Source organism: Rhodoferax sp. P1_F3 (genome assembly GCF_056405715.1).
The window spans coordinates 167,582-386,964 of sequence record NZ_JBFUBO010000006.1; the positions used below are offsets into that span (position 1 = coordinate 167,582).

Genomic DNA, 219,383 nt, shown 5'->3' on the forward strand with positions numbered 1-219,383 from the left:
GAATTCGCTTCATTACCAGCGACGAACATTACGCGGCGCCCTCCAGTTTCAATGGGAGACGCAGCCAGAAGTTTTGCCGGCAACTGATTGAGCGACTTGACAACATTCGCACCGGGGAAGGCCGCCGCCACCACATCGCTGGACGCCTTGCCGGCTATCACTTCCGGTGGAACGCCGTACGTGTTCATGGCATCCACAATGGTTTTGCCTGTCCAGTTCGTACTTGCCGCGGCAACCGAGGTGTGAGCCATGAAGGGGACAGCCAAGATGATGACGTCGGCCTTCAGTGCGTCCTGGAGCGTCATGGCAGTGACTGCGCTACCCAGCTCAGACGCGAGTTTCGCAATAGCGTCTGGACCACGGGTGTTGGCGATGCCGACAGGAATGTTATTGCGGGCAAATTGGCGGGCCAGAGCGGAGCCCACATTGCCTGAACCGATGATTGAAAAAGTCATGATGATTTCCTTGAAAAAGTTGGAAGTTGGTTATTAAGCCGCGATGGCTTCGATTTCGGCGAGCGCGCGTGTGACCGCGGCCTCTTTGGCTTCAGGGCCAAACGCAATGCCCTCTGCTCGAACGACAGTTACATCGGTGATGCCCAAGAAGCCCAACAGGCCAAGAAGGTAGCTCTCTTGGTGCTCCAGGGCGGCAGCTGGGCTTCCCGCAGAATAGACGCCACCGCGCGAAGAAGCAATGAAAGCCCGCTTGTTTTTTAGTAAGCCTTCAGGACCAGTTGCGGTGTATCGGAAGGTCTTGCCTGCGACTGCTATGCGGTCAATCCAAGCTTTCAGTGTTGTGGGAATTGATAGGTTGTACATAGGCGCACCTATGACAAGGATGTCTGCAGCGAACAGTTCATCCATGTAGGCATTCCCTTTGAGAAGGTCTGCCGTGATAGTGGCGTCTTCAACAACGGCACCTTGAAATGCTGCCATGTGAGCGCCCGTCAAATGCATGGCGCCGTCCGCGGCAAGGTCGCGTGAAACGACTTTGATGTCTGGGTGCAGTTTCTTGTATCGCGCGACGATACCTTCAGATAGTTGACGGCTTACGGATGCAGTGCCGAGTACGCTGGAGTCGAGATGAAGGAGGTTCATGATGTGCCTTAAATTGGTTGGTGAATTGATTTCGGACGATTTACTGCTTGATGGCTTCAACTTGCACGGCCAGTTTCACGCTGTCAGGAATGCCCAGATTGACGCCCCAGCCCATGTCCCATTGACTGCGGACAATGGTGGTTTCGAAATCACCACCACACACCTCACGCTTGAGCATGGGGTTGATGTAGCAGTTGAAGTTGGTCGCCTTGAGCACCACAGGATTGGTTTTGCCAAGAAGCGTGAGCTGTCCACTTACTTCGCTCACCTTGTCACCAGAGAAGCTGAAGTTGTTGGCAACGAATTTGGCGCTGGGAAATGCTGCTGAGTTGAAGAAGCTGTCGCTCTGCAGGTGCTTATCAAAAGCAGTTGTGCCGGTATTGATGGAGCTGGTATCAAGGGTCAATTCGACTTTGCCTGTCTTGGCAGCCTTGTCCAACACGATGGTTCCCTCCTTCTTGTCGAAGCGACCACGGTTGGTGGATGTACCAAAGTGGGTGACTTCAAAGGTCACGAAGGTGTGGGTCGGGTCAATGCTGTAGGTCGAAACCTCCGCATGGGCTAGGCTGATGAGAGAGGCGGACGCCAGTGCTGCGGCGATAAGGGTGGTACGCATGAAAATCTCCAAAAAAAGTTAAAGAGAGGTTGAGGAAGGAGGAAACACGAGGGAACTCACAACTTGCCCACGCCGGTCAGCGCGAGCTTGAACTTGACTTGAACGTCGTCGGCCACCATGGATGTGTCGGCCCACTCGTTTTCGCCAATCTTGAAAGTCAGACGTTTGAGGGCAAACGTTCCGATTGCGGTGGTGGTGGCTCCGGCCTGTACCAATGCGATGGGAATCACCACATCACGGCTAGCGCCTTTGATGCTGAGCTTGCCGCTGACTTCGAATTTGCCTGCGCCCAATCCTTTGACACTTGTGGACTGGAACGTTGCTTGTGGGAACTTGGCTGTGTTGAACCAGGTCGCCTTTGGCAGCTCGGCATCGGTTTCTGGCACACCAATCGTGGCGCTGGCAATGTCCACCGTGAAGACAATCTTGCTGGCTTCAGGCTTGGTTGGCTCAAAAGCGATTTGCGCGTCAAATTTCTTGAAGTGACCTTCAACTGGCACGCCCATTTGCTTGCTTACAAAGACAATTTCGCTTTGCGGTTGAACGAGCTTTTGCTCAGCCTGGACGGCTGACCCGGCACATAGGCCGCAGATAGTTGCTACGGCAGAAATGAGTAAACGATAGGTTTTCATAAAGACTCCAAATAGAAAAGGTTGACGATGGGGAGACGCGTTCTAGCGTCGGCCGAACCACATCCGGCTGATGAGGCCATCGCGGTCAATGAACTGGTGCTTCAAAGCTGCGGCGGCGTGCAGGAGCGCCAAACCAATCAAGGCGTATGCACTGGCTTGGTGCCAAGGTTTGAGGAAGGCCGCCATGGTTTTGTCGGCGGTCACAAAGTCAGGCAGAGGCAGCACGCCGAACAGGACGATGGGGAATCCGACGGCTGAGCTGTAAGCCCATCCGAGCAGGGGCACAGCGAAGAACAGGATGTACAGCGCGGAATGCGTGGTGTGGTGCACATGGTGTTGCCAGGTCGGCATGGCAGCCGCAATGCGGCCAGGAAGCGCGGGCGGGCGATGGGTGACGCGCCATACCAAACGAAATACCGTCAAGGCCAAAAGCGTCATTCCTGTCCACTTGTGCCAGTTGTAGAGCTTCAGACGCAGCGGTGAGAACGGCAGATTCGCCATGTACAGGCCAACGCCAAACACCGCCAGGATGACCAAACCCAGCACCCAATGCAGCGTGATGGCTGTGGTGCTGTAGCGCTTAGGCGTCACCGCAGGGTCTGTATTCACCGAGAAATTCGGCTGATTTTCATGACCCTTAGAATTAAGATGGATTGCATTCATGTCCTATCCCTTAATGAGATGCTTTAATGGGAACGAATGATGCAGGTCAATCAAACTTCTGAAAAGACGGTATATTGAGATGTGAAATATCTGTATTTGAGATAGAGGGAGGTTTTGATGCTTGACGGCGTTTCTTTGGACCAGCTAAGGACGTTCATTGCAGCTGTTGATGAGGGGAGCTTTTCTGCTGCTGCCAGAAAGCTCAACCGTGTTCAGTCCGCAGTGAGTGGTTGGGTCAATAGCCTGGAGGAGCAAATCGGTGTGCGCCTGTTCGACCGCACTGGGAGGTTTCCGAAATTGACTCCGGAGGGCGTTCTGCTACTGGCAGATGCGCGTGCTGTCGTATCCGGAGTGAACACCTTGAAGGCCAGGGCCAAATTGATGGCTGCCGGGCTTGAGGCGGAGTTGTCTGTCGTTGTTGACGTCTTCTTTCCGACGTACGTGGTTAGTGCAACCGTCAAGGCATTTGCAGAGCGATTTCCCTTCACTCCCCTTAGACTTTTTGTGGAGGGCTTGGGGGCAGGCTACCAACCCGTGCTGGATGGCCGTTGCAGCGTTGGTATCCTGGCCGCACTGCCTGTCGCATTTCCCTCGCTTGTGAGCGAGCGCCTTGGTGAAATCCCGTTGGTTGTCGTCGCCTCAGCGAACCATCCACTTGCCCAGTTCAAGGGTCGAATTCCGCGACATGAACTTGCGAAGCATGTGCAGTTGGTTCTCACTGACAGGTCAGAGCTGATGGCTGGCCGCGACTATGGAGTCATGTCCCCATCCACCTGGCGTTTGGCGGACTTATCAACCAAGTACGCCTTCCTCAAGGACGGTGTCGGATGGGGCAGTATGCCCCTTCACATGATTGAGCACGACATGGATGTCGGAGAGCTGGTTGCCTTGGACGTGGACGATATGCCACGCACGGGATACCCACTGCCAATGTCTGCAGTTCATCAAGCGGCGGCACCCCCGGGACCTGCGGGACGGTGGTTTATTGACCATCTCAAGGGATGGCATTCGAGCGATACAAAGCAGCTCAGTATTTAATCTGTTGCTTGCTCGGACTCACGGACCGACGGAGCTGAGCAACAGAGAGGCAGCTTTATACCCAGAAGAACTCTAGGTCGAATTGAAACGAATGCGGTCGAAATTGATTGCTCAAAAAAACCGAAGGGAGTGGCTTAAAAGCGGAGTGTTGGTTGTGGCTCTTTCAGCCCATTCCAGCCGCCCACCGCATCTGTCGTAAGTTCGAAAGCCGAATGTCCGGTTTCCGGCTACGAGTTTGTGGCTGCCGAATTCCGCTTTGGGTCGGCATGCGACTTCCGCTCTTCTCCCTAGCCGGCATACAACCATCAACTTAAGGCAACGTAGTCGGCGCCTACCGCCATGGCCCATGATTTCCGGCCTACGCGTCGACCGAACCAGAAGGCTCAGAGCCCGCTGAGTTCCAGGCTCCAGGGCGTCTTCTGCCAGGCCTGGGTTTCCTCGCGCAGCAGGTGGGCTGATTGCGGGAAGGCCGCAGCCCAGCCGGGGCGGCACACCAGTTCGAGCTGGCGGCCTTTGGCATTGGCGCGGCGCAGCACCATGCCTTGCAGGTCCGGCGCACGGCGCGCGTGGCACAGAATCACGGCCAGGCGCAGGCACAGCAGCTGCAGCACCAGGTCGTCCTGCCCCAGCGATGCTTCCAGCTTGCGCAGCTTGCCACGGTGTCCCAGCACCAGCAGGCTCAGGCGGTGCATTTCCGAGAGCGAAAACCCCACCGCGTCGGCGTTGTCCAGGATGTAGGCACCGTGCTTGTGGTAATCGCTGTGGGAGATGTGGCTGCCGATTTCATGCAGCATGGCGGCCCATTGCAGCTTGCGCAGTTGGCGGCCCGTGTCGGATTCTTCGTCTTTGGCGGCGGTGCTGGATGCACCCAGCGCCTGTTGCAGCAGGTGGGTGGCCACCTTGCCCACGCGCTCGCCATGGGCCGTGTCCACGCTGAATTTGTGCGCCAGGCGTTCCACGCTTTTGGCACGCATGTCGCCAAAGTGTTGTGTGGCGCCCAGCAGGTCGCAGATCAGACCGTGGCGCAGGCCGCCTGCGGCGTGCTGCATCTCGGTGATGCCCAGCAGGCTGAAGACGGCGCGCATCACGCTCACGCCGCCGCCAATGATGGCGCGGCGGTCTTCGCGCATACCGGGCATGCGCAGGCGGTCTGCGCTTTGCGCGGCAATCAGTCGCTCCAGCAACCAGTCCAGTCCGTCTTGCGTGACCACGCCGACAGGCCAGCCTGCGGCCACCAGCACATCGCCAATGGCGCCCACCGTGCCGGCGGAGCCGTAGGCCGTGTCCCAACGGTCGCGCGGGTAGGCGTCCAGCGCCTCGTCCAGCACGGCCTTGGCCGCGATCTCGGCCATCTCGAACGACTTTTTGCTGAAGCCGCCATCGGGAAAATAGCGCTTGGACCAGGCAATGCTGCCGACGCGAAACGACTCCATCACGGTGGGGGTCAGGCCGGTGCCCAAGATCAGCTCGGTAGAGCGACCGCCAATGTCGATCACCAGGCGGCGTTCGTCAGAGGCCGGCAGCATCTGGGCCACGCCCTGGTAGATCAGGCGGGCTTCTTCGCGACCAGAGATCACGTCGATGGGAAAACCCAGCACGGCGTTGGCGCGTTCCAGAAAAGCATCGCGGTTGCGCGCCTCGCGCAGGGTCTGGGTGGCTACGGCGCGCACCTCGTGCGGCTTGAAGCCGGCCAGCCGTTCGCCAAAGCGGGCTAGGCATTCCCAGCCAGCCTCCATGGCAGCAGGGGTCAGGTTGCGGTCTTCGTCCAGCCCGCCGCCCTGGCGCACGGTTTCCTTGAGGTATTCGGTGCGCAGGAACTCACCGTGGTCTACCCGCCCGATTTCCAGGCGAAAGCTGTTGGAGCCCAAGTCCACAGCGGCCAGGCGGTTTCCGTTTTGCATCGACGTTGCCAAAGGTAAAAAATGTGAAAAGTGTGGCGGAGCATAGCACCGGCGTTGGCCGTTGGGACGTGCGTCAGCCCACTAACCGGCCGTCTGCGGCCACCATGCTTTGGGTCACATAGGCGCTGCTTTTGCGCTTGTTGTCGGGGTTGATGCGAAAACCGCCCAGGTCCAGAGGGGTGCGGCGGGCAAACGCCTGCAGCGCAGCAGCGCGGGTCAGCGGGCCTTCCACGGCCTGCAGCACCTCCTGAGCGTAGCGGGCCGAGATATAGCCAGCCAGGCTTTGCGGGGTAGGGGGTTCGTCGTACAGGCGGGACAGCGTCTCGCGGTAGCTGCGCACGATGGGTTGGTTGCCGTTGATCAGCGGCACGGCCTGGGTGGCAATCACCGGCGTAAAGCGCGACACCCCCAGCTGTTGCAGCGCCTGCAGGTTGACGTCGGACATGGCCACGATGTAGCGCTGGGCCGCCTGTTTTTCGATGCCTTGGGCAAACTGCACCAGCTCGGGCGTGCCACCCAGAAAGATCAGGATGCGGGGGCTTTGCGCGTTGAGTGTGCCGGCCAGCGCTTGCAGGCCGCTGGAGGGGTAGTAGGTCTTCAGGCGCATGCCCAAGCCGCTGGCTACCTGCTCCAGGTCGTCGCGGTAGCTGGCGTATTCAGCCTGCGAGCCAAACACGGCGCCGATCTCGGACACGCCCATGACAGACAGCGATTTGACGGCGTGGGTGATCTGCTCCTGCCTTGTAGCGAAGATGCCAAAGGTGCTGTCCTGGTTGTCAGCGCCGGTGTTGTGCAGCCAGGGAGCCACGTGGGCGACGTCTGGCACCTCGCGCCGCAGCAGGGTGGCGAGTTGGCTGGCAGCCCGGTCGCCCGCGGTGCCGACCACGGCCACGCAGTCGCTCAGGTTCTTGAGGGCGTCAACGGCCGAGCGTACCGAGCTGGCGCCGCCATCTATTTCCAGCACCAGGTGGCGCACCGCCTTGCCGCGCAGACCGCCACGCGCATTGGTGTCCTGCCACGCGGCCCGGGCACCGGTCAAAAAATCTCTGGATACATCGATCTGGCCGGCCGAGGTGTCCACCACCTGCAGCACGGTGGGGCCGGGGGCGCTTGCGCGCGGGCCCTGTGCCCAGGCGGGCCAGGCGCAGGCGGCGGCGCCCAGGGGCAGGGCGCGCAGCAGGTGGCGGCGGGTGAGCAGGGGAGGGGTGGTTTCCAGCGAGTTTTTCATGGGTATTTTTGCTATTAAATCAGGAGCTGCTTGCGCATATTCCACGCGGGCTAGAGGCCAATTTCGTGCATAAACCTTGCCCGGAGGCCGTGTGGCAGGCAAGCGCGCAGCGTAGAAAGCTTGTGTGACGATTTTGTGAAACGCGATGTCACATACCTGTCATAAAAGATTCTTAAAGTTCAGTCGTTCCTAGTTCCTTTAACCAACTGACTGAAGGTCTTCCATGAAAAACTTGTTCCAACGCGCAGCCTTGGCAACCGCTGTGACGGCCATGCTGGGCTTTGCAACGGGCGCCTCGGCGCAGGAAATTACCGGTGCGGGCGCGACTTTCCCCGCCCCCATCTATGCCAAATGGGCGTCTGACTACAACAAGGCCACTGGCGTGAAGGTGAACTACCAGTCCATCGGCTCCGGTGGCGGCATCAAGCAAATCGACTCTAAGACCGTGGATTTCGGCGCCTCTGACATGCCTTTGACCGACGACGTGCTGAAGACCAAGGGCCAAGTACAGTTCCCCACCGTGATCGGTGGCGTGGTTCCCGTGATCAACGTCAAGGGCATCGAACCCGGCCAACTCAAGCTCAACGGCCAAGTGCTGGGCGACATCTACCTGGGCAAGATTGCCAAGTGGAACGACCCCGCCCTGAAGGCGCTGAACCCCACGCTGCCCCTGCCTGACGCCGCCATCGCCCAGGTGCGCCGTGCCGATGGCTCTGGCACCACTTTCATCTTCACCAACTACCTGAGCAAGGTAAATGCTGAATGGAAGGCCAAAGTGGGCGAGGGTACAGCCGTGAACTGGCCCGTGGGCGCCGGTGGCAAGGGCAACGAAGGCGTGGCCGCTTTCGTATCCCGCCTGCCCAACTCCATGGGTTACGTCGAGTACTCCTACGTCAAGCAAAACAAGCTGAACTACGCCGTGATGCAAAACGCAGCCGGTAACTTCGTAAAGCCTGAGGACGACACCTTCAAGGCTGCCGCTGCTGGTGCTGACTGGAACAAGTCCTTCTACCAAATCCTGACCAACCAGGCTGGCAAGGATTCGTGGCCCATCACCGGTGCCACCTACATCCTGATGCACGCCAAGCAGGACAAGCCCGCCAACGGTACCGAAGCCCTGAAGTTCTTCAACTGGGCCTACGCCAACGGCGAAAAAACAGCGGCTGACCTGGACTACGTGCCCATGCCTGCATCGGTGATTGCATTGATCCAGAAGTCCTGGGGTGAGATCAAGGACGGCGCTGGCAAAACCATTGCTTACAAGTAAAAGCGCGTTGACACGGACCTGATGGAGAACCTCCCCATGTCATCTACACTCGTGCATGGGGATTCCCCGTCCAGCCCGACTGCCACTTTTTCTTCGCGCGCCATGACCCAACCACCGCCTGTGAAACGTGCCCGTTCGGGCCCCATGGCGGACCGTATTTTTGGCTGGATGGCCAAGGGTGCGGCCCTGCTCACCCTGGCCCTGCTGCTGGCTATCCTGACCTCGCTGACCATCAGCGCCTGGCCCGCCATCAGCAAATACGGCCTGAGCTTTCTAACCCGAACCGTGTGGGACCCGGTGCAGGAAGACTTCGGTGGTCTGGTCATGATTTACGGCACGCTGGCCACCTCGCTGATCGCGCTGGTCATTGCGGTGCCCGTGAGTTTCGGCATCGCCCTGTTTCTGACCGAGCTGTCTCCCACCTGGCTCAAGCGCCCGCTGGGTACCGCCATTGAGCTGCTGGCTGCTGTGCCCTCCATCGTCTACGGCATGTGGGGTCTTCTGGTGTTTGGCCCCGTGCTGGCCACCTATGTGCAGCAGCCGCTGCAGGCGCTGCTGACCGGCGTGCCCTACCTGGGTGCTTTTGTGTCGGGCCCCCCAGTGGGCATCGGCATTCTGTCGGCCGGCATCATCCTGGCCATCATGATCATCCCGTTCATCTCGGCGGTGATGCGCGATGTGTTTGAAGTCACCCCCCCGCTGCTCAAAGAATCGGCCTACGGTCTGGGTGCCACCACCTGGGAAGTGGTCTACAAGGTCGTGCTGCCCTATACCAAGACCGGTGTGATTGGCGGCATCATGCTGGGCCTGGGCCGCGCCATTGGCGAGACCATGGCCGTGACCTTCGTCATCGGCAACTTCAACCAGCTGGATTCGCTGAGCGTGTTCCAGGCGGCCAATAGCATCACCTCGGCACTGGCCAACGAGTTTGCCGAAGCCGCCGAAGGCCTGCACCAGGCCGCGCTGATGTATCTGGGGCTGGTGCTGTTCTTCATCACCTTTGTGATCCTCTCCCTCTCCAAACTGCTGCTGTCGCGTTTGCGCAAGGCAGAAGGCGTTAAAACATGAGCACCGCAACTGCACTCCAACAGGCCCGCGCCCTGCACGAGGCCCGTGCTGCGCGCTTTGCCCAGCGCAAGCGGGTCAACGTGCTCGCCACCACCCTGGCCATGGCAGCCATGGCCTTTGGCCTGGTCTGGCTGTTCTGGATTCTGTGGGAGACATTCCGCCTGGGCATTGGTGGCATGACCTTCGCCACGCTGACCCAGATGACGCCGCCGCCCAACGAGGTCGGTGGTTTGGCCAACGCCATCTACGGCTCCTTTTTGATGGTCTCGATGGCCACTTTTGTGGGCACGCCCATCGGCATCATGGCGGGTATTTACCTGGCCGAATTCGACACCAAGAGCTGGCTGGCCTCGTTGGTGCGCTTTGTGAACGACATTCTGCTGTCGGCACCGTCGATCATCGTGGGCCTGTTTGTCTACGCGGTGGTGGTGTCGCGCTTCAAGTCTTTCTCAGGCTACGCCGGCATCATGGCGCTGTCGCTGATCGTGATTCCGGTGGTCATCCGCACCACCGAGAACATGCTGCAACTGGTGCCCTCCGGTCTGCGCGAAGCGGCGTATGCCCTGGGCGCGCCCAAGTGGAAGGTGATTCTGAGCATCACCCTTAAATCAGCCCGTGCCGGCGTCATTACCGGCGTGCTGCTGGCTGTGGCCCGCATTGCGGGCGAGACTGCACCGCTGCTGTTCACCGCGCTGAGCAACCAGTTCTGGACCTCGTCGTTGAGCGAACCCATGGCCAGCTTGCCGGTCACGATCTTCAAGTTTGCCATGAGCCCGTATGAAAACTGGCAACAGCTGGCCTGGGCCGGTGTGTTCCTGATCACCATGGCTGTGTTGGGCCTGAACATCCTGGCCCGCGTATTGACCCGTAGCAAGGCCTGAGGCCCAAGTGCCCACCCGAACCGAGTAAAACCATGATCCAAACCGTCAATACCCCTCTGAAGTCCAAGATCTCTGTCAAGGATTTGAACTTCTACTACGGCAAGTTCCACGCCCTCAAGGGCATCAACCTGGAAATCCCCGAGAAGAAGGTCACCGCTTTCATCGGCCCTTCGGGCTGCGGCAAGTCCACGCTGCTGCGCATCTTCAACCGCATGTTCGAGCTCTACCCCGAGCAACGTGCCGAAGGCCAGATCCTGCTGGACGGCCAGAACCTGCTGACCAGCAAGGAAGACGTGGCACTGCTGCGCGCCAAGGTCGGCATGGTGTTCCAGAAGCCCACGCCGTTCCCCATGTCCATCTTCGACAACATCGCCTTTGGCGTGAAACTGTTCGAGTCGCTCAATGCCACCGACATGGAAGAGCGCGTGGAGTGGGCGCTGCGCAAGTCGGCCTTGTGGACCGAGGTGAAGGACAAGTTGCACCAAAGCGGCTCCAGCCTGTCGGGTGGTCAGCAACAACGCCTGTGCATTGCGCGCGGCATTGCGATCAAGCCTGAGGTGCTGCTGCTGGACGAACCCTGCTCGGCGCTGGACCCGATTTCCACCGCCAAGGTCGAAGAGTTGATTGTCGAATTGAAAAACGACTACACCGTGGTCATCGTGACCCACAACATGCAGCAGGCGGCCCGCTGCAGCGACTTCACCGCCTACATGTACCTGGGTGATCTGGTGGAGTTTGGAGCTACGGAGCAGATGTTCTTCAAGCCCACACGCAAAGAGACAGAAGACTACATCACCGGCCGTTTCGGTTGAGAGCAGAGAGGAAACCATGTCCGATAAACATTTGTCCACGCAGTTCGACAGCGAACTGACCTCCGTGTCTTCCCAGGTGATGGAGCTGGGCGGTCTGGTCGAATCCCAGATTCGCCAGGCCATTTATGCGCTTTCGCAATTCAGCGTGGAGGTGGCCGACGAAGTCACCGCCCGCGAAGTGCGTGTGAACGCCATGGAGATCGAGATCGACCGCGATCTGTCCTCCATCATTGCGCGGCGCCAGCCCACTGCACGCGACTTGCGCTTACTGATCGCCATCTCCAAGACCACGGCCAACCTGGAGCGCGTGGGTGACGAGGCCGAGAAGATTGCCCGCATGGTGCGCTCCATCATCCAGAGCGGTGCGCCGCGCAGTCTGCCATCGCTGGAACTGCGCGTGGCAGCGGACCTGGCTTCCGGCCTGCTGAACAAGGCACTGGACGCGTTTGCACGCCTGGACGTGAACGCTGCGGTCACCATCCTCAAAGAGGATGACCTGATCGACGCCGAGTTTGATGGCTTTGTGCGCAAGCTGGTTACCTACATGATGGAAGACCCGCGCATGATTTCGCCCAGCCTGGACCTGCTGTTCCTGGCGAAAGCGATCGAGCGCATTGGCGACCATGCCAAGAACATTGCCGAGTTCATCATCTACGTGGTCAAAGGCGAAGATGTTCGCCACACCACCATGGAAAAAATCGAGTCCATCGTCAAATGAGAAACATGCCCGCCGTCTTGATCGTGGAGGACGAATCGGCGATTGCCGAGTTGATTGCCGTGAATCTGCGGCACAACGGTTTTCGTCCGCGCTGGGCCATGGACAGCGACTCCGCCCAACGCGAGATTGATGCGGGTGTGCCGGACCTGATCCTGCTGGACTGGATGCTACCCGGCGAGAGTGGCCTGACGCTGGCCAAACGCTGGCGCACCGATCCGCGTACCAAGGACATTCCCATCATCATGCTCACCGCGCGTGGCGATGAGGCGGACCGGGTGGCCGGGCTGGACGCGGGGGCCGACGACTACATTGCCAAGCCGTTTTCCACCAAGGAATTGCTGGCCCGGGTGCGCGCAGTGCTACGCCGCCGCGCGCCCGAAGATGCGGGCGAATTGATCACCATTGCCGGCCTCAGCCTGGACCCGGCCACGCACCGTGTGTCGTTCCAGGAGCAGGCGCTCAAGCTGGGCCCTACCGAATTCAAACTGCTGCACTACCTCATGGGCCACGCAGAGCGCGTGCACAGCCGTGCCCAGCTGCTGGACAAGGTGTGGGGTGACCATGTGTATATCGAGGAACGCACGGTGGATGTGCACGTCAAGCGCCTGCGCGAAGCGCTGGCCCAGGCCGGTGCCATGGTGGAAACCGTGCGAGGCGCGGGCTACCGTTTGACGGCCAAGCCGGCGGTGGCTGTGGTGACCGACAAGGCCAGCGCCTGAAGGGCGCCTCTTCTATGGTGTGGCGTTTGCTGTCGTTTGTGCTTTTGCAGGGTATTGCGGGAGCGTTGGGTTGGTACTTGTCGCCCAATGCGGACCGCATCTGGGCCGCCAGCATTGCCGCGGTGGCCAGCGGTTATCTCTGGTTGCTGCTGGACGCGTCCCGCGGCATGCGCCTTTTGGGGTGGCTGCGCCGGGGGGAGTCCAGCGATATTGCACTGGGCCAGGGTTTGTGGGGCGAGGCCGCAGACCGCATGCGTCGCCTGTTGCGCACGCGAGAGCGTCAGGTCATCGAGAGCGAAAGCAAGTTGCAGGATTTCCTGGCAGCGCTGCAGGCATCTCCCAATGGGGTGGTGCTGCTGGATGCGCAGGGGCGTATCGAGTGGTTTAACCAGACCGCGGCGGGGCACTTTGGCTTTGACGTGCGTCGCGACATGCTGCAGCACTTTGGCAATCTGGTGCGCGATCCTGGCTTTGCGGGGTACATGGCGGAGCGTGACTTTCGCCACGACGTGGTCATGCCGGGTCGTGACAGCACCAGTTCCAAACCTGTTCAACTCTCGGTGCATTTGCACCCCTATGGCGAAGGACGCAACCTGCTGCTGTCGCGGGATATCACGGCGGTGGAACAGGCCGAAGCCATGCGCCGCGACTTTGTGGCCAATGTCTCCCACGAGATCCGCACGCCGCTGACGGTCCTGGCCGGGTTTGTGGAAACCTTGCAGTCGTTGCCATTGGAAGAGCCCGAGCGCCAGCGCTATCTGGGGCTGATGTCCCAGCAGGCCGAGCGCATGCAGACCCTGGTGAACGATTTGCTCATGCTATCGCGCCTGGAAGGCAGCCCCTTGCCGTCGGCTCAGGACTGGGTGTCGGTTCACGGTTTGTTGCGGCAATGTCGGCAAGAAGCCGGTGACTTGTCACGCATGCTGTGGGGCGAGGCCCAGGACATTGCGTTTGACATGGGTGAGGACTCGGAAATCGCTGGTTCCTTGACCGAGCTGCACAGCGCGGTGTTCAACCTGATTGGCAATGCCATCCGTTACACGCCGGCGGACAAGAGCATCCGTGTGGTGTGGCGGGCTTCACCCGTGGGCGGAGGCATGCTCTCCGTCCAGGACACCGGGCCTGGCATTGCCCCAGAGCATTTGCCACGCCTGACTGAACGCTTTTATCGGATAGATCGCAGCCGCTCGCGCGATACGGGTGGCACGGGTCTGGGTTTGGCCATCGTGAAGCACGTGGCGCAACGCCATGCGGCAGAGTTGAGCATTGAGAGTGTGCCGGGCAAAGGATCGAGTTTTTCGATCTTTTTCTCCCCACCGCGGGTGCGTCCAACCTTGCAGCCTATTCGCCTCGCTGCCTAGTCGGGCAGCTGCGGAGCATCTAGCGGCGGTGCAGCAGCCAGATCGCTTCGCCCTTGTCCACAGGGTGGCGCACGAGCGTGTGAGGGGCCCACACCGTGGTGTCGATCTGCTCGCTGACTTCCATGTCAAATCCCGGTTCGCTCAGCATCCACGGGCAAGATGTGGCGGGGGCGCGGCTTTGCAAGTCCATATGGCCGTACCACTGTAGGGCGGCGACGTGTGCGGGGTTGACATTGGCCACCTCCACACAGCTCTTGCCCACTAACTGCGCAGTAGTTCGCACCAAAGATGTGTAGCTTTGCGCGTAGTTCAGCAGCGGCATCCACAGCGTCATCAGCAGCAGCCAACACAGAGCTGCACCGCCTGCGGGCAGCACCAAACTCTTCCAAATAGCCGCACGGTGGCGCCCCACGCGCCAGCGCACCAGCCATGCCCAGGCCAGCGTAGCCGCCAGAGCGAAGCCCAATGCCACAGCGGAGAAGCTGGGTTCAAAACCCGGGGCTAGACGCGCGACGTTGGCGGCTGGTTGGTGCGGTACGCCGGTTTGCATAGCAATCCACACCACCCAGATGGTGAAACCACAACCCGAGAAAAACAGCAGGGTGAACCAGTCAATCAGAGCAGCCACCTGCCGTTTGAGGGTAGGCAACGCGAAGGCGGCCAACGATGCCATGGCAGGCAGGGCTAGCAACAGCGTGCGGTCTGACGCGCTGGATACCAGTGTGGCCAGTACGGTGACCAGGGCAAACCAGGTCGGCAATGCCACGTGACGTGCCATGCGCAGAGTAAACAACTGGTGGCGCCATCGCCATACCGTCCATAGCGCTAGCGGCCAGCTAGGCCAGGTGAACCAGATCAGCAGTTGGGCATAGCCGTTCCAGTCCGCCCAGCTCCAACTGGGCCACACAATTTTCCAACGCCACAGGTTCAGTTCCTTGGCCAAGAGGGCAACCGCCAAGGTAGCCAGCAACATGGCCAGGCTTTCCCACGTGCGTTGTGGCAGTTTGCCTGAGGTCGAGGCTTCTTCAGGTTGTTCACGCCAGTGCACCACCGCGCCCCCCAGCCCAAACAACACGGCCAGCGCCGGAGCACCCGAGAGGGCCAGGCCCGCCGAGCCGACCACCATCGCCACGGCTGGCCCCACCTTGCGGTAGGGCAAGGCGCTCACGGCATAAAACAGCAGAGCACTAAACGCAAGTTGGGCGAGTGCTGGCGTCGTTTCATGTGCCAACTGGGCGAGCCCCAAGCTGGCCACAAAGGCCAGCACTCCGGCATCGGCCATGGCACGCGCATAGTCGGTCGGCAGTGCCTCGCCGCCAAAAGCAAAGGCGACCGGTTGCGCCAAGGGGCTGCGGCCCAGGTAATAGGTTCCGTACCAGGTGGACAGCAGGGCCAGAGCCATCAACAAGCCAAACGGCACACGCGCCGCAAAGTCCAGTGGCACCCCAGATGGTGCCAACTGGATGGCCCAAGCCCCCAGCCAGTAGGGCAGCAGGGCGCCGTTGTCGGGCGTTAGTCCCAGCAGTTCAGGCTGCATCCAGTTTGTCGCACCCTGGGCCAAAGCGCCCATGTAGCCCAGCGCTGCCATGTCTTCGCTGCGCCATGCTTCGCGGCCCAGAAAGCCGGCGCATACATAGGCCAGGCACAAAAGCACCAGAGGCCAGCGCGGGAGGCGGCGCACGGCCGCTTGGGCCACGATGGCAGGATTAGGGTGATTCACAGTCGGGCGGATGAATTCAAAGTCAGGCAAAAAAAAGGCAGCTCGGTTCTCCGGGCTGCCTCTTGCGGGTCAACAGGCCAAAGCCTGAAACCAGAGATTACTTGGCTGCGGTCTTGCCAAAGCGGTTGCGGAATTTCTCCACGCGGCCACCCATGTTGTCCACGGATTTTTGTGTGCCAGTGTAGAAAGGGTGCGATTCGCTGGTCGTGTCGAGCTTGAAGAGGGGCAGTTTGCGGCCGTCTTCCATGTCGATCATTTCCTTGGTGTTGGCGCAGGAACGTGTCACGAACTTGAAGCCGTTGGACATGTCCTGGAAGCACACTTCGCGGTAATTGGGGTGAATGCCTTCTTTCATATCTTCTCCATCAGTTGCGCTAGCCGCATCAGGCCCTCGGGCAAACCTCTGCCCAATTCAAAACCTGTGTACTTGTCGCTAAACCCAAGATTATAGCTTATCCGCCTCGACGCATCATGTCGAAGAACTCGCTGTTGTTCTTCGTGGCACGCATTTGCTTGAGCACCATCTCCATGGACTCGATTTCGTCCATGTTGTAGAGGAACTGGCGCAGGATGCGGGTTTTTTGCAGGATTTCGGGCTGCAACAGCAATTCTTCACGGCGGGTGCCGCTGCGGTTGAGCTGGATGGACGGGAAAACGCGCTTCTCGTACAGGCGACGGTCCAGGTGAATTTCGGAGTTGCCGGTGCCCTTGAATTCTTCAAAGATCACTTCGTCCATGCGGCTGCCGGTGTCGACCAGGGCTGTGGCGATGATGGTCAGCGAGCCGCCTTCTTCCACATTGCGGGCGGCGCCCAGGAAGCGCTTGGGGCGCTGCAGGGCGTTGGAGTCCACGCCGCCAGTCAAGACCTTGCCCGACGAGGGCACCACGTTGTTATAGGCACGGGCCAGGCGGGTGATCGAGTCCAGCAGGATGACCACGTCTTTTTTCAGTTCGACCAGGCGCTTGGCGCGCTCGATCACCATTTCGGCTACGTGCACGTGACGGGCCGCGGGTTCGTCGAAGGTAGAGGCAATCACCTCGCCCTTAACGGTGCGCTGCATTTCGGTCACTTCTTCTGGGCGCTCGTCAATGAGCAAAACCATCAAATAGCTGTCGGGGTAGTTGGCGGAAATGGCGTGCGCAATGTGCTGCATCATCACCGTCTTGCCGCTCTTGGGCTGGGCCACGATCAATGCGCGCTGGCCCTTGCCAATAGGGGCAATGATGTCGATCACGCGACCGGTGATGTTCTCTTCGCCCTTGATGTCCTGTTCCAGCTTCATCTGCTCTTTGGGGAACAGTGGCGTCAAGTTCTCAAACATGACCTTGTGCTTGTTGCCCTCAGGGGGGCCACCGTTGACTTTGTCGAGCTTGTTCAGGGCAAAGTAGCGCTCACCATCCTTGGGAGTCCGCACTTCGCCTTCGATCATGTCGCCGGTGTGCAGGTTGAAGCGGCGCACCTGGCTAGGGCTGATGTAGATGTCGTCCGTGCTGGCTGTGTAGCTGGTGTCCGGGCTGCGTAGAAAGCCAAAGCCGTCGGGCAGGATTTCCAGCACGCCGTCGGCAATGATCTGCTCGCCGGTGCGCGCACGCTTCTTGATGATGGCGAACATCAGCTCCTGCTTGCGCATACGGCCCGTGTTTTCAATCTCAAGTTCTTCGGCTTGCTTGAGGACTTCAGACACGTGCAGTGCCTTGAGTTCGTTTAAGTGCATGGAGTGGGTCCCGGTAAGGGCGTTGACCGATGTTCGGCGAATTACAAAAATCTGGGGGAATGGGGGAGAGGCAAAACTGGGTAAGCGCCTCTGCGTTCTGTGCCGGGAATCGGCGCCTGCCTTGGGGTGGGCGGGTGAACGGGATTTATTATGACAGGAAAACGCAACCGTGCTGCAGTGTCACGGTTGCGGGTTGCAGATTTGGCGTTTTAGGCCAGTTGCTGATCAATAAATGCAGTCAACTGCGCTTTGCTCAGGGCGCCGACCTTGGTGGCAGCCAGTTGGCCGCCCTTGAACAGCATCAGGGTGGGGATGCCGCGGATGCCGAACTTGGCGGGGATGTCGCGGTTTTCGTCCACGTTCATCTTGGCCACTTGCAGCTTGCCCTCGTAGGTCGTGGACACTTCGTCCAGGATGGGGGCGATCATCTTGCAAGGGCCGCACCACTCTGCCCAGTAGTCCACGAGGATGGGCTGTGCCGCACCCAGTACATCCGCTTCAAATGTGGCATCGGTAACGTGTTTGATGAGTTCGCTGGCCATGATGGTTTCCTTTGGGAGATTGCTATAACAGCTAAAGTTGCGGCATTGTGACAGAAACCAAGCCCCCCACCGATGCCTTTGCGCCTATGGCCAGCATAGCCAAAAACGATTTTCCAAAGGTGCTGAGGGCCTTTGCATATGGCGTAGAACATCCCGCCATGGCCTTGTGGGTGGCCCCCGAAACCGGGCTGTTGGCGCGCATTGCTGCCGCAATGCAGCGCCTGGGCGCCCACCCGGCCCGCACGCTGGTGCTATTGCCTTATGCCCAACTGCTGCCGTTGGCCCAGCGCCTGTGGCCCAGCACCTTTCCCTGGGGGTTTGCACCCCGGTTCGAAACCACCTTGAACTGGGTGGCTGCCAACGGCGGGTTTGCGCCCGGGCCTTTGGACATTAGTTTTGATGCGGCGATGGACACCCTGACCGCCCAGGCCCTGCTGGCCCGCAGTGGCATGGCGGGGCGGGACGACCTGGCGCCCTTGCTGGTGCAGGCGGCCTGCCAACTGGCCCCCTTGGCCGCTGCCGCGGGGCCGCAAGGGCGTGCCGCCTGGGCGCAGTCGGCTAGGTTTCAGGCGGTGCTGGGCATGGAAAGTGAGGCCCTGGCCTGGGAGGCGCAGGTGGCCCGTGTGGCTGTGGAGTGGGCCGCCGCCTCGGCGTATGCCAGCGACGCGCTGTTTGACGCCCATGCAGTGGCCGCGGTGGACTGCTTAATTCTGGTGCAGGGGTTGGCCGCAGACCCGCTGGCTACGGGTTTGCGGCCACTGTGGCAACACAAGCTGGTCGCACTGCCATTGGCCACAGGTTCTGTGGCGCCTGACGCTGCTGCCCTGGCTTTACACGCCTGTCTGGATGCGGAAGACGAAGCCCAGCGTACGGCCGCCTGCGCTCTGCGCCATATTGCAGAAGACCGTTTTCCCTTGGCGCTGGTGTCGTCCGACCGGGCGCTGACACGCCGGGTACGCGCCATGCTGGAGGGGGCCGGTGTGCGTATGCGGGATGAAAACGGCTGGAAGCTATCAACCAGCCTGGCGGCCGCCTCTGTGATGGCGGGGCTGCGCGCGGCAGTGTGGAATGCCTCGGCGGATGCCGTGCTGGCCTGGCTCAAGCAATCGCCAGCGGCTCAGCCTTGGGTACACCGGCTGGAGCGCGCGTTGCGGCGCGACCAGGTACGGGACTGGCGCGATGCTGCGACGATGCCCAGCCTGGTACGTGATCCCAGCCTGGTGGAAGCCCATGCCACGGTGCAGGCTTGGCGAGGTGGCTTGTCGGGGCGCAAGTCGTTGCAGGCTTGGCTTGCAGCGCTGGAACAGGCGCTGCAAGCCGGTGGCTTGTGGCCGCAACTACAGCAGGACGGTGCAGGTGCCAAGGTGCTGGCGGCGTTGCGCCTGGCACCTGAAGACCCGGCACGCTGGACCGGGTTGCTGGCGCAAGCCCTGTGGGCCCAGAGCAAATGGGACTTGGCTGAATTCACCGCATGGGTGAACCATGCGCTGGAGAGCACCAGCTTCCAGCCCGACTACCCCGACGAAGAGCAGGTAGTGATCCTGCCCATGAGCCAGATGCTGGGCCGCCCCTTTGCCGCCGTCGTGTTGGCAGGCTGTGACGAGGTGCGCCTGAACCCCTCGCCCGAGCCGCCCGGAAATTGGACACCGGTGCAGCGTGCCGCGCTGGGTCTGCCCGCGCGTGCAGACCAGGAGGTGCAGTTGCGCGCGTCCTGGCAGTTTGCGCTGCAGTCTCCGCAGTGCGATGTGCTGTGGCGCACCAGTGATGACGCGGGCGAGGCCTTGATGCCCAGCGCTTTGGTGCAACTGCTGCAACTTCAACAACCGGATCTTCTTTGGGCTGAGGAGCCACGTGCCGTGCGCGCGGTGCAGGTGGCGGCTGTGTTGGCGCCCATGCCCCATGGAGACCAAGTGCCAGTTGCGCAACTTTCCGCCAGTGCGTATGAGGACTTGCGTCAATGCCCCTACCGCTTTTTCGCCCTGCGCCAATTGGGGCTGAAATCCGATGATGAGCTGGACGCGGGTGTGGACAAGCGCGACTTTGGTCTGTGGTTGCACGCGGTGTTGCAGCGCTTCCACGAAGCGCTGGCTGCGCAGCCGATGGCCGAACGGACCAGGCGCTCGGCGCTGCTGGACCAGATGGCCGAGGCGCAGACCACCGCCATGGCCTTGCCGCAAGGAGAGTTTTTGCCGTTTGCAGCAGCCTGGCCCGCGGTGCGCGATGGCTATCTGCAATGGCTGGACAAGTACGAGGCCGAGGGGGGCGTGTTTGCGAGTGGCGAAACCTCGCACACCCAGCGTATTGGCAACCTCAAACTGGTGGGTCGCATTGACCGCACGGACACTTTGAAAGACGGCTCCGTCATGGTGCTGGACTACAAGACCGAGCCCACGGCGAAGACGCGATTGCGCGTGAAGGACCCCATGGAGGACACGCAGATTGCGTTCTACGCGGCACTGCTGCCGCACGACACGCTGCGTGCGGCCTATGTGAATGTGGGCGAGCGTGACGGGACAGTGCTGTGCGAGCAGCTTGAGGTGGTCCACGCACGGGACGCCCTGATTGCCGGCATGCTGGACGACATGCAGCGCATCGCCGACGGTGCACCGATGCCCGCGTTGGGCGACGGAGTGTCCTGTGACTTTTGCCAGGCGCGCGGCCTGTGCCGCAAAGACGGGTGGGCCGCCGCATGAGCACCGCCGCCGCGTTTGAACACAACGGCACGCTGGTCGAGCGCCAGCGCTTCTACGAGATCGCCTGTGATCCGCGCCGCAGCGTGGCGGTAGAGGCCTGTGCCGGTGCAGGCAAGACCTGGATGCTGGTCTCGCGCATGGTGCGGGCGCTGCTGGAAGGTGCTGCGCCGCAAGACATTCTGGCCATCACCTTCACCAAAAAAGCCGCGGGCGAAATGCGCCAGCGCTTGCAGGAATGGCTGCACGAATTTGCTGCGGCGGATGATGCGGAGCTGCGTTTGGCCCTGCAGCAGCGCGGTCTGCGGGGCGAGCCTACGGCGGCGCAGTTGCAAACCCTGCGTGGCCTGCATGCCCAATTGCTGGGCAGCGGGCGGCCGGTGCAGATTCGCACCTTCCACAGCTGGTTTGCTGCGCTGTTGCGTAGCGCGCCGCTGGCGGTGCTGCACCAGATGGGCTTGCCCACGCAGTACGAGCTGCTGGAGAACGATGCCCAGGCGGTGGCGCAGGTGTGGGGGCGTTTTCAAAGCCGCGTCGTGCAGGACGATGTGGCCAGCGCCGATTACCGCGCCGCCGTGGCCACCTTTGGCCGCCACCAGACGCACAAGGCGCTGGAGGCGGCGCTCAACAAGCGAACCGAATTTGCGCTGGCCGATGCGCATGGGGTGGTGGATGCCTCCGTGATTCGCTTCGCGGTGCAGTACCCGGACTTTGCGGGGCTGGACGCGCCGCAAGACCGCCTGGCCCAGCCCACAGTGCAACAGCTGTTGTGGGACAGCGCGCGGGCGCTGGGTGCTAGCACGCTGGTGACTGCGACCAAGGCAGCGTCGGCCCTGGAGCGCGCGCTGACCGATTGCGACCTGGCCAGCGTGGTGGACGCTCTGATGACGCAAAAAGGCACGCCGCGCAAGTTCAGCGACAAGCTGGCCGGCATCGCCACGGTCCAAGCCGCACAGGCGCTGCTAGCCCAGGTGGTGGACGCCCAGGCCCAGCATGAAGCCTGGCTGCACCAACAGCGCATGGCGCGACTGGCGCGCGGCCTGCTGGAGGACTATGCGGCGCTCAAGCGGGAGCGCGGCTGGATTGACATGGGCGACCTGGAGCGTGCTGCGCTCACGCTGATGTCGGATGAGGAATTGAGTGGCTGGGTGCAAGAACGGCTGGATGCGCGCGTGCGGCACCTGTTGATTGACGAGTTTCAAGATACCAACCCGCTGCAGTGGCAGACGCTCAGCAGCTGGCTGTCGTCGTACGCCGGTGCTGGCAACGCGCCCAGTGTGTTCATTGTGGGCGACCCCAAGCAAAGCATTTATCGCTTCCGCCGCGCCGAGCCGCAGGTGTTCCGCGCGGCCAAGGCGTTTGTGGTGCAGGGGCTGGGTGGTGACCTGCTGAGCTGCGACCACACGCGACGCAACGCGCCTGCCATCATCGGCGTGGTGAATGCCGTGATGGCGCAGGCGCAGACTGAGGGCGCGTTTGACGGCTTCCGTGACCACAGTACTGAGTCGCAGGCCATGGGCAAGGTGCTGCACCTGCCGCGCATAGAGCGCGACATCGGCGAGGCAGAGGACGCCACCGCACCCGAGGCCGTGTGGCGCGACAGTCTGACCGTGCCGCGCCACGAGGTGGAAGACACGCGCAAAACCCTGGAGTGCCGCCAAGCCGCACGTTGGCTGGCCCAGCAGTTAGCGTTGCCTGGTAGTCCCTTGCAGCCCCAGCACGTGATGGTGCTGGCGCGCAAACGTGAACGCCTGACGCTGATGCAGCAGGAGCTGGCGCAGCTGCACATCCCCGCCCAGCAGCCCGAGAAGAATGAACTGGGCGATGCGCCTGAGGTGCAAGACCTGGTGGCTCTGCTCGACGTGCTGGTGTCGTCCCAGCATGACCTCTCCATGGCGCGCGCGCTGAAGTCACCGCTGTTCAGTGCCAGCGATGACGATCTGGTGGCTCTGGTGCTGCAGCAGCGCGCCCTGCAGGCCCAAGCCCGCGCGGTGGACGACAACGCCCCCACTGTGAGTTGGCTGGAAACCCTGCAGACGGCCACCGCTTTGCCGCCCGCCTTGCAACCCCTGGGCGCCACACTGGCGCGCTGGAAGCAGTGGCTGGACACGCTGCCCCCGCACGATGCGCTGAGTGCCATCTATGACGACGGCGACGTGCTGGCGCGCTTTGCCGCGGCCGCACCTGCTACCTTGCGCGATAGCGTGCTGGCCAATGTGCGTGCGCTGCTCAACGCCGTGCTGCAGGTGGACGGTGGGCGCTACACCACGGCCTACGGCCTGGTGCGCGCGCTACGCGCCGGTGGCATTGCCGCGCCGGTGCGTGCCGATGCGCGTGCCGTGCGTCTGCTGACCATCCACGGCGCCAAGGGGCTGGAGGCACCGCTGGTGCTGATGCTGGACACCGATGGCGAACCCAACAAGTCCGAAACCATGGGTGTGCTGGTGGACTGGCCGGGCGAAGACGCTTACCCGCGCCGCTTTGTGTTCCTGGCCAGTGAATCGCGACCGCCGGCCTGTGTGGCCGACACGTTGGTGGCTGAGCAGCAGGCGCGCAGCCGCGAAGAGCTCAACGCTCTCTACGTGGCGCTGACCCGCACCCAGACCACGCTGGTGCTTTCCAGCATGGCGCCGCACCGCGAGAACCCGGGAAGTTGGTGGCAGCGCCTGCAGGCCCACGCCAGCGAAGCACCCTGGCCTCTGGGCGCCGCCGAGAGCGCAGCAGTCCCACTGCAATCGGCGGCGAATGCCCAAAACGCCTCCCACGGGGTGGTGCAGCTAAAAATATTGCCAAATCGAGCTCTAGCCCCCGTCGATAGTGCGCGAGCAGCTCCTGTTTTGGTAGCAGAGGTGGTGCCCGACGGCCTGGATTCCCGCATCGGCCAGGCCATGCACCGGCTGCTGGAATGGGCACCGTGGACCGAGCAGCAGCTGGCACGCGCTGGCCAGGCCTTTGCACTTGACGCCGCGCAAACCCAGACTGCGGCCCGCATGGCGCAGGCCATTTTGCAAGGCGAGGGCGCTTGGGCCTGGGACACAGAGGCGCTGCAGTGGCACGCGAACGAGGTGGCCATCACCCACCAGGGCCGCGTGCTGCGCATGGACCGCCTGGTGCAGCGCCGCGACGACAATAGCTGGTGGGTGCTGGACTACAAGTCCACCGCTCGACCGCAAGAACAGGCCGAGCTGCGTGCCCAACTTTTGACCTACTGCAGCGTGGTGCAACTGGCCTATCCAGGCCAGACCGTGCGCGCTGCCTTTTTGACGCCCCAGGGGCGCCTCATCGAACTCACCCCGGATGTTGCTTGAATGACTGTTTCTGATTCCTCGCCCGTTGCCATGTCTACATTGCCCTTGTTGGAGGTCGATGTGGCCGTCATTGGCGGTGGCCCCGCAGGCCTGATGGCCGCACAGGTGCTGGCCGATGCCGGTGTGGCGGTGCATCTGTTTGACGCCATGCCCAGCATTGGCCGCAAGTTCTTGCTGGCCGGCAAGGGCGGGCTTAACCTGACCCATTCGGATGCAGCGGATCGCTTTGCAGGCCGCTATGGTGCCCGGCGCGATGCCATTGCCGCGCTGCTGCAGGGGCTGGATGCCGATGGCCTGCGCGCCTGGGCGCATGGCTTGGGTATTGAGACCTTTGTGGGTACCTCGGGCCGCGTGTTCCCCAAAGACATGAAAGCCGCGCCGCTGCTGCGTGCCTGGCTGCAACGCCTGCGCAACCCGGGCCAGGCCGGTGCCGTGGGCGTGCAGTTCCACATGCGCCACCGCTGGATGGGCTGGGATGGGCCCACGCTGCTGCTGGACACCCCGCAAGGGCGCCAGCCCGTGCGGGCCAAAGCCACGGTGCTGGCACTGGGCGGAGGTAGCTGGGCGCGACTGGGCTCCAACGGCGCTTGGGTGCCTTTGCTGGCGCAGCAAGGTGTGGCGGTAGCGCCGTTGCTGCCGTCCAACTGCGGCTTTGAGGTGCAGGGCGGCTGGAGCGAATTTTTCAGCAGCAGGTTTGCCGGGCAGCCCTTCAAGTCAGTGGCCATGGCATTCACCAACAGCCAGGGCGTAACTTTCCAGCGTAAAGGCGAATTTGTGGCGACTGCCGGGGGCGTGGAGGGCAGTTTGGTCTACGCTGCGTCCAGCCTGTTGCGCGACGAGATTATCCGTACAGGCCACGCCACCTTCCATTTGGATTTGCTACCCGATATGTCGCCAGAGAAGGTGCTGTCGGAGGTGAGTCACCCGCGTGGCAGTCGGTCGCTCTCCAGTCACCTGAAAAGCCGCCTGCACCTGGACGGCATCAAGTCGGCCATCCTGCACGAGCTGCTGCCCAAGGACGCGGTAAATGATCCCTTTCGCCTAGCTACGGCCATCAAGGCCTTGCCGATTACCTTGCAGGCTGCACGGCCCCTGGACGAAGCGATCAGCACCGCGGGCGGCGTGTTGTTTGAAGTGCTGACGCCAGACCTGATGCTGGAGCAACTGCCCGGAGTGTTCTGCGCCGGCGAGATGCTGGACTGGGAGGCGCCGACGGGTGGCTACCTGTTGCAGGCCTGCTTTGCCAGTGGCGCCAAAGCCGGGCAGGGTGCACTGGCGTATTTGCGAGGCTGAAGCAACCCGCTGTGACAGGGTCAGACCGGTAGCCGGGGCGCCGCGGCGCGCACGCAGTTGCGTCCGCCATGCTTGGCCTCGTACAGGGCCTTGTCGGCATCGGCCACCAGCGTGGGCGGTGTGGTGCTGGCATCGGGGATGGCGCTGGCCACGCCAAAGCTGGCGGTGATGCGCAGGGTTTGCCCCTCGATTGGAATCACCAGTCCGGCAATGTCTTCGCGGAATTCCTCCGCCAGTTCCAGCGCATCGCCCAGGGTACTGTTGATCAGCAGCACCACAAATTCTTCCCCACCATAGCGGGCCAGTACGTCGCCTGCGCGCTGCACCTTCTGGCGCAGGTAGTCGGCCAGGTAGCGCAGGCAGGTATCGCCCGCGGGGTGGCCCCAGGTGTCATTGACGGACTTGAAATGGTCGATGTCAAACAACATCAATGCCAGTGGCTGCTTGAGTCGGCTGGCGCGCTTGTGCTCGGAGGCCAGTGCCAGGTCAAAGTAGGCGCGGTTGCCCACCTGAGTGAGGCCATCGGTGTGGGACAGGCGCTGCAACTCTGCATTCACGGTCTGCAGCTTGGACAGTGCCTCGTTGAGTTCGTCGGTACGGTCGCGCACCCGGTTTTCCAACTCGCGGTTGGCCTGGGCGGTGGATTCGATCAGCGCGCGCTGTGATTCGCGCGCCTTGCGGGCATGCGCCAAGGCAATGGCCTGGGCGTCGATGCGCAGGCTGCGGTCGGTGTTGATGCGGTCGGCCAGCGTGAACGAGAGCAGTATGACCAGCATCAGTGCGCCGATTTGCGAGGCGTTCTCGGTCCAGAAGTTGGCTGGAAGAATGCCGAACTTGCCAATCGTCAGCACGCACACCCCCACCAGCACCGATGTCCAGGCCAGGCAGTAAAAGCGTGCAAACCGCGCACCTTTCCACCAGCGCCAGTAGCCAATGCCCAGCGCCACCACAGCCACCACCAGGATCATGACCGAGTTCACCCGGATGATGAGCTCGTAGGGGATGTAAAAGCTGATCAAAAGCAGGCCCCCATTGACCCATGCCAGGGTCTGGACCGACCAATAGGCGGTTTTGGAGAAGCGCTTGAGTTTGAGAAAACTGCTGGCAAACAGACAGGCCGAGATACAGGCTGTGGCAATGAACACCGGAACTGCCTCGCTGTTCCAGCGGATCTCGTTGGGCCACAGGTAGGCAAAGGCATAGCCCCACAGCGTGGCCCAGAACAGCAGGTAGCTGAAAACAAACGCGATGTAGTAGAGGTAGTTCACATCGCGAGTGGCCAAGAACACGAACAGGTTGTAAACAATCATCACCACCAGAATGCCCAGCACGGCGCCGGCCAGCAGGTGTTCGCGCGCGGCGGCTTCAAAAAATGCGGCGGGCTCCCACAGGCGCAGGGGCGCCTCAATGGTGCCGCTGGAGGCCAGGCGCAGATAGATCTCTTGCGGGCCGGGCACCAGCGTGAGCGGCATTACGAAGTTTTGGTGCTGTACCACGCGCTGGGCAAAGGGTTGCTCATCCCCCAGCGCATAGCGGGTCTGCACCTGACCGGCTACCAGGTGAAACAGTCGCACATCGTCCAGAAAAGGCCGTGGCAATTCCAGCAGGCGCTGTTGGGGTTTGTCGGTGGGGTTGTCGATGACGAACCGGAACCAGTAGGCCTTGTCGGTAAAGCCAAAGTTGGGGCTGGTGCGGTCTATGGTTTGCCAGGCCTGGCCGAGCAATTGGACCTGCTCCAGTTTGGCCGTGCGGCCGCTGTCCACCAGGTAGCCCATGTGGGTGCCAATGTCCTGGCTGGTTCCGGTGGTTTCGGACAGCAGGAGTGTGGGGAAGCTAGGGTCGGCAGGCGCCGTGAGTGCGCAGGCCGCGCTAACGCCAAGCGCCAGCAACGCCGAGAAAATCCAACGAGAGAGCGCCTTGAAACTCAATCCTGGATTTCCTCTAGGGTGAGAAAGGGGAGTTGACGAGCCTGACCCCGGCACTGGCTCCACAGTTAGGGCTGCTTGGTTCCCCACCTGACCCGGTTGGCCGCTTCACCATGCGGGAAGGCCCGTCAAGGCGCATTGTACCCAATGCGGGGCGGCGCTTTCTCAATTCTCACAACAGGTTGGGCTGGGTGTTGGCGTCCGAGGTGAAGCGGTAGCCATTGCGTCCACTGGCCTTGGTTTTGTACATGGCGCGGTCGGCGTTGTTGATGATGTCTTCCGAGGTGGCCCCGTTCTCCGGGAACTGGCTGATGCCGATGCTGAACTCCATATGCATCGGGTTTTCTCCAAAGGGCATCGGCGTCTTGAGCACCGCCAGCAGCTTCTCGGTGAAGCCTGCGATCTGTTCACGCTGTGAAAAATTGTCCAGCAGCACCACAAACTCGTCGCCTCCCAGACGGGCGACGGTGTCCACTTTGCGTGTGCTGCCGGCCAGGCGCTGGGCTACCGTTCGGAGTACGGCATCGCCCGCGGCGTGACCCAGCGTGTCGTTGATCTGTTTGAAGTTGTCCACGTCAATGAACAGCAGCGCAAATTCTTCATCGTTGCGCAGCGCGCGTGCGATGGCCTGCTCCAGCCGCTCCATGAACATGCGCCGGTTGGGCAGGTCGGTCAGCATGTCGTGTTGGGCCAAGTGCTCCAGTTCTTCACGGCTGTCCTGCAGGTCTTCCACCTGACGCTTGATCAGGTTTTGCATGTGCTGAAAACTGCGCGCCAGCATGCCGATTTCGTCTTGGCGGGCTACCGGCAGGGTGAGCATGTGGTTGTCGTTGGAGAAGCGCTGGATGGCCATATTCATCATGTTGATGGGCCGGGTAATGGCGCGTGCCAGAAATATGGCCAACACCAGGCAGCCCAGGCATACCAGCGCCACGATGCGCAGGATGCCTGCACCCAGCTGGTCGGCCTGTCGCAGCACACTCTCTAGGGGTTGGGCCAGGCCCAAAATCAAGCGGTCTTCACCGCTGGCCACATCCAGCGGGCGCCCCATAAAACTGAGCAAAATAGGCGCGTCGGCATAGGCGCCCTGGTTGGATTGGGCGAAGGCTTTGGTAGCTTTTCCGGTGACCAAGTCTGCGGTTTCAGGAAACTCCTGCTGCACCAGGTAGCGTCGACCCTTGTCGAAACCAAAGGCGTGTGTGGGATCAGGGTGGATCAGAAAGTCTCCGTTGCGGTTGGCCAGAAACAGCTGGAAATCTGGCGGCAAATCTGCCGACAGCATGGCAAACACGCCATTCAGGTCCACATTGATCACCAACACGCCAAAGACGGTACCCCGGGCGTCGGTCACCGGTGTGGCCAGTTGCACCGTGGGGCGCTCCAGCCCGGCGTGGGCGCCACGCTCATGGTTGATGGTGATGGGCGACAAGTAGGTCTCGCCGAAAGGCAGCCTCAGGGTTTCATAGACGTAGGGGAAGTGGCCTTTCTCCTGTAAACCGTCGCCCGTGACGTGCAGCAGCGTGCCGCTGTCCCGGTCCACCCGCACCTGTTCCAGGCCGTCCTGCACGGAGATTAGTCGCACCTGAAAGTAAGCCGGGTTGGCCTCCATGACCAACTCGAACAGCGTGACCAACTGTTGCTCGGCAGCCGGGTCTTTGCCCTGCAAGCTGGCCAGCGCTGCCGGGTGGGTGGCCAGTACCAGCAGGTTGCGCGAGATTTCCTGCCGGGTCAGCGCCAGGCGCCGTGCCAGCACCTGCGTGGAGGTGAGCAGTTCGTTTTGCGCACTTTGCACCAGCAGGCCGCGGCTCACGCTGAAGGCGTAAAACCCGGTGAACCCGGACACCAGCATCCCCACCAGGGCCAGTACCAGCGCCAGGCGCGCGGTGATGCCGAACTTCACGGTGCCAACACCTTGTTCGCCCGGTCGCCCGAGACAATGCGCGACCACAGCAGGTTGCGGCGGTCCACGTCTTCTACGGGTTCCAGCCAGATCAGCCGGTCACCTGGGCGGAGGTAGGGGGATTCGGACGTGGTGTTGGCCAGGCCCTGGCGGCTCAGCAGCACTTGACCGGGTTCGGGCTCCAGCATGTAGTCGATCCAGGCCTCTGCCAGCGCCATGTTTTTGGCGCCGCGGGTGATGGCCCAGCAGTCCAGCCACGCCAGCGCCCCTTCCTTGGGAATGGTGTAGCCCACGTTCACGCCGGCCGCTTGCAACAGCTTGACCTGTTGCGAGCCATAGTTGGCAAACAGCAGGGCGGCCTTGCTGCGCTTGAACCACTCCACCGACTCTTCGGGCTGCGTGTAGAAGGTCAACGCATTGCGCCGCAGTGCCAACAACTGTTGCACGGCGGCGGGCCATTCCTTGGCGTCTAACTGAAAGGGGGTTTTGTCTCCCAGCATTTGGGCTGCCAGCGAGAAATTGTGGGCGCTGCCGTTGTAGAGCAGCACCCGGCCCTTGTATTTCGGATCCCACAGCGCCTGTATGGAGTTGGGCGGTGTTGCAAATTGGGCGCGGTCGTAAATCAGCCCCATTTCTGAGTAGGTATAGGGTACGGCATAGGCCTGGTTGCCATGCACGATGCCCGGAATGCTCTTGAGTTGCTGAAAGCGTGGCAACTGCCGCTGGATGTTGGGAATGGAACGGGTGTTGATTGGCACCACCAGGCCTTTGGGGATGTAGCGCTGCAGTTCGGCGGTGTTGACCGCAAACAGGTCAAAGTCTTCGGCCTGGTTGTGGGTGATGCGCTGCCACAGCGCTTCGTCCGTATCGATGAAGGTGATTTCCACCCGGGCGCCAGTGCGCTGCTCAAAGGCCTTGACCACGTCGGGGTCGGCGTAGCCGGGCCAGGCCAGTACCCGTAACACATCACCAGCGTGGGCCACCAGAGGCATGACGCACATCAGCCACGCACAGAGCAGCTGTGGCAGACGTTGGCGCAGGCGGGACACCATGGTGTGGATGGAGAAAGTGGCTTTCCTGTTGCCCAGTCTACCTGAGAGCGGTAACGCCGGCACACTAGAATCCAGCCATGTCTTATCTCGTGCTCGCCCGCAAGTACCGTCCGCGCAACTTCACCGAAATGGTGGGGCAGGACCACGTGGTGCAAGCCCTGACCAACGCGCTGACCACCCAGCGCCTGCACCATGCCTACCTGTTCACCGGCACGCGCGGTGTGGGCAAGACCACGGTGTCGCGCATCCTGGCCAAATCGCTCAATTGCCAGGGTGTGGATGGCAACGGCGGAATCACCGCTACCCCTTGTGGTGTGTGCCAAGCATGCTCTGATATTGATAGCGGAAGGTTTGTCGACTACACCGAGCTGGATGCTGCCAGCAACCGTGGCGTGGACGAGGTGCAGGCCCTGCTGGAGCAGGCGGTCTACAAGCCGGTGCAAGGGCGCTTCAAGGTCTTCATGATCGACGAAGTGCACATGCTCACCAACACGGCGTTCAACGCCATGTTGAAGACGCTGGAAGAGCCGCCCGAGTATTTGAAATTTGTACTAGCCACTACCGACCCGCAAAAGGTGCCGGTGACCGTGCTCTCCCGCTGCCTGCAGTTCAATCTGCGGCCTATGGCGCCTGAGACCATCCGTGAACACCTGACCAAGGTGCTGGACGTGGAACAGGTCAGTTCCGAAGTGCAAGCCCTGCGCCTGCTGGCCCGTGCGGCACGTGGTTCCATGCGTGACGCCTTGAGTCTGACCGACCAGGCGATTGCCTTTGGCTCCGGTCAGCTGCAAGAGGCCACCGTGCGCCAGATGCTGGGCAGCGTGGACCGCAGCTACGTGTTCCGCCTGATCGAGGCGCTGGCGCTGGGTGATGGCAAGACCGTGGTCGAAACCTCCGAAGCGCTGCGCCTGAATGGGCTGAGCGCGGCTTCTACGCTGGAAGAAATGTCTACTGTGCTGCAGCGCATGGCGGTATTGCAGGCCGTGGGCGGCGGGGCAGCGGACGACTCTGACCCTGAAGCCGCCGACACGGCACGCTTGGCCGGTCTGATGGCGGCGGACGAAACCCAGTTGCTCTACAGCATCTGCCTGCATGGCCGGGCCGACTTGGGCCTGGCGCCCGACGAATACGCTGCGCTCACCATGGTGCTGCTGCGCCTGCTGGCCTTCAAGCCAGCGGCGGAGGGTGCTGGCCCCCCTGCTGGTACCGCGCCATTGGCTGAAAAAAAAACTCTAGCTGACGCCGCACCGACGCCTGCCCCAGCGCCCGTGCGCGCTGCACCGCCAGCGGTTGTGCCCGCTTCCCCTGTGGCAGTCGCTGCCCCCGCCAAGCCACCGTTACCGGCCCCGGTGCAACCCTGGGAAGACGCCCCTGCGCCCGCCGTAGCGGTACCCGCAGCGCAGGCAACCCCCGTCGAAACCGAGGTAATTCCACCGGGCCAGGTGCTGTCGGTGCGCGAGAGTGGTCCCGCCGAGCCGCAAGAGCCAGACGACCTGTATGAAGAAGAAAATGGGCCTCTAGCCCCCGCCATTATTGCGCCAGCAGCTACTAAAGTTGTAGCAGTTCCCGTGCGCATGCAAGTGGAAAATCGGGCCGATGCCGTGGCGTCTCAGGCGCCCGCAGTGCTGATTCCGACCGAGGAAGGTGATTTCTGGTACGCCACGGTGCAGCAGCTGATTGCAGCCGAGTCCATCAACGCCTTTGTGCGAGAGCTGGCGCTGCAAAGCCAACTGGTGGCGCGTGACACCGACCAGTGGCTGCTGCGCCTGGAGCGCGAAACATTGAACCAGCCCGGCACGCGCGACCGCCTGACGCAGGCGCTGAACGCGGCGGGCTTCCCCATCACGCTGGCGGTGGAAATTGGTCGGGTGACCGATTGCCCGGGTCGACGCAACGCCGCGGCCTCGGCCGAGAAGCAGATCACGGCCGAGAAGATAATCCTCAGCAACCCTTTCGTGCAAACCATGATGCGGGACTACGGCGCGAAAATCGTGCCCGGCTCCATCAAGCCCCTGTAACGGGGCGTTTTGCTTTTTCTCTCCCTCACTCTCAAGGAAATCCATGTTCAACAAAGGACAACTCGCTGGCCTCATGAAGCAAGCGCAGGCGATGCAGGACAACATGAAAAAAGCCCAGGACGAGCTGGGCAACATCGAAGTCACCGGTGAGTCCGGCGCGGGCCTGGTGAAGGTCACCATGACCTGCAAGCACGACGTCAAGCGCATCACCATCGACCCCAGCCTGCTGGCCGACGACAAGGACATGCTGGAAGACCTGGTGGCTGCAGCCTTCAACGCCGCCGTGCGCAAAGCCGAAGAAACCTCTGCCGAGAAGATGGGCAAGATCAGCGCGGGCATGCCTGGCCTGCCCGGTGGCATGAAGTTTCCGTTCTGACGCGCCGGCCCCATCTTGTCTGACACCAATGCCCTTGACGCCCTGATCCAGGCGCTGCGCCGCCTGCCGGGGGTGGGGGTGAAGTCCGCGCAGCGCATGGCGTTTCACCTGCTGCAGCATGACCGGCCTGGTGCCCAGCTGCTGGCACAGGCTTTGCATGAAGCCTGTGCTCAAGTGCACCACTGCGAGCGCTGCCACACCTTCACCGAGGCGCAGGTCTGCGCCACCTGTGAAGATGTGCGACGTGACCGCAGCCAACTGTGTGTGGTGGAAACCCCTGCCGACCAGTCGGCGATGGAGCGCACCGGCGCTTACAAGGGGCTGTACTTTGTGCTCATGGGCAAACTCAGTCCGCTGGACGGCGTAGGCCCCAACGACCTGGGGCTGAAAAAGCTGTTTGAGCGTGCCTGCGACGGGGTGGTGCAGGAGGTCATTTTGGCCACCAACTTCACCGCCGAGGGCGAGGCCACGGCCTACGTGATTGCCGAGGGACTCAAGGCCCGCGGACTGCGGCCCACGCGCCTGGCACGCGGCGTGCCCGTGGGCAGTGAGTTGGAGTATGTGGATCTGGGCACCATTGCCCATGCTTTGGTGGACCGGCGTTGAACCGCACGGGTCACCGTTTGTTTTTTGAGAAAGTACGTTGTTCATGCAATACGCCCACTTCACCGTCGCTTACTGGTGTGTGCTGATCGTTGCCCTGCTGCCGATCGCCTGCGCAGGGTTGGCCAAGTCAGGCCGTTTGGGCGTGCCGCGCCGCGAGGGCGGCTATGACAATGTGAATCCCCGCGACTGGCTGGCCCGCCAGACCGATTGGCGCGCGCGCGCCAACGCGGCGCAGGCCAACAGCTTTGAGGCGCTGCCCTTCTTCATCGGTGCGGTCATCATTGCCCACCAACTGGGTGCGCACCAGGCGCGCCTGGACATTCTGGCGTTCCTGTTTGTGGTGCTGCGCATGCTCTACATCATGATGTATGTGTCGGGCATGGGCACCGCTCGCTCGGTGGTGTGGTGTGCAGGATTTGCTGTGAATATCGGCATCCTGCTGGTGGGCTACCGCTAAGCCCCGCTGCACGGGCAAGGTTAGTGGCGGGCCAGTTTGGTTCCGCTGGACTTGCTACTCTTTTTAGCGGTCGCCTTGCCCTTGGCCGCAGCAGCGTGGCCAGACTTGGCCGCTACCTTGGTGCCAGCGTGTTTGCCACCAGCCTTGGCGCTGGCAGTGCGTGCATGGCCTTTGCCCGCGGGCAGGTAGACCACCACATGCTGTCCCGCCTTGAAGCTGGCACTGGCGCTCACCTTGTTCCAATCGGCCACTGTGGCCGCGCTCACCTTGTATTTGCGGGCAATGCTGGCCACCGTCTCGCCCTTGCCGGCGCGCACGGTGCTGCGTTTCAGCACCACCTCAGGCGCCAGGGACAGCTGGCCGTTGTCCGCCACTTTGACGGTCACGTCCTGCATGTTGGCCGAGCGTGGCACCAGCAGGGTTGAGCCCGCCCGAATCAGCACCCGCGGTGGAATGTTGTTCATGCTGCGCAGTTCGCTTTCCGACATGCCTACGCGCTTGGCCACATCGGCCGGACGTTGGGTGGTTGGGGCCACCCAGGCGGTCCAGCTGGCCAGGCGGCCACCGCCAAAGGCTTCCAGGTTGGACTGGAACACCTCGGCGTTGTCCCAAGGCAGCAGAATTTGAGGCGTACCCGCGGCCAGAATCACGGGGCGGTTGATCGAGGGGTTCAGTGCCTTGAAGTCATCCACGGGCACCTCGGCCAGCTTGGCAGCCAGCGCCACATCAATGTCGCGGCGGATGGTGACGGTCTGGAAATAGGGGTGGTTTTCAATCAGCGGCAGCTTGGAGCCGAACTGCGCGGGGTTAGAGACAATGTTTTTCACGGCCTGTAGCTTGGGCACGTAAAACCGGGTTTCCATGGGCATGTTCAGGTCCACATAGCTGGTGGCAAGGCCTGCGCGCTTGTTTTTGCCAACAGCGCGCTGAACACTGCCTTCGCCCCAGTTGTAGGCGGCCAGGGCCAGGTGCCAGTCACCAAACATGCCATACAGCTTCTGCAGGTAGTCCAGCGCAGCGCGGGTGGACGCCAGCACGTCACGGCGGTCGTCGCGGAAGGTGTTTTGCTTGAGTTCAAAGTACTTGCCTGTTGCGGGCATGAACTGCCACATGCCTGCCGCTTTGGCACCCGATACAGCCTGCGGGTTGAAAGCGCTCTCGATAAAGGGCAGCAGGGCCAGCTCGGTCGGCATGCCACGCACTTCCAGTTCCTCCACGATGTGGAACAGGTACTTCTTGGAACGCTCGGTCATGCGAAAGATGTAGTCCGGGCGCGTGGCGTACCACTGCTCGCGGTCGTGCACCAGGTCGTTTTGCAGATCGGGCATGGCGTAGCCACGGCGAATGCGCTCCCACAAGTCGGCCGGCGGTGCCAGGGCGACCACGGTGCGCGAGGACAGGTTTTGCGTATCGATCGGGCTCAGTGGTGCGTTGTTGTCGGCGCTGCGCTCAGTGGCTCGTGCCGCCGCGGCAGGGGCGGGCGCAGGGCGTTTGAGTTCGCGGCTCGATTGGAGTGTCAGGCCATCACTAGAGCGAGGGGCTGGCGTGGAGGTGGTGGTCTGGGGCGGCGGCGTTGCAGCGGTGTAAGGGCCGGTGGCGGCACAGGCGCTGAGTAGCAGCACGGCGGCCAGGCCTGCGATTTTGAAAAGGCTCATCGGTATTCGTTTTTCCATAGTCGCAGGGTGGCAAACACGCCATGCCGGTCCACGCTGCGGCTGTCAAAGCGGCGGGCGGAGGCCTGGATGGCGGGTTGCGTGCTGCGTAAAAAAGGGTTGATGCGTTGTTCCAGCGCGATGGAGGACGGCAGGGTTGGCAGGCCTTGGGCGCGCAGCGCTTGGCAATGGCCCTGGTAGTCCTGCAGATCAGCATTGCCGGCGTCGACTTCCATGGCAAAACGCAGGTTGCTCAGGGTGTATTCGTGGGTGCAGCATACCCGCGTTTCAGGCGGTAGCGCCGCCAGGCTTTGCAGGGAATGGTCCAGCTGTGTCGCCGTGCCTTCAAACAGGCGCCCGCAGCCGCCGCTGAACAGTGTGTCACCACAAAACACCAGCGGCAGCCCGTCCATGTCGGGGCAAAAGTAGGCAATGTGCCCAGCGGTGTGGCCCGGAACATCCATCACATCGAATTGCAGTCCCAGGCATTCCACGCGGTCGCCCTGGGTCAGGCGTTTCAGGGGCTCAGGAATAGTTTCGTGGGCCGGGCCAAATACCTGGGCGCCGGTGGCTTCGCGCAAGGCGTCTACGCCACCCGTGTGGTCGGCATGGTGGTGAGTGACTAGAATGCCACGAAGTTGTACGCCTTCACGCTGCAGCGCCTGCAATACGGGCGCAGCGTCCCCCGGGTCCACCACCAGCGCCCCTTGTCCATCGTGCAACATCCAGATGTAGTTGTCAGTAAAAGCGGGCAGTGGTATTAACTTCATGAGCGAACAAATTATAGGTTTGCAGGACTGGTTCCAGACACCGGCGGGTCAGTACCTGCTGGAATGGGAGCACCAGCAGTTGGAAAGCGCGGTGGCGGACATTTTTGGCTACCACGCCCTGCAGCTAGGCGTGCCAGAGCTGGCCGGCTTGCAGGCCAACCGCATGCCGCATCGCTGGATGGCCGTACAGCACGCTGGTGCTGCCCAGGGCGAAGGTTTGCAGACCGTTGATTTGTTGACCGACTTTGCGGCCCTGCCGTTCCCGGCGTGCAGCCTGGACTTGGTGGTACTGCCCCACACTCTGGAATTCAGCGCCGACCCCCATGCCACTTTGCGCGAGGTGGAGCGCGTGCTGGTGCCGGACGGACGCGTGGTGCTGTGTGGGATGAACCCCACAAGTTTGTGGGGCCTGCGCCAGCGGCGCGCGCGCCTGTACCAAAAGCTCGGCTTTGGAACCCTGTTTTTGCCGGACTGTGGCGACCACATCGGCTACTGGCGATTGCGCGATTGGCTGCGCCTGTTGAGTTTTGAGGTAGAGGTGGGGCGTTTTGGCTGCTACCGCCCGGCGGTGGACAGCCAGAAGTGGCTGCAGCGCACGACCTGGATGGACAGCGTGGGCCCGCGCTGGTGGACGATTTTTGGCGCTGCCTATTTTGTGGTGGCCGTCAAACGTGTTCGCGGTGTGCGCATGCTGGGGGCAGCCTGGCGTGCGACACCGGCGTTGGCGAAGCAAGTGGCCCCCGCAGCGCAGAGAATGCACCCGATTGAAAAAAGGAAAAACGATTGAACCAAGCTTTGAATTCCGTGGTGATTTACACCGATGGCGCCTGCAAGGGCAACCCCGGTCCTGGTGGCTGGGGTGTGTTGCTGCGCTCGCCGGACGGCACCGAAAAAGAACTGTGTGGCGGTGAACTGGGCACCACCAACAACCGCATGGAGATGATGGCTGTGATCCAGGCGCTGACCGCACTCAAGCGCCCCTGCGCCGTGGTGCTGCACCTGGACAGCCAGTATGTGCTCAAGGGTATCACCGAGTGGCTGGTGGGCTGGAAGGCCAAGGGTTGGAAAACGGCAGCCAAACAGCCCGTCAAAAATGTGGACCTCTGGCAGCAGTTGGACGCTCTGGTATCAGGCGGTGGCCACAAGATCGATTGGCGCTGGGTGAAAGGCCACGCTGGTGACCCCGGCAACGAGCGTGCCGATGCCTTGGCCAACCAGGGCGTAGAAGTTGCACTGAAAGCGCGCTAACCGGCACGCGTTTTCCTCTCTGACATGGGCGTTAAATAACGTCCTGTTACATTCGCGAGGGCTGTCTTCTATTCTTTTTTGTTACCACCTCATGGCATCTAAAGTTATCTATACCTCGGTCGCGGTGTTGGGCATTGCAGGCTTGTCTGCCGCTGCGTGGTGGTACCAATCCCGGCCACAAGGTCCGCAAGAGATCACGACCAACCCGGCCAATGCAGCATCGGCCGGCAAATCGCCCGCCGGCGCCCCCCCCCGTGCCGCGGGGGTGGAAGTGGCCAAGGTGGAGCAGGTCTCCCTGCAGGACGATGCCCAGTCCGTAGGCAGTCTGCGCTCCCGCCAGAGCGTGATGCTGCGCCCCGAAGTGGCCGGCCGTGTGGTGAGCCTGGGATTTCAGGACGGTGCGCAGGTACGCAAAGGGCAACTGTTGGTGCAACTGGATGACACGCTGCAGCGTGCCGAGCTGAGCCAGGCCCAGGCCCAGGTGTCCATCGCCCAGGCCAACCTCAAGCGCAACCAGGAGCTGGTGGCACAGAACTTCGTGGCCCAGCGCGTGCTCGATGAGAGCGCTGCCAATCTGCAAGTGGCTCAAGCCCAGCTGGCGCTGGCTCAGGCGCGCTTGGGGCGCATGGCCATCGTGGCGCCGTTTGATGGCACTGTGGGCCTGCGCAATGTGAACCTGGGTGACTATGTGAAAGACGGCGCAGACCTGGTGAACCTGGAAGACACCAGCAGCATGCTGGTCGACTTCCGCCTGCCAGAGCGTTACCAGCGCAAGATCAAGCTGGGGCAGGGCGTGGAAATGGCGCTGGACGCGTTTCCCGGGCGCTTGTTCAAGGCGCGCATTGAGGCGATTGATCCGCTGCTGGATGCCAATGGCCGTTCCGTCGGCATCCGGGCCATGTTGCCCAACACGGCGGGCGAAGCCGCGGTGCCTGCGACCAAAGAGGCTGCCAAAGCCCCCGCCAAACCTGAACAAAAGTCTGCGCGCGGGGCTAAACTGGCTGGTGCTGCCAAGGGTGGAGCTACCGGGCCGCTGCGCCCTGGCATGTTTGCACGCGTGACCGCAGTGTTTGGCGTCAATGATTCTGCACTGGTGTTGCCCGAGGAAGCGATTGTTCCCCAGGGTGGCAAGCAGTTTGTGATTCGGGTGGTAGAGCCATCACAGGTTCCGGCCGCCACCGGCTTGCCGGCCGACACCCAGTGGGTGTCGTTGCGCCAAGAGGTGAAGCTGGGGGTGCGCCGCCAGGGCAAGGTGGAAGTGCAGGAAGGTGTGAGCGAGGGCCAGACCATTGTGGTGGCCGGTCAGCAGCGCCTGCAAAAAGACGGTACGCCGCTGCGCATTGTGGAGCTGGGCCGGTCAGCAGGGGCGCCCGCGGGCGCTGCATCTGCGCCCGTGGCTGCCGCTTCCGCATCCCGCTAATCTACTGAGGCAAACGCACCATGCAGTTGGCGGAAACCTCCATTCGTCGCCCGGTCTTCGCGACCGTGCTGTCCTTGCTCATCATGCTGGTGGGCGCGGTGTCGTTCAACCGGCTTTCGGTGCGCGAATATCCCAAGATCGATGAGCCCGTGGTAACGGTCACCACCCAGTTTTCCGGCGCCTCCAGTGAGGTGGTGGAAGCCCAAGTCACCAAGATTCTCGAGGACTCACTGGCTGGCATTGAAGGGGTGGACGTTATCACCTCCAGCAGCCGCCAGGAGCGCAGCCAGATATCGATTCGCTTTGCGCTGTCACGTGATGCTGACTCGGCCGCGGCCGATGTGCGCGACAAGACCTCGCGCGTGCGCCAGCGCCTGCCACAGGGTATCGACGAGCCGGTAATCGCCAAGGTGGAAGCGGATGCCTTTCCCGTGATTTTCCTGTCGCTGAGTTCTGACACGCATTCCGCATTGCAGCTGTCGGAAATGGCCAACACCTTGGTCAAGCCCATTTTGCAGACTGCACCCGGTGCGGCCGATGTGACAGTGCAGGGGGAGCGCAAGTTCTCGATGCAGATTGCGCTGGACCCTGCCAAGTTGGCCGCGTATCGCCTGACGATTCAGGACGTGGAAGACGCCTTGCGCAGATCCAACATTGAAGTGCCAGCGGGGCGCATCGAAAGTACCTTGCGCGAATTCAATGTGACGGCGGCCACCGATTTGCGTCGCCCACAGGAGTTTGCGCAGGTGGTGGTGAAATCGGTGAACGGTTTTCCGGTGCGCATTGGCGATGTGGCCCGCGTACAGCAGGGCCCCGCCAATGAGCGCACCAGTGTGCGGCTCAACGGCCGTGATGCGATTGGTATAGGTGTGATTCGTCAGGCTACAGCCAACCCGCTGGACCTGTCAGCCGGCGTGCGCCAGCTGATGGTCAAGATCCAGAAAGACCTGCCACCCGGCGTGACCGTGGATGTGGCTAACGACAACTCGGTGTTTATTGACCGCTCGATCAAGGCCGTATACCAGACCATTGTGGAAGCCTCGGTGTTGGTGGCACTGGTGATCTTTCTGTTCCTGCGCACGCTGCGTGCTGCCATCATCCCGCTGGTCACGATTCCGGTCGCCTTGATTGGCACCTTTGCGCTGATGGCACTCGCCGGGTTCAGCATCAACACGCTGACGCTGCTAGCTTTGGTGCTGGCAATTGGCTTGGTGGTGGACGATGCCATTGTGATGCTGGAAAACATCTACCGCCACATTGAAGATGGCATGCCGCCCTTCCAGGCGGCCATCCGCGGCGCGCGCGAAGTGGGTTTTGCTATTGTGGCGATGACGCTCACGCTGGTTGCCGTGTACGTGCCGTTGGCCTTTGCGCCAGGGCGCACAGGGCGCCTGTTCACCGAATTTGCACTGGCACTGGCGGGCGCAGTCACGGTGTCGGGTGTAGTCGCGCTGACGCTCTCGCCCATGATGTCTTCGGTACTGTTGCGCCACAACCCCAAGCCGGGCTGGTTTGACCGCACCATGGAGCATCTACTAGAGTCCTTCACCAAGGGTTATGGCTGGGTGCTGGCGTGGACGTTGCGCCACCGCTGGCTGGTGGTCCTGGCCATGCTGGGCAGCGGCGTGGTGTCCTGGTCGGTGATGTCTGACATCAAGCGCGAACTCTCCCCGTTGGAAGACCGGGGCGTGGTGTTGGCGCAGCTCAACGCACCGGATGGCTCCACGTTGGACTACACCAACCGCTATGCACGTGCCATTGAAAAGGTGGGCGAGAGCTACCCGGAGTTTGACCGCGTCTTTTCCACCATCGGCAACCCCACCGTGGCACAAGGCAACGTGTTTTTCCGGGCTGTACCCTGGGAAGAGCGCAAGCGCACCACGCTGGAAATGGCCAAGGAGATGACGCCGCGCATCTCGGGCCTGTCGGGCGTCACAGCATTTCCCGTAACGCCCCCGTCCTTGGGGCAGGGCTTTACCCAGCGGCCGGTGAACTTCGTGATCATCACCTCCGAGAGTTACCAAAACCTGTCACAAACCGTGCGTGCCTTTCAGGACGAGTTGGCCAAGAACCCCGGTTTCCTGCAAGTGGACACCGATTTGCGTTTGAACAAGCCCGAGTTCCGCATGGAGGTGGACCGGGAGCGAGCCGCCGATCTGGGTGTGGGCGTGGACACCATTGCGCGTTCGGTGGAAACCGTTCTGGGTGGCCGCAACGTAACCCGCTACAAGCGTGAGGGCGAGCAGTACGACGTGGTGGTGCAGACCCTGGCAAGTGGCCACGATGCGCCCGAAGACATTGACAAGATCTTTGTGCGGGCCAAGGGCGATGCCATGGTGCCCCTGTCGGCCCTGGTAAAAATCCGTGAGGTGGTGGTGCCGCGCGAGCTCAACCACTTTGGCCAGCGGCGCTCTGCCACCATCACGGCCAATTTGTCGGCCGACTACTCGCTGGGCCAGGCGCTGGACTTTCTGGATGCAACCGCCAAAAAGGTTTTGAAGCCCGGCTACGCCACCGACGTGAATGGTTCCAGTCGCGAGTTCAAGAAGTCGTCGGATTCATTGACGCTGGTGTTCTTGCTGGCGCTGGTGTTCATTTTCTTGGTGCTGGCGGCGCAGTTTGAAAGCTTTGTGGACCCGCTGGTGATCATGCTGAGCGTGCCACTCTCCATGGCGGGCGCCCTGGTGGCGCTCAAATGGTCGGGCGGGACCCTGAACGTGTTCAGCCAGATTGGGCTGATCACATTGGTGGGGCTGATCACCAAACACGGCATTCTGATGGTGGAGTTTGCCAACCAGCTGCGCGAGCAGGGCATGGCGACTCTGCAGGCCATCCAACAATCGGCCTCGCAGCGCATTCGCCCCATTCTGATGACCACGGGCGCTATGGTGCTGGGCGCCATTCCGCTGGCCTTTGCCAAAGGCGCGGGAGCCGAAAGCCGTCAGCAAATTGGCTGGGTGATTGTGGGCGGTATGACCGTGGGCACCTTGCTCACCGTGTTTGTGGTACCCACCATGTACACGCTGCTGGCGCGCAAGCACGCGCCGGGTGCCAAAAAAGACACGGCCTGAGGCCTGGCGCGCGGCCCTTTACCCGCCGATGTAGCTCATCTCCACACGGCGAGCGATGGTAGTTCTGTCTGCGGGCTGGCTGGCCCGCAACTCCGAGTAGCGGTCACTTCGGCCTTGCCAGATATGGGCAATGGCCGATGCCAGATCGGCTTCGCTTTGGCCGCCGCGCAGCAGGCTGCGCAGGTCGTGGCCCTGGCTGGCAAACAAGCAGGTGTAGAGCTGGCCTTCGGTCGAGAGTCGGGCGCGATTGCAGCTGCCGCAGAATGCCTGGGTCACGCTGCTGATCACGCCAATTTCTCCGGCCGTGGTGTCGTGCAAGCCTTGGGCGTTGGCATAGCCCCAGCGCTCTGCCGTTTCTCCCGGGGTACTGTGGTCCAGCGCAAGCAGGGGGAATTCCTCGCGGATGCGTTCCACCACCTGGGCCGACGGCAGCACTTCGTCCATGCGCCAGCCATTGGTGGCACCCACGTCCATGTACTCAATGAAGCGCAGCACCACGCCGGTTCCCTTGAAGTGGCGGGCCATGGGCAGAATTTCCTGGTCGTTGGTGCCGCGTTTCACCACCATATTGACCTTCACCGGTCCCAGGCCCGCGGCCAGTGCGGCGTCGATGCCGTGCAGCACGTCGGCCACAGGAAAATCCACATCGTTCATCTGGCGAAACACCGTGTCGTCCAGGCCGTCCAGGCTCACCGTGACCCGTTGCAAGCCTGCCTCCTTCAATGCTGTGGCTTTGCGAGCGAGCAAGGATCCATTGGTGGTCAGGGTCAGGTCGGGGGCATATCCCTCGGGCGTGCGCAGCTGCGCCAGTTGGGCAATCAGTACTTCGATGTTTTTGCGCAGCAGAGGCTCCCCCCCTGTCAGGCGGATTTTGGACACCCCATGGGCGACAAAGTGGCGCGCCAGGCGGGTGATTTCTTCAAAGCTGAGCAGGTCGCTGTGAGGTAGGTAGGCGTAATCCTTGTCGAACACGTCCTTGGGCATGCAGTAGCTGCATCGAAAGTTGCAGCGGTCCGTCACGCTGATGCGCAAATCTCGCAGCGGGCGGCCTACGCGGTCATCCAGGTGCCCCGTTGCTGGGACGTGCACAGCCGACTCCAACACAGAGCGCGGCACCTGCAGCGATGCCGAGCGCTGGTCGACCAAAGGGACTATCCGTTGTGTACTGGGTGCAGCCATGGGCATATTGTCCACGGCTTGCCCGGCGTGCCCTGAAACCCAGTGCAAAATCACCCTACAAGTAATACAAGGTCTTTCGTTGGGGAAACGCCTATGTCTACCAAACTCATCGCTGTCACCTTCCTGCTGTCCAGTGCGCTGGCCGAAGCCCAAACGGGCACGGCCGTGAGCGAACGCGACTTTTTGGGTGACATGCCTGTGGTGTTGTCGGTGTCGCGCCTGTCGCAACCGGTGGACGAAGCACCGGGGGCCGTCACCGTGCTGGACCGGCAATTCATCCGCAACTCCGGCGCGCGGGATGTGGCCGACTTGTTGCGCTTGGTGCCAGGCTTTCAGACCACCACCTCCTTTGAAACCGATGCCCCATTGGCCTCCTACCATGGTCGCAGCGACGACTGGGCTAACCGCATCCAGGTATTGGTGGACGGTCGCTCGGTGTACTCCGGCCATTTGCAAGGGTCTGCGGGCCTGGGCCTGCAAACCCTGGCGCTGGACGACATCGCGCGCATTGAGGTTTTGCGGGGGTCCAACTCCGCCACCTATGGCGCCCGTGCTTTCCTTGGCGTGATCAACATTATTTCGCGCGATGTACGCGAAGTGGGTTCCACGGCCTCCCTGACCCTGGGTGACAACAACGTGGCCGACGCGGGTGCCAGCATTGGTTGGGGCCTGCCGGGCACCACCTACCGGCTCAGTGTGGATACCCGTGGTGACCAGGGTCTGAAAAGGACTTACGGCGGCAACCGCGTGTCACGGGTAAATGGGGTGGCGTCGCTGGATATGGGGGGCGGTGCAGAGTTGGACATGCGCGTGGGCGCCTTGGATATCGACGCCGGGCGTGGCTCCGCCGACTCCCCAGGCAATATGCAGCGCATGCGGTTTTTGGGGTCGCAGTTTGTGCAGGTGGACTGGCGCAAACCCCTGGAGAACGACCAGGACCTCCAGTTCAGCTTTTCGCACACTGAGAACACGCACAAAGACAGGTTCCCTTACCTGAGCAATGACGCGGGCGTGAACTACTACGGCATTCCAATTGATTTCAGCGCGCGCGAGGTGAACGACGCCCTGAGCTTGCAACACACGGTCGTGCACACCCTGCGTCTTCGTACGGTATGGGGGCTGGAGGTGCGGCGCGAACAGGTGACATCGCATTCCAGCTTCGATACGCGTGACCAGGTGACGTCCAACTTCTCGCGCCTGTTTGGCAGCGCTGAATGGCGCCTGCAACCCGAATGGGTGTTGAATGCTGGCGCCATGGCCGAGCAGAGCGACATGGGGGGGGGCACCTTCTCGCCACGCCTGATGGTGAACTGGCATGTACTGCCAGGCCACACGCTCCGTGCCGGTGTGTCCAGTGCCTTCCGCCCGCCCAGTGCCTATGAGAAATACGCTGCGGTGCGCTACTACGATATCAATGGCACCAGTCCCATCACTACGGTGCAAAGTACCGGGCAATTGCTGCCCGAAAAAATCTACACCCGTGAGCTGGGCTACAACTACAACCTGCTGAAACAAGGCATCTCTGGCGACGTGCGTTTCTTCGATGAACGCATTACGGATGGCATCGAGCGCCCTGCCAATCTGTCACCTGAGGACTACCAGAACATCGAGAACTTCAGCATCACCGGGGTGGAGCACCAGATCCAGTGGAAGCCCGGCGCGGCCACCCAACTGTTTGCCTCCCAGACCTGGACCCAAATTGCCGGGGCTGAGCGCTTCAAAACCACCCATGGCGCGGCACGCTTTGCGGCATCGCTGATGGCGGTGCATACGCTGTCGTCGGGCACCACGGTGTCGCTGATGCACCAACAGTCCGAGGACATTGGACTCATGTCGGGCAGCGACAAGCTGTACTCCGTGGGGCGTACCGACTTGCGGATTGCCAAGGGATTTTTACTCGGCAAGAACAAGGCCGAATGGGCCTTCACACTGCAAAACCTCGACGTGCCATCGCGCGATGGCGACGCCAAGTTCATGTTCGAGCGCAGGGCCATGGTCAGTCTGCGGGTGGAGAACTGAGCGGATGCAGGGTCTGGCAGTGCTTCTCCGATGTCTGGCTGCGCTGGCGCTCGGGTGCGCCGGTGCGTGCTGGGGTGCGGACGTTGTCATTCTCAGCAGCGAGCGTAGCGCCGGGTATTCCGAAGCCGCCCAGGCTGTGGTGGCCGAACTGGTGCGTTCGGGCATGGACCGCGCGGAGATTGTGCAACTGGTGGTGCCGGACGCGCCTGGTGCCGAGGTGGCGGGACTGCAGGGCGGCAAGGTCTGGATTACCTTGGGGGCAGAGGCCCTGGGCCGTGCCTTGCCGCGGGACGGGCGTCCTCCCATCATCGCGGCCCTGATTCCGCGCCTGGGCTTTGAGCGCATCGTGCGCGAGACCGTGCACAAATCCACTGCCGGTGTTGCGGCCCTGTATCTGGACCAACCCTTTCCGCGCCAGTTGGACCTGCTGCGCCTGGCCCTGCCAGATGCCAAGCGCGTGGGCGTGCTGTGGGGCCATGAGTCGATGCAGCAGCAGGTGGGGTTGGTCGCGGCTGCGCAGTCGCGCGGACTGGAAATTGTGGGCGGCACCGTCACGTCGCCGATCACCCTGTACGCCGGGCTCAAAACAGTGCTCAGCGACACCGATGTGCTGCTGGCGGTGGCCGATCCCGCGGTCTACAACGGCACCACGATTTCCAACATCCTGTTGGCGACCTACCGTTCGCGTGTGCCCTTGCTGGCATTTTCGCCGGCTTACACCAAGGCCGGGGCCCTGATGTCCCTGCACAGTGCTCCGCGCCAGATCGGAGGGCAGGCCGCCACCATGGCGCGTGCGGTGTTGCAGGGAGGGGCCGTGCCGGCGTCGCAGTACCCGTTGGAGTTCAGCGTCTTGGTGAACGATTACGTAGCTAGGTCGTTGGGGTTGACGCTGGACGAAGGGGGGCTCAGTGAGCGCCTTCGCCGCCTGGAAAAACGTCCATGATGTTCCCAGGTATTCGCGCCCGCATGCTGGCTGCTGCGTTGCTGCCGGTTTTTCTGGTGGTGGTGGCGCTGGTCGGCATTTTCTGGACCAGCCGCGTGGCGGACCTAGATGAGTCGCACGACCTGCGCGCCAAACTGATGGCGCGCCAGGCGGCACTGGCCAGCGAGTACGGACTGTTTTCGGGCAATGTGTCGGCGCTCCAGGTGGTGCTGGGTGGTATGCAGCGTGAGGCCGATGTGCGCTCGGTGGCGGTATTCGATGTGGACGGTCGCATGTTGGCCAGCACCGGGGTACTGCAGTACAAAGGCCTGCAAGAGGCCACGGGTGCGGTGTACCTGGCTTTTCAGCGCAGCCGCGATATCGATGTGCTGACCGAGCCTGTGGCCTCCAGCAGTGTGCCGCTGGATGACTTCTTTGGTTCCAGTGTCGCCCCGCCCATGCCGCCGGCCCCTCTGGTGCTGGGTCACGTGGTGGTGGAAATTTCCCGTGGCCGTTTGCTGGCGCGTGAGCGCGAGTTGCTGTTGCTGGCCTTGGCCGTAGGCTTTGCGGGCCTGGTGCTGGGGGGCTTTTTGGCCACCCGCATGGGCGAAGGTGTGGTGCGACCGGTGTTGCGCGTGTCACGCATGATCGAACGCATCGGCGAGGGTGACTTGACTCCCAGCTCGGAAGCCTTGCCCACCGATCCGCTGTATGTGTTGCAAACCCGCTTGAACCAGATGGCGCAGCGCCTGGCCTGGGGTCGCGAGGAAATGGAATTCCGGGTGGAGTCGGCTACACGCGAGTTGCGGTTGAAAAAAGAAGAGGCCGAAACCGCCACGCTGGCCAAGTCGCGGTTTTTGGCAGCCGCCAGCCATGACCTGCGGCAGCCCACCCACGCGCTGGGCATGTTCGTCGCCCGGCTGGGGCAGCTGCCACTGGACATTCCCACACGCCAGTTGGTAGCCAGTTTGGAAGCTTCGGTGCAGTCTATGCAGGATTTGCTGGACGGCCTGCTGGATATTTCGCGCCTGGACGCCGGTGCCGTGCAGGTGCAGCGGGGGGCGGTCAACATCGGCGAACTGTTTGCCAGCCTGCGCAAGGCGCTGGTGCCGCTGGCCGAGGGCAAAGGTCTGCGGCTGCGCGTGCGCCCTAGTCGGCACTGGGCGCTGACGGACCCCATGCTGCTGCAGCGCATGGTCATGAACTTGGCCAACAACGCCCTGCGTTACACCGAACGCGGCACCGTGCTCATCAGCTGCCGCAGCGTGGACGGCGGGCGCACGCTGCGTTTAGACGTGTCTGACAGTGGCATTGGCATTTCGCCCGCACACCAAGCGGACATTTTTAAAGAGTTTTACCAAGTAGGCAATTCGGGGCGTGACCGAGCCCAAGGCCTGGGCTTGGGACTCAACATCGTGGAGCGCACCGCGCAGCTGCTGGGCCACCCTATCGCCCTGCGCTCGGACCTGGGCTGTGGTACGCGGTTCTCCATCTTCTTGCCGATGGCGCAGGCGATGGACTCCCTGGCCGGTGCAGTGGCCACAGAATCCACCAGCCTGCTGGGGCTGGAGGGCATGCGGGTGTTGGTGATTGAGGACGACGGCTTTGCGCTGGAGGCCATCAGCGATTTGCTCACCTCTTGGGGTTGCGTGGTGCATGCGGCAGCCTCTGTAGCGCAGGCGTTGGACTTTGCCAATGGCTACGCACCGCCCGATGTGGTGCTGAGCGACTTCCGGCTGGGGGAGGAGCGCAATGGCCTGGATGTGATTGCCATGGTGCGGGCCACCGCAGGGCGTGAGATTCCGGCCTGTTTGATGAGTGGTGATACCGATGCGGCGCTGATTCAGGCCGCCAAAGACGCCGGGCTGACCCTGCTGCACAAGCCGGTGCGTCCCGCCAAGTTGCGCAGCTTGTTGCGGCGCCTGGTCATGGCGGCGGGGTCCGTAGCGGACGAGGCCTGAGCCAGCGGTTGTGGCTTAGCTGGCTTGGCTGGCGCGGTAACCGCTGCGCGCGGCAGCCACCACAGCCTGGGTGCGATTCTGCACATCGAAGTAGCGCAGGATGGCTGCCACGTGTGTTTTCACGGTTTCTTCCGATACGTTGAGGCTGGTACCAATTTCGCGGTTGGAGCGGCCATCCAGCAGCTCGCGCAGTACCAGTTCCTGGCGTTGCGTCAACGGAGGCTTGGACGAAGCAGCGTCAAACGGCAGGGTGCCGTAGTCAGCCTCCAGTTCCAGAGGCGAATACACATCACCGTCCAGCACCAGACGTACTGCGTTCAATAGCTCGTCGCTGAGGGTGGATTTGGTGACAAAGCCGGAGGCGCCTGATTGCAACACCTGGCGCATGACCTGGATGTTGGCGGAGCCCGACAGCATGACGATGGGCAGCTCGGGGTGGTCTTTGCCAAACACGTCCAGGGCCTGCAGGCCGGTCATGTCGGGCAAGTGGTAGTCCAGCAACACCAAGTCCAGGTCGGGATGAGCGTCAGCAATGGCAAATGCCTGTGCGCAGGTGCCCGCCTGCAGCACGCTGACGTTCTCATCCAGTCCTTTGAGCACTTGGTGCAGGCCTTCGCGCACCAGTGCATGGTCATCAATTACGAGTATTTTCACGGGTCGCTTCGAGACGGGCGGGGCTGCCCCAATGCGCCATGGTAGCGCAAAGCGCAGACAGTTTGTTACATGAAAAAGGCCCGCCGAGGCGGGCCTTGGTAGCAATGGGCTGGAACTCAGCCGCCGTGCAGCTTCATCATCAGCGGCACGATCAAGAGCGCCACGATGTTGATGATCTTGATCAGCGGATTGACTGCGGGGCCCGCCGTGTCCTTGTAGGGGTCGCCCACGGTGTCGCCGGTGACGGCCGCCTTGTGGGTCTCGGAGCCCTTGCCGCCGTGGTGACCGTCTTCGATGTACTTCTTGGCGTTGTCCCAGGCGCCGCCACCGGTGCACATGGAGATGGCCACAAACAGGCCGGTCACGATGGTGCCCATCAGCAGGCCGCCTAGGGCGGCGGGGCCCAGGGCCAGGCCGACCACGATGGGTACCACGACAGGCAGCAGCGACGGGATCATCATTTCTTTGATGGCCGCCGTGGTCAGCATGTCCACCGCCGTGTCGTACTCGGGCTTGCCCGTGCCGTCCATGATGCCCTTGATCTCTTTGAACTGGCGGCGCACTTCCACCACCACGGCACCGGCAGCGCGGCCCACGGCCTCCATCGCCATGGCGCCAAACAGGTAGGGAATCAGGCCGCCAATGAACAGGCCGATGATGACCATCGGGTCGCTCAGGTCGAAGGTGATGTGCTTGCCAAATGCATCCAGCTTGTGGGTGTAGTCGGCAAACAGCACCAGCGCGGCCAGGCCGGCGGAGCCAATCGCGTAGCCCTTGGTCACGGCCTTGGTGGTGTTGCCCACGGCGTCCAGCGGGTCGGTGATGTCGCGCACGCTGGCTGGCAGCTCGGCCATCTCGGCAATGCCGCCGGCGTTGTCGGTGATGGGGCCGTAGGCGTCCAACGCCACCACAATGCCGGCCATGCTCAGCATGGAGGTGGCAGCGATGGCGATGCCGTACAGGCCGCCCAGGCTGAAGGCGCTGTAGATGGCCGCGCAAACAAACAGCACGGGCCAAGCGGTGGAGCGCATGGAAACACCGAGGCCGGCAATGATGTTGGTGCCGTGGCCCGTGGTCGATGCCTGGGCGATGTGCTGCACGGGTGCGTACTGCGTGCCCGTGTAGTACTCGGTGATCCAGACCAAGGCGCCGGTCAAGACCAAGCCCACGGTGCAGGCACCAAACAGGCTACCCGCGGTGATCACGTGGCCGTCGGTCAGCGTGATGGCGGCAGGGAACAGCGACTGTGTGACGAAGTAGAAGGCAATCAGCGACAGCACGCCCGCAATCGCCAAACCCTTGTACAGCGCTGGCATCACGTTCTTCATGCCAGGCGATGCCTTGACGAAGAAGCAGCCAATGATGGACGCCACGATGGACACCGCACCGAGCGCCAAGGGATATAAAACGGCTGTAGCCCCCGCAGCACTTGCGAGGAGTGCTCCCAAAACCATAGTGGCGATCAGAGTCACCGCATAAGTTTCAAACAGGTCGGCAGCCATGCCAGCGCAGTCACCCACGTTGTCGCCCACGTTGTCGGCGATCACGGCAGGGTTGCGTGGGTCATCCTCAGGAATGCCCGCTTCCACCTTGCCCACCAAGTCAGCACCCACGTCGGCGCCCTTGGTGAAAATGCCACCGCCCAGACGGGCGAAGATGGAAATCAGCGAGGAGCCAAATGCAAAACCGATCAGTGGGTTGAGCTTGGTAGTGGTCACCATGCCGTCCGGCACCAGGTACCAGTAAAAGCCGGTCACACCCAGCAGACCCAAGCCCACCACCAGCATGCCGGTGATGGCGCCGCCGCGGAAGGCCACGTCCAGCGCCGGGCCAATGCCCTTGGTCGCCGCTTGTGCGGTACGCACGTTGGCACGTACCGACACATTCATGCCGATGAAGCCGCAGGCGCCCGAGAGCACCGCACCCACCACAAAGCCCACGGCACTCAGGCCGTCCAGAAACAGGCCAATCAAAATCGCCAGCACCACGCCCACAATGGCGATGGTCTTGTACTGGCGAGAAAGGTAGGCCGCTGCGCCGGTCTGGATGGCGGCTGCAATTTCTTGCATGCGCGCATTGCCAGCGTCTTGGGAAAGTATCCAGCTGCGTGCCCAAACGCCGTATGCCACGGCGATGAATCCACACACGAGCGCCAAAATGAGCGCCGAGTTGCCCGTCATAGAAATACTCCTCTATGGTTGTTTCGCGAAGGAGGGAACAACGCTAGCGATGCCCCCGCTGCGTTGCTTCCTCACCCCACAAAGCAAGGGGAGATGATTGGCCAACGGGCCGAATGTAGCGTGCTTTGATGACAGTCCCGGGAAAACGCAAGTGTCAAGTCAGTAAAATCCGGGTTAATCCCTAGGTTTCCCCCCGAAGGTTTCCCGTTTCTTACTTTCAATAAAGAGCAAAGCATGTCCCTCGACAAAGTTACCCCTGGCAGCAAAGTCCCCGAAGCGTTCAACGTCATCATCGAAATCCCCATGAACGCCGATCCGGTGAAGTACGAAGTGGACAAGGACTCGGGCGCCATTTTTGTGGATCGCTTCATGAGCACCGCCATGCACTACCCCACCAACTACGGCTATGTGCCCAAGACCATCTCGGGTGATGGCGACCCTGTGGACGTGCTGGTGATCACTCCCGTGCCCCTGATTCCCGGTGTGGTGGTGACCTGCCGCGCCATCGGCATCCTGAAAATGACCGACGAGGCCGGTGAAGACGGCAAGGTGCTGGCCGTGCCCGTGGACAAGATTTTGTCGCTGTACAGCCAGTGGAAGAAGCCCGAAGACCTGAACCCCTTCCGCCTGAAGACCATTGCCCACTTCTTTGAGCACTACAAGGACCTGGAAGAAGGCAAGTGGGTCAAGGTGCAAGGCTGGGAAGGCCCAGAGTCCGCCCAGAAGGAAATCATGGACGGCATCGCCAACTACAACAAGCAGCAGGCCTAAACAGGCCTCTAGCCCCCGTAGATACTGCGCAAGCAGCTATCAAAAGAAGAGCGTCGACCCAGCCGGGTCAGCGCTCTTTTTGTTTGGGATCAGGAAACACCCACTGCTGCAGCCGGCCCGTCGGTTCAAACGGTTGCCAGGCACCCGGCGCCTGGGCCAGCCGGTCGGCCACTACCCACCAGGCCGTGGGGTTCAGGCCCAGGCCGATGTGGCTGGCAAACACTTCCACGTTTTCGGTCTTGGGCTGGGCTTTGCTCGGCGCCTGCAGGCTGGCCGACCAGGCCACGACACCATCGGTGCGCGAATAGATGGAGGTGGTGGGCACGGGCGGGGCGGCCGGTAGGTCGAAGTTCTCCACCTCCTGGGTGATGCTACGGCCGCTGGTGAGCTCGTACAGGCGCCAGGCGTTGGTGCTCTTATGCGAGCCGGAAAATGGGCTGCCCAGGGTTATGACGCTGCGTACGTGGTCTGGCAGGGCCTTGGCCAGTTCGCGGGCATAGATGCCGCCCAGGCTCCAGCCCACCAGGCTAACTCGCTCACCGCTGGCATCGGCGGTCTCTTGCACCTGGCGCTTGGCGGTTTCCAGCACACCGGCGCGGGGCCCAAAGTTGTAGCCCTGGTTCCAGCCCGAAATGTCGTAGCCCAGGTTTTTCAAGTAACTGCGCAGCGGCAGCGTGGAGCCGTCGCTGGCCGACAGGCCGGGGAACACGATGACCGGATGGCCATCACCCGTCGGGGCTTTGGCCAGGGCCGGCCAACTGGGCAGCAGGGACCACAGTTCCCAGGGGGCCCGCATTTCCAGCGCCATCAGCCAGGCGTTCGGGGCAGGGGGGTGATCGGTTTGCGGTGCGCTTGCTTTTGCCATACGACGTTATTCAGGCGACCTTTGATGGCCGCTTTCTTGAAGAAGGGGGTTTCACAGTAGCAGCTTTTGCAGCTGTGCCCCGCCGTGGTGCAGCGGCTTTAGTTGGGGCACTCTGTTTTTTCGTCGCCTTGGTGACTACGGAGGCGGTTTGTGGCGCTTTTTCGCCGTTGGTGCGGGCTAAGAGCGCGCGGCCTTCCTCAAAAGCGGCCTCCAGCGCCCCGGTCAGGTCCTGTACTTGCGGCACGGCGTCGCGGTCGGCGATTACACCGAACTCCACACGGCCCGCGTAGGTCTGGATGGTGATGTTGAGCGCAATGCCATGGACCACGATGGACATGGGGTGGAAGCTCAGCATGCGCGCCCCGGCCAGGTACAGCGGTACCTGCGGGCCCGGCACGTTGCTGATGACCAGATTGGCCATCATGGGCAGGTGTTTGGCCAGGCCGGTGGCGCTGTAGGTCTTGAACGCGGCTTTGGCCACCCCACCCACCACCCAGGGTGCCAGCAGCGAGGGGTAGTCGGTGGGCAGCATGGTCTTGAGGTTGGCCATGGCGTTTTTTACCTTGGCGGTGGAGTCCATGATGGCCTGCAGTCGTTTGAGCGGATGCGCCAGGTGGGTGCCCAGCTCCACCACCGTCATGGAGGCTTGGGTGCTGTAGTCGTTGTTGCCCGCTTCACGCAGGCTCACGGGCATGGCGGCCAGCATCGGCTTGCGTGGAATGCAGCTGTGCTGCGCCAGGTAGCTGCGCAATGCGGTGGCGCAAATCCACAGCACGATGTCGTTGAACGAGCCGCCCACGGCCTGCGCCATGGCGCGGCAGTCGGCAAATGGCACGCTGGCCGTGCCAAAGCTGCGCTCGGTGCCCACCGCCACGTTGAAGACCGTGAGCGGTGCCAGCGTGATGGGCGACTTGGCACGCAGCCCTGTGCCCGTGCCCTTGATGGTTTGCTGGGCCACGGTACTGCCCAGTGCCTGTGCGGCTTGGGGCAGGGCGCGGGCCAGCTTGGCGTACTGGGCCAGCGTGTTGGAAAACACGGCCCCCAGCATCTGGCCAACCTTCAGGTCCTGTGGCTTGCGTCCCTTGGCGTGGGGCGCGGGCACCTCGCGCGGGGTGGCGCTTACGTCCATCATGGCCTGGCTCAGAATGGCCCCGGCCTTGCCGTCCAGCGTGGCGTGGTGGATCTTCGCGTACATGGCGCCACACACCGTGCCATCCGGGCAGAGCACGCGGTCAAACACGTGGAATTCCCACAGCGGGCGGCTGCGGTCTATCAGTTCCGTGTGCAGCGTTGTGGCCATGGCCTGCGCCTGGGCCAGCGTGATCGCGCGTCCCTTGACCTTGCGGATGTGAAAGCCCAGGTCCACCTCGTCCACCCGCAGCCACACAGGATGGCCCAGGTCCATGGGCATCAGCCCGAGCTTGCGGCTGAACACCTCGGCCAGGTGCATGCGCGCGCCGATGTGCGCGGTGACCGCCTTGTGGAAGCTGTAGCGCGGCGTGGCCGGCAGGGCGTAAAGACAGAAGGACCCCACATGCATGGGCATCTGGGGGGTCTCAAGGTACAAAAAGGTGGCGTCAAGGCCGCTCAAGGTCTGCATGGTGAGGTCTCCTGCATGCAGCGTACCAGCGCGGCCCGCGCTCGGTAGCTAGGGTTTGCCAAGGGGCGCGTCCCCGCGCCCCCAAAGCTAGGCCGGGCGCCTGAACGGCGAGCGCTGGCCAAGGTCGTCCAGATAGTTACCGATGCCCTGGCCCTCGCGCTCCAGAAAGTGGGCCACCGCGTCGGCAAACGCGGGGTGCGCCAGCCAGTGGGCGCTGGTGGTTTTGACCGGTAAGAGTGCCCGTGCCATCTTGTGCTCGCCCTGGGCCCCACCCTCAAAGCGCTGGTAGCCATTGGCAATGCACCAGGCCAGCGGCTGGTAGTAGCAAGCCTCAAAGTGCAGGCAGTCCACCGGCTCCAGTGCCCCCCAGTAGCGGCCATAGGCTACGCGGGTAGTTTCAGAGCCATTTTGGCCGCTAGCCCCCGTGAAATGTGCGCTAGTAGCTATCAAACTGCTAGCAATCGGGCGGCCCTTGCGCTCCGCCACGAACAGCAACCAGTTCTCCGGCATGGTGCGGGCCATGCGCGCAAAGAAGTCGCGGTTCAGGTAGGGCGGGTTGCCGTGCTCCAGGTAGGTACGCTCGTAGCAGCGGTAGAAGAAATCCCAGTCTGCTTCGGTAATGGCTGAGCCCTGCGCGTGGCGAAACGTCACGCCGGCCTCGGCCACCTTGCGCCGCTCCTGGCGGATTTTCTTGCGCTTGTCTTGCGCCAGGCTGGTGAGAAAGGCGTCGAAGTCGGTGTAGCCGGGGGTGGAGTTCTGCCAATGGAACTGCACGGTGTGGCGCAGCATCAAGCCAGCATCGTCGCTGGCTTGCACATCGTCGTCACTGGCAAACAGTGTGTGCAAGGAGGACGCGCCCACGTCATTGCACCAAGCCACCGCGGCGCTCAGTAACGCGGCTCGCGCTTTTGCATCCCGCGCAAGCAGCCGCGCCCCTGGCACCGGGGTGAACGGCACCGCGATCACCGCCTTGGGGTAGTAGGGCACGCCATGCTGCTGGTAGGCACTGGCCCAGGCCCAGTCGAACACGTATTCGCCGTAGGAGTGGTGCTTCAGGTAGACCATGCAGGCCGCCTGCAGCGCACCGCCTGCGTGCAGGGTGATGCAGTGCGGTGCCCACCCGGTGTCGGCGGTAGCGCTGCCGCTTTCCTCCATCGCCGCCAGGTAAGCGTGGCGCATGAAGGGGCTGGGCTGAGCCTGTGCGGCCAGCAGGGCATCCCAAGCGGTGGCGTCCACTTCCAGCACCGAGGCATGGACCCCGATGACATAATTGACTTCACCCATGGAGCGCACCCTGCGCCATGGCAGCGCCCACTGCGCCGCCCCGAACAACTATTGGCTGGTTCATGACTCTTTCACTGTGCGTGGCACAACTCAATTTCATCGTTGGCGACCTGGACGGTAACGTCAAAAAAATCGTCGATGCGGCGACCCAGGCCTACGCCGATGGCGCGCGCCTGCTGCTGACCCCCGAGCTTTCCATTTGCGGCTACGCGGCCGAAGACCTGTTTCTACGCCCGGCGTTTATCGCCGCTTGCGATGATGCCGTGAAAGCCGTGGCCCAGCAGCTTGCCGGGTTAAAAGGCCTCTGCGTCGTGGTGGGCCACCCCACAGGCGGCGACAGCCGCACACGTTCGGTGGCGGTGCAGCAGCGCCACAACGCCGCCAGCGTGCTGTGTGAAGGCCAGGTGGTTGCCACCTACGCCAAGCGCGAACTGCCCAACTACCAAGTGTTTGACGAGCGCCGCTACTTCACACCCGGAAGCGGCGTCTGCGTGTTTACGGCGGGCGAGGGCGCCGACGCCGTGAAGGTAGGTCTGCTGATTTGTGAAGACGCGTGGTTTGAAGAGCCTGCACGTTTGGCCAAAGAGGCAGGGGCCGAGCTGCTGGCTGTCATCAACGCATCCCCCTTCCACGTGGGCAAGGGCTATGAGCGCGAGGCCATGATGGTCCAGCGTTGCCAAGCCACGGGCCTGCCCCTGGTCTATGCCCACCTGGTGGGCGGGCAGGACGAGGTGGTGTTTGAAGGCCACTCGTTTGCCCTGACCGCCGACGGCACCGTGGCCGGCCGCGCCCCCAGTTTTAAGGAAAATCTGTTCCAAGCCCGCGTGGAACGTGCGCCAGAAGCTATGAAAATCGTAGCAGCGGTGGAGCCTGAACGCAGCCCCGAGGCGGACCTGTGGGACGCACTGGTGCTGGGCGTGCGCGACTACATCGGCAAAAACGGCTTCCCCGGCGCACTGTTGGGCCTGTCCGGTGGCATCGACTCGGCCCTGGTGTTGGCCGTGGCGGTGGACGCGCTGGGCGCCGACAAGGTACGCGCCGTGATGATGCCTTCGCCCTACACGGCCGACATCAGCTGGATCGACGCCCGCGACATGGCGGCCCGCATGGGCGTGCGCTACGACGAGATTTCCATCGTGCCCGAGTTCGAGGCCTTCAAGGCCTCGTTGGCGAAAGAGTTTGCGGGCCGTGCCGAAGACACGACCGAAGAGAACATCCAGGCCCGCATCCGCGGCACGCTGCTGATGGCACTAAGCAACAAGTTCGGCAGCATTGTGCTGACCACGGGCAACAAGAGTGAAATGGCCACGGGCTATTGCACGCTGTACGGCGACATGGCGGGTGGCTTTGCCGTCATCAAGGACCTGGCCAAGACCACGGTGTTCAAGCTCTGCCGCTGGCGCAATCTGCATGACCCGTACGGCACGGGCGCTAGCCCCATCCCTGAGCGCATCATCACGCGCCCGCCCAGCGCCGAGCTGCGCCCCGACCAGAAGGACCAGGACAGCCTGCCGCCTTACGAGGTGCTGGATGGCATTCTGGAGCGCTATATGGAGAACGACGAGAGCATCGAATCCATCATCGCGGCCGGGTTTGCGCGGGCCGATGTGGAAAAGGTGACCCGCCTCATCAAGATCAACGAGTACAAACGCCGCCAGGCGCCTGTGGGTATTCGCGTCACCCACCGCAGCTTTGGCAAGGATTGGCGGTATCCTATTACCAGTAAGTTCCGGGCCTGAGTTGCGCCGCCCGCCCGTTCATTCCCTCACTGAGACAAGACCATGAAACAAATCACCGCCGTCGTTAAACCCTTCAAGCTCGAAGAAGTGCGCGAAGCCCTGGCCGAATGTGGCGTGACCGGTCTGACCGTGACCGAAGTGAAGGGTTTTGGCCGCCAGAAAGGCCACACCGAGCTTTACCGCGGCGCGGAGTACGTGGTGGACTTTCTGCCCAAAGTGAAGGTGGAAGTGGTCGTGAAGACCGAAGACGTGGACCGCTGTGTGGACGCCATTGTCAAGGCCGCGCACACCGGCAAGATCGGCGACGGCAAGATCTTTGTCACCGCCGTGGAACGCGTGATCCGCATCCGCACCGGCGAGCAGGATGAATCTGCCGTCTAAGCCCTAGATATTGTCCAGCCGCGCGGCCGGTACCAGGCCAGCGGCTTGCACCAGTTCGGGCAGCAGCACCTGCGGCGTGTCACCCATCCGTACCAGCCCCATCTGCCATTCGCCCAAAAATCCCTGAGTGGTGGCGGTGCCCATGAAATCCATGAGCCCCTGGTAATAGCCCGCCGTATTGAGCAGGCCGATGGGCTTGTCGTGGTAGGCCAACTGGCGCCAGGTCCAGACCTCGAACAACTCTTCCAGAGTCCCTATGCCACCGGGCAGCGCCAGAAAGGCATCGGCGCGCTCGGCCATCATGCGTTTGCGGTCATGCATGATGTCCACCACATGCAGCTCGGTGCAGCCACGGTGCGCCCATTCCTTGTCCACCAGCGCCTGCGGGATGATGCCCACTACGCGGCCACCGGCCTGCAGCGTGGCATCGGCCACCGCACCCATGAGGCCGTTGTGCCCACCGCCATAAACCAACTGACCACCGTGGGCGGCAATCCAGCGACCCACTTCGCGGGCCACTTCCATGTAGGCCGGGTCAGTACCGGGGCGCGAGCCGCAGTAGACGCAGAGGGAGAAGGTGGGGGCGTTCATGCGAAAAAGCGCTGGGCCAGCGCGGCCAGCCAGATGCCTGCACAGACCAGCAGGCTCAGCAGCACGGCGGCGCTGCCCATGTCCTTGGCGCGCTTGGACAGGTCGTGCCACTCGGGCCCTACGCGGTCGATGGCGGTCTCAATCGCAGTATTCAGCAACTCCACCACCATCAGCAGTAGCACGCTGCCCGCCAGCAGGGCCACTTCCACCCAACTGCGGCCCAACCAAAAACTCAGTGGTACCAGCACGAAAGCAGCGATGCACTCCTGGCGAAAGGCAGTTTCGCCCCAGCCGGCGCGCAGCCCGGCCAACGAATAGCCAAAGGCATGCCACACGCGGTTCAGTCCGGTGCGTTCTTTTTGCGGATTCACCGGCGTTTCAATAGGCAACAAAGTAGGTTCCATGGAGAGTAAGGGGTCAGCGGCTCAGGGGCAGGGAGGTGACCAGCCGGGTGCCGGCCAGCGCATCGTGCCAAAACTGGCGCTGTGGGTGAAAACGGCTCAGCAGGGCCCAGACGGCGACCCAGCCAATGGTGATGACGATGATTTCTCCTGCACTCAGGTGAAACGGTGCCACGGCCGCCAGTGGCGGCAAAAACCAGATCCAGCTCAGCACATAGCGCCCCAGGGCGCGCAGTTGTGTCACCCGCTGGCCGTTGCGGCCCACCAGGCGGATGTTCCAGGTCTTCATGGCCAATGTCTGGCCATGGGCCCAAAACCAGACGAAATAGATGCCAAAGACGACAAAGACAAAGGCCTGTAGTGCATGCCGATTGTCCAGCGCATTGCGCGTTTGGCTCAGGGTGCTGAACAGGTAACCCGCCAGAAACACCACCCCGAACAGCAAGATGCCTTCGTACAGCCAGCAGGCCATGCGCCGGCCCAGGCCGGGTGTGTCAGAAATAGAAACGGGGAGTTCGGGTGCGGTCGCAGAAGAAAGCATGCGCCGATTGTAGAGAGGGCCCAAAGACCGCTCCGACCCGCAAGGTCCTATTTGGGGGCAACCAGTGGCAGCAGGGTATTGGGGTCGACCTGCTGATGGGCAGAGACCTTGGATCGCTCTTCTTCAGGCGTGTGGCGTGTGATGGGTACGGGCGTAAGCTTGCCGGCTGTGGCCAATGGTTTGGTAGACACCGCCGCACCCGCTGGTTTACCCGCGGCCTTATTGGCCAGTTTTTGTTTCTCCTCGGGACTCAGCGCCTGGTAAGCCTCCCAGTTGGCGGCGCGCTTGGCGGGCTCCACCTTTTTGGCTTCGGCAAAGTTCAGCCGGGCAAGTTCGCGGTCACGGGGCTTCAGGGAGGCCCATTCGGCCATGCGGCTGTGCATCTTGGTCTGCTCGGCAGGACCCAAACTGGCGTAGTTTTGGGCCACAGCAATCCATTTGCGTTTGTGGCCATCGCTCAGGGTGTCCCAGGTCGTTGCCAGTGGCTGCAGGGACTGGCGCTGCGGGTTGCTCAGATCAGCCCAGGCCAGGGCCGAGAGCGGGGACGACATACTGTTGCTGGTACCCGCGGCAGCCTGCGCCATGGCGGCGCCAGACGCACAGGCACCCACAACCAAGACGGCCAGTGCGACATAGCTGGCCTGGGTCAAAAAGGGGTTGAAACGGCGGATATTCACGGCAAAAAACTCAGTGGCATCCCCCGAAGCTTACTCGCCACGGTTCACGCGCAGGAACTGGGCAAAGCCTGGGTCGGTAAAGGCCGCAGGGGGCAGATCGTCAGTCAGGATTTCTGCATCCACGTCGGCAATCTCGCGCGCGCGGTAGTCATCTTGCACAAAGCCGATCGTCAGCAGGCCGGCAACCAGCGCAAACAGGGGCAGCCAAGCCCCCAATTGGCGCCATTTCCCCCGGGGCGCATCACCAAGGTGCATGACCGCAGCATTGCCACCGGCAGCGGCCACCCCCGTGGCCACGCTCAGCTTGACCACCTTGCGCTTTTCCAGCGCCAGCATGCGCGCAGCCTTGAGCCGCTGCGTGATGTCATGCGGCAGGTCTTGGGTCGTCTCCGACAGGCGGGCCGTGATGGCCCGGCCCAGGGTGTCCTGGCTGAATGGTCGATTGGTGGTGTGCGATTTGCTCGTCATAGTCGTATTCCCTTCGCTTTCAATGCGGCGCCGAGTGCATGTACCGCCCGAGAACAGTGTGTTTTCACGCTGCCTTGTGAGCAGCCCATTGCGGCGGCAGTCTCCGCAACGTCCATATCTTCCCAGTAACGCATCAGAAACGCTTCGCGTTGACGCGTTGGCAACTGCAATATCTCTTCCTCAATAGAAAGCAATGTCTGTGCCCGCTCCGTCTGGGTCTCGGCGCTCTCGTTTTGTTCGGGTGCACTGGAGGCGTGCAGGGTCTCCAGCAGGTCGAAATCGCCGTCTTCCTGGCTGGATTCAAAGTCCCCCATGTTGGAAAACAGGGCGTTGTGGGTCTTTTGCCGCCTGAACCAGTCCAGTGTGCAGTTGGACAGGATGCGGTGGAACAGCATGGGCAGCTCTTCCACGGGTTTGTGCCCATAGTGCTCGGCCAGCTTCATCATGCTGTCTTGCACGATATCCAGCGCAGCTTCGTCATTACGCACGTGGTAGACCGAACGTTTGAACGCGCGTCGTTCGACGCTCTTCAAAAAATTAGACAGTTCTTGTTCGGTAGCCAAGCGGGAGTAGCCTTGCTGGGAGTGTGGGTCAAAAATAGCCTGCGTCAATGAGGAACTGGCAGGCTTCGGGGCGGCGCAATTATGGCATTTCGGCGGTCCGCCAAGACGCGGGTCTTCGGGCGTTGAAAACCAGTGCGATAATGCGCTCTGCAAATCAAAAGGCAAACGGATCCTGGTTCGGCGCAATATTCAATGCGCCCATGGCTTGGATCTCAAGTTCCGACACGACTTCACAAGAGTTTGCGTAGGGGCACCCAAGGTTTTTCGTTAGAGAAATTCACAAAGGTTCATCATGGAAATTACTAAAGCTGAAATCGCTTCGGCATCCTCTGCGTCCAAATCTTCTGCCACCCCCGTTGTTCCCGAACTGCGCGGTGCGGAGGTATTGATCAAATCCCTGCAAGCCGAGAACGTGAAGTTCGTCTGGGGTTACCCCGGCGGCGCGGTTTTGCACATTTACGACGCGTTCTACAAGCAAGACACCATCCAGCACGTGCTGGTGCGCCACGAACAAGCCGCCGTGCACGCGGCCGACGGTTATGCCCGCGCCACCGGTGATGTGGGTGTGGCCCTGGTCACCTCCGGCCCAGGTCTTACGAATGCGGTGACCGGTATCGCTACGGCGTACATGGACAGCATCCCCATGGTGATCATCAGTGGGCAGGTTCCCACGCACGCCATTGGTCTGGATGCCTTCCAGGAATGCGATACCGTGGGCATCACCCGCCCCATCGTGAAGCACAACTTCCTGGTCAAAGACGCCAAGGACATGGCCGAGGTCATGAAGAAGGCCTTCCACATCGCACGCACGGGCCGCCCCGGCCCCGTGGTGGTGGATATCCCGAAGGACGTGTCCTTCAAGAAGGTTCCGTACCACGGCTACCCCGAAACCGTGGAAATGCGCTCCTATAACCCGGTGCGCAAAGGCCACGGCGGACAGATCCGCAAGGCCCTGCAGCTGCTGCTGGCGGCCAAGCGCCCCTACATCTACACCGGTGGCGGCGTGCTGCTGAGCAATGCCTCGGCAGAGCTGCGTACCCTGGTGGACATGCTGGGCTACCCTTGCACCAACACCCTGATGGGCCTGGGTGCTTACCCCGCCAGCGACCGCAAGTTCCTGGGCATGCTGGGCATGCACGGCACGGTGGAAGCCAACAATGCCATGCAGAACTGCGACGTGCTGCTGGCCGTCGGCGCCCGTTTTGACGACCGCGTGATTGGCAACCCCAAGCACTTCGCGCAAAACGAACGCAAGATCATCCATATCGACATCGATCCGTCCAGCATTTCCAAGCGCGTCAAGGTCGACATTCCGATCGTGGGCGACGTGAAAGACGTGCTCAACGAAATGATCGCCATGATCCGCGAAGGAAGTACCAGGCCCGATGCGAACGCCCTGGGCGCCTGGTGGGACACCATCGAAGGCTGGCGCAGCCGCGATTGCATGAAGTACAGCCTGGGTAAGGGTGATGTGATCAAGCCCCAGTACGTGGTGGAAACACTCTGGAACATGACCAAGGACGTGGATACCTACATCACCTCCGACGTGGGCCAGCACCAGATGTGGGCCGCGCAGTACTACAAGTTTGACGAGCCACGCCGCTGGATCAACTCCGGTGGCCTGGGCACCATGGGCGTGGGCATTCCCTACGCCATGGGTATCAAGCTGGCCAAGCCTGAGAGCGAAGTGTTCTGTATCACCGGCGAAGGCTCGGTGCAGATGAACATCCAGGAGCTCTCGACCTGCCTGCAGTACAACACGCCGATCAAGATTTGTTCCTTGAACAACCGCTACCTGGGCATGGTGCGGCAGTGGCAAGAGGTCGAGTACGAAGGCCGTTACAGCCACAGCTACATGGATGCGCTGCCCAATTTCGTGAAGCTGGCCGAGGCCTATGGCCACGTCGGCATGCTGATCGAGAAGCCAGGCGATGTGGAGCCCGCCCTGCGCGAAGCCCGCAAGCTCAAGGACCGTACGGTGTTCATGGACTTCCGGACCGACCCCACGGAGAACGTGTTTCCCATGGTGCAGGCTGGCAAGGGCATCACGGAAATGCTGCTGGGCTCGGAGGATCTGTAGGCCCGGATTACAAGCGAAATAGTGGCCTAGCCCGCATGGAATATGCGCAGGCCGCTATCATTTTTGAATGAATCTATTGTCTGCCAAGCTGTGCGGTTACCGCCGCACGGGGAGGGCAGCGAAAAGAGGAATCTCCTTTCATGAAACACATCATTGCAGTTTTGCTGGAAAACGAGCCTGGCGCTCTTTCCCGCGTAGTGGGCCTGTTCTCGGCCCGCGGTTACAACATTGAATCTCTGACGGTGGCTCCCACCGAGGACCCCACGTTGTCCCGCATGACAATTCAGACTTCCGGGTCGGATGACGTCATTGAGCAAATCACCAAGCACCTGAACCGCCTGATCGAAGTGGTCAAGGTGGTGGACCTGACCGAAGGCGCCTACATCGAGCGTGAACTCATGATGGTCAAGGTGCGCGCGGTCGGCAAGGAGCGTGAAGAGATGAAGCGCATGGCGGATATCTTCCGCGGCCGCATCATCGACGTCACCGAGAAAAGTTACACGATTGAACTCACGGGCGACCAATCCAAGAACGACGCATTCCTCGAAGCCATCGAGCGTGCGGCGATTCTGGAGACGGTGCGCACGGGCTCCAGCGGCATTGGCCGCGGCGAGCGGATTCTGCGGGTTTGATTTCGGTTTTCCTGTGTGTGCTTCGGCTGGCTCACCACGCAGGGATTGTTTGGCGACAGTGTTTACCGTTCGCCCTGAGCTTGGGTAGTTTTTGCAACTGGGCGCTTTTCGCCAATATTTATTTCGGAGAGAAAAATGAAAGTTTTTTACGACAAGGATTGTGACCTGAGCCTGATCAAGGGCAAAACAGTTGCCATCATCGGTTACGGCAGCCAGGGCCACGCCCACGCACAAAACCTGAACGACAGCGGCGTGAAGGTCGTGGTTGGTCTGCGCAAGGGCGGCGCTTCCTGGGACAAGGTTGGCAAGGCCGGCCTGAATGTTCTGGAAGTCAACGACGCGGTCAAGGCTGCTGACGTGGTCATGATCTTGTTGCCCGATGAAGACATCGCAGGCGTGTACAAGAACAACGTGGAACCCAACATCAAGCAAGGCGCTTCGTTGGCCTTCGCCCACGGTTTCAACGTGCACTACAACCAGGTCGTGCCCCGTGCGGATCTGGACGTGTGGATGGTCGCTCCCAAGGCGCCTGGCCACACCGTGCGCAACACCTACACCCAAGGTGGTGGCGTGCCCCACCTGGTGGCCGTGCACCAGGACAAGACCGGCAAGGCCCGTGACTTGGCCCTGTCGTACGCGATGGCCAACGGTGGCGGCAAGGCCGGCATCATTGAAACCAACTTCAAGGAAGAAACCGAAACCGACTTGTTCGGCGAACAGGCCGTGTTGTGCGGCGGTGCGGTTGAGCTGATCAAGATGGGCTACGAAACCCTGACCGAAGCTGGCTACGCCCCTGAAATGGCCTACTTCGAATGCCTGCACGAGCTGAAGCTCATCGTGGATCTGATCTATGAAGGCGGCATTGCCAACATGAACTACTCCATCTCCAACAACGCGGAGTACGGCGAGTACGTGACGGGCCCTGAAGTCATCAACGCCGAATCGCGCGTCGCCATGCGCAACGCCCTGAAGCGCATTCAGACTGGCGAATACGCGAAGATGTTCATTCTGGAAGGCCGCACCGGCTATCCCAGCATGACCGCTCGCCGCCGTTTGACTTCTGAGCATTCCATTGAAGTTGTGGGCGCAAAGCTGCGCGCCATGATGCCCTGGATTGCGAAGAATAAGCTGGTTGACCAGACCCGCAACTAATACGTCCTGAGCGTATTGCCAAGGGCCACTTCGGTGGCCCTTGTTGTTGTTGGCGTAGAGACGGTAGGGTGCGGTGGCTGACTTACACTGGCAGCTGCAAGCGCAAGGAGAATGTATGCACGACGGATCTGAATCACTGACAACGCCACAAGAGAGCGAGGTGCTGCGAAAGCGTCGCAAGGGCATCTACGTGTTGCCGAACTTGTTCACGCTGGCAGCGCTATTTGGCGGGTTTTATGCGATTGTGATGGCCATCAATGGCCGTTTTGACCAGGCGGCAATTGGCGTTTTTTGCGCCATGGTGCTGGACAGTTTGGATGGCCGTGTTGCGCGCATGACCAACACGCAAAGCGCGTTTGGCGAGCAGATGGATTCGCTGTCTGACATGGTGTCGTTTGGTGCGGCGCCCGCCATCATTTCCTATGTATGGGCGCTGCAGGGCTTGGGCCGCTGGGGCTGGATTGCCGCCTTTGTGTACTGCGCCTGCGCTGCGCTGCGCCTGGCGCGTTTCAATGTAAATACGACGGTGGTTGATAAGCGCTACTTCCAGGGACTGCCGTCGCCTGCGGCGGCAGCCTTGGTCGCCGGGTTTATCTGGTTGCTGACTGAAAACGGCCTCAAGGGAACCGGCGTACTGGAGTTCGGCGCTTTCGTGTTATCCGTGCCGTGGGTGATGTTTGCGCTGGCCTTGTATGCGGGGCTAACCATGGTGACCAATGTGCCGTTCTACAGCTTCAAAGACGTGAGCATGAAGCGCAGCGTGCCCTTTGCCGTGATCGTGCTGATTGCCCTGGGCATTGCCGTCATCAATATCGACCCGCCCACGGTGATGTTTGGCGTGTTTGTGGTGTATGGCCTGAGTGGCTATGTGGTCTACGGCGTACGCCGTGCCCGAGGTGTGCGCACCAGCGTCATCAGCACCTCGACCGACGAGCCCGAAGAGCGCGGCTTGCACATGTGATTGAAAGATAGGAGAACTGGTATGGCTGACAAACTGATTATTTTCGACACCACCTTGCGCGACGGTGAGCAATCGCCTGGTGCGTCCATGACACGCGATGAAAAGCTGCGCATTGCGCGCCAGCTGGAGCGCCTGAAGGTGGACGTGATTGAAGCCGGTTTTGCGGCCAGTTCGAATGGCGATTTTGAAGCGGTGCAGCTCATTGCCAACACGATCAAAGACTCCACCATCTGTTCCCTGTCGCGTGCGAATGACCGGGACATCTCCCGCGCTGCCGAGGCCCTCAAGGGGGCCAACAGCGCGCGCATCCACACCTTCATTGCCACGTCCCCGTTGCACATGGAAAAGAAGCTGCGTATGACACCGGACCAGGTGTTTGAGCAGGCCAAGCAATCGGTGCGTTTTGCCCGCAACCTGGTGGCCGACGTCGAGTTCAGCCCTGAGGACGGTTATCGCAGCGATGTGGACTTTTTGTGCCGGGTGCTGGAAGCGGTGATCAAAGAGGGTGCCACCACCATCAACGTGCCCGACACTGTGGGCTATGCCATTCCCGAGCTGTATGGCAACTTCATCAAGACGCTGCGCGAGCGCATTCCCAATTCCGACAAGGCCGTCTGGTCGGTGCACTGCCACAACGACCTGGGCATGGCGGTTGCGAACTCGCTGGCGGGCGTGAAAATCGGCGGCGCACGCCAGGTGGAGTGCACCATCAACGGCCTGGGCGAACGGGCGGGCAATTGCAGTCTGGAAGAAATTGTCATGGCGGTGAAAACCCGCAAGGACTATTTCGGATTGGAACTTGGCATTGATGCCAAGCACATCCTCGCCGCCAGCCGCATGGTGAGCCAGACCACCGGCTTTGTCGTGCAGCCCAACAAGGCGGTGGTGGGGGCGAATGCCTTTGCGCACGCGTCCGGCATTCACCAGGACGGCGTGCTCAAGGCGCGCGACACCTACGAAATCATGCGCGCCGAAGACGTGGGCTGGACCGCCAACAAGATCGTGCTGGGAAAACTCAGCGGCCGCAATGCCTTCAAGCAGCGCTTGCAAGAGCTGGGTGTGCAGTTGGAGAGCGAAGCCGAAATCAACGCCGCGTTTGCCCGCTTCAAGGAGCTGGCAGACCGCAAGAGCGACATCTTTGACGAAGACATCTTGGCGTTGGTCAGTGACGACAGCGTGACGCTGGACAAAGAGCAATACAGCTTCGTCTCCCTGTCACAGCACAGCGAAACCGGTGAGCGCCCCCATGCCGCGGTGGTCTTCACCGTGGATGGCAAAGAGGTCAAAAGTGCCTCCGATGGCAATGGTCCGGTGGATGCGTCCCTCAAGGCCATTGAATCGTTCGTGAAGAGCGGGGCAGAGATGGTTCTCTACTCGGTCAATGCCATCAGCGGATCGACCGAGAGTCAGGGTGAGGTCACGGTACGCCTGCAAAACAGCGGTCGCGTGGTCAACGGCGTGGGGTCCGACCCCGACATCGTGGTGGCTTCCGCAAAAGCCTATCTGAGTGCTCTGAACAAGCTCCAAAGCAAGGCCGATCGGGTGGCTGCACAAGGGTAGTGGGGCGCGGACATCAAAATATTCTTGAACTTTCGTGCGCAAGTAGTTGATCTTACGTAACTTTTTTGATTAAACTGTCGGTACTTTCAGGTTTTTGTACACCGTGTTACACGCTGTAAGCCTGCACAAATCAAAGGACGTATGTTGAAACGCGCACTTGTACACCTCGGTTTTGGCAGTTTGGTGGCGGCCATGTTGCTACTTCCTTTGGAGGCGTCGGCCCTCCAGCGTAAAAAAGTCCGCATTGCCCCCCATGCTGTGAAGCATGTGGTCGCAAAGAAGAAGATTAGCCACAACAAAGTGGTGCGCGTCAAAACGGTCGCCATCCCCAAAGCCCCGTCATTCGGCCAATTGGCTGGTCTGCATGGTGCGCAGGATGCGCTGGACCTGAAATCCAGCGTCGCCTTCGTGGTGGATCAGGACACCAAAGAAGTGTTGTTTAGCAAGAACGAATCGGCTGTGTTGCCGATTGCGTCCATCACCAAGCTCATGACCGGCGTGCTCGTCAGCGAAGCGCATCTGTCCATGGACGAGATCATCACCATCACCCAGGCCGATGTGGACACCGAGAAGGGCAGTTCCTCCCGCCTGCGTGTGGGCACAGAACTGAGCCGTGGCGAATTGTTGCACTTGGCACTGATGGCCAGTGAGAACCGTGCTGCCCACGCACTGGGCCGCACCTATCCCGGTGGTGTGCAAACCTTTGTCGGGCTGATGAACAGCAAGGCACGCACGCTGGGCATGCATGACACCCAGTATGTAGAGCCCACAGGTCTTTCCAGCCGCAACCAGTCCAGCGCCAAAGACTTGGCGACGCTGGTGAACTATGCCTACAGCGACCCCACCTTGCGTGAACTGTCCACCTCTACGGGCTATCAAGTGGAAGTCGGCAACCGCACCCTGCAGTACAACAACACCAATCGCTTGGTAAAAAACCCGGCGTGGGACATTGGCCTGCAGAAGACGGGTTACATCACTGAAGCTGGTCAGTGTCTCGTCATGCAAGCCAAGATCGCTGGCCGCAAACTCATCATGGTGTTCTTGGACTCGGCGGGCAAACTGAGTCGCATTGGCGATGCAGAACGTGTGCGCCGTTGGGTGGAGTCCACGCCGTCCCTCGCCACGCGGTCTGCGCCATTGGCCAGTCGCGAGATGGATCGCCGTATCGTTTCCAACTGAGGGGCCGTAGGCCCCGGCCGCAACTAGTTGCCGTGGTGGCCCAGGGTCTGCGAAATCTGCCGGGCGGTATCTTTCAGCTTCGGCAGCCAGTCGTCTTCCAGGCGTCCTGAGGGGGCAGAGATCGATAGGCCCGCTACCAGCTTGCCTTGGTCGTCGTAAATGCCTGCAGCCATGCAGCGCACGCCCAATTCCAACTCTTCGTTGTCTCCGGCCTGGCCGTACTGGCGGACCTTGGACAGCTCACGCTCCAGCGCTGCCAGGTCGGTAATGCTGTTCTTGGTATGGCCTTGCAAACCGGTGCGGGTGGCATAGGCGCGAATGCGTTGCGGGTCATCGGCGGCCAGGAATAGCTTGCCCACAGACGTGAGGTGCAGTGGCGCGCGACCACCAATGGCGCGCACCACCTGCATGCCCGAGCGCTCGCTGTAGGCGCGTTCCACATAAATGATCTCGTCCCCCTGGCGCATGCTCAGGTTGACGGGTTGCTGCGTCAGTTTGTGCAGCTCGCGCATGGGAATGAGCGCGGCGTCGCGCACGTTCAGGCGTGCTTTGACCAAATTGCCCAGCTCCAGCAAACGCATACCCAGCCGGTAGCTACCCGACTGTGGGCGGTCCACAAAGCGGCCAGACACCAGGTCGTTGAGGATGCGGTGGGTGGTAGAGGGGTGCAGTCCGGCCCGCTCGCTGATCTCCTTCAGGGGGATGGCCTCTTCGCGGGAGGCCAGCACGTCAATCAGCGTGAACATGCGTTCAATGACCTGAACGGCCGGGGTGCTGGGGGGATCGAGGTCTTTTTTGGTCATGGTGGGTTTGTGCGCCCGATGTTACCTTGCGCAACCCACTGCCCGTCCACGAATACTTGGGTGGGCTGAAAACGGGACTTGTAGCGCATCTTGGGGCTCTGCTCTATCCAGTAGCCCAGGTAGACAAAATCCAACCCCAGGCGCTTGGCCTGGGCAAGCTGCCACAGCACGTTGAAGGTGCCAAAACTGGCACCCGCCTCTGGGGAGAAGAAGGTGTATACCGCCGAAATACCATCCTCCAGCACGTCCAGAATGGAGACCATCTTCAGCGTGCCCAGGCTGCCGTCTGTGGTGGGCTCGCGGAACTCCACCAGCCGGGAGTTCACCCGGCTTTGTAGCAAAAACTGGGTGTACTGGTCCACGCTGTCTTCGTCCATACCGCCGCCTGCGTGGCGGCTGGTCTGGTAGCGCAAATACAGGGCGTAGTGCTCAGCCACAAAACCCAGGTTCAGCACGCGCACGTTGAGCGCCTGATGCTGTTTCCACGCGCGCCGCTGGCTACGGTCAGGCTGGAAGTTTTGCGCCTGCACCCGCAGCGGGGTGCAGGCCTGGCAGCCATCGCAGTAGGGGCGGTAGGTGAACATGCCGCTGCGCCGGAAACCCTTGGCCACCAAATCCGAGTAGGTGGCGTTGTCAATCACATGGCTGGGGGTGGCCACCTGCGAGCGCGCTTGCCGTTGCGGCAGGTAGCTGCAGTCGTAGGGCGCAGTCGCATAAAACTGCAGCGTCTGGAGGGGAAGGTCGGTCAGGTTTGTCATGGTGATTCGGCATCAAGCAGACAAAAGCTGATTCCAGTATACGGGGTCAAACCGCCACACTGGCGCTGGTTCTGCACGTGCATGGCGCATATGCTGCAAAAACGCAGCCCGTGCCATCTCCTTGGCGCCCATAAAGGCCAGGTGCGGAGTATTTTGCTGGCAGTCCACCATGCGGATGCCATGCTGCCGGCAAAACGCCACCAGGGCGGTCAACGCGATCTTGGAGGCATCGGGCACGCGGGTGAACATGGACTCACCAAATACCGCACGGCCCAGGCCTATGCAATACAGCCCGCCGGCCAGTTCACCGTTAATCCAGGTTTCCACGCTGTGGGCCACGCCCAGGGCGTGCAGCCTGCCGTAGGCCTGCACCATCTCGGGAAGAATCCAGGTGCCGGGCTGGCCACGCCGGGCCGTCTGGGCACAGGACTGGATCACCTCGCCAAACGCATGGTCCATGCGAATCTCCAGCCGACCATCTTGCAGTAGCCGGTTGATGGTCTTGTGCAAGGAGCGGTGCAACCGAAAGTCCTCTACCTGCAGCACCATGCGCGGGTCTGGGCTCCACCACAATGTGGGTTGCCCTTCGCTGAACCAGGGGAAGATTCCCTGGGCGTAAGCGGCTTGCAGTGTAGGAGGCTGCAGGTCGGCGCCCATGCACAACAAGCCAGGGGCATCGCTGTCAGCACCCCAGGCGGTGGCGACGTCCGGAAAAGGATCGCCGGGTTCCAGCCAGGGAAGGGTGAGGGAGGGGGGAGCCATGGTGCGCGTGCGAAGCAAATTAATTGAAGCGGCTCGCCAAAGTGGGCCACTAACCGAGGTTAGAATACCAGCTGTCGGCGTGTAGCGCAGCCTGGTAGCGCACCTGCTTTGGGAGCAGGGGGTCCAAGGTTCGAATCCTTGTACGCCGACCACTATTCAAAAACAAAGGCCCTTCAAGGGCCTTTGTTCTTTCTGTCCGTAGCTCAGTTGGATAGAGCAACAGCCTTCTAAGCTGTAGGTCACAGGTTCGATTCCTGTCGGACAGGCCACTTGGCTTTCTGCTCCGCTTCTCTTCCTGTTCCTAAATCGCCAAGGCGCTAACGCTGGTGTCCAGCTGCAGCCAGCGCACCGCCGCGCTGCGCAGGTCTTCGATCTCCCCGGTTGTCAAAAACTGGGTAGAAGCCACCGGCTCTGTGGCCGCTGCCGCTAACAGGCCCGCAGCGTCCAGCAGGCGCCGGGTGTGGCGTGCCACCGGCGCGCCGCCTTCCAGTAACGCAACCTGGTCACCAATGGAGCGGCGCAGCACGGCCTCGACAAACGGGTAGTGCGTGCAGCCCAGCACCAGCGTGTCCATCGCTGCAGAATTTAAGCCAAAGCGGCCCATAGCCCCCGTGTACTCTGCACAGAGCGCTTCTATTTTTGTAGCATCGTTGCGTTCGATGGCAATCGCCAATCCATCGCAGGGCTGCAGCACAAAGGTGGCCTGTCCGTGCAGTGAGGCCAGCAAGGCCTGGAATTTCTCACTCTGCAGCGTGCCGCGTGTGGCCATCACGCCCACGGTTTTGGTCTGGCTGGCCGCCGCCGCGGGCTTGAGCGCGGGCTCGATGCCCACCAGCGGTATGCTGGCATACGCCGCGCGCAGGCTTTTGATCGCAGCTGCCGTCGCCGTGTTGCAGGCTACTACCAGCGCCTTGATCTGGTGCTGTGCCAGCAGATAGTCCGCAATGGCGTGCGAGCGGGTGGTGACGTGGTGGTCGTCCCGTTCGCCATAGGGTGCGTTGCCGCTGTCGGCCACATAGACAAAGCGCTCGTGCGGCAGCTCGGCGCGCAGCGCGCGCAGCACGCTCAAGCCGCCCACGCCGCTGTCAAACACCCCGATGGGGCGCGAGGCAGTCGACATTGCTGTGGTAGCCACCAAGGGCTTAGCGCGAAGTGACGGGAATGCTCTTGAACTCGCCCGTGGCAATCTTCTTCTGCCATTCGGCCGGGCCGGTGATGTGGGCGCTGGTGCCGCCCGAATCTACCGCCACGGTCACGGGCATGTCGACCACATCAAACTCGTAAATCGCCTCCATGCCCAGGTCGGCAAAGCCCACGACCTTGGCAGCCTTGATGGCCTTGGACACCAGGTAGGCGGCGCCGCCTACGGCCATCAGGTAGGCGCTCTTGTGTTTCTTGATCGCCTCAATGGCGACCGGGCCGCGCTCGGCCTTGCCGACCATGGAGATCAGGCCGGTTTGCGCCAGCATCATTTCGGTGAAGCCGTCCATGCGGGTGGCGGTGGTCGGGCCAGCGGGGCCTACGGCTTCGCCCTTGATCGGGTCCACCGGGCCGACGTAATAAATGACGCGGTTGGTGAAGTCCACGGGCAGTTTTTCACCCTTAGCCAGCATTTGCTGGATGCGCTTGTGGGCGGCGTCGCGGCCGGTCAGCATCTTGCCGTTCAAGAGCAGGGTCTGGCCAGGCTTCCAGCTCGCCACTTCGGCCGGGGTCAGCGTGTTCAGGTCGACCTTTTTGCTTTGCTGGTAGTCGGGCGTCCAGTTGACGTTGGGCCACAGGTCCAGTGACGGTGGGGTCAGGTAAACGGGGCCGCTGCCGTCCATCACAAAGTGCGCGTGGCGGGTGGCCGCGCAGTTTGGGATCATGGCAATGGGTTTGCTGGCGGCGTGGGTGGGGTACATCTTGATCTTGACGTCCAGCACGGTGGTCAGGCCGCCCAGGCCCTGGGCGCCAATACCCAGTGCGTTGACCTTTTCAAACAGCTCCAGGCGCAGTTTTTCGACGTTGTCGAGTTCAGCGCCACTGGCCTGCTTGGCCTGCAGCTCGTACATGTCCAGATCGTCCATCAGGCTTTCCTTAGCCATCAGCACGGCTTTCTCGGCCGTGCCGCCAATGCCAATGCCCAGCATGCCAGGCGGGCACCAGCCAGCGCCCATCGTCGGCACGGTCTTCAAGACCCAGTCGACCACGCTGTCGCCGGGGTTCAGCATGTACATCTTGCTCTTGTTCTCACTGCCGCCGCCTTTGGCCGCTACTGTCACTTCGACGGTGTTGCCAGGTACCAACTCGGTAAAGATCACTGCAGGCGTGTTGTCCTTGGTGTTCTTGCGCAGGAATTCGGGGTCGGCCACCACACTGGCGCGCAGCGTGTTGTCCGGGTGGTTGTAGCCCTGGCGCACGCCTTCGTTGATGGCATCGTCCAGGCTGCCGGTAAAGCCTTCCCAGCGTACGTCCATGCCGACTTTGAGGAACACGTTGACGATGCCGGTGTCCTGGCAGATCGGGCGGTGGCCGGTGGCGCTCATCTTGCTGTTGGTCAGGATCTGCGCGATCGCGTCCTTGGCCGCCGGGCTTTGCTCGCGCTCGTAGGCGCGGGCCAGGTGTGCGATGTAGTCGGTGGGGTGGTAGTAGCTGATGTACTGGAGGGCGGCGGACACCGATTCGATGAGATCGGCTTGGCGGATGATCGTGGTCATGGAGGGCCTGGCTGGGGTGGAGGGAAACGAAACGCCCTCAATTATCCCTTGGCCACGGGCGCCGGGTACAGCCCGGTTACGGGAAACCACTTGCTATCCTAACCATAGCTGCTCGCGCAATGTTGACGGGGGCTGGCGGCATATTTGATACCTAAAGTCATGCAGGCGAGCTGAAAAACTTGCTGGGTGTGACGGTTGCGCATTGATACACCGTGGGCCGCGTGCGGGGGGAGAATGCAGCCATGCACACCCGTACCGAACGCGATACCTTTGGCCCGATTGAAGTGCCTGCCGACAAGCTCTGGGGGGCGCAGACCCAGCGCTCGCTGCAAAACTTTGATATCTCGAGCGAGCGCCAGCCCACAGAAGTCATCAAGGCACTGGCGCAGGCCAAGCGCAGCGCGGCCCGCGTGAACCATGCGCTAGGCCTGCAAGACGCCGCCAAGACCCAGGCCATCGTGGCTGCAGCGGACGAGGTGATAGCGGGCCAGCACCCCGACGAATTTCCGCTGGTGGTCTGGCAAACCGGCTCGGGTACGCAGACGAACATGAACGTCAACGAAGTGCTGGCCAACCGTGCCAGCGAACTGCTGGGCGGCGCGCGTGGCGAAGGGCGCTTGGTGCACCCGAATGACGACGTGAACCGCAGCCAGTCCAGCAACGACGTGTACCCCACGGCCATGCATGTGGCGGCAGTAGACGCAATCACGCACAAGCTGCTGCCCGCGATCGCCAAGCTGCGCGCGACGCTGGCGCAGAAGTCGGGTGAGTTCGACGACATCGTGAAGATTGGCCGCACCCATCTGCAAGATGCCACGCCACTCACGCTAGGCCAGGAGTTCTCGGGCTATGTGGCGCAGCTCACGCATGGCGAGGCGCATGTGCGTGCAGCGCTGCCGCACCTGTGCGAACTGGCGCTGGGCGGCACGGCGGTGGGAACGGGGCTGAATGCACCCAAAGGCTACGCAGAGCAGGTGGCCGCTGAGTTGGCCACGCTGACCGGTCTGCCGTTCGTGACCGCGCCCAACAAGTTCGAGGCGCTGGCCAGCGTGGACGCGCTGGTGCATGCCCATGGCGCACTTAAGACGCTGGCGGCCAGCCTCATGAAGATTGCCAACGATGTGCGCTGGCTGGCCAGCGGCCCGCGCAGCGGCATTGGTGAACTGAGCATTCCCGAGAACGAACCCGGCTCCAGCATCATGCCGGGCAAGGTGAACCCCACGCAGAGCGAGGCGCTGACCATGTTGGCCGCGCAGGTGATGGGCAACGATGTGGCAATCAATTTCGGCGGTGCGTCGGGTAACTTCGAACTCAATGTGTTCCGGCCCATGGTGGCGCACAACTTTCTGCAAAGCGTGCGACTGCTGGCCGATGGCATGAAGAGTTTCAACGACCACTGCGCCGTGGGTATTACGCCAAATCGGGGGCGTATTGCGGAGCTGTTGGACCGTTCGCTGATGCTGGTCACCGCGCTGAACCCGCACATCGGTTATGACAAGGCAGCCTTTATTGCCAAGAAGGCGCACAAGGAGGGCAGCAGTCTGCGTGAGGCGGCGATTGCCAGCGGGTATGTGACGGCGGAGCAGTTTGACCAGTGGGTGGTGCCTTCGGAGATGGTGGGGCGCTGATGAGTTTTTGGCGTAAATTCGTAAGCCAACAGCAAGTCAGTGGCTTGTAAGTGCAAACCGCGACATTGCGGGCAGTTTTGAATCGTCCCAGGAGACAAGAATATGAGTACATCGACATCGGCCATGGAATCCCTGCTGGTTGAAAACCGCGTGTTCCCCCCTAGCGAAGCCATGGTCAAGGCCGCGCGCATTTCCGGCATGGAGGGCTACAACGCCCTGTGCGCCGAAGCCGAGAAAGACTTTGAAGGCTTCTGGGCCCGTCTGGCGCGTGAAAACGTGCTGTGGAACAAGCCGTTCACCCGCACGCTGGACGAATCCAACGCGCCGTTCTACCAATGGTTTGACGACGGCGAGCTGAATGCCTCGGCCAACTGCCTGGACAAACACATCGGCACGCCCACCGAAAACAAAGTGGCCGTGATCTTTGAAGCCGACGACGGCACGGTGACCAAGACCACCTACAAAGAACTGCTGGCCCGCGTGAGCCAATTTGCCAATGCCCTGAAGGCCGATGGCGTGAAAAAGGGCGACCGCGTGTTGGTCTACATGCCCATGACGCTGGAAGGCGTGATCGCCATGCAGGCCTGCGCGCGCATTGGCGCTACGCACAGCGTGGTGTTTGGCGGCTTCTCGGCCAAGGCACTGCAAGAGCGCATCATCGATGCGGGTGCCGTGGCGGTGATCACCAGTAACTACCAGATGCGCGGCGGCAAAGAGCTGCCGCTCAAAGCCATCGTGGATGAAGGCTTGGCCATGGGCGGCTGCGAGTCGATCAAGACCGTGTACGTCTACCAACGCACGAAGACTGCCTGCAATATGGTGGCGGGCCGCGACAAGACCTTTGATGAAGCGTTGGCCGGCCAGAGCACAGAATGCGCACCGGTCCCGGTGGGCGCCGAGCATCCTCTGTTCATCCTTTACACCTCCGGCTCCACCGGCAAACCCAAAGGCGTGCAGCACTCCACGGGCGGCTACCTGCTGTGGGCCAAGCTGACGATGGACTGGACGTTTGACCTGAAGCCTGAAGATGTCTTCTGGTGCACCGCCGACATCGGCTGGATCACCGGCCACACCTATGTGGCTTACGGCCCGCTGGCCGCGGGCGCCACGCAAATCATTTTTGAAGGCATTCCTACCTTCCCGAACGCGGGCCGCTTCTGGCAGATGATTGAGCGCCACAAGTGCTCCATCTTCTACACCGCGCCCACGGCCATCCGCTCGCTGATCAAGGCTGCGGAAAGTGATGCGGCGGTGCATCCGGACCGCTCCGATTTGTCTAGCCTTCGCATCCTTGGCTCAGTGGGCGAGCCCATCAACCCAGAAGCTTGGATGTGGTACTACAAACACGTGGGCCACGAGAAATGCCCCATCGTGGACACCTTCTGGCAGACCGAGACCGGCGGGCACATGATGACGCCGCTGCCCGGCGCCACGCCGCTGGTGCCTGGCAGCTGCACGCTGCCACTGCCCGGCATCATGGCCGCCATCGTGGACGAAGTGGGTAATGACATTCCCAACGGCACCGGCGGCATTCTGGTGGTCAAGCGTCCCTGGCCGTCCATGATTCGCACCATCTGGAACGATCCCGAACGGTTCAAGAAGAGCTACTTCCCGGAAGAAATGGGCGGCACGCTGTACCTGGCCGGTGACGGCGCGGTGCGCAGCGCCGACCGTGGCTACTTCCGCATCACTGGGCGTATCGACGATGTGCTCAACGTGTCGGGTCACCGCATGGGCACCATGGAAATCGAATCGGCCTTGGTCTCCAAGACCGACCTGGTGGCCGAAGCCGCCGTCGTGGGACGTCCGGACGATTTGACGGGCGAGGCCATCTGCGCGTTTGTTGTGCTCAAGCGCTCACGTCCAACCGGCGACGAAGCCAAGGCCATTGCCAAGGAACTGCGCGATTGGGTGGCCAAAGAGATCGGCCCGATTGCCAAGCCCAAGGACATCCGCTTTGGCGAGAACCTGCCCAAGACGCGTTCGGGCAAGATCATGCGTCGCCTGTTGCGCTCGTTGGCCAAGGGCGAGGCGGTCACACAAGACACCTCCACACTGGAAAATCCGGCCATCCTGGATCAACTGGGCCAAGCGTACTGAGCGACTGACACCTGGCATGCGTCAGGCATGAAAAAGCCCGCTGCACTTTTGGTGCAGCGGGCTTTTTTGTATTAGCGCGTTTACTTGAGGCTCAAGATCCAGGCCGCCAGTTTTTTGGATTCGGCTTCGTTGACCTGCGAGTTGGCGGGCATGGGCACCGGACCCCAAACACCGCTACCGCCCTTGATGATCTTGGCGGCCAATTTGTCAGCAGCTGTTTTGTCGCCTTTGTACTTGGCAGCCACGTCTTTGTAAGCGGGGCCCACTAGCTTCTTGTCCACGGCATGGCAAGCCAGGCAGTTCTTGGAGGTGGCCAGCGCCAAGTCGGCAAATGCGGGTGTTGCCGACAGAACAGCAGTGGCACTCAGCGCAAGGGTGATCAGGGTTTTTTTCATCAGGGCCTCATCGGTTGGTTTACAGTCACTCAACGCCATTGTAGTGACGCGGGTTGACCCGAGTCTTACCATGGCCCCATAGAGCAGGAGAAGGCAATGTATTTCCTCGGTATTGGTTTGTTGTTGTTGGTCATGAAATACATGGAGATCGGGCCCGTGGCCACTTGGGCGTGGTGGATAGTACTCACGCCCTTTGGACTGGCAATGCTCTGGTGGTGGTGGGCCGACAGCACGGGCTACACCAAGCGCAAGGCGATCGAGCGTGAGAATGCGCGCAAGCAGGCCCGTATCGACAAAAACCGCCAGGCCATAGGCACGCTGGGCAGCAAAAAACGCCGCTAACAGCCTGCGCTGTTGAACGGCGTTTGCAAGTGCAGCCCGCTTGTGCGGGCTTTTGTTTGGCTTAGTAGTTGTCCAGTACCGCGCCCTTGCTCGCGCTGGATGCATTGAAGGCAAACTTGGCCTGCACACCGCGGTTGTAGCGCGGTGCAGGTGCCGTCCACGCTGCACGGCGCTTGGCAATCTCGGCCTCCGGCACATTCAGTTCCAGGATCAACTGGCGCGAATCGATGGTGATGGAGTCACCTTCCTGCACCAAGGCGATCACGCCACCGGCTGCCGCTTCAGGCGCCACGTGGCCCACCACCATGCCCCAGGTCCCGCCAGAGAAGCGGCCATCGGTGATCAGGCCCACGCTTTCGCCCAGGCCTTGACCAATCAAGGCACCGGTGGGCGCCAGCATTTCGGGCATGCCGGGGCCGCCCTTGGGGCCCAGGTAGCGCAGGACCATCACGTCGCCGGGAACAATTTTGTTGTCCAGAATGGCCTTGAGCGCCGACTGCTCATCATTGAACACACGGGCCGGGCCGGTCATCACCGGGTTCTTCAGGCCGGTGATCTTGGCCACTGCGCCTTCAGGGCTCAGGTTGCCCTTCAGGATGGCTAGGTGGCCCTGCTTGTACATCGGGTTGTCGATGGGGCGGATCACGTCCTGGTCGGCGCGCGGCACATCGGGAATGTCCTTCAACACTTCGGCCACGGTCTGGCCGGTGATGGTGATGCAGTCACCGTGCAGCAGGCCCGCGGCCAACAGCGTTTTCATCACTTGCGGAATACCGCCCGCGCGGTGCAGGTCCACGGCCAGGTACTTGCCGGACGGCTTCAGGTCGCACAACACGGGGGTCTTGACGCGCACGCGCTCAAAGTCGTCAATGGTCCACTCCACGCCCGCTGCGTGGGCAATGGCCAGAAAGTGCAGCACGGCGTTGGTGGAGCCACCGGTGGCCATGATGACGGCCACGGCGTTCTCGATGGACTTTTTGGTCACGATGTCGCGGGGCTTCAGGTCCTTCTTGATGGCTTCCACCAGCACCTTGGCCGATTCCTTGGCGGAGTTCATTTTTTCGTCGTGCGGGTTGGCCATCGTGCTGGAATAGATCAGCGAAATGCCCAGGGCTTCAAACGCGGATGACATGGTGTTGGCCGTGTACATGCCGCCGCAGGAACCAGTGCCGGGAATGGCGCGGCGCTCGATCTGCAGCAGGTCTTCGTCGCTCATGCGGCCGGCGGCGTTTTCACCCACGGCTTCAAACACGCTGACGATGTTCAGGTCTTTACCTTTGTAGGTGCCGGGCAGGATGGTGCCGCCGTAGACATAGATGGCGGGCACATTGGCGCGCAGCATGCCCATCAGGCCACCGGGCATGTTCTTGTCGCAGCCGCCGACCACCACCACGCCGTCCATCCACTGGCCCTGCACACAGGTCTCAATACAGTCAGAGATCACTTCGCGGCTCACCAAGCTGTATTTCATGCCCTCGGTGCCCATGGCCATGCCGTCGGAGATGGTGGGCGTACCGAACACTTGCGCGTTGCCACCGGCTTCTTCAATGCCGGCAATGGCTGCATCGGCCAGCTTTTGCAGGCCGCTGTTGCAAGGAGTGATGGTGCTGTGGCCGTTGGCGACACCGACCATGGGCTTCTTGAAGTCGCCTTCTTCGTAGCCCATCGCGTAGTACATGGAGCGGTTGGGTGCGCGGCTCTTGCCTTCGGTGATGTTCTTGCTGCGGGGGTTCAGGACGATGGGTTTGGTGGTCATTGTGTCTCTTTCGGGGTTGCCAATGGGGCAGGGGTAATTCAGGACTGACGGAGTATCGCGGTTGTCACTGATTCTTTCCAATCCATTATTCAAGGTGTATTAATATGTTTTACATATGAGTACGACACCCGCATCCACCCCCTGGATTGAGCTGCGCCTGTGGCGCCAGTTTGTCACCGTGGCTGAAGAGCTGCACTTTGGCCGCGCGGCCCTGCGCTTACACATGACGCAGCCGCCGCTCACCCAGGCGATTGCCCAGCTGGAGCGCAGCCTGGGCCTGCCTCTGTTCGCGCGCACCAAGCGCAGCGTGCAACTCACGCCCCAAGGCCTGGCGCTGCTGCCGCAGGCGCAGGAACTGCTGCAGCGCGCGCAGGGCCTGGTGGTGCAGGCGAGGGCGCTGGCGGTGGGGGAGTCGGGTCGACTGCGGTTGGCATTTGTGTCCACCGTGGGCTTTTCGCTGCTGCCGCAGTGGGTGATGGCGTTCCGCCAGGAGTTTCCGGGCGTGCAGCTCGATCTGGTGGAGGCTACGGGCGATGTGCAATTGCAGTTGCTCAAGTCTGACGAGGTGGACGCGGGCTTTGTGCTGCACGCCAGTGGCTTTGCCACCGAAGGCCTGCAGCGCTTAACCGTGGCGCAGGAGCCACTGGTGCTGGCACTGCCCGAGTCGCATCCCTTGGCCAAGCGCAAGACACTGCGCCTGTCTGATGTCTGGGCTCAGCCACTGGTGACCTTTCCTCGGCGCATCGTGCCATCGCTGTTTGATGCCATCTTCGGCATGTACCACGACGCGGGCAAGCTACCCGTGGTGGCGCAAGAGGCGATCCAGATGCAGACCATTGTGAATCTGGTGTCGGCAGGCCTGGGCGTGGCCTGGGTGCCGGCCAGCGTGCAACAGTTCCAGCGGCCCGGTGTGGTGTATCGCCAGGTGCAGGGCGCCGTGCCAGGTTGCGAAACCAGCCTGGTGTGGCAGCGCAGCAGTCCGGCCCTGGAGCGTTTCATGGCCTTCCACGATATTGCCCATGCCGCCAACGGGCACAATGCGGCCCATGCTGATCCATCCTGAAATCAACCCCGTCGCCCTGCAACTTGGCCCCCTGGCCGTGCACTGGTACGGCCTGACCTACCTCGCGGCCTTTGCACTATTCATGTTTCTGGGAAGCCGCCGGCTGCGCCACGCACCGTTCAACGCGTTGACCGGCCCGCAGGCCTGGACCTTCAAGGACGTGGAGGACATTCTGTTCCTGGGCGTGGTGGGCGTGGTTCTGGGGGGGCGCCTTGGCTACTGCTTGTTTTACAAGCCGGTGTTCTACGCCACCCACCCGCTGGAAATCTTCTATGTCTGGCAGGGCGGCATGAGCTTCCATGGCGGCATGCTCGGGGTGATTGCATCCATGGTCTGGTTTGCGCGTTCGCGTGCCAAGCCGTTCTGGCAGGTCGCCGACTTTGTGGCGCCTTGCGTGCCCACGGGCCTGGCCGCGGGGCGGGTTGGCAATTTCATTAACGGCGAGCTGTGGGGCCGCCTGGCCGACCCCACGCTGCCCTGGGGCATGGTGTTTCGCGGGGGGGGGGGCTGCTCTGGTGGTACGCCAGCACACCGCGCAAGCAGGGGCAGGTGGCGTCTGCCTTCCTGTTCGGCTATGGAGTGTTCCGCTTCATTGCCGAATTCTTTCGCGAGCCCGATGCCCATCTGGGCCTGCTGAGCCTGGGCATGAGCATGGGCCAGTGGCTGTGCGTGCCCATGATCGTGGGTGGTGCCATGCTCTGGCGCTGGGCCGGCGGCCGCAGCACGCAATCCTGATCGCTATCTAGGGTAAGTCCCCATGCCCGGACCGCGTCCGGGCTCTTTACGGTGTTTGGGTAATTACACATAATTACAGAAAATTATGATCCCTTGATTGCCCATATCCATGCGCCTGGTCCACAACTCCCTGCACGATGAAGTCGCCGACGGCCTGCGTGCGCGGATTTTTGATGGTGTGCTGGCGCCGGGCAGCTTTATTGACGAAGTGGCGCTATGCGCCGACCTGGCCATCTCGCGCACGCCGCTGCGCGAGGCGCTCAAGGTGCTGGCGGCCGAAGGCCTGGTGCGGCACGAGCCGCGGCGCGGCAGCTTTGTGAGCCAGGTGACTGAGCAGGATCTGGACGAAATATTCCCCGTCATTGCGCTGCTGGAAGGCCGCTGCGCATTGGAGGCCACGCGCAACGCGACGGACGCAGACATTGCCGCGCTGGAGGCCTTGCATACGAGCCTGCAGCAGCACGCCGCCGCCAAGCGCATCACCGACTACTACGCGGTCAACTTCACCATCCACGAAGCCATCATCACGCTGGCCAACAACCGCTGGCTGGCGCAAAGCATTGCTGATCTGCGCAAGATTTTGAAGCTGGCGCGCCTGCAGCAGCTGCACGCGCCGGGCCGGCTGGAGCAAAGCCTGAGCGAGCATCTGGCGGTGTTTGCCGCCATCAAGGCGCGCGATGGCGAAGCGGCGGACACGGCCATGCGCACCCATTTGCTGCGCCAGCGCGAGGCGCTGCGTGAACTGTCCCGCACCCAGAAAAGCAGGTTGCTCGCATGAACCAGGACTCGTGGATCAATCGCAACGTGGCGCGGCTCTTGCCCAAGAGTTCCAAACAAAAAGAGGCTGTAGCCCCCGTGGAACATGCGCTAGCAGCTCCTAAAACCGTAGCGCCTGCTACACCGCCACCTGCAGGCTCGGCGGCCGGAACCAAGGCCTCCGGCTCGGCGCGCTCCACGCGCGAGCGCCTGCACGCCACGTTGCGCCATGGGGACGAGGCCCTGTCGCCGCGCATGCTGCGCCGCACGCTGCATGAGCTGCAAGCGGTGATCGACGACCGCGTGAGCGAGGTCGAGGGCGGGCGCCGTGCCACGGCGCTGGCCGCCTGGTACGCGGGCGCTACGCTGGCGCGTCGGCGCGACATGTGGCTGTTGATGAGCGAGATGTTTGTGGCCGATGCGCAGAAGGTGAAAGCCGCCCAAGCCACCTTTGCCGCCGCCGTGGGCACGCCCGACGAGGCCGCCGCCGAGGTGCACTACCGCCGCGCCACTGTGTCGCCGCGCCGCCGCCTGCTGCAGCGCTTCAGCGTGGATGCACAGGGCATTCGCTTTCTGGTGAACCTGCGTGCCGAGATGCAGCCCAGCCTGAAGGGCGACAAGCGCCTGCAGGCGTTGGACGTAGAGATGGAGTACATGTTCTCCACCTGGTTTGACGTGGGCTTTCTGGACCTGCGCCGCATCAGCTGGGATTCGCCCGCCTCGCTGGTGGAAAAGCTCATCAAGTACGAGGCGGTGCACGACATCAAGAGCTGGGCCGATGTGAAAAACCGACTCGACTCGGACCGCCGCTGCTACGGCTTCTTCCACCCCCGCCTGCCCGACGAGCCGCTGATTTTTGTGGAGGTAGCGCTGGTGGACGTGCTGGCCGACAGCATCACACCGCTGCTGGACGAATCGGCCGACGCGGCGGACCTGAACGCCGCCACCACCGCCATTTTTTATTCCATCAGCACCACGCAAGATGGCCTGCGCGGCGTGAGCTTTGGCGATTCACTGATCAAGCGCGTCGTGGAGACGCTCAAGGCCGAGTTCCCCAAGCTCAAGACCTTTGCCACGCTCTCGCCCATTCCCGGCTTCCGCCAGTGGTTGGGCAAAAATGCGGGCACGCTGATCGACAAGCTGGATACCAACGCACGCGACGAACTGGGCCGGGCCGTGGGCTTTGAGCCGGTGACGGCCGCCCACTTTCTGGCCGCTGCCGAGACGGCGCTGGCACTGAAACCCTCGTCGGCCGTGCGCCATATGTTGCTGCGCTGTGCTGCGCAGTACCTGGGCCACGAGACCACGCAGGGCAAGCCGCTGGACGGTGTGGCACGCTTTCACCTGGGCAATGGCGCCCGCGTGGAGCGGCTGAACTGGGCCAGCGATCCGTCCCCCAAGGGGCTGAAGCAATCGTACGGGCTCATGGTCAATTACCTGTACGACCTCAAACGCCTGGACAAGCACCGCGAGATGCTGGCCCAGGGCAAGATTCCGGTGGCGTCTGCCATCAGCGAGTTGGCTTTCCAATAACTATTCTCAGGAGACACGCATGAACCGATTTCCCAACACCTCGCGCCGCCACTGGCTGCACACTGCCGCCGCGGCCGGCTTGGCCTGGGCGGCTGCACCGCTCACCGCACTGGCCCAGGCCGCGCGTTGGCCCGCCAAGCCGGTCACGCTGATCGTGCCGTTCCCCGCTGGCGGTGGCACCGACGCGTTTGCGCGCCCCCTGTCGGCCCAGTTTGCCAAGCTCACCGGCACCCAGCTGGTGATTGACAACCGGGGCGGTGCCGGCGGCACGCTGGGCGCCAGCATTGCGGCCAAGGCGCAGCCCGATGGCTACACGCTGTTCATGGGCGCGGTGCACCACGCCATCGCCCCCAGCATGTACCCCAAGTTGGACTACGACATCCAGAAAGACTTCATCCCGCTGGCGCTGGTGGCCAACGTGCCCCAGGTGCTGGTGGTGAACCCGAAAAACGTGCCAGGCGATTTCAAGGCCTTCCTGGCCCAGGTCAAGGCCAACCCAGGCAAGATGAACTACGGCTCGGCCGGCGGCGGCACCTCGCACCACCTGGCCGGCGAGCTGTTCAAGCAGCAGACCAACACCTTCATCACCCACATTCCCTACCGCGGTGCAGGCCCCGCGCTGCAAGACCTGATGGCGGGCAGTGTGGACATGATGTTTGACGGGCTGGGTTCCTCAGCGGGCCACATCAAGGGTGGGCGCATCAAGGCGCTCATGGTGTCGGGTACCAAGCGCAACGCGGCTTTCCCCGATGTGCCTTGCGCGGCCGAGCTAGGCTTGCCGGATTACACGGTGACCACCTGGTACGGCCTGTGGGCGCCCAAGGGCACGCCGGCTGATGTGCAGGCGCGCATTGTGGAAGAGGTGAACCGCCTGGCCGCGGCCGATGAAATCAAAACCAGCTGGGCCAACAACGGCGCCGAGTTTGGCAAACTCACGCCTGCGCAATTTGGCGCGTTTGTGGCGGCCGAGGTGAAACGCTGGGCTGCCGTGGTGAAAGCGTCTGGCGCCAAGCTGGACTGACAGAACAAAGGCAGGCATGGCGGAAAGCATCCACGTAGCGCAGGGTATGGGCGAAGGGCGGGGCGTGGTCAGCATCACGCTGTCGCACCCCGGTAAGTTCAACGCCATGTCACGCGCCATGTGGCGCGAACTGAAAGTGGTCTTCACCGCCATCCAGGCCGACCGGGAGGCACGCTGCGTGCTTCTGCGCGGGGAGGGTGGCCACTTCTGCGCCGGTGGCGACATTGCCGAGTACCCCAGCTTTCGCTTCAACGAGGCCGAGCTGCGCCAGTTCCACGAGGACGAGGTGTGGGGCGGCCTGCAGGCCCTGCTGGACTGTGATGTGCCCATCGTCGCGCAGATCGAGGGCAACTGCATGGGCGCGGGCGTAGAGATCGCCAGCTGCTGCGACCTGCGCATGGCTGGCCACTCGGCCCGCTTTGGCGCCCCGATCGCACGCCTGGGTTTTCCGATGGCGCCGCGCGAGGCCGCGCTGGTGGCGCAGGCCGCGGGCAGCACCGTGGCGCGCGCCATGCTGTTGGCAGCCGAGGTGTTTGACGCCCCCGCCATGCTGGCACGCGGCTTTCTGCTGCAGGTACACCACGACGCCGATGTGGCCATACACAGCCAGGCACTGGCGCAGCGCGTGGCCAGCTTGGCCCCGCTGGCGGCGCGCATGAATAAGCAGACCTTGCGGGCACTTCAAGCACAAAATAGGTCTCTATCCCCCGTAGATAGTGCGCCAGTAGCTCCTGATTCCATAGCAGACCTGACGGCTACCGCTTACGCCTATGCCGACAGCGCCGAGCACCGCGAAGGCATTGCCGCCTTTCTGGCCAAGCGCCAGCCGCAGTTTTAAACCAGATACCCGAGATCCAACCATGGCCCCCCAACTCGACAACGCCAACCTGTTCGCAGCGCTGCGCGCCGCCTTTCCCCACGACCTGAGCGCCTGCGCTGTCGAAACCGACAGCGGCCTTTACTACAGCTGGCGCGATCTGGACCAAGCCACCGCCATGGTGGCCAACCTGCTGGAGTTTCTGGAACTGCCCAAGGGCGCGCGCATTGCCGTGCAGGTAGAAAAATCCGTGGAGGCGCTGGTGCTGTACCTCGCCACGCTGCGTGCCGGCCTGGTCTACCTGCCGCTCAACACCGCCTACCAGAGTGCGGAGATGGCTTACTTCATCGAAGACGCCAAGCCCGCAGTCGTGGTGTGCAGCGGGCGCAACTTTGGCTGGGTCAGCAAGATGGCCTTTCTGGCCGGCACCAGCCATGTGTTCACGCTCAACGATGACCGCACCGGTTCGCTGTTGGACCGCGCCAGCCAGTTCCCCACCACCCACACCATCGCCCACCGCGATGCCAATGACCTGGCCGCCATCATCTACACCAGTGGCACCACGGGCCGCAGCAAAGGTGCCATGCTGAGCCACGGCAACATGCTGAGCAACGCACGTGTGCTGCAGACCTACTGGGACTGGCAGCCCGGTGACGTGCTGATCCACGCGCTGCCCATCTTCCATGTGCACGGTCTGTTTGTTGCCATTCACGGTGCGCTCATCAACGGCAGCAAGATGGTCTGGTGTGCCAAGTTCGACCCCAAGGTGGTGCTGCAGCATTTCCCGCGCGCCACCGTGTTCATGGGGGTACCCACGCTCTATGTGCGCCTGCTGGCCGAGGCCGGGCTCACCGCCCAGGTGACAAAGAACATGCGCCTGTTTGTTTCCGGCTCCGCGCCCATGTTGGTGGACACGCACCACCAGTGGCAGGCCCGCACCGGCCACACGATTCTGGAGCGCTACGGCATGTCCGAAACCGTGATGCTGACCTCCAACCCCGGCCGTGCTTCGGACGGTGAACGCAAGGTGGGCAGCGTGGGCAAGCCTTTGCCCGGTGTGCAACTGCGCGTGCGGGACGAAGCGGGCAAGGATTTGCCCCAGGGTGACACCGGTGGCATTGAGGTGCGCGGGCCCAATGTGTTCCAGGGCTACTGGCAGATGCCCGAGAAGACTGCACAGGAATTCACGGCCGATGGTTTCTTCAAGACCGGTGACGTGGGGCGCGTGGATGCTCAAGGCTATGTAACTATCGTGGGTCGCAGCAAGGACCTGATCATCAGTGGCGGTTACAACGTCTACCCGGCCGAGATCGAGGGCTACATCAACAACCTGCCAGGCGTGGCCGAGAGCGCCGTGGTGGGCGTGCCGGATGCCGACTTTGGCGAGGTGGGCGTGGCCGTGGTCGTGCCGCTCGCGGGCGCCACGGTAGACCCCACACAGGTGGTTGCCACGCTGAAATCCATGCTGGCCAACTTCAAGGTACCCAAGCGCTGCGTTGTCGTGGCCGAGCTGCCGCGCAATGCCATGGGCAAGGTGCAAAAAAACCTGCTGCGGGAGCAATACCGCGCAGGCTAAAAGAGGGGGCGGGCCTGCGTCGACTACAGTAGCCAGAACTTTGTCATATTTTGGTCATGCAGCACGCACTCATCGTTGACGACACCCCCGCCACCCTGGCCTTGCTGAGCGAGCTGGTGGAAAAACTGGGGGACTGCCGGGCCGTTCCTTTTGCAAACCCCTCCGAAGCCTTGGCCTGGTGTGAGCGCACGCCGGTCGACCTGGTGGTCGTGGACTACACCATGGATGGCATGGACGGTCTGGAGTTCATCCGCCGTTTTCGCAGCATTCCGGGCTGCGACATTGCCCCCATCATGATGGTGACCGCCAGTGACCAAAAGCCCGTGCGGTACCGCGCGCTGGACGCTGGGGCCAACGACTTCATGGCCAAACCGCTCGACAAGGTGGAGTTTCTGGCGCGCGCCAAGAACCTGCTGATCCTCAGCGATGCACGTACCAAGCTGGCCGACCGGGCAGCCTGGCTGGCGGACGAGGTACAGAAAGCCACGGCCGAGATTTTGGCGCGTGAGCGTGATACGGTCATGCGCCTCTCGCGCGCTGCCGAGTTTCGCGACCCCGAGACCGGTGCCCATATCTCACGCATGGCGCATTACTCCAGATTGATTGCCAAGGGGCTGGGCATGACCGAGGCCGACCAGGACCTGCTGCTGGAAGCGGCGCCCATGCACGACCTGGGCAAAGTGGGCATTGCTGACAGCATCTTGCTCAAGCCCGGACGGCTGACGGAGGCGGAGTTTGTCATCATGAAGCAGCACGCGGTCTACGGGTACGAGCTCCTGCAAGGTAGTGCCTCGCGCGTTCTGCAAACGGGGGCGGAGATTGCGCTAGGCCACCACGAAAAGTTTGACGGTAGCGGGTACCCCCAGGGCCTCAAGGGCGAGGCCATTCCGCTGTTCAGCCGCATCGTGGCGGTGGCCGATGTGTTTGATGCGCTGACCTCCGAGCGCCCCTACAAAAAAGCCTGGACGCTGGAGGAGGCGGTGGACTTTCTCACCGCAGGCGCCGGTACCCATTTCGACCCCCGTTGCGTGCAAAGCTTCCTTAATGCCTGGGACGACATCACGGCAGTGCGCGCCCTGCATGCCGACGATGGCGAGTCGAAGTTGCTATCGATCTTGTAGCATTCAAGGAAGGATATTCGGGGGCTAGGGCTCGATTTATCGCAAAACCAGGACAGGAATGTGGCTGTGCGTGAGTACGTGCTGGGTCTCGCTGCCCAGCAGCAGGCGCTGCAAGCCGCGCCGCCCGTGCGAAGCCATCACGATCAGGTCGCAGTGTTGCTGCTTGGCCGCTGCCAGCAGCGCATCTGACACGACTTCGCCGCGCACCACCAGGGCCTGGGCTTTAACCCCCTTGGCCAGGGCCGCTTTTTGCACAGCGTCCACCACCACCTGGGCGGCGTCGGCCCAGCTTTTTTCGACGCGCTGCACGTCTGCAGATTCAAGCGCAATGCCGCCATCAAAGTAGGCCTGCGGGTAACGATGCACCACCTGCAGTGCGACCAGTTCTGCGCCGCACAGGGCGGCCAGGTCGATGGCACTGCTGACAGCCTTGTCAGACAGGGAGGTGCCATCGGTAGCGACGAGGATGCGTTGGTACATAAAGGCTCCTTGTAGGTAAGAGGCTTTCAGGTTACGCTGGTTTCCACATGGCCGCTTGATCTGTATCAAGCTTTTTACACATGTAACCCCGCACACTTCATCCCATGAACGTTGCAACCCTGCCCAGTCCCGCTTTTGCGCCGCATGCCCCCGGCGTGCTGGCTTTGCTGGACGACCCGCAGGAGTGGAGCGCCTTTAGCCGGGCCAACGCCCAGATGCCAGACCAGTGGGAGTCCAGCGTGGTGATCGAAGGCATGCACTGCGCAGCCTGCTCGCTGACAGTGGAAGACGCCCTGCGCCAGGTGCCCGGTGTGCTCAGTGCGCACGTCAGCGCCGCCAGCCAGCGTGCGCGCGTGGTGTGGTCGGCGTCGGCAGTGCTGCCATCCCGCTGGATGCAGGCCGTGCAGCGTGCGGGGTATCGCGCCGTGCCTGCCAACGATGTGTTTGCCAGCGAACGCCGCCGCGTAGCCTCGCGCCAGGCGCTGTGGCGCTGGCTGGTGGCAGGCCTGTGCATGATGCAGGTGATGATGTACGCGTGGCCCGCCTACATTGCCCAGCCCGGCGACCTGACAGCCGAGATGGAACAGCTGCTGCGCTGGGCCTCGTGGGTGCTGACGCTGCCGGTCATTCTGTTTTCCTGCGGCCCGTTCTTCAAGAGCGCCTTGCAGGACATCGTGCACGCGCGCATCAGCATGGACCTGCCCGTGGCCCTGGGCATGGCCATCACCTTCGCCGTCAGCACCGCAGGTACCTTTGACCCGCAAGGCCTGTTTGGTCGCGAGGTCTACTTTGACTCGCTGACCATGTTTGTGTTTTTTCTGCTGACCGGTCGCTGGCTGGAACTGCGCCTGCGGGACCGTACGGCGGGCGCGCTGGAGGCGCTGATGAACCGCCTGCCCGACAGTGTGGAGCGCCAGACGGCAGATGGCAGTTTTATGCCTGTAGCGGTGCGCCGCCTGCAGATAGGCGACTTGATCCGTGTGCAGGCTGGCCAGGCCTTTGCCGCCGACGGCGTGGTCGAGCAGGGCCAGACGCTGGTGGACGAGGCGCTTCTGTCCGGCGAGTCGCGCGCATTGCCGCGCGGTGTTGGTTCTGGGGTAGTGGCGGGCAGCCACAACCTGCATGCCACGGTGCTGGTGCGGGTGCAACAGGTGGGCGAGGGGACGCGGTTTGCGCAGATCGTGGCGTTGATGGACAGCGCCTCCACCACCAAGCCACAGGGTGCGTTGCTGGCGGACCGTCTGGCCAAACCTTTTTTATTGGCGGTGCTGGTGGCGGCTGTGTTGGCCTGTGCCTGGTGGTGGGGGCGTGACCCCGGCCATGCGCTGATGGTAGCCGTGGCGGTGCTGGTGGTGACCTGTCCGTGCGCACTGTCGCTGGCCACACCGGCGGCCATGCTGGCGGCGGCGGGCCGCCTGGCCCGCGCTGGTCTGATGGTGCGCAGGTTGCCGGCGCTGGAGGCACTGGCAGCAGTGGACACCGTGGTGTTTGACAAAACCGGCACCCTGACGCGTGAGGCCATGGGCCTGCATGCCGTGCATACCCGCGCCGGAGTCTCGCGGGATGATGCGCTGGACATGGCCGGCGCCGTGGCGCAACACTCCTTGCATCCGGCTTCGCGGGCACTGGTGGCCGCGGCAGGTCAGGCAGGACGGGCTCATCGCTGGACCTGTGCCGCCGCAGAGGAGTTTGTGGGCCAGGGCGTGCAGGGGGTGGTGGTTGGTACCGGGATAGACACAACCGGGCAGGGCAGTCTGCTGCGATTGGGCACCGCCGTGTTTTGCCAAGTCAGCAATCCCGCGCCGGGCCAGACCGGCCTGCAGGTGTACCTGAGCGATACGCAGGGTTGGCTTGCCACCTTTGATTTGGATGAAGACCTGCGCACCGAGGCCGTGGCGGTGGTGCAGGCCCTGCAGACGCAGGGTATTGCGGTTCACCTGCTGTCAGGTGACCGCATGGCGTCGGTGGCGCAGGTAGCAAGTCGGCTGGGCATTGCGCAGGCGCAGGGTGGCTGTTCCCCCGCCGACAAGCTGGCCTATTTGCAGCAGTTGCAGCGCGCGGGCCACAAGGTGGCCATGGTGGGCGACGGGCTCAATGACGGGCCGGTGCTGGCCGGTGCCCATGTCTCGTTTGCGTTTGGCAATGCCGTGCCGCTGGCCCAGGCGCGTTCTGACTTTGTGCTGCTCGGCGGCAGCCTGCAGCAGGTGGTGCTGGCGGTCCAGCTGGCCCGCAAGACCCTGCAGGTGGTGCGGCAAAACCTCTGGTGGGCGCTGCTCTACAACGCGGCCTGTGTGCCACTGGCCGTGGTGGGCTGGTTGCCCGCCTGGCTGGCTGGGCTGGGCATGGCCAGCAGTTCACTGGTAGTGGTGCTCAACGCCTTGCGTCTGAGCCGTGACACCACAACGCTGACAACCGTCGCACAGCAGGGGGCTTGATGGACATTTTGTATTTGCTGATTCCGTTGTCTGTGGTGCTGGTCTTCTTCATCCTGGGAGGGTTGTGGTGGGCCATCGACCGGGGGCAGTTCGAGGACATTGAGTCCGAAGGGGAGCGCATTCTGCGCGACCCTTGAATCGTGTGCGGGTTTTATGGCCCGCGGTTGATATGGGTCAACCCAGGCACCGGCGCCCGGACTGACACTCGCTTAGCAGTTATCCAAGAAGAGGTACAAATGGCATTTCCAAATCAACAGGCGACCGTGTACAACGATACCGTTGTGCGCCAATTCGCCATCATGACCGTGGTGTGGGGCGTGGTCGGCATGCTGGTGGGGGTGATCATCGCCGCTCAGCTCGCCTGGCCCGAACTGAACTTCGGTATTCCCTGGCTGACCTACGGGCGCTTGCGTCCCTTGCATACAAACGCGGTGATTTTTGCGTTCGGCGGTTGCGGTCTTTTTGCATCGGCTTACTACGTGGCGCAGCGAACCTGCCAGGTCCGGCTGTTCGGCGACAAGCTGGCGGCCTTCACGTTCTGGGGCTGGCAACTGGTCATTCTGGCCGCCGCCATTTCCCTGCCACTGGGTTACACGCAGGGCAAGGAATACGCAGAGCTGGAGTGGCCCATCGATATCTTGATCACCCTGGTCTGGGTGTCGTTTGCCATCGTGTTCTTCGGCACCATTGGCACCCGCAAGGTCAAGCACATCTACGTGGCCAACTGGTTCTTTGGTGCCTTCATTCTGGCGGTGGCCATCCTGCATCTGGTCAACAGTGCAGCGATTCCTGCCGGCTGGATGAAGAGCTACTCCGCCTACGCCGGTGTTCAGGATGCCATGGTGCAGTGGTGGTACGGCCACAATGCCGTGGGCTTCTTCCTCACCGCGGGCTTCCTGGGCATGATGTATTACTTCATTCCCAAGCAGGCTGAGCGCCCTGTGTACAGCTACCGCCTGTCCATCGTCCACTTCTGGGCGCTGATCTTCACCTACATGTGGGCGGGTCCTCACCACCTGCACTACACCGCATTGCCTGACTGGACCCAGTCGGTCGGCATGGTGTTCTCCCTGATCCTGTTGGCGCCCAGCTGGGGCGGCATGATCAACGGCATCATGACCCTGAGCGGTGCATGGCACAAGCTGCGCGATGACCCCATCCTGCGTTTCCTGATCGTGTCCCTGTCCTTCTACGGCATGTCCACGTTCGAGGGCCCCATGATGTCCATCAAGACCGTGAACGCGCTGAGCCACTACACCGACTGGACCATTGGCCACGTGCACTCCGGCGCCCTGGGCTGGGTGGGTCTGGTGACCATGGGTTCCATGTACTACCTGATTCCTCGCCTGTTCGGCCAGAAGCAGATGTACAGCGTCAAAGCGATCGAGCTGCACTTCTGGACCGCCACCATCGGCATCGTGATCTATATCGCTGCCATGTGGATTGCCGGTGTGATGCAGGGCCTGATGTGGCGCGCCATCAACCCCGATGGAACGTTGACCTACACCTTTGTGGAATCGGTCAAGGCAACCTATCCCTTCTATGTTTTGCGCTTGCTGGGCGGTCTGCTCTATCTGGGCGGCATGCTGATCATGCTGTGGAACACGCTGAAGACCGCGACCGCGGGGCGTGCTGTGGCCGTCAACATTCCTGCAGCCGTCGCACACGCTTGAGAGGCTATTCACATGACAAACCCAACACCCAAATCCGGTATCTCGCACGAGAAGATCGAGACCAACAACTTTCTGATGATTGTGCTGATCCTGCTGGTGCTGCTGGTAGGCGGCATGGTGGAAATCGTGCCCTTGTTCTTCCAGAAATCCACCACCGAGCCTATCAAGGGCATCAAGCCCTACACCGCACTGCAACTGGCCGGGCGTGACATCTACACCCGTGAAGGCTGCTACAACTGCCACTCGCAGATGATTCGCCCTTTCCGTGCTGAGACGCTTCGCTACGGCCACTACTCGGTGGCAGGCGAGTCGGTGTATGACCACCCCTTCCAGTGGGGCAGCAAGCGCACCGGCCCCGACCTGGCCCGTGTGGGTGGCAAGTACAGCGATGAATGGCACCGCATCCACCTGACCAACCCGCGTGACCTGGTACCTGAGTCCAACATGCCGGCCTACCCCTGGCTGGAGAAGACTCTGGTGGACGCTGACAGCCTGCCCAGCCACATGACGGCCCTGCGCAAGGTTGGTGTGCCCTACACGGACGAAGAAATTGCCAAGGCCAGTGCGGATGTCAAAGGCAAGACTGAATTGGAAGCGACCATCGCCTTCCTGCAGTCCCTGGGCCTGGCCCTCAAGTAACCGACCAGGAGCACAACATGGATATCAATACCCTGCGCTCGTTGACCACGGTGGTCAGTTTTGCGGTGTTCATTGGCATCGTCTGGTGGGCGTGGTCGCGCAAGCGGTCTGCGGATTTTGACGAAGCTGCCAACCTGCCTTTCGAGCAGGACTGACCCGAACAAGGAATCAAGATGAGTGACTTTACCAACAACTTCTGGTCTGTTTATGTGGCCGCCATCACGGTGATTGGCATCGTGGCCTGCCTGTTGCTGCTGTGGTTCAGCGGCAAAGCCAAGGCCATGACCGCGAACGACAACACCACCGGCCACGTGTGGGACGGTGACCTGCGCGAGATGAACAACCCGCTGCCCCGCTGGTGGGTGTGGCTGTTCGTCATCACCATTGTGTTTGCGCTGGTGTACCTAGCCTTGTACCCGGGCCTGGGCAACTTTGCAGGCAAGCTGGGTTGGACCCAGGCGGGCCAGTACCAGGCGGAGGTAGACAAGGGCAACCAGGAAGTTGCCCCCCTGTATGCCAAGTTCGCTGCCATGAAGCCCGAAGACATTGCCAAGGACCCCCAGGCCCATGCGATTGGCGAGCGACTGTTCATGAACAACTGCTCCCAGTGCCACGGCTCTGATGCGCACGGCTCCAAGGGGTTCCCCAACCTGACGGACGCTGACTGGTTGCACGGTGGTACACCTGACAAAATCGTCGAAACCCTGACACTGGGTCGTGTGGGCCAAATGCCACCGATGGCTGCGGCTGTGGGCACGCCCGACGATGTGAAGAACGTGGCCAACTACGTACTGAGCCTGTCGGGCAGTCCCCATGACTCGGTGCGCGCTGCATTGGGCAAGTCCAAGTTCGCGGCCTGCGCTGCTTGCCATGGACCTGATGGCAAGGGCAACCAGGCTCTGGGTGCCCCCAACCTCAGCGACGATATCTGGCTGCATGGCTATGGCGAGAACGCCATCATCGCCATGGTGAACAACGGCAAAGTGAACCAGATGCCAGCACAGGCAGACAAGCTCACCACCGCCCAGATCCAAGTGCTGGCCTCCTACGTCTGGGGCCTGTCCAACGGCGCTGCAGCGAAGTAAGGGCTGGTGTCGGGAACCCACTTGAACACTTCTACCAACGCCCCGCACAACAAGGTGATCCCCATCGCCGTGTCGCCTGACAAGGGGCCAATTGCGCCCCCTGAAGGGGCCGATGCGGAGATGGTGGCGCTGTACGAGGCGCACAAGAAAATCTACCCGCGTAGCGTGACGGGTTTTTTCTCACGCTGGCGTTGGGCCTGTGTGTTCTTGACCCAACTGGTCTTCTACGGCCTGCCGTGGCTGGAGTGGGGCCAGCGCCAGGCCGTGTTGTTTGACTTGGGTGCGCGACGATTCTTCATATTCAACCTGGTGCTGTACCCGCAAGACTTCGTGTACCTCACGGGCTTGCTGGTCATCTCCGCGCTAGGCTTGTTTCTGTTTACTGCGGTAGCGGGGCGGCTGTGGTGTGGTTATGCCTGCCCGCAAACGGTCTACACCGAAATCTTTCTCTGGCTGGAAAAACTCACCGAAGGTGACCGCTCGGTCCGCATGCGCCGCGATGCCGGACCGTGGACTCCCGAAAAACTGCTGCGCAAAACGGCCAAGCAGTGCCTGTGGATCGGTGTGGCACTGTGGACCGGCTTTACCTTTGTAGGCTACTTCACACCCATCCACACGCTGTCCAGTGAAGTGCTGGCGTTGACTTTGGGTCCATGGGAGATTTTCTGGGTGCTGTTTTATGGCTTTGCCACCTATGGCAATGCCGGCTTCCTGCGCGAGCAGGTGTGCAAATACATGTGCCCGTATGCGCGTTTCCAAAGCGCCATGTTTGACAAAGACACGCTGGTGGTCACCTACGACCAGGAGCGTGGTGAGCCGCGTGGCGCACGGTCTAAAAAGGCCGACCCTGCGGCCCTGAACCTGGGGGCCTGTGTGGACTGCAGTCTGTGCGTTCAGGTGTGCCCCACGGGCATCGACATCCGCAAGGGGCTGCAATACGAATGCATAGGCTGTGGTGCCTGCGCCGATGTGTGCGATACGGTCATGGACAAGATGGGCTACCCCCGGGGGTTGGTGAAATATTCCACCCAAAACGCTGTGAGCCAGCATTGGACCCCGGCCCAGACCTTGCGCCATGTGCTTCGCCCGCGCGTGCTGGTGTACACCGGAATTTTGGGGGCAGTGGTGGTGGCCATGCTGGTGAGTTTGTACCTGCGGCCCGCCTTCAAGGTGGATGTAGAGCGGGACCGCGGTGCGCTGGCCCGCATCGCTCCTGGTGGTCGTATTGAAAATGTGTTCCGTCTGCAAGTGATGAACGCCGCTGAAACCCAACAGCGCTTTGCAATCGCGGTGGAAGGGCTGCCCGGGCTGGCGGTGGCGTCTGAGCCCGCGATTGAGATTGACGCCACCCAGTCGCGCTGGGTTGCCGTGCGCGTGCAACTGCCTTATGAAGGTGCTGCGGCTGGCTCGCACCCCTTCCATTTCACGGTGACCGCAGAGCAGGGCGGTGCCCAGGTTACCGAAAAATCCGTGTTTATTGTTCCCCGTTAAGGAGATTTTTATGTCCGATTCCGCAACAATTGATTCGCGCCCCTGGTGGCAATTTGGTCATGTGTGGCTGGTGGTGTCTGGGCCATTGACCGTGGTGATCGCGAGCTTCTTCACCTTCTACCTTGCGGCGGTGGGAACCGACCCACTGGTCGATGAGAACTACTACCAAAAGGGCGTGGAGATCAACCGTACCTTGTCGGATGCTCCGCAAAGTCTGGCGCCTGCCATGCAGGCGCGTAACCATGCGGCGACTGGGGTGGTAGATCCCGTCATGGTGCCCAAAGCGCCCTGACCGGGGTGCGCGAAAGGAGTTCTATGCGCGGCAAATGGATGGCCATTGTCTGGCCGGCCTTTTTGATGGCTTGCGTGCTGGAGATACTGGTGTTCGCACTGATAGACCCACAGGATTTGCAGTGGCTGGGTCTTCCCCTGGAACTCTCACGCAAGGGCGTCTACACCTTGTTTTTTTTCACGTTCTGGGCCGTGACGTCGGTCTCCAGCATACTCACCGCGGTACTCAGCCTGAGTGCTGCCGAGATCAACGAAGAATAAAGATCAGCTGCAGATCTTGGGATTGACGATGTCCTTGAGTGCATCGGTGTTGAGAATGCGCACGTGGCGCTGCTTCACCTCCACAATGCCGTCGTCCACAAACTTGGAAAAGGTGCGGCTTACGGTCTCCAACTTCAGACCCAGGTAGCTGCCGATTTCCTCGCGTGTCATGCGCAAGACCAATTCCGACTGTGAAAAGCCCCGTGCATGCAGGCGCTGCACCAGGTTCAGCAAAAATGCCGCCAGACGCTCCTCGGCCCGCATGCTGCCCAGCAGCAACATGACCCCGTTCTCGCGCACGATCTCGCGGCTCATGATCTTGTGCACATGGCGCTGTAGCGCGTTTACTTCGCGTGAGAGTTCTTCAATGCGGTCAAACGGCATGACGCAGACCTCTGCATCTTCCAGCGCAACTGCATCGCAACTGTGGCGCTCGTTCACGATGCCATCCAGCCCAATGACTTCACCCGCCATTTGAAAGCCAGTCACCTGGTCGCGGCCATCTTCCGAGGCCACGCAGGTTTTGAAGAAGCCGGTGCGAATGGCGTACAGGCTGGTAAAGCGCTCTCCACTGCGAAACAGGGTGTCGCCGCGTTTGACCTTGCGCCGGCTGGCCACCACGTCGTCAATGCGGTCCAGCTCGCTGGGGCTCAGGCCCAAGGGCATGCACAGCTCGCGCAAATTGCAGTTGGAGCACGCCACTTTGATGGTCTGCGGGCTCAGAGGCGCCGTAGACACAGGCGTAATGGCGATCGGCGTTTGGGCCTCGCCTGGTTTTCCGGTCCGCATAGTTGTTTCAAACATGGTATTCCCCTGATGCAAGTCAATTATCCGCCTAGCCAAGCGCGGGCGGCTTGATTTGGATCAAGGTCACGCTTCGCGGTTTGCGTCACAGTTGCTGCGTTAGATGGAGCATTCATGAACGCTGTCGCCGAACCCACCTCTGTACCCGAAGGATTGTTGACCCGTTTTGACGTTTCAGGGCCGCGTTACACCTCGTACCCTACCGCAGACCGCTTTGTGGAGGCTTTTACGGCCGATGACTATGCGCAGGCACTGTCACAACGCCGTAGCGGGGCCGCGGCGCTGGCGCTGGCGCTGTCCCTGTATGTGCACATTCCGTTTTGCGAGTCGCTGTGCTACTACTGCGCCTGCAACAAAATCATCACCAAACACCATGACCGCGCCGCGCCCTATCTGCGCTACCTGAGCCGCGAGGTGGACCTGCATACGGCCCTCATTGGCCGCGGACAGGCTGTCAGCCAGTTGCATTTGGGCGGCGGCAGCCCTACTTTTTTGAATGATGACGAGCTGCGCGAGCTCATGGGCATGTTGCGGCGCAACTTCAATCTCGCACCTGGTGGCGAGTATTCCATCGAAGTGGACCCGCGCACGATTGACGCACGGCGCCTGGACACCCTGGCCGAACTGGGCTTCAACCGCCTGAGCTTTGGTGTGCAGGACTTTGACCCCACCGTGCAAAAGGCGGTGCACCGGGTGCAACCGGCCGAGCAGGTGTTTGCGTTGGTAGAGGCCGCCCGGGCCCGTGGCTTTGAGTCCATCAATGTTGATTTGATTTACGGCCTGCCGCAGCAAAGCCCCGAGTCGTTCGACCGCACGCTGGCGCAGGTCAACCAGCTGCGCCCCGACCGCATCGCCCTGTATGCCTACGCCCATTTGCCCGAGCGCTTCAAGCCTCAGCGGCGCATTGCCACCGTCACCTTGCCCAGCGCAGCCTCCAAGGTGTCCATGCTCTCGCGCTCGTTGGCGGCCTTCATGGGGGCGGGCTATGTCTATGTGGGCATGGACCACTTTGCCTTGCCCCAAGACGCGCTGGCCGTGGCCAAGCGGCAAGGGCGGCTGCACCGCAACTTTCAGGGCTACAGCACCCAGCCCGATTGCGACCTGATCGCACTGGGCGTGTCTGCCATTGGTCGCATTGGCGCTACCTACAGCCAAAACGCCAAGACGCTGGACGAGTACTACGACTACCTGGACCAGGGACGTTTCCCCGTGGTGCGCGGCTTGGCCGTGACGCGCGATGACTTGGTGCGCCGCGCTGTCATCATGGCGCTGATGTGCCAGGGCCAGCTGCAGTTCGAGTCCATCAATCTGGCCTTTCTGGTGGAGTTCAAAAGCTACTTTGCCGCCGAAATGAAAGCCCTGGAGACACTGGTAGAGCAGGGCCTGGTGACGGTGGATGCCAGCGGCATCCAGGTCACCGCACAGGGCTGGTTCTTTGTGCGTGCGGTGGCCATGGTGTTTGACAAGTACCTGCAGACGGACCGTACCCGAGCCCGCTTTTCCAAGATCATTTAGCATCGTCGGATGCAAGCTTCTCTGGCGCTCACCGCCCTGATGATGGGCCTGGTGGGCGGTCCCCACTGCGTGGCCATGTGTGGAGCGGCCTGTGCCGGCATCGGGCAGGCGGCCGGCCCGCGCCAGACGTCTGCACTTCTGGGCTTTCAACTCGGCCGTGTACTGGGCTACTCAGCTTTGGGCGCGCTGGCAGCTGGTTCTATGCAGGGCCTGGGCTGGCTCACGGTGCAAAGTGCTGCGCTGCGCCCCGTGTGGTCCATGGTGCATGTGGCCGCGCTGGTGCTGGGCTTGCTGCTGCTGTGGCAGGCGCGTCAGCCGCTGTGGCTACAGGCGGGCGCTGGTGCGGTGTGGCGGCATACCCGCAGCCTGGGCCTGCGCTGGGGCCGGGGTGCGCCCCTGTTTCTGGGCATGCTGTGGGCCTTGTTGCCCTGTGGTTTGCTGTATTCCGCGCTGCTGGTGGCTGCACTGGCGGGGGATGTGCTGGCGGGCGCCGGTGTGATGGCGCTGTTTGCCGCCGGCACCTCGGTGACCATGTTGCTGGGGCCTTGGCTGTGGCTACGCTTGCGTGGCGGACAACTGGGGGACGGGCAGTGGGGCGTACGTCTGGCCGGGGCGGCTTTGGCAGCCAGCTCGGCTTGGGCTTTGTGGATGGGTCTGGTGCACAACCAGGCTCCCTGGTGCGTAACCCTCTGACGACGCCCCCACGCCAGGGCTGGGATAATTCAGCCCATGTCTGCTGTCCTGCCGTCTTCTGACCCCTCCGCTTCTTCCGCTGTTTCCAATCCCTGGCGCCTGTCCGTGGCGCCGATGATGGATTGGACCGACCGCCACTGTCGTTATTTCCACCGCCTGCTGAGCCGCAACACCTTGCTCTACACCGAGATGGTGACCACGGGTGCGCTCATCCATGGCGATGTGCCGCGCCACCTGCGCTTCAATGCCGAAGAACATCCCGTGGCCCTGCAGCTAGGTGGCAGCGAGCCGGCCGACCTGGCCCAATGTGCCAAGCTGGGGCAAGACTGGGGCTACGACGAAATCAACATCAACTGCGGCTGCCCGTCGGAGCGCGTGCAGCGCGGCGCCTTTGGCGCCTGCCTGATGAATGAGGCGTCGCTGGTGGCCGACTGCGTGAAGGCCATGGTGGATGTGGTGGACATTCCCGTGACGGTGAAGCACCGCATTGGCATCGACAAGGAAGAGGGCTACGGCTTTGTGCGTGACTTCGTGGGCACCGTGGCCGATGCCGGCTGCACGGTGTTCATTGCCCATGCGCGCAACGCCTGGCTCAAGGGACTCTCGCCGAAGGAGAACCGCGAGATTCCGCCGCTGCGCTATGAGCTGGTGCACCAGCTGAAAAAAGACTTTCCCCACCTCACCATCGCCATCAACGGCGGGCTGACCACCAGCGCGCAGCTGGCCGAGCAGCTTGAGCACGTGGACGGCGTGATGCTGGGCCGTGAGGCCTACCACAACCCCTGGTGGCTAGCCGAGTGGGATGCTACGTTTTTCGGAGCTGCTCCCGCAGCGCTGACGAGGGATAGCGTCGAATTGATGATGGTGGAGTACATGGAGCGCGAGGCTGCAGAGCATGGCACCCACTGGTACAGCATTGCCCGCCACATGCTGGGCTTGCGCCATGGCCTGCCGGGTGCGCGCCGCTGGCGCCAGGTGTGGACCGACCACCGGCTCAAGCACCTGAGTGCCCGCGAGGTGATGGCCCAGGCCCGTGCACCGGCAGCAGCCCTTGCCGAGCACTGAGCCCGTGCACGGCCGCACGGAACGTCTGACCCGCCTTGCCCGCCTGTCGATCTGGCTGGTGCCGGCGCTGTGGGCGGTGAACTACATCATTGCCCGCTGGGCACCAGGCGTCATCGAGCCCTACACGCTGGCGCTGGGGCGTTGGACGGTGGCGGGCCTCTTGCTCAGCATCAGCGCTCGCCAGGAGTTGTGGACGCAGCGCGGCGCCATTGTCCGCGTGGGTTACCAGTATGTGGTGCTGGGCTTTTGCGGCATGTTGGTGTGCGGCGCCTGGGTCTATCTGGGGGCCAAGACGACGGGGGCCATGAACATCGCCCTCATTTATTCCGCGTCCCCCGTGCTGATCGCCGTGGGCGCGGTGCTATGGCTGGGCGAGCATTTTCGCTGGCAGCAGGTGCTGGGCGTGGTGGTGGCCCTTGCTGGTGTGCTGCATGTGATTGTGAAAGGCCAGTGGCTGGCGCTGGCCCAGGTGCAGTGGGTGCCCGGTGACGCGTGGATCGTGGCCGGCATGGTGGCCTGGGCTGCGTATGCGCTGCTGCAAAAACTTTGGCCCAGCCCGCTCAGTTCCACGGCCCGCCTGGCGGCCATTTGCTGGGGCGGCGTGCTGGTACTGCTGCCTTGCGCCATCTGGGAGCTGTTGCAGCCTGACAGCCCGGTGCTGGGCTGGCGCGCGGCGGGGCTGGTGTTGGCGGCCGCGCTGGCGCCCGGACTGGCCGCGTACTGGATCTATGGCTGGGCGCAAAAGGTACTGGGCGCCAGCCGCGTGGCGGTAACGCTGTACCTGGGGCCGCTGTACGCCGCGGTGGCCGCCTGGGGCGTGCTGGGCGAGCCGCTGGGCCTGCACCACCTGGTGGGGGCGGCGCTGATTCTGCCCGGCGTGTACGGGGTGTCGCGCCGCTAGCGCACCAGACGCACAGGAGACAGCCATGGCCAAGCGCGCGCATCACCATGTGTATGTGGTGGAGTTGTCCCCCAAGGTGCTGGAGCAGGCCAAGTTCATGCGCGCCAACCCCGGCTACATCACCGGCAAGCCCTGTGTCTACGTGGGCATGACCGGGCTGGACCCGGACATCCGCTTTGACAAGCACAAGGCTGGCATTCAGTCCAACAGCTATGTGCTGAAGTTTGGCTTGCGTTTGTTGCCCGACCTGTACGAGGCCTACAACCCCATGCAGTACGAGGCCGCGCGCGACATGGAGGTGGAGCTGGGCATCAGCCTGCGTGCAGCCGGTTTCGGGGTGTGGCAGGCGTAGTTTTAGACGAAATAGGCCGCTAGCCCCTGTGGAATATGCGCGAGCAGCTATAAAAAGAGGAGTAATTGACATGCCAAATACGGTTGACCCCACGGCAGCGCGTGCACCCGCAGCCGCCTTTTCGCCGCTGGATGCTCATGTGTTTCGCGCCAGCCAGCTCACGCGTGGCCCCTGGCACCCGCAACAGCAGCACGCGGGCCCGCCCATCGCGCTGGTGAGCCACGCACTGGAGGCCGCAGCGCAGGCCCACGGCCTGCTGCACATGGCGCGACTGACGGCCAACCTGCTGCGCCCGGTGCCGATTGCCGACATCGAGGTGCGCGTGCAGGAGGACTATGTGGGCCGCAATGCAGGGCACTTTTCCGCCGTGGCGCTGGCCGATGGCAAAGAGCTGATCCGTGCCACGGCGCTGTTCCAACGCGAAGACGCGGTGGATATTCCCCAAGGCCTGCCCGGCCACCCGCTGCCCAAGGCCCCCAAGACACCTGCAGATTCACCGGTGCAGCGCTTCCCGTTTGCAAAGGGCGAGGTCGGCTACCCTGATCTGGTGGAGAGCCGCATTGCGGCCGGACGCATGTTCCAGGGGCCCAGCGCCGTGTGGTTTCGCCTGAGCTACCCGCTGGTGCAGGGGCAAAAGCCCAGCCCGTACCAGCGCGTGGCGGTGGCGGCCGATTCGGGCAACGGCATCAGCGCCATCCTCGATCTGTCCACCCACGTCTTCGTCAACTCCGACCTCACCATCAACCTGCTGCGCCGCCCGGTGGGCGAGTGGATCTGCCTGGACGCGCGCACGCACCTCTCTAACCATGGCGGTGGCCTGGCCGAGTCGGCGCTGTACGACGAGGCGGGGCTGATCGGGCGGGCTACGCAGAGTTTGTTTGTGCGCAAACGGGAGTAGGGCGCGCGCCAGGGGCGCACAATGGCGCATACAGAGCTTTCAAGGAGTTCTTATGGCCGAGAGTGACAAGGTGTTCGCGGGCTCGATCCCGAAGTTCTACGACACGCTGATGGTCCCCCTGATCTTCGAGGGCTATGCGGCCGACACGGCGCAGCTCGTCGCGGCCCTGTCGCCCGGTGCGGTGCTTGAAACAGCGGCCGGTAGCGGCGTGGTCACACGCTGGCTCGCGCCACAACTCGGAGCTAACGTGCGCTACGTGGTGACCGACCTCAACCAGTCCATGCTCGACTATGCCGTCACCCGGCAGGGCGCTGACAGCCGTATCGAATGGCTGCAGGCGGATGCACTCAGCCTGCCATTTGAAGATGCAACGTTTGACGTCGTGTGCTGCCAGTTCGGCGCCATGTTCTTTCCCGACCGTGTCGCCGGCTACGCCGAGGCGCGCCGGGTACTAAAGGCCGGTGGAAGCTTTGTGTTCAGTGTCTGGGATCGCATTGAAGAGAATGCCTTTGCGGACGATGTCACCAACGCCGTGGCTGAGGTTTTTCCGAATGACCCGCCACGATTCCTTGCCCGCACGCCGCATGGCTACCACGATGTTGTTTTGATTCGCGAGGAGTTGGGTCGCGCGGGATTTACCGACATCCAAATCGAGACGCGCGAGAAGCGCAGCCACGCGCAGTCGGCGCACGCCGCTGCCACTGCCTATTGCCAGGGAACACCGCTGCGCAACGAGATTGAGGCGCGCGATGCCAGCTTGCTACCGCTTGCCACCGACCGTGCGACGCAGGCCATCGCCCGCCGCCATGGCGAAGGCCCGGTGGCGGGAAAAATTCAGGCGCACATGATCGTGGCGGCGGGATAGCAGGGCCAGGCCGCCGCCCGGATACGTCAGTCCAGCGGTGCGTGCAGCCGTGTTTGCTTCGTCACGATGCCCCCGCGCTTGCCGATCTCGATGGAGCAATAGCGCTGCTTGAAGCATTCGGGCAAGGGGCGATCTCCGTCGACAGATAACCACAGCCGCAGTAGGTGTCGCTTCTTGGCGGGTTCGGGCCAATCGGCAAAGCCGGTGCGGTCATGCAGCTGCGAATGGTTGTAGACGAACTGCATGTCACCGGGCTGCAACTGCATGCTGAAGTGCAGGTCGGGGTCATTGGCCAAGGTGTCGAACAGGTCCAGCGCCTCTACGTGTGCTGGTGTCAGGCGCATGGCGCCGTCAAAGCGCTGCGCGCTGTCGATGTACTGGCGTTGGTAAAACACGGTGAGGCGGCCTGCGTGCCAGCTCAGCGGAGGAATGGTCATCCACGGCAGGGCGCCTTCGGGCACTTCGCCCCGGCGGTCGGTGGCAATGGGATCGAACAGCTTTTCCAGCAAATCGGGGCGCAGCGCGCGCATGCGGTTGTAGATCGTCTCTGCGCTCACCAGCAGGGAGCGTCCGCCTTCCCTGGCCTCGCGGATGCAGAGCAGGCCCACCACGTCTGCGCTGTCGGTGTGAAAGGTCTGGCGCTCGGCGGTTTGGTATATCCGGGTGTTTGGGTCTTGGGACGAAATGCCGAGGTCGCGCACGTGCCCCAGGATGTGGCCCGCCGCATTCTGAGACCGTGCGCTGCCCAGATGCGCACCAATGCCGCAGAACACCGTGGCGGCGAATTCCTGGCTGTAACCCGCCACGGGCAAGCCGCGCAGCACCTCGATGCCGTTGCCATGCAGCAGCTTCTGCTGCAGCGCCTTCAAGTGGCCGGAGAACGAAGACAAAGGAAAATCAGTCGCGGTGATCTCGCCCACGTTGCGGTGCAACGCAAGGTAGTGCCGCGCTGCGTTTTCCAGATCCGCAATATCTTCAAGGGACAGGCGGTACAGCCAGTTGCGTTCGTCCAGCGCCATGGCAGGGCCGATCCATGCCGCGGGGCCAACGATTCTTTCCGGCAGGTGTGATAGGTCCATGCGGCGATTTTCCAGTTTCATGAAATTTCCAGCGTTGACTTGTCGATTAAGACCTCATCTCGCTTGCAATTCTTGCGGCGTCTTTCCCGGGAGGCTGTCCAAATTCGCGCGCATATTCCCTGCTGAATTGCGTTGAGCTTTGGTAGCCCACTTCATGCGCTGCAGCAGTGACGCTAAGTCCTGTGGCAAGCAGTAGAGATCTGGCCTGGAGGAGGCGAATCTGTTTGAGGTATTGGAGTGGGCTCAAAGCGGTGACGGCCTTGAAATGCCGATGAAATGCAGAGACGCTCATGGACGCGCTACTGGCGAGGTCTTCCACACGCAGAGGCTCTGCGTATTCCCGGCGTATCTGCTGGATAGCGACGTTGACCCTGGCTAGGGCTGTGTCCGGCAGAGCGATATCGCGCAACATCCACCCCATGGGGCCCCGTAACACGCGATAGAGAATTTCGCGCTCATAGACGGGCGCCAGCGCGGGGATATCTTCGGGCAGGCTCATAAGGCGCAGCATTCGCACCCAGGCATCTAGCAGTTCCGGCGTCACCGCCGCTACGGAGAAGCCTACAGCACCGTCTAGGCGATCGGCAGTATCAGGCAGGTCAGTCAACAGATTGGAGAGGTTGCTGGCATCCAGTGTCAGGCTGACGGCCAAATACGGTTCTCCTGTGTCAGCCGGGTGGACGACACCTGCTGCTGGCAGATCGACAGACATAACGAAATAAGTGGCCGGGTCATAGTGCAAACTCCGCCCGCCCACGGTCATGGACTTACTGCCACTAAGAATGAGATTGACCATGGGATCGTAGACCGCTGCCAGCTGATGCTCCGGTATGGCGCCCTGGACCATGGCGACCCGCGGAATACCAGTTTCGGTTCTCCGATTTTCGGCATGGGCGGCGAGGGCGCGCAGTTCAAGTAGCTGGTTTTCCATGTTCGAATTAGACATCAACCTTAAATCGATTCCTCTGGGAAAGCAGGAATAGGCAATATTCAGGCATGAACTGGCATGACCAAGGCGACCTTGCCAACTATCGTTGTGGCTCTTGTTAACCACTTACGAAAGCGTCAAATGAATATCGTCACTATCACTGGCGGCAGCCGCGGAATAGGTGCCAGCACCGCCTTTGAATGCGCACGTCGCGGCCTGGGTGTCATCCTTACCTACAACAATCAGCCAGCCAAAGCGGACGCCGTGGTCCGCCAGATCTTGGACGCTGGTGGAAAGGCGGTCGCGCTGAAGCTCGACGTCGGCGACTCACGTAGCTTCGCTGATTTTCGCAACACCGTGGAACGCAGTTTGGCCGATATCTGGGATACCACAAAGCTGGCTGGACTGGTGAACAATGCCGGCTACGGCCTCTTCAACCCTATTGCGACCGTCACCGAAGCGGAGTTCGACGGTCTGATGAATGTCCACCTGAAGGGGCCCTTCTTTCTCACCCAGGCACTGCTGCCACTGATGAAGGACGGTGCGAGCATCGTCAATCTGACCAGCGCCACGACGCGTGTTGCCACACCAGGTGTGGCGCCGTACGCGTCATTCAAGGGCGGCTTGGAGGTTCTGACACGCTACATGGCGAAGGAGTTCGGCGATCGGCGCATCCGCGTCAACGCTGTGTCACCCGGTGCTATCCGTACCGAACTCGGCGGCGGTCTGAATGACGAATTTGAAGCGCTGCTGGCGTCGCAGACCGCACTGGGACGGGTGGGTGAGCCTGAGGATGTGGCTCGCGTTATCGCCACGCTGCTCACGGACGACGCCGGCTGGATCAATGCCCAATCCATCGAAGTGGCTGGTGGCTACATCATTTGATTCGAAGGAGGGAAAGCCAATGAGCAGGATTCCGAAGGCAGAAGACTTGCGCGCGACTGCCGAAGCCTTGGTCGCCGCTACCAATGCCTATGACGTTGAGCAAGCGCTGAAGCTGTTTGCTTCGAATGCGGTGATTGATGATCCATCTACCGGTCATTACTTCGAAGGGCATGAAGGCATTCACACCTATGTCGAACGGTATTTCATTGGGTATCACACGGTGACCCGTATCATTTCAATGGAGAGCATGGGCGAAAAGATGTTGCGTGTGCGAGTCGACTTTATTGGTGATTTTGGACACGAGATTGGTATCCTGAAGATATCTGTCAATACCGATAGACTCATCGTTCGCATAGATGCCAATCTCGAGTAGTCCGATTGAAAACCAGGTCTTCACGCATAGAAGGATGCGTCGTGGAGCCGAAAAACACCCGCCTCACATCTGGCTCATGTCGCCATTAGCAATGATCTCTGTGCCGACGATAAAGCCAGATTCCTTGGACACCAGCTGCAGCACCGTGGCGGCGATTTCTTCGGGCGAGCCGAAGCGACCCAGCGGAATCTACGTCTGGATGCTGGCGGCATAGACGCTGGAGTTGGGCATGCCGATGTGGGCGTTGATCGAGCCGTTCAGCACGATGGAGTCGCCACGCGTCATTAACGCAGCTGGGCGCTGGATCAGGAAGTAGGGGCCTTTGACGTTGGTGTCAAAGCTGCTGTTCCACAGCCTTCGTAGATCTGCGCCTGCAACTCGGCCACCAGCGTGGCAGGGGCCGACAGGTCACCGGCCGATTCCCCTGCGCAGCGCTTTCCGTTTGCGCAAGGCGAGGTCGGCTACCCGGATTTGGTGGAAAACTGCATTGCGGCCGGCCGCATGTTCCAGGGGCCCAGCGCCATGTGGTTCCGCCGAGCTACCCGTTGGTGCAGGGGCAAAAGCCCAGTCCCTATCAGCACGTGGCGGTGGCCTGGCCGAGTCGGCGCTGTACGACGAGGCGGGGCTGATCGGGCGGGCTACGCAGAGTTTGTTTGTGCGCAAACGGGAGTAGGGGCGTCGCGCAGTCCGCCTGCGGGGGGGGGCATGCGTCTGCTATCGAACAGACTGTCGCTGGGGGCCTTGGCACGCTGCACCCTTGTCATCGCCTTTTGCGATGGAAAGGAGTCATGATGAAAACTGCGAAACGCACCCTGCAAGGGTTTCGCCGCGGCATCGGTGTTGCGATGGTGGTCTTGGTCTGCGGTCAGGCGTTTTCCGTTGCGGCACAAAGTCGCAGCGAAAAGATGCGCCGCTTTGAAGCAGACCGCCAAGCCTGCCTCCTCGGAAGAACCGGCCCGGCCTACCAATCGTGCATGCGAGAGGCCCACGCCGTGTTGGCGGACAAGCCGAGTTCCGCCGCACCCACCAATGCTGAGCAACTCGAGCGCAATGCCCAGGCGCGCTGCGATGCCCAGACAGGAGACGACCACGCGGCCTGTGTAGCAAGTGCACGCGGTGAAGGTACGGTCAGCGGCAGCGTGGCTGGCGGCGGTATCTTGCACGAGCGGGTGACACCCGAAGTCGCACCCGACCCTCCCCAGTAGTTGACGCGCGGCACAATGGTGCCGTTAAAAGCTTCAAGGGGGTGTATGGCTGAGAGCGGCGAAAGCCAAAGTCCCGAGCTATTGCGGCGCCTGCTGCGTGCCAAAGACCGCATGGACGCCGCGTCGCATGAAGACTGGCCGGTGCAGCGGCTGGCGGAGGTCAGCCACGTCTCCGCGGCCCACTTCGCACGGTCGTTCAAGGAAGCCTTTGGCGTACCGCCGCACCGCTACCTGCTGACCCGTCGCATCGAGCGGGCTACCGCGCTGCTGCGCGACACGGATATCGGCATTACCGAAATCGCCTTTCAGACTGGCTGGCGCAGCCTGGGCACGTTCGGACGCATCTTCCGCGATATCACCGGCGAGACCCCCAGCGCGGTGCGGCTCCGCGCGCGGGTTGCGGCCAACGGGCTTCAGCAGGTGCCCGCCTGCATCGTCAGCGCCGCACACCGGCCCGACCTCAAGACCGCAGTTTTGGAGAAGCGCCGCCGTTTGGCCAGCGATATAAAAGCAACTTCTTGAAAGGAAGTTTTATGAGTCAAACAGTTCAAATGGTGGGTGTGTATGTGCGCGATCAGGATGAAGCGCTCACGTTTTATGCAGACAAGCTGGGGTTCACCGTCCAGTCGGACGTCCGCAATGGCGACTACCGGTGGCTCACCGTGCAGTGCCCGGGCCAGCCTTTCCAGCTAGGTCTGTTCAAGCCCGGCCCGCCAGTGCACGACGCGGCCACGGCACAGACGCTGCAGGCCATGGTGGCCAAAGGCGCCATGCCACCGCTGGTGCTGGAGGTGGCCGACTGCCGCGCCGCCCATGCGCGCATGCTGGCCGCGGGGGTGGAGTTTACGCAGGAGCCCATTGACCGCTACGGCACGGTGGACGCCGGCTTTCGTGATCCATCCGGCAACGGCTGGAAGATGATCCAGGCGCGCCGCGCAGGCTGAAAGGGAAACCCATGAGCACCAAAGCCAACCACTGGATTCGGCAGTCGCACCGCTGGCTGTCCATCGTCTTCACATTGACCGTCATCGCCAACTTTGCCGCGCGGGCGCAAGGCGGCGAGCCGCCAGCCTGGATCACCTATTCACCGTTGCCGCCGCTGTTCCTAATGTTGACTACCGGACTGTATTTGTTTGCGCTGCCGTATCTCGGCAAGGGGCGGGGAGGGTGAGGCCAGCGAGACCCATTATTTGGTGCCCGTCAATGCGAACATCACACCTTCTGGATCCAGCCCGTTCAAGATCCAGCCCCCGCCGGGCACCACCATAGGGCCATTGATGACCTTGCCACCAGCCGCCGCGATGCGTTGGGCCGCGCTCTCTATCCCGTCCACACGAAAGTAGACCAACCACGCTGGGCGCGGGAAGTGGAGATCGGTCATGGTGCCCCCAAGATCGCGGCCACCGATGTCAATCAACTGGTAAGTGCCGACAGACCCCATGTCTACCGCGCGTGACCTGCGCCAGCCGAATTGGGCACAGTAGAAATCTGTCGCCTTCGGGCCGTCGGAGGTGTGCAGTTCGTGCCACGCACCGTGTCCAGCGCGGTCAGGGTCACAGGCAGTGCTCGCCTCGTTGCTCGAGCCTCGCATCACGTAAAACGGAGCACCTTGCGGGTCCGAGACCATCGCGATGCGCCCAACATTGGGAATGTCGAATGCCGGCATGTGCACGGACCCACCGGCCGCGGTGATGGCTGCCACGCTCTTGTCGACGTCGTACACGCCGATGTACATCATCCAGCAGGGGGCAGCCCCGTTCTTGCACATGTCTTCGGTCAGCGTGAAAACGCCGCCAACCAAACCATCCTTCGCACTGATCATGCGGTAGTCCATGGTGGACCCGGCGGGTACAGACTCATCGATCTCCCAGCCCACCACCGCGCTGTAGAAGCGCCGTGCGGCCAAAGGGTCCTTGGCCATCAATTCGTACCAGATCGGCGTACCGTGGAGGTTACTCATAGCAGTCTCCTTGAAGTTCAAGTGTTTCGCGTCCGGCAAATATAGGCACCGCTGCCGCATGTCGCAAGGGTCTGAATGGATGTCGGCGGAACGGCTGCGGAGTAGGGGCTGGGGCCTCAGGTTACAGAATGAAGCGTAAGGCTGAGATCACTCTGCAAGCAAGTGGTGTGAGCCTGATTTGCTATAAAAATAGAAGCTGTCTGCGCAGTATCTACGTGGTCTACAGGACTATCTCTCTCATAAACCTCATTGAAATGCATTGCAGGGCTATTGCAGCGCCAACGGTGACAAAACGAACGCTGTAAGCGTAAGCAAATCCTCTGGACTTTTAGTTCAAGCACAGGGTAAACCCTAGAATTTAATTGAACTCAAACTGGTACGATGGCACTACCAGTTGACCACTTGGATGCACAATTTCAAATATGGAACTCATTGATCGAATCCCAGGAGAACATGGCCGCGTTAGCAAGCGTACGGTCAAGGATCAGATCAGCGACAAGCTCGCCTACATGATCCATTCGGGATTGTTGCGCGCTGGAGATGAGTTGCCATCAGAGCGCACGCTTGCGACTACCTTGGAGGTCTCTCGAGAAACAGTAAGGGCTGCGATTGGTGTCTTGCATGCTCGTCGGATGGTGGATGTGAGCCAAGGTGCCCGGACCAAAGTCGTGGGTCCTGGGTTGCTTCCCATGCATGAGTCGGTCAGTACTTTGGGTAATCTCAAAGATCGCAGTTTTGAGGAGGTCGCGGAGGCCCGTGCTGCGGTGGAACTCCAAGTGATATGGCTTTCTGCCCAGAGGATTACGGACAATGAACTTGTTCGCTTATCGTCCTTGGTGAAAGAGCAGGAGCTGATGCTGAAGGACCCTGTTGGATTCCAAATTTCAGACAGAGAATTTCACACCGCTCTCTACAAAAGCTGCGGCAACTCGCTGCTCGTAGACGTTGTGTCTGACTTCTATGACTATGCGCTTGAATACCGCCGCAGAGCGCTGCAACGGCCAGGGGCCATCAAGCACAGCGTCCAAGATCACAAAGATATTGTTGAGGCGTTGAAGACCCGCAATCCGGATGCGGCAGTTGCTGCGATGCGTGGACATTTAGATCAGGTTCAGAAAACGACCATGAAAGAAATGGCGAGCTGAGTATGGGTAACGTCGACATTTTTGACGATCGAGCTCGCGCTCTGGTGCCGGCCAATGCTCAGTTGGAGAGGCTTGCGTCCAGCGCAACCTGGAGCGAGGGGCCGGTGTGGATGCATGAGGACCAAAGTGTCCTATGGAGCGACATACCCAACAACCGCATGCTGCGTTGGCATCCCACGGAGGGGCAGTCGGTGTGGCGTGATCATGTCGAATATACCAACGGCCATTGCCGCGAGGCGGATGGATCACTTCTGCATTGCTCGCATGGGCACAGGGCAATCATCAGAACCCGCTCACCGGTTGGATCCGATGAATCGATCGATGAAGTAGTGGTCAATCGTTTCAATGGACGGCGACTGAATTCCCCCAACGATGTGGTCGTTAAACGGGATGGAACCATTTGGTTTAGCGATCCCCCTTATGGCATCGCGTCTGACCATGAAGGTCATCAGGCGGATTCTGAGTTGGGGGATAACTACGTGTTTCGATTTGAACCGAGCAATGGGGAGCTTTCAATTGCAACGGACTTTGTAGAAGAGCCGAATGGGCTGGCTTTCTCACCGGATGAATCGGTCTTGTATGTATCTGACACCTCAGCGGCTTTGCGTGAGGATGGTGGTGGTAATCACCACATCGTTCGCTTTGATGTGGTCAATGGGAAAGAATTGGTCAATCCAGAGATATTGGTAGAGATTTCCCCTGGTCTGTCTGATGGCTTTCGCCTTGATCGCCAAGGTTGGATATTTACCAGCAGTGCCGACAGCGTGCAGGTTATTCATCCCGATGGAACGCTGCTCGCAAAAATCTATGTTCCTGAAAAGGTCGGAAATCTGACCTTTGGTGGGGCTATGCGCAACGAACTCTATATCTGCGCTAGTACTTCTTTGTATCGCATCCGCTTGAACACAAGTGGTATTCAAACTCCCTGAGGAATTTTATGGCCCGAGATACCTTGTTGTTGGTCGAGAAATGTTCGCACTGCTTTAGTTGGTATGACATTGCCAGTGGAGAACGACTGCGGTCTGTGCAACTCCCCAATTTTCCGCACGAATTTGTCACTGATCGTGCAGAGCGCTATGCCTATGTGGGCCACTACGGCGTTGAGACATCCGGTCATGTCGGTGAAGGAGGCCATTCCCTTCTCCAAATTGATATTCGTTCGTCTGAACTGGTACGGTCTATAGACCTGTCGCCCTTCAATCGCATTCATGGATTGCAGATGGATCAGCAAGACAGGCTGTATGCATTGAGTGAAGAGAAGTCCACGTTGCTTGTATTGGAGCAGCCAGCTACAGATACGGCCGCGCGTAGAGCGGTGCCCTCTGGTGGCATCAAGAGTCATCTTTTTGCGCTCACGCAGGACGGCCAAACGGCGTTCTGTATGAACTTGCTCAGCCACACGGTAACGAAGGTCAAACCTTGGGATCCTCTATTTGCACCGGTAGCCTGCCATCCAGGGCAAAAGCCGGAGGGTTACTGCCTCAGTGCCGATGAGACGACGCTGTTTGTGAGCAATCGCTGGAGCAACACGCTCAGTGCAATCGATACGGCCACTATGACGGTTCGCTATTCGGCGGCTTCACGCGAGGATGTCACTCGCATCTACCGATCAGCAGATGGGCGCCTTTTTACGAGCAACTACGGTGACAGAAGTATTTCGGTCGTTGACCCGAAGACGCTGAAAGAGACCGCGTATTTGAAGCTCGATGGCAGAGCCATTGCGTTGACATTTCACCCTTCTCAACCTCTGGCTTTCATCTCCCTTGATTCCGATCGTGTGGCTGTTCTGGACATCAACAGCTTGAAGATTCTGCGGTTCATCGCAACGCAGAAGGAACCTGATGTCTCAAAGGTTGTGGTGCTTTGATGACCAAGATTCTGGAGTTTCAAGCGCTGAACAAACGATTTGGCGGCACCCAAGCCGTCAGCAATATTTCCTTCGATGTACGCGAGGGCGAGATCTTGGCATTGCTAGGCGAGAACGGAGCGGGAAAGTCCACACTGATTAAGTTGCTGGCAGGCATTTACCCGTCGGACAGTGGTGAGATTTTGTTCGACGGGCGGCCTCAAGCTCGCTGGAGAAGTAACGATCGGTCCAAGCAGCCTGTCGCTTTCATCCATCAGGACCTGGGTTTGGTGGAATGGATGACCGTGACCGAGAACGTGGCTTTGGGAATGGGCTACGCCAAAAAATTTGGATTGATTGACTGGAAGGCAGCCGACGAACGGGCGCGGCGCGTGATGCAGCGCGTGGGATGCAACATTGACCCCAGCCGTCGAATCTTCTCGCTCACTCGCGCCGAGAAATCACTGTTGGCTATTGGCCGGGCGCTTGAGGTGCAGGCGAAGGTTCTTGTACTGGATGAGCCGTCGGCCAGTCTGCCCATGTCGGATGTTGAGCGGCTCTTCGGTGTGCTGCGAGAGCTGCGTCAGCAGGGTATGGCCATGATCTACGTGTCGCATCGGCTGGACGAAGTGATGGCAATCTCGGACCGCGCCGCTGTAATGCGAGATGGCAAGTTGGTCGACATCAAGGAAACAGCCAAAACGGATACCAACGAGCTGGTCCAACTGATTGTTGGAAAGTCGTTGTCCAAGTCTGTGCGCAAGGCCAAATCGGATGGCACCGGAGCTGCAGTTCTTGAAATGGAGAATGCCGCCAGTGGCAATGCGGGACCATTGAACTTTTGCATACGCAAGGGCGAGGTTGTCGGCTTGATCGGCTTGCGTGGAGCCGGGCACGAAGCCATTAGTCGCGCAATTTTCGGACGCGAACCCCTCTCTGCCGGAAAAATGAAGTTGTCCGGCGAGCAAGTGACTTTTCAGACCAGCGCTGATGCCATTGCGGCAGGCGTTGCGTATGTTGCAAGTGAGCGTCTCGACGAGAACCTGGCCCCAGCCATGAGCGTGTTGGAGAACCTCTTTCCCAATCCAACGCTCACTGGAGAGAGGGGGTTGGCATTTGACCGACGCAAGCGCGAGGCGGCCAACGCCATGCGCCTCATCAAACTTTTTGATGTGAACCCGCCTGCACCTATGGCAGAGGCGCAGCAGCTCTCTGGTGGCAACCAGCAAAAGGTGGTTCTGGCCCGGTGGTTCAACCTGGACAAGGACCTGGTTGTCCTCGAAGAGCCCACCGCCGGGGTCGACGTTGGTGCAAAGCGCCAGATCTACGAAATCCTTAGGGAGCATGCCGATAGGGGTACTGCTATTGCAGTGGTGTCGACCGACTTTGAAGAAGTCGCCACGGTGTGCACGCGTGTGCTGGTATTCAGAAACGGGTTGATCGCCGCAGAACTTAAAGGCGACTCCATCACGGTGGAGAGCTTGCTGACCCTGGCGGCCGGCGGATCTACGAAAAGTGAGCAAGAGATTACAGAAATGGAGACAGAAAAATGACAACCTCAATCCAATCCACGGCGTTGGAGCCGGATCACTCTTTGGACGGTGATGCCGCTACTTTGGTGCAGCGATTCACGCGTGCAATGCCTGTCTATGGGCTGGTCGTTCTTACCGTCCTTTTGGCGGCAATGTTTTCAGTGATGTTGCCTGATACGTTTCCTACGCTCTTCAATCTGCGCGCCATTCTGGCGGACAAGTCCGTCATTGCAATCTTGGCTCTGGCCGCGACGATTCCCATGATCACCGGGAAGATCGATCTCACCGTCGGCTACGGAATTGTGCTGTGGCACATCCTGGCCATTAGTCTGCAGACCAAATTTGGCATTCCCTGGCCCGTTGCCGTGGTGATTGTTGTTGTTTGTGCTGGACTGTTTGGCGTGCTGAATGGGTTGCTTGTGGAGATGGCCCAGATTGATTCCTTCATTGCAACACTAGGTACTGGAACGGTGGTCTACGCGGTAGCGATGTGGCACAGCGGTGGCCGCCAGGTGGTGGGTGAGTTGCCCGAAGGCTTTGTCGACATTGCCGGTGGCAATTTCTTGGGTTTGCCCATCGGTGCCTTCTATGTGCTGGCTGTAAGTATCGTCATATGGCTGATCACCGAGTTCACCCCACTGGGACGGGCGTTGTATGTCATTGGTGCGAATCCCAAGGCAGCACAGCTCAATGGCATTGCAGTGCGCAAGCACGTTATGGGAGCGTTCGTCGCGTCGGGTGCACTTTCTGGTTTTGCAGGTGTATTGCTGGCATCCAGATTGCAGATTGGACAAGCAAGCGTAGGACTGGAGTTTTTGCTTCCCGCCTTGGTGGGTGCGTTCTTGGGCTCCACCACGATTCGTCCTGGCCGGGTCAATGTATGGGGAACCCTGGTAGGGGTTGCCATCCTGGCCATTGGTATCTCCGGTATTCAGCAGTTTGGCGGAGCATTCTTTGTTGAGCCTTTGTTCAACGGCTTGACATTGCTAGTGTCAATTGGCATTGCGGGTTGGGCACAACAGCGTCGAAACCAATCCATCAAACGGCGCATTGCAGAGCGCCAACTTAATGACGCGGTTCCTGCCGCGGTCCCCGGTTCCCCCTCCGCCGCTGGGTAAGCGGTATTCATCTTCCCTTGAAACAAAGACTATTTTGGAGACAACAATGAAAAGACTCAATGTTCGCCTTGGAGCGATTGCGGTTGCACTGACTGCCGCCAGTTTCGCCAGCCACGTTATGGCTGACGATTTTCTGGATGCCGCCAAGAAAAAAGTTGAAGTGGCAACTATGTCCAAGAGTGTGTGGGATGGCCCAACATCAGGCCCCAAGGCTTCCGTTGGCAAGACCATTGTTTTCGTCGCCGCAGACTTGAAGAATGGTGGCATCTTGGGCGTTTCCAAAGGTGTCGAAGAAGCCGCAGCTGCCATTGGCTGGAGTGTGCGCGTTCTCGATGGACAAGGCTCTGTCAGCGCGCGGACGGCAGCCTTGAATCAGGCGCTCGCCTTGAAGCCTGCCGGTATTGTGGTCGGTGGCTTTGACACCACAGAGCAAAAAGTAGCGTTTGAAAACGCGTCCAAAGCAGGCATCCCGCTGGTGGGATGGCATTCTGGAGAAAAGCCAGGCCCGAATGCGACTGCCGGTTTGTTTACGAATGTGACAACTACGGCAGACGATGTGTCTGAAGTCGCGGCACTGTCTGCGGTGGCGGATTCCGGTGGTAAGGCCGGTGTGGTGATTTTCACCGACTCGCAGTACGCCATTGCGGTCTACAAAGCCCGTGCCATGGAAGCCGTTATCAAGAAGTGTGGTGGGTGCACAGTTCTGAGCTTCGAGGACAGCCCCATTGCTGAAAGCTCTACTCGCATGCCGCAATTGACCACCTCGTTGCTGCAGCGTTTTGGAGACAAGTGGACACACTCCTTGGCCATCAACGATTTGTACTTTGACTTCATGGGCAGCTCCCTGGCTGCAGCGGGCAAAAAGGGTGATGGCGCGCCCAAGGCCGTCTCCGCAGGTGATGGCTCTGAAGCCGCCTACCAGCGCATTCGCAGCAAGCGTTATCAAGCCGGCACGGTGCCAGAGCCACTCAACATGCAAGGCTGGCAGATTGTGGATGAGTTGAACCGCGCCTTTAACAAGGTGAACTGGTCTGGCTACATCCCCAAAGTGCACTTGGTGACTGCTGACAACGTCGGCAAAGACGGCGGACCCAAAAACTTGTTCGACCCAGACAACGGCTATCGCAACGAGTACAAAAAAATCTGGGCGAAGTAACCCAGGCGGGCTGCAACGTACATGGTTGCAGCCCCACTTTTCAACTCACAAGAAGACTGATATGACAGAAACCGCTCTCAAACCCGTCGTCGCCGTGACACTGGGGGATCCTGCTGGCATTGGTCCTGAATTAGTGGCCAAGTTGCTTTCGCGTGCAGACCTACTGCGCTTGGCCAACATCGTATTGGTAGGTGACCGCTGGTTGTGGGAGGAGGGGCAGGCGATAGCTTGTGTCAAGGTTCAAACTGCGCAAGTGGCCGACTTCGCTGAAGTACGTGATCGGACCATGCTGTCTATACCCGCATTTTTGGAGATGGACACAGTGCATGCATCGCAGGTGACTAGGTCCCAGCCTGGAGCCGCAGCTGGCGCCTCGGTGTTGTCTGTGCTGGACCGCTGCATGGACGCGACCTTGGCGGGCCATATCGATGCGATCACATTCGCGCCGCTTAACAAACACTCCATGAAACTTGGGGGGCTCAAACATGAGGATGAGTTGCATCACTTTGCACAACATCTAGGCGTTAAGAGCTACTTCTGTGAATTCAACACGCTGAACGGTTTGTGGACTTCACGAATCTCTTCGCATGTCCCTCTCAAGGACGTTCCCAAATACTTGGACAAGCAGCGCATTATTGATGCCGCATCGCTGATTTACAAATCGCTACAACGCAACGGCAATGACTCTCCCCGTGTTGCAGTGGCCGGATTCAACCCCCACAACGGTGATGGCGGGACATGTGGTAGGGAAGAGATCGACATCATCGGGCCAGCTGTAGCCGCGCTCGTTGACTTAGGTATCCCTGTGCAAGGCCCCTTTCCGGCCGACACCATCTTCCTCAAAGCGCGCGATGGAGAGCTGGATGCGATCGTTACGATGTACCACGACCAAGGCCAAATTGCCATCAAGTTAATGGGCTTCTCCCAGGGTGTAACGGTTCAAGGTGGTCTCCCTATACCCATTACGACTCCCGCACACGGTACTGCTTTTGACATTTCCGGCAGGGGTAAAGCCAGCGTAGACGCCACGGCGAATGCTTTCAAGATCGCTTGTCGTATGGGCTTGGCCCGCTTGCAAGAGCAAGTCGCAGCCTAAAGCGTTCCAAATCATTTCATCTTTCAATCAGGGTTCTCATGAAAATCAAATCTGTTCGCGCACGCGTTTATGAATGGAAGGGCAAGACCGTTCCTCCTCAAGGAAATTTCTGTTCCAACGCCATGGATCTGGTGTACGACAACAAGGCCAACCAGCATGCGGCGGGTGCCGACACCATGAATACATTCCGCTTTCACTGCTGGACGGTTGTGGAAGTGGAAACGGATGACGGCATTGTGGGTTTGGGCAACGTGGCTTTGGCGCCCCGCATCGCCAAGGCCATCATCGACGAATACCTCACACCACTCGTTCTGGGCCAGGATCCATGGGACTATGAGTACCTGAACCAACGCATGTACCGCGCGACGCAGGCGTGGGGGCGCAAAGGTGTGGGTATGGCGGCTATTTCTGCGATCGATATCGCCATTTGGGACATCCTGGGCAAATCCGTAGGCAAGCCCGTTTTCAAATTGTTGGGGGGGCGTACCAAGGAAAAAATTCCCTGTTACTACAGCAAGCTGTACCGAACCGATTTGAAGGAAATGCAGGCGGAAGCGCAGAAGTTCAAAGACCAGGGCTTCAAGGCGTTCAAGATGCGTTTTGGCTATGGTCCCGCCCATGGCCAATTGGGCGTAGTTGAAAACCTGAAGTCAGTGGAGGCGGTCCGCGAAGTCATTGGATATGACAACGACCTCATGCTGGAATGCTATATGGGTTGGAATGTGGAGTATGCCAAGCGGATTCTGCCCAAGCTGGAGAAGTACCAGCCGCGCTGGCTGGAAGAACCCGTCATTGCGGACGACATTGATGGGTACGCTGAACTGAACCAGCTCACCAGCATTCCAATTTCCGGCGGTGAGCACGAGTTCAGCCTGTACGGTTTCAAGCAGTTGCTGGATCGCAAAGCGGTTTCCGTCGTGCAATATGACACGAACCGGGTAGGTGGCATCACGATGGCGCACAAGATCAATGCGCTTTGCGAAGCCTACAGCGTACCGGTCATTCCACACGCTGGGCAAATGCACAACTACCACCTCACGATGAGCAGTTTGAACTGCCCGATCAGCGAGTACTTCCCAATCTTTGATGTTGAGGTCGGCAACGAGCTGTTCTATTACATCTTTGATGGAGATCCTGCGGCGGAGAACGGGTTCTTGCAACTGGATGACAACAAGCCCGGACTCGGTTTGACGCTGAAGACTGAGTACCTGGAACATTTCACCATTACGGAGTAGCACGATGAACAAAGCATTGTTTTGTCTGTGCGCCTTGCTACTGGCGGCAGGGGTCTCCCACGCAAACGACGTTTCCCCTCACAAGGTCGGTGACACCTTGTCTACCGAAGACGCACAGGCGATGCTGAGCAGATATGCCAGTCGCCCGCAGCAGCCTTGGCGCGAGCCTGATCCCGCCAAAATTCCGGTAGGCCCGGAAGGCGATGCGATACGCGAAGGCATAGACCTGATGCTGCATACGTCGCAGCGTGTGGGAAGCCGCGCACCTGATGAAACTAAACGTTTGAACTGGAACAGCCTGAACTGCGTCAATTGCCACCAGGCTGGACCATCCGGCTTACCTGGGACAAAAAAGTTTGCGCTGGCGCTCGTGAACGCCGTGAACGATTACCCGCGATTTGACACCAAATCTGGAAAAATCATTTCGCTGGAGCAACGTGCACTGGGCATGTTCGGTTCCGCACCAGTGAAGATGACGGTAGACAAGCCGGAGTTCCAGGCCATCATGGCCTACCTGCGTTGGCTGAACTCAGAGGCACAACCAGAGCGTGCCATGTTGGGTGTGGGTTTGTTGCCCATGAAGCCGATCGCGCGTGCTGCAGACCCTGTACGTGGAAAAATACTTTATGCGAGCAAGTGCCAGAGTTGTCACGGTGCCGATGCAACGGGACAACGCAAACCCGATTTTGATACCGGTGGCGGTTATCTGTTTCCCCCACTGGCTGGGAACGACACCTATGACAACGCAGGGCATATGTTTGCCATCCCACTGTTGGCACGGTACATACGCGCGTCCATGCCTTTTGGAACACAGGCCGACAGGCCACAGCTGACACCCGCACAAGCACTTGATATTGCGGCATATATCAACGATGACAGCACTCCGCGTGGTCAGAACCCCAATCGCATAAAGCTGTATACCGATGCGGCTTTGCGCCCACAAGGTTTCGCGATTTCCGAACATTTCGTAGACCAGCCCAAGGCGTACCAGCGCGCCAAATTTGGCCCGTTCAAAAACGTCAATGAAAACTATTGAGGCGCAGATGATTTCTTCTTCCTCGCCTCGCTACCGAGGTGTATACCCTGTCGTCCCTACCACCTTCACCGAGTCCGGAGAGCTGGACCTGGAGAGTCAAAAACGATGCGTTGACTTCATGATCGACGCGGGATCGACCGGACTCTGCATTCTGGCCAATTTCTCAGAGCAGTTCGTACTTTCAGATTCCGAAAGAGAAGTGCTGACATCCACCATCTTGGCGCATGTCAAGGGACGCGTCCCTGTCATCGTGACAACCACGCACTTTGCTACGCAGGTGTGCGCCCAGCGCAGCAAGCGTGCCCAAGACGCCGGTGCTGCCATGGTGATGGTGATGCCGCCCTACCACGGCGCCACAATCCGAGTTCCAGAAGAGCAGATCTATGAGTTCTATGCCCGTCTTTCCGACGCCATTGACATTCCCATCATGATTCAGGACGCCCCAGTGAGTGGCACCCCTTTGTCCGTGGCGTTCTTGGTGCGCATGGCCCGAGAGATTGAAAACGTTGCTTATTTCAAGATTGAGACCCCAGGCGCTGCATCCAAGCTGCGTGAATTGATTCGACTGGGTGGGGCGGCAATTGAAGGGCCATGGGATGGAGAGGAGGCAATCACACTTCTGCCTGATCTGCATGCAGGTGCCACAGGGGCCATGACTGGTGGCGCATTTCCAGATGGCATTCGCCAGATCATGGATGCCTGGACGGCCGGCGATGTTGATGCCGCTACGCAGGCGTACCAGCATTGGCTCCCTCTCATTAACTATGAGAACCGCCAGGGGGGAATTCTGACGGCCAAAGCCTTGATGCGAGCGGGGGGCGTCATCGTTTCCGATGCCCTGCGCCATCCATTTCCGTCCATGCACCCGGAGGTCCGCCGCGGGCTTCTGGACACGGCCAAGCGCTTGAACCCCCTGGTACTGCGTTGGGCCCGATAGATCAAAACATCGCCGAGACAACCACAAAGTGAAGAACTCCATGACTATCTTTAAAAACTACATCAATGGCGAATGGGTCGGAGGAAGCACGACAAGCCAGAATCTCAACCCCAGCAATCTGTCCGATCTGATCGGAGAGTTCACACAAGGGGATGCAGAGGATGTCGATGTTGCGGTCGCCGCAGCCCTTGCAGCCTTTCCGGCGTGGAGCCATGGAGGCATCCAAGCCCGTTCAGATGCGCTCGACAAAATCGGTAGTGAGATTTTGGCTCGCAAGGAAGAGTTTGGGACACTGCTTGCGCGCGAAGAGGGAAAGACTAAGCCAGAGGGTATTGGCGAAGTGACCAGGGCGGGGCACATCTTCAAGTTCTTTGCGGGCGAGTGTCTTCGTTTGGCTGGCGAGACGCTCCCCTCGGTCCGCCCCCACATCGGTGTGGAAATTACCAGAGAGCCCGTCGGAGTTGTCGGACTAATCACGCCATGGAACTTTCCCATTGCCATCCCCGCTTGGAAGGTTGCTCCCGCATTGGCGTTTGGCAACTGCGTAGTCTTGAAACCTGCAGACCAGGTGCCAGGTTGCGCTTGGGCACTGGCTGAGATCATTTCCCGCTCCGGATTGCCTGCTGGAGTCTTCAATTTGGTGATGGGGCCGGGTCGGATCATTGGTGACGCATTGGTCAATCATCCCGGTGTGTCGGCCATCAGTTTTACAGGCTCTGTGGGAGTGGGCAGTCGCATTGCGCAGACTTGTGCACAGAAGCTCAAAAAAGTGCAGCTGGAGATGGGTGGCAAGAACCCCCAAATCGTTTTGGACGATGCGGATTTGACGCAAGCGGTAGAGCTCAGCGTTCAGAGCAGCTTTTATTCGACTGGGCAGAGATGCACTGCGTCTAGCCGATTGATTGTTACCGAGAAGATTTATCCCAGTTTCATCGAGGCAATGCAGAAGCGAATGGAACGGATCAAAGTCGGTGATGCTTGCGAGAGCGGTACCGATATCGGTCCCGTGGTATCGCAGGCACAGCTGGACCAGGATCTTTCGTACATCGAGATTGGCAAGTCCGAGGGGGCAAGGCTGGTGTTGGGTGGACAGCGCCTGCAAAGACCGACAGAGGGGTATTTTCTGGCCCCCGCGCTCTTTGCAGAGAGTACGAACTCCATGCGGATCAATCGTGAAGAAGTTTTTGGCCCCGTGGCCAGCGTCATCCGTGTGAAGGATTACGACGAAGCATTAGCTATTTCCAATGACACCCCATTCGGTTTGTCCGCAGGCATAGCGACGACATCGCTTAAGCACGCAACACATTTCAAACGCCACGCACAAGTCGGCATGGTCATGGTGAATTTACCCACAGCGGGTGTGGATTACCACGTGCCATTCGGCGGACGAAAGGGAAGTAGTTATGGCCCCCGGGAGCAAGGCGCCTACGCCAGAGAGTTCTACACCACGGTGAAGACATCTTATGTTTTGGCCTAGTCGTTGGTTCAGGGAATGAATACCTGACGTAACCGAGTCCACATGTAAAAGGAATTGGAACCATGCATATGTCTATTGCCAAGAGACTTACCCTTGCGTTCGGCACGGTTCTGTTCTTTTTCTTTTCCTTTGCAGCAGTCACTGCCTACGAAATATCGGAGATATCCAAAGCCTCTGCCCGCCTCTTGAAGACCAACTCTTTGACCCAAAAATTGGGTGCTCTGGAGAAGGAGATTCGGCAAAACTCCGTGCGCTCCATTGCCATTGGTTTTTCGGATGGCAGCACAGTCTTGGGGCTATTCCAAAAGGATCTGACCAATTCGGCACAGAGGATCAATGAGCATCTTGCCGCCATCACCGCCGAAGGAATCTCTGTGGAGCTGGCCCCTGAGTTCAAGGCACACCAGACGCTCATTGATGGTTGGGGAAATTTGCAGAAAGAGATGCTCAAGCTCCGTTCGGAGGGAGATGTAGGGGCCGCAAGAGAAATGTTACAGAGCCAGTTCCTGGAGGTCGTGAATCAGCTGAACCTCAAGTCGCAGCGCCTCATTGAAATGCAAGCGGAAGAGGCACGGCAGGCCCACGACAGTTTGAACCAGGGCTTTAAACGCCTGTACCTATCAGGGGGAATTATTCTTCTCTTTGGCCTCTTGGTGTCGCTGTTTACCAGTGTCCGTGTAGCGAAGTATGTGGTCCGCGGACTATTGCAAGTCAAGCATTGTGTCAGTCGAATTGGCACGGGTGATTTGACCTCGACGGTTGTGTTCAGCGGCCATGACGAGGTGGCTGAAATTTTGAAAGAAGTCGGCCTGATGCAGGAGAAACTGGTAGAAATTGTGACGACGGTGCAAACAGGGGCGGGGCACGTGGCATTGGCTTCCGCTGAAATCGCACAAGGCAATCTGAGTTTGTCCAATCGCACAGAGAGTCAGGCCGCGACCGTCGAAGAGGCGACATCTTCGATTGAAGATCTCAAGGTCACCGTTTCGAGCAACGTCAAGAGCTCGGTGGAAGCCACTGCGTTGGCCAAGCAGGCAAACCAGCAAGCCGAAATTGGACGCGCAATCGCTAATCAAATGGTCAAAACGATGGCGAGCATTGATGAATCTTCGAAAAAGATTTCCGATATCACCGGGTTGATTGACTCCATCGCGTTCCAAACCAATATATTGGCCCTCAATGCAGCCGTGGAAGCCGCCCGGGCAGGAGAGAACGGGCGCGGGTTTGCGGTTGTAGCCTCAGAGGTCCGATCCCTGGCCGGCAAGAGCGCTGATGCCGCGAAGGGCATACGTGTACTGATCGACGACAGTACCTCACGGGTTAATTCAGGCAATGCGCAGATTGCGAAGGTGGGCGAGGCCGTCCAGCTTATTTCCCAATCTATTGGGTCTCTCGACGCGCTGATCTCAGAGATCCATGCGGGCGGAGCCAGCCAGAGCAGAGATGTGAATCAAGTATGGGATTCCATCAAGTTTATGGAAACTTTCACACAAGAGAACGCGGCGCTTGTGGAGGAAATGGCATCTGCCGCTGCAAGTACCGGCAAGCAGGCGGCGGATCTCTTGCAAGTCGCCAACGTCTTTCGGTTGTCCAGGTCGGCACTTGCTGCGTAAAGGCCTCGCCTTCAAGTCGGATTTTTCCTCTTAGCGAGGGCTTTACGGATTTTTATGAAATTGCTTGCAAAAAAAATTCTATTGTTGGGATGGGCTACCTTGGTCTTCGGCCTTTCGGGGCCGTATGTCTGTGCGCAGACAGCGTCTGCTTCGCCAAAGGCTGAAGCTTCATCCAATGCGGCATCAACCAACATTGGCGTTTTCCGAGATCAGTACACCCGGCACGTCGAACGGCGCGTTCTAGGGGCGCTGGCGCGAAAGAAGATGTGGGACGGTCCGACTGCGGGTCCTCTCGCAAATCAGGGTAAGACGGTGGTCTATATAGCCGCTGATCTGCGCAATGGGGGGGTGTCGGGGGTTGCTAACGGAATGAGTGAGGCGTGCCTGGTCATTGGCTGGCATTGTCAAGTTTGGGATGGTCAGGGATCTATTGAAGTGAGAACCCTGGCGTTTCAGAAGGCATTGAAGGCCAATGTGGATGGCGTCGTTTTAGGTGGTTTTGACGCAAATGAACAGTCCATTGCGTTGAAAGAAGCCAACAGAAAAAAAATCTCGGTGGTGGGCTGGCATTCCAGCGGTACGGCGGCCGGTGCGCCGGGGCTTTTTTACAACGTAGCGACGAATTCTCAAGATGTTGCAGAAGCAACGGCTTTGTATGCAGTTTTAGAGTCCAGGGGCAATGCGGGCATCGTCATCATGACGGATTCAACGTATTCCATCGCACTTGCAAAGTCGGACGCTATGGCTCGCATTGTGAAGAACTGTCGCGGTTGTACGTTGCTGGGTATTGAGAACATTCCCATGGCAAATGCAGCGCAGCTTATGCCATCGCTGACGACAGGGCTCATGCAGAAATATGGGGCGCAATGGACCCATACGCTCGCGATCAATGATGTTTATTTTGATTTTATGAAGCCAACGCTTGAAGCGGCGGGCTTCCACCCCATGAATCTGTCGGCGGGTGATGGCTCTACCACTGCGTACGAGCGAATCCGCAAATACCAGTTCCAGGCCGGCACCGTGCCAGAGCCACTGAATTTGCATGGTTGGCAAATTGTGGATGAGCTCAATCGCGCAATGTCCGGGACCGCCCCGAGTGGATACAACACTCCGGTGCATTTGGTAACCCCTCAGACGATTCTGTTCGATGGGGGTCAAAACAATAATTTTGATCCGGACAACGGATATCGAACTGAATATAAGAAAATTTGGTTCAGGCGGTAGCGGGCGCATTGGCCCTAACGCTATTCCGCCGCCTCCAACCCATTCGCAAAATGCTCCCGCACCCGCTGCACAGTTAACGCAGCATCCCGCGCCGCCAATGCCTCCATGATGGCGCGGTGTTCGGCCAGTGACTCTTCAATGCGCCCGGTCTTGAGCAGGGAGTTGTGGCGGTTCAGCTTCATCACCTTGCGCAGGTCGGCCACCATCTGGTCGCGCCAGCGGTTGTTGGCGATCTGCAGCAGGCGCATGTGGAACTGTTCGTTCACTGCGAAGAACTGGTCGGTATTGGCCTTGCCCGGTTTGGCCGCCGTTTCCAGCGCCTTGTGCAGGGTTTGCAGTTCCTTCAGCTCCGCATCGGTGGCCTTGGCGGCCACCACGCCGGCAGCGTCGCTCTCCAGCAGGCTGAGCAGGTGGTACACGTCGGCCAGGTCTTGCTGCGACACCTCGGTCACATAGGCGCCGCGGCGCACCTTCATGGTTACCAGGCCTTCGGTGGCCAGCACCTTCAGCGCCTCGCGCAGCGGCGTACGGCTGATGCCAAATTGCTCGGCAATCTTCAGTTCGTCAATCCAGCTGCCGGGCTCCAGCTCGCGCTTGAAGATGCGCTGGCGCAGCAGCTCGGCCACTTCCTCGTACAGAGGGCGAGGGGCCAGCGAGACAGCGGGGCGGGTTTCAGGCATCGTGGTGGGCATGCGGTGTGGGGCGGCCAGTTCAAAAAAGTTGGTGAATTGTAAGCTGCAACCAATATTCTGAATCAATAATTATGAATAATGTAAACTCGCTTCCACCCAAACGCTGCCGGGATTACCCTCCCGGTTCCACCTTGGGGGAGCCCATGAACGACCCGCGGACCACGCCATGACTGACCAGAACCCTGAATTCAAAACCGCCACGCTGGAGCAGTGGGCCAAGGCCGCAGCCAAGTCCGCCCCCGGTGGCAACGTGGACGCGCTGAACTGGATCACGCCCGACGGCATCGTGGTCAAACCCCTCTACACGGCGGCAGACACGGCCGAGCTGAAGCACGCCGACACGCTGCCAGGTTTCGAGCCCTACCTGCGCGGCCCCCAGGCCACGATGTACGCCGTGCGCCCCTGGACCATCCGCCAGTACGCGGGTTTCTCCACCGCTGAAGAGTCCAACGCGTTCTACCGCAAGGCGCTGGCTGCGGGCGGGCAGGGCGTGTCGGTCGCGTTTGACTTGGCCACGCACCGCGGCTATGACTCTGACCATCCACGTGTGACGGGCGATGTCGGCAAGGCCGGTGTGGCGATTGATTCGGTCGAGGACATGAAGATCCTGTTCGACCAGATTCCGCTGGACAAGGTGTCCGTCTCGATGACGATGAACGGCGCGGTGTTGCCGGTGTTGGCGGGCTATGTGGTCGCCGCCGAAGAGCAGGGCGTGGCGCAGGACCAGCTCTCGGGAACGATTCAGAACGACATTCTGAAAGAGTTCATGGTGCGCAACACCTACATCTACCCGCCCGCGCCCAGCATGCGCATCATCGGCGACATCATTGGCTACACGGCCAAGAACATGCCCAAGTTCAACTCGATCAGCATCTCGGGTTACCACATGCAAGAGGCGGGCGCGAACCAGGCACTCGAATTGGCCTTCACGCTGGCCGACGGCAAGGAGTATGTGAAGACCGCCATTGCCACCGGGCTGGACGTAGACGACTTTGCCGGGCGCCTGTCGTTCTTCTGGGCGATTGGCATGAACTTCTATCTGGAAGTGGCCAAGATGCGCGCGGCGCGGCTGCTGTGGTGCCGCATCATGAAGGGCTTTGACGCCAAGAACCCCAAGAGCCTGATGCTGCGTACGCATTGCCAGACCAGCGGCTGGAGCCTGACGGAACAAGACCCGTACAACAACGTGGTGCGCACCACCATCGAGGCGATGGCCGCCGTGTTTGGTGGCACGCAAAGCCTGCACACCAATGCGCTGGACGAAGCCATTGCGCTGCCGACCGAATTCTCCAGCCGCATTGCGCGCAATACGCAGCTCATCATCCAGGAAGAGACCCACATCACCAACGTGATCGACCCCTGGGCCGGCAGCTACATGATGGAAAAGCTCACGCAGGACATGGCCGACGCGGCGTGGACCATCATTGAAGAAGTGGAAGCCATGGGCGGCATGACCAAGGCCGTGGACAGCGGCTGGGCCAAGCTGAAGATCGAAGCCGCCGCCGCCGACAAGCAGGCGCGCATTGACAGCGGCCAGGACGTGATCGTCGGCGTGAACAAGTACAAGCTGAAAAGCGAAGACGTGGTCGAAGCGCGCGATATTGACAACGTGGCGGTGCGCGAGTCGCAGGTGGCTCGCCTCAAAGAAATCAGGTCAAAACGCGATGTAGCCCTCGTGGATGCTGCGCTAGCAGCTATCACTTTTGCAGCAGAATCCGGTACCGGTAACCTGCTGGACCTGAGCATCCAAGCCGTGCGCCTGCGCGCCACGGTGGGCGAGGTGAGCGATGCGCTGGAAAAAGCCTTTGGCCGCCACCGCGCGGATACCAACAAGGTCAGCGGCGTGTACGCTGCGGCTTACGACAGCGCCAATGGAGACACCATGGAGTACTGGAACACGCTGAAAGCCGACATTGCAGCCTTTGCCGACAAGCAGGGCCGCCGCCCGCGCGTGATGATTAGCAAGCTGGGCCAGGACGGCCATGACCGCGGCGCCAAGGTGGTAGCCACCGCGTTTGCCGACCTGGGCTTTGACGTGGACATGGGCCCGTTGTTCCAGACCCCCGAAGAATGCGCCCGCCAGGCGATTGAGAACGACGTGCATGCCGTGGGCGTCTCCACACTCGCCGCAGGCCACAAGACCCTGGTGCCCGCCATCATTGCCGAGCTGAAAAAGCAGGGCGCCGACGACATCATCGTCTTCGTCGGCGGCGTGATCCCGCGGCAAGACTATGACTTTTTGTACGCCGCGGGCGTCAAAGGCATCTACGGGCCGGGGACTCCGATTCCGGTGAGCGCGCGCGATGTGTTGAGCCAGATTGAAAAGGCACTCGGGTGACCCCTGCATCGGTTCAGGCCGGTTTGCTGGGGGGCGAATCCCTCACGCAGCGCCGTGCCATTGCCAAAGCTATCACGCTGCTGGAGTCCACGCGGGCGGACCACCGCGCCCAGGGCGATGCGCTGCTGACGGCGCTTCTGCCGCACACCGGTAAGTCGCTACGCCTGGGTATCAGCGGGGTGCCGGGCGTCGGCAAGTCCACCTTCATCGAGGCGCTGGGCCTGTACCTCATCGATCATGGCCACCGCGTGGCGGTGCTCACCATCGATCCGTCTTCCAGCGTATCCGGCGGCTCCATCCTGGGCGACAAGACGCGCATGGAGAAACTCTCCATGCATGAGAAGGCCTTTATCCGCCCCAGCCCAAGCAGCGGAACGTTGGGCGGCGTGGCCGAGAAGACGCGTGAGGCCATGCTGGTCTGCGAGGCGGCAGGCTACGACATCGTGATTGTGGAAACTGTGGGCGTGGGCCAGAGCGAGACGGCGGTGCAGGGCATGACCGACATGTTTGTGCTGATGCAGCTGCCCAACGCGGGCGACGACTTGCAGGCCATCAAGAAGGGTGTGATGGAGCTGGCGGACCTGGTGGTCATCAACAAGGCGGACATTGACGCCGACGCGGCCACGCGTGCGCAGGCCATGATCACCTCCAGCCTGCGGCTGCTCGGCATGCATGGCAACCCGAACGATCCCCATGACAACAAACACTGGAGCCCCAAGGTCATTAGTCTGAGCGCCCTGCATGGCACGGGCGTAGACACTTTCTGGGCTGCGGTGTCCGAATTCCAGACCCTGCAAACGGCCAATGGCCTTTTCAGCCAGCGCCGCCAAAACCAGTCGCTGGCGTGGATGTGGGAGCGTATCGATGCGGGGCTCAAGCACGCGTTCAAGCACAACCCGGCGGTGCGCGAGGCCTTGCCCCGCCTCACGGCTGCGGTTCAGGCGGGCGAGGTGGCGGCCAGCACTGCAGCACGAAATCTGCTCTCAGCCCTCGAATCCATTGCGCCAGTAGCTCCTAAATAAATAGCAAACACCAGTTTCAGACGAGAAGGATTTTCCATGCAAGCCATTCTTGAACAACTCGAAGCCAAGCGCGAACTCGCGCGTCAGGGCGGTGGCGAAAAGCGTATCGCCGCCCAGCACAAAAAAGGCAAGCTCACCGCGCGCGAGCGGCTAGAGATCTTGTTGGACGAAGGCACGTTTGAAGAGTGGGACATGTTTGTCGAACACCGCTGCGTGGACTTCGGCATGCAAGACCAGAAGATTCCGGGCGACGGCGTGGTCACCGGCTACGGCATGATCAACGGCCGCCTGGTCTTTGTGTTCAGCCAGGACTTCACGGTGTTTGGTGGGGCACTGAGCGAGGCCCACGCCGAGAAGATTTGCAAGGTCATGGACCAGGCGATGAAGGTGGGCGCGCCGGTGATTGGCCTGAACGATTCGGGCGGCGCTCGCATCCAGGAAGGTGTGGCGTCGCTCGGCGGTTATGCCGATGTGTTCCAGCGCAACGTGATGGCTAGCGGCGTGATTCCACAGATCAGCATGATCATGGGCCCCAGCGCGGGCGGTGCGGTGTATTCGCCCGCCATGACCGATTTCATCTTTATGGTGAAAGACTCCAGCTACATGTTCGTCACCGGCCCCGAAGTGGTGAAGACGGTGACGCACGAAGAAGTGACCGCCGAAGAACTGGGCGGCGCGGTCACCCACACCACCAAGAGCGGCGTGGCCGATCTGGCGTTTGAGAACGACGTGGAGGCGCTGCTGATGTTGCGCCGCCTTTACAACTACCTGCCGCTCAGCAACCGCGAGAAGGCGCCCGTGCGCAAGAGTGGTGACCCCATCGACCGCATGGATGCGAGCCTGGACACGCTGGTGCCCGAGAACGCCAACAAGGCCTATGACATGAAGGAGCTGATCGTCAAAACGGTGGACGATGGCGACTTCTTTGAGCTGCAGCCCGAGTACGCCAAGAACATCCTCATCGGCTTTGCCCGCATGGACGGCCAGACGGTGGGCATCGTGGCCAATCAGCCGCTCGTGTTGGCGGGCTGCCTGGACATCAAGAGTTCCATCAAGGCCGCGCGCTTTGTGCGCTTTTGCGATGCGTTCAACATTCCTGTCATCACCTTTGTGGACGTGCCCGGCTTCATGCCCGGCACTTCTCAAGAATACGGCGGCATCATCAAGCACGGCGCCAAGTTGCTGTATGCGTACGCCGAGTGCACCGTGCCCAAGATCACGGTGATCACACGCAAGGCCTACGGCGGTGCGTACGACGTGATGGCGTCCAAGCATTTGCGCGGCGACGTCAACTTTGCCTGGCCCAATGCCGAGATTGCGGTGATGGGTGCCAAGGGCGCGGTGGAAATCATCTTCCGCGAAGACAAGGGCGACCCAGCCAAGCTGGCCGCCAAGGAAGCCGAATACAAAGCCCGTTTTGCCAACCCCTTTGTGGCCGGTGCGCGCGGCTTTATCGACGACGTGATCCTGCCGCACGAAACCCGCAAGCGCATCTGCCGCAGCTTGGTGATGCTGAAAGACAAGAAGCTGGAAAACCCGTGGCGCAAGCACGGGAACATTCCGCTCTGAGACACAAGACCATGGCGAGCTGGAGTACCTGGTTGGACGCATGGCTGAGTGCCGGCGCAGTGCGCCGCGCGCGCCTGGCGCCGCTTGCCGCCTTGCCGGTGCGCTGGGTGGACACCGCGCAAGCGGCCATCCGTGTGTTCGATTCGGGGGGCGGCAAGCCCTGCATCGTGCTGTCGCCCGACGGTCCCAACGTGATCGAACACTATGCGGAACTGATTGCGTTGTTGACGCCGCACTTCCGCGTGCTGTGCTTTGATATGCCGGGCTTTGGCTTCTCCGCACCGAACAGCAGTTACGACCACAGCCTGCAGCGCGGCGCCAAGGCCATGCTGGAACTGATGGACCAACTGGGTGTGGCCAAGGCCACGCTGGCGTTGAGTTGCGCCAATGGTTTCTACGCCATCCGCGTGGCGCAGATGGCGCCGCAGCGCGTAGAGCACCTGGTGCTGTCGCAAACGCCATCACTGGAGGCTATGCACCGATGGACGGACCGCGTGGTGCCCAAAGTGCTGAAGCTGCCGCTGTTGGGCCAGTTGCTGAGCCGCGTGTTTCGCCAGAAGATGGCCTCGGCCTGGTACCGCATTGCGCTGCCCAAGACCACGGATGCCGAGCCTTTCCAGCGCGTGTCGCGCCACGCGCTGCGCTGCGGGGGCTGTTTCAGTCTGGCCGGTGTGGTGCAAGGCCTGCTGCGTGAGCCGGCCGAGGCCGCGCGCCTGCATGGCATTCCTTGCACGGTGCTGTGGGGCACGCAAGACCGATCACACAAGTACACAGAGCCCCATGCCATCCTGCACGATGTTCCACACGCGCAGGTGGTGGTGTTGGAGGACTGCGGGCACTTCCCGGACCTGGAGAGACCACGGCGGTTGGTGCAGGCCTTGTTGCAAAGCCTGCCGGAGGTACCTAGCCATGCCTAAAGCCACCCACGCTGCACAAGCCAAGGTGCTGACTGACATCCCCAATATCGGCAAATCCATCGCCGGGGATCTGCGCGGCCTCGGCGTGAACACGCCCGCGGATGTGGCGGCCATGGACCCCATCGCCACCTATGAGGCTCTGCGCACACCCATGGGGCAACGCCATGACCCTTGCGTTCTCGACACCTTTCTGGCCGCCAAAGACTTCATGAACGGCGGCCCCGCGCAGCCCTGGTGGCACTTCACGCCGCTGCGCAAAGCACAAAAACTGATTCCCGAATAGGAGACTTCGAATGTTTACCAAAATCCTGATTGCCAACCGCGGCGAAATCGCCTGCCGCGTGATTGCGACTGCCCGCAAGATGGGTATCAAAACTGTGGCCGTGTATTCCGACGCCGACAAGGAAGCCCGCCATGTGGCGCTGGCAGACGAGGCTGTCAACATAGGCCCTGCGCCCAGCCGCGAAAGCTATTTGCTGGCCGACAAAATCATTGCCGCTTGCAAACAGACCGGCGCACAGGCCGTGCACCCGGGCTACGGCTTCTTGAGCGAGAACGCTGAGTTCTCCAAGCGCGTGGAAGAAGAGGGCATCATCTTCATCGGCCCCAAGCACTATTCGATTGGCGCCATGGGCGACAAGATCGAATCCAAGAAGCTGGCGGGCAAGGCGGGTGTGAACTGCATCCCCGGTGTGAACGACGCGATAGAAACTGCGGAGAAGGCGGTGGAGATTGCCAAGGGCATTGGCTACCCCGTGATGATCAAGGCGTCGGCCGGCGGCGGCGGCAAGGGCCTGCGCGTGGCCTTCAACGACAAGGAAGCGCTGGAAGGTTTTGCGTCCTGCCGCAACGAGGCGCGCAACAGCTTTGGTGATGACCGTGTGTTCATCGAGAAGTTTGTGGAAGAGCCGCGCCACATCGAAATCCAGTTGATTGGCGACAGCCATGGCAATGTGATTTACCTCAACGAGCGCGAATGCTCGATCCAGCGCCGCCACCAGAAGGTGATCGAAGAGGCGCCGAGCCCCTTCATCAGCGATGCAACCCGCAAAGCTATGGGCGAGCAGGCCGTGGCCTTGGCCAAGGCCGTGAAATACCAGAGCGCGGGCACCGTGGAGTTTGTGGTCGGTAAGGACCAGAGCTTTTACTTTCTGGAGATGAACACGCGCCTGCAGGTGGAGCACCCGGTGACAGAAGCCATCACCGGCCTGGACCTGGTGGAGCTGATGATTCGCGTAGCCGCAGGCGAGAAGCTGCCACTGGAACAACAAGATGTGCAGCGCAATGGCTGGGCCATCGAATGCCGTATCAATGCCGAAGACCCGTTCCGCAACTTTTTGCCGTCCACCGGTCGCCTGGTGCGCTTTGCACCCCCAGAGCAGACCATGTGGCAGGGCAACACAGACCACCTGTTGGGTGTGCGTGTGGACACCGGCGTGCAGGATGGTGGCGAGATTCCGATGTTCTACGACTCGATGATTGCCAAGCTGATCGTTCACGGCAAGGACCGCCATGAAGCGATTGCCAAGATGCGCGAGGCATTGAACGGCTTTGTGATCCGCGGCATCAGCAGCAACATCCCGTTCCAGGCCGCGCTGTTGGCGCATCCCAGGTTTGTGGCAGGGGATTTCAACACCGGCTTCATTGCCGAGAACTACGGCAAGGGCTTCCATGCCGAAGACGTACCGCATGACGACGCGAATTTTCTGGTGGCGCTGGCCGCCTTTGTGCGCCGCAAGTCGCGTGAGCGCGCGACCGGACTAACGGGCCAGCTGCCGGGCTATGCAGTGAATGCCGGCAAAGACTATGCCGTGGTGACGTTGGCCGCCGATGGCCAGAACGTGTACACCGCGGTGCATGTGGACGAGTTTGAAGGCGAGACCGGCTCTGCCCGCGTGCTGGTGGGCGGCAATAGCTATGTGATTCGCAGCAAATCGCGCCTGAACGACATCGCCATCAACGGCACAGTGAATGGCAAGCCGTTCACTGCACAGATCGAACGCGGCACGCCCAAGAACCCGCTGGCTCTGCGTGTGCAGCATGACGGCACCCGCATCGACGTGCTTGTGATCTCGCCACGCATGGCGGAGCTGCACAAGATGATGCCGCACAAAGCACCACCTGACATGAGCCGCTACGTGCTCTCGCCCATGCCGGGCCTGCTGGTGGACGTGGCCGTGGTGCCCGGCCAGAAGGTGCAGGCTGGTGAACGCGTCGCCGTGATCGAGGCCATGAAGATGGAGAACGTGCTGTTTGCCGCGGCCGACGGCGTGGTGGGCAAGGTGCTGGCCGCCAAGGGCGAGAGCCTGAGCGTGGACCAGGCGATTGTGGAGTTTGTATGAGCCAGAGCACGAGGCCCTTCAAGGTGCTGGGTATCCAGCAAATCGCCATTGGTGGCCCCGACAAAAAACGCCTTCAAACGCTGTGGGTGGACATGCTGGGTCTGGAAGTCACCGGCACGTTCAAGAGCGAAAAAGAGAACGTGGACGAGGACATCTGCGCCATGGGCACCGGACCCTACAAGGTGGAGGTGGACCTGATGCAGCCGCTGGACCCCGACAAAAAACCGGCCGTGCACACCACGCCGCTGAACCACGTGGGCCTGTGGATTGACGACCTGCCGCGCGCCGTGGAATGGCTCACCGCTAAGGGCGTGCGCTTTGCGCCGGGCGGCATTCGCAAGGGGGCGGCAGGCTACGACATCTGCTTTTTGCACCCCAAAAGCAACGACGAGTTCCCGATTGCGGGGGAGGGTGTGTTGATTGAATTGGTGCAGGCGCCGCCGGACGTGGTGGCCGCCTTGACCGCCTGAACGCCGTTTTGGCAGGCATTTAGCCTGGTTTCTTGCTGGTTTCCGAGCATTTACGCCGCTTTCGGTAGGTTTACAGTCAGCTTGCAGTGGTTGAATCAGGGAATGCGGTTCAGGAGACAAAACAATGAAGCTGGGTAAGGTTTTTTCGGCGGGCATGTGGGTCATGCGCAAGATGCGCTTTGGTACCAAGCTGGGCCTGCTCTCGGCGGTGCTGCTGCTGCCCATGCTGGCAATCGTCTGGCAGCTGGTCATGCGCGAGGCGGGTGATATCGAGATTGCCAAGGCCGAACTGGAAGGCATTGCGCTGGTGGATGACACCAGTGAGCTGATTCGCCAGATCCAGACCCACCGCGGCCAGTCCAATATGGTGTTGTCGGGCAATACCGGCGCCCAGGCCGGGCGCGACAAGACCCGTGAAGCCCTGCGCGCTGCGCGCGACAGCCTGGACAAAAAGCTTGGCGCCGTCACTACCTTTGCCGTCCCCGCCGCTTGGGCCGACCTGCGCAACCGCATTGACGGCCTGGTGCCTTCGCTCGAGGGCAAGTCTGCCCCTGAGAGTTTCGCCCAGCACACTGCACTGGTGGAAGACCTGGGGCGCTTTGTCTACGGCGTGGCCGACAGCTCCAGCCTGCTGTACGACCCCGACCCGCTGACCTATTTGTTGATGGACACCGTGGTGTCGCGTGTGATCCCCTGGACCGAGCAGGTGGGCAAGCTGCGCGGCCTGGGCGCAGGCCTGCTGAGCCAGCCCACGCTGGACGAAGTGGGCGCGACGCGCGTGCGTTCCCAGTTGGACGCGCTGGACGCCTTGGTGCGTGATGCGCAGTACTCGCAGGGCCTGATGGTCAAGCTGGGATCCAAAGACCCGGCTGCGACCCAGGCGCAAATGGCCACCACCGAGTTTTCACGCATGGCGCGTGAGCGCTTTGCAGCGGGTGCGGCCATCAGCGATTCGCAAACCTATTTCGCCGCCGGTACCCAGACCATCGGTGAGGTCACCAAGTTTCAGCGCTCGTCCATTGTTGGGGTGCAGGAGCAACTGCAAAGCCGCCTGAGCGATGTGACTCGCATGCTCTGGATAACCGCCGTGGGTAGCGGTGTAGCCGTGCTCTTGGTGGTCTACTTCATGCTGGCGTTCAACATGAGCTTCATGGCCGACCTGCGGGAGGTGCTGGAGTTCATGAAGCAGACAGCCAGTGGCAATTTGCGCCACAAGCCTCAGGTGCTGGGGCAGGATGAACTGTCTGACATGGCGCTGGCCATGCATTCCATGGTGACCAATGTGTCCATCATGGTGGCCAGCGTGCGCAGCAACTCGGCACTGGTGGCCCATGCCGGGGAGAGCTTGGTGCGCGGCAACGAGGCTCTGTCGGGCCGCACCGAGCAACAGGCGGCCAACCTGGAGCAAACCGCGGCCAGTGTGGAAGAACTCTCGTCCACCGTGGAGGGCAATGCCCAGGTGGCACGGCAGTCTGACGCCACCACCCAGCGCGTGCGTGAGACTGCCGAAGAGGGCGCGCGCGGCATGGTGCAGGCCATTGCCTCGGTGGAGGCGATTGAGGCCAGCACCAAGCGCATGGACGAAATCGTGGGTGTGATCGACGGTCTGGCCTTTCAGACCAACATCCTGGCCCTGAACGCCGCGGTGGAAGCCGCACGGGCTGGCGAGTCGGGCCGCGGCTTTGCCGTGGTGGCCTCCGAGGTGCGCTCGCTGGCTGGGCGCTCTGCCGAGTCGGCCAAGGAAATTCGAAAGCTCATTACCTCGTCCAGTGCGCAGGTGGCCATAGGTGTGGCGCAGATTCGCGCGGCGGGTGACAACATCAACCGCATCGTGGAAGGTGTGCGCGGGGTGGCGGTCAATATGTCGCAGATATCGGCCTCCAGCGCCGAGCAAAGTTCCAGCCTGTCCGAAATCACTGCCGCGGTGCGCCAGCTCGACGAGATCACTCAACAGAACGCGGCCATGGTGGAGCGTGCGGTCGCGCAGTCCACCGACTTGCAGGAGCGGGCCTCCACCTTGTCCAAGGCGGTCGAGGTGTTCAAGCTGCAGCAGGGCACGACCGACGAGGCGCGTGAACTGGTGGAACGCGCCATCGCCATGCGCCAGCGCAGCGGCTCGCGCGAGACCTTCCTGCGCCAGGTCACCCCCAAGGAAAGTGGCCTGTTTGACCGCGACATGTATGTCTTCGTGCTAGACAGCAAGGGCACCTACCTGGCCTTTGGCGGCAATCCCGCTAAGGTGGGCACGCGAGTTCAGGATGTGCCGGGCATTGACGGTGATGCCTTGGTCGAATCCATCGTCCACCAGGCAGGCCAGGGCCCGGGCTGGGTGGAATATGAAATTACCAACCCCGCCACAGGCAAGGTGCAGACCAAGCTCTCATTTGTCCAGCAGGTGGACGATGTGTACGTCGGCTGCGGAGTCTACAAAAGCCTAGTAGCGAGTTAAGAGGGTTTGGGCGCCTGCTTGGCGCGGGCACGGGCCAGGGCCGCTTCAATTACCGCACGTTTTTTGTCCAGCACGGCGGGGTCTGTGTGCTGGGAATGGGCGGGCAGGTCCGCCAGTTTCATTTCGGCTTTGTCTTGCAGACGCTGGGCCTGTTCGGCTTCTTCACGCGTGCGGCGGGCCTGGCTGGCGCTGTAGCGCGTGCGGGCATGGTCAGCCAGCGGCTGCGACCAGGCGCTCCAGCCAGTCTGCGTGCCGCTCACGTTCTCCAGCAGGATGCAGTCTACCGGGCACACCGGCAGGCACAGTTCGCAGCCGGTGCAGTGCTGTTCCTGCACCGTGTGCATGCGCTTGTTGCTGCCAATGATGGCGTCGGTGGGGCAGGCGGCAATGCACAGCGTGCAGCCTATGCACCAGTTCTCGTCGATGAACACCACGCTGCGTGGGCCTTCCACGCCAAAGGTGGGGTCCAGAGGAACCACGGGCCGGCCGGTGATGGCGGCTAGGCGGATGACACCCTCGTCACCGCCGGGCGGGCATTGGTTGATACCGGCGGTTGCGTCGGCAATGGCCTGGGCGTAACCGGCGCAGTCGGGGTAGCCGCAGCGGGTGCACTGGGTTTGCGGCAGCGCATCGAGAATGCGCGCAGCCGTTACCCCGTCCATCGCTCGCTCCGTGTCACGCCTTGCGTGCGACGCGTTTGCGCGCTACGGTTTTGCTAGCTGTCCGCGCAGTGTTGGCGGGCTTTGCGGTCGGTTTTGCCTGTTTTTTTGTGGCCTGAACAGGGGCTGCCTTGACCTGTGGGGCGGCCGTTTGGGGTGCTGCCTTGCGTGGCTTGGGCAGGGCGGTACCCAAGGTATCGCTGATCCGGCGGTGAGGCAGCGGATACAGATCGGGCACATGGTGCGCCAGGATGAAAGCTTTTACCTGCGGGTACACATGCTCGCGCCAGCGGCGGCCGGAGAAGATGCCGTAGTGGCCCGCGCCCTTGGCTTCAAAGTGGCGCTGCTGGCTCTTGGGCACGCCGCTGCAGATGTCATGCACGGCCTCGGTCTGGCCGGCGCCTGAGATGTCATCCAGCTCACCTTCCACCGACATGAGGGCGGTGGTCTTGATGTCGGCGGGTTTCACGCGTTCCAGCTTGCCCTGGGGATTCTTCACATCCCAGGTGCCGTTGACCAGGCTGAAATCCTGGAACACCACGTGGATGGTTTCCAGGTAGTAGTCGGCGTCCATGTCCAGCACGGCGTTGTATTCGTCATAGAACTTGCGGTGGGCCTCGGTGCTGGCGTCGTCGCCCTTGATCAGGTCCTTGAAGTAGTCGTAGTGACTCTTGGCATGGTGGTCGGGGTTCATGGCCACAAAGCCGCTGTGTTGCAAAAAGCCAGGGTAGACGCGACGCCCGGAGCCCGGAAAATTGGTGGGCACGCGGTAGATCACGTTGTTCTCGAACCAGCTGTGGCTCTTGTTCATGGCCAGGTTGTTCACCGCGGTGGGCGACTTGCGGGCGTCGATGGGGCCGCCCATCATGGTCATGGTCAGCGGCGTGGTTTCGCCCCGGCTGGCCATCAACGACACGGCCGCCAATACCGGCACGGTGGGCTGGCACACGCTCATCACATGGCAGTTGCCGTACTTGCCCTGTACGTGGCGGATGAACTCCTGCACGTAGTTCACATAGTCGTCCAGGTGGAAGGTCCCGTCTTGCAGCGGCACCAGGCGGGCGTTCTTCCAGTCGGTGATGTAGACCTTGTGGTCCTTCAGCATGGTCTTCACCGTGTCACGCAGCAGCGTGGCGTAGTGGCCCGACAGGGGCGCCACGATCAGCACCACGGGCTGGCCCTTGATTTTGTCCAGTGTGGCCGTGTCGTCGGTGAAGCGCTTGAAGCGGCGCAACTCACAAAACGGTTTGTTAACCTCCACGCGCTCGTGGATGGCCACATCCACACCGTCCACATCGATGGTGCGCAGGCCGAATTCTGGCTTTTCGTAGTCCTTGCCCAGGCGGTGCATCAGGTCGTAGCCGGCCGACAGGCGCTGCGCAAAGGGGTTTTGTCCAACGACGGACAGCGGGTTGCTGTAGAGCTTGGCCGCTGCAAAAGCCAGGTCAGAAAACGGCTCCATCAGGGAGCGTTGGGTTTCATAGAGCTGGTACAGCATGGGGGAGACCTCTTAAATGTTGCAGTGCAATATAACAGTAATTGCTTTAATACAGGTTGCCGGATTTGACAATAGCCCGTAAGGCGTTGCGGCTGTGCGCACCAAAATTGCCCATCCATTCCGCCAGTAGCGCCTGCAGCCGCGTCCGCTTGGCGGGCTCGTTGCGCAGGGTGTCTTCCAGAAGAGCCAGGGGGCGCTCGGGTGACTGCAAATCGATTTGCGGGTCAGACACCCATTCTGGCGGAAGAGAGGTTAGCAAGGTAGCCTGGACCCGATTGCCGGCCGCGGCCGACTGGGCGGCCACCACGTCGCGTACATAGCGGTCGTTCCATTCCGGGTAGTTGCGGTCCTTGTCGCTGGCTTGCAGGGCCTTGTCGGCCGACTCCAGCCACTCTGCCTGCACCAGGTCCAGCGCCACGCGGCGGTTGCCAATCAGGCGGATCTGCTCGTTGCGCAGGCGCGGCAGGCCCATGCGGGCCAAGGCGTAGAAGCCCAGCAGCTTGGTCGTAGATTCTCCGGGCGCCAGGCTGGCGTGGTAAGGCTGGGTTAGGGCCTGCACATAGTGCAGCGCCAGGCCGGCAAAGCGCCAGCCCCAGTAGTCGTGGCCGGTACGAAACGCCAATGACGCCAGGCTGGAGTACTGGTAGAAGCGCGACAGCACCAGCGAGCGCTTGGCCCAGGGCGCCACGCCCAGCAGCATGCGGTCCTCAAAGAAGAAGCCCCTATTGAAGGGCGCTTGAGAGTCGGCCACCAGGGCGGGGTTGCCAAAGGGCTGCGGTCCCAGCCCGTACTGGCGGCCCCAGGGGCCGGGGCTGTCTTCCCACAGAAAAGCGTCCAGGCCGTAGTCCGGTTCGTCGGTGGCGGTGGCCACCACGGTAAGCGCGCTCACCAGCTCGCCGGGACGCAGGGGCAAAAACTGCCGCGTGCTGGCCTGGGGCAGGCTGCTGGCGGGCAGGGGGCTGATGTCGGTCCAGGCCAGCAGGCCGCTGGTGATGGGGGGATCCTGGGCTTCCGGCTGCACATACAGCGCCCATTTGCTATTGGGGGCAACGCGCAGGGCGGTCAAAAAGGCTTGGCGCCGGGCTTCGTCATTGCGAGCCGGGTTGGCCACAAAGGCCAGGGCCTCCGGTCGCGCTGGGTAGTTTTCCAACGAGGCCATGGCCCAGGCCTCGTGGCTGGCCAGCAGGGCCTCCAGGGTTTTTTCCTCGGCCTTGAGAAAGGCTTCCAGCGGCTCAGCGCTGACCCGGGGGGCGTGGGCCACCTCGGGCATCTTCTCCAACGCCCGGTAGCTGGCCTGTGCGTGGTTGGCCCCCGCACAAGCCTGCCCCACGGACAGCCCCCACCACACCACCAGAGCCAAGCCACGCATAGTCAAAGGGTTCGCCTTTGCTATGGTTTCAGGAGCTGCTGGCGCATATTGCACGGGGGCTAGCAGCTGTTTTTGTCATCAAGTTAGATGACCTTGGCAATCGCCTGGCAGACGTAGTCGATGTTTTTGCTGTTCAGCGCGGCCACGCACATGCGGCCGGTGTCGGTGCCGTAGACACCGAACTCGCTGCGCAAGCGCACCATCTGGTCTTTGGACAGGCCGGAGTAGCTGAACATGCCGATCTGGGTGGTGATGAAGGACATGTCCTGCTTCACACCGGCGGCCTTCAGGCCGTCGACCAGCTTCTGGCGCATGGCCTTGATGCGCACACGCATTTCGCCCAGCTCTTTTTCCCACAGGGCGCGCAGCTCGGGGTTGTTCAACACCGCAGCCACCACGGCGCCGCCGTGGGTGGGCGGGTTGGAGTAGTTGGTGCGAATGACGATCTTGAGCTGGCTCAGCACGCGACCGGCTTCTTCCTTGTCCTTGCACAGCACGGACAGACCCCCGACGCGTTCACCGTACAGGCTGAAGCTCTTGGAGAAGGAGGTAGACACAAAGAAGTTCAGGCCGGCGGCGACGAACTTGGCGATCACAGCGCCGTCTTCAGAGATACCGTAGCCAAAGCCTTGGTAGGCCATGTCCAGGAAAGGCGTGAGGTTCTTGGCCTTTACCACGGCAATCACCTGGTCCCATTGCTCGGGCGTGATGTCGTAGCCGGTGGGGTTGTGGCAGCAGGCGTGCAGCACGACCACAGTGCCGGCGGCCGCAGCGTTCAGGCTGGCCAGGTAGCCCTCAAAGTTCACGCCGCCCTTGCCGCCGTTGGCCGCGGCGTCAAAGTACGCATAGGTGCCCACTTCAAAACCGGCGTTGGTGAACAGCGCGCGGTGGTTTTCCCAGCTGGGGTCGGAGATCAACACCTTGGCGGCGGGGTTGAGCTTCTTCAGGAAGTCGGCGCCAATCTTCAGGCCGCCGGTGCCGCCAATGGCTTGTACGGTGGCCACTCGGCCGGAGGTGACGGGTTCGCTGTCAACACCAAACACCAGGCCTTTGACGGCGCTGTCGTACGCCACGATGCCGTCGATGGGCAGGTAGCCACGCGCGGTGGGCTTTTCCATCATGGTCTTTTCGGCGGATTGCACGCACTGCAGCAGGGGCAGCTTGCCGTTGTCGTCGAAATACACGCCCACGCCCAAGTTCACCTTGTTGGGGTTGGTGTCAGCGTTGAATTGTTCGTTCAGACCCAGGATGGGGTCGCGGGGAGCCATTTCGACGGCAGAGAAAAGAGACATGAAAAAGTCCTGTGATTGGAATGTCGTGGGGGTTACCCAGTACCGCGGCCTGCGATGCGGGTAATCCCTATTTTACCGGGCACCGCGTTGGTGCCTTTTCTGGGTGCTTAACGCGCCAGGCCCTCTGCCAGTGCACGCGTGAGTTCTGCTGCTGGCACATTGCGGCATTGCGAGGCGTTTTGTCCGCTCCACAGCGGAGAAAAATCTGTGCTGCCTTGGCTCTCGGCGCGTGCACGCAGCGGGGCAATGGCGCTGGTGGCCAGCGGAAAGGCGGGGGCGGCAGGGCTCAGCGGGCCCAGCTCACGCATCAGCCGGTTCATGATGCCGCGCGCAGGGCGGCCGGTGAACAGAGAGGTGAGCGCGGTGTGGCGCGCGGCAGGGCTTTGCAGTACCGCGCGGTGTAGGGCGGAAGTGGTGGACTCGGGGCAGCACATATAGGCGGTACCAATTTGCACCGCAGAGGCGCCTAGCGCCACGGCAGCGGCCACGCCATCCGCATTGGCAATGCCGCCCGCGGCAATGACCGGCACAGCCACGGCCTGCACGATTTGTGGCAGCAGCGCCATGGTGCCCACCTGGGTGCTCAGGTCGTCGCTGAGGAAGAGGCCGCGGTGGCCACCTGCCTCCAGGCCTTGGGCAATGATGGCGTCAACGCCTTGGGCCTGCAGCCACAGGGCTTCGTCCACCGTGGTGGCGGACGCCAGCACCAGACTGCCCCAGCTTTTGACACGCGCCAGCAGGGCGGCGGGTGGCAGCCCAAAGTGGAAGCTCATCACAGTCGGCTTGAAGGCTTCGACTACATCGGCGACTTGGTCGCTGAAGGGCGCGCGGCCCGGGCCGGGGGTGATGTCGGCCAGCGACAGTCCCAGTTCGGCGTAATAGGGCTGCAGGGCCTGCTGCCAGACTGCGTCACGCGCGGGGTCGGGCACGGGCGGCGTGTGGCAAAAGAAATTGACGTTGTAGGGCTTGTTGGTCAGCGCGGTGAGCTGCGTGAGTTCCGCGCGTAGCGCGTCCAGGCTCAGCATCGCGGCGGGAATTGAGCCCAGGCCGCCTGCATTGCACACCGCGGCGGCCAGCGCATGGCCTTGCACGCCCGCCATGGGGGCCTGAATCAGGGGGAGGGCGGTGCCCAGAAAAGAAGGGTTTGGCATGGTGGGTTCCTGCAGATTCGCGGTCTAGTCTACAGTTCTACCTTTGCCCCTTTTGAGCACGCCGCCATGTCCTCCAGCCAGCCCACCCCCGCAGTGACCGACGACGCCGAACAGGTGCGCACCGGCACCTTTGTGCGCTACCCGGATTCCCCCTACGAGCTGTACCAACCCTACCCACCGGCAGGTGACCAGCCCGAGGCGATTGACCAGCTTGTTGAAGGCGTGACGGACGGCGAGGTGTTCCAGACTTTGCTGGGTGTGACCGGCTCGGGCAAGACTTTCACCATGGCCAATGTGATCGCCCGCCTGGGGCGCCCGGCCATCGTGTTTGCGCCCAACAAGACGCTGGCGGCGCAGCTGTACAGCGAGTTCCGCGAGTTCTTCCCCAAGAACGCCGTCGAGTACTTCGTCAGCTACTACGACTACTACCAGCCCGAAGCCTATGTGCCGCAGCGCGACCTGTTTATCGAGAAGGACAGTGCGATCAACGAGCACATCGAACAGATGCGCCTGAGCTGCACCAAGAGCCTGCTGGAGCGGCGCGATGTGGTGATCGTGGCCACCGTCTCGGCCATTTACGGTATCGGCAAACCCGAGAGCTACCACCAGATGGTGATGACGCTGCGCACGGGTGACAAGCTGGGCCAGCGCGACATGATTGCCCAACTGGTGCGCATGCAGTACCAGCGCAACGACATGGATTTCAGCCGCGGCGCCTTCCGCGTGCGCGGCGACACCATCGACATCTTCCCAGCCGAACATTCCGAGATGGCGATCCGCGTGGAGCTGTTTGACGACGAGATCGAGAGCTTGCAGCTGTTCGACCCGCTGACCGGTCGCATCCGCCAGAAGATCCCGCGCTTCACCGTTTACCCCAGCAGCCACTACGTGACACCACGCGAACAGGTGCTGATGGCGGTGGAGACCATCAAGACCGAGTTGTCGGATCGCCTCAAAGAGTTCGTCAGCATGGGCAAGCTGGTGGAAGCCCAGCGGCTGGAGCAGCGCACGCGCTTTGATCTGGAGATGCTCAGTGAAGTGGGGCACTGCAAGGGCATTGAGAACTACTCGCGCCACCTGAGCGGCACGGAGCCGGGTGAGCCCCCGTCCACGCTGACCGACTACCTGCCCAAAGACGCGGTGATGTTTCTGGACGAAAGCCATGTGCTGATCGGCCAATTTGGCGGCATGTACAACGGCGACCGGGCGCGCAAGACTACGCTCGTCGAGTACGGATTCCGCCTGCCCAGCGCCTTGGACAACCGGCCGCTGAAGTTTGAAGAGTTCGAGACCAAGATGCGCCAGGCCATTTTTGTGTCGGCCACGCCCGCGCAATGGGAGAAAGACCATGCGGGCAAGGTGGTGGAGCAGCTGGTGCGGCCCACGGGCCTGGTAGACCCCGAGGTGGAAGTGCGCCCGGCCACCAGCCAGGTGGACGATGTGCTGCAGGAAATTCGCATCCGCGTGGAGAAGAACGAGCGCGTACTCATCACCACGTTGACCAAGCGCATGGCCGAGCAGCTGACCGATTACCTGACCGACAACGGCGTGAAAGTGCGCTACCTGCACAGCGACGTGGACACCGTGGAGCGCGTGGAAATCCTGCGCGACTTGCGTCTGGGCACCTTCGACGTGCTGGTCGGTATCAACCTGCTGCGCGAGGGGCTGGATATTCCTGAGGTGTCACTGGTGGCGATTCTGGACGCGGACAAGGAGGGTTTTTTGCGCTCTGAGCGTTCGCTGATCCAGACGATTGGTCGCGCCGCACGCAACCTGGAAGGCCGGGCCATCCTGTATGCGGACAAGATCACGGACTCGATGGAGCGGGCGATCGGCGAGACCGAGCGCCGCCGCAAGAAGCAGATTGCCCACAATCTGGAGCGGGGTATTACCCCCCGCGCCATCGTGAAGAAGGTGCGCGACCTGATTGACGGCGTTTACAGCGAGAAGGCCGGCAAGGAGGCTGATCGCCTGGAGCGCGACGCCCAGCAGCGCGCCCAGGTGGAAGACATGAGCGAGAAGGACATTTCCCGCGAAATCAAACGCTTGGAGAAGCTCATGATGGAGCACGCCCGCAATCTGGAGTTCGAAAAGGCAGCCAGGGTGCGCGACCAGTTGGGCATCCTGAAGCAGCAAGCCTTTGGCGCGCCAGGGGCGGACAACGTGGTTGTCCTGCCATCTCCTTCTAAGTAACTCGGGTATGCGACTGGCCGGTCTAGGTACCCGAGCGGATTGGTAGGTTTCTTGGTATACTTGAGTTGCTTAGTCAACCAACACGACTCAAGGAGCTTGCCATGCGTCTCACTACCAAAGGCCGTTTTGCGGTCACCGCCATGATTGATCTGGGGCTGCGTCAGAGCTCCGGCCCGGTCACCTTGGCGGCCATCAGCCAGCGCCAGCAAATTTCCCTGTCCTACCTGGAACAGTTGTTTGGCAAGCTGCGCCGCCACGAACTGGTGGAATCCACCCGCGGCCCCGGTGGCGGCTATACCCTGGCCCGCAAGGCCAGCGAAATCACCGTGGCCGACATCATCGTGTCGGTCGATGAACCCATTGACGCCACCCAATGCGCCGGCAAGGAAAACTGCCTGGGCGAAGGCAACCGCTGCATGACGCATGACCTGTGGGCCTCGTTGAACACCCGTATGGTGGAGTTCCTGGACTCCGTAAGCCTGCAAAAACTCGTGGACGATCAACTGGCCAAGGGCCTGCAGATCGAAGACAAGCCCAGCGTGAAGCGTGCGATTTCCGCCATGCCCGTGGTCAAGCCGATTCGCGTGAATGCGCCCAACTCGGTATTTGCCCTGGGTAATGCGTTCTCCAAATCCTGATTTCCGTTTTACTTTTTAGCCAGCATCGAGCCAGCCATGGACACCACTCCCCACTTCCCCATCTACATGGACTACAGCGCCACCAACCCCTGCGACGAGCGGGTGGTGGATGCCATGGTTCCTTGGTTGCGCAACCACTTTGGCAACCCCGCTTCGCGCAGCCATGCCTGGGGCTGGGAAGCCGAAGCGGCCGTGGAAAATGCCCGGGGCCAAGTGGCGGCCCTGATCAATGCCGACCCACGCGAAATTGTTTGGACCTCGGGCGCGACCGAATCCAACAACTTGGCCCTGAAGGGCGCAGCCCAGTTCTACAAGAGCAAGGGCAAGCACATCATCACGGTCAAGACCGAGCACAAGGCCGTGCTGGATACCTGCCGTGAGTTGGAACGTCAAGGCTTTGAAGTGACGTATCTGGACGTGCAAGAAGACGGTTTGGTAAACCTCGACGCCTTCAAGGCCGCGATTCGCCCCGACACGATTCTGGCCAGCGTGATGTTCGTGAACAACGAAATCGGTGTGATCCAGGACATCGCCGCCATTGGCACCATCTGCCGTGAAAAGGGTGTGATTTTCCACGTAGACGCTGCGCAGGCTACCGGCCGTGTGGACATTGACATGGCGACATTGCCGGTCGATTTGATGAGCCTGACCTCGCACAAGACCTATGGCCCCAAGGGTATTGGCGCACTGTTTGTGCGCCGCAAACCCCGTATTCGCCTGGAAGCGCAAATGCACGGTGGTGGCCACGAGCGTGGCATGCGCAGCGGCACGCTGCCTACGCACCAGATCGTCGGCATGGGCGAGGCCTACCGCATTGCCAAAGAGGAAATGCACGCCGAGAACATTCGCATTCAGGCCTTGCATGACCGTATGTTGAGTGGCCTGAAAGACATCGAGCAGGTGTTCATCAACGGCCACGAGTCCAAGCGCGTGCCCCACAACCTGAACATGAGCTTCAACTATGTGGAAGGCGAGTCGCTGATCATGGGTATCAAGGGCTTGGCCGTGTCTTCAGGCTCCGCGTGCACGTCCGCGTCGCTGGAACCCAGCTATGTGCTGCGTGCTTTGGGCCGCAGCGATGAACTGGCGCACAGCAGCCTGCGCATGACGATTGGCCGTTGGACCACCGAGGCCGACATCGACTACGCCGTGGACACCATCAAGAAAAACGTGGCCAAGCTACGTGACTTGAGCCCGCTGTGGGACATGTACCAGGAAGGCATCGATATCAGCACCATCCAGTGGGCTGCGCACTAAAAGTTATTGAAGAGTTAAGAGGTAATCCAAATGGCATATTCAGACAAAGTCGTTGATCACTACGAAAACCCCCGCAACGTGGGCAGCTTTGAAAAAGGCGATGACAGCGTTGGTACCGGCATGGTGGGCGCGCCCGCTTGCGGCGACGTGATGAAACTGCAGATCAAGGTCAACCCATTGACGGGTGTGATTGAAGATGCGCGCTTCAAGACCTATGGCTGCGGCTCGGCCATTGCCTCCAGCTCGCTGGTGACCGAATGGGTCAAGGGCAAGACGCTGGACGAAGCGGCTGCACTCAAGAACAGCCAGATCGCAGAAGAACTGGCCTTGCCGCCGGTAAAAATCCACTGCTCCATCCTGGCCGAAGATGCCATCAAGGCCGCTGTGGATGACTACAAGAAAAAACACCTCAACTGATCAAAAACATGACAGTTTCTCTGACCGAGGCCGCAGCACGGCACGTGACCCGTTACCTGACCAAACGTGGCAAGGGCGTGGGCGTGCGTCTGGGCGTCAAAACCACGGGTTGCTCCGGGCTGGCCTACCAGCTGGAATATGTGGACGAGTTATCGCCCGAGGACATTGTGTTTGAAGGCTTTGGTGTGAAGGTGCTGGTGGACCCTAAAAGTCTGGCCTATATCGACGGTACGCAACTGGACTTTGTGCGTGAAGGGTTGAACGAAGGCTTTCGCTTCAACAACCCTAATGAGCGCGACAAGTGCGGTTGCGGTGAATCCTTCCGCGTGTGAACCTGCAGGCCGATGATTTCGAACTGTTTGGTCTGACCCGGCAGTTCGCGCAAGACCGCGTAGCCGTCGACGCCCGCTGGAAGGCGTTGCAGCGCGAAGCCCACCCCGACAAATTTGCCGCCCAGGGAGCCGCTGCGCAGCGCGTGGCCATGCAGTGGTCGGTGCGCATCAACGAGGCCTACCAGCGCCTCAAAGACCCGCTGAAACGTGCGGCGTACTTGTGTGAGTTGGGTGGTGCACCTGTGAACGCCCATAGCAACACGGCCATGCCGGCCGCATTTCTGATGCAGCAGATGGAGTGGCGCGAGGCGCTGGACGATGCGAATGCGGTGCCCGCGCTGGAGGTTTTGCAGGCCGAGGTGGACGCATCCCGCACCCAATTGCTGCAACAATGTGCATCCCTGCTGGACGAAAAACACGATGCCGTCGCGGCAGTCGGGCCTGTGCGGGCCCTGATGTTCATCGAGAAATTCACGCAAGACCTGAACCAGCGCTTTGACCAGTTTGAATAATTACCGCCATGGCGCTTCTACAAATTTCTGAACCCGGGCAATCGCCCAACCCGCACGAGCGCCGTATTGCCGTGGGCATTGACCTGGGCACTACACATTCCTTGGTGGCGGCGGTGCGCAATGGCACGGCGGAATGCCTGCCGGATGCCGAGGGCCGCGTGATTTTGCCCAGCGTGGTGCGCTATCTGGACGCGGATCGTCGCCAAATCGGCTTCGCCGCGTTGGAGCAGCAAACCAGCGACCCGGGCAATACCATTGCCTCAGTCAAACGTCTGATGGGCCGGGGCATGAAGGACATTGCCCACGCCAGCAAGCTGCCGTATGCGCTGGTGGAAACACCGGGCATGGTCAAGGTCCGCACCATTGCGGGTGACAAGAGCCCTGTGGAAGTGAGTGGCGAGATTTTGGCCACGCTTCGCTTTCGGGCCGAAGACACCTTCAACGACGACATCTACGGTGCCGTGGTGACCGTGCCCGCTTACTTTGACGACGCGCAACGCCAGGCCACCAAGGATGCTGCGCAACTGGCCGGCCTGAATGTGCTGCGGCTGATCAACGAGCCCACGGCCGCGGCCATTGCCTATGGTTTGGACAACGCATCCGAGGGCGTGTACGCCGTGTATGACCTGGGTGGTGGCACTTTTGATATTTCCATCCTGCGGCTGTCGGCCGGTGTGTTTGAGGTACTCGCCACGGGCGGTGACTCGGCCCTCGGCGGCGACGACTACGACCGGGCCCTAGCTGAGTGGTTGCTGGCCCAGGCCGGCCTGGAGGCGCATACGCCCGAAGACCAAGCGGTGCTGATGGCGGAGGCGCGCCGCTGCAAAGAGGCGCTATCGGACGAAGACATCGTGACTGCTGAGGCAGACCTGTCCACTGGCGGGCTGGACGTGTCGCTGAACCGCGAGCAGTTTGAAGAAGCGACCGCTGCGCTGACCGCGCGGACCCTGCAGGCGGTGCGCAAGACGCTGCGGGATGCCAGCCTCGGCAAGGACGATATCCAGGGCATCGTGATGGTGGGCGGCTCCACCCGCATGCCGCAGGTGCGTCGCGCCGTAGCCGAATTTTTTGGTCAGGCGCCGTTGACGAACCTCAACCCTGACGAAGTGGTGGCGCTGGGCGCCTCCATCCAGGCGAACCAACTGGCGGGCAACAACCCAACGGGGGATTTGCTGTTGCTGGACGTGATTCCCTTGTCCTTGGGCGTGGAAACCATGGGCGGCCTGGTGGAGCGCATCGTGCCGCGCAACCAAACCATTCCCACCGCCATGGCGCAGGATTTCACGACCTATAAGGATGGCCAAACGGCATTGGCTTTGCACGTAGTGCAGGGCGAGCGCGACCTGGTGGCCGACTGCCGCAGCCTGGCCCGTTTTGAGCTGCGCGGCATCCCGCCCATGGCGGCCGGTGCGGCGCGTATCCGCGTGACCTTTACCGTGGATGCGGATGGCTTGCTCAACGTGTCGGCCAAAGAGCAGGTGAGTGGGGTGGAGGCGCGCATTGACGTGAAACCGTCGTATGGCCTGTCTGACGACCAGATTGCGCAGATGCTCAAAGACAGTTTCACCACGGCGGAGGCCGACATGCGCGCACGCGCGCTGGTGGAGGCCCGGGTGGATGCAGACCGGCTGCTGCTGGCTACCCACAGTGCGCTGGCTGCTGACGGCGACTTGCTCAGTGTGCAAGAGCGCGCCGAGGTAGACACTGCGATGCAAGCGCTGGACGCTGCCCGCACCAGCGAAGACGCGGCCTTCGTCGAAGCCCAATCCAAAGCCTTGGCCCAAGCCACCGAAGCCTTTGCGGCCATGCGCATGAACCGCGGTATCGCGCAGGCGCTGGCGGGCAAGAACATTGAATCCATCTGATTTTTCCCGGTAAGCACCATGCCCATCATCAAAATCCTGCCGCACCCGGAATACTGCCCTGCAGGCGCCGAGTTGACGGCCCCGGCCGGCACTTCTATTTGTGAAGCCTTGCTGGAAAACGGCATCAATATCGAACACGCCTGCGACATGAGCTGTGCTTGCACCACCTGCCACGTGGTGGTGCGCGAGGGCTTTGCATCGTTGAACGAGCAAGAAGAAACGGAAGAGGATTTGTTGGACCGGGCGTGGGGTCTGGAGCCCAATTCGCGCCTGAGCTGCCAGGCTTTCCTGGCGCAAAAAGACCTGGTGGTGGAAATTCCCAAGTACTCCATCAACCACGCCAAAGAAAACCACTGAAGCATCGCCATGCGCCAAATTGTTCTGGACACTGAAACCACGGGCTTTTACGCCAACCATCCGGACAACCCGGATCGCATGGTGGAAATCGGTTGCGTGGAGCTGGTCAACCGCAAACTCACGGGCAACAACCTGCATTTCTATGTAAACCCGGGGCGTGACAGCGACGAGGGGGCTTTGCGTGTGCACGGGTTGACAACGCAATTCTTGAGCGACAAACCCCGCTTTGAAGAGATCGCGCAGCAGTTGGTGGACTATGTCGCCGACGCAGACGAAGTCATCATCCACAACGCGCCTTTCGATTTGGCGTTTCTTGACATGGAGCTGGCCCGTACCGGCCGCCTGCGCTTCAAGGAATACATTGGGGGCGTGCGGGACACCCTGGTGATGGCCAAGGAGATGTTCCCTGGCAAGCGCAACAGCTTGGACGCGTTGTGCGATCGCCTGGAAGTCGACAACTCCGGGCGCACGCTGCACGGCGCTTTGCTGGATGCCGAGCTGTTGGCCGACGTCTACATCAACATGACGCGCGGCCAGGACGCGCTGCTGATGGACACCGCTACGCAAGAGACCAAGGGCATTGTGGTGGAGCGCATTGATCTGCGCGCGATCGAACTACCGGTGCTCAGCGCCAACGCACAGGAAGTGGCTGCCCATGACGATGTGTTGACCCAGCTGGACAAATCCAGCGGCGGGAAAACGCTGTGGCGGCAAACCGCTTAAATTTTGTTATATAATTTGAGGCTTACCTGATAAGAATTCAGGGCGATTAGCTCAGGGGTAGAGCACTGCATTCACACTGCAGGGGTCGCAAGTTCGAAACTTGCATCGCCCACCACATCAAAAAGCCTAGCTCAATGAGCTAGGCTTTTTTGTTTTCCGCCTACTAAGCCGTGCGTGGCTTAGGCAGTAGGTACCTGAGCCTGGGTCAGGTAGTGCAACACCAGCTTGTCGTTCTGCGTCAGGTTTTTGAATGCCAGGCCAATAAAGAACTGGTCTTGCCCTGCGGTGCGGTTGTGGTGGCAGATGCTGCCGGTCAACTGCAGGCGCACCGGGTTGTCTTCAAACTGCACATCCATGCCCAGTTGCACCAGATCACCAATGCCGCCCAGCGCGGCAGGGCTGCTGACCATGGCACCTGCGGGGCTGATGTCCACCAGCATCAGGTCCAAGGCCGCTGCATCTTCGGCCACATTCGCAGGCCGCGCCTGGGTGGGCCAGGAAACTTTGGTGCGCATGGATTGGCGTACCTTCTTGGCATCCACTTGCGCGGGATAGGCCAACAGGGCATAGGCAAAAGGTTTCTCGAAGGTCTGCAGCACTTTGCTTAGAAACGAGAATTCGTACTGCCCTGTGAAGCCGCGCACCACGCAGACTTCACCTTCTTCCAGCCCGGTCTGGGTGGCGTCGGATCCTGGCGGGCCCACCATCACGCCCTTGCCCTCGATGGCGCCAAAAAACTGGGCCTCCTTCTTGCTGGCGCCCTCCACCAGGCGGCGGGTTTGCAGCGCCATGCCAGAGCGCAAGCCCATGGACTTGAGCGGAATGCGCAGGATAGTGTCGCCAGCAGGTTCAGGTGTGTCCATGGTGGGTAGTGCGGTTGGATGGAAGTGGCGATGCGTCTGTCTCAGTTCTTGCGCACGGCTTCCATAAGATACTACACGGCCCGCAGCGCGCGGGCGTGGACGAAAGAGCTACAACTGCGAACGAAAACGATGCAGCCTGAAGGAATACATGACAGAACACGTTGACTGTGTGGTGATTGGTGCTGGTGTGGTGGGACTGGCCGTGGCGCGTGCGCTGGCGCTGGCCGGGCGTGATGTGCTGGTGCTGGAGGCCTGTGACGCGTTTGGCACGCAAACCAGTGCCCGCAACAGCGAGGTGATCCACGCCGGGATTTACTACCCCACGGGTTCGCTCAAGGCGCAGCTGTGTGTGCGTGGCAAGCAGCTGCTGTATGACTACTGCGCCGAACGCGGCCTGCCGCACCAGCGCTGCGGCAAATTCATTGTGGCCACCGACGCAGCCCAGGTAGCGCAACTCCAGGGTATTCAGGCCAAGGCCGCTGCCAATGGGGTGACCGATCTGGTGCTGCTGGATGCGGCACAAGCACGCTCGGCCGAGCCACAGCTGCAGTGTTTGGTGGCCTTGCATTCGCCGTCTACCGGCATTGTGGATAGCCACGCCTTCATGTTGTCGTTGTTGGGGGATTTGGAGCGTGCGGGCGGTGTCTTGGCCCTGAATTCACCTCTGGCCCGCGCAGATATTGCGCAAGGCGCTATGGATTTGGTAGCGGAGGATGGCACCTGCCTGCGGGCCAACACGGTGGTGAATGCCGCTGGCTTTGCCGCTCCCGCTCTGGCATCCCGCTTTGCGGGGCTGGACGCACGCCACGTACCGCAGGCCCACTTTGCCAAAGGCAACTACTTCACGCTGGCTGGGCGCAGCCCGTTCTCGCGCCTGATTTACCCGGTGCCCGAGGCGGCAGGCTTGGGTGTGCACCTGACCATTGACCTGGGTGGGCAGGCGCGCTTTGGCCCCGACGTGCAATGGGTGGACAACCCGCAGAACCTGGAGGTGGACCCGGCGCGCGGCGATGTTTTTTATGCCGAGGTGCGCAAGTACTGGCCCGCCTTGCCCGATGGCGCATTGCTGCCCGCCTATGCGGGCATACGCCCCAAAATCCACGGCCCAGGCAGCCCCGCGTCGGACTTTGTGATCCAGGGCCCTGCGGTACATGGGGTGCCGGGGTTGGTGAATTTATTCGGGATCGAGTCGCCGGGCTTGACCAGTGCACTGGCGATCGCCGAATATGTGCAGGGCCTATTGCAGGCTGCCTAGAGGTTTTAAAAACAGAGGAGATCACCGTGATGACCTTCAATCGATTGCATGGGGTAGTGGCGGTGGTCGCCATGGCCTTGGGGGGGCTGACAAGCTGTGCGGCTGAACCCCCAGCCCAAGACAGCCAGCACAAGGAAACACTGCAAGTGCTGACGCAGAAGATGGAATTGCTCACCGTGAGCGCGGCCCAGCCAGACAAGGTACTGCGGCGCACGGCGGTGGTAGGCCTGCCCGAAGGCGAAACACTGGTGGGTATGGACTACCGCGTCTCCAAGGGCGTGCTGTTCACGCTGAGCAGTGCAGGGCGCCTGTACACGCTGGACGTGCCTACTGGCGTGCTCACCGTGGTGGGCAGCGGGGTTGGTGTGGCGCTGCAAGGGCAGGCCTTTGGTGTGGACTTCAACCCCGTGGCGGACCGGGTGCGGGTGGTGAGCAACACGGGCCAGAACCTGCGTCTGCATCCGGATACGGGCGCTGTGGCAGCCACCGATCCGGCGTTGGCCTATGCGCCGGGCGACGTGCAGGCGGGGCAGCCGCCAGAGTTGGTTGCCGCTGGCTACACCTACAACAAGCAGGATGACAAGCTCACCACCAACTACGCGATCGACCGTCGCACGGGCATGCTGGTGACACAGGGTACGGTGGAGGGCGTGCAGCCCGCCGTGTCACCCAACACGGGGCAACTGCACACGGTGGGGCCATTGGGGACCGGTCCGTTGTTGGATGCGTCTTTCGATATTGCCGACGTTACGGGTATGGCCTTCGCCGCGGTGCGCAGCACCAGCCAGCCCGCGACCACGCTCTACACCATTGACCTGAGCACTGGCAAAGCCACGCTGGTGGGCACGGTGGCCGATGGCGCAGCGATTTTGGGGCTGGCGGTCGAACCCTGATCTGCTATGAATTCAGGAGCTGCTGGCGCACTGTTGACGGGGGCTAGCGGCTATTTTTATTCATGGCCTTGATGGCCAGCGCTGCATCCCGCACCAGTTGCGGGCCGCTGTAGATCAACCCGGTGTAGATCTGCACCACGTCAGCACCCGCTTGAATCTTGCTGACTGCATCGGCGGCCGTCATGATGCCGCCCACGCCGATGATGGGGAAGTCACGGCCCAGTGCGGCGCGTAACTGGGCAATCACGGCGTTGCTTTTTTCCAGCACTGGTGCTCCAGACAAACCGCCAGCTTCTTCCGCGTGTGGCATGCCTTTCACTGCCTCGCGTGACAGCGTGGTGTTGGTGCCGATCACGCCCCAGGCGTTGTTGACCTTGCCTTCGCTGTCAGTGCCATAGCGCTTCAGCGTGGCGGCAATCACGGCGACCTGGTCGGGCTCCAGATCGGGGGCGATTTTCAGGAAGATGGGTTTGCGCTTGCCGTGCTTCTGCGCCAACTGCTCGCGGAGCTCAGCAATCGCACCCAGCAGCGCGTCCAGCGCCTCGTCGCTCTGCAGGCTGCGCAGGTTTTTGGTGTTGGGGCTGGAGATGTTGACGGTGATGTAGTCGGCGTGCGGGTAGACGCCGTCCAGGCAGATCAGGTAGTCGTCAGTGGCCTTTTCAATCGGCGTAGCGGCGTTTTTGCCGATGTTCAGCCCCAGCAGCAGGGACGGATTTTTACTCTGGCGCAAGGCGGAGCGCTGCACGTTGGCAATGAAGGCGCCCAGCCCACCGTTGTTGAAACCCAGACGGTTGATGAGCGCGTTGGCCGCAGGCAAGCGGAACATACGCGGCTTGGGGTTGCCGGGCTGGGCCAGTGGGGTGACGGTGCCGACTTCCACAAAGCCAAAGCCCATGGCGCCCAGGCCGTCGATGCAGCGGGCGTTTTTGTCCAGGCCGGCAGCCATGCCCACGCGGTTGGGAAACTTCAGGCCGGCCAGGGCGATGGGGTCGTCCACGCGGCTGTTGCAGTAGGCCAGCTTGAGCGGGTTGCCCTGGGTGGCGGCCAGGCCCGCCATGGTGATGTCGTGGGCGACTTCGGGGTCCAGATTGAACAAAACGCTGCGGGCGAGGGCGTAGGGCACCAGAGACATCGGATAATTCCTGCTTTCAGATTTCAACTTCCACCATTGTCCCTTAGGACAACCTCACCACTTTCCCTTATGAGCACACCCGCACTGACCCAAGACGAACTCAAAACCCTGGTGGGGCAAGCAGCGCTGCAGTATGTGGTGCCCGGCGAAATCGTGGGCGTGGGTACCGGCTCCACGGTCAACAAGTTCATCGACGCGCTGGCCACCATCAAGGACCAGATCAAGGGCGCCGTGTCCAGCTCAGTGGCTAGCACCGAGCGCCTGCAGGCGCTGGGTATCCACGTGTTTGACAGCAATGAAGTCGACAAGCTCTCGGTCTATATCGACGGTGCCGACGAGATCGATGGTGCCGGCAACATGGTGAAGGGCGGCGGAGCGGCCCTAACGCGCGAGAAGATCGTGGCCGCGCAAAGCGCCAAGTTTGTTTGCATTGCCGACGAATCCAAACTGGTGAAGACGTTGGGCCAGTTTCCGCTGCCGGTAGAAGTGATTCCCATGGCGACGCAGCGTGTGATCGCCCAGTTTGCCGCCAAGGGCGGCGTGGGTAAGGTGCGCCAGAAGGACGGTAAGCCGTTGGTGACCGACAACGGCCAGTGGATTGTGGACGTGACGGGCCTGCAGATCACCGACCCGCTGGCCTTTGAAGCCGAAGTGAGTCAGTGGCCCGGCGTGGTGACCGTGGGCGTGTTCGCCTTCCAGCGCGCCCAGGTCTGCCTGCTGGGCACGGCCAGCGGCGTGAAGACGCTGACGTTCTAAGCCTGCGCGGCGGGCGCGGTCATCATGCGCTCTACGTAGCGCGCGATGAGGTCAATCTCCAGGTTCACTTTCTTGCCCACGGCCAGCGTGTGCAGTGCTGTGTTTTGCACCGTGTGGGGAATCAGGTTGATGCTGACTTCGCAGCCGCCAGCCACATCGGCAATGCGGTTCACGGTCAGGCTCACACCGTTGATGGTGATGGAGCCCTTGTAGGCTAAGTACTTGCCCAGTGCCACGGGCGCCAGCACGTGCAGCTCCCAGCTTTCGCCCACTTGGGCAAAGTGGGATACCGTGCCCATGCCATCCACATGGCCGGACACCAGATGACCACCCAGGCGGTCATGCGCACGCAGCGCCTTTTCCAGATTGATGGGGCCTAGTGCATTCAGTCCGGCGGTTTTGTCCAACGATTCGGCGGAGATATCGATGGTGAACTGCTGCTGGGCCACATCGAAGGTGGTAACCGTCATGCAGGCGCCGTTGAGCGCAATGCTGTCGCCCAAGCCCACATCGTCCAGATAGCCAGCGGGAGTTTGAATAGTCAGGCGCTTGCCATGGGTTGCAGATTCGCCCAGAGCCTGGACGGCGGAAATGCGGCCTACGCCGGTGATGATGCCTGTGAACATGACTGCATTTTCGCAGGGAAAGGGCAGGGCGCTGGTCCCCGGCGTGGCATAACCTTAGAAGACGTCGCGCCCCTGCACACGCGCGACGATGCGCAGGTCGGGCCCCACCATCTCGGCGGACTTGAAGTCCAGCGCCACACCCTGTGCCAGTTCGGTCAGAGGGCCTATGTTGAACATGCCTGCGCCTTGGCCCAGCAGCTTGGGGGCGAGATAGACCACAAACTCGTCCACCAGTCCTTCGCGCAGCAGTGACCCGTTGAGCTTGAACCCAGCCTCCACATGCAACTCGTTGATTTCACGCTGGCCCAAGTCTTTCACCATGGCTGCCAAATCAACTTTGCCTGTAGGCTGACCCTGGGCGTTGTGGCCGGGCAGGTAAATCACCTTGGCCTCCAGCGCTTCCAGCGCCGCCTGTTTGGCATCATTTCTGGCTGCAGCATAGATGAAAACTGCGCGACCAGCTATGAAAAAAGGAGCATCCAGTGGTGTCTGCAAGTCGCTGTCCACCACCACCAGGTGCGGCTGGCGCGGTGTCTCCACCAAGCGTACATCCAGCCGCGGTTTGTCCGCCAACACCGTGCCTATGCCGGTCAGGATGGCGCAAGATCGGGCACGCCAGGCGTGGCCATCGGCACGCGCTTCTGGGGAGGTGATCCACTGGCTGACACCATTGTCCAGCGCCGTGGTGCCATCCAATGACGCTGCCACCTTCATGCGCACCCAAGGTGTCTTGCGAATCATGCGGCTGAAGAAGCCGATGTTGAGTTCGCGCGAGGCTATCGCCAGCGGATCCGTGGGGTCCAGCACCTCCACTTCGACGCCCGCGGCGCGCAGCCGCGCAAAGCCCTGGCCGCTGACCAAGGGGTTGGGGTCCAGATTGGTAGCCACCACCTTTTTAATACCCGCTGCAATCAGCGCATCACAACAGGGGCCGGTGCGGCCGTGGTGGGAGCAGGGTTCGAGCGTGACGTAGGCAGTGGCGCCTACTACGGAGTGGCCTTGGGCGGCGGCATCCCGCAAAGCCATGATTTCGGCGTGGGGGCCACCAGCGCGTTGGGTGTGGCCTTGGCCCAAAATATTGCTCTCGTCTGAGATCAGGATACAGCCTACACAGGGGTTGGGAGAGCTTAGGCCAATGCCACTGCGGGCTTGAACAATTGCCCGAGTAAGCTGTCGAATGATAGTGTCAATATCCAAAACTCAATTCCAAAGTCAAAACGCATGGCACAGGAATATCTTTCACAGTTGCAGGTGCCATCACTGTATCCTTGAGCGAAAGCAACGCATATCGGATTTCAGTCGGAATACTCTCCTGATTCAAAAACTCAAGATGATCAATTGTTCCTACTTCTGAAACCCAAATCGTGTATTGAACTGTTAATCCTCTGAAATTTTTACCAGAAAGTACAGCCGTGTCTATTATCCAGTCTGTAATTGGTGCAGGCCTTGTGTCAACAATACTGCTGTCCAAATAACGTGAAGGAGTGTAGGACTCATTTTTTTGAGGGAAGAACGGCGTATTAACGCTGCTGCTCTTGGCTGACTTCACTGTTAGGTCTTTTTTATTTATTATAGGATTTTTTTTATTCGTGTGGTTTTTATCCTTTGTAAAAATAAAATTCAAATCCCTTGTGGAAGCATTTTTTGTATTTGGTTCATCCTTGAATGAAGGATTAATAAAATATACAAGAATACTATGAATTGAGCAAGAGATGAATATCGAGGCAATGAGTTCGCGTTTTTGCAAGTTATTTCAAGCAGTTAGATCCGGTAAGACTATTCGTAAGACTACCATTGTTTGATTTTGAATAGTTTCCACAACCGTCAGAACTCATGCTTCCTGTTCGAGTTGCTGTCACAGTGTAGGTTGATGTTGCTACTGCTAAGGAGATGTTGTAATAAGCCGAACCAGATCGCGGCACAGTCGAAAAAGTGCTACTGAAACCTGCGTTAGTGTTGGTGGTTGGCCCATCAGAATAACGGTTGTTCTCATTAAAGTAGCGTTCCAACCATCCCTCTGCTTTCAGAATTTCAGCACGAGCCTCCGCGCGCTTGCCTCTAGCTACATATTGTGTATAGCTAGGGTATGCAACACTTGCAAGAATTGCTACGATAGCCACAGTAATCATTAGCTCTATTAGAGAAAAACCAAAATGCCGTGCGTTTTTATTCATAAAGGTTAACGATTTCGTTGAATTTCTCGCCATGTAAGGCGACCATCTGTGCAAGCACCAAAACGCTGGCTAGCAACTACCCCACCGCCACCAAGTGCAGAGATTGTTCTGAACATGCATTGATTTGTACCCGAAGCTGCCCAAGGCTTTTCACAAGTGTTATCCACTGTGCAAACCACGCATTGAGAAGGGCTATTCGGGTTGCATGCACAGCTTGCACTGCCAGCCGTGCAAGCCAAATTGCCATCATCCCAAGGCATTTTACAAGTCATGGGGTTGGCGCACACCAAACATGCCCCACTAGCAGGGTTGCATACGCAGTTTGCCGTTCCCGCCGTGCAGGATGTTGTGCTGAGTACGGGAGGAGGCACTTTAAATACACCTCCTTTAGAGTATTCAAATGTATTTGAACTAGATTTTCCAGCCGCCGCATATCCATTTACCAAGGGTGCACTCGGCAACAGGTTAGGTATTGGTGTACCACTGATTGGATTTAGTCCGAAATCGTATGTTGTAGCATCGTAGCGACATCCATCCGACGTCGGCTCTGGTGCCAAAGATCGGACGTTGACACGGAACTCATCCTCTGCAATTGAATTGAATACAACCCCTTCAGAAGAGGCTGGTAGGTTCAAATACCAGCCTTTGCTAGTAGGATAGCTTACAGAGTTTAGAGAAACATACCGAACATCGCTTGATGTACTGATTGTTTGCTGAATGAGATTGTTTTTCCCTGTGGTAATGGTTCCCGTTAATCCCGGTTGATCATAAATCCCATACAAGGTCTGCGGGTAAACAAGGGTCATCGGGTAGTCGGTGGATTCAAGTGCTTTTCCGGTGGCAAAGAACAACTGATAGCCGCCTTGTGGATGAACAAATGGAACAATTGCCGTCGTGATCGGTTGTGCGACAGTGGCGCCGGTACTTGGCACCACCGCAGTTGCCTGGTACGTGGGCACACTGCCTGTTGTTGCAACTCCCCAATTCGCGGGGTCCGTATTCGTAACATCAAATTTCCAAACATTACCTTTCAAATCACCAGCGTAGATGTAGTCAATGATTCCGTCATTGTCTTTGTCAATAGCTGTTGGGGCCGCTAACCCGTTGTTTGGACCTTGTCCTGCCGTACCCGTTGCCAGTTTGATGTAGCGTGGTCCCGTAGTCGTATCCACTGGCCAGGTTGTGCTTTGTGGTGTAGCAGGACCATTTACAAACAGAATGAAAAGTGCAGCGTTGCCACTGCCACTGTTATAGCCATTACCATAAACAACAGCCCACTTTCCGTTGGCCATCTTTCCTACTTGATAAGGCTGCCCGTTGCCTCGTGTGTTCGTTCTGCCTGTGATATAGCCCATATCACTGTCTGCCGTCTCCGTGAATTCCCACTTCACTACAGCATTGGCATTAGTTGCATTTTCTGTCGTTACGGCTGCGGGGTTTGTCACGTCCAGTGCATAAACGCCACGCGCACCACGTCCAAACGAACCAAACAGGTATGTGCGCCAGTTGGGCGTTGTGGTGTCACTCAAATTAATGTCCGCGGCCATGACGCTTCCGTCTGCTGTCATGCGATTTGTTCCTGTATTCAAAGAAAAATCTTTTGCAGTAAGCGCCGACAATTTGGAATAAGGTGCAGTTGCAGAAATACCGTACATAGCTCTTGGGACATATGCGAATTGTTCCAGTCCCGTATCACCGTTGAAACCATGCACCATTCCGTCATTGGCCGCTACGAAGACATAATTGCGGCTAGCATAGCTTGAGCGAAAAGTCCCATATCCACCACCGTATTCAATATTTGTGTACCCCGCGGAAGGTGGTCCAACATACCATGGGGTGGAATTAATAATTGCACCTAATTTGGTCTTTGTTCTTTTACGCAGGCCGCCCGCAGTAGTTTCATTCGCTGCGCTTCCGCGTAACCATTCCAGCCTTGCTTGACCACGCACATCGGTGTCATAGGTATTCAGGTCAGGATTCAACTTTAAAGCATTTTGGTGCGAAGTTGATAAATTATTAAACCGAAAAGGTGTTGGGCCTGTATCTGTGAGCGTAAATATATTTCGGTTTGTGTCCCATCCAGTGCTATCGGATTGGACAGTGAGTTTTGTTCCCGCATCCCAATCTGCTGTACCAGAAATCAGTCCGTCGGCTAAGAAGCTATAACGAAGAAACTCACCGCTTGCATCAGAGTCATTGCCTGGGCTTGAGGCCTTAATACTGTGCGTACTGACATAAACATAGCCTCCCGCCGCGGTTCGAGAAGAAGTCGCCGCTGCTGGGGCTGCTCCTCCCGCTTTAAGAATTGTTGCAAAAATCTGTTCGAGTGATTTTTCAAGTTGTCCGGGATCTATAGCGTAGAAATAATTATCTGGAGTACCGTCTGCACCAGCATTTCCTTCCGTGTTTTTTGAATCCCATGCCGCAGCAGCCAAAGTTGTGCCGGCAATTGCACTTGCGCCGTCATAGGTTGTTGCAATGTCACGGTCAAAGCCGCCATATTTTGCGGCGTACCACATTGGTTCACGCAAAACATCGCCACTTGTTCCCGTCATCGTATATGTCGCCGTAGTTTTCGCGTTGTTCACATTGCAGTTGTTACAGCCTCCACTTGCATTCAAATTACCAGCAGGCGTGACGGTAATATTGGTAGGGTCATTGTAGGTAAAGTTCAAAATCCCAGAGTGGAAGTGCACGCCATCCTTCTGATCCGTGCCTGAAATTACATAGCCAAAACCTTGCGCGTTAACCGTAGCCTGTGCAATAGTTTGTGTTGATATGGAAATGGTAGGTGGAGTGACTGCCGTATTCACACTATATTCAAGTGTTCCCCAAACGTCTTGGTCATAGTCTCCCCCTTGTTCGGAGTCTTCCCATTGAATAACGTATTTGCCGGTTGTCGCCGTCTGTGAAACGATGCGAAAATCGACCAAAGTACCGCCACCAATACCCCCGCTGAGCTTCAATTGGTATGCAGGTTGAATAACTACATATTTTCCTGCTTGTCCAGGGACGCTTACTTTAATTCGCGGAGAGCCCGTCGCGAGTGCCACTCCATAGGTATCTACTTTAAAAGCACGCTTATTATTAGTGGGGATTGTGAAGTCAGTGCGAATGGGGCGAGTGTGCGCATGTAATGCAGCACCTGCAATTTTATACCCACCTGCGTAGGTGGGGGCTTCCGGGCAGATACCTGTGGCAGTAGCCAAGGTTGTCATGGACTTGTCATTACAAATTTCATTGTTGCTCGTATCCGTTATACCAACAGCCCACTTCTTATTGGTCGCATACAGTCCTTCTGCTCTGCCTACTCCGTTCGTCAGGTCATCAACTGTTTGGCCGCTAGGCAAACTAATATCACTCTGACCGGTCCACTGATCGTTGTCATATGAAGTTACGCTTGCATTAAAATTGACAATGCTGCTACGGCGACATAATTGATCACCAAAACTTGCGACGGTACTGGTTGCGAATGGATCGCTCCAAGTTGCAACAGTTAGCCCAATTGCCGCATCTTTACCACCTGTAGTATTGAAATCTGCGGTCGCAGATTTACCCGCCATGTATCGTAATGCTTCCAAGTACATTTCGCCCATGGGGTTTCCCCAGCTGGTGCATTTCCCTTCGACCAGTCCAATTTGCTGGTAACTACAATTATCTGCGCCGATATATGTGCCGTCGTTGTAGTCGTAACCATAAATGCGCAGCTTGTTCAGATTTTTGACAATTCCATCAATTAGCGTGAACTGGCCATCATCCAGATCAACTTCGTCAGTAAAGGTGGCAATGTTCTTGCGTAAAACACCGCCGGATATATTTTTATTGAAGCTTCCAGTTATTAGCCCAAATGCTGCTTCATTCTTTTCACCATATTTCTGAAGCAATCCTGCAGGTTTGTAGTTTCCTCTAGGGTAATACTTGCATTTTGCTTCTTCATCATCAGTAAAGCCTGTTGTGCCCGTCGCAGCATTGTCCAAGCCGGTCTTGCATACCTCGACGCGAACAGTGTAGGTGCCGGTCGTTGAGCCACTACCGAGGCCATTGGTATCGCGAGAAGGGTTGTTGGCAGAGGCATTTAATCCAGAGCTTGCAGAAATGTTTCCATTGCTAGCATTTTTTTCTTCACTCCAGTAGCATTGCCAGCGCTCATTCGAGTTCCACAATGCATAGTTGCCACCGGCCACCAATATTTGTGGGACGCCAATATTTTGATGGCTAAATTGGTCGTTTTTAGGGCTGCGATTGCAAATGCTTATTTCTGCAGTGGAGAACGGTGTAAGTCCTCTGACCGTTGCTGCCGTACTGCTAAAGTATTTGACAAAAGAGTGGGCATCTGTTGGCAAGTGAGCTCGCTCCAATACAGTCAGTGAAGTGCCACTCACAATACTGTCGTCTGTACTTCTATATCCACCATAAAGAATACGCCGCACTACATCCATGCGCGTCATCGTTGCCCAATTTAGGAAGTTTCCATGCCATTCATCTGTCCCGCCGCAGTAGGTTGGAGTTGTCGTACTGCTGCCATTCTCTTTTCGAGAGGGAATAAACCGATTGCTCGTAGTGTTATAGGTGTAGCACCGATGATTGTCAAAATATCCGTAATACCTATAGCTATGTAAATACTGTGTTTCTGGGGCTCCATCCCCATCAAGGTCAGAGTATTCATTATAAGCTTTATAGAATAATTGGTGGTCGCGCGACAAATTGAGCATTACCATTGGCGCTCCCTTTGTCTCTGAGAGGTATGGGGGGAGAGGAGTAAAGTTTACCGCTTGCGCTGGCAAACTCACCATTGAGCTGGCTGATGCAACACATAGCAATGCAGTAAAACGTTGCAGCGCATTCGCAATGGTATTAAAGAGTATTTTCATACAGGTTTTGCTTTCACAGATATCTGCAGGTATGCGCGAGTAGTGTCATTTGCCCCGAATCCAACAGCGGTGACGCGATATACGGCAAAGTCGCCTTGTTTAAAATATTCCAGCATATATTTTGGCTGGCGACTAACAACAGGAAGTGCTGTTGCACCGGTATAGGTCCCATATGCAACACTTTTTGTGTTGGACGCGTCCCAATTCGCAGCGACTTCCCAGACGGGAGTTGTTGTATTGGGAGTGCAAAGCCCAAGTGGGCAAGTCGTGTCAAAGCCATTGCCACGGTATATCGGGTCTGTCCTGCAAACTGGGGTGGCGCTGGAGCAAGGAGTGGTTCCGTCTGCGATGACGTTGAAAATGTCGTATTCTGCATCGCGTAACGCGGCTTCAGCGGCTTGGAATGCCAATGTACGATCTGCTTCATTTCCGGCAATGCGCGAGGAAAATGTTGAGCTTTGAATTGCCGTAATGGCGAGGCCACTCAAAATCATTAAAAAGATTAGAACCATGACCAAGGAGATTCCCTTGGAGTTTCTCTTCTTTAAAGAGAAAATATTATTTTTCATACAGAGCTCTTGTTACGTAGTCGAACTGTCGTTCGAAAAGCTCTGTAGATTTCCCCTGAGGTGCTTGTCAACGCATTCCCATAGCAGTCTGTATATGCGGTACCCGTATTATTGTTTGCAGGTTGAATAGATTTTGCGAGCACACATATATCGACTGCAAGAACGGTTGGCCATTGGGTTGCAGTCAAGGCTGACGCCGCATATCCCACTTGGGCTACGTCCGGGTCTGATGCAGAGGGGAGTTGGTATCGAAAGGCAATTTGTTCAATTCCAGGTATGAGCGGTTGCGTCTGGTATGTAGGGGTTACAGCGGCCAAAGGTGTTCGGTCGGACAAGCATGAAAGTTGTCCCATAGTGACAATTCCATTTGGAGTTTGCACCGTAGTACTTGCGACAAAAAAATACGATCGAATGGCATTTGAAACCCCTCCCATTGGTATAGAGGAAAGACCCAAGCAGTCATAGCCTTGATAAGTGGCACCGCTGCTGTTGTAGGCATCTGTCTCTGAATAAAGCGCAATGGATTCAGAGGGTAAACTTCCTGCTGCTGCCGTGGTTCTGCAGGCTATATCCGCAATTGTTGATGCTGTCGTTCCATTTACTAGTCCAAAGCTACAACCTAATATTTTGTTGTCAATTGGGCCCTGTGGTCGTGGCGAAGATGGGTCAATCATTACAAAACCTGCGGTCTGAATGTATTGTGCCAACAGATTGAGGGCAAACCGTCCGTTTTCTTCTATTTGCGTGGTCTCGGAAGATGTATTGTAGTTTTGTTTGGAATATAGATATATGGCTGATGCTGCTATTACTAGAATTAAACCGATCACTAGTGCAACCATCAATTCAATGAGAGTTACCCCTCGTTGACTTTTTTTTGTAAAATCCTTGATAAATTTTTTCATATCAAAGCTTCACAAAGTAATTTCTGCAACGTACCCCATTCGGCACAGAAGCCGCGGGAGGGCAACAGTTTCGCCAATCAATTCCAGTGGTTGTGGAAGTGCATGCCGTTGAACTTTGTGCGGCACCCGTAGTAGGGTTCACAAAGTCCTTATCAAAATACATTACGGTTATTGTGTATCCTGTCGAATTATTTCCATTAATTTGAGCCGCCCCACCTGGGAGGAGCTGTTGGGCTTTTCTGACAAAGATTGCAGTGTCATCTGCTGCAATTTGCGCCAAGCTACAAAATGCAGTTGCGCTATGGCAGTTGTTTAATGTAAATGTTGCGGTAGCACCCGTTGAGTAATTTGACGTATAGCTGTAATTGCCAATTTTCGCTGCTGATGGATTAGATCGAATCTTTTCCGTAATGTCATTTACTATTTCTGCAACTCGATGAGAGGACCATGCAGACTTTTGATAAGTAAGTGCATTTAATTGCAGTCCCGCAATTCCCAATAGTCCCAATGACATAATCAAAATGGAGATCAGCGCTTCGATAAGCGTTGCTCCAGCTTGAGTTGAATTTTTCCTCATATTGAAATCACTTAAAAATTGGTGCATGGATTTGTTGAATATGCGACGACTCGAACTCTGCCAGACCTACTAATACATAGTGAGCGACCATATTTCAGTTCATAGGCTGTATCAGCGTTATTGACTTCATAGATGTCAAATCCTTGAGCAATTTGTGAGAGCCCTGACGATTGAAAAGCAATAATGCCTGTTCCCCCTCTTCTGACAATTCTCGCTTGATCACCGGTTGTGTCGATAGCGGAAACAGTTTTTAAAAGAGTTTCCGTTGCACCGCGGTCGTTATTGCCATTACTGTCGATGAAGACCTGGATGTCATACTGACCCCAAAAGTTTGAGCTCGCACAGCTATTTCCAGAAGTGCTTTTGGGGCAAATAACGACAGGCTGATTTCTCACTATGGCCTCGCTACGAGCATAGTTAATTAGACCGACCATCGTGTTCACATTGGAACTAAGCCTGTTTGAGGCCACAAACCCTTTGAGACTGGGCACTGCAATCGCAAGCAAAACGCCGGCTACAGTCAGCGTGATCATCAACTCTATCAAGGTGAAGCCACTGCTTCCGTATCTACTATTGGGCATGCCTGCAGTGTAGGTTTCTGCATGCCAAAGATGTATACCGTTGGCGCATGGCAAGCGGCCATTTGTCGGGAGTTTACCGACTCACCTCATCCACCAAAGTCTTGAACTCATCAATGTCCTCGAAACTCCGGTAAACACTGGCAAAGCGAACATACGCCACTTTGTCGAGCTTCTTGAGTTCGCGCATGACGAGTTCGCCGATGCGGGTGGACTGGACTTCGCGCAGGCCCAGGTTGAGGAGTTTTTCTTCGATGCGTTCGATGGCGCTGTCGATTTGCTCGGTGCTCACCGGCCGTTTGCGCAGGGCCAGGTTCATGGAGGCGAGCAGTTTGGTGCGTTCAAACTCGATGCGGCGACCGTCCTTCTTGACGATGGCCGGGAAGTTGACGTCCGGGCGCTCATAGGTGGTGAAGCGCTTTTCGCACGATCCGCACTGGCGGCGGCGGCGGATGAAGTCCCCGTCTTCAGAAATCCGGGTCTCCACCACCTGGGTTTCCGAATGACTGCAGAACGGGCACTTCATGCCAACCCCGATACCGAGCGCCGCGCCGGGCCGCCCCAAGCAAGCGAGAGCCCCCTTGGGGGGCAGCGACGACGCGCAGCGCGGAGCGTGGGGGTCATTTGTAAACCGGGAAACGCGAGGTCAGCGCATGCACCTTGGCACGCACAGCCGCAATGTTGGCCTCGTCGCGTGGGTTGTCCAGCACATCGGCAATCAGGTTGGCCGTGGCGCGGGCTTCCTCGTCCTTAAAACCGCGGGTAGTCATGGCGGGGGTGCCGATGCGCACGCCGCTGGTGACCATGGGCTTTTCGGGGTCGTTGGGGATAGCGTTTTTATTGATGGTCATGTGGGCAGCGCCCAGCACGGCCTCGGCTTCCTTGCCGGTAATGCCCTTGGAGCGCAGGTCGACCAGCATCACGTGGCTGTCGGTGCCGCCGCTGACGATGCGCAGCCCGCGGGCGGTGAGTGTTTCCGCCACGATTTTGGCATTGCGGGCCACTTGCTGTTGGTAGGTCTTGAACTCGGGAGCCATTGCTTCTTTGAACGCAACTGCTTTGGCAGCGATTACGTGCATCAGTGGGCCACCTTGTAGGCCGGGGAAGATAGCGCTGTTGATGGCCTTTTCGTGCTCAGCCTTCATCAGAATGATGCCGCCACGGGGGCCGCGCAGGCTCTTGTGGGTGGTGGAGGTCACCACGTCGGCGTGGGGCACAGGGTTGGGGTACACGCCGGCAGCAATCAGGCCCGCGTAATGGGCCATGTCCACCATGAAGATGGCGCCAACATCCTTGGCCACTTTGGCGAAACGCTCAAAGTCGATAGCCAGGGAATAGGCCGAAGCGCCAGCGATGATCAGCTTGGGTTTGGTTTCATGGGCTTTACGCTCCATCGCGTCATAGTCGATGGCCTCGTTGGCGTCCAGGCCGTAGCTCACCACGTTGAACCACTTGCCGCTCATGTTCAGCGCCATGCCGTGGGTCAGGTGACCGCCTTCGGCCAGGCTCATGCCCATGATGGTGTCGCCAGGCTTCAGGAAAGCCAGGAAGACGGCTTCGTTGGCCGATGCGCCGCAATGGGGCTGCACGTTGGCGGCTTCGGCGCCAAAAATCTGTTTGATGCGGTCAATGGCCAGTTGCTCGGCCACGTCCACATGTTCGCAGCCACCGTAGTAGCGGCGGCCGGGGTAGCCTTCGGCGTATTTGTTGGTCAGTTGGCTGCCTTGGGCGGCCATGACGGCGGGGGAGGCGTAGTTTTCGCTGGCGATCAGCTCAATGTGGTGTTCCTGGCGTGCGTTCTCGGCCAAGATGGCAGCCCACAATTCGGGGTCGGCTTGTTCAACGAGGATGTTGCGGTCGTACATGGCAGTCCTAAAAGACAAAGGGCCTGTGGGTCTGAAAGACACAGGGCTGCCCAGGCGAACGGCTGAACACAATCCCGAAAAGGGTTGCGGCACGCTTCCCAGTGGTGTCCCACGTCAGCGCCGATGATCCGGCTGGATCAGGCGCCTATCGCCAGTTGCGTGCAGTGCGGAGTTTACCCGACTCGGCTCAGGAGTTGGCGAGGCTGGCTACGTTTTCCACGGTGGCGGGAGTCGCCGTAGAGGGCGCTTGCAGCTTGACGGGTACAGGCATGGGCGATGCCATGGGCACAGCGCGGCCAGAGGCGACCAATTGCAGGCGGGCATGTTCTGCCAATACCTTGGCACTGTAGCCGCCGTCTTCTTCCATGTTGCCTGCGCCGACATAGAACTTCAGGCCACCTTCCACGGAGCCGGCGCGGGCGATGCACTCTTGCAGCACCTTCACGCCCACGCGCAGGTTGGACACGGGATCAAAGGCGGCCATCTTGCCGCCGAAGTTCTCATACTTGTCGCTGTGGACCTTGGTCATGACCTGCATCAGGCCCTGAGCCCCCACGTGGCTTTGGGCGAACGGGTTGAAACCGGATTCAATGGCCATGACGGCCAGGATCAAGGTGGGGTCCATCTTGGTCCGCTGGCCGGTTTCATAGGCCTCGGCCACCAAAGCACTCAGGGGCTCGGGCGCAATGCCGTACTTGCGGCTGAGCCAGAAGGCCACGGCCGCCTGTTGCTTGGGCAAGCCTTGCGGGTTCGTCGCAGTGGCCCGGTCCACCGCTTCGGGCTCGGTGACCAGACCGGTCTCGACCACGTGGCGGTTTTGCAGCCAGCCCATGAGCTGAACTTCTCCGGCTTGGCGGATTTCGGGTTTTGCCGTCAGGGTGATAACGGCAAACATGACGGCCAAGCCCAGCAGGGCGAAGCCGTTGTGTGTGATTTCGAAGAAACCTTGGGCAATGTCTGTCGCAACGATGCGCAGGCCCTTGGTGAATTGTTGAGTCGCTGTCATAGCTCTTCCTTCTTAGGCGGGGGCCGGCACCTTGGCGCTGCTATTCAGCGGGGCGGTTCGACACCTCGTTTGGGTTGGTACGCTATCAATATCCTGCGGCGTCGTCTCGACATGTGCAGCGATTTGAATATGCCGGGTTCGGCAGCGGGGCGGGTTATCCCTAGTCAAAACTTGGAATGGGCGGATTCTAGGTGGCTTTTATATACATAGTCAACAATAATGAATTGATTCTTTATGCATTAAAAGATTTGAAGAGGGCCTTTTCAGGGTAAAAACCGTAACCAACGGGCAAATAGACTGGGTGCCTCAATCTTTCTAATCGGAGGCAGCAGATCCATTGAAAGATCGATTTGCATCCCACCGGGAGCATGACTAGAGTGGGGCGGTCTGCAGTTGCAGGCGAATTACCGGCAGTAGCCAGTCCGTGCTGAAGGCACCGTGATAAAGCGGCCCCGGTAACTTCAAAGGAGGCAATCTATTGCTTCTAGACCGCTTGGGACGCCATACTCCCTTGCGGCAACCCCTGATGGCATGGACCTGTGGTCAGCCATCGAGCCCGGCACCTGTCTGTGAAGACTGGTGTCGGGCTTTCTTGTTTTTGCGCAGTGTCTTCTGGGGGGAATCGCACAGTCCCTCTATATAGATAGAGCAGATGCTGTCGCTCTCCTGTAGACGCGTTCGTTCACTATGCTATTCATTTGATAGCTGCTTGCGCAATGAATACGGGGGCTAGGGTCTTATTTTCTTCAAAAATGAGGAGCCAGCAGAGGTCAGCTTGCCACACCACTTGCGGGGCATATCAAAAACATCGATAGGGGCTTCATTTCGCGGCGAAAATAGCCGGTTGCGCATTTGCATTCAACCTATTCCCGAGCCCACTGTGACGTCGCCCACCTCTGCCAAACACACCGATATTGCCCACCTAGATAGCCTGACCGGGGGCGCCTTCACTGCGGCCACATCGGGCGAGCGCGCATCCCGCATTCGGGAGTGGTTGTTGGGCAACCCAGCGGCCGAGCAGCTGTCTGAAGTGTTCAAGGAACTCAGCATCAAGGACAAGGGCGCTGCCAAGCTGGTGCGCGAAAAGCTCGACGAAGCCCGCCGCTCCAAGGGGCAAGAGGCCCTGGCCGCCGAGTGGGCCGCCCGCGCCCAGGCGCTGATCGACACGGCCAAGCTCAATATTGCTGATGCCTTGGCCTGGCAGCGCGATGCCGCCAAAGCCGGTGCCCCCCTGAGCAAAGAGCCGCTCGCCACCCTCAAAACCCAACTGGCCGAGCGCGTGCGCGGCATTGAAGACCTGCAGCACCAGGTGCAGGTGCAGCGCGAGGCCGCCGTCCTGCTGGCCCAGCGCATTGAAGTGCTGTCCACCAAACCCTGGGGCGATGCCCAGTCAGCGCTGGATGCCCTGCGCGCCGACGTGGAGCATTGGCAAACCCAGGCTACTGCGCTGGTGGCGCATGTTAGTTGGGCCAGTGTGGACCTGAAGTTCCCGCCGCTGCTGGACGCTTCCCGCGGCCAACTGTTGGTGGTGTGGGACGCATTCCAGGCTGCCTTGAACCTGGCTGTGGCTGCTGCAGCGGACGCCAGCGCGCCGCTGCCGCCCGTGCCCGTGTGGGCCGATGAGTTGCGCACCGCGCGCGGCGTGCCTGCTGAAGCACCGCCCAAGCAGGCCAAACCCAAGATTGATCCCGAAGTGCGTGCCCAAGCCAGTGCCGCAGTGCGTGCTGCGTTGAATACGCTGGAGCTGGAAGTGGCCGAAGGCCATGGCAAGGCCAGCGCCGGCGCGGCCAATGCGCTGCGCAATGCGCTCAAGGAATTTGGCAAAGTGATCGACGGCAAGCTGGAAAACCAGGCCCATGCCGCGCTGGCCGCCGCCGGTGAACTGGAAGGCTGGCAGCGTTGGCGCGCCGACCAGATCCGCGAGGAGCTGGTCACCAAGGCCGAAGGCCTGCTCAAGCGTCCCGAAGGCCAGGCCATTGGTGGCCGCAAGATGCAGGAAACCCTGCGTACCCTGCGCGACCAGTGGAAGCAAACCGACCAAGGCGGTGTGCCCAACCACGCGCTGTGGAAGCGCTTTGACGAAGCCTGCAACGAGGCCTACAAAGTGGTCGAGGGCTGGCTGGAGAAGGTGAAGGCCGAATCCGCCGAGCACAAAGCCCAGCGCCTGGCCCTGATTGCCGAGGTCAACGCCTGGGCCGAAGCCAACCGCACCGCGCTGGACGACGACTGGAAGGGCTTCAATCGCATCCTGCACCAGTTCGGCGACCGCTGGCGCGAAGGTGGCCATGTGGGCGAAAAGGTGTTTGCTGAGCTGCAACCCCTGTGGAAAGCCGCGATTGCCAACGCTGCGGCCCCGCTGGAAGCGCTGCAAGCCCAAAGCTTGGCCGCTCGCCACGCCATGATTGAGGAAGCCAAGGTGCTGGGCGACGCCCCGGTGCTGCGCATCGACGCCGTCAAGGCACTGCAGCAGCGCTGGCAAGCCCAGGCCCATGCAGTGCCAATTGACCGCCGCCAAGAGCAAAAGCTGTGGGACGCTTTCCGCAAGCCTATCGACGACGCGTTCAACCGCAAGACGACCGAGCGTGAAAAGGCAGAAACCGCTCTGGGCGCACGTGACCGCAGCGTGCTGGATGCTGCCAAGGCGCTGGAAGCCGCCAATGCTTCGGGTGACGCCCAGGCGATTCGCGCCGCCATGGCCGCGCTGGAAGCCGCTTTGCAAGGCCAGGCTCAGGCGCAAGCCGATGTGACAGCCGCCGGTGCACAAGAGCAGGCGGCCCAGTCTGCCGCTGCTGAGGCACCAAATATGCCTGTAGCCCTCGTGGAATCTGCGCAGGCTGCTCCTGAATCGATAGCGGATGCCGGTGCTGAAACTGATGCTGCACCCGAAGTTGCCGCAGAGGAAACCCCTGTGGCAGCCGTTGTACCCGCCAAACCGGCACCCAAACCCGTGGTCGCCGTGCGTGGCGATGACCGGCCTGGCATGAAAAAAGAAGCGCCTGCTGCGCCCGGTGGCCGTGGTGGCAAATTTGGCGACCGCAAGGACGCTGGTGCCGGTCGTGGTGGCCGTGATGGTGCCGCAGCCCCTTGGGGTGACCGTGGTCCGCGCCGCGACGACCGGGGTGACCGTGGGGACCGCAGCTACGCACCTGCTGCGCCACGCCTGGGCGACACGGCCTTCCGTGCCCAGCGTGATGCACTGGAACACGCCCAACTGGCCTTGAGGAAACTGGCCGCCCAAGCCCATGGCGAGGCGCTGACCCAGCTGCTGACCGCGTGGGAAAAGCGCGATGCCAGCCTGTTGCCGCCGGCCCAAGAGCTGGGCAACCGTGCCGCGGCCCAAAACCGCCCGGTGTGGGTGAAGGCCGTGGAGGGCGGCGCCAAGCCACAAGCGGCACAGTCGCTGCTGCGCCTGGAAATGGCCGCCGAAGTGCCCACGCCCGCCGAGCACCTGGATGCGCGCCGCGGCCTGCAGTTGCAGTTGCTGACCCGCCGCAACGACCCAGCCCCTGCCCAAACCTGGGGCCAGGACACCGCTGCGGTGTTGGCCGGTGAATTCAACGCCGCCGATGCCCGCCGTTTGCAGAATGCGTTGAAAGTGTTGCTCAAGCGCTAAGCGGCGTGGAACAATGGCGCTGCCAGCGAGGGAGGGCGTTTTGACCAAGGGGGAAACTGTGGACTCAGTGGACGACCTGCTGCGCAGGCTGGAGCAACTCAACGCCATCGGGACGGCCCTCTCTAAAGAGCGCGACATCACGCGCTTGCTGGAGAGCATCCTGGTCGCGGCCAAGACGATTACCCACGCGGACGGCGGCACGCTGTACCGCATGACCGATGACCAGCAGGCGCTGCGGTTTGAGATCTTGCGGACCGATTCCCTGCACATCGCCATGGGCGGAACCTCCGGCAACCCCATCAACTTCCCCAATCTGCCGCTGCGCGATGCGGAAGGCAAGCACAATGATTCACTGGTTGCCGCCTACGCGGCGCTGAACAACCAGACCGTCAACATCGCCGACGCCTATACCGAGGCCAATTTCGACTTCTCCGGCACTCGCCTGTTTGACGAACGCACCGGCTACCGCTCGCAGTCCTTCCTGGCCGTACCCATGAAGGACCATGAGGGTGACGTCATCGGCGTGCTGCAGCTGATCAATGCCAAACACCCGCAGACCGGTGCTGTGGTTTCGTTCTCCAGTGCCGACCAGAGCCTGGCTGAATCCCTGGCCTCCCAGGCCGCCATTGCCATCACCAACCGCAACCTGATGACGCAGCTGGAAACGCTGTTTGAGTCCTTCATCAGCCTGATCAACCTGGCCATTGACGAGAAATCCCACTACACCGGTGGCCACTGCCAGCGCGTGCCCGCGCTGACCATGATGCTGGCTGAGGCGGTGAACGCCACCCAGGGCGGGCCTTTGGCCGACTTCACGATGGACGATCGCGACCGCTACGAGCTGAAGATCGCCGGTTTGCTGCACGACTGCGGCAAGGTCACCACCCCTGTGCATGTGGTGGACAAGGCCACCAAGCTGCAGACCCTGTTTGACCGGATGCAGCTGGTGGACACCCGCTTTGAAGTGCTCAAGCGTGACCTGGAAATAGCTGCGTTGCGCGAACAACTGGCGTTGCGCGAGGCACGTGATGCCACCGCAGAGGCAGAAGTCATGTCCACCGCCCGCACGGCCATTGACGCACTGAACGACGACCGCGAGTTTCTGCGCAAGGCCAACCAGGGCGGCGAGTTCATGAAGGATGCCGACGTGGAGCGGGTCCGCCAGATTGGCACCGGTGCTCGGTGGCGCAACACCGATGGCGTGGAGTCGGATTTCCTGACCGCAGAAGAGATCGAGAACCTGACAATCCGCGCCGGCACGCTGACTGCCGGCGAGCGCGACATCATCAATTACCACATCGTGGCCACCATCAAGATGTTGGAGCAGCTGCCCTGGCCCAAGCATCTGAAGAATGTGCCCGAGTACGCCGGCGGCCACCACGAACGCATGGACGGCAAGGGTTACCCCAAGGGGCTCACGCGTGAGCAGATGTCGGTGCAGGCCCGGGTCATGGGTATTGCCGATATTTTCGAGGCGCTGACCGCGCGAGACCGCCCCTACAAGCAGGGCATGAAGCTGTCACAGGCCATGGGCATCATGCACAAGTTCCGCACCGGTGGCCACATCGATCCGGACCTGTTCGATATCTTTGTGCAGGAAGAGGTCTACCTGCGTTACGCCCAGCAGTTTCTGGATCCCTGGCAGATTGACGAGGTCAATCCGCAAGCCTGGGTGAACTGATCTCGGGACTGTCCGGCAGCAGGCGTTGGACTTGCACATCGGTGCCTGCATGCGGGTGTCGCGACAAGCGCAACACCTCCGCACGGGGTGGCGTGGCCCCTAAATCCCAATCGCTGAGCACCGTGCGGTCATGCGCCGTATCCAGCGTATGAAAACCGGGCTTGTGTGTGTGGCCGTGCAGCAGGTGCGAGGCATTTTCAGTGGCCAGCCATTGCAGCGCGGCCGGGGTGTCCACATCGGCGTATTCGGTTCCCATCTGTTTTCTGGCTTCGCTCTGGCTGCGCAGGCTGCGGGCAATGTCTTGCCGCATGGCCAGAGGTTGACTCAAGAATGTGTGTTGCCATTCCGGGCTGCGCACCTGGCTGCGAAACACCTGGTAGTCGGTGTCGCCCAGGCAAAGTGCGTCCCCATGGCTGAGCAGCCAGCGTGCAGGGCCGAACTGAAGAACCGTGGGGTCGGGGAGCAGGGTGGCACCGCAGGCCCGCATCAGGGCATCGCCCATGAGAAAGTCGCGGTTGCCGTGCATGAGGTAGAGAGGCAGGCGCCGTGATGCACGGTGTAGCACACGGCTGCATTCGGCTTCGAAGCTGGAGGTCTGGGTCAGCACATCGTCGCCCACCCAGACTTCAAACAGGTCACCCAAAATAAAAACCGCATCCGCCGAGGTCTGGTCCAGGTACTGGCGCCAGGCCTCGAAGGTCTGCGGTTCACTGGCCTGCAGGTGCAGGTCAGAAATGAAGTCGATGCGCTGCCAGTGGGACGGTGTGTGCAGTTCCATCCCACAGCACCTGGGGCTTACAGCGCGACGGCTTTTTCGATGATGACGTCTTCCTTGGGCACATCGTCATGAAAGCCCTTGCGGCCCGTCTTCACAGCCTTGATCTTGTCGACCACCTCGGTGCCCGAAATCACTTTGCCAAACACGGCGTAGCCCCAGCCCTGGGTGGAGGGCGCGGTGTGGTTCAGGAAGCCGTTGTCGGCAATGTTGATGAAGAACTGGGCCGTGGCGGAGTGGGGATCGCCCGTGCGTGCCATGGCCACGGTGTACACATTGTTCTTGAGGCCATTGTTGGCTTCATTCTCAATGGGGGCGTCGGTGGACTTCTGGCCCATGCCCGGTTCCATGCCGCCACCTTGCACCATAAAGCCGGGGATGACGCGGTGGAAGATGGTGTTGTTGTAGTGGCCCTTGTTCACATAGGCCAGGAAGTTGGCGGTGGACTTGGGGGCTTTGTCAGCATCCAGTTCCAGCGTGATGACGCCGTAGCCTGTGATGTGGAGTTCGACTTGGGGATTGCTCATGGTTTATTTCGCCACTGTGGCGGAGTTGATGATGATGGGGGTTTGGGGAACGTCGCTGCGGAAAGGTCCGCCTGCGCCCGTAGGCGTCGCCTTGATTTTCATGACTACCTCCATGCCGCTGATGACTTTGCCAAACACGGTGTAGCCGAACAACTGGGGCGAGTTCAGCAGTGCTGCGCGGGGGGTGTCTTTGTACACCTGGCCCTGGTACTCAAAACGGGGAACCGGGTCGCCCGGCGGAATCAGAATCGGGTCCAGAAACGCATTGTCCTGCACATTGATGAAGAATTGTGCGGTGGCGGATTGGGGGTCATTGGTACGGGCCATGGCCAGCGTGCCCACCACATTGCGCGGGCCGCCTTTGGCCAAAGCATCCCGGCCTTCATGGACCACGGGTGCACGGGTGGGGCGCTCGTTGTACTTGGTGTCGTAGCCGCCGCCCTGCACCATGAAGTTAGGGATCACGCGGTGAAAAATTGTGCCGTTGTAGTGCTTGTCTTTCACGTACTGTAAGAAGTTTTCCACTGTCTTCGGCGCCTTGTCAGCGTACAACTCCACCACAAACTCCCCGGCCGATGTCTGGAATTTCACGCGCGGCAGCTCGTCTGCCAGTGCCATGGACGGCAGCAAAAGCGTGGCGCACACGGCCAAGGCGGCTCGGCGCGTGGGCACCGAGGCAGGTACAGAGGTGAACAGTCCCACTACAAGACTCCTTCAAAGAAGATTTTCCAATGGTTGCCCTGGCGTATCCAGTACTGGCGCTTGGTCCAACCCACGCGCACCCCATCGGCCACCTCGCCAAAGGTGGCCACCATGGTGTCGGCACTGTCTGTCCAGCGCAGGTAGGACACATCTTTCAGTTGGATGGTACGGCCCTGCATTTTGTCCATCTCGGAGCGCAGGGTGGGTGTCCATTGCGTCAGCGACTTGCCATTGCTGGAGAAGTCGGACGTGTAGAAGGACAGCACCTGGTTGATGTCGCCGGAGGTCTTGGCATTGCGCCATGCCAGCAAGGCGTCTTCAAACGGTTTGGCCTCGCCGCGCGAGCTGTTGGGCGACACCCATTGCAGCTGGGGCGAAATCACCACAGGCGTGGAGCGCACCTCTACTGTACGGATGATGTGGTCCAGATCGGGATTGGCCAGCACCACGCAGCCGTCGGTGGCCAAGGGCGGGCGCGAGAACTGGTTGGGTGGTGTGCCGTGCAGCCAAATACCGCCGCCGGTCTTGCCACGCTTGGTATCCAGAATGTTGGGGTAGTTGATGGGCAGGGCGCCGGAGCCATAAAACTCCTTGAGCGACTTGCGGTCCAGATTGCTGGTGATGTAGTAGATGCCCAGCGGCGTACGCTGGTCGCCCTCTGCGGTTTTGGACGTCCCGGCCTTGCCCACCGAGATGTAGTAGTCCGCCACCAAATTCAGGCCCGATGCGGTGTTTTCAAACAGGTACAAGCGCGAGCGTGAAGCATCCACCGCAATCGCATGCTTGGTGCGCTGGGACAGTTGCAAAAACTGGGTGGGCACCATGCCGACAGTCGGGCGCTCCTTCAGGGCCCGCACGCGGCGCAGAGACTCTTCGCGCAGTTCGCCCAGCGTGCCAGAGGCTTCACGCGCCATGGCCTCGGGGACATCGCCCACTACGGTCAGGGGGCGGGTGCGTGCGGCCAGCAGGTCTCCATACACCAACTGGGCCAGCTGAAAGTGCGGCAGATCTTGTGCCAGGTGCTCCGCTTTGGCCAGCGCCTCGCGGTTCTGGCCCTTGCCAATCAGGGTGTAGACCTCGATCAAGCGGGCCTCGGCCACGCCGTCAGAGTCCGAGGGCTGTTGCGTGACTGGGGCGGGCGCAGGGTTGGGTTTGGCCGCGCGCTTTGCTGCAAACGCCAAGCTGCTGCCCAGGCAGAAAGCGAGCACCACCACTACGGTGCGTAGCGTGGCCTGCAAAGAGGAGTCCGGAGAATGGCGCAAGGTCTGGGGGGAGCAAAGCATGGTGAACACAAACTGCAGTCGCTGAGACTCAGTTGACCACCGACTCCCGCACGATGACCCAACGTTCGCCGGCCTTGACCAAGTCCAGCGCCTTGCGACTGGATACGGCCAGTTCATTGGCCTTGTAATCCTGGCGGAACTTGGCTACTGCTTTGTTGCCGTTAATGGAAATGATCAGGTTTTCCAGTTTCACGCTGATTTTGGACTTGCTGGTGATGCGTTGGCGGCGCTCTTCTTCCCAGGCGCTGCGGTTGGCGTTGCCGGGTGGGTCAAACTCTTTGCCATACGAGGCCAGATAGCCTTTGACGTCTTTGGACGCCCAGGCATGGGCCCACGCGCGCACGGCGGCTTCCACTTCCTTGTTGCCATTGGCGGCCACATGGGCGGGCGCGGCGGCCGGTTGTGGAGTGGGCGTAGGGGCTGGTGTGGTCACTGGTGCAGCTGCCGCAACGGGAGGCACAGTCGCCGCAGGTGGCGTGACAGCGGCCACGGTGGCGGCAGGTGCTGGTGCGGTGGCCAATGTGGGGGGCGCCTTGACCGGTGCCTGGGCTGGCAGGGTCGGTGGGGCTTTGGCCGGAGGCGCTGCTGCGACCACAGCGGCGCTAGGCACTGCGGGCACGGGGGAGGGGAGCGTTGCGGCGGCCGTGGGGCGCTGGCCCTTGGCGGCGGGGTTGAACAGCTCGCGAATCAGGGCCAGCTTGGGTGCCACGGCGGTGTTGGAGGCATCGAGCTGCAGCGCTTTACCGTAGGCCTGGCTGGCCAGCTTGGCATACACGTCACCCAGGTTTTCATGGGCGGTGGTGTAGCTGGGGTTGGTGCGGATGGCCATTTCCAACGCCGTGCGGGCCTTGTCAAACTGGCTCTGACCAGCGTACAGCACGGCCAGGTTGTTATAGGGCTCGGGCAGTTCGGGGTAGTCTTCGGTCAGGCGGGTAAAGGTGGCGATGGCGTCGCTGGTTTTGCCCGAATCGCGCTGGATCACGCCCTTAAGGAAGCGCATTTGTGGATCACGTGGCTTGGTCGCCAAGTACTGGTCGGCCTTGGTCAGGGCATCGGCCAGCTTGCCATTGCGCACCAGTTGGGACACGTCCGCATATTCATCCGCATGGGCTACCGACAGCATCATGGAGACCGCAAGGGCTGCCATTCGGAGTGATGAGAATACGAGAGAGGGGGCGTGCTTCATATTGCCTTTGGATTTCTGCGCGGGTGATGGCCCTCTGGCCGGGGCTTTATACTGCGTTGCATTGTAGCTGAGGGGTAGCCTGTCTCTCCCCGGCAAATACCCCGGATTCACCCCGCGCGAGCCCCGCAACCCGCACCCGAGTTGCCATGGGCTCGCTGCTTTTGTGTGTTGGTTTTGAGATACCCATGAGTTTGCGCATTTACAACACGCTATCGCGTGAGTTGGAAACGTTTTCACCGATCGAGGCGGGGCATGTGCGCATGTACGTCTGCGGCATGACCATCTACGACCTGTGCCATATCGGCCATGCCCGGATGATGATGGCCTTCGACGTGGTGCAGCGCTGGCTTAAGAGCAGTGGCTACCGTGTGACCTATGTGCGCAACATCACCGATATCGACGACAAGATCATCAAGCGTGCGCTGGAACGGGGTATCACCATCCGCCAGCTCACTGATGAAATGATTACCGCCATGCATGCCGATATCGGCGCGCTGGGCATTGAGCCCCCCACCCTTGAGCCACGCGCCACCGAATATGTGTCGCAGATGCTGTCACTGATTGGGCGGTTGGAGGACAAGGGCTTGGCCTACCGCGCCAGCAATGGCGATGTGAATTACTCCGTGCGCAAGTTTGTCGGCTACGGCAAGCTTTCTGGCAAGTCGCTGGACGAACTACGGGCTGGGGAGCGTGTGGCCGTGCAGGATGGCAAAGAAGATCCCTTGGACTTTGTGTTGTGGAAGGCTGCCAAGCCTGAAGAACCGGCCGATGCCAAGTGGGACAGTGCGTTTGGTGCTGGCCGCCCTGGCTGGCACATCGAGTGCTCGGCCATGTGCGGGTCAACGCTGGGCGAAACCTTCGACATCCATGGAGGTGGGGCTGATCTGCAGTTTCCGCACCACGAAAACGAGATCGCTCAGAGTGAAGGCGCCAATGGCAAGCCGCTGGCGGCCTTCTGGGTGCACAACGGCTTTGTGCGGGTGGACAACGAGAAAATGTCCAAGAGCTTGGGTAATTTTTTCACCATCCGCGAGGTCTTGGCCAAGTACGACGTGGAGACCGTGCGCTTCTTCCTGGTGCGCCCCCATTACCGTACGGCGCTGAATTACAGCGATGCCCACCTTAACGATGCCCACGCCGCGTTGCGGCGCCTTTACACGGCGTTGGATACCGTGGCGCCCCAAGTGCCCGCAGCGATCGACTGGTCTGAGCCGTTTGCGGCACGTTTCAAGGCCGGCATGGACGAAGATTTCGGCACGCCCGAGGCTATCGCCGTGTTGTTCGATTTGGCGTCTGAAGTAAACCGCAGCAAATCCCCTGCGTTGGCCGGGCAGTTGAAAGCCTTGGGTGCTTGCCTGGGCCTGTTGCAAGCGGACCCTAAAGCTTTTTTGCAAGCGGGTGCGTCCTTGGGTGATACCGCTATCCAGGCCTTGATTGCCCAGCGTGCCGCGGCCAAAGCCGCCAAAGACTTTGCATTGGCCGACGCCATCCGCAAGGATTTGCTGGCCCAGGGCATCGTTCTGAAAGACTCGGCCGCGGGCACGACTTGGGAAGCTACGCAGTAATGGCTACATCTATCAAGCCTGAAGAGGTGGTAGCCACCCCCTATTTTTGGGAAGAGGCCTGCAAGCACCTGATGAAAAAAGACCGGGTGATGAAGCGCCTGATTCCCCAGTTTGGCGATGCCTGCCTTCAAACCCGGGGTGACGCCTTTGTGACCTTGGCGCGCAGCATTGTGGGCCAGCAGATCTCTGTCAAATCCGCCCAGACCGTGTGGGACCGTTTTGCGGTGCTGCCGCGCAAGATGACCCCGGCCAATGTGCTCAAGCTCAAGGTGGACGACATGCGCGCCGCGGGCCTGAGCGTGCGCAAGGTCGAATATTTGGTAGACCTGGCCCTGCACTTTGACAATGGGGCCTTGCACGTCAAGGACTGGGACGGCATGGGCGATGAGGAAATCATCGCGGAATTGGTGGCCATCCGCGGCATTGGTCGCTGGACGGCTGAGATGTTCCTGATCTTCCACCTGATGCGTCCCAATGTGCTGCCGCTGGACGATGACGGCCTGATCCAGGGCATCAGCAAGAACTATTTTTCGGACGATGTAGTGAGCCGCAGCGATGCGCGCGAGGTGGCTGCCGCTTGGGCGCCGTACTGCAGCGTGGCAACTTGGTATATTTGGCGGTCTCTCGACCCCCTACCGGTCGCGTACTAGAAGGAGAACCGCGTTGGCTAAAAAGACATTTCTCGACTTTGAACAGCCCATTGCCGAGCTGGAAGGCAAGATTGAAGAGTTGCGCTATGTGCAGAACGAGTCGGCGGTGGACATTTCCGCCGAGATTGACCAACTGAGCAAGAAGAGCCAGCAGCTCACCAAAGACATTTACAGTGATTTGACCCCTTGGCAAATCACCAAGATCGCACGCCACGCCGAGCGTCCTTACACGCTGGACTACGTCAACGACATCTTCACGCACTTTGTGGAGTTGCACGGTGACCGCCACTTTGCCGACGATCTGAGCATTGTGGGCGGCCTGGCCCGCTTTAACGGCACGCCCTGCATGGTGATTGGCCAGCAAAAGGGCCGTGACACCAAGGAACGCGGTTTGCGCAACTTTGGCATGAGCAAGCCTGAGGGCTACCGCAAGGCGCTGCGCCTCATGAAGCTGGCCGAGAAGTTCAAGCTGCCGGTGTTTACTTTTGTGGACACACCTGGCGCCTACCCCGGTATTGACGCCGAAGAACGCGGCCAATCGGAGGCCATTGGCCGCAACATCTTTGAGATGGCGCAGCTCGAAGTACCCATCATCACCACCATCATTGGTGAGGGCGGTTCGGGTGGCGCGCTGGCGATTTCGGTGGCCGACCAGGTCATCATGTTGCAGTATTCCATCTACTCGGTCATCAGCCCCGAAGGTTGTGCCTCGATTTTGTGGAAAACCTCCGACAAGGCGCAGGATGCAGCGGATGCCCTGGGCATCACCGCCCACCGCCTCAAGGCCCTGGGTCTGGTGGACAAGATTGTCAACGAGCCTGTGGGTGGCGCCCACCGCGACGCCAAACAGGCGGCGGCCTTCCTCAAGCGTGCGCTGGCCGATGCCTACCGCCAGATCAGCGACCTGAAGGTCAAGGAACTGCTGGACCGCCGCTACGAGCGCCTGCAAAGCTACGGCCGCTTTACCGACACCAAGGCCACCGGCAAATAAGCCGGTTGCACCGGCGACCTGCCGCACGCCATGACCCAGTCACTGGATGCGGTCCTGCGGGCTTTTCAGCCCGCTTTGCCTTTGGGGGTGGCATTCAGCGGTGGGGCAGACTCCACTGCCTTGCTGATCGCGTGTGCCGAGCGCTGGCCGGAGCAGGTGGTGGCCCTGCACGTCAACCATGGCCTGCAAGCCGCCGCAGCAGACTTTGAAGCCCATTGTGCGGCACTGTGCATCCAGTTGAAGGTACCCCTGCGGGTTGTGAAAGTGGATGCCAGCCACGCACCCGGCCAAAGCCCCGAGGACGCAGCCCGCATTGCCCGTTACAAGGCTTTTGGTGCTCTAGCCCGCGTGGAATCTGCGCAAGAAGCTATTAAATCCATAGCGCTGGCGCAGCATGCGGATGACCAGGTGGAGACTCTGTTGCTGGCGCTGAGCCGCGGTGCGGGTTTGCGTGGCCTGAGCGCCATGCCGGCACAGTGGCAGCGTGACGGTCTGGACTTTTACCGGCCCCTGCTGCAGGTCTCGGCGGCCGACATTCGGACATGGCTGGCTGAGCGTGGGGCTAGCTTTGTCGAAGACCCGACCAACGCCGACCAACGCTTCACCCGCAACCGCATCCGCGCGCAGCTATTGCCAGCGCTGGAAGCGGTATTTCCGCAGTTTCGTGACACGCTGGCCCGCAGTGCGGCCCATGCCGCCCAGGCCCAAGCGCTGCTGGACGAGATGGCGGCGGCGGACCTGCAGATCATCCGCCGTGGGAACGACGGCTTGCCCATGCTGAAAGCCTTGCAAGGGCTGGCTGCGGCGCGCCAGGCGAATGCCTTACGGCACTGGCTGGCCACGGCTTACTGGGTGATTCCGAGCACAGCGCAACTGGCCGAGCTGCAACAGCAAATTGCGGCCTGCACCACACGCGGCCATCGCATCCACATCAAGGTGGCGCAGGGTTTTGTGGAGCGCAGGGGGCCTGTGTTGGTCTGGTACCCAGCATCAACATCCCGTTGATCGCAACCCAAGCCACGGTTTGAGAAAAAACGCGTCAGAGTCGTGCGATAATCCTGCTTGACCTTTAGGAGACGTGACCGAGTGGCCGAAGGTGCTCCCCTGCTAAGGGAGTATGGGGTGTAGAGCCTCATCGAGGGTTCGAATCCCTCCGTCTCCGCCAAAGTTGAAAAACCCGATCTGTGATCGGGTTTTTTTTCGCCCAAAGTTATCATCGTCCGCACTATTTATTTTGGGAGGATAGTGAAATGAACACGGAAGTCATCTGGACATTTTTGACAACACAGGGCGCCGACTTTGGGCTCAAACTGCTCGGTGCCCTGGGCGCCTGGATCGTGGGCCGCTGGCTGATCGCGCTGGCGCTGCGGCTGCTGGGCACGGCATTGCAGCGTGGTGGCAAGGTCGACCAGACGCTGGCGAACTACCTCACCTCCATCTTGGCCGTTATTCTGAACATTGTTCTGATCCTGGCGATCCTGGACATTTTTGGCGTGCAGACCACGTCGTTCGCAGCTCTGTTGGCAGGTGCTGGTCTGGCCATTGGGACTGCCTGGGGCGGCTTGCTCACGCATTTCGCGGCCGGTGTATTCATGCAGGTACTGCGCCCCTACAAGGTCGGTGATTTCGTGACTGCGGGCGGCGTGACCGGTACGGTCAAAGAGCTGGGCCTGTTTGGCACCACGCTCATCACTCCCGACAACGTCATCACCATCGTCGGCAACAACACGGTGTTCTCGGGCTCCATCCAGAACTTCAGCACCCTGTCGTACCGCCGGGTGGACTGTCTGGCCAAGGTGGCCAATGGGGTGGACGTGATGGATGCGATTGCCCGCCTGCGCACGGCTGTGGCGGCCATTCCAAACGTTGTGACAACGCCAGCGCCCGACATTGAAATCCTCCAGTTCACCCCGGAAGGCCCGCTGCTCTGCGTGCGCCCCTATACACACACCGACCACTACTGGCAGGTGTACTTTGACACCCACAAGGCGGTGGTCAGCACGTTTGGCGCTGCGGGCTACCCGGTTCCAGAGACGCCGGTGGCGCACCGCACTCTTTGACTGAGGCTGAACGGACAAAAAAGGCTGCCTTGGGGCAGCCTTTTTTTGTTGGGCAGGGTGTTGTTTAAAACGTAATGCCTGCGGGGTTGGACGGAGCGGGAGCGGCCGGTGCGGGTGCTGGCTCTGCGGCCTTGGGCGTCTCTTTGGGGGCGGCGGCTGCAGGTTTTTGCAGCGCCACCAGCGGCGTGGCGGTGGCGAACTTGTAGTTGCTGGGCAGCGCAGAGGTCTTGGGGTAGCCGGCCGCGTCCAGGTACTGGGACCATTCCGCGTCCGAAAAGCCTTTCAAGCGCTGCCCACCGATGGTGCCAAACGGCAGCGAGTTCTCGCCTGCCAGGCGCGTCAATGCTTCCAGGTCTTCTGGGGTGGTGACCGAGCGTTCGGTGTAAGGAACACCACGGCCTTTGAGCAAGCTGCGGGCAGAGTCGCAGGGCCCGCACTGGGGCGAGGCATACAGGGTCACCGGGTATTTGGACACCACCTGACGCAACTCATAGGGCAGGTTGGAACTGGCGGCATCGGCTGCAGCGCCTCCGGTGCCCGTGGATGCGATCTTGCCCTTGTCGGCCGCTGGCGGCTTGTCCGAGAACGTGATCTTTCCGTCGGGCCCCACAATTTTGTAGACCATCTGGCCATGGGCAGCAAAGGCTGCCAAAACTAGGGCCGAAGCGCCCAACCATGCGTGAATAGTGCGGTGTGTCATGGGATCAATCCTACGCGGTTGTCAGTGGGGTTCAGTGGGCCGTCATGCCCTGGTGCCGCAGCAGGGCGTCTAGCGAAGGCTCGCGCCCGCGGAAGGCCTTGAACGACTCCATGGCAGGGCGGCTGCCGCCCGCCTCCAGAATAGCCATGCGGTATTGTCTTCCGGTTTCCGGATTGGGCAAGCCCTCTGCATCGGCGCTTTCTTCAAAGGCGGCGTAGGCGTCGGCGCTGAGCACTTCGGCCCATTTGTAGCTGTAGTAGCCCGCGGCATAGCCACCCGCAAAGATGTGGCTGAAGGTGTGGGCTGCACGGCTCCAGGCCGGCGGCTGCAATACGGCCACTTCCTGGCGCACTTGCGCCAGCAGCGGCAGGAAGTCGTCCGCAGGGTTGTGCTCGGTATGCAGCAGCATGTCGAACAGCGCGAACTCGATCTGGCGCAAGGTCTGCATGCCGCTTTGGAAGTTCTTGGCGGCCAACATCTTGTCAAACAGTGCACGGGGCAGGGCGGCACCCGTTTCCACGTGCGAGGTCATGTGTTGAAGCACATTCCATTCCCAGCAGAAGTTCTCCATGAACTGGCTGGGCAGTTCCACCGCATCCCATTCCACACCACTGATACCCGAGACATCGCGTTCGTTCACCTGGGTCAGCATGTGGTGCAGGCCATGGCCGAATTCGTGGAACAGCGTGGTCACGTCATCATGCGTCAGCAGTGCGGGCTTGCCGTCCACGCTTTCGGCAAAGTTGCAGACCAAGTGGGCCACAGGCGTTTGCAGTTGCCCGTTGTCCGGGCGCAGCCAGCGGGTACGCACATCGTCCATCCAGGCGCCACCGCGTTTGCCACTGCGGGCCGTGGGGTCCAGGTAAAACTGGCCGACCAGCTGCAGGCCCTGGGCGTTGCGGCGCTCGATGCGGTAGAACTTCACGCCCGCATTCCATACCGGCGCACTGTCCTCGCGGATTTCCACGTCAAACAGGGTTTCCACGATCTTGAACAGCCCGGCCAACACCTTGGGTGCGGTGAAGTACTGTTTGACCTCTTGCTCGCTAAAGGCGTAGCGTGCCTCCTTGAGCTTTTCGGAGATGTAGGGCCAGTCCCAAGCCTGCGGGTCGTTCAGACCCAGATCAGTCTTGGCGAAGGCGCGCAGGTCGGCAATGTCCTGCTCGGCAAACGGGCGGGCTTTGCGGGCCAGGTCACGCAGGAAGGTGACTACGGTGGCCGGAGAGTCCGCCATTTTGGGCACCACGGACAACGCGCCAAAATTGGCGTAGCCCAGCAGATGCGCTTCTTCCTGGCGCAGCGCCAGGATGTCGCGGATCACGGCCGTGTTGTCGAACTTAAGGAACTCGGGCGCAGCCTCGGTAGATGCGCGGGTGACGTAGGCGCGGTACAGCACGGCGCGCAGGGCGCTGCTCTTGGCAAACTGCATGACGGGCAGGTAGCAGGGCATCTTGAGCGTGAGCTTGTAGCCTTCTTTGCCCTCAGCCTGGGCGGCAGCACGCGCAGCTTGCAGCACATCGGACGGCACGCCTTCCAGCTCGGCCTCGGTGGCGTAGTGGGCAAAGGCGTCGGTGGCATCCAGCGTGTTTTCGCTGAACTTTTGGCCCAGCTCAGCCTGCTTTTCCTGGATGGCGGCAAAACGCTCGCGCTCTGCGCCTTGCAGCTCGGCACCGCCCAGCACAAAGTTGCGCACGGCATTTTTGTGGGCTTGCAGCTGCTCCGCGTTCAGTGTGGCGGTATCAATGGCCTTGTACTTGGCGTACAGGCGTTCGTCAGCACCTAGCCGGGTCCAGAACTCGGTGACTTTGGGGAGCGTGGCGTTGTAAGCGGCACGCAATTCCGGGGTATCGGCCACGCTGTTCAAGTGGCTGACTGCGCCCCAGGCCATGCCCAGCCGTTCGGTGGCCACGTCCAGCTCGCGCGCAATGGCATGCCATTCAGCAGGGAAGTCGGCTGCGGTGACTTTTTCCAAAGCCTGCTCTGCATGCACCAGCAAGTCGTCCATGGCAGGGAGCACATGCTCGGGCTGGATCTGGTCAAACAGGGGCAGACCGGTGGTGCTTAACAGTGGATTCATGGGCAAAGGCTCGGACATTGGAGATGACAACTAGATAAGGGCAAGCCAGGCTTATGCAAGCCCGCGTTGGGCAGCGTCGCGCTCGGCGGCTTCCAGCGTGTTGACCAGCAACATGGTGATGGTCATAGGGCCTACGCCACCGGGCACAGGGGTGATATGGCCCGCAACCTGGCTGACACCGGCAAAGTCCACATCGCCGCACAGCTTGCCGGCGTCATCCCGGTTCATGCCCACGTCAATCACCACGGCACCGGGCTTGACCATGTCGGCCGTCAGCACATTGCGCTTGCCCACGGCGGCCACGATGACATCGGCCTGCAAGGTCATGGCCTTGAGGTCTTTGGTGCCGCTGTGGCAGATGGTGACGGTGGCGTTTTGCTGCAGCAGCATCATGGCCATGGGCTTGCCCACGATGTTGGAGCGGCCTATCACCACCGCGTGCTTGCCCTTGAGGCTGTAGCCAATCGACTCCAGCATCTTCATGCAGCCATAGGGCGTGCAGGGCCAGAAGCCGGGCTGGCCCACCATGAGCGCGCCGGCGCTGGCCACGTGGAAGCCGTCCACGTCCTTGGCGGGGGAAATAGCCTCGATGACCTTGTGCGCGTCAATGTGGGCGGGCAGGGGCAGTTGCACCAGGATGCCGTGGATGCTGGGATCGTTGTTCAGTGCGTCCACGCGGGCCAGCAGTTCTGCCTCGGTCATGGTGGCGTCGTATTTTTCCAGCACCGAGTGCAGGCCGGCGTCGGTGCAGGCCTTGACCTTGTTGCGCACGTAGACCTGGCTGGCCTGGTTATCACCCACTAGCACCACGGCCAAGCCAGGCGTCAAGCCCCGGGCCTTGAGGGCGGTCGTGCGTTTGGCGACGTCGCCGCGCAGTTGGGCGGCCAGGGCGTTGCCATCGATGGTCTGGGCGGAGGGTGCTGTCATGGTCGTGTCTTCAAGTAAAAACGCCCGCAGCGGAGGCAGAGCGGGCGCGAGGTGCTATAAAAAATGGAGCGTCAGGTCTTTGGTGCGTTCTGACCCAAGGCAATTTTGAGCAGATCGGCTACGGTGTTGGCGCTGAGTTTTTCCATGATGTTGGCGCGGTGCGCCTCCACCGTCTTGATGCTGATGCCCAGGTCGTCGGCAATCTGCTTGTTCAGGCGCCCGGCGACGATGCGTTCCAGCACCTGGCTTTCGCGCAGTGTGAGCTTGGAGAGCAGCGCGTCGCGGCTGACGGCGAGCTGGTAGTCGGCAAACGTGTCCTTGGCGTGTTCCAGCATGCGCTCCACCAGGCTGACCAGCTGGTCTTCCTTGAAGGGCTTCTGGATGAAGTCCATGGCGCCTTTTTTCATGCTGTCTACCGCCATGGGCACATCGCCGTGGCCGGTGATGAAGACGATAGGCAGGGGAGACTTGGCTTCGATTAGGCGGCTTTGCAGCTCCAGGCCGGTCATGCCGCCCATGCGGATGTCCACAATCAGGCAGGCCACTTCGCGTGCGTCGTAGCGGCTCAGAAATGATTCGGCGGAATCAAAGCACCGCACCCGGTACCCCTTGCCCTCTAGCAGCCACTGCAGGGAGTCCCGCACTGCTTCGTCGTCATCGACTACGTAAACCGTTCCTTTTTTGGGGATCAAGCTCATTCAGTTATCCGAGGTTGGGTTGGGGCGCAGGCGGCTCTTTGTAGGTCAGAGTGCCGATCTCGGCCAGGGGTACCCAGAAAGAGAAGCGGCACCCTGACACTTCTGTGCCATTGTAGATGTTCTCTGCGGTCATCCGGCCCAGGTGCGACTCGACGATGGAGCGGCACAAACTGAGGCCAATTCCCATGCCGTCGGCCTTGGTGGAGTAGAACGCTTCATACAACCGCGCCATCACCTCGGGCGCCAGCCCCTTGCCAGTGTCCTGCACCGAAAACTCGATGACGGGTTTGTTGTCAATGTGGCGCGGCAGCACCCGTAGCTCGACGATGCGCTCCGCTGTCTGGCGCAGCGCCATGTCGATCGACTCAGCCGCGTTGCGCAGCAGGTTCACCAGTACCTGTTCGATCAGGATGGGGTCGACCAGCACCATGGGCAGTCGGGCCGCTACATAGTGGTTCAGGCGCACGTTGAAGCGGCGCAGCTCGATTTCGGCCAGCTCGACCGCCTCGGCCACCATGGTAGATACCTCAGACAGCGTGCGGTTGGGTTCGCTGCGTTTCACAAAGGAGCGGATGCGCTGGATGATCTGGCCCGCTCGCTGGGCCTGCTTGGCAGTTTTCTCCAGCGCCACCAGCAGGTCTTCCTCCGAGATCTGCTTGGCCTTGATGCGCGAAACCATGCCGTTGCAGTAGTTGTTGATAGCGGTCAACGGCTGGTTCAACTCATGCGCCACGCTGGACGCCATTTCGCCCATGGTGATCAGGCGGCTGGACGTCTGTGCCCGTTCGGCCTGCGTGGCGGCCTGTTCTTCGGCCAGGCGGCGGGTGGTGATGTCGGTGGCAATCACCATCTGGGCCAGTCGGCCGTCCACCCAGCTCAGGTAGCGCGTGCGCACCTCCAGCCACTTGCCCAGGGTGGTTATGAAAATTTCGGCACTTTCCGTGTCGCTGTCTGGCAGGGCCGTGGTGGGGAGGCCGGCAAACGAATCCACACTGTCGGAGGCTTCGTCATTGGGCGGGGTATGCGGCATGCCAGCTTCTGCCACCAGTTGCAGGTGTCCGCCTGCTTGCACGCCAAACCACTGGCGGTACAGCTTGTTGGCAAACAGCAGTTCGTCGCTGCCCAGGGGGGCCACCGAGATGGACGCATCCAGCGCCTCCAGCACCGTGGTGAAGCGCTGGTGCGAGGCCGACAGCTGCTCGCGCACGCGGTTGGGCTCGGTGATGTCGGTCATCGACGTGACCCAGCCGGTCTGCGTGCCCATAGCGTCAATCAAGGGTGACACATAGAGGCGGGCGTCAAACAACGTGTTGTCGCGCCGCTTGACCCGCACCTGGATGCCGCCGGGCGCGGTGTTGCTGTGCATTTCTTCTTCCAGGCGTGAGGCCATGTGCTCACGGTCTCCATCGGGCCAATAGGGGAAGGGGGCGGTACGGCCTACCAAGTCCGACTCGGTCCAGCCCGTCATCTGGCAAAAGGCGGCATTCACATAGGTGATGCGGCCCTGCAAGTCCATGGCGCGCATGCCGGTGAGCATGGAGTTTTCCATAGCCCGGCGGAAATTGGTTTCTGACATCAGCGCCTGCTGGGCCTGCACACGCCTGCGCGTGTGGCGCCAATTGGCAATCAGCATCCAAGCGGTCATTACGCTCAACGCGCTGACCAGCCAGAACAAACCACTGCCAATGACCCCCAATGAGGCCCGGTACGCCTGGGCCCGGATGACCAGCCCGCCACCCACGGGCGACACGGCCATGGAGTATTCGTTGGCTGGGTTGGACCAAGGCAGGAAGCGGCCCACCAGCTTGCGCGCGGGGATGCTGGTGCCGGCCAAGAGGGCACCATTGGCGTCTTGCAAGGACACGGCGTAGCGGGCGGATACCTCGGAAGGCACACCATAACGGTACAGGCCGTCCACCGAATATTCTGTCAGCAGTACCCCGCCAAAACGGCCGCGGTCGCTCAGCGGGACATACATCTGCAGCAGCGGCTCTTCGTCTTTGCTGAGCGGGTGCTGGATATAGACCGGTTGGTTCACTTCCCGCGTGAGCGAGAAACCGCTTTCGCGTTGTCCCTTGGCCAGCACGTCGCCCGAGGTTTGCAGCGGGCCGCTGGCGATGACGCCCATGCCCTGGCTGGCGCGGGTGCGGCGCTTGTCGTCGATCCAGGCCATGCCCTGCACCTCGGGGTACTGGTCCATCATGCTGGCTGCGCGCAGGCGGAAGTCGTCGGCGTCCAGCTCCCGGCCCGACACCTCGCGCGCAATGCGCATGATTTGTTCCTGTCGCTCCAACAGCCTTAGGCGCAGCCGCTGCTGGGTGTACTCCACGTCACGCTGCACGGCCTCTTGTTCACGGTCCATTTCTTCCAGGCGCAGGTAGCCCAGGGCCGCGACGATGGCGGCAAAAAACAACATCACGGCGGCCAGCGGGGCCAGCATGGCCACCCGGTCTTGGCGGTGCGGGGTGAGCCGCTGCCACCAGCGGCGTGCGCCGCCCACCGAGGGCAGGGCGAGGGGTTTTGAGAGAGAAATCACTTTGTAAAAAGGCATTGCCCGAGTGTAGGGGAAGGGCTCGTTGCGACGATCAAGCGCAGGGTACATGCGGTTTCATGAAATTTCATTATATGAAATGATTTGGCATGATTTGAAATGCATAAATAAATATGAGAAACTAGGGCTACCGCACTAAATTACGCCAAAGTACCAAGAAGGAGACATCAATGGCAGCAGTTCCCCAAAACCCTTTGGGTACGTCCGACGTGGACGGTCAGGAAACCCGTGAATGGATGGACGCTTTAAGCGCGGTCATCGAAGCTGAGGGCCCTGAGCGCGCCCACTTTCTGTTGGAGCAGCTGCTGGAGCATGCGCGCCAAAAGAGCATTGACATGCCTTTCTCGGCCAACACCGGCTACGTGAACACCATTGAGCCCTCGGAAGAAGAGCGCTCCCCTGGCAACCTGGAAATCGAAGAGCGCCTGCGCGCCTACATGCGCTGGAACGCCATGGCCATGGTGGTCAAGGCCAACCGCCACCACCCCGTGGACGGTGGCGACCTGGGCGGCCACATTGGCTCGTTTGCCTCGCTGGCCAGCCTGTTTGGCGCAGGCTTCAACCACTTCTGGCACGCTGAAAGCGAAAACCACGGTGGTGATTGCCTGTACATCCAAGGCCACGTATCCCCCGGTGTGTACGCTCGAGCCTACCTGGAAGGCCGCCTTTCTGAGGAGCAACTGCTGAACTTCCGCCAGGAAGTGGACGGCAAAGGCCTCTCCAGCTACCCGCACCCCAAGCTGATGCCCGAGTTCTGGCAGTTCCCCACCGTCTCCATGGGCCTGGGCCCGTTGATGGCGATCTACCAAGCCCGCTTCCTCAAGTACTTGCACGCTCGCGGCATTGCCAATACCGAAAACCGCAAGGTCTGGGTGTTCTGCGGCGATGGCGAAATGGACGAGGTCGAATCGCTGGGCGCCATTGGCCTGGCCGCACGCGAGAAGCTGGACAACCTGGTGTTCGTCATCAACTGCAACTTGCAACGTCTGGACGGCCCGGTGCGCGGCAACGGCAAGATCGTGCAAGAGCTGGAAGGCGAATTCCGCGGTGCGGGCTGGAACGTGATCAAGCTGCTGTGGGGCTCTGGCTGGGATGCGCTCTTGGCGCGCGATAAGGAAGGCGCCCTGAAGAAGCTGATGATGGACACGCTGGACGGCGACTACCAGGCCATGAAGGCCAACGACGGTGCCTACGTGCGCAAGCATTTCTTCGGCAAAGACCCGCGTACGCTGGAGATGGTGTCCAAGATGTCGGACGAAGAGATCTTCGACCTGCGCCGTGGTGGCCACGACTCCAAGAAGGTGTACGCCGCCTTCCACAAGGCTGTGAACCACAAAGACCAGCCCACCGTGCTGCTGATCAAGACCGTCAAGGGCTTTGGCATGGGCAAGTCGGGTGAAGGCAAAAACACCGTGCACCAGACCAAGAAGCTGACCGACGAGGACATCAAAGCCTTCCGCGACCGCTTCAACATCCCCGTGCCAGACAGCGATCTGCCCAATGTGCCGTTCTACAAGCCCGCAGACGACACCCCGGAAATGAAGTACCTGCACGAGCGCCGCAAGGCCTTGGGCGGCTACCTGCCACACCGCCGCACCAAGTCGGACGAGCAGTTCACCGTGCCCTCGCTGGGCACCTTCAAGGCGGTGATGGAACCTACGGCCGAAGGCCGCGAGATCAGCACCACCCAAGCCTATGTGCGCTTTTTGACACAGCTGCTGCGCGACCAAGCCCTGGGCCCGCGCGTGGTGCCAATTTTGGTGGACGAGGCCCGTACCTTTGGTATGGAAGGCCTGTTCCGCCAAGTGGGTATCTACAACCCCGAAGGCCAGAAGTACACCCCGGTCGACAAAGACCAGGTCATGTACTACAAGGAAGACAAGGCGGGTCAGATCCTGCAAGAAGGCATCAACGAAGCCGGCGGCATGAGCAGCTGGATTGCCGCAGCGACCAGCTACAGCACCAGCAACCGGATCATGATTCCGTTCTACGTGTACTACTCGATGTTTGGCTTCCAGCGCATTGGCGATCTGGCCTGGGCGGCGGGTGACATGCAAGCACGTGGCTTCTTGTTGGGCGGTACCTCCGGGCGCACCACGCTGAACGGCGAAGGCCTGCAGCACGAAGACGGCCACAGCCACATCATGGCCGGCACGATTCCGAACTGCATCAGCTATGACCCGACCTTCGCGCACGAAGTGGGCGTCATCCTGCACCACGGCTTGAAGCGCATGGTGGAGAAACAGGACAACGTCTACTACTACCTGACGCTGCTGAACGAAAACTACGCCATGCCCGGCCTGAAGGCAGGCACCGAAGAGCAGATCATCAAGGGCATGTACCTGTGCAAGGAAGGCCTCGCGCTGACCAAGAAAGCACCGCGCGTGCAACTGCTGGGCTCGGGCACCATCCTGCGCGAGAGCATTGCTGCACAAGAGCTGCTGGAAAAAGACTGGGGCGTGGGTGCTGATGTGTGGAGCTGCCCAAGCTTTAACGAGCTGACCCGCGACGGCCAGGACGCCGACCGCTGGAACCTGCTGCATCCGCTGGAAACACCGCGCGTGTCGTTTGTGGAAGAGCAACTCGGCAAGTCCACCGGCCCCGTGGTCGCGTCGACCGACTACATGAAGGCCTACGCCGAGCAGATTCGCCCCTTCGTGCCCAAGGGCCGTACCTACAAGGTGCTGGGCACCGACGGCTTTGGCCGCTCCGACTTCCGCAGCAAGCTGCGTGAGCACTTCGAGGTGAACCGCCACTACATCGTGGTCGCCGCCTTGAAGGCACTGAGCGAAGACGGCACGGTGCCTGTGGCCAAGGTGGCAGAGGCCATCAAGAAGTACGGCATCAACGCCGACAAAGTGAACCCCCTGTACGCCTAAGCACCGGAGACAAACAACATGGCAATCGTAGAAGTACAAGTCCCGGACATTGGCGACCTCGACGAGGTGGCGGTGATCGAATTGATGGTCAAGGTGGGCGACACCGTGAAGGCCGAGCAAAGCCTGATCACCGTGGAGAGCGACAAGGCCTCCATGGAAATCCCGTCCAGCACCGCGGGTGTGGTCAAGGAGATCAAGGTCAAGCTGGGCGACAAGGTCAAGCAAGGCTCTGTGGTGCTGGTGCTGGAAGCGGAAGGTGGCGCTGCCGCCCCGGTTTCTGAGCCAAAAGCGGCCCCAGCCCCCGCAGCTGCTGCGCCAGCAGCTCCTGTTTCTGTAGCGGCAACACCCGTTGCAGCTGCTGCAGCATCTGGTCCCGTGGAAGTGCGGGTGCCTGACATTGGCGATTTCAAGGACGTGGCCGTCATTGAGTTGCTGGTCAAGGTGGGCGACACCATCAAGGTCGAGCAAAGCCTGATCACCGTGGAGAGTGACAAGGCCTCCATGGAGATCCCGTCCAGCACCGCTGGTGTGGTGAAGGAGATCAAGGTCAAGATCGGTGACACCGTGAACATCGGTGACCTGGTGGTGGTGTTGGACGGCGTGGTGGGCGCAGCCCCTGCGGCGGCTCCTGCGGCTCCCGCCCCGGTGGCGGCTGCCGCAGTGCCTGCTCCCGTGGCAGCTGCCGCCGTTGCGGCACCTGCCGCTGCGTTGGCCGTGCCAGCCCATGCCCCCGGTGGCGCCACGCTGGGCCTGCCCCATGCGTCGCCTTCGGTGCGCAAGTTCGCCCGTGAACTCGGCGTACCTCTGAACGAAATCAAAGGCAGCGGCCCCAAGGGCCGCATTACCGAGGCCGATGTACAGGGCTTCACCCGCTCCGTGATGAGCGGTGCGGTACAAACCCTGGCCGCTGCGGCGCAAGCCAAGACGTCTGGTGGGAACGATGGTGCCGGCCTGGGTCTGATCCCCTGGCCGAAGGTGGACTTTGCGAAGTTCGGCCCCATCGAGCGCAAGGAAATGTCGCGCATCAAGAAGATCAGCGGCGCCAACCTGCTGCGCAACGCCATCATGATTCCGGCCGTCACCAACCACGACGACGCCGACATCACCGACCTCGAAGCCTTCCGCGTGTCCACCAACAAAGAGAACGAAAAGAGCGGCATCAAAGTCACCATGCTGGCCTTCCTGATCAAGGCCTGCGTGGCTGCGCTCAAGAAGTTCCCCGAGTTCAACAGCTCGCTGGACGGCGATGCGCTGATCTACAAGCAGTACTACCACATCGGTTTTGCGGCGGATACGCCCAATGGCCTGGTGGTGCCCGTGATCAAGGACGCCGACAAAAAGGGCATCTTCCAGATCAGCACCGAGATGGGCGAGCTGGCCAAGAAGGCGCGCGACGGCAAGCTGAGCCCGGCCGACATGTCCGGTGCCTGCTTCACCATCTCCAGCCTGGGCGGCATTGGTGGGCGTTACTTCACGCCCATCATCAACGCGCCTGAAGTGGCCATCCTGGGCGTCTGCAAGAGCCAGATGGAACCTGTGTGGGACGGCAAGGCCTTTGTCCCGCGCCTGATGCTGCCCTTGTCGCTGACCTGGGACCACCGCGTGATCGACGGCGCAGCCGCTGCACGCTTCAACGTGTACCTGGGCCAGATCCTGGGTGACTTCCGCCGCGTGCTGCTGTAAGGCCCGCATGACGACCATCGTTGTTGTCAAAAAGGCCGGGCAGGTGGCAATCGCCGCCGACACCCTGGTCACCTTTGGCGACACCCGCCTGAACCACCGGTTCGAGGCCAACAGCAAGCTCTTCAAGGTAGAGGGCGTTGGTGGCATCAGCTATGTGGGGCTGGCGGGTACGGTGGCGCATTTTCCGGTGCTGCGCAAGGCGATGGCTGCACTGCCCGCCGACAAGCTGCGCCTGAACAGCAAAGACCAGGTGTTTGACACTTTCACCCAGCTGCATCCGGTGCTCAAGGACACGTTCTTCCTGCAAACCAAGGAAGACGACAACGACCCGTACGAGTCCAGCCAGTTCAGCGTGGTTATTGCCAACGCGACCGGCATCTATGGCCTCTACAGTTACCGGGAAGTCTTTGAGTTCAAGGAGTTCTGGGGCATTGGCAGCGGCCGCAGTTTTGCGCTGGGTGCCATGCACGCCGCGTGGGACAGCCCCAAGACGGCGCGCGAGCTGGCGGTGGCGGGCGTGCAGGCAGGATGCGAATTTGACAAAAACTCGGCCGGCCCGGTTGAGGTGTTCACCATCAAACTGAAGAAACAAAAAAGCGAGTAAAGCTATGGCAATCGTAGAAATCAAGGTTCCGGACATTGGCGACTTGGACGAAGTGGCGGTCATCGAACTGCTGGTCAAGGTGGGCGACACCATCAAGGCCGAGCAAAGCCTGATCACTGTGGAGAGCGACAAGGCCTCCATGGAAATCCCCGCCAGCGAAGGCGGCGTGGTCAAGGAACTGAAAGTCAAGCTGGGCGACAAGGTCAAGCAGGGCACCGTGGTGGTCTTGCTGGAAACCGCTGGCGCTGCAGCAGCCCCAGCTGCTGAGTCAAAACCGACTCCAGCCCCCGTCGCTGCTGCGCCAGCAGCTCCTGTTTCTGTAGCGGCGCCTGCGCCTGCTGCTTCCAGTTTTGGCGGCAGCGCCGATCTGGAATGCGACGTGGTGGTGATCGGCGGCGGCCCCGGTGGTTATTCCGCCGCCTTCCGCGCGGCCGACCTGGGCCTGAAGGTCATCATGGTCGAGCGCTATGCCACCCTGGGTGGCGTGTGCCTGAACGTGGGTTGCATCCCCTCCAAGGCACTGCTGCACGTGGCAGCCGTGATGGACGAAGTGAGCCACATGGCCGACCTGGGCGTGGACTTTGGCGCCCCGACGCTGAACATCGACAAGCTGCGCGGCCACAAGGAAAAGGTCATCGGCAAGCTGACCGGCGGCCTGGCTGCCATGGCCAAGATGCGCAAGGTCACCACCGTGCGCGGCTACGGCAACTTTGTCGGCGCCAACCACCTGGAAGTAGAAGAAACCAGCGGCACCGCGCAAGAGAAGACCGGCAGCAAGAAGGTCATCGCTTTCAAGCGCGCCATCATCGCCGCGGGCTCGCAAGCTGTGCGCCTGCCTTTTATGCCCAACGACCCGCGCGTCGTTGACAGTACGGGCGCCTTGGCGCTGACCGGTGTGCCCAAGCGCATGCTGATTTTGGGCGGCGGCATCATTGGCTTGGAAATGGGCACCGTCTACAGCACGCTGGGCGCGCGCCTGGACGTGGTGGAAATGCTGGACGGCCTGATGCAAGGCGCCGACCGCGACCTGGTCAAGATCTGGCAAAAGATGAACGCCAAGCGTTTCGACAACATCATGCTCAAGACCAAGACCGTCTCCGCACGCGCCTTGCCCGAAGGCATCGAAGTCACCTTCGCAGCGGCCGAGGAGGGCGGCACCGCCCCCGCACCGCAGGTTTACGACCTGGTGCTGCAAGCTGTGGGCCGTACGCCCAACGGCAAGAAAATCGCCGCCGAGAAGGCCGGTCTGGCCGTCACGGACCGTGGCTTCATCAACGTCGACATCCAGATGCGCACCAACGTGCCGCACATCTTCGCCATCGGCGACATCGTCGGCCAGCCCATGCTGGCGCACAAGGCGGTGCACGAGGCGCACGTGGCGGCCGAAGTGATTGCCGGTGAACTGCAAGGCAACAAGGAACTGGCCGCAGCCGCCTTCAACGCCCGCGTCATTCCATCGGTGGCCTACACCGACCCCGAGGTGGCCTGGGTCGGTCTCACCGAAGACCAGGCCAAGGCCCAGGGCATCAAGGTCAAGAAGGGCCTGTTCCCTTGGACGGCATCCGGTCGCGCGATTGCGAATGGTCGCGACGAAGGCGTTACCAAACTGCTGTTTGATGATTCCCCCGAAGCCCATGGCCACGGCAAGATCCTGGGCGGCGGCATGGTCGGAACCCATGCCGGCGACATGATCGGTGAGATCGCCCTGGCCATCGAGATGGGTGCTGACGCGGTGGACATCGGCAAGACGATCCACCCGCACCCGACGCTGGGCGAAAGCATTGGCATGGCGGCGGAGATTGCGCATGGCTCTTGTACGGATGTGCCACCGGCGCGGAAGTAAGGATCAAAAATTCGCTGAAAACGCTACAAATTCAGTAGCGGTCCGCGCAGACTCCGCAAGGGCTGCGCGGTTTTTTTTTGTGCGGCAATAACGTGTTCGTGCGACTTGAATCACGGCTTGCGCTGAAACTGACTCTGCATATCCCGATCCCAACGCAGCAAGCACGGTGCCAGGAATTCAGCAAAACCGTCTGCCGGTGGAGACAGCGCGCGCGCGACGGGTCGATAAATGCAGACATGCCGGATCGTCTCTGGCTCGACTATGTTTCGCATGACGAGACCAAATGCCGCCGCCAGCGGGGCGACGTAGGTCGGCGCCAGCGTTGCGGCAAGTCCATGCGAGGCCAGACCGAACGCAGTCGTGACGTTGTCAACCACATCGATGGGGATGATGCGCGTGTCCGCCGGCAGGTTGACGAACATCTGCGCGACACCGCCTTCGTGGTCACGCCCGGTCGTGACCAGCGGCACATCGCGTAAGTCTTGCCAGCGCACGCGGCTGAGCTGATTGAGCCGATGGGTCGGGGCGCACCACAACACCCACGGGGTCGCGTATACCTGTTCGCAATGAACCTCGTCCCCCGTCGGGCGGTCCGGGCCAATCGCGAGGTCCACGTCGCCACTTGCAACGCGTGCGACAAGTTGCTCGACCGGCGTGTCACAGATCCGCACGATGACTTTTGGTTTCTCGCGCGCATATTCAGCGATGGCCGCCGGCAGTGCCGTGCTGGCCAGCACCAGCGGCGCGCCCACGCGAACGATGCCCGCGGCGCGGTTGCGAATATCGTCCGCCGATTGAGCGGCCGCTTGCACATGGCGCAAAACGGATTCGGCCGAAGAGAGGAAATCTTTGCCCGCACTCGACAGGCTGACACGCCGCGTCGTGCGGTCGAACAGCCGGAAGCCCAGCTCCGACTCCAGTTCGGCCAGTAGCTGGCTCACGGCCGACGACGTCAGACCGAGCCGTTGCGCCGCCGCGCCGATGCCATGGAGGTCGGCGATGGCGAGAAATGCTTCGAATTGCCGAAAGGTGACGCGGTTCAGAGGCATGGGTGGATTGTAAAGAGAAACTTACGAATGCCGGAAAATCGATTGATTGTTCAGCGTGGCGTTCCGATCGACACTCTTTTTGCGACGCGCCACCGCCAACCCGATAGCCGCCCGCAGCGGACCCGGTCGTCTCACCTGTTTCGCCCATTTTTTAACGTATCCAGTCCTCACGAAGAGAGTCACATGTTCGAACATATTCCCTCCTATGCCGGCGACCCTATCCTCAGCCTCAACGAGGATTTTCAGCGCGATCAACGCGAGAACAAAGTCAACCTCAGCATCGGCATCTATTTCGATGATGCAGGCAAGCTGCCGGTGATCGGCGCCGTCGGCACCGCGGAAACGGAAACGCTTGAGGTCATAGGTCCGCGTCCGTATCTGCCAATGGCAGGCCTAGCGGCCTACCGCGACGCGGCGCAGGCACTCGTGTTCGGCGCCGACAGCGAGGCGCGGGCGCTCGGTCGGATTGCGACTCTGCAAACGATAGGCGGCTCCGGTGCACTCAAGGTCGGCGCCGATTTTCTGAAACGCCATTTCCCGGCTTCCCAGGTCTGGATCAGCGATCCAAGTTGGGAAAACCATCGGGTCGTGTTCGAAGGTGCGGGCTTCACCGTGAACAATTACCCCTACTACGATCCGCACACGGGAGGCGTGCGCTTTGCCGAGATGCTCGATGCGCTCAAGCGTTTGCCAGCGCAAAGCATCGTGTTGCTGCACGCCTGTTGTCATAACCCGACGGGGGTTGACTTGAACGATGGGCAATGGGGCGAACTCATTCCCGTGTTGCAGCAGCGGCGCCTGATCGCATTCGTTGACATGGCCTATCAGGGATTCGGCGCAGGACTGGACGAAGATGCATCCTGCATCCGCTTGCTCGCGTCTGCCGGCGTACCGCTCGTGGTTGCCAATTCGTTCTCCAAGAATTTTTCGCTTTACGGCGAGCGGTGTGGCGCGCTCAGCGTGTTGTGCGAAACGGCAGACGAGGCGGGCAAGGTATTTGGCCAACTGACATCGACCGTGCGCGCCAACTACAGCAGTCCTCCAACCCATGGCGCGCGCATCGTCGCCAGCGTGCTGGCCACGCCATCGCTGCGCGCAGCGTGGGAGCGGGAATTGGGCCTGATGCGCGACCGTATCGTCGCGATGCGGCACGCTATGTATGAGGGCTTGAGTGGCCACGCGGACGAGCTCCTTCGGGCGCGCTACCTCACACAGCGCGGCATGTTCACCTATACGGGCTTGACAGAAGCGCAGGTTGAACGCTTGCGCAAAGAGCACGCCGTCTATCTTTTACGTTCCGGGCGCATGTGCGTCGCAGGATTGAATGAACGCAACGTTGGCGACGTGACGAAGGCGATCGCCAGCGTGCTCTCCAGCGCGGCTTGAACCGGGGCAAGGACACCATGTCGATGATTGAAAAAATCCCATCCCCTGGGCAGGATCGTGCCGCGATGCACCACGACGAGTGGCAAGCCCGGGTGCAGCTGGCGGCCTGCTACCGTATCTTCGCGCTGCTCGGCTGGACGGAGATGATCTACAACCACATCACCCTGCGCTTGCCGGGCAGTATCAGTGGAGATGAGCGCCAATTTTTGATCAATCCGTTCGGGCTCCACTACAGCGAAGTCACCGCCAACAATCTCGTGAAGATCGATTCGCGTGGCAACAATCTGGATGGATCGCCGTATCCCGTGAATCCAGCCGGCTTTACTGTGCATGCGGCCATCCATGACGGCGTGCCAGGCGCACATTGTGTGATGCATACGCACACGACGGCGGGCGTTGCCGTCGCCTGCCTTGAGCAGGGTCTGCAGCAATCAAACTTTTATAGCGCGCAATTGCACGACATGCTGGCCTACCATGACTTTGAGGGCATTACGATCCATTCCGAGGAAGGGCCGCGCCTGCTGGAACACATCGGCAATCGGCCTGCGGTGATTCTGCGCAACCATGGCTTGCTGGCGTGGGGACAGACGCTGCCGCAAACCTTCGCGATCTTGTGGACCCTGAACCGCGCGTGCGAAATCCAACTGGCCACGCTTTCGATGGGAGCAGCGCGCCTGATCCCCGAAGCGGTGGCGCGTAGTTGCACACGCGACGCGTTGCAGTTCGATCCCCTCCACGGGGCCGGACAAGACATGTTCGACGCCCTGGTGCGGCAAATCGATCGTATCGATCCCTCTTACAAGGAATGAAATCATGAAAATCTGTATTTATGGTGCTGGCGCGATCGGCGGCTGGATTGGCGTCAAGCTGGCCCAAGCCGGTTGCGACGTGAGCGTGGTGGCACGCGGCGTGACGCTCGCGGCGATCCAGCAACATGGGCTCCGGCTCGACGAAGATGGCGCAAGCCATGCGGTCAGCGTGCGCGCGAGCGCGTCGCCAGCCGATCTCGGGCCGCAGGATCTCGTGATTGTTGCCGTGAAGGCTCCCGCGATGAAGGCCGTCGCGGCGCAGATCGCACCCTTGTTGAAACCGGACACGATGGTCTTGACGGCGATGAATGGCGTGCCGTGGTGGTTTTGTGCCGGGCTGGATGGGAAAAGTGCCGGCCAGCGCTTGAAGACGATCGATCCTGATGGCGCGATCGCCATGGCCATTCCGGCCGCGCAGGTGGTCGGTTGCGTCGTGCATGCCAGCTGCCTGCTCAAGGAACCTGGCTACGTGCTTCACCGCCAGGGTCATGGTTTGATACTCGGCGATGCGGCAGGCCAGTCGGGAGCGCGAGTGCAATCGCTGTGCGCGAAATTGATTGCTGCAGGCTTCGATGCCTCGGTGTCTGAGCGCATCCAGCGCGACGTTTGGTACAAACTTTGGGGCAACATGACGATGAATCCCGTCAGCGCGCTGACCGGGGCGACGACGGATCGCATTCTCAGCGACGATCTGGTGCGCGAATTCGTCACCTACGTGATGCTTGAGGCAAAGGAAATCGGCGCGCGCCTCGGCCTGCCCATCAATCAAGAACCGGCCGACCGACATGCGATCACGCTCAAACTGGGCGCAATAAAAACGTCCATGCTGCAAGACGTGGAAGCTCGCAGGGCGGTCGAACTCGACGCCCTGGTTGGCACGGTGAGAGAGTTGGGCCAGATCGCCGAGGTGCCGACGCCATTCACCAACGCCTTGCTGGGCCTGGCGCGCCTGCAGGCGCGTACCTTGGGTCTGTATCCGAACGATTGAAGTATCCGAACGATGAATCGAAGGACGAATCCCCCCTCGAATTTCTAAGCCAATCAGAAATGGAGGTTGGGGAATTTAGTCACAGGGTATTCGACTGGCGGAACTGACCCTAATGCGAATGGCATTTACTTGAGGCCCATGGCGATGAAGTCACGGGCGTAACTCTTGAATTAAACTTTTGCGGGTAACACGTGGCCTTGGCAATCACCAAAACCAATGCGCCGGAAACCCTCACGCTGGCAATAGGCACGCAAGATCACCGAATCACCGTCTTCCAGAAATGTGCGTGTCTCGCCATTGGCCAAGATCAGCGCTTTTTTGCCACCAGCGCTCAGTTCCAGCAGTGATCCGGCCTGCTCTGGCGTGGACCCTGACAGGGTGCCCGAACCGAGCAGATCGCCGGGCTGCAGGTTGCAACCGTTAACTGTGTGGTGTGCAATTACCTGTGCCAGTGTCCAGTAGGCATCAGAAAAATTGGACTGCGACAGACGTTCGGGTGTGGCCTTGGTTTCGCGCATTTTCGAGGTATGCAGCCAGACTTCCAGCGCCACGTCCAACCCGCCTTGCTGCCGATTGACTTCCGACTCTAGGTAAGGCAAGGGCTGTGGGTCGGTTTCGGCACGAGCAAACGGCCTGCGGAAAGGCGCCAGCGCCTCCATGGTCACCATCCACGGCGAGATCGTGCTGGCAAAGTTTTTAGCCAGAAACGGACCCAGCGGCTGGTATTCCCAGGCCTGTAAGTCACGTGCTGACCAGTCATTGAGCAGCACCAAGCCAAAAGCGTGTGATTCGGCATCGTCCAGGCTCACGGATTCACCCAGCTCATTGGGCGTGCCCATAAAAATACCAAGTTCAAGTTCATAGTCCAGCCGCTGGCTGGGACGCAGGCTGGGGTAGATTTCGTTCGGGCCTTTGGTCTGGCCCCGCGGACGATGAAAAGCTTGGCCGCTAACACCAATCGACGAGGTTCGGCCATGGTAACCAATCGGCACCCATTTGTAATTAGGTAGCAGAGGCTCGTCGGGCCTGAACAGTTTGCCGACGCTGGTGGCGTGGTGTATGCCGGTGTAGAAGTCGGTGTAGTCGCCGATGCGGCAAGGCACGGCCATTTCTACTTCGGACTGGGCCAGCAAGGCGGCCTGCCATTCCGCCTGCTGGCTGCTGCCTTCACTCAAACCGGCTGAAATCGCGGCGCGCAGGGCCTGGCGTTCGGCTGTGCCTAGGGCCATCAGCTCGTTCATGTCGCTGGTCGAAATCAGCCCGACAGCTTTCAGATCCAGCACCTGGTTGCCGATGGCGACACCAATACGCAGGGCTTGCTGGCTGCCTGCAGGCCGAAAGCTGCCAAAAGGCAGGTTCTGGATGGGGAAATCATTGCCCTCTGCATTGGCTGATTCAACCCAACTGCGAAGTGCCGGGTTGTGGGTGGCGTTGATGGAGTAAGTGGCAGAGGTGTTTGGGGTGGTCATGTTGACTCTTGTGGATAAAAGATGGATGTCTGGCTTGCCCCTCTCTTGCTTAGGAAGAGGGAGCTGTAAAAGGATCATCAGCCCGTGAACTGGTCCTTTAACCCGCTCCAGCAATTCGCGTAATTCACATCCAGCGCCCCGCCGTTCATCGCATAGGCCGTGGGCACAAAACGATAACGGCTTTCAAACATGAAGGCCAGGGTGTTGTCGAGTTTGTGTGGGGTCAGCTCGGCGGCGCTGGCCTTTTCGAAGGCATCGGCGTCGGGGCCATGCGGCACCATGCAGTTGTGCAGCGATGCGCCGCCGGGTTTAAAACCTTCGGGTTTGGCGTCGTACTGGCCGTACACCAAGCCCATGAACTCGCTCATCAAGTTGCGGTGATACCAGGGCGGCCGGAAGGTGTCTTCAGCCACCAGCCAGCGCGGCGGAAAGATCACAAAGTCGCAGTTGGCCGTGCCGGGCGTGTCGGATGGCGAGGTCAGCATGGTAAAAATTGACGGATCGGGGTGGTCGTAGCTAATTGAGCCTATGGTCATGAAATTGACCGTGTCATATTTATAAGGCACCAAATTGCCATGCCATGCCACCACGTTAAACGGGCTGTGTGGCTGGCGGGCCGTCCACAGGCTGCCGCCGTATTTTTTGATGATTTCAAAACCGCCATCAGGCGCTGCGCCGTCAAAAGCCGCAGTAGGGGCCAGAAAGTCACGGGCATTGGCCAGGCCGTTGGAGCCAATCGGCCCAAGCTCTGGCAGGCGGAAAAGGGCACCGTAGTTTTCACAGACATATCCACGTGAAGCGCCATCGGGCAGCGCCACGCTGAAGGCCAAACCACGCGGCACCAGCACTACTTCACCTGGCTTGACATCCAGAATGCCCAACTCGGTCGTCAATACAAGTCGGCCCTGCTGCGGCACCAGCAGCATTTCACCGTCGGCATTGACCAGGGCGCGCCCCGACATCGAACAGTTCGCCAGATAAACCAGTGCAGCCATGCCGATCTGGGTATCGGGGTCGCCATTGGCTACCAGGGTCCGAATACCGTCGACAAAATCCAGCGGGTCGGCCGGGATGTCAAACGCGGCCCAGCGCAGCGGTTCAGGCGGCACTTTTTTGCCCCCAGCCGCACCGCTTGTCCACAACACCTGCGCGTAAGGCTGGTAACTGCCACTCATCACCGAAGGCTGGCGGCGGTACAGCCAGGTGCGGCGGTTTTCGGCGCGCGGGGCGGTGAAGGCGGTGCCGGACAGCAGCTCGGTATACAGGTCATGAGGCGCACGTTGCGGGCTATTGCGACCCGTGGGCAGCGCACCGGCGACAGCTTCACTGACCAATTCATTGCCAAAACCAGACAGGTAAAGCAAGCTGGATGCGGTCATCATTTCTCTCCTGAAAATTTAGTCTTCGGCAGCTTCAGCCAGATCGCCACTAGAGCGGGCATCAGCAATCAGGCGGTCAAAAAAACTGCTTAGCTGACTCTGCTCTGTAGGGCTCAATCCGCCGAAGATATCTTTGTTGCGCTGCCCCACCACATCCATCGCACGCTTCCATGCTGTCTTGCCTTTTGGTGTCAAGGTGAGAACTACGCCTCGACCATCTGCCGAGCTCGAACGTTTAAGCACCAGGCCCTGGTCAACCAAAGATTGCGCCGCGCGGCTAGCCTGCCCTTTATTTAAATTAGCTCTTTGGGCCAAATCGCTCACCGACAGCGGTGCAAATGCCCCCACTGCTGCCAGACAACGGCCATCACTCATGGATAGTCCGGCATCGGTGGCATAGGCCCGTTGACTTCCAATGTCGCTCAGCTTGTGCAGCAAATGGAGTCGGTAAGTCAGGGTTCTGTCAAGCTTGAACATATTCAATCCAATTTGATGCCGCTGTCACGAATAACCACGGCCCACTTCTCGCGCTCGGCTTTGGTATAAGCCGTCATCTCTGCTGGAGTGCTCGGTATCGGCTCCAGGCCCAGCACCTGAAAACGCGCCTTGATAGCTGTGGAGTTCAGCGCCTCGATCAGTGTCTTGTTTAACTTTGCAATCACATCGGTCGGTGTTCCGGCGGGGGCAAGCAGGCCTTGCCAGGCGTAGGCTTCAAAACCTTTCAGTCCCTGTTCGTCCAGCGTGGGAATCGTGTCAAAGTTTTTGACCCGTTTGGGGCTGGCGATGCCGATGGCGCGCAGGCGCCCGCTGTTGATAAAACCCATGCCGCTGGCGGTGTCGACAAACATGAAAGGCAACTGGCCACCAACCACGTCCTGAACCGCGGGTGCTGCGCCACGGTAAGGAACATGCACCAGATTCAGACCGGTGCTGACGCGAAACAGCTCGCTGGCAAGGTGGTGCGGGCTGCCGGCGCCCGGTGTGGCGTAACTGGTGCCGGAGACCTGTGTTTTGGCCCAGGCCACAAATTCAGCGTAGTTCTTGACTGGAATTGCCGGGTTGACCACCAGAATCATTGGAAAACGCGCTAGTAGACCGACCGGCACCAGGTCTTTTTCAGCGCTGTAGTTGAGTTTGCTGTACAGCGCGGGGTTGGCGGCCAAGGTCGCGGTGTCGCCGGTCAGCAGGGTGTAACCGTCGGCCTTGGTATGGGCTACATAGTCGGCACCGATATTGGTGGCTGCGCCCGGTTTGTTGTTGATGATCATGGGCTGTCCCAGCGCCTTGCCCATGGTTTCGATCAAGGTCCGCGCTACCATGTCAGAACCTCCACCGGCAGGGTAAGGCACGACCCATTCAATCGGTTTGGTGGGGTAGGTTTGCGCCGAAGCGACGCCTGCGACCAAGGCAAGGGGTGTCAGAAGCATGATGGTGCGGCGGCTGAAAGCAGGGAAGATTTGCATGTTGTCTCCGGAAAATGTTGATGAATGAATCGGTTCAGGTTGCCGATAGGCGTTCAGCCTGTGTGATCAGTGCCAGTGCTTCCGCCGCATCGGTCTGGCGACTCAAAAGTGCCAAAGCCAGCGTGGCCAGGAAGAGCGGCGTTTTGGTTTCACCCACACGGGCGGTGGCTTCAGCCAAAGCGGTATAGGTCTGGTCAAGTTGATGAGTGTTTGTCATGTTTCTCCTTCAATCGGGCGGTACTGGCTAAAGTGCCTTTTCTTGCTGGAAGGGCTTCAGGGCGCTTTTAAGCGTGGCCGCATCAGTGGTTTTCCAGTAGCCCATCAGGTAACCGTCGGGGCGAACCAAGTAAGTGGAGCCTTCATTTGCGCCGTAACGGCTACGGGCCTGACCAAGTTCATCAACAAGCATGTTTTGACCAGGCTGTCCCTGGCTGCTGATCCAAATCACCCTGACCGTAGCCGGGCTGGTGCCAGCATCCATCGCCAAAACAGCTACATCACCCGGCAGTGCAGATTCAGAAAAACACAACAACACAAAAGCATGACCAAAACACGATGTCAGATGCACATCCCCAGCCGGGCCGCGCAGTTTGGCCTCGGGCGCTGGCATTCCGGCGCGAGCCAGGCTGTTTGTGTCGCCGGCCAGATTCAACGCCGAACCGACATATTCAACCGGCGTTGACTGGCGCGGATTCAGCAAGGCGCTGACGGTTGCATCTTCAGTGGCCAGGCGCAACGCAGCTTCACGCAGCAGCTTGAAGCCGTAATTGGGCGGCGCCATGAATTCCGTGCTTTTGGCGCCGTAAACAATGTTTTCGCGGGTGGCCATGACACGTTCAGTCGAATAACTGCTTAGCAAGGTTTCGTCAGCCTGCCCCTGTTGCACCAGCGCCAGCTTCCAGGCTAGGTTGGCTGCATCGTCCAGGCCGGAATTGAGGCCACGTACGCCAAAAATCGGCACCAGATGCGCGGCATCACCGGCAAACAATACCCGACCCTGGCGGTAGCTGGGCAAGGTGAGGCATTTGGCGTTGTAGATTGAAATCCACAGCGGCTCCCAAGGTTCGTTCTCGCCAATCATCGAAAGGTGGCTTTGCACTCGCGGCAACACGTTTTCAGGTTTGACGGCTTCCACTGGATCCTCATCGTCCCTGATTTGGTAGTCAATACGCCAAACATCGTCGGGCTGGCGGTGCATCAAAATGGTCGAGCCGGGGTTGGACGGCGGGTCAAACCAGGCCAGGCGCTCCACATCACGTTTTGTTTTTTGAACCACGTCAACAATCACATAACGGCCTTCGTACTGCGTGCCTTCAAGCTGCAGGCCGAGTTGTTCACGCACTGTGCTGCGGCCACCGTCGCAAGCCACCACCCAGTCGGCAAACACGGTGTGATTGCCGTCAGCGGATTCAATATCAACCAAGGCACCATTAGCCTGTGGCCGCACTGCCACCACCTTGCTGGACCAGCGCACATCAACCAGGCCGTCATAGTTCAGCGCCGCCTTGTGTGCAAATTCTTCGACATAAAACTGCTGGATGTTGACCATGGGCGCAAAACGCTGGGTCGGCTCGCTGGGCATTTCAAAATGCAGAACTTCGCGGTCACGGAAATAACTGCGACCACCAACCCATGACAAACCCTTGTCCACCAGTGGTTGGGCAGCATCAACCCAGCCCAGAATCTCCTGCGAACGGCGCGACATGCAGATGGCCCGGCTGCCGGCGCAGTAAGTCGAATCGAGCTCAACGACCATGCTGGCGATACCGTAGCGGGCTAGCAAAGCGGCAAGCGCCATTCCGACCGGGCCTCCACCGGCAACAAGCACAGGCACACGCTTTGGCAAAGTATCAGATGATTTGGTAGGCATATTTGTCAAAATTATTTGGTTGCTAACGCAACTATATATTCATGTAGTTGCGCGCGCAACTATTTTTAATCTAAGGCAACGCTGAATAAGTCCACGCAATATCTGCTGTAGGCAGTGAATTACGGAGCCATGAAGTAACAAACCTTTTCCATGGCCGCCGACGCACAGTCAGGTTTCGAGCAGCACCGCAAACCCACACGGCGCGACGAATTCTTGAAGACCATGGAGGCACTGGTGCCGTGGACTGCTTTGTGCGAAGAGATAGCCCCGCACTACCAGAAGGCCGGCAATGGTCGTCCTCCCATCGGGTTGCAGCGCATGCTGCGCATCCACTTCATCCAGTACTGGTTCAACCTGGCCGACCTGGCCTGTGAGGAAGCGCTGTATGACAGCGTCAGCCTGCGCCGCTTTGTGGGGATTGATCTGGGAGAACGCGATAAGGGCATTCACGGCCTTGGCGCTGGCCAATGTCTATCTCAGCCGAGGGCGTTTGCTGGCACCGGTGCGCCCGTAAGGGGCTATTTGGGTCGAAGGGCCCGCCAAACTGCCTCATGGGCAGCTGGGGAGCTCTGAAATCTACCAATCCATCACCAATTCGCTGCCTCTTCCTGGTTGACGATGGTGTTACCAAGCTGCTGTTTGACGACAGCCCCGAAGCGCACGGCCACGGCAAGATCCTGGGTGGAGGAATGGTTGGCACGCACGCCGGCGACATGATTGGCGAGATTGCGCTGGCGATTGAGATGGGCGCAGACGCGGTGGACATCGGCAAGACCATCATGTGCACTTCCATGTCTGCGTCGTCGATGGGGTGTTTGAAAAAGTGGCGGGCAGCGTGATCTCCCACCCCGCCAAAGGTCTCACCATTCCGCCGCCGCGACGGTTCAAACTGCACAAATCAAAGAGGCTTGGGAACCAAAAAAACCCGTGCCATACTTGCCCTCATGCGGTTGAATTTCCTATCTGCCCAGCCCATGGTTGCCCGTCTTTTGCTGGCCCTGCTGCTCGTCGCGCAAGCCGCTACTGCCGAAGTAGTGCGCTTTCCCCGCCCGGAGTTCGAAGGCGATCGCCGATCCGCCTACGGACTGGATTTGCTGAAATTGGCGCTGTCCAAGGTCGGCGCGGACTATCGCGTCGAACTGGCCGAGCTCCCAATGAACCAGGAGCGCCAGATTCGCGAACTCGAGGCCGGGCGAATGATAGACGTCGCGCCCCTGCCGAGCGCGGCGGAGCGCGAGGCGCGCTTACTGGCCGTGTACATCCCGATGAACAAGGGCGTGCTCGGCTGGCGCGTGGGGCTGATCCGAAAAGGCGACACGGCGCGGTTTGCTGACGTCAACACACTCGACGACTTGAAGCCGGTGCGCCTGGCCCAGGGGCTGTATTGGCCTGATACGGACATCCTGCGCGCCAACGGTATTCCCGTCATCACAGGGGCAACCTACGAAGGATTGTTCAAAATGATCGTCGGCAGTCGTTTCGATTACTTTCCGCGCAGCGTGATGGAGATCTGGAAGGAGCAGGACAGCAATGCCGACACGCTGGAGGTCGAGCCGCACATCGCGCTGCACTATCCCTACTACACCTCGTACTTCATGCTCAACCGAGGCAACACCAAACTTGCGGAAATCATCCGTCAGGGGCTGGAAAAGGCGCTCGCCGACGGCTCGTTCGATCGTCTTTTTGAACAGCACCACCGCGAGAGCCTGCGCCGGGCGCAACTGGACAAGCGCGTCGTCATCGAACTGAAGAACCCGCTGGTCACGCCCGGCACGCCGGTGAACCGGCCCGAGCTGTGGTACGACCCCCGCCGCAAGTAGCTTCAGGCGCAGGGCGCCGCCGGTAGCACGCCCAACGGCAAGAAGATCAGCGCCGAGAAGGCCGGTGTGGCAGTCACCGACCGTGGCTTTATCAACGTCGACATCCAGATGCGCACCAACGTGCCGCACCTTCGCCATCGGCGACATCGTGGGCCAGCCCATCCGTGGCCTACACCGACCCCAGGTGGCCTGGGTCGGCCTCACCGAAGACCAGGCCAAGGCCCAGGGCATCAAGGTCAAGATCCTGGGCGGCGGCATGGTCGGCGAGATTGCGCATGGCAGCTGCACGGATGCGCCTTCGCGCTTGACTCTGTGCATTCATTGCGTATGAATGGAAAAAAGCGGGCATTTCCCCCTGTTCGGCGTCTTCTTTCGTATGATGCGCTTTGGTTTTCCCCAAAAAAAACGCGATGAATATCGACACAACGTCGTTGGTTCGGGACATGGGAATGAACGCGGGGTTGCTGTCTTTCCTGGCAGCGCTCTACGGCATCGCCCATAGCAGTGCCCGCCACCCAGACCGGACCGTCGCACAGAGGCGGGAAGCCCTGTTGCCTTGGGTAACGGGATTGATGTTCGGCGTCACGGGCATCCTCACCATGCTCGCACCACTGCGCCTCAGCGAGGGCGTGATTGTGGATGCCCGGCTGGTGGTGGCCGGCCTTGCGGGAGCCTATCTGTCACCCATTGGCGCCCTGTTGTGTGCTGCGATTCTGGCCGGTTACCGGATTGCCTTGGGGGGCATAGGCACTGGCCCCGCCATGGTGGGCATTGTGCTGTGCACGGGGATCGGTTGGCTATGGCAGAAGTACCGACCAATCTTTTCCGCCCACCGCAACAAAGCTTCGGCGGACGGGCTTTGGCTGGCTGGGCTGGGCCTCAGCTTGGCCGCAGGTGGCATGCTGGCCATACAAACCCTGCCGTCAGAGATCGCTCGCATGGTGACCGAACGAACCTGGTTGCCCGTGTTACTGATCTACCCCATCGGTGCCGGCCTGCTCGGTTACCTGCTTGACAATGTGCATGAGCTGCACGAACGGGCAGAAGCGCTGGTACACACGGCCGACAAATTGAAGACCCTGCTCACCGAGGCGCGGCAAGCGGCCAGCGTGTTTATCAACAGCAAAGACGCCATCGCCATCCTGCAACCGGATGGGGCCGTGCTGGATGTCAACCCGACGTACTGCTCGCTTCTCGGCTATTCGCGGGACGAGCTGATTGGAAAGTCGTCGGCCATCTTGCGCGTTGACGAAGGGGGAGAGGGCTCGTTCCTGCGCCGGGTGGCTCAAGCTATTGAACGCGATGGTCGATGGCACGGCGAGCTGGTTCGGCGCCGCAAAAACGGTGAATCGTTTGTGTCGGAAATCACGATAGAAGGTATCCAGGACCCCGACGGCACGGTGCGCAGCTGGGTCTCGGTCGGCAAAGATGTGACCGAACAACGGCGTCTGGAGCTGGCCCTGCAGCAATTTGGCAATTACGACGCCTTGACAGGTCTGCCAAGCCGGCGACTTTTCACCAAAGAACTCAACGCCGCCTTGCATGAAAGTGGGGAGCTCAACAATATCCTGGCCTTGTGTGTTCTGGACATCGACCAGTTCAAGGGCCTCAATGAACTGTGGGGCCTTCCCATTGCGGACAGGTTTCTCCGGGTGTTTGCGCAACGTCTCAAAAAGGAGGTGGGAACCGATGACCTCATCGGTCGCATTGGCGGAGATGAATTTGTCGTCGTGCTCCAACATTGCCAAAGCGCCGACACGGCCATGCAACGGTTGGAGAGCATGCGCCAAGCACTCGCGCAGACCGCGACCCTGGACGGTAGGGAGGTGCACCTCACATGCAGTGCCGGGGTCACCTTCTCCCCCGACGACCCTGCAGATGCTGACGGCCTGCTCAGGCACGCGGACCTTGCGCTGTATGCCGCCAAAGAACAGGGCAAAGATCGCATTGTCGTGTTTGACATCCAGCAAGGCCAACTTCGACAAGCTCGTCGGCAATCTGCCAGACTGGTGGAGGACGCGCTGCAGCGAGGTGAAATGGAGCTGTTTTTTCAGCCCAAGGTCAGGATCACAGATGGGCAGGTTGTTGGTGCTGAGTCATTAATCCGGTGGCACCACCCCGAACGTGGCTTGCTGGCGCCAGGCGCATTTTTGGAGGACATCGCGGGTACCCCAGTGAGCAACAAACTGGATTACTGGGTACTGGACGCGGCGTTCAAGGCCGGACACAGCTTGGCATCTCAGGGCCAGCCACTGTCTTTAAGCATCAACTTGACCGTATCCACGCTGATCGACAGCCACTTTCAACTCAAGGTCGCCCAACTGCAGGGTCAATACCCCTCATTGCCCCCGCAGTTTCTGGAGGTCGAGCTGCTGGAGACGGAAACGTTCAATGATCTGTCAGCGGTGGCCTATGTCATCCAGGGGTTGGATGCTCTGGGCATCCAATGCGCGATTGACGATTTCGGTACCGGCTACTCCTCCCTGACCTATCTGCAACGGTTGCCCGCACAGATTGTGAAGATCGATCAGTCCTTTGTGCGGGACATGCTGGATAACGAACGGGACCGCACTTTGGTGCGCGGTATCGTCAGCCTCGCGCGCGCGTTCGAGCGGCAGGTCGTCGCGGAAGGCGTGGAGACGCTGGCCCATGCGGAAGCGCTGCGCGACATGGGATGCGATACCCTTCAAGGCTATGGCATCGCCAGACCGATGCCATTGCAGGATTTGGTCCATTGGGTAAAGAACTGGCAGCCGCCCCCTGAGCTGCGCCGTTCAAGCACCGATGTTTGATCTGGCCCCACCAAGACTGAATTTCAGCAGTGGGCCGTGCACAAATGTCTGTACTAAGCCCTCCAGGCTGACGGCGATCCAAGGCAGCAGGGGCATTGTCAAAGGGTTCGGCATGCCGCGCCAAGCTCGCTGGCGTGGGCTTTCAGGCAAGTGCGCAACGCGGCCTTGTCGGTGCCATCAGTGCCACAGACGGCCTTGATTTGTTCAGTGCATTGCTTGACGGTGCCCAGCTGTGCTTTGCAGGGGGCGGACAGCTCTGCCGCATGTTCTTGCAGGCACTGAGCGACTTGCCCGCCACCGGGCTTCACTTTGGAGCAGAAAGTTTGGTAGTCGCTACGGCAAGCGCTGGCCATGGCATTGGCTTCACGCGCCTGGGCTGGCAGGGTTGCCAGCGCGGCGCTTGCCAAAAACAGCGATGCCAATAGGGAGTGCAATGGCTTCATGGTGGTCCGGGTCTAGTGGGTGATTACCACGGTGCCTGACTTGCCGCCAGATCCCGTCACGGTTGTTGTGGAGCCGGAGTCTGTACGCGTTGTCTCACGGGTCGCCGTGTTGCCATTGAAGCCGGACACGGTGGCGCTGGTGCCGGAAGCTGAGCGGTCCACCACACGGCTGCTGGTTTTTCCATTCGGCCCTGTAGTGGTCGACGACACATCGCCCTTCTCGCGCAAGATATCACGTGTTGCGGTTTTCCCGTTGGCCCCGGTGATGGAGCTGTGGCGTTCGCGGGCCTGTGCCTCGCCGTTGAACGTAAGCACTGCGCAAAGGCTGCCCACAAGAAGCAGCAGACCTGCACTGCGGGATAGCGAAGTGCGTGTCGTGGAGGATATGGTGGAGGTGGATGGGTACATGGTCAATGTTCCTTTTCTGTTGACGCAAAACAATCGGCGACTTGCCGCTTCACAACGCAGAACGGAGTGTTTGCATTGCCTCTATTTGACGGCTCAAATGCGTTGCGGACGACCACAGCATGCGACGAAATGTGACAGTTTTGAAACATGGCTGTAGCCTTGCGTGGGCTGGCCCTAAACTTTCACCATGAACAAACCCCTGGTGCTTATCGTGGACGACGATGCCGAGTTGTCGGGCATGGTGGCGGAGCTGCTGCAGCGCGAAGGCCTGGCGGTGCACACCGTGCTGACCGCCGGTGACGGCGAGCGAGCGCTGGCGCAATGGAAGCCGGACGCTGTGCTGCTGGACGTCATGCTGCCCGATGCCAACGGCTTTGATATTTGCCGCCGCTGGCGGGCCAGCCACCCGGCGCTGGGCATCCTGATGCTGACCGCGCGCGGCGACCCAATGGACCGGGTGCTGGGCCTTGAGATCGGGGCAGACGACTACCTGCCCAAACCCTTCGAGCCTCGCGAGCTGGTAGCCCGCCTGCGCGCTTTGCTGCGGCGCCAACTGCCGGGTCGGGCGCAGGCCACGCAGTTGCGCTTTGATAGTTTGACCATAGACCTGCTCAAGCGCGAAGTACTGGCGGGTACTGGCGCGGTCACGCTGACTGGCGTGGAGTACAAGCTATTGATTGCCATGGCGGCCACTCCCGGCCAACCCCAGTCACGCGAACAGCTGAGTGAGGCTGTGCGAAACGGTAGCTACAAGCCTCAGGATCGTACGGTGGACGTGCAGGTTGCACGCTTGCGACGGAAGCTGGACGACGCCGCCCCAGGTAACGCGTGGATCGATACCGTGCGGGGCGAGGGTTATGTTTTCGTGCCACGTGGCTAACGCGTACCCGTCATGGCACGTTCTTTTTTTCGTAGTATTGACAGCCTGTTTGTTCGCTTGCTGCTGACGCAATTGGGCCTGGTGATGGCACTGTTACTGGTGTTTGGCGTTTTGTTTTTTGTGGAGCGCAACAGCGCCATCGCGGTGCTGTATGCAGATTTGTGGGCGCCGCAACTGGCCCAGGCGGCCGGTGTTTCTGCAGAAACCAGTGCACCGCTTCAGGTCCTGCGCAGCAATGCGATGCCGGCATTCACACGACCTTCGCCCGCCATGGCACCCCGATTTGTGGCCCTGCGCCAGCGCCTGAAGGCACTTGGATTGCAGGTCGAGGATATGCGGCTCAGCCGGCAAGGGGCAGAGGCATCTCTGATCTGGTTGCAGATACGTACGCCAGATGGCAAGTCGGTGTGGCTGGGCGTGTCTGGGCCAGTGCTGCTGCCCGAATGGCCGGTACGCCTGCTGATTGCCATGGCCTTGGCCGCTGTTTTGATGGTCGTCGCCAGTTGGTCATTTACCCGCCGTCTGACGCGCCCCTTGGAACACTTGCGGCAACGTATGCAAACCCATGTACCGGGCAGTCTGATGCCTATGGCTGCTGTGGTGGCTGGCAGTTCACCCGAAATAGCGGCCATGGACACGGCGTATACCGAACTGCTGGCGCGGCTGGAGCAGTACCAGCGGGAGCGCTCTTTGTTGCTGGCCGGTGTGTCTCACGATCTGCGCAGCCCGCTGGCGCGCATCCGCATGGCTGCCGAGCTGCTCCCAGACGCCCCTGGTGGTAAGACGCGACAGGACGCCATCGCGCGCAACGTTGCTGTGGCAGACCGCTTGATAGAGAGTTTTCTGGACTTTGTGCGTAGCGACACGCTGGCCATGGACCAGACCGTGGACCTTGCCGAGTCCGCACGCAGCGTTGCGGCCCGCTTTGAGCGGGCCCCTGACGAGTTGGTGGTCGTGGCCCCCGTTGCGCTGCCATGGCCCCATGCCAATGCACTGCTGGTGGAGCGGTTGATCTCCAATTTGATCGAAAACGCCTTTAAGCACGGGCGTGCGCCGGTAGTCCTGCGTTTGCTGGGGGACAGCCAGCACGTCAGCTTGGCAGTGGAAGACGCCGGTGGCGGCATCGCGCGCCCCGACGTCTCCCGGCTTCAGGAGGCGTTTAGCCGCGGGAACGACAGCCGTACCGTGCCAGGCACCGGGCTGGGGCTTGCCATCGTGCGACAGATCGCCCAGCGCTTGGGTGGTAGTCTGGATTTTGAAACCCACCCGGGCAGACACACGGTGCGGCTTACCTTGCGCCGCACTTCGCAGTCAGGTGAATAGGTCGAGGGCCGTCGTGGTGAAAGCACTCTCACCAAACTAGTGGAAAATACTAGGTTTTCTGCCGTTGGCTGCCTCGGCAGAAATTCCGGCCGGCTTTCCAACCTTTTTTGCCCCTCCCAGCTTGTCCATGTCTGACCTAAATTCCTCCAAGATCTCTGTCGAAAAGATAGGCGGCACCTCCATGACCGCCTTTGGCGATGTGCTGCGCCACATCGTGCTGCACGACCCCAAGCGCATCTACGGCCGCATTTACGTGGTGTCGGCCTACTCGGGCGTGACCAACCAACTGCTGGAGCACAAGAAAACCGGCGAGCGTGGCATTTACGCGCTGTTTGCCGAGGGCAAGGGCTACCAGGACGCGCTCACAGGCCTGGCAGTCAGCCTGAAAAAAATCAACGCAGGTTACGCCGATCTGGGCCTGCCGCTGGCTGTGGCCGATGCCTTCATCGACCAGCGCATTGCACAGGCCCGCGAATACCTGGGGGCCATGCAGCATGTGCTCGCCAGCGGCTACCTCAGCCGCCATGACGTGCTGTTGGCTGCGCGCGAAGTGCTGGCCTCCATCGGCGAGTCCCATAGTGCGTTCAACTCGGTGGAAATCCTCAAGGCCAATGGCGTGAAGGCCGTGCTGATGGACTTGGCCGGTTTTGACGACACCGAGGCCTGGACCATTGACGAGCGCATTGCCAACAGCTTCAAAGACCTGGACTTGGCCAACAACGTGATTGTGGCTACAGGCTACACCAAGGGCACAGAAGGCATCATGCGCGAGTTCGACCGCGGCTACTCTGAAGTCACTTTCAGCAAGATTGCCGTGGAAGTGCGCCCCGCCGAAGCGGTGATCCACAAGGAGTTCCACCTGTCGTCTGCCGACCCTAACCTCGTGGGCCTGGAAAACGCGATTGTGGTGGGCGCCACCAATTACGACGTGGCTGACCAGCTGGCCGACGTGGGCATGGAAGCCATCCACCCCAAGGCCTCCAAGCCCATGGAACTGGCAGGTATCCCCATCCGCCTGAAGAACACGTTCGAGCCCGACCACCCTGGTACGCTGATCACCAAGGACTTCGTCGGTGAGCGCGCCCGCGTGGAAATCGTCACCGGCACCGACAAGGTCACGTTGATCGAGATCCACGACCCCAGCATGGTGGGCACCGTGGGCTTTGATGCCAGCCTGATGCAGGTGTTCTGCAAGCATGACATCAGCTACATCCTCAAGGCCACCAACGCCAATTCCATCGCCCATCTGGTGTGGGACAACCAAGTGACGGCTGAGCTGGTGGCCGAGCTGGAAGAGCTGTACCAGGTGGTGACGGTCAAGCCCAGCGCCATCGTGTGCACTATCGGCTCCAACATCGGTATTCCCGGTGTGCTGGCCAAGGCCGCGCAGGCGCTGGCAGATGCGCAGGTCAACGTCAACTGCGTGTCGCAAACTCTGCGCCAGGTGAACATGCAGTTCGTGATTGAGCGCGAGGACTACAAGACCGCTGTCAAGGCACTGAACATGGCCTTGTGTGTCAACTCCGGCACTCCAGTGCCACGCGTCTGATCGTCACTGACGACGCTACAAATTTAGTAGCTGGCCGCGCAGATCCTACGGGGGCTGCGCGGCTTTTTTGTTCAGAGGTCTTGGGGCGCATAATGGCCAATGACCGACGCTACCCCTCCCCACAAGCGCCGCGTGCGTTACGCTGGTACCCACCCTCGCCAGTTTGAAGAAAAATACAAAGAGCTGGACCCGACGCGCCATGCGGACGAGGTAGAAAAGGTCATGCAGCGCGGGCAAACGCCTGCAGGCATGCACCGCTCCATTTGCGTAGACGAAATCCTCGGTATCCTGAAGCCCGTGCCCGGCGAAACCGGGCTGGACCTGACACTGGGCTTTGGCGGCCACACGCTGGCCATGCTGCCGCTGGTGCAACCCGGCGGGCGCATGTTTGGTATGGATGTGGACCCGATTGAACTGCCCCGCACCACAGCGCGGCTCCGGGCCCTGGGCTTCGGCGAAGACGCGCTCAGCGTACACCGTGCCAACTTCAGCGAACTGGCCACGCTGCTGCCGCAGGCGGGCGGCGGCTTTGACTTTGTGCTGGCAGATCTGGGTGTGTCGTCCATGCAGATCGACAACCCGGCACGGGGCTTCAGTTTTAGGGCCGATGGCCCGCTGGATTTGCGCCTTGACCCCACCCATGGCCAGTCGGCCAGCGAGCTGCTGCTGTGCGTGACCCGGCACCGGCTGCGCGACCTGCTGACCGATAACTCCGATGAGCCCTTTGCGATTCCCTTGGCTGCAGCCCTGCAAGGCCAGTACCTGGAAACCACGGTGCAACTGGCCGACTTGGTGCGCGCCACCATGGAGCTGGCCTACAAGCGCAGCATGCCGTTTGAGGAGCGCCTGGTGGAAACCAAGAAGGTGCTGCAGCGCACGTTCCAGGCGCTGCGCATTGAGGTGAACGACGAGTTTGGCGTGCTGGACACCATGCTGTTGAACCTGCCCGCCTGCCTCAAACCCGGTGGGCGCGTGGCTATCTTGAGCTTCCATTCCGGCGAAGACCGCCGTGTGAAAAAGTGCTTTCAAACGGGTGAGCGCAATGGCACTTTCAGCAGCGTGGCCGCCGACCCGATCCGTGCCTCCTACGACGAGCAGCGCAGCAATCCGCGCTCCTCGTCGGCCAAATTACGTTGGGCGGTGCGCGCGCTGCACTGAATGGGTGTTGTCGCTGCGACGTTACATTTTGCGAGCTATTTCGCATCAGTAGTGTCCCAACGTTCATCAGAGGAGAACGAGCTGATTGGGCTCGAAATCCGACTCTGGATTTGTTGAGGGTGGCGTAAGTAGTTGATTTATAGGGATTGTTTCAAACATGGACAGACTCAGGATCTGTAGGATTTCATACAGGC

At 60.6% G+C, this 219,383-nt stretch carries 196 protein-coding genes, 4 tRNA genes, 1 other RNA gene, 5 pseudogenes and 1 riboswitch (1 of these 207 cut by a window edge); of the genes and pseudogenes, 125 read left to right on the top strand and 81 right to left on the bottom strand.

Going from position 1 to position 219,383, the window contains the following annotated elements; all coding sequences use genetic code 11:
* The 5 genes in view from AC1DZ5_RS11595 to AC1DZ5_RS11615 are tightly spaced (at most 56 nt apart) and all read right to left on the bottom strand, a layout consistent with a single transcriptional unit that may run on beyond the window.
* Nucleotides 1–455 carry the 5' portion of an NADPH-dependent F420 reductase gene (locus AC1DZ5_RS11595; RefSeq protein ID WP_477889153.1) on the bottom strand. 133 nt of this gene lie to the left of the window's left edge, so the window shows 455 of its 588 coding nt (coding positions 1–455); it begins with the start codon at nt 453–455; its stop codon lies off the left edge, out of view.
* 33 nt (nt 456–488) lie between these two features.
* A complete protein-coding gene (locus AC1DZ5_RS11600; RefSeq protein WP_477889155.1) occupies nt 489–1,097 on the bottom strand; it encodes an FMN-dependent NADH-azoreductase in 609 nt (202 codons plus the stop codon).
* 40 nt (nt 1,098–1,137) lie between these two features.
* Complete coding sequence (locus AC1DZ5_RS11605) at nt 1,138–1,713, bottom strand: YceI family protein (protein WP_477889157.1); 576 nt, start codon at nt 1,711–1,713, stop codon at nt 1,138–1,140.
* A gap of 56 nt (nt 1,714–1,769) precedes the next feature.
* On the bottom strand, nt 1,770–2,345 hold the full coding sequence (locus tag AC1DZ5_RS11610) for a YceI family protein (RefSeq protein ID WP_477889159.1): 576 nt from the start codon (nt 2,343–2,345) through the stop codon (nt 1,770–1,772).
* A 42-nt stretch (nt 2,346–2,387) separates the two neighbouring features.
* Nucleotides 2,388–3,008 (bottom strand): cytochrome b, encoded by a 621-nt coding sequence (locus AC1DZ5_RS11615; protein WP_477889161.1) that lies wholly within the window; start codon nt 3,006–3,008, stop codon nt 2,388–2,390.
* Nucleotides 3,009–3,125: 117 nt separating this feature from the next.
* Here AC1DZ5_RS11615 and AC1DZ5_RS11620 point away from each other — a divergent pair, with 117 nt between their 5' ends.
* A complete protein-coding gene (locus AC1DZ5_RS11620) occupies nt 3,126–4,046 on the top strand; it encodes a LysR family transcriptional regulator (RefSeq protein WP_477889163.1) in 921 nt (306 codons plus the stop codon).
* A gap of 383 nt (nt 4,047–4,429) precedes the next feature.
* Here AC1DZ5_RS11620 and AC1DZ5_RS11625 read toward each other — a convergent pair whose 3' ends face one another.
* Complete coding sequence (locus AC1DZ5_RS11625) at nt 4,430–5,947, bottom strand: Ppx/GppA phosphatase family protein (protein ID WP_477889165.1); 1,518 nt, start codon at nt 5,945–5,947, stop codon at nt 4,430–4,432.
* Between the two features lie 73 nt (nt 5,948–6,020).
* The gene (locus tag AC1DZ5_RS11630) at nt 6,021–7,175 is read right to left on the bottom strand and encodes an ABC transporter substrate-binding protein (RefSeq protein ID WP_477889166.1); all 1,155 of its coding nucleotides are present in this window, start codon (nt 7,173–7,175) and stop codon (nt 6,021–6,023) included.
* Between the two features lie 223 nt (nt 7,176–7,398).
* Between AC1DZ5_RS11630 and pstS the strand changes: the two genes are divergently transcribed.
* The 7 genes from pstS (at nt 7,399) to phoR (ending at nt 14,001) form a co-directional block, all read left to right on the top strand.
* Nucleotides 7,399–8,442 (top strand): phosphate ABC transporter substrate-binding protein PstS, encoded by a 1,044-nt coding sequence (gene pstS, locus AC1DZ5_RS11635; protein WP_477889167.1) that lies wholly within the window; start codon nt 7,399–7,401, stop codon nt 8,440–8,442.
* Between the two features lie 102 nt (nt 8,443–8,544).
* Nucleotides 8,545–9,510 (top strand): phosphate ABC transporter permease subunit PstC, encoded by a 966-nt coding sequence (gene pstC / locus AC1DZ5_RS11640; protein WP_477889509.1) that lies wholly within the window; start codon nt 8,545–8,547, stop codon nt 9,508–9,510.
* Nucleotides 9,507–10,391: a phosphate ABC transporter permease PstA gene (gene pstA, locus AC1DZ5_RS11645; RefSeq protein ID WP_477889169.1), complete on the top strand. Its 885-nt coding sequence runs from the start codon at nt 9,507–9,509 to the stop codon at nt 10,389–10,391. The genes pstC and pstA overlap by 4 nt, the downstream gene beginning before the upstream one ends.
* A 32-nt stretch (nt 10,392–10,423) precedes the next feature.
* Nucleotides 10,424–11,203 carry a phosphate ABC transporter ATP-binding protein PstB gene (gene pstB / locus AC1DZ5_RS11650; RefSeq protein ID WP_477889171.1) on the top strand — a complete coding sequence of 260 codons (780 nt, stop codon included), beginning with the start codon at nt 10,424–10,426 and terminating at the stop codon, nt 11,201–11,203.
* Between the two features lie 16 nt (nt 11,204–11,219).
* Entirely contained in the window at nt 11,220–11,921 is a 702-nt protein-coding gene (phoU, locus tag AC1DZ5_RS11655; protein WP_310342034.1) for a phosphate signaling complex protein PhoU, read from the top strand.
* Nucleotides 11,918–12,640, top strand: a complete 723-nt coding sequence (phoB, locus tag AC1DZ5_RS11660; protein ID WP_477889173.1) for a phosphate regulon transcriptional regulator PhoB — start codon at nt 11,918–11,920, stop codon at nt 12,638–12,640. The genes phoU and phoB overlap by 4 nt, the downstream gene beginning before the upstream one ends.
* 14 nt (nt 12,641–12,654) lie before the next feature.
* Nucleotides 12,655–14,001 (top strand): phosphate regulon sensor histidine kinase PhoR, encoded by a 1,347-nt coding sequence (gene phoR, locus AC1DZ5_RS11665; RefSeq protein WP_477889176.1) that lies wholly within the window; start codon nt 12,655–12,657, stop codon nt 13,999–14,001.
* Between the two features lie 19 nt (nt 14,002–14,020).
* Here phoR and AC1DZ5_RS11670 read toward each other — a convergent pair whose 3' ends face one another.
* From AC1DZ5_RS11670 to trxA, 4 genes are all read right to left on the bottom strand, one after another.
* A complete protein-coding gene (locus tag AC1DZ5_RS11670; protein ID WP_477889178.1) occupies nt 14,021–15,751 on the bottom strand; it encodes a hypothetical protein in 1,731 nt (576 codons plus the stop codon).
* Nucleotides 15,752–15,818: 67 nt separating this feature from the next.
* On the bottom strand, nt 15,819–16,076 hold the full coding sequence (locus tag AC1DZ5_RS11675; RefSeq protein WP_138516054.1) for a type B 50S ribosomal protein L31: 258 nt from the start codon (nt 16,074–16,076) through the stop codon (nt 15,819–15,821).
* A 97-nt stretch (nt 16,077–16,173) separates the two neighbouring features.
* Nucleotides 16,174–17,436 carry a transcription termination factor Rho gene (rho, locus tag AC1DZ5_RS11680; protein ID WP_310342052.1) on the bottom strand — a complete coding sequence of 421 codons (1,263 nt, stop codon included), beginning with the start codon at nt 17,434–17,436 and terminating at the stop codon, nt 16,174–16,176.
* 209 nt (nt 17,437–17,645) lie between these two features.
* A complete protein-coding gene (trxA, locus tag AC1DZ5_RS11685) occupies nt 17,646–17,978 on the bottom strand; it encodes a thioredoxin TrxA (protein WP_310342054.1) in 333 nt (110 codons plus the stop codon).
* A gap of 158 nt (nt 17,979–18,136) precedes the next feature.
* Between trxA and AC1DZ5_RS11690 the strand changes: the two genes are divergently transcribed.
* From AC1DZ5_RS11690 to AC1DZ5_RS11700, 3 genes are read left to right on the top strand one after another with little or no spacing between them, the layout of a single operon-like run.
* On the top strand, nt 18,137–20,671 hold the full coding sequence (locus tag AC1DZ5_RS11690) for a PD-(D/E)XK nuclease family protein (protein ID WP_477889181.1): 2,535 nt from the start codon (nt 18,137–18,139) through the stop codon (nt 20,669–20,671).
* Nucleotides 20,668–23,976, top strand: coding sequence for a UvrD-helicase domain-containing protein (locus AC1DZ5_RS11695; RefSeq protein ID WP_477889183.1), 3,309 nt, complete (start codon nt 20,668–20,670; stop codon nt 23,974–23,976). The genes AC1DZ5_RS11690 and AC1DZ5_RS11695 overlap by 4 nt, the downstream gene beginning before the upstream one ends.
* 30 nt (nt 23,977–24,006) lie before the next feature.
* Nucleotides 24,007–25,269, top strand: coding sequence for a TIGR03862 family flavoprotein (locus AC1DZ5_RS11700; RefSeq protein WP_477889185.1), 1,263 nt, complete (start codon nt 24,007–24,009; stop codon nt 25,267–25,269).
* A 20-nt stretch (nt 25,270–25,289) separates the two neighbouring features.
* Here AC1DZ5_RS11700 and AC1DZ5_RS11705 read toward each other — a convergent pair whose 3' ends face one another.
* From AC1DZ5_RS11705 to AC1DZ5_RS11720, 4 genes are all read right to left on the bottom strand, one after another.
* The gene (locus AC1DZ5_RS11705; protein WP_477889187.1) at nt 25,290–27,197 is read right to left on the bottom strand and encodes a sensor domain-containing diguanylate cyclase; all 1,908 of its coding nucleotides are present in this window, start codon (nt 27,195–27,197) and stop codon (nt 25,290–25,292) included.
* Between the two features lie 31 nt (nt 27,198–27,228).
* Nucleotides 27,229–27,324: signal recognition particle sRNA small type (ffs, locus tag AC1DZ5_RS11710), an RNA gene on the bottom strand.
* Between the two features lie 42 nt (nt 27,325–27,366).
* On the bottom strand, nt 27,367–29,094 hold the full coding sequence (locus AC1DZ5_RS11715; RefSeq protein WP_477889189.1) for a diguanylate cyclase domain-containing protein: 1,728 nt from the start codon (nt 29,092–29,094) through the stop codon (nt 27,367–27,369).
* Nucleotides 29,091–30,146 (bottom strand): extracellular solute-binding protein, encoded by a 1,056-nt coding sequence (locus tag AC1DZ5_RS11720; protein WP_477889191.1) that lies wholly within the window; start codon nt 30,144–30,146, stop codon nt 29,091–29,093. Before AC1DZ5_RS11720 ends, AC1DZ5_RS11715 begins: the two co-directional genes overlap by 4 nt.
* 77 nt (nt 30,147–30,223) lie before the next feature.
* On the opposite strand from AC1DZ5_RS11720, the gene dnaX reads away from it, so the two are divergent.
* The 4 genes from dnaX to AC1DZ5_RS11740 are packed head-to-tail and all read left to right on the top strand — an operon-like array spanning nt 30,224 to nt 33,603.
* The gene (gene dnaX / locus AC1DZ5_RS11725; protein WP_477889193.1) at nt 30,224–32,164 is read left to right on the top strand and encodes a DNA polymerase III subunit gamma/tau; all 1,941 of its coding nucleotides are present in this window, start codon (nt 30,224–30,226) and stop codon (nt 32,162–32,164) included.
* A 43-nt stretch (nt 32,165–32,207) separates the two neighbouring features.
* Nucleotides 32,208–32,540 (top strand): YbaB/EbfC family nucleoid-associated protein, encoded by a 333-nt coding sequence (locus AC1DZ5_RS11730; RefSeq protein ID WP_477889195.1) that lies wholly within the window; start codon nt 32,208–32,210, stop codon nt 32,538–32,540.
* Between the two features lie 15 nt (nt 32,541–32,555).
* A complete protein-coding gene (gene recR / locus AC1DZ5_RS11735; RefSeq protein ID WP_477889197.1) occupies nt 32,556–33,146 on the top strand; it encodes a recombination mediator RecR in 591 nt (196 codons plus the stop codon).
* Between the two features lie 43 nt (nt 33,147–33,189).
* Nucleotides 33,190–33,603, top strand: a complete 414-nt coding sequence (locus AC1DZ5_RS11740) for an MAPEG family protein (protein WP_477889199.1) — start codon at nt 33,190–33,192, stop codon at nt 33,601–33,603.
* 20 nt (nt 33,604–33,623) lie between these two features.
* On the opposite strand, the gene AC1DZ5_RS11745 is transcribed toward AC1DZ5_RS11740, so the two are convergent.
* Entirely contained in the window at nt 33,624–35,258 is a 1,635-nt protein-coding gene (locus tag AC1DZ5_RS11745; protein WP_477889201.1) for a transglycosylase SLT domain-containing protein, read from the bottom strand.
* Nucleotides 35,255–36,025 (bottom strand): hydroxyacylglutathione hydrolase, encoded by a 771-nt coding sequence (gloB, locus tag AC1DZ5_RS11750; RefSeq protein ID WP_477889203.1) that lies wholly within the window; start codon nt 36,023–36,025, stop codon nt 35,255–35,257. Before gloB ends, AC1DZ5_RS11745 begins: the two co-directional genes overlap by 4 nt.
* Between gloB and AC1DZ5_RS11755 the strand changes: the two genes are divergently transcribed.
* The 4 genes from AC1DZ5_RS11755 (at nt 36,024) to AC1DZ5_RS11770 (ending at nt 41,764) form a co-directional block, all read left to right on the top strand.
* Nucleotides 36,024–36,812: a class I SAM-dependent methyltransferase gene (locus AC1DZ5_RS11755; RefSeq protein WP_477889205.1), complete on the top strand. Its 789-nt coding sequence runs from the start codon at nt 36,024–36,026 to the stop codon at nt 36,810–36,812. The two genes, gloB and AC1DZ5_RS11755, sit on opposite strands and share 2 nt — an antisense overlap.
* 8 nt (nt 36,813–36,820) lie before the next feature.
* Nucleotides 36,821–37,273, top strand: a complete 453-nt coding sequence (gene rnhA, locus AC1DZ5_RS11760) for a ribonuclease HI (RefSeq protein ID WP_310342130.1) — start codon at nt 36,821–36,823, stop codon at nt 37,271–37,273.
* Between the two features lie 91 nt (nt 37,274–37,364).
* Nucleotides 37,365–38,693, top strand: coding sequence for an efflux RND transporter periplasmic adaptor subunit (locus AC1DZ5_RS11765; RefSeq protein ID WP_477889207.1), 1,329 nt, complete (start codon nt 37,365–37,367; stop codon nt 38,691–38,693).
* Between the two features lie 20 nt (nt 38,694–38,713).
* Nucleotides 38,714–41,764 carry an efflux RND transporter permease subunit gene (locus AC1DZ5_RS11770; RefSeq protein WP_477889209.1) on the top strand — a complete coding sequence of 1,017 codons (3,051 nt, stop codon included), beginning with the start codon at nt 38,714–38,716 and terminating at the stop codon, nt 41,762–41,764.
* Between the two features lie 18 nt (nt 41,765–41,782).
* On the opposite strand, the gene moaA is transcribed toward AC1DZ5_RS11770, so the two are convergent.
* The gene (moaA, locus tag AC1DZ5_RS11775; RefSeq protein ID WP_477889211.1) at nt 41,783–42,943 is read right to left on the bottom strand and encodes a GTP 3',8-cyclase MoaA; all 1,161 of its coding nucleotides are present in this window, start codon (nt 42,941–42,943) and stop codon (nt 41,783–41,785) included.
* A 93-nt stretch (nt 42,944–43,036) separates the two neighbouring features.
* Here moaA and AC1DZ5_RS11780 point away from each other — a divergent pair, with 93 nt between their 5' ends.
* The 3 genes from AC1DZ5_RS11780 to AC1DZ5_RS11790 are packed head-to-tail and all read left to right on the top strand — an operon-like array spanning nt 43,037 to nt 47,845.
* Entirely contained in the window at nt 43,037–44,962 is a 1,926-nt protein-coding gene (locus AC1DZ5_RS11780) for a TonB-dependent receptor plug domain-containing protein (RefSeq protein WP_477889213.1), read from the top strand.
* A gap of 4 nt (nt 44,963–44,966) precedes the next feature.
* Nucleotides 44,967–45,905 (top strand): ABC transporter substrate-binding protein, encoded by a 939-nt coding sequence (locus AC1DZ5_RS11785; protein ID WP_477889215.1) that lies wholly within the window; start codon nt 44,967–44,969, stop codon nt 45,903–45,905.
* On the top strand, nt 45,902–47,845 hold the full coding sequence (locus AC1DZ5_RS11790) for an ATP-binding protein (RefSeq protein WP_477889218.1): 1,944 nt from the start codon (nt 45,902–45,904) through the stop codon (nt 47,843–47,845). The genes AC1DZ5_RS11785 and AC1DZ5_RS11790 overlap by 4 nt, the downstream gene beginning before the upstream one ends.
* 15 nt (nt 47,846–47,860) lie before the next feature.
* Here AC1DZ5_RS11790 and AC1DZ5_RS11795 read toward each other — a convergent pair whose 3' ends face one another.
* Complete coding sequence (locus AC1DZ5_RS11795; protein WP_477889220.1) at nt 47,861–48,499, bottom strand: response regulator; 639 nt, start codon at nt 48,497–48,499, stop codon at nt 47,861–47,863.
* Nucleotides 48,500–48,615: 116 nt separating this feature from the next.
* Nucleotides 48,616–50,679 carry a sodium-translocating pyrophosphatase gene (locus AC1DZ5_RS11800; protein WP_477889222.1) on the bottom strand — a complete coding sequence of 688 codons (2,064 nt, stop codon included), beginning with the start codon at nt 50,677–50,679 and terminating at the stop codon, nt 48,616–48,618.
* Nucleotides 50,680–50,913: 234 nt separating this feature from the next.
* Between AC1DZ5_RS11800 and ppa the strand changes: the two genes are divergently transcribed.
* Nucleotides 50,914–51,450, top strand: coding sequence for an inorganic diphosphatase (gene ppa, locus AC1DZ5_RS11805; RefSeq protein ID WP_105259644.1), 537 nt, complete (start codon nt 50,914–50,916; stop codon nt 51,448–51,450).
* A gap of 67 nt (nt 51,451–51,517) precedes the next feature.
* Here the strand turns inward: ppa and AC1DZ5_RS11810 are convergent, their stop codons facing one another.
* From AC1DZ5_RS11810 to AC1DZ5_RS11820, 3 genes are all read right to left on the bottom strand, one after another.
* A complete protein-coding gene (locus AC1DZ5_RS11810; RefSeq protein ID WP_477889224.1) occupies nt 51,518–52,315 on the bottom strand; it encodes an esterase/lipase family protein in 798 nt (265 codons plus the stop codon).
* A 10-nt stretch (nt 52,316–52,325) separates the two neighbouring features.
* The gene (locus tag AC1DZ5_RS11815) at nt 52,326–53,915 is read right to left on the bottom strand and encodes a wax ester/triacylglycerol synthase family O-acyltransferase (protein ID WP_477889226.1); all 1,590 of its coding nucleotides are present in this window, start codon (nt 53,913–53,915) and stop codon (nt 52,326–52,328) included.
* A gap of 87 nt (nt 53,916–54,002) precedes the next feature.
* Complete coding sequence (locus AC1DZ5_RS11820; RefSeq protein ID WP_477889228.1) at nt 54,003–55,199, bottom strand: GNAT family N-acetyltransferase; 1,197 nt, start codon at nt 55,197–55,199, stop codon at nt 54,003–54,005.
* A gap of 62 nt (nt 55,200–55,261) precedes the next feature.
* Between AC1DZ5_RS11820 and AC1DZ5_RS11825 the strand changes: the two genes are divergently transcribed.
* Nucleotides 55,262–56,938, top strand: a complete 1,677-nt coding sequence (locus AC1DZ5_RS11825) for an NAD+ synthase (RefSeq protein WP_477889230.1) — start codon at nt 55,262–55,264, stop codon at nt 56,936–56,938.
* A gap of 42 nt (nt 56,939–56,980) precedes the next feature.
* Nucleotides 56,981–57,319 carry a P-II family nitrogen regulator gene (locus AC1DZ5_RS11830; RefSeq protein WP_310345937.1) on the top strand — a complete coding sequence of 113 codons (339 nt, stop codon included), beginning with the start codon at nt 56,981–56,983 and terminating at the stop codon, nt 57,317–57,319.
* A 3-nt stretch (nt 57,320–57,322) separates the two neighbouring features.
* Here AC1DZ5_RS11830 and AC1DZ5_RS11835 read toward each other — a convergent pair whose 3' ends face one another.
* The 6 genes from AC1DZ5_RS11835 to AC1DZ5_RS11860 are packed head-to-tail and all read right to left on the bottom strand — an operon-like array spanning nt 57,323 to nt 60,560.
* Nucleotides 57,323–57,910, bottom strand: a complete 588-nt coding sequence (locus AC1DZ5_RS11835; RefSeq protein WP_477889233.1) for an LOG family protein — start codon at nt 57,908–57,910, stop codon at nt 57,323–57,325.
* Entirely contained in the window at nt 57,907–58,314 is a 408-nt protein-coding gene (locus AC1DZ5_RS11840) for a diacylglycerol kinase (protein WP_477889235.1), read from the bottom strand. The genes AC1DZ5_RS11835 and AC1DZ5_RS11840 overlap by 4 nt, the downstream gene beginning before the upstream one ends.
* A 13-nt stretch (nt 58,315–58,327) precedes the next feature.
* The gene (locus AC1DZ5_RS11845; RefSeq protein ID WP_477889237.1) at nt 58,328–58,852 is read right to left on the bottom strand and encodes an RDD family protein; all 525 of its coding nucleotides are present in this window, start codon (nt 58,850–58,852) and stop codon (nt 58,328–58,330) included.
* 47 nt (nt 58,853–58,899) lie between these two features.
* Entirely contained in the window at nt 58,900–59,529 is a 630-nt protein-coding gene (locus tag AC1DZ5_RS11850; protein ID WP_477889239.1) for a DUF3106 domain-containing protein, read from the bottom strand.
* A 30-nt stretch (nt 59,530–59,559) separates the two neighbouring features.
* Nucleotides 59,560–59,997, bottom strand: a complete 438-nt coding sequence (locus tag AC1DZ5_RS11855) for a DUF3619 family protein (protein ID WP_477889241.1) — start codon at nt 59,995–59,997, stop codon at nt 59,560–59,562.
* Nucleotides 59,994–60,560 carry an RNA polymerase sigma factor gene (locus AC1DZ5_RS11860; protein WP_477889512.1) on the bottom strand — a complete coding sequence of 189 codons (567 nt, stop codon included), beginning with the start codon at nt 60,558–60,560 and terminating at the stop codon, nt 59,994–59,996. Before AC1DZ5_RS11860 ends, AC1DZ5_RS11855 begins: the two co-directional genes overlap by 4 nt.
* A gap of 292 nt (nt 60,561–60,852) precedes the next feature.
* Between AC1DZ5_RS11860 and AC1DZ5_RS11865 the strand changes: the two genes are divergently transcribed.
* The 6 genes from AC1DZ5_RS11865 to AC1DZ5_RS11890 all read left to right on the top strand — a co-directional run bounded on the left by AC1DZ5_RS11865 (nt 60,853) and on the right by AC1DZ5_RS11890 (nt 68,124).
* A complete protein-coding gene (locus AC1DZ5_RS11865; RefSeq protein ID WP_477889243.1) occupies nt 60,853–62,640 on the top strand; it encodes an acetolactate synthase 3 catalytic subunit in 1,788 nt (595 codons plus the stop codon).
* Between the two features lie 140 nt (nt 62,641–62,780).
* Nucleotides 62,781–63,272 (top strand): acetolactate synthase small subunit, encoded by a 492-nt coding sequence (gene ilvN, locus AC1DZ5_RS11870; RefSeq protein WP_105259632.1) that lies wholly within the window; start codon nt 62,781–62,783, stop codon nt 63,270–63,272.
* Nucleotides 63,273–63,407: 135 nt separating this feature from the next.
* Nucleotides 63,408–64,424, top strand: coding sequence for a ketol-acid reductoisomerase (gene ilvC, locus AC1DZ5_RS11875; RefSeq protein ID WP_477889246.1), 1,017 nt, complete (start codon nt 63,408–63,410; stop codon nt 64,422–64,424).
* A gap of 115 nt (nt 64,425–64,539) precedes the next feature.
* Nucleotides 64,540–65,385, top strand: coding sequence for a CDP-diacylglycerol--serine O-phosphatidyltransferase (gene pssA / locus AC1DZ5_RS11880; protein WP_477889248.1), 846 nt, complete (start codon nt 64,540–64,542; stop codon nt 65,383–65,385).
* Between the two features lie 21 nt (nt 65,386–65,406).
* Nucleotides 65,407–66,945, top strand: a complete 1,539-nt coding sequence (locus AC1DZ5_RS11885) for a 2-isopropylmalate synthase (RefSeq protein WP_477889250.1) — start codon at nt 65,407–65,409, stop codon at nt 66,943–66,945.
* A 141-nt stretch (nt 66,946–67,086) separates the two neighbouring features.
* Entirely contained in the window at nt 67,087–68,124 is a 1,038-nt protein-coding gene (locus AC1DZ5_RS11890; RefSeq protein ID WP_477889252.1) for a serine hydrolase, read from the top strand.
* Nucleotides 68,125–68,147: 23 nt separating this feature from the next.
* Here AC1DZ5_RS11890 and AC1DZ5_RS11895 read toward each other — a convergent pair whose 3' ends face one another.
* Genes AC1DZ5_RS11895 through aat form a run of 3 tightly spaced genes read right to left on the bottom strand, consistent with a single transcriptional unit; the run spans nt 68,148 to nt 70,447 of the window.
* Nucleotides 68,148–68,927 carry an IclR family transcriptional regulator gene (locus AC1DZ5_RS11895; RefSeq protein WP_477889254.1) on the bottom strand — a complete coding sequence of 260 codons (780 nt, stop codon included), beginning with the start codon at nt 68,925–68,927 and terminating at the stop codon, nt 68,148–68,150.
* Nucleotides 68,924–69,685, bottom strand: a complete 762-nt coding sequence (locus AC1DZ5_RS11900) for an arginyltransferase (protein ID WP_477889256.1) — start codon at nt 69,683–69,685, stop codon at nt 68,924–68,926. Before AC1DZ5_RS11900 ends, AC1DZ5_RS11895 begins: the two co-directional genes overlap by 4 nt.
* 12 nt (nt 69,686–69,697) lie before the next feature.
* Nucleotides 69,698–70,447 (bottom strand): leucyl/phenylalanyl-tRNA--protein transferase, encoded by a 750-nt coding sequence (aat, locus tag AC1DZ5_RS11905; protein WP_477889258.1) that lies wholly within the window; start codon nt 70,445–70,447, stop codon nt 69,698–69,700.
* A gap of 75 nt (nt 70,448–70,522) precedes the next feature.
* Here aat and AC1DZ5_RS11910 point away from each other — a divergent pair.
* Nucleotides 70,523–70,599 (top strand) — tRNA-Pro (locus AC1DZ5_RS11910).
* Between the two features lie 40 nt (nt 70,600–70,639).
* Nucleotides 70,640–70,716: transfer RNA gene (locus AC1DZ5_RS11915), tRNA-Arg, on the top strand.
* A gap of 32 nt (nt 70,717–70,748) precedes the next feature.
* On the opposite strand, the gene murI is transcribed toward AC1DZ5_RS11915, so the two are convergent.
* Together murI and AC1DZ5_RS11925 are read right to left on the bottom strand one after the other, a co-directional pair.
* Nucleotides 70,749–71,567: a glutamate racemase gene (gene murI, locus AC1DZ5_RS11920; protein WP_477889260.1), complete on the bottom strand. Its 819-nt coding sequence runs from the start codon at nt 71,565–71,567 to the stop codon at nt 70,749–70,751.
* Between the two features lie 22 nt (nt 71,568–71,589).
* On the bottom strand, nt 71,590–73,143 hold the full coding sequence (locus tag AC1DZ5_RS11925; protein ID WP_477889262.1) for a fumarate hydratase: 1,554 nt from the start codon (nt 73,141–73,143) through the stop codon (nt 71,590–71,592).
* 242 nt (nt 73,144–73,385) lie between these two features.
* Here AC1DZ5_RS11925 and fumC point away from each other — a divergent pair, with 242 nt between their 5' ends.
* Together fumC and acs are read left to right on the top strand one after the other, a co-directional pair.
* Nucleotides 73,386–74,771 (top strand): class II fumarate hydratase, encoded by a 1,386-nt coding sequence (fumC, locus tag AC1DZ5_RS11930; RefSeq protein WP_477889264.1) that lies wholly within the window; start codon nt 73,386–73,388, stop codon nt 74,769–74,771.
* A gap of 102 nt (nt 74,772–74,873) precedes the next feature.
* The gene (gene acs, locus AC1DZ5_RS11935; protein ID WP_477889266.1) at nt 74,874–76,871 is read left to right on the top strand and encodes an acetate--CoA ligase; all 1,998 of its coding nucleotides are present in this window, start codon (nt 74,874–74,876) and stop codon (nt 76,869–76,871) included.
* Nucleotides 76,872–76,951: 80 nt separating this feature from the next.
* On the opposite strand, the gene AC1DZ5_RS11940 is transcribed toward acs, so the two are convergent.
* The gene (locus tag AC1DZ5_RS11940) at nt 76,952–77,266 is read right to left on the bottom strand and encodes a c-type cytochrome (RefSeq protein ID WP_477889268.1); all 315 of its coding nucleotides are present in this window, start codon (nt 77,264–77,266) and stop codon (nt 76,952–76,954) included.
* Nucleotides 77,267–77,362: 96 nt separating this feature from the next.
* On the opposite strand from AC1DZ5_RS11940, the gene AC1DZ5_RS11945 reads away from it, so the two are divergent.
* Nucleotides 77,363–77,608 carry a TIGR04438 family Trp-rich protein gene (locus tag AC1DZ5_RS11945; RefSeq protein WP_477889270.1) on the top strand — a complete coding sequence of 82 codons (246 nt, stop codon included), beginning with the start codon at nt 77,363–77,365 and terminating at the stop codon, nt 77,606–77,608.
* 61 nt (nt 77,609–77,669) lie between these two features.
* On the opposite strand, the gene ilvD is transcribed toward AC1DZ5_RS11945, so the two are convergent.
* Nucleotides 77,670–79,364, bottom strand: coding sequence for a dihydroxy-acid dehydratase (gene ilvD, locus AC1DZ5_RS11950; RefSeq protein ID WP_477889272.1), 1,695 nt, complete (start codon nt 79,362–79,364; stop codon nt 77,670–77,672).
* 115 nt (nt 79,365–79,479) lie between these two features.
* Here ilvD and AC1DZ5_RS11955 point away from each other — a divergent pair, with 115 nt between their 5' ends.
* The 8 genes and pseudogenes from AC1DZ5_RS11955 to AC1DZ5_RS11990 all read left to right on the top strand — a co-directional run bounded on the left by AC1DZ5_RS11955 (nt 79,480) and on the right by AC1DZ5_RS11990 (nt 87,986).
* Nucleotides 79,480–80,427: a LysR family transcriptional regulator gene (locus tag AC1DZ5_RS11955; protein WP_477889274.1), complete on the top strand. Its 948-nt coding sequence runs from the start codon at nt 79,480–79,482 to the stop codon at nt 80,425–80,427.
* Nucleotides 80,411–81,162, top strand: a pseudogene (gene lgt / locus AC1DZ5_RS11960) (prolipoprotein diacylglyceryl transferase). The gene AC1DZ5_RS11955 and the pseudogene lgt overlap by 17 nt, the downstream one beginning before the upstream one ends.
* A 109-nt stretch (nt 81,163–81,271) precedes the next feature.
* Nucleotides 81,272–81,940 carry a GntR family transcriptional regulator gene (locus AC1DZ5_RS11965; RefSeq protein ID WP_477889276.1) on the top strand — a complete coding sequence of 223 codons (669 nt, stop codon included), beginning with the start codon at nt 81,272–81,274 and terminating at the stop codon, nt 81,938–81,940.
* The gene (locus tag AC1DZ5_RS11970) at nt 81,937–83,451 is read left to right on the top strand and encodes a malonyl-CoA decarboxylase domain-containing protein (RefSeq protein WP_477889278.1); all 1,515 of its coding nucleotides are present in this window, start codon (nt 81,937–81,939) and stop codon (nt 83,449–83,451) included. The genes AC1DZ5_RS11965 and AC1DZ5_RS11970 overlap by 4 nt, the downstream gene beginning before the upstream one ends.
* A 19-nt stretch (nt 83,452–83,470) precedes the next feature.
* A complete protein-coding gene (locus AC1DZ5_RS11975) occupies nt 83,471–84,472 on the top strand; it encodes a Bug family tripartite tricarboxylate transporter substrate binding protein (protein WP_477889280.1) in 1,002 nt (333 codons plus the stop codon).
* Between the two features lie 16 nt (nt 84,473–84,488).
* A complete protein-coding gene (locus tag AC1DZ5_RS11980; protein WP_477889282.1) occupies nt 84,489–85,310 on the top strand; it encodes an enoyl-CoA hydratase/isomerase family protein in 822 nt (273 codons plus the stop codon).
* A 22-nt stretch (nt 85,311–85,332) separates the two neighbouring features.
* Complete coding sequence (locus tag AC1DZ5_RS11985; protein WP_477889284.1) at nt 85,333–86,865, top strand: malonate--CoA ligase; 1,533 nt, start codon at nt 85,333–85,335, stop codon at nt 86,863–86,865.
* Nucleotides 86,866–86,921: 56 nt separating this feature from the next.
* A complete protein-coding gene (locus tag AC1DZ5_RS11990; RefSeq protein ID WP_477889286.1) occupies nt 86,922–87,986 on the top strand; it encodes an HD domain-containing phosphohydrolase in 1,065 nt (354 codons plus the stop codon).
* A gap of 36 nt (nt 87,987–88,022) precedes the next feature.
* On the opposite strand, the gene AC1DZ5_RS11995 is transcribed toward AC1DZ5_RS11990, so the two are convergent.
* Nucleotides 88,023–88,466 (bottom strand): universal stress protein, encoded by a 444-nt coding sequence (locus AC1DZ5_RS11995; protein WP_477889288.1) that lies wholly within the window; start codon nt 88,464–88,466, stop codon nt 88,023–88,025.
* Nucleotides 88,467–88,570: 104 nt separating this feature from the next.
* Between AC1DZ5_RS11995 and AC1DZ5_RS12000 the strand changes: the two genes are divergently transcribed.
* The 9 genes from AC1DZ5_RS12000 to AC1DZ5_RS12040 all read left to right on the top strand — a co-directional run bounded on the left by AC1DZ5_RS12000 (nt 88,571) and on the right by AC1DZ5_RS12040 (nt 96,341).
* Complete coding sequence (locus AC1DZ5_RS12000) at nt 88,571–90,901, top strand: heavy metal translocating P-type ATPase (protein WP_477889290.1); 2,331 nt, start codon at nt 88,571–88,573, stop codon at nt 90,899–90,901.
* Nucleotides 90,901–91,038 carry a cbb3-type cytochrome oxidase assembly protein CcoS gene (gene ccoS / locus AC1DZ5_RS12005; protein WP_094478692.1) on the top strand — a complete coding sequence of 46 codons (138 nt, stop codon included), beginning with the start codon at nt 90,901–90,903 and terminating at the stop codon, nt 91,036–91,038. Before AC1DZ5_RS12000 ends, ccoS begins: the two co-directional genes overlap by 1 nt.
* A gap of 99 nt (nt 91,039–91,137) precedes the next feature.
* On the top strand, nt 91,138–92,574 hold the full coding sequence (ccoN, locus tag AC1DZ5_RS12010) for a cytochrome-c oxidase, cbb3-type subunit I (RefSeq protein WP_310345865.1): 1,437 nt from the start codon (nt 91,138–91,140) through the stop codon (nt 92,572–92,574).
* A gap of 12 nt (nt 92,575–92,586) precedes the next feature.
* On the top strand, nt 92,587–93,213 hold the full coding sequence (gene ccoO / locus AC1DZ5_RS12015) for a cytochrome-c oxidase, cbb3-type subunit II (RefSeq protein WP_477889293.1): 627 nt from the start codon (nt 92,587–92,589) through the stop codon (nt 93,211–93,213).
* 17 nt (nt 93,214–93,230) lie between these two features.
* Nucleotides 93,231–93,368 (top strand): cbb3-type cytochrome oxidase subunit 3, encoded by a 138-nt coding sequence (locus AC1DZ5_RS12020; RefSeq protein ID WP_477889295.1) that lies wholly within the window; start codon nt 93,231–93,233, stop codon nt 93,366–93,368.
* Between the two features lie 18 nt (nt 93,369–93,386).
* Nucleotides 93,387–94,298 carry a cytochrome-c oxidase, cbb3-type subunit III gene (gene ccoP / locus AC1DZ5_RS12025; protein WP_477889297.1) on the top strand — a complete coding sequence of 304 codons (912 nt, stop codon included), beginning with the start codon at nt 93,387–93,389 and terminating at the stop codon, nt 94,296–94,298.
* 21 nt (nt 94,299–94,319) lie between these two features.
* Nucleotides 94,320–95,789, top strand: a complete 1,470-nt coding sequence (gene ccoG / locus AC1DZ5_RS12030; protein ID WP_477889299.1) for a cytochrome c oxidase accessory protein CcoG — start codon at nt 94,320–94,322, stop codon at nt 95,787–95,789.
* 10 nt (nt 95,790–95,799) lie between these two features.
* Nucleotides 95,800–96,081, top strand: a complete 282-nt coding sequence (locus tag AC1DZ5_RS12035; protein WP_477889301.1) for a FixH family protein — start codon at nt 95,800–95,802, stop codon at nt 96,079–96,081.
* 23 nt (nt 96,082–96,104) lie between these two features.
* Nucleotides 96,105–96,341, top strand: a complete 237-nt coding sequence (locus tag AC1DZ5_RS12040) for a hypothetical protein (RefSeq protein ID WP_477889303.1) — start codon at nt 96,105–96,107, stop codon at nt 96,339–96,341.
* Nucleotides 96,342–96,344: 3 nt separating this feature from the next.
* On the opposite strand, the gene fnr is transcribed toward AC1DZ5_RS12040, so the two are convergent.
* Nucleotides 96,345–97,064, bottom strand: coding sequence for a fumarate/nitrate reduction transcriptional regulator Fnr (gene fnr / locus AC1DZ5_RS12045; RefSeq protein WP_477889514.1), 720 nt, complete (start codon nt 97,062–97,064; stop codon nt 96,345–96,347).
* Nucleotides 97,065–97,259: 195 nt separating this feature from the next.
* Between fnr and hemN the strand changes: the two genes are divergently transcribed.
* From hemN to AC1DZ5_RS12080, 7 genes are all read left to right on the top strand, one after another.
* The gene (gene hemN / locus AC1DZ5_RS12050) at nt 97,260–98,660 is read left to right on the top strand and encodes an oxygen-independent coproporphyrinogen III oxidase (protein WP_477889305.1); all 1,401 of its coding nucleotides are present in this window, start codon (nt 97,260–97,262) and stop codon (nt 98,658–98,660) included.
* Between the two features lie 9 nt (nt 98,661–98,669).
* Nucleotides 98,670–99,353, top strand: coding sequence for a sulfite exporter TauE/SafE family protein (locus tag AC1DZ5_RS12055; RefSeq protein WP_477889307.1), 684 nt, complete (start codon nt 98,670–98,672; stop codon nt 99,351–99,353).
* A gap of 36 nt (nt 99,354–99,389) precedes the next feature.
* Nucleotides 99,390–100,418, top strand: coding sequence for a tRNA dihydrouridine(20/20a) synthase DusA (gene dusA, locus AC1DZ5_RS12060; protein WP_477889309.1), 1,029 nt, complete (start codon nt 99,390–99,392; stop codon nt 100,416–100,418).
* A 4-nt stretch (nt 100,419–100,422) separates the two neighbouring features.
* Nucleotides 100,423–101,319 (top strand): DMT family transporter, encoded by an 897-nt coding sequence (locus tag AC1DZ5_RS12065; protein WP_477889311.1) that lies wholly within the window; start codon nt 100,423–100,425, stop codon nt 101,317–101,319.
* A gap of 25 nt (nt 101,320–101,344) precedes the next feature.
* Nucleotides 101,345–101,671 carry a hypothetical protein gene (locus AC1DZ5_RS12070; protein ID WP_310345836.1) on the top strand — a complete coding sequence of 109 codons (327 nt, stop codon included), beginning with the start codon at nt 101,345–101,347 and terminating at the stop codon, nt 101,669–101,671.
* Nucleotides 101,672–101,741: 70 nt separating this feature from the next.
* Nucleotides 101,742–102,569 carry a thioesterase family protein gene (locus tag AC1DZ5_RS12075; RefSeq protein WP_477889314.1) on the top strand — a complete coding sequence of 276 codons (828 nt, stop codon included), beginning with the start codon at nt 101,742–101,744 and terminating at the stop codon, nt 102,567–102,569.
* 52 nt (nt 102,570–102,621) lie between these two features.
* Nucleotides 102,622–103,434, top strand: coding sequence for a class I SAM-dependent methyltransferase (locus AC1DZ5_RS12080; RefSeq protein WP_477889316.1), 813 nt, complete (start codon nt 102,622–102,624; stop codon nt 103,432–103,434).
* A 26-nt stretch (nt 103,435–103,460) separates the two neighbouring features.
* Here the strand turns inward: AC1DZ5_RS12080 and AC1DZ5_RS12085 are convergent, their stop codons facing one another.
* Together AC1DZ5_RS12085 and AC1DZ5_RS12090 are read right to left on the bottom strand one after the other, a co-directional pair.
* The gene (locus tag AC1DZ5_RS12085) at nt 103,461–104,534 is read right to left on the bottom strand and encodes a TauD/TfdA family dioxygenase (RefSeq protein WP_477889318.1); all 1,074 of its coding nucleotides are present in this window, start codon (nt 104,532–104,534) and stop codon (nt 103,461–103,463) included.
* A 25-nt stretch (nt 104,535–104,559) separates the two neighbouring features.
* A complete protein-coding gene (locus tag AC1DZ5_RS12090) occupies nt 104,560–105,459 on the bottom strand; it encodes an AraC family transcriptional regulator (RefSeq protein ID WP_477889320.1) in 900 nt (299 codons plus the stop codon).
* 123 nt (nt 105,460–105,582) lie between these two features.
* Between AC1DZ5_RS12090 and AC1DZ5_RS12095 the strand changes: the two genes are divergently transcribed.
* Nucleotides 105,583–106,326 carry an SDR family NAD(P)-dependent oxidoreductase gene (locus tag AC1DZ5_RS12095; protein WP_477889323.1) on the top strand — a complete coding sequence of 248 codons (744 nt, stop codon included), beginning with the start codon at nt 105,583–105,585 and terminating at the stop codon, nt 106,324–106,326.
* 19 nt (nt 106,327–106,345) lie between these two features.
* Complete coding sequence (locus AC1DZ5_RS12100; RefSeq protein WP_477889325.1) at nt 106,346–106,699, top strand: nuclear transport factor 2 family protein; 354 nt, start codon at nt 106,346–106,348, stop codon at nt 106,697–106,699.
* Between the two features lie 63 nt (nt 106,700–106,762).
* On the opposite strand, the pseudogene AC1DZ5_RS12105 reads toward AC1DZ5_RS12100, so the two are convergent.
* Nucleotides 106,763–107,053: pseudogene (locus tag AC1DZ5_RS12105) on the bottom strand (SDR family oxidoreductase); the annotation flags it as partial.
* A gap of 437 nt (nt 107,054–107,490) precedes the next feature.
* Here AC1DZ5_RS12105 and AC1DZ5_RS12110 point away from each other — a divergent pair.
* The 4 genes from AC1DZ5_RS12110 to AC1DZ5_RS12125 are packed head-to-tail and all read left to right on the top strand — an operon-like array spanning nt 107,491 to nt 109,075.
* Nucleotides 107,491–107,904, top strand: coding sequence for a hypothetical protein (locus AC1DZ5_RS12110; RefSeq protein ID WP_477889327.1), 414 nt, complete (start codon nt 107,491–107,493; stop codon nt 107,902–107,904).
* Between the two features lie 45 nt (nt 107,905–107,949).
* Nucleotides 107,950–108,426 (top strand): helix-turn-helix domain-containing protein, encoded by a 477-nt coding sequence (locus AC1DZ5_RS12115; RefSeq protein ID WP_477889329.1) that lies wholly within the window; start codon nt 107,950–107,952, stop codon nt 108,424–108,426.
* Nucleotides 108,427–108,437: 11 nt separating this feature from the next.
* Entirely contained in the window at nt 108,438–108,848 is a 411-nt protein-coding gene (locus AC1DZ5_RS12120; RefSeq protein WP_477889331.1) for a VOC family protein, read from the top strand.
* Between the two features lie 11 nt (nt 108,849–108,859).
* Nucleotides 108,860–109,075 (top strand): hypothetical protein, encoded by a 216-nt coding sequence (locus AC1DZ5_RS12125; RefSeq protein WP_477889333.1) that lies wholly within the window; start codon nt 108,860–108,862, stop codon nt 109,073–109,075.
* Between the two features lie 15 nt (nt 109,076–109,090).
* Here the strand turns inward: AC1DZ5_RS12125 and AC1DZ5_RS12130 are convergent, their stop codons facing one another.
* On the bottom strand, nt 109,091–109,864 hold the full coding sequence (locus AC1DZ5_RS12130) for a VOC family protein (RefSeq protein WP_477889335.1): 774 nt from the start codon (nt 109,862–109,864) through the stop codon (nt 109,091–109,093).
* A 422-nt stretch (nt 109,865–110,286) separates the two neighbouring features.
* Here AC1DZ5_RS12130 and AC1DZ5_RS12135 point away from each other — a divergent pair, with 422 nt between their 5' ends.
* The 13 genes from AC1DZ5_RS12135 to AC1DZ5_RS12195 all read left to right on the top strand — a co-directional run bounded on the left by AC1DZ5_RS12135 (nt 110,287) and on the right by AC1DZ5_RS12195 (nt 125,279).
* Nucleotides 110,287–111,009: a FadR/GntR family transcriptional regulator gene (locus tag AC1DZ5_RS12135; protein ID WP_477889337.1), complete on the top strand. Its 723-nt coding sequence runs from the start codon at nt 110,287–110,289 to the stop codon at nt 111,007–111,009.
* 2 nt (nt 111,010–111,011) lie between these two features.
* Nucleotides 111,012–111,938, top strand: a complete 927-nt coding sequence (locus tag AC1DZ5_RS12140) for an SMP-30/gluconolactonase/LRE family protein (RefSeq protein ID WP_477889339.1) — start codon at nt 111,012–111,014, stop codon at nt 111,936–111,938.
* A gap of 8 nt (nt 111,939–111,946) precedes the next feature.
* On the top strand, nt 111,947–112,876 hold the full coding sequence (locus AC1DZ5_RS12145) for a YncE family protein (RefSeq protein WP_477889341.1): 930 nt from the start codon (nt 111,947–111,949) through the stop codon (nt 112,874–112,876).
* Nucleotides 112,876–114,408 carry a sugar ABC transporter ATP-binding protein gene (locus AC1DZ5_RS12150; protein WP_477889343.1) on the top strand — a complete coding sequence of 511 codons (1,533 nt, stop codon included), beginning with the start codon at nt 112,876–112,878 and terminating at the stop codon, nt 114,406–114,408. Before AC1DZ5_RS12145 ends, AC1DZ5_RS12150 begins: the two co-directional genes overlap by 1 nt.
* Complete coding sequence (locus AC1DZ5_RS12155) at nt 114,405–115,505, top strand: ABC transporter permease (RefSeq protein ID WP_477889345.1); 1,101 nt, start codon at nt 114,405–114,407, stop codon at nt 115,503–115,505. The genes AC1DZ5_RS12150 and AC1DZ5_RS12155 overlap by 4 nt, the downstream gene beginning before the upstream one ends.
* Before the next feature lie 46 nt (nt 115,506–115,551).
* Nucleotides 115,552–116,661, top strand: a complete 1,110-nt coding sequence (locus AC1DZ5_RS12160) for an ABC transporter substrate-binding protein (RefSeq protein ID WP_477889516.1) — start codon at nt 115,552–115,554, stop codon at nt 116,659–116,661.
* A 61-nt stretch (nt 116,662–116,722) separates the two neighbouring features.
* Complete coding sequence (locus tag AC1DZ5_RS12165; protein WP_477889348.1) at nt 116,723–117,757, top strand: 4-hydroxythreonine-4-phosphate dehydrogenase PdxA; 1,035 nt, start codon at nt 116,723–116,725, stop codon at nt 117,755–117,757.
* Nucleotides 117,758–117,795: 38 nt separating this feature from the next.
* Nucleotides 117,796–118,992, top strand: coding sequence for an L-rhamnonate dehydratase (locus tag AC1DZ5_RS12170; protein ID WP_477889350.1), 1,197 nt, complete (start codon nt 117,796–117,798; stop codon nt 118,990–118,992).
* A 4-nt stretch (nt 118,993–118,996) separates the two neighbouring features.
* Nucleotides 118,997–120,028: a c-type cytochrome gene (locus AC1DZ5_RS12175; RefSeq protein ID WP_477889352.1), complete on the top strand. Its 1,032-nt coding sequence runs from the start codon at nt 118,997–118,999 to the stop codon at nt 120,026–120,028.
* The gene (locus tag AC1DZ5_RS12180) at nt 120,015–120,965 is read left to right on the top strand and encodes a dihydrodipicolinate synthase family protein (protein WP_477889354.1); all 951 of its coding nucleotides are present in this window, start codon (nt 120,015–120,017) and stop codon (nt 120,963–120,965) included. Before AC1DZ5_RS12175 ends, AC1DZ5_RS12180 begins: the two co-directional genes overlap by 14 nt.
* A gap of 40 nt (nt 120,966–121,005) precedes the next feature.
* Complete coding sequence (locus AC1DZ5_RS12185; protein WP_477889356.1) at nt 121,006–122,442, top strand: aldehyde dehydrogenase family protein; 1,437 nt, start codon at nt 121,006–121,008, stop codon at nt 122,440–122,442.
* Nucleotides 122,443–122,510: 68 nt separating this feature from the next.
* Nucleotides 122,511–124,055 (top strand): methyl-accepting chemotaxis protein, encoded by a 1,545-nt coding sequence (locus tag AC1DZ5_RS12190; protein WP_477889358.1) that lies wholly within the window; start codon nt 122,511–122,513, stop codon nt 124,053–124,055.
* Between the two features lie 54 nt (nt 124,056–124,109).
* A complete protein-coding gene (locus AC1DZ5_RS12195) occupies nt 124,110–125,279 on the top strand; it encodes a substrate-binding domain-containing protein (protein WP_477889360.1) in 1,170 nt (389 codons plus the stop codon).
* Between the two features lie 20 nt (nt 125,280–125,299).
* Here the strand turns inward: AC1DZ5_RS12195 and AC1DZ5_RS12200 are convergent, their stop codons facing one another.
* Nucleotides 125,300–125,971, bottom strand: a complete 672-nt coding sequence (locus AC1DZ5_RS12200; protein WP_477889362.1) for a GntR family transcriptional regulator — start codon at nt 125,969–125,971, stop codon at nt 125,300–125,302.
* A gap of 166 nt (nt 125,972–126,137) precedes the next feature.
* On the opposite strand from AC1DZ5_RS12200, the gene scpA reads away from it, so the two are divergent.
* From scpA to AC1DZ5_RS12240, 8 genes are all read left to right on the top strand, one after another.
* The gene (scpA, locus tag AC1DZ5_RS12205) at nt 126,138–128,309 is read left to right on the top strand and encodes a methylmalonyl-CoA mutase (protein ID WP_477889364.1); all 2,172 of its coding nucleotides are present in this window, start codon (nt 126,138–126,140) and stop codon (nt 128,307–128,309) included.
* On the top strand, nt 128,306–129,331 hold the full coding sequence (gene meaB, locus AC1DZ5_RS12210) for a methylmalonyl Co-A mutase-associated GTPase MeaB (RefSeq protein WP_477889366.1): 1,026 nt from the start codon (nt 128,306–128,308) through the stop codon (nt 129,329–129,331). Before scpA ends, meaB begins: the two co-directional genes overlap by 4 nt.
* Nucleotides 129,332–129,367: 36 nt before the next feature.
* The gene (locus AC1DZ5_RS12215) at nt 129,368–130,900 is read left to right on the top strand and encodes an acyl-CoA carboxylase subunit beta (RefSeq protein WP_477889368.1); all 1,533 of its coding nucleotides are present in this window, start codon (nt 129,368–129,370) and stop codon (nt 130,898–130,900) included.
* Nucleotides 130,901–130,911: 11 nt separating this feature from the next.
* Nucleotides 130,912–131,817 (top strand): alpha/beta fold hydrolase, encoded by a 906-nt coding sequence (locus AC1DZ5_RS12220; RefSeq protein WP_477889370.1) that lies wholly within the window; start codon nt 130,912–130,914, stop codon nt 131,815–131,817.
* The gene (locus tag AC1DZ5_RS12225; RefSeq protein WP_477889372.1) at nt 131,810–132,100 is read left to right on the top strand and encodes a helix-hairpin-helix domain-containing protein; all 291 of its coding nucleotides are present in this window, start codon (nt 131,810–131,812) and stop codon (nt 132,098–132,100) included. Before AC1DZ5_RS12220 ends, AC1DZ5_RS12225 begins: the two co-directional genes overlap by 8 nt.
* Nucleotides 132,101–132,110: 10 nt before the next feature.
* Nucleotides 132,111–134,159, top strand: a complete 2,049-nt coding sequence (locus AC1DZ5_RS12230) for an acetyl-CoA carboxylase biotin carboxylase subunit (RefSeq protein ID WP_477889374.1) — start codon at nt 132,111–132,113, stop codon at nt 134,157–134,159.
* Nucleotides 134,156–134,629 (top strand): VOC family protein, encoded by a 474-nt coding sequence (locus AC1DZ5_RS12235; RefSeq protein ID WP_477889376.1) that lies wholly within the window; start codon nt 134,156–134,158, stop codon nt 134,627–134,629. Before AC1DZ5_RS12230 ends, AC1DZ5_RS12235 begins: the two co-directional genes overlap by 4 nt.
* Before the next feature lie 124 nt (nt 134,630–134,753).
* Nucleotides 134,754–137,078, top strand: coding sequence for a methyl-accepting chemotaxis protein (locus tag AC1DZ5_RS12240; protein WP_477889378.1), 2,325 nt, complete (start codon nt 134,754–134,756; stop codon nt 137,076–137,078).
* On the opposite strand, the gene rsxB is transcribed toward AC1DZ5_RS12240, so the two are convergent.
* The 5 genes from rsxB to AC1DZ5_RS12265 form a co-directional block, all read right to left on the bottom strand.
* On the bottom strand, nt 137,075–137,740 hold the full coding sequence (gene rsxB, locus AC1DZ5_RS12245; RefSeq protein WP_477889380.1) for an electron transport complex subunit RsxB: 666 nt from the start codon (nt 137,738–137,740) through the stop codon (nt 137,075–137,077). The genes AC1DZ5_RS12240 and rsxB overlap by 4 nt on opposite strands.
* Nucleotides 137,741–137,753: 13 nt before the next feature.
* Nucleotides 137,754–139,235, bottom strand: coding sequence for a polyhydroxyalkanoate depolymerase (locus tag AC1DZ5_RS12250; protein ID WP_477889382.1), 1,482 nt, complete (start codon nt 139,233–139,235; stop codon nt 137,754–137,756).
* 46 nt (nt 139,236–139,281) lie between these two features.
* On the bottom strand, nt 139,282–140,604 hold the full coding sequence (locus tag AC1DZ5_RS12255; RefSeq protein WP_477889384.1) for a hypothetical protein: 1,323 nt from the start codon (nt 140,602–140,604) through the stop codon (nt 139,282–139,284).
* An 83-nt stretch (nt 140,605–140,687) separates the two neighbouring features.
* Nucleotides 140,688–141,896: an amino acid aminotransferase gene (locus AC1DZ5_RS12260; RefSeq protein ID WP_477889386.1), complete on the bottom strand. Its 1,209-nt coding sequence runs from the start codon at nt 141,894–141,896 to the stop codon at nt 140,688–140,690.
* Nucleotides 141,897–142,003: 107 nt separating this feature from the next.
* Entirely contained in the window at nt 142,004–143,047 is a 1,044-nt protein-coding gene (locus AC1DZ5_RS12265; RefSeq protein WP_477889388.1) for an NAD(P)H-dependent flavin oxidoreductase, read from the bottom strand.
* A gap of 66 nt (nt 143,048–143,113) precedes the next feature.
* On the opposite strand from AC1DZ5_RS12265, the gene uvrB reads away from it, so the two are divergent.
* The 10 genes from uvrB (at nt 143,114) to AC1DZ5_RS12315 (ending at nt 151,456) form a co-directional block, all read left to right on the top strand.
* Nucleotides 143,114–145,240 (top strand): excinuclease ABC subunit UvrB, encoded by a 2,127-nt coding sequence (gene uvrB, locus AC1DZ5_RS12270; RefSeq protein WP_477889390.1) that lies wholly within the window; start codon nt 143,114–143,116, stop codon nt 145,238–145,240.
* A gap of 101 nt (nt 145,241–145,341) precedes the next feature.
* Nucleotides 145,342–145,878: a Fe-S cluster assembly transcriptional regulator IscR gene (gene iscR, locus AC1DZ5_RS12275; RefSeq protein WP_310345751.1), complete on the top strand. Its 537-nt coding sequence runs from the start codon at nt 145,342–145,344 to the stop codon at nt 145,876–145,878.
* 36 nt (nt 145,879–145,914) lie between these two features.
* Nucleotides 145,915–147,135, top strand: a complete 1,221-nt coding sequence (locus tag AC1DZ5_RS12280) for an IscS subfamily cysteine desulfurase (protein ID WP_477889392.1) — start codon at nt 145,915–145,917, stop codon at nt 147,133–147,135.
* A gap of 30 nt (nt 147,136–147,165) precedes the next feature.
* Nucleotides 147,166–147,552, top strand: coding sequence for a Fe-S cluster assembly scaffold IscU (gene iscU, locus AC1DZ5_RS12285; RefSeq protein WP_105259532.1), 387 nt, complete (start codon nt 147,166–147,168; stop codon nt 147,550–147,552).
* An 8-nt stretch (nt 147,553–147,560) separates the two neighbouring features.
* Nucleotides 147,561–147,884 carry an iron-sulfur cluster assembly protein IscA gene (gene iscA / locus AC1DZ5_RS12290; protein ID WP_105259531.1) on the top strand — a complete coding sequence of 108 codons (324 nt, stop codon included), beginning with the start codon at nt 147,561–147,563 and terminating at the stop codon, nt 147,882–147,884.
* Entirely contained in the window at nt 147,881–148,396 is a 516-nt protein-coding gene (gene hscB, locus AC1DZ5_RS12295) for a Fe-S protein assembly co-chaperone HscB (protein ID WP_477889395.1), read from the top strand. Before iscA ends, hscB begins: the two co-directional genes overlap by 4 nt.
* An 8-nt stretch (nt 148,397–148,404) precedes the next feature.
* Nucleotides 148,405–150,261, top strand: a complete 1,857-nt coding sequence (gene hscA, locus AC1DZ5_RS12300; RefSeq protein WP_477889397.1) for a Fe-S protein assembly chaperone HscA — start codon at nt 148,405–148,407, stop codon at nt 150,259–150,261.
* An 18-nt stretch (nt 150,262–150,279) separates the two neighbouring features.
* Nucleotides 150,280–150,618: an ISC system 2Fe-2S type ferredoxin gene (gene fdx / locus AC1DZ5_RS12305; RefSeq protein ID WP_310345739.1), complete on the top strand. Its 339-nt coding sequence runs from the start codon at nt 150,280–150,282 to the stop codon at nt 150,616–150,618.
* A gap of 9 nt (nt 150,619–150,627) precedes the next feature.
* The gene (gene dnaQ / locus AC1DZ5_RS12310) at nt 150,628–151,341 is read left to right on the top strand and encodes a DNA polymerase III subunit epsilon (protein ID WP_477889399.1); all 714 of its coding nucleotides are present in this window, start codon (nt 150,628–150,630) and stop codon (nt 151,339–151,341) included.
* 40 nt (nt 151,342–151,381) lie between these two features.
* Nucleotides 151,382–151,456: transfer RNA gene (locus AC1DZ5_RS12315), tRNA-Val, on the top strand.
* A 64-nt stretch (nt 151,457–151,520) separates the two neighbouring features.
* On the opposite strand, the gene AC1DZ5_RS12320 is transcribed toward AC1DZ5_RS12315, so the two are convergent.
* Nucleotides 151,521–152,204 carry a PilZ domain-containing protein gene (locus AC1DZ5_RS12320; protein WP_477889401.1) on the bottom strand — a complete coding sequence of 228 codons (684 nt, stop codon included), beginning with the start codon at nt 152,202–152,204 and terminating at the stop codon, nt 151,521–151,523.
* Between the two features lie 148 nt (nt 152,205–152,352).
* Between AC1DZ5_RS12320 and AC1DZ5_RS12325 the strand changes: the two genes are divergently transcribed.
* Together AC1DZ5_RS12325 and AC1DZ5_RS12330 are read left to right on the top strand one after the other, a co-directional pair.
* Complete coding sequence (locus AC1DZ5_RS12325; protein WP_477889403.1) at nt 152,353–153,459, top strand: NAD(P)/FAD-dependent oxidoreductase; 1,107 nt, start codon at nt 152,353–152,355, stop codon at nt 153,457–153,459.
* Between the two features lie 29 nt (nt 153,460–153,488).
* Nucleotides 153,489–154,352 (top strand): DUF4394 domain-containing protein, encoded by an 864-nt coding sequence (locus tag AC1DZ5_RS12330; RefSeq protein WP_477889405.1) that lies wholly within the window; start codon nt 153,489–153,491, stop codon nt 154,350–154,352.
* 43 nt (nt 154,353–154,395) lie between these two features.
* On the opposite strand, the gene AC1DZ5_RS12335 is transcribed toward AC1DZ5_RS12330, so the two are convergent.
* Nucleotides 154,396–155,484 (bottom strand): quinone-dependent dihydroorotate dehydrogenase, encoded by a 1,089-nt coding sequence (locus AC1DZ5_RS12335; protein ID WP_477889407.1) that lies wholly within the window; start codon nt 155,482–155,484, stop codon nt 154,396–154,398.
* A 69-nt stretch (nt 155,485–155,553) separates the two neighbouring features.
* On the opposite strand from AC1DZ5_RS12335, the gene rpiA reads away from it, so the two are divergent.
* Entirely contained in the window at nt 155,554–156,240 is a 687-nt protein-coding gene (gene rpiA / locus AC1DZ5_RS12340) for a ribose-5-phosphate isomerase RpiA (RefSeq protein WP_477889409.1), read from the top strand.
* Here rpiA and AC1DZ5_RS12345 read toward each other — a convergent pair.
* The 12 genes from AC1DZ5_RS12345 to AC1DZ5_RS12400 form a co-directional block, all read right to left on the bottom strand.
* Nucleotides 156,237–156,866: a riboflavin synthase gene (locus AC1DZ5_RS12345; protein ID WP_477889411.1), complete on the bottom strand. Its 630-nt coding sequence runs from the start codon at nt 156,864–156,866 to the stop codon at nt 156,237–156,239. The genes rpiA and AC1DZ5_RS12345 overlap by 4 nt on opposite strands.
* 54 nt (nt 156,867–156,920) lie before the next feature.
* Nucleotides 156,921–158,048: a bifunctional diaminohydroxyphosphoribosylaminopyrimidine deaminase/5-amino-6-(5-phosphoribosylamino)uracil reductase RibD gene (gene ribD / locus AC1DZ5_RS12350; RefSeq protein ID WP_477889518.1), complete on the bottom strand. Its 1,128-nt coding sequence runs from the start codon at nt 158,046–158,048 to the stop codon at nt 156,921–156,923.
* Nucleotides 158,049–158,052: 4 nt separating this feature from the next.
* A complete protein-coding gene (locus AC1DZ5_RS12355; RefSeq protein ID WP_477889413.1) occupies nt 158,053–158,613 on the bottom strand; it encodes a hypothetical protein in 561 nt (186 codons plus the stop codon).
* 1 nt (nt 158,614) lies between these two features.
* Complete coding sequence (locus AC1DZ5_RS12360; protein ID WP_477889415.1) at nt 158,615–159,040, bottom strand: type IV pilin protein; 426 nt, start codon at nt 159,038–159,040, stop codon at nt 158,615–158,617.
* Between the two features lie 5 nt (nt 159,041–159,045).
* On the bottom strand, nt 159,046–163,911 hold the full coding sequence (locus tag AC1DZ5_RS12365; protein ID WP_477889417.1) for a pilus assembly protein: 4,866 nt from the start codon (nt 163,909–163,911) through the stop codon (nt 159,046–159,048).
* On the bottom strand, nt 163,908–164,480 hold the full coding sequence (locus tag AC1DZ5_RS12370) for a pilus assembly PilX family protein (protein ID WP_477889419.1): 573 nt from the start codon (nt 164,478–164,480) through the stop codon (nt 163,908–163,910). The genes AC1DZ5_RS12365 and AC1DZ5_RS12370 overlap by 4 nt, the downstream gene beginning before the upstream one ends.
* Nucleotides 164,477–165,382 (bottom strand): PilW family protein, encoded by a 906-nt coding sequence (locus AC1DZ5_RS12375; protein ID WP_477889421.1) that lies wholly within the window; start codon nt 165,380–165,382, stop codon nt 164,477–164,479. Before AC1DZ5_RS12375 ends, AC1DZ5_RS12370 begins: the two co-directional genes overlap by 4 nt.
* A 1-nt stretch (nt 165,383) precedes the next feature.
* Nucleotides 165,384–165,986 carry a type IV pilus modification protein PilV gene (gene pilV / locus AC1DZ5_RS12380; RefSeq protein ID WP_477889423.1) on the bottom strand — a complete coding sequence of 201 codons (603 nt, stop codon included), beginning with the start codon at nt 165,984–165,986 and terminating at the stop codon, nt 165,384–165,386.
* Entirely contained in the window at nt 165,971–166,540 is a 570-nt protein-coding gene (locus AC1DZ5_RS12385; protein ID WP_477889425.1) for a GspH/FimT family pseudopilin, read from the bottom strand. Before AC1DZ5_RS12385 ends, pilV begins: the two co-directional genes overlap by 16 nt.
* A 73-nt stretch (nt 166,541–166,613) precedes the next feature.
* A complete protein-coding gene (nrdR, locus tag AC1DZ5_RS12390) occupies nt 166,614–167,063 on the bottom strand; it encodes a transcriptional regulator NrdR (protein WP_322578496.1) in 450 nt (149 codons plus the stop codon).
* A gap of 94 nt (nt 167,064–167,157) precedes the next feature.
* Complete coding sequence (glyA, locus tag AC1DZ5_RS12395) at nt 167,158–168,402, bottom strand: serine hydroxymethyltransferase (RefSeq protein ID WP_477889428.1); 1,245 nt, start codon at nt 168,400–168,402, stop codon at nt 167,158–167,160.
* A gap of 41 nt (nt 168,403–168,443) precedes the next feature.
* A riboswitch (ZMP/ZTP riboswitch) is annotated at nt 168,444–168,571 on the bottom strand.
* A gap of 18 nt (nt 168,572–168,589) precedes the next feature.
* Nucleotides 168,590–169,408 carry a lytic transglycosylase domain-containing protein gene (locus AC1DZ5_RS12400; RefSeq protein ID WP_477889430.1) on the bottom strand — a complete coding sequence of 273 codons (819 nt, stop codon included), beginning with the start codon at nt 169,406–169,408 and terminating at the stop codon, nt 168,590–168,592.
* Between the two features lie 880 nt (nt 169,409–170,288).
* On the opposite strand from AC1DZ5_RS12400, the gene AC1DZ5_RS12405 reads away from it, so the two are divergent.
* Together AC1DZ5_RS12405 and AC1DZ5_RS12410 are read left to right on the top strand one after the other, a co-directional pair.
* Nucleotides 170,289–173,021, top strand: a complete 2,733-nt coding sequence (locus AC1DZ5_RS12405) for a DUF349 domain-containing protein (RefSeq protein WP_477889432.1) — start codon at nt 170,289–170,291, stop codon at nt 173,019–173,021.
* A 58-nt stretch (nt 173,022–173,079) separates the two neighbouring features.
* Nucleotides 173,080–174,702, top strand: a complete 1,623-nt coding sequence (locus tag AC1DZ5_RS12410; protein WP_477889434.1) for an HD domain-containing phosphohydrolase — start codon at nt 173,080–173,082, stop codon at nt 174,700–174,702.
* Here AC1DZ5_RS12410 and AC1DZ5_RS12415 read toward each other — a convergent pair.
* The 5 genes from AC1DZ5_RS12415 to AC1DZ5_RS12435 form a co-directional block, all read right to left on the bottom strand.
* Complete coding sequence (locus AC1DZ5_RS12415; protein WP_477889436.1) at nt 174,677–175,480, bottom strand: UDP-2,3-diacylglucosamine diphosphatase; 804 nt, start codon at nt 175,478–175,480, stop codon at nt 174,677–174,679. The genes AC1DZ5_RS12410 and AC1DZ5_RS12415 overlap by 26 nt on opposite strands.
* A 17-nt stretch (nt 175,481–175,497) precedes the next feature.
* Entirely contained in the window at nt 175,498–176,004 is a 507-nt protein-coding gene (locus AC1DZ5_RS12420; RefSeq protein ID WP_477889438.1) for a peptidylprolyl isomerase, read from the bottom strand.
* A 3-nt stretch (nt 176,005–176,007) separates the two neighbouring features.
* Nucleotides 176,008–176,622: a peptidylprolyl isomerase gene (locus tag AC1DZ5_RS12425; protein ID WP_477889520.1), complete on the bottom strand. Its 615-nt coding sequence runs from the start codon at nt 176,620–176,622 to the stop codon at nt 176,008–176,010.
* An 83-nt stretch (nt 176,623–176,705) separates the two neighbouring features.
* Nucleotides 176,706–177,968, bottom strand: a complete 1,263-nt coding sequence (locus AC1DZ5_RS12430) for a L,D-transpeptidase family protein (RefSeq protein ID WP_477889440.1) — start codon at nt 177,966–177,968, stop codon at nt 176,706–176,708.
* A 49-nt stretch (nt 177,969–178,017) separates the two neighbouring features.
* Nucleotides 178,018–179,136 carry a YybH family protein gene (locus tag AC1DZ5_RS12435; protein ID WP_477889442.1) on the bottom strand — a complete coding sequence of 373 codons (1,119 nt, stop codon included), beginning with the start codon at nt 179,134–179,136 and terminating at the stop codon, nt 178,018–178,020.
* Between the two features lie 224 nt (nt 179,137–179,360).
* On the opposite strand from AC1DZ5_RS12435, the gene cysS reads away from it, so the two are divergent.
* The 6 genes from cysS (at nt 179,361) to AC1DZ5_RS12465 (ending at nt 184,441) form a co-directional block, all read left to right on the top strand.
* Nucleotides 179,361–180,740 carry a cysteine--tRNA ligase gene (cysS, locus tag AC1DZ5_RS12440; RefSeq protein WP_477889444.1) on the top strand — a complete coding sequence of 460 codons (1,380 nt, stop codon included), beginning with the start codon at nt 179,361–179,363 and terminating at the stop codon, nt 180,738–180,740.
* Nucleotides 180,740–181,390, top strand: a complete 651-nt coding sequence (locus AC1DZ5_RS12445; RefSeq protein ID WP_477889446.1) for a DNA-3-methyladenine glycosylase family protein — start codon at nt 180,740–180,742, stop codon at nt 181,388–181,390. Before cysS ends, AC1DZ5_RS12445 begins: the two co-directional genes overlap by 1 nt.
* A 13-nt stretch (nt 181,391–181,403) precedes the next feature.
* Nucleotides 181,404–182,381 carry an acetyl-CoA carboxylase carboxyltransferase subunit alpha gene (locus AC1DZ5_RS12450; protein ID WP_477889448.1) on the top strand — a complete coding sequence of 326 codons (978 nt, stop codon included), beginning with the start codon at nt 181,404–181,406 and terminating at the stop codon, nt 182,379–182,381.
* 30 nt (nt 182,382–182,411) lie between these two features.
* Nucleotides 182,412–183,386 carry a tRNA lysidine(34) synthetase TilS gene (gene tilS, locus AC1DZ5_RS12455; protein ID WP_477889450.1) on the top strand — a complete coding sequence of 325 codons (975 nt, stop codon included), beginning with the start codon at nt 182,412–182,414 and terminating at the stop codon, nt 183,384–183,386.
* A 67-nt stretch (nt 183,387–183,453) separates the two neighbouring features.
* Nucleotides 183,454–183,546: transfer RNA gene (locus AC1DZ5_RS12460), tRNA-Ser, on the top strand.
* 85 nt (nt 183,547–183,631) lie between these two features.
* Nucleotides 183,632–184,441, top strand: coding sequence for a mechanosensitive ion channel family protein (locus AC1DZ5_RS12465; RefSeq protein ID WP_477889452.1), 810 nt, complete (start codon nt 183,632–183,634; stop codon nt 184,439–184,441).
* A 64-nt stretch (nt 184,442–184,505) separates the two neighbouring features.
* Here AC1DZ5_RS12465 and AC1DZ5_RS12470 read toward each other — a convergent pair whose 3' ends face one another.
* From AC1DZ5_RS12470 to AC1DZ5_RS12490, 5 genes are all read right to left on the bottom strand, one after another.
* On the bottom strand, nt 184,506–185,141 hold the full coding sequence (locus AC1DZ5_RS12470; protein ID WP_477889454.1) for a glutaredoxin domain-containing protein: 636 nt from the start codon (nt 185,139–185,141) through the stop codon (nt 184,506–184,508).
* Nucleotides 185,142–185,172: 31 nt separating this feature from the next.
* On the bottom strand, nt 185,173–187,218 hold the full coding sequence (locus tag AC1DZ5_RS12475) for a M3 family metallopeptidase (protein WP_477889456.1): 2,046 nt from the start codon (nt 187,216–187,218) through the stop codon (nt 185,173–185,175).
* A gap of 51 nt (nt 187,219–187,269) precedes the next feature.
* Nucleotides 187,270–188,145, bottom strand: a complete 876-nt coding sequence (gene folD, locus AC1DZ5_RS12480) for a bifunctional methylenetetrahydrofolate dehydrogenase/methenyltetrahydrofolate cyclohydrolase FolD (protein ID WP_477889458.1) — start codon at nt 188,143–188,145, stop codon at nt 187,270–187,272.
* Nucleotides 188,146–188,216: 71 nt separating this feature from the next.
* Nucleotides 188,217–188,843, bottom strand: a complete 627-nt coding sequence (locus AC1DZ5_RS12485) for a response regulator transcription factor (protein WP_094478892.1) — start codon at nt 188,841–188,843, stop codon at nt 188,217–188,219.
* Between the two features lie 4 nt (nt 188,844–188,847).
* Nucleotides 188,848–191,394 (bottom strand): PAS domain-containing sensor histidine kinase, encoded by a 2,547-nt coding sequence (locus AC1DZ5_RS12490; RefSeq protein ID WP_477889461.1) that lies wholly within the window; start codon nt 191,392–191,394, stop codon nt 188,848–188,850.
* A gap of 170 nt (nt 191,395–191,564) precedes the next feature.
* Here AC1DZ5_RS12490 and aceE point away from each other — a divergent pair, with 170 nt between their 5' ends.
* The 4 genes from aceE to lpdA are packed head-to-tail and all read left to right on the top strand — an operon-like array spanning nt 191,565 to nt 198,403.
* Nucleotides 191,565–194,273 (top strand): pyruvate dehydrogenase (acetyl-transferring), homodimeric type, encoded by a 2,709-nt coding sequence (gene aceE / locus AC1DZ5_RS12495; RefSeq protein ID WP_477889463.1) that lies wholly within the window; start codon nt 191,565–191,567, stop codon nt 194,271–194,273.
* Nucleotides 194,274–194,291: 18 nt separating this feature from the next.
* Nucleotides 194,292–195,956 (top strand): dihydrolipoyllysine-residue acetyltransferase, encoded by a 1,665-nt coding sequence (gene aceF, locus AC1DZ5_RS12500; protein WP_477889465.1) that lies wholly within the window; start codon nt 194,292–194,294, stop codon nt 195,954–195,956.
* Nucleotides 195,957–195,963: 7 nt separating this feature from the next.
* Entirely contained in the window at nt 195,964–196,560 is a 597-nt protein-coding gene (locus AC1DZ5_RS12505) for an MFS transporter (RefSeq protein WP_477889467.1), read from the top strand.
* Between the two features lie 4 nt (nt 196,561–196,564).
* The gene (gene lpdA / locus AC1DZ5_RS12510) at nt 196,565–198,403 is read left to right on the top strand and encodes a dihydrolipoyl dehydrogenase (protein ID WP_477889469.1); all 1,839 of its coding nucleotides are present in this window, start codon (nt 196,565–196,567) and stop codon (nt 198,401–198,403) included.
* A 110-nt stretch (nt 198,404–198,513) separates the two neighbouring features.
* Here the strand turns inward: lpdA and AC1DZ5_RS12515 are convergent, their stop codons facing one another.
* Entirely contained in the window at nt 198,514–199,452 is a 939-nt protein-coding gene (locus AC1DZ5_RS12515) for a LysR family transcriptional regulator (protein ID WP_477889471.1), read from the bottom strand.
* Nucleotides 199,453–199,635: 183 nt separating this feature from the next.
* Here AC1DZ5_RS12515 and AC1DZ5_RS12520 point away from each other — a divergent pair, with 183 nt between their 5' ends.
* Genes AC1DZ5_RS12520 through AC1DZ5_RS12530 form a run of 3 tightly spaced genes read left to right on the top strand, consistent with a single transcriptional unit; the run spans nt 199,636 to nt 202,635 of the window.
* Entirely contained in the window at nt 199,636–200,838 is a 1,203-nt protein-coding gene (locus AC1DZ5_RS12520; protein WP_477889473.1) for an amino acid aminotransferase, read from the top strand.
* A 17-nt stretch (nt 200,839–200,855) separates the two neighbouring features.
* On the top strand, nt 200,856–201,647 hold the full coding sequence (locus AC1DZ5_RS12525) for a class II aldolase/adducin family protein (protein ID WP_477889475.1): 792 nt from the start codon (nt 200,856–200,858) through the stop codon (nt 201,645–201,647).
* Nucleotides 201,648–201,651: 4 nt separating this feature from the next.
* Nucleotides 201,652–202,635 carry a 2-dehydropantoate 2-reductase gene (locus tag AC1DZ5_RS12530; protein WP_477889477.1) on the top strand — a complete coding sequence of 328 codons (984 nt, stop codon included), beginning with the start codon at nt 201,652–201,654 and terminating at the stop codon, nt 202,633–202,635.
* A 170-nt stretch (nt 202,636–202,805) separates the two neighbouring features.
* Here the strand turns inward: AC1DZ5_RS12530 and fahA are convergent, their stop codons facing one another.
* From fahA to AC1DZ5_RS12560, 6 genes are all read right to left on the bottom strand, one after another.
* On the bottom strand, nt 202,806–204,104 hold the full coding sequence (fahA, locus tag AC1DZ5_RS12535; protein WP_477889479.1) for a fumarylacetoacetase: 1,299 nt from the start codon (nt 204,102–204,104) through the stop codon (nt 202,806–202,808).
* A gap of 77 nt (nt 204,105–204,181) precedes the next feature.
* Nucleotides 204,182–205,483, bottom strand: a complete 1,302-nt coding sequence (gene hmgA, locus AC1DZ5_RS12540) for a homogentisate 1,2-dioxygenase (RefSeq protein ID WP_477889481.1) — start codon at nt 205,481–205,483, stop codon at nt 204,182–204,184.
* An 18-nt stretch (nt 205,484–205,501) separates the two neighbouring features.
* On the bottom strand, nt 205,502–205,960 hold the full coding sequence (locus AC1DZ5_RS12545) for a MarR family winged helix-turn-helix transcriptional regulator (protein ID WP_477889483.1): 459 nt from the start codon (nt 205,958–205,960) through the stop codon (nt 205,502–205,504).
* A gap of 2 nt (nt 205,961–205,962) precedes the next feature.
* Nucleotides 205,963–206,946 carry a Bug family tripartite tricarboxylate transporter substrate binding protein gene (locus AC1DZ5_RS12550; RefSeq protein ID WP_477889485.1) on the bottom strand — a complete coding sequence of 328 codons (984 nt, stop codon included), beginning with the start codon at nt 206,944–206,946 and terminating at the stop codon, nt 205,963–205,965.
* A gap of 34 nt (nt 206,947–206,980) precedes the next feature.
* On the bottom strand, nt 206,981–207,163 hold the full coding sequence (locus AC1DZ5_RS12555; RefSeq protein ID WP_477889487.1) for a hypothetical protein: 183 nt from the start codon (nt 207,161–207,163) through the stop codon (nt 206,981–206,983).
* Nucleotides 207,164–207,190: 27 nt separating this feature from the next.
* Nucleotides 207,191–208,816: an FAD-dependent oxidoreductase gene (locus AC1DZ5_RS12560; protein ID WP_477889489.1), complete on the bottom strand. Its 1,626-nt coding sequence runs from the start codon at nt 208,814–208,816 to the stop codon at nt 207,191–207,193.
* Nucleotides 208,817–208,966: 150 nt separating this feature from the next.
* Here AC1DZ5_RS12560 and AC1DZ5_RS12565 point away from each other — a divergent pair.
* The 6 genes and pseudogenes from AC1DZ5_RS12565 to AC1DZ5_RS12590 all read left to right on the top strand — a co-directional run.
* Nucleotides 208,967–209,245, top strand: a pseudogene (locus AC1DZ5_RS12565) (transposase); the annotation flags it as partial.
* Nucleotides 209,246–209,430: 185 nt separating this feature from the next.
* Nucleotides 209,431–209,595, top strand: a pseudogene (locus AC1DZ5_RS12570) (hypothetical protein); the annotation flags it as partial.
* A 195-nt stretch (nt 209,596–209,790) separates the two neighbouring features.
* A complete protein-coding gene (locus AC1DZ5_RS12575) occupies nt 209,791–210,636 on the top strand; it encodes a substrate-binding periplasmic protein (protein ID WP_477889491.1) in 846 nt (281 codons plus the stop codon).
* Nucleotides 210,637–210,651: 15 nt separating this feature from the next.
* Nucleotides 210,652–210,796: pseudogene (locus AC1DZ5_RS12580) on the top strand (FAD-dependent oxidoreductase); the annotation flags it as partial.
* Nucleotides 210,785–210,967 carry a hypothetical protein gene (locus AC1DZ5_RS12585; RefSeq protein WP_477889522.1) on the top strand — a complete coding sequence of 61 codons (183 nt, stop codon included), beginning with the start codon at nt 210,785–210,787 and terminating at the stop codon, nt 210,965–210,967. The pseudogene AC1DZ5_RS12580 and the gene AC1DZ5_RS12585, both read left to right, overlap by 12 nt.
* A gap of 79 nt (nt 210,968–211,046) precedes the next feature.
* A complete protein-coding gene (locus AC1DZ5_RS12590; RefSeq protein WP_477889493.1) occupies nt 211,047–213,428 on the top strand; it encodes an EAL domain-containing protein in 2,382 nt (793 codons plus the stop codon).
* Nucleotides 213,429–213,526: 98 nt separating this feature from the next.
* Here the strand turns inward: AC1DZ5_RS12590 and AC1DZ5_RS12595 are convergent, their stop codons facing one another.
* Both AC1DZ5_RS12595 and AC1DZ5_RS12600 read right to left on the bottom strand, forming a co-directional pair.
* Nucleotides 213,527–213,871 (bottom strand): cysteine rich repeat-containing protein, encoded by a 345-nt coding sequence (locus AC1DZ5_RS12595; protein WP_477889495.1) that lies wholly within the window; start codon nt 213,869–213,871, stop codon nt 213,527–213,529.
* 12 nt (nt 213,872–213,883) lie between these two features.
* The gene (locus tag AC1DZ5_RS12600; protein ID WP_477889497.1) at nt 213,884–214,279 is read right to left on the bottom strand and encodes a hypothetical protein; all 396 of its coding nucleotides are present in this window, start codon (nt 214,277–214,279) and stop codon (nt 213,884–213,886) included.
* 187 nt (nt 214,280–214,466) lie between these two features.
* Between AC1DZ5_RS12600 and AC1DZ5_RS12605 the strand changes: the two genes are divergently transcribed.
* The 4 genes from AC1DZ5_RS12605 to rsmH all read left to right on the top strand — a co-directional run bounded on the left by AC1DZ5_RS12605 (nt 214,467) and on the right by rsmH (nt 219,189).
* Nucleotides 214,467–215,159 (top strand): response regulator transcription factor, encoded by a 693-nt coding sequence (locus AC1DZ5_RS12605; protein ID WP_477889499.1) that lies wholly within the window; start codon nt 214,467–214,469, stop codon nt 215,157–215,159.
* Nucleotides 215,160–215,171: 12 nt separating this feature from the next.
* Complete coding sequence (locus AC1DZ5_RS12610; protein WP_477889501.1) at nt 215,172–216,482, top strand: sensor histidine kinase; 1,311 nt, start codon at nt 215,172–215,174, stop codon at nt 216,480–216,482.
* 127 nt (nt 216,483–216,609) lie between these two features.
* Nucleotides 216,610–218,031: an aspartate kinase gene (locus AC1DZ5_RS12615; protein ID WP_477889503.1), complete on the top strand. Its 1,422-nt coding sequence runs from the start codon at nt 216,610–216,612 to the stop codon at nt 218,029–218,031.
* A 99-nt stretch (nt 218,032–218,130) separates the two neighbouring features.
* Nucleotides 218,131–219,189, top strand: coding sequence for a 16S rRNA (cytosine(1402)-N(4))-methyltransferase RsmH (gene rsmH, locus AC1DZ5_RS12620; RefSeq protein ID WP_477889505.1), 1,059 nt, complete (start codon nt 218,131–218,133; stop codon nt 219,187–219,189).
* The last annotated feature ends 194 nt before the right edge of the window (nt 219,190–219,383 follow it).

Bases quoted from the DNA above. Each gene is read 5' to 3' on its own strand.
- AC1DZ5_RS11600 (WP_477889155.1), bottom strand. From the start codon at position 1,097: ATGAACCTCCTTCATCTCGACTCCAGCGTACTCGGCACTGCATCCGTA.
- AC1DZ5_RS11605 (WP_477889157.1), bottom strand. From the start codon at position 1,713: ATGCGTACCACCCTTATCGCCGCAGCACTGGCGTCCGCCTCTCTCATC.
- AC1DZ5_RS11610 (WP_477889159.1), bottom strand. From the start codon at position 2,345: ATGAAAACCTATCGTTTACTCATTTCTGCCGTAGCAACTATCTGCGGC.
- AC1DZ5_RS11615 (WP_477889161.1), bottom strand. From the start codon at position 3,008: ATGAATGCAATCCATCTTAATTCTAAGGGTCATGAAAATCAGCCGAAT.
- AC1DZ5_RS11620 (WP_477889163.1), top strand. From the start codon at position 3,126: ATGCTTGACGGCGTTTCTTTGGACCAGCTAAGGACGTTCATTGCAGCT.
- AC1DZ5_RS11625 (WP_477889165.1), bottom strand. From the start codon at position 5,947: ATGCAAAACGGAAACCGCCTGGCCGCTGTGGACTTGGGCTCCAACAGC.
- AC1DZ5_RS11630 (WP_477889166.1), bottom strand. From the start codon at position 7,175: ATGAAAAACTCGCTGGAAACCACCCCTCCCCTGCTCACCCGCCGCCAC.
- pstS (WP_477889167.1), top strand. From the start codon at position 7,399: ATGAAAAACTTGTTCCAACGCGCAGCCTTGGCAACCGCTGTGACGGCC.
- pstC (WP_477889509.1), top strand. From the start codon at position 8,545: ATGACCCAACCACCGCCTGTGAAACGTGCCCGTTCGGGCCCCATGGCG.
- pstA (WP_477889169.1), top strand. From the start codon at position 9,507: ATGAGCACCGCAACTGCACTCCAACAGGCCCGCGCCCTGCACGAGGCC.
- pstB (WP_477889171.1), top strand. From the start codon at position 10,424: ATGATCCAAACCGTCAATACCCCTCTGAAGTCCAAGATCTCTGTCAAG.
- phoU (WP_310342034.1), top strand. From the start codon at position 11,220: ATGTCCGATAAACATTTGTCCACGCAGTTCGACAGCGAACTGACCTCC.
- phoB (WP_477889173.1), top strand. From the start codon at position 11,918: ATGAGAAACATGCCCGCCGTCTTGATCGTGGAGGACGAATCGGCGATT.
- phoR (WP_477889176.1), top strand. From the start codon at position 12,655: ATGGTGTGGCGTTTGCTGTCGTTTGTGCTTTTGCAGGGTATTGCGGGA.
- AC1DZ5_RS11675 (WP_138516054.1), bottom strand. From the start codon at position 16,076: ATGAAAGAAGGCATTCACCCCAATTACCGCGAAGTGTGCTTCCAGGAC.
- rho (WP_310342052.1), bottom strand. From the start codon at position 17,436: ATGCACTTAAACGAACTCAAGGCACTGCACGTGTCTGAAGTCCTCAAG.
- trxA (WP_310342054.1), bottom strand. From the start codon at position 17,978: ATGGCCAGCGAACTCATCAAACACGTTACCGATGCCACATTTGAAGCG.
- AC1DZ5_RS11690 (WP_477889181.1), top strand. From the start codon at position 18,137: ATGGCCTTGTGGGTGGCCCCCGAAACCGGGCTGTTGGCGCGCATTGCT.
- AC1DZ5_RS11695 (WP_477889183.1), top strand. From the start codon at position 20,668: ATGAGCACCGCCGCCGCGTTTGAACACAACGGCACGCTGGTCGAGCGC.
- AC1DZ5_RS11700 (WP_477889185.1), top strand. From the start codon at position 24,007: ATGTCTACATTGCCCTTGTTGGAGGTCGATGTGGCCGTCATTGGCGGT.
- AC1DZ5_RS11720 (WP_477889191.1), bottom strand. From the start codon at position 30,146: ATGGTGTCCCGCCTGCGCCAACGTCTGCCACAGCTGCTCTGTGCGTGG.
- dnaX (WP_477889193.1), top strand. From the start codon at position 30,224: ATGTCTTATCTCGTGCTCGCCCGCAAGTACCGTCCGCGCAACTTCACC.
- AC1DZ5_RS11730 (WP_477889195.1), top strand. From the start codon at position 32,208: ATGTTCAACAAAGGACAACTCGCTGGCCTCATGAAGCAAGCGCAGGCG.
- AC1DZ5_RS11740 (WP_477889199.1), top strand. From the start codon at position 33,190: ATGCAATACGCCCACTTCACCGTCGCTTACTGGTGTGTGCTGATCGTT.
- AC1DZ5_RS11745 (WP_477889201.1), bottom strand. From the start codon at position 35,258: ATGAGCCTTTTCAAAATCGCAGGCCTGGCCGCCGTGCTGCTACTCAGC.
- AC1DZ5_RS11755 (WP_477889205.1), top strand. From the start codon at position 36,024: ATGAGCGAACAAATTATAGGTTTGCAGGACTGGTTCCAGACACCGGCG.
- gloB (WP_477889203.1), bottom strand. From the start codon at position 36,025: ATGAAGTTAATACCACTGCCCGCTTTTACTGACAACTACATCTGGATG.
- AC1DZ5_RS11765 (WP_477889207.1), top strand. From the start codon at position 37,365: ATGGCATCTAAAGTTATCTATACCTCGGTCGCGGTGTTGGGCATTGCA.
- AC1DZ5_RS11770 (WP_477889209.1), top strand. From the start codon at position 38,714: ATGCAGTTGGCGGAAACCTCCATTCGTCGCCCGGTCTTCGCGACCGTG.
- moaA (WP_477889211.1), bottom strand. From the start codon at position 42,943: ATGGCTGCACCCAGTACACAACGGATAGTCCCTTTGGTCGACCAGCGC.
- AC1DZ5_RS11780 (WP_477889213.1), top strand. From the start codon at position 43,037: ATGTCTACCAAACTCATCGCTGTCACCTTCCTGCTGTCCAGTGCGCTG.
- AC1DZ5_RS11785 (WP_477889215.1), top strand. From the start codon at position 44,967: ATGCAGGGTCTGGCAGTGCTTCTCCGATGTCTGGCTGCGCTGGCGCTC.
- AC1DZ5_RS11790 (WP_477889218.1), top strand. From the start codon at position 45,902: ATGATGTTCCCAGGTATTCGCGCCCGCATGCTGGCTGCTGCGTTGCTG.
- AC1DZ5_RS11800 (WP_477889222.1), bottom strand. From the start codon at position 50,679: ATGACGGGCAACTCGGCGCTCATTTTGGCGCTCGTGTGTGGATTCATC.
- ppa (WP_105259644.1), top strand. From the start codon at position 50,914: ATGTCCCTCGACAAAGTTACCCCTGGCAGCAAAGTCCCCGAAGCGTTC.
- AC1DZ5_RS11810 (WP_477889224.1), bottom strand. From the start codon at position 52,315: ATGGCAAAAGCAAGCGCACCGCAAACCGATCACCCCCCTGCCCCGAAC.
- AC1DZ5_RS11815 (WP_477889226.1), bottom strand. From the start codon at position 53,915: ATGCAGACCTTGAGCGGCCTTGACGCCACCTTTTTGTACCTTGAGACC.
- AC1DZ5_RS11820 (WP_477889228.1), bottom strand. From the start codon at position 55,199: ATGGGTGAAGTCAATTATGTCATCGGGGTCCATGCCTCGGTGCTGGAA.
- AC1DZ5_RS11825 (WP_477889230.1), top strand. From the start codon at position 55,262: ATGACTCTTTCACTGTGCGTGGCACAACTCAATTTCATCGTTGGCGAC.
- AC1DZ5_RS11830 (WP_310345937.1), top strand. From the start codon at position 56,981: ATGAAACAAATCACCGCCGTCGTTAAACCCTTCAAGCTCGAAGAAGTG.
- AC1DZ5_RS11835 (WP_477889233.1), bottom strand. From the start codon at position 57,910: ATGAACGCCCCCACCTTCTCCCTCTGCGTCTACTGCGGCTCGCGCCCC.
- AC1DZ5_RS11840 (WP_477889235.1), bottom strand. From the start codon at position 58,314: ATGGAACCTACTTTGTTGCCTATTGAAACGCCGGTGAATCCGCAAAAA.
- AC1DZ5_RS11845 (WP_477889237.1), bottom strand. From the start codon at position 58,852: ATGCTTTCTTCTGCGACCGCACCCGAACTCCCCGTTTCTATTTCTGAC.
- AC1DZ5_RS11855 (WP_477889241.1), bottom strand. From the start codon at position 59,997: ATGACGAGCAAATCGCACACCACCAATCGACCATTCAGCCAGGACACC.
- AC1DZ5_RS11865 (WP_477889243.1), top strand. From the start codon at position 60,853: ATGGAAATTACTAAAGCTGAAATCGCTTCGGCATCCTCTGCGTCCAAA.
- ilvN (WP_105259632.1), top strand. From the start codon at position 62,781: ATGAAACACATCATTGCAGTTTTGCTGGAAAACGAGCCTGGCGCTCTT.
- ilvC (WP_477889246.1), top strand. From the start codon at position 63,408: ATGAAAGTTTTTTACGACAAGGATTGTGACCTGAGCCTGATCAAGGGC.
- pssA (WP_477889248.1), top strand. From the start codon at position 64,540: ATGCACGACGGATCTGAATCACTGACAACGCCACAAGAGAGCGAGGTG.
- AC1DZ5_RS11885 (WP_477889250.1), top strand. From the start codon at position 65,407: ATGGCTGACAAACTGATTATTTTCGACACCACCTTGCGCGACGGTGAG.
- AC1DZ5_RS11890 (WP_477889252.1), top strand. From the start codon at position 67,087: ATGTTGAAACGCGCACTTGTACACCTCGGTTTTGGCAGTTTGGTGGCG.
- AC1DZ5_RS11895 (WP_477889254.1), bottom strand. From the start codon at position 68,927: ATGACCAAAAAAGACCTCGATCCCCCCAGCACCCCGGCCGTTCAGGTC.
- AC1DZ5_RS11900 (WP_477889256.1), bottom strand. From the start codon at position 69,685: ATGACAAACCTGACCGACCTTCCCCTCCAGACGCTGCAGTTTTATGCG.
- aat (WP_477889258.1), bottom strand. From the start codon at position 70,447: ATGGCTCCCCCCTCCCTCACCCTTCCCTGGCTGGAACCCGGCGATCCT.
- murI (WP_477889260.1), bottom strand. From the start codon at position 71,567: ATGTCGACTGCCTCGCGCCCCATCGGGGTGTTTGACAGCGGCGTGGGC.
- AC1DZ5_RS11925 (WP_477889262.1), bottom strand. From the start codon at position 73,143: ATGACCACGATCATCCGCCAAGCCGATCTCATCGAATCGGTGTCCGCC.
- fumC (WP_477889264.1), top strand. From the start codon at position 73,386: ATGCACACCCGTACCGAACGCGATACCTTTGGCCCGATTGAAGTGCCT.
- acs (WP_477889266.1), top strand. From the start codon at position 74,874: ATGAGTACATCGACATCGGCCATGGAATCCCTGCTGGTTGAAAACCGC.
- AC1DZ5_RS11940 (WP_477889268.1), bottom strand. From the start codon at position 77,266: ATGAAAAAAACCCTGATCACCCTTGCGCTGAGTGCCACTGCTGTTCTG.
- AC1DZ5_RS11945 (WP_477889270.1), top strand. From the start codon at position 77,363: ATGTATTTCCTCGGTATTGGTTTGTTGTTGTTGGTCATGAAATACATG.
- ilvD (WP_477889272.1), bottom strand. From the start codon at position 79,364: ATGACCACCAAACCCATCGTCCTGAACCCCCGCAGCAAGAACATCACC.
- AC1DZ5_RS11955 (WP_477889274.1), top strand. From the start codon at position 79,480: ATGAGTACGACACCCGCATCCACCCCCTGGATTGAGCTGCGCCTGTGG.
- AC1DZ5_RS11965 (WP_477889276.1), top strand. From the start codon at position 81,272: ATGCGCCTGGTCCACAACTCCCTGCACGATGAAGTCGCCGACGGCCTG.
- AC1DZ5_RS11970 (WP_477889278.1), top strand. From the start codon at position 81,937: ATGAACCAGGACTCGTGGATCAATCGCAACGTGGCGCGGCTCTTGCCC.
- AC1DZ5_RS11975 (WP_477889280.1), top strand. From the start codon at position 83,471: ATGAACCGATTTCCCAACACCTCGCGCCGCCACTGGCTGCACACTGCC.
- AC1DZ5_RS11980 (WP_477889282.1), top strand. From the start codon at position 84,489: ATGGCGGAAAGCATCCACGTAGCGCAGGGTATGGGCGAAGGGCGGGGC.
- AC1DZ5_RS11985 (WP_477889284.1), top strand. From the start codon at position 85,333: ATGGCCCCCCAACTCGACAACGCCAACCTGTTCGCAGCGCTGCGCGCC.
- AC1DZ5_RS11990 (WP_477889286.1), top strand. From the start codon at position 86,922: ATGCAGCACGCACTCATCGTTGACGACACCCCCGCCACCCTGGCCTTG.
- AC1DZ5_RS11995 (WP_477889288.1), bottom strand. From the start codon at position 88,466: ATGTACCAACGCATCCTCGTCGCTACCGATGGCACCTCCCTGTCTGAC.
- AC1DZ5_RS12000 (WP_477889290.1), top strand. From the start codon at position 88,571: ATGAACGTTGCAACCCTGCCCAGTCCCGCTTTTGCGCCGCATGCCCCC.
- ccoS (WP_094478692.1), top strand. From the start codon at position 90,901: ATGGACATTTTGTATTTGCTGATTCCGTTGTCTGTGGTGCTGGTCTTC.
- ccoN (WP_310345865.1), top strand. From the start codon at position 91,138: ATGGCATTTCCAAATCAACAGGCGACCGTGTACAACGATACCGTTGTG.
- ccoO (WP_477889293.1), top strand. From the start codon at position 92,587: ATGACAAACCCAACACCCAAATCCGGTATCTCGCACGAGAAGATCGAG.
- AC1DZ5_RS12020 (WP_477889295.1), top strand. From the start codon at position 93,231: ATGGATATCAATACCCTGCGCTCGTTGACCACGGTGGTCAGTTTTGCG.
- ccoP (WP_477889297.1), top strand. From the start codon at position 93,387: ATGAGTGACTTTACCAACAACTTCTGGTCTGTTTATGTGGCCGCCATC.
- AC1DZ5_RS12035 (WP_477889301.1), top strand. From the start codon at position 95,800: ATGTCCGATTCCGCAACAATTGATTCGCGCCCCTGGTGGCAATTTGGT.
- AC1DZ5_RS12040 (WP_477889303.1), top strand. From the start codon at position 96,105: ATGCGCGGCAAATGGATGGCCATTGTCTGGCCGGCCTTTTTGATGGCT.
- hemN (WP_477889305.1), top strand. From the start codon at position 97,260: ATGAACGCTGTCGCCGAACCCACCTCTGTACCCGAAGGATTGTTGACC.
- AC1DZ5_RS12055 (WP_477889307.1), top strand. From the start codon at position 98,670: ATGCAAGCTTCTCTGGCGCTCACCGCCCTGATGATGGGCCTGGTGGGC.
- dusA (WP_477889309.1), top strand. From the start codon at position 99,390: ATGTCTGCTGTCCTGCCGTCTTCTGACCCCTCCGCTTCTTCCGCTGTT.
- AC1DZ5_RS12070 (WP_310345836.1), top strand. From the start codon at position 101,345: ATGGCCAAGCGCGCGCATCACCATGTGTATGTGGTGGAGTTGTCCCCC.
- AC1DZ5_RS12075 (WP_477889314.1), top strand. From the start codon at position 101,742: ATGCCAAATACGGTTGACCCCACGGCAGCGCGTGCACCCGCAGCCGCC.
- AC1DZ5_RS12080 (WP_477889316.1), top strand. From the start codon at position 102,622: ATGGCCGAGAGTGACAAGGTGTTCGCGGGCTCGATCCCGAAGTTCTAC.
- AC1DZ5_RS12085 (WP_477889318.1), bottom strand. From the start codon at position 104,534: ATGAAACTGGAAAATCGCCGCATGGACCTATCACACCTGCCGGAAAGA.
- AC1DZ5_RS12090 (WP_477889320.1), bottom strand. From the start codon at position 105,459: ATGTCTAATTCGAACATGGAAAACCAGCTACTTGAACTGCGCGCCCTC.
- AC1DZ5_RS12095 (WP_477889323.1), top strand. From the start codon at position 105,583: ATGAATATCGTCACTATCACTGGCGGCAGCCGCGGAATAGGTGCCAGC.
- AC1DZ5_RS12100 (WP_477889325.1), top strand. From the start codon at position 106,346: ATGAGCAGGATTCCGAAGGCAGAAGACTTGCGCGCGACTGCCGAAGCC.
- AC1DZ5_RS12110 (WP_477889327.1), top strand. From the start codon at position 107,491: ATGAAAACTGCGAAACGCACCCTGCAAGGGTTTCGCCGCGGCATCGGT.
- AC1DZ5_RS12115 (WP_477889329.1), top strand. From the start codon at position 107,950: ATGGCTGAGAGCGGCGAAAGCCAAAGTCCCGAGCTATTGCGGCGCCTG.
- AC1DZ5_RS12120 (WP_477889331.1), top strand. From the start codon at position 108,438: ATGAGTCAAACAGTTCAAATGGTGGGTGTGTATGTGCGCGATCAGGAT.
- AC1DZ5_RS12125 (WP_477889333.1), top strand. From the start codon at position 108,860: ATGAGCACCAAAGCCAACCACTGGATTCGGCAGTCGCACCGCTGGCTG.
- AC1DZ5_RS12130 (WP_477889335.1), bottom strand. From the start codon at position 109,864: ATGAGTAACCTCCACGGTACGCCGATCTGGTACGAATTGATGGCCAAG.
- AC1DZ5_RS12135 (WP_477889337.1), top strand. From the start codon at position 110,287: ATGGAACTCATTGATCGAATCCCAGGAGAACATGGCCGCGTTAGCAAG.
- AC1DZ5_RS12140 (WP_477889339.1), top strand. From the start codon at position 111,012: ATGGGTAACGTCGACATTTTTGACGATCGAGCTCGCGCTCTGGTGCCG.
- AC1DZ5_RS12145 (WP_477889341.1), top strand. From the start codon at position 111,947: ATGGCCCGAGATACCTTGTTGTTGGTCGAGAAATGTTCGCACTGCTTT.
- AC1DZ5_RS12150 (WP_477889343.1), top strand. From the start codon at position 112,876: ATGACCAAGATTCTGGAGTTTCAAGCGCTGAACAAACGATTTGGCGGC.
- AC1DZ5_RS12155 (WP_477889345.1), top strand. From the start codon at position 114,405: ATGACAACCTCAATCCAATCCACGGCGTTGGAGCCGGATCACTCTTTG.
- AC1DZ5_RS12160 (WP_477889516.1), top strand. From the start codon at position 115,552: ATGAAAAGACTCAATGTTCGCCTTGGAGCGATTGCGGTTGCACTGACT.
- AC1DZ5_RS12165 (WP_477889348.1), top strand. From the start codon at position 116,723: ATGACAGAAACCGCTCTCAAACCCGTCGTCGCCGTGACACTGGGGGAT.
- AC1DZ5_RS12170 (WP_477889350.1), top strand. From the start codon at position 117,796: ATGAAAATCAAATCTGTTCGCGCACGCGTTTATGAATGGAAGGGCAAG.
- AC1DZ5_RS12175 (WP_477889352.1), top strand. From the start codon at position 118,997: ATGAACAAAGCATTGTTTTGTCTGTGCGCCTTGCTACTGGCGGCAGGG.
- AC1DZ5_RS12180 (WP_477889354.1), top strand. From the start codon at position 120,015: ATGAAAACTATTGAGGCGCAGATGATTTCTTCTTCCTCGCCTCGCTAC.
- AC1DZ5_RS12185 (WP_477889356.1), top strand. From the start codon at position 121,006: ATGACTATCTTTAAAAACTACATCAATGGCGAATGGGTCGGAGGAAGC.
- AC1DZ5_RS12190 (WP_477889358.1), top strand. From the start codon at position 122,511: ATGTCTATTGCCAAGAGACTTACCCTTGCGTTCGGCACGGTTCTGTTC.
- AC1DZ5_RS12195 (WP_477889360.1), top strand. From the start codon at position 124,110: ATGAAATTGCTTGCAAAAAAAATTCTATTGTTGGGATGGGCTACCTTG.
- AC1DZ5_RS12200 (WP_477889362.1), bottom strand. From the start codon at position 125,971: ATGCCCACCACGATGCCTGAAACCCGCCCCGCTGTCTCGCTGGCCCCT.
- scpA (WP_477889364.1), top strand. From the start codon at position 126,138: ATGACTGACCAGAACCCTGAATTCAAAACCGCCACGCTGGAGCAGTGG.
- AC1DZ5_RS12215 (WP_477889368.1), top strand. From the start codon at position 129,368: ATGCAAGCCATTCTTGAACAACTCGAAGCCAAGCGCGAACTCGCGCGT.
- AC1DZ5_RS12220 (WP_477889370.1), top strand. From the start codon at position 130,912: ATGGCGAGCTGGAGTACCTGGTTGGACGCATGGCTGAGTGCCGGCGCA.
- AC1DZ5_RS12225 (WP_477889372.1), top strand. From the start codon at position 131,810: ATGCCTAAAGCCACCCACGCTGCACAAGCCAAGGTGCTGACTGACATC.
- AC1DZ5_RS12230 (WP_477889374.1), top strand. From the start codon at position 132,111: ATGTTTACCAAAATCCTGATTGCCAACCGCGGCGAAATCGCCTGCCGC.
- AC1DZ5_RS12235 (WP_477889376.1), top strand. From the start codon at position 134,156: ATGAGCCAGAGCACGAGGCCCTTCAAGGTGCTGGGTATCCAGCAAATC.
- AC1DZ5_RS12240 (WP_477889378.1), top strand. From the start codon at position 134,754: ATGAAGCTGGGTAAGGTTTTTTCGGCGGGCATGTGGGTCATGCGCAAG.
- rsxB (WP_477889380.1), bottom strand. From the start codon at position 137,740: ATGGACGGGGTAACGGCTGCGCGCATTCTCGATGCGCTGCCGCAAACC.
- AC1DZ5_RS12250 (WP_477889382.1), bottom strand. From the start codon at position 139,235: ATGCTGTACCAGCTCTATGAAACCCAACGCTCCCTGATGGAGCCGTTT.
- AC1DZ5_RS12255 (WP_477889384.1), bottom strand. From the start codon at position 140,604: ATGCGTGGCTTGGCTCTGGTGGTGTGGTGGGGGCTGTCCGTGGGGCAG.
- AC1DZ5_RS12260 (WP_477889386.1), bottom strand. From the start codon at position 141,896: ATGTCTCTTTTCTCTGCCGTCGAAATGGCTCCCCGCGACCCCATCCTG.
- AC1DZ5_RS12265 (WP_477889388.1), bottom strand. From the start codon at position 143,047: ATGCCAAACCCTTCTTTTCTGGGCACCGCCCTCCCCCTGATTCAGGCC.
- uvrB (WP_477889390.1), top strand. From the start codon at position 143,114: ATGTCCTCCAGCCAGCCCACCCCCGCAGTGACCGACGACGCCGAACAG.
- iscR (WP_310345751.1), top strand. From the start codon at position 145,342: ATGCGTCTCACTACCAAAGGCCGTTTTGCGGTCACCGCCATGATTGAT.
- AC1DZ5_RS12280 (WP_477889392.1), top strand. From the start codon at position 145,915: ATGGACACCACTCCCCACTTCCCCATCTACATGGACTACAGCGCCACC.
- iscU (WP_105259532.1), top strand. From the start codon at position 147,166: ATGGCATATTCAGACAAAGTCGTTGATCACTACGAAAACCCCCGCAAC.
- iscA (WP_105259531.1), top strand. From the start codon at position 147,561: ATGACAGTTTCTCTGACCGAGGCCGCAGCACGGCACGTGACCCGTTAC.
- hscA (WP_477889397.1), top strand. From the start codon at position 148,405: ATGGCGCTTCTACAAATTTCTGAACCCGGGCAATCGCCCAACCCGCAC.
- fdx (WP_310345739.1), top strand. From the start codon at position 150,280: ATGCCCATCATCAAAATCCTGCCGCACCCGGAATACTGCCCTGCAGGC.
- dnaQ (WP_477889399.1), top strand. From the start codon at position 150,628: ATGCGCCAAATTGTTCTGGACACTGAAACCACGGGCTTTTACGCCAAC.
- AC1DZ5_RS12320 (WP_477889401.1), bottom strand. From the start codon at position 152,204: ATGGACACACCTGAACCTGCTGGCGACACTATCCTGCGCATTCCGCTC.
- AC1DZ5_RS12325 (WP_477889403.1), top strand. From the start codon at position 152,353: ATGACAGAACACGTTGACTGTGTGGTGATTGGTGCTGGTGTGGTGGGA.
- AC1DZ5_RS12330 (WP_477889405.1), top strand. From the start codon at position 153,489: ATGACCTTCAATCGATTGCATGGGGTAGTGGCGGTGGTCGCCATGGCC.
- AC1DZ5_RS12335 (WP_477889407.1), bottom strand. From the start codon at position 155,484: ATGTCTCTGGTGCCCTACGCCCTCGCCCGCAGCGTTTTGTTCAATCTG.
- rpiA (WP_477889409.1), top strand. From the start codon at position 155,554: ATGAGCACACCCGCACTGACCCAAGACGAACTCAAAACCCTGGTGGGG.
- AC1DZ5_RS12345 (WP_477889411.1), bottom strand. From the start codon at position 156,866: ATGTTCACAGGCATCATCACCGGCGTAGGCCGCATTTCCGCCGTCCAG.
- AC1DZ5_RS12360 (WP_477889415.1), bottom strand. From the start codon at position 159,040: ATGAATAAAAACGCACGGCATTTTGGTTTTTCTCTAATAGAGCTAATG.
- AC1DZ5_RS12365 (WP_477889417.1), bottom strand. From the start codon at position 163,911: ATGAAAATACTCTTTAATACCATTGCGAATGCGCTGCAACGTTTTACT.
- AC1DZ5_RS12370 (WP_477889419.1), bottom strand. From the start codon at position 164,480: ATGAAAAATAATATTTTCTCTTTAAAGAAGAGAAACTCCAAGGGAATC.
- AC1DZ5_RS12375 (WP_477889421.1), bottom strand. From the start codon at position 165,382: ATGAAAAAATTTATCAAGGATTTTACAAAAAAAAGTCAACGAGGGGTA.
- pilV (WP_477889423.1), bottom strand. From the start codon at position 165,986: ATGCACCAATTTTTAAGTGATTTCAATATGAGGAAAAATTCAACTCAA.
- AC1DZ5_RS12385 (WP_477889425.1), bottom strand. From the start codon at position 166,540: ATGCCCAATAGTAGATACGGAAGCAGTGGCTTCACCTTGATAGAGTTG.
- nrdR (WP_322578496.1), bottom strand. From the start codon at position 167,063: ATGAAGTGCCCGTTCTGCAGTCATTCGGAAACCCAGGTGGTGGAGACC.
- glyA (WP_477889428.1), bottom strand. From the start codon at position 168,402: ATGTACGACCGCAACATCCTCGTTGAACAAGCCGACCCCGAATTGTGG.
- AC1DZ5_RS12400 (WP_477889430.1), bottom strand. From the start codon at position 169,408: ATGACAGCGACTCAACAATTCACCAAGGGCCTGCGCATCGTTGCGACA.
- AC1DZ5_RS12415 (WP_477889436.1), bottom strand. From the start codon at position 175,480: ATGGAACTGCACACACCGTCCCACTGGCAGCGCATCGACTTCATTTCT.
- AC1DZ5_RS12420 (WP_477889438.1), bottom strand. From the start codon at position 176,004: ATGAGCAATCCCCAAGTCGAACTCCACATCACAGGCTACGGCGTCATC.
- AC1DZ5_RS12425 (WP_477889520.1), bottom strand. From the start codon at position 176,622: ATGGCACTGGCAGACGAGCTGCCGCGCGTGAAATTCCAGACATCGGCC.
- AC1DZ5_RS12435 (WP_477889442.1), bottom strand. From the start codon at position 179,136: ATGGCAGCCCTTGCGGTCTCCATGATGCTGTCGGTAGCCCATGCGGAT.
- cysS (WP_477889444.1), top strand. From the start codon at position 179,361: ATGAGTTTGCGCATTTACAACACGCTATCGCGTGAGTTGGAAACGTTT.
- AC1DZ5_RS12445 (WP_477889446.1), top strand. From the start codon at position 180,740: ATGGCTACATCTATCAAGCCTGAAGAGGTGGTAGCCACCCCCTATTTT.
- tilS (WP_477889450.1), top strand. From the start codon at position 182,412: ATGACCCAGTCACTGGATGCGGTCCTGCGGGCTTTTCAGCCCGCTTTG.
- AC1DZ5_RS12465 (WP_477889452.1), top strand. From the start codon at position 183,632: ATGAACACGGAAGTCATCTGGACATTTTTGACAACACAGGGCGCCGAC.
- AC1DZ5_RS12470 (WP_477889454.1), bottom strand. From the start codon at position 185,141: ATGACACACCGCACTATTCACGCATGGTTGGGCGCTTCGGCCCTAGTT.
- AC1DZ5_RS12475 (WP_477889456.1), bottom strand. From the start codon at position 187,218: ATGAATCCACTGTTAAGCACCACCGGTCTGCCCCTGTTTGACCAGATC.
- folD (WP_477889458.1), bottom strand. From the start codon at position 188,145: ATGACAGCACCCTCCGCCCAGACCATCGATGGCAACGCCCTGGCCGCC.
- AC1DZ5_RS12485 (WP_094478892.1), bottom strand. From the start codon at position 188,843: ATGAGCTTGATCCCCAAAAAAGGAACGGTTTACGTAGTCGATGACGAC.
- AC1DZ5_RS12490 (WP_477889461.1), bottom strand. From the start codon at position 191,394: ATGCCTTTTTACAAAGTGATTTCTCTCTCAAAACCCCTCGCCCTGCCC.
- aceE (WP_477889463.1), top strand. From the start codon at position 191,565: ATGGCAGCAGTTCCCCAAAACCCTTTGGGTACGTCCGACGTGGACGGT.
- aceF (WP_477889465.1), top strand. From the start codon at position 194,292: ATGGCAATCGTAGAAGTACAAGTCCCGGACATTGGCGACCTCGACGAG.
- AC1DZ5_RS12505 (WP_477889467.1), top strand. From the start codon at position 195,964: ATGACGACCATCGTTGTTGTCAAAAAGGCCGGGCAGGTGGCAATCGCC.
- lpdA (WP_477889469.1), top strand. From the start codon at position 196,565: ATGGCAATCGTAGAAATCAAGGTTCCGGACATTGGCGACTTGGACGAA.
- AC1DZ5_RS12515 (WP_477889471.1), bottom strand. From the start codon at position 199,452: ATGCCTCTGAACCGCGTCACCTTTCGGCAATTCGAAGCATTTCTCGCC.
- AC1DZ5_RS12520 (WP_477889473.1), top strand. From the start codon at position 199,636: ATGTTCGAACATATTCCCTCCTATGCCGGCGACCCTATCCTCAGCCTC.
- AC1DZ5_RS12525 (WP_477889475.1), top strand. From the start codon at position 200,856: ATGTCGATGATTGAAAAAATCCCATCCCCTGGGCAGGATCGTGCCGCG.
- AC1DZ5_RS12530 (WP_477889477.1), top strand. From the start codon at position 201,652: ATGAAAATCTGTATTTATGGTGCTGGCGCGATCGGCGGCTGGATTGGC.
- fahA (WP_477889479.1), bottom strand. From the start codon at position 204,104: ATGACCACCCCAAACACCTCTGCCACTTACTCCATCAACGCCACCCAC.
- hmgA (WP_477889481.1), bottom strand. From the start codon at position 205,483: ATGACCGCATCCAGCTTGCTTTACCTGTCTGGTTTTGGCAATGAATTG.
- AC1DZ5_RS12545 (WP_477889483.1), bottom strand. From the start codon at position 205,960: ATGTTCAAGCTTGACAGAACCCTGACTTACCGACTCCATTTGCTGCAC.
- AC1DZ5_RS12550 (WP_477889485.1), bottom strand. From the start codon at position 206,946: ATGCAAATCTTCCCTGCTTTCAGCCGCCGCACCATCATGCTTCTGACA.
- AC1DZ5_RS12555 (WP_477889487.1), bottom strand. From the start codon at position 207,163: ATGACAAACACTCATCAACTTGACCAGACCTATACCGCTTTGGCTGAA.
- AC1DZ5_RS12560 (WP_477889489.1), bottom strand. From the start codon at position 208,816: ATGCCTACCAAATCATCTGATACTTTGCCAAAGCGTGTGCCTGTGCTT.
- AC1DZ5_RS12575 (WP_477889491.1), top strand. From the start codon at position 209,791: ATGGTTGCCCGTCTTTTGCTGGCCCTGCTGCTCGTCGCGCAAGCCGCT.
- AC1DZ5_RS12590 (WP_477889493.1), top strand. From the start codon at position 211,047: ATGAATATCGACACAACGTCGTTGGTTCGGGACATGGGAATGAACGCG.
- AC1DZ5_RS12595 (WP_477889495.1), bottom strand. From the start codon at position 213,871: ATGAAGCCATTGCACTCCCTATTGGCATCGCTGTTTTTGGCAAGCGCC.
- AC1DZ5_RS12600 (WP_477889497.1), bottom strand. From the start codon at position 214,279: ATGTACCCATCCACCTCCACCATATCCTCCACGACACGCACTTCGCTA.
- AC1DZ5_RS12605 (WP_477889499.1), top strand. From the start codon at position 214,467: ATGAACAAACCCCTGGTGCTTATCGTGGACGACGATGCCGAGTTGTCG.
- AC1DZ5_RS12610 (WP_477889501.1), top strand. From the start codon at position 215,172: ATGGCACGTTCTTTTTTTCGTAGTATTGACAGCCTGTTTGTTCGCTTG.
- AC1DZ5_RS12615 (WP_477889503.1), top strand. From the start codon at position 216,610: ATGTCTGACCTAAATTCCTCCAAGATCTCTGTCGAAAAGATAGGCGGC.
- rsmH (WP_477889505.1), top strand. From the start codon at position 218,131: ATGACCGACGCTACCCCTCCCCACAAGCGCCGCGTGCGTTACGCTGGT.